This window comes from Flavobacterium sp. M31R6 (genome assembly GCF_013284035.1).
In the GTDB taxonomy this organism is placed as follows: domain Bacteria; phylum Bacteroidota; class Bacteroidia; order Flavobacteriales; family Flavobacteriaceae; genus Flavobacterium.
In genome coordinates, this window is sequence record NZ_CP054141.1 from 1,211,103 (window position 1) to 1,441,788 (window position 230,686).

Below are 230,686 nucleotides of genomic sequence, written 5' to 3' on the forward strand. Positions count from 1 at the left end.
GCCTACTATCACCGTTAGTGAGGGGCAAGATTATTCAAAATTAGAAAATGCCAGAAAGTTATTGTCGAATGAGTATACTTTTAATCCTCAGTTGGGATATATCTCCTTGCAACAACGATTAGGGAACGATGAGATTTTGGCAGTAGCATACCAATATTCAATTGGAGACAAAGTTTATCAAGTAGGTGAGTTCGGTAATGATGGCGTTGAAGCTACTGTAGTGGGAGGAAATCAGCCGTCCAATCAAACGATTGTTTCTCAGACTTTAATTCTGAAAATGTTAAAAAGTAGTTTGACAAATGTATCAAACCCAGTTTGGAATTTGATGATGAAAAATATTTATCAAATACAAGGCGCCTATCAATTACAGCAGGAAGATTTTAGGTTGAATATTTTATATAAAAATCCATCAGCATTAAATTATATAACTCCTGTTGATGGAAGTCCTTTTCCAGCCAATCCAACTCCTGAAAATACGGTAGAAAACACCACTTTGTTGAAAGTGCTTAATGTAGACAAATTGAATTATAACAATGATCCACAAGCAGGAGGTGATGGTTTTTTTGATTTTATTCCAGGTCTAACCGTGGATCAACAGAATGGTAGAATCATTTTTACGAGCAAAGAACCTTTTGGTGAGTTATTGTTTTCTAAACTGAAAAATCAAGGCTCGACCGAAGATTACAATGATATAAATACCTATAACGAGAATCAAAAAAAGTATGTAAATCCATATATGTACAGGGTTACCCAAGCAGGAGCGATTCAAAACCCAGAAGTGAATAAGTTTCTTTTGCGAGGAAAATATAAATCTGTAGGCGGAGAAGGAATTCCGATTGGAGCATTTAATGTCCCTTTGGGGTCCGTGAAAGTTACTGCTGCCGGAAGGGTTTTGGTTGAAGGTGTTGATTATAGTGTCAATTATCAATTGGGTAGAGTTCAGATTTTAGATCCATCTTTACAGGCGTCAAATACGCCAATTGAAATTTCATTGGAAAACAACTCTGTTTTTGGACAACAAACCAGAAGATTTTTTGGGGTGAATGTCGATCATTTAATATCCGAAAATTTTATGGTTGGGGCTACTTTCTTAAATATGAAAGAGAAACCGTTCACACAAAAATCAAGTTATGGTCAAGAATCTGTAAATAACAGTATTTTTGGATTGCACGGGAATTTTTCATCGCAAGTTCCATTTTTCACTCGTTTGGTTAATAAATTACCGAACATAGATACTGATGTTCCTTCCAATATTTCAGTGAGTGGAGAGTTTGCTTATTTGATGCCAAACGCTTCTAAAGGAGATCAATTTCAGGGCGAATCTACTATTTATGTTGATGATTTTGAAAGCTCTCAGTCTTCAATCGATTTGCGCTCTCCTTATGCCTGGACCATGTCATCTACTCCAGAGAACAATACAACCAGTCCTTACAATTTTAATGGAAATTTAAATGGGTTGGATTATGGTTTCAAAAGGGCCAAATTAGCATGGTATTCTATAGATCCTGTTTTTTATACTTCAAAACCTTCAGGAATAACAAATGATGATTTGTCTTTGAATACTACAAGGAGGGTTTATAGTGAAGAATTGTATCCATTGACAGATATTGTTCAAGGTCAGTCGCTTGTGGTTAGTACGTTGGACATGAGTTATTATCCAAAAGATAGAGGACCTTATAATAATTCATCTACGGTAGCTGATAATCCTAATGAAAATTTTGGAGGAATTGTGAGATCGTTAAGTTCTACCAATTTTGAGCAAAGTAACGTAGAATATATTCAGTTTTGGGTTATGGATCCTTATGTGGGTGCGGGAAGTGTGCCAAAATCTAATACGGGAAAAGTCTATTTCAATCTTGGAGAAATTTCTGAGGATGTTTTGAAAGATGGTAGAAAAGTATATGAGAACGGTTTTGGTCCCGATCAAGTTGTAGTGAATCCTCCTCCTGTTTGGGGAAATGCGCCAGCCTCCCAATCATTAATTTATGCTTTTGACAATAATGAGGGCAACCGTACCAACCAAGATATCGGATTAGATGGACTTGCTTCCGCTGAAGAGGCAAAAGTATATTCTAATTATGCTTCTGAACCCGATCCAGCTGGTGATGATTACATTTACTATTTAAATACCACTGGAGGCGTATTAGACCGTTATAGAAATTACAACGGAGTTGATGGGAATTCAAATGTTAACATTAGTTCGGCTAACAGGGGTTCTTCAACAGTTCCTGATGTGGAAGATGTGAATAGGGATAATACAATGAACACCATTAATGCTTATTATGAATACAGCATTGATATGAAACCGGATATGCAAGTTGGACAAAACTATATTGCAGATGTAAGAAATACAACAGTTACTTTGCCAAACGGCAGTTCGACCGAAGCAAGATGGATTCAGTTTAAAATTCCGATTTCCCAACCAGAAAATACTATTGGAAAAATTTCAGATTTTAGATCCATTCGATTCATGAGAATGTTTATGACGAAATTTACTGATCAAGTTACTTTGCGTTTCGGAGCATTGGATTTGATAAGAGGAGAATGGAGACGCTATACACAAGCATTAGATTTTAATGATTTGAATGTAGATGATGATGGAACTGTTTATGAAACAGCTTCTGTGAATATTGAAGAGAATTCCAGTAGATGTCCTATAAATTATGTGAGTCCGCCAAGTGTGAAAAGAGAACAGTTGTATAATAATAATACTGTTATCAATCAGGATGAGCAGTCCTTATCGATGAAAGTTTCCGGAAAAGGGCTTGAGCCTTTGGATGGGCGTGGGGCTTTCAAAAATTTCAATATCGATATGCGTCAATATAATAAACTTAAAATGTTTTTGCATGCCGAATCTCTGCCAGATGAAATCGCTTTGCAAGACAATCAAATGGTTGCTTTTTTGCGTTTTGGGGCGGATTACTCGAATGATTTTTATCAAGTAGAAATTCCCTTGAAAGTTACAGTGGCTTCTGCTTCTGGTGGAAAAGATTGCCCGCCATTGAGTGCAGATTTAGTTTGGCCATCAGATAACGAAATAGATTTGTCGTTGGAATTATTGACCCAATTAAAGCTTAAATCGTTAAAGATAGATAAGTCAACTTTGCCTGCAGATGGTATTTATTATTCCGATGACGATCCAAATGAAACTAATGGTGATGGAAATAGCAAGCTACGTTTAGGAATCAAGGGAAATCCCAATTTAGGTTTGATTCGAAATATAATGCTTGGTTTAAAAAGCAATGAACTTCATCAAGATATAAAAGGAGAAGTATGGTTCAATGAACTTCGTTTGGCTGACATGGACAATAAAGGCGGTATTGCAGCTTTGTTAAACGTAGATACTAACTTTGCCGATTTGGCAACGGTTTCATTGACAGGTAATGTCAAAAATTTTGGTTTTGGTACTATTGAACAAGGGCCTAATGAAAGAAGTAGAGAAGATATTCAGCAGTATAATGTAGTGACCAATATTAATTTAGGAAAGTTTTTGCCTAAAAAATGGGGGGTTAATGTGCCTTTTAATTATTCTATTGGAGAAGAAATTATTAAACCTGAATACGATCCGTTTTATGAAGATATCAAGCTAAAACAAGTTTTGGATGATGCCGATACTGCGGCCGAAAGAAAAAGTAAATTGGATCAGGCAATCGATTACACCAAACGTAAAAGCATCAATTTGATAGGAGTGCGAAAAGAAAGAAGCGCCGAAAAGAAACCCATGCCATATGATGCCGAAAACTTCACTTTTTCGCAATATTATAATGAAGTAGAGCGCCACGATTTCGAAGTTGAAAAGAATGTGGATCAGCAATCAAGAACCACAGTTGATTATGCTTTTGCTTTTAAACCAAAACCGGTTGAGCCTTTTCAAAAAACTAAGTTCATGAAGAAAAGCACCTATTGGAAGTTTTTGAGTGATCTTAATTTTAATTATTTACCTTCAAATGTTACTTTTAATACCAATGTGGTAAGACAAAGTAATGAGCAACAATTTAGACAAGTGGAAGATATAGGTATTGGTTTTGAACCATTGTATAGAAGAAATTTTGGCTTTAATTACCAATATGGTTTTAATTTTAATTTGACAAAATCATTAAAAATAAATTATACGGCAGCTTCGAGAAACTTAGTAAAGAATTATTTGGATGCCAATGATCAGCCTATGAATGATGTTACGATTTGGGATGGTTATTTCGATACGGGAACTGCCAATTACCACATGCAACAGTTCATTTTAAACTATGAAATTCCTTTTGATAAGATTCCTTTTTTAAGTTTTATAAAGGCTAATTATTCATATACGGGTGATTACAGTTGGCAGCAAGCTTCTGAGGCATTGAGTAATATTGAAATTGGAGGAGAATTTTATGATTTGGGTAATACGGTGCAAAATGCCAAATCAACTAATTTTAATTCCACATTCAATATGGAAACCTTGTATAAATATATAGGGATTTCCAAAAGCTCAGGTAGTAAGCCAAAGCCTGTTGTAGCTCCTAAGCCTGGTGAAAAAATCGTAAAAACAGATCCATTAAAAAAGATTAACCAAAATCAGTTTATAGATGGATTGAAAGGGATATTGACGAGTGTAAAAAGTATCAATCTTAGTTTTACTGAGAATCAAGGAACTGTTCTTCCGGGATATATTCCTAGTGTTGGTTTCTTTGGATCTTCAAAACCGACTTTGGGCTTTGTTTTTGGTAGTCAAAATGATGTGCGATATGAGGCAGCCAAAAGAGGTTGGCTGACCACTTATCAGGAGTTTAATCAAAATTATACGACTGTCAATAATCAGATCTTTAAAGGTTCTGCCAATTTGGAATTAACTCCGGATTTAAAGATAGATTTACTGGGAGACCGTTCCTATTCCGAGAATTTTTCAGAACAGTATGACGTGGGTGCTGATGGAGGTTACAATCCAAGGTCTCCTTATAGTTTTGGTATTTTCTCAATTTCGACAGTATTGATAGGGACTTCTTTTTCTACCAGTAATGAAATTCGATCTACGGCTTTTGATGAGTTCAGAAAGAATAGGCTTATTGTAGCTAATAGATTGGCTACCGAAAGAGGAATAGATATTAATAATCCGGCCAGTCTTGACTCGAAAGGGTATCCAATTGGTTATTCCAGTTCTAATCAAGCCGTTTTATTGCCCGCATTTTTGGCTGCTTATTCAGGGACAAGTGCCGATCATGTTTCTTTTGATATTTTTAAGAGTTTTCCATTGCCGAACTGGGCTATTAAATACACTGGATTGATGCGATATGAGTTTTTCAAGAAGACATTTAAGCGTTTTTCTTTGCAGCAAAACTATAGAGCATCTTATACGGTAAATTCATTCAGATCTAATTTTAATTATACAAATAATCCAAATGGTGTTGATGATAGCGGGAATTTTTATAATCCTACTATTATGTCAAATGTTACTCTGGTAGAACAGTTTAATCCGTTATTGAAAATTGATTTTGAATTGAAAAACTCTTTCAAATTATTGACACAAATTAATAAGGATAGAGCATTGTCCATGAGTTTTGATAATAATTTATTGACGGAAGTTCATGGAATTGAATATGTGGTAGGTTTAGGTTATCGAATAAAAGATGTTATTTTCTCTTCCACCTTGGCGGATAATCCGATGGGGATTATAAAAAGTGATATTAACATCAAAGTCGATTTGACTTATAGAGATAACCAGACGATTGTTCGTTATTTGGATTATGATAACAATCAGTTGGGTGGTGGGCAAAATATATGGACATTGAATACTACAGCCGATTATTCTTTGAGCAAAAACTTGACCATAATCTTTTATTATAACCACTCTTTTTCTAAACCGGTTATTTCAACTTCGTTTCCACTAACAAATATTAGTTCCGGATTTACTTTCCGTTATAGTTTTGGAAATTAATTTTTGAAAATCTAAACCGTAATTGTACATAAGATTGTTACATTTGTACAAAAAAATAAGTATTAATTATCAATTATCATTTTTATGAGCATACCAGCAAATTTAAAGTACACAAAAGATCACGAATGGGTTAGTCTTGAAGGAGATGTTGCTACAGTGGGAATCACTCATTTTGCACAAAAGGAATTAGGAGATATTGTATATGTTGAAGTTGAAACATTGGATCAAACTTTAGATAAAGATGAAGTTTTTGGAACAGTTGAAGCTGTAAAAACAGTATCTGATTTGTTTCTTCCTTTGTCTGGGGAAATCATCGCATTCAATGATGCTTTAGAAAGTAATCCAGAAAGTGTAAATGCAGATCCTTATGGTGCTGGATGGATGATCAAAGTGAAAATTTCGAATCCGTCAGAAGTTGAAGAGTTACTTTCAAGTGAGGCGTATAAAGAACTTATAGGTGCCTAAATACTTTTTGTTCTTGGTTGCTTTACTATGGACTGGGATAGTGAGTTATTTTTGTTTGGTTAACTCAAATGAAATTCCTGTCATAAATATTCCAAATCTGGACAAGTGCATTCATACTTTCTTTCATTTAGTGTTTACTTTTGTTTGGTTTTTGTTTTTTCGAAAACAGCTTCAAAGTGATAATGCAATTAAGCCTTTGATGTACTCTTTTGTTTTTTCTTTTGTTTTTGGAATAGCAATTGAAATGTTGCAACAATCAATCACGACAACTAGACATGCCGATATTTTGGACGTAGTTGCCAATAGTACTGGAGCAATATTGGCTGTTTTTACAGTTTTAATTTGTAATAAATTCAATATTTTAAATTCAATATTAAAAAAATAATACCCACTTCGGTGGGTTTTTTTATTTTGTATGAAATACCAGTGAGGTCGTTTCATTCGAATGATGTAATTTTGCTTAGTTTAACTTCTTAAAATCTAAAGATGAACATTAAGGATTATTTGGATTCTACCTATTTAAAAACCAATACTCAAGCTGGTTTGAGCGAAAGTGAAAACATAGTTGTAGCTCAGGGTTTTATTCAGGAAGCTATAGACGAGGGTTTTAAATTGATAATGATACGTCCTGATAGAGTTACTTTGGCAAAGGAAATGATAGTTGCTGCACAGTCCAAAGTATTGGTTGGGACGGTGATAGACTTTCCGGAAGGGAAATCTTCTTTGGATAAAAAATTAGATGAGGCTTTTGAATGTATTCAAAATGGTGCCGATGATTTGGATTTTGTCTGTAATTATGAAGCTTTCAAAGCGGGAGACATAGATTTGGTTAAAGAAGAAATTCTAGGAGGTACTCAGCTAGGATTGAAACACAATAAAACAGTAAAATGGATTATTGAAGTGGCAGCTTTAAATGAATTGCAGATTGCACAATTGTCCGCATTGATTAAAAATGTGGTGATTTCTAATTTTAGCGAGGAATCGTTTAGTTCTGTTTTTGTGAAATCATCAACAGGTTTTTATAAAACAGAAAATGATTTACCTAATGGCGCTACTGTTTCTTCTATCAAAATAATGCTTGAAAATGCATCGCCACTTCCTGTCAAAGCGGCTGGTGGAGTAAGAACGTATGAAGAAGCCATGCAGATGATTGAGCTTGGTGTAAAACGTATTGGAACTTCGGGGGCGAAAGCGATTGCAAATGGAGAAGAGTCTTCTTCTCAATATTGATTAGACATATTATTCAAATGATAAAAAACTATTTTTCTTTTCTTCTATTTCTTGGTGCATTAGCTGTAAATGCGCAAACTCCAGCTTCGAGTAAGTTGGAATCTTCTGATGAGCGCTTTCCTGTTTTTTCAAATTGTCAAAATTTGCAAGGACAAGATTTGAAAAATTGCTTCTATAATGAAGTTCAACAACACGTATATCATAATTTCAAAGTGCCCGAAAAGTTGCAACAGAATAATTATAAGGGACTTGTTAAAGTGCTTTTTGAAGTTGATGTGACAGGTAAATTTAAAGTGCTGTACATAAATTCGAATAATGAAGAGCTTATTGCCGAAACTAAAAGGGTCTTTGCTGGTTTTCCTAAAATTGACCCGCCTACATATGCTGGAAATCCAACTTACTCCAAGTTTAATATAAGTATAGATATTCCGTTGTTATCTCCTGAAGAGATTGCGGCAACGCTATTGGCAAAAAAAGAAAATATTAACGTAAACGAAGGCTTAACAGAATTGGATAGTATTGTTTACAAACGTTTTGATAATCCCCAATTTTCGAGTCATTTAAGTATTCCGTTTTCACATAGTTATTATGCTCAGTTTGACGGTGAAATAAATCAGGTAGGGAGCAATAATCATACAGCTTCAAAGCCATACTCTTATGCCGAAGTTGAAAAATATTATAATTTTCAAAAAGTCAATGCCAGTCTTATGAAAAATAAGTCAGGATGGTGGGGACGAAAAGTATGGAATGAAAATTTAGCAGAAATTAAGGGTGAAGGATATTGGTTTGCCTTAAATTTTTTGTTTAATGTTCAAGGTGGAATTTCCAATCCAAGCAAGACAGATTATACATTTGTGAATACAAGGGCACTTAATTTTAAAGGTGGCCTTGGGAATCATTTGAATTTCACAACCACTTTTTATGAAAGCCAAGGTCGTTTTGCCGATTATTACAATGCTTATGCTAATTCGATAAAGCCATCCGGAGGTAATCCTGCGATTGTACCGGGAATTGGTATTGCAAAATCGTATAATTCGGATGCTTATGATTTTCCTTTGGCTGATGCTAATATTTCCTATAATGCTGCAAAATTTTTGGATTTGCAATTGGGCTATGGAAAAAATTTTATTGGAGACGGTTATCGTTCCTTGTTCTTGAGTGATGGAGCGAGTCCTTATCCTTTTTTTAAGATAGATGCTAATTTTTGGAAAATTAAATATACCGTAAATTATATGTGGCTAAAAGATGTTCGTCCTGAAGTTACCGCTGATAGAACGTATGCCTCCAAATATATGGTGAATCACTATTTGAGTTGGAATGTTTCGAATCGATTGAATTTAGGTTTTTTTGAATCGGCTATTTGGACAAATACTAATGGAAGAGGTTTTGATGCAAATTTTATAAACCCAATCGTGTTTTATAGAGCAGTTGAGTTTTCGTCTTCATCCAGAAGTGGGAATGCTGTTTTGGGATTGAGCTATAAGTACAAATGGAACAATCAGGTAAATTTGTATGGGCAATTTCTTATTGATGAATTTTCTACTAGTGATATAGCAGCCGGCGATAATAGCTGGAAAAATAAATTGGGATATCAATTGGGAGCCAAATATTTCAATGCATTTCATGTAGATAATTTGGTGTTGCAATTGGAGTTTAATCATGTTCGGCCTTATGTTTACTCACATAGTGATCCGATTACCAATTATGGGCATAACAACCAAAGTTTAGGGCATCAATGGGGAGGAAATTTCCAGGAGTTGGTTTTGTTAGGCTATTATCATAAAGATAGATTTTATTCGAATGCTAAGTTTACTATAGGAACGCGAGGGCTTGATTTTGATACGGCTGATAATACTTTTAATTATGGTCAAAACATATATAAAGACTATGATGAAAGCAGACCTTATGACAAAGGGGTGAAAGTAGGACAGGGAAATAAAACAAGTCTTTTTATCACAGAAGTTCAGGTGGGTTATTTGGTGAATCCTGCTACTAATTTGAAGTTTTTTGGTAATTTTTTATATCGAAATTTTGATCCTACAACCAATACTGCAGCAGTATTTAAAGAACAAACTACTTGGTTTACTGTTGGTTTTAGGTCAGATGTATTTAATTGGTATTTTGATTATTAATAGATTTAGAAAGTATTTTTTTTAGGATTAATTTAAAATTGGAAAAATGAGAAAACACATAATGACTTTTCTTTTAGTGATCACATGTCTTAGTTTACAAGCTCAAAAAAGTAAAAACTTTTCAGTATTGGCCTATTATACAGGTGATGACAAACAGATAAATGATTTTGAAGTTGATAAATTAACTCATATTATATATAGTTTCTGTCATCTTAAAGATGGAAAACTAAATGTTGATAATGCCAATGATTCTATCACAATTAAGCATTTAGTTTCATTAAAAACCAAATATCCTAAGCTGAAAATAATGTTGTCTCTAGGCGGTTGGGGTGGTTGTGAAAACTGTTCGAGTGCTTTTTCAACTGCTTCAGGGAGGGCTGTTTTCGCTAAATCTGTAAAAGAAGTTAATGACTATTTTAAAACCGACGGGTTGGATTTGGATTGGGAATATCCTACGATTAAAGGGTTTCCAGATCATTTATATCAACCGGCTGATAGAAAGAATTTCACGGAGTTGGTAAAAGTTTTAAGGACTGAATTAGGAAATGCTAACGAATTAAGTTTTGCGGCAGGAGGTTTTCAGAAATATTTGGACGAATCTGTAGAGTGGGAATTGGTAATGCCACTAGTGGATCGTGTAAATATTATGAGTTATGACTTAGTGAATGGATATTCAAAAGTTACAGGTCATCATACACCGCTTTTTAGTACCAATAAAGATGAGGAATCTACAGATAGAGCAGTTGAATATCTGCTGAAATTAGGAATTCCATCTCATAAAATAGTTATTGGCTCGGCTTTTTACACACGAACATGGAAAGATGTAGAGAATATTAACAATGGATTATATCAGCCGGGAATCCATACTGGAGGCGTGAGTTTTAATAATTTTAAAGACGAATTGACTGAAGAGAAAGGGTGGAAGTATTTTTGGGATAAAAAAGCAAATGCTCCATATTGGTACAATCAGAAAGAAAAAATGTTTGCAACAAGTGATGATATTGCCTCTGTAAAAGCGAAAACTTCTTATGTTATAAAAAAGAAACTTGGAGGGATTATGTTTTGGGAACTTGGTTTGGATACAACCAGAAATGGTATGGTAAACGCTATTTATGAATTTAAAACTAAAAAATAGTTTTTGTTTGATACTGTCTAACCAATAAGTTTTTAATTCTATAGTAATACTGTTTTGAAATAATGTTTTGCTATGAAGAGCTTAATTAAACAGTAAAAACCAACTAATGCAATAACTAATTTTTCAAATTTCAATTTCATAGACCATTTTTGAATCTAATTTGTATATTTGCACCAGTTTTCAAAAAATATACCAATTTCATCTGCATTGAATACAACACCTAATTCCATTTCGTTCAAGTCTATTTATGTTGATTTTAAAGCAATTACAAAGGCGGGTTTAGCTATTAGTGTTGTTTTTTCTTCAATCGCTGGTTATGTATTAGGATTTGATTCTACACATTCTTTTAGCTGGTTGGTTTTGTTAAAACTGGCAATAGGAGGATATTGTATGGTTGGAGCTTCGAATGCTTACAATCAAGTTATAGAAAAAGATTTGGATGCTTTGATGGATCGAACAAAGAATCGTCCTGTTGCTTCTGGAAGAATGTCTCCTAGTTTGGCTTTGATCGTAGCAAGTTTGCTTACTGTTGTGGGTGTGGCTTTACTTTATACGATAAATCCAAAAACAGCCATGTTTGGCGCTATCTCAATTTTCTTATATACCAGTATTTATACACCACTTAAAACAGTAACTTCGCTGTCGGTTTTTGTGGGTGCTTTTCCGGGAGCAATTCCTTTTATGTTAGGATGGGTTGCTGCAACAGGGGAGTTTGGTATTGAAGCGGGAACTTTGTTTTTGATTCAGTTTTTCTGGCAATTTCCTCATTTTTGGGCCATTGGTTGGTTTTTATATGAAGATTATGAAAAAGCAGGTTTCTTTATGTTGCCAACAGGTAAAAAGGATAAAGGGACTTCTTTACAAATAATATTATATACCATCTGGTTGATTATTGCGTCTCTTTTGCCTGCATTAGGGTACACCGGGCGTTTGTTTATTACACCAGTTGCATCGATTTTAGTATTATGTCTTGGGCTTTGGATGTTGTTTTATTCGGTTCGTCTGTATCAAATAAAAACGGCAAAAGCTGCAAGAACGTTAATGCTGGTAAGTGTTTCTTATATTACGTTATTACAATTAGTGTATATTTTGGATAAATTTTTAAGATAATTATGGAAATGACAATGACAGCCGAAGATTATAAATTAAGAACGGCAAGATCTTATAAATTGATTTTATTGTTCGCTATGGTGAGCATGACAATGATGTTTGCGGGTCTAACGAGTGCGTATGTAGTGAGTCAATCACGAGCAGATTGGTTGAAAGATTTTCAATTGCCATCCGCTTTTTATTTTAGTACCATTGCTATTTTGGGATGTAGTGTTACTTTTCATTTGGCCAAAAAAGCGATTCAAAAAGACAATCGTAGCAAGACTACTTCATTACTTTTGGCAACATTAGCTTTGGGGATTTCATTCATAGTATTGCAATTTGTTGGATTTGGACAAATAGTTGCGAATGGCCATTATTTTACTGGAAATGCTAGTTCTATCACTACAACATTCTTGTATGTAATAGTGGTGGTTCATTTGATTCACCTTGCTGGAGGTATGATATCATTATTAATTATTATTTATAATCATTTTAAACAAAAATATAATTCAACCCAAACTCTTGGAATAGAACTAGGTGCAATGTATTGGCACTTTCTAGACTTCTTGTGGGTTTATTTATTTTTATTTTTATATTTCTTTAAATAAGAAAAAAACGTAAATTTGGAAACTTTTTAACGAATAACTTTTATGGAAGCGACAGTTACTACTGCAAATAGTGAAAAAACTTGGGGAGGCGGCAATGAGCCAATGGGAGCAAGTTATGGTAAATTAATGATGTGGTTTTTTATCGTATCAGATGCCTTAACGTTCTCTGGATTTTTAGCAGCTTACGGGTTTTCTAGATTTAAATTTATTGAAACATGGCCATTAGCCGATGAGGTGTTTACACACTTTCCATTTTTACACGGTGTATCTGCTCCGATGTACTATGTGGCGTTGATGACTTTTATCTTGATTTTTTCGTCTGTAACAATGGTTTTGGCCGTTGATGCTGGACACCAAATGAAAAAGGATAAAGTAGCCCTTTATATGTTTCTTACAATCATTGGAGGTTTAATCTTCGTTGGTTCTCAAGCTTGGGAATGGAAAAATTTTATCAAAGGAGAATATGGTGCTATTGAAACAACAGGAGGTAGCTTGCTGCAGTTTGTTGACAAGGAAGGTCATCGTGTTGCTTTGGAAGATTTTGCTGCAAAATTACCAGTAGAAAGAGAACAATTAACAAGAGCTAAAGGAAAATGGTTCATGGATGAAGCAGCTATTCCTACTTATACAGTGGCAGAAGTTCAAGCTGGATTCAAAACTCATCCTGATGTTTTGGTAAGAATCGAAACTTTAAACAAAAACAAAGAAAAAATTGTCCTTTCTAGAGAAGAATCTCTAGTGCGTTTAGGTCAAGCTAAGATGGTTATTGAAGGAGCCAATCTAACTCATAATGAATACGGAAGTAAGCTTTTTGCTGATTTCTTCTTCTTTATTACAGGTTTCCACGGATTTCACGTTTTCTCAGGTATAGTAATCAATATCATTATCTTTTTTAATGTTCTTTTGGGTACTTACGAGAAAAGAGGAAGTTACGAAATGGTTGAGAAAGTGGGGTTGTACTGGCACTTTGTTGATTTAGTTTGGGTATTTGTTTTCACATTCTTCTATTTAGTTTAATTTTAGATTTATCATTATGTCACACGCACATGTTTCTAATACAAAAAGAATTTGGACTGTTTTTGGTCTATTGTCTTTAATCACAACTGTTGAGGTTGCTTTTGGTATCATCAGACCAGATGCATTATATATGCATACTTTTTTAACAATGAGTTTGTTAAACTGGTTGTTTATCATACTAACATTAGTTAAGGCATATTATATTGTATGGGCATTTATGCACATGGAAGGAGAAAAAAAGTCATTGAGAAATGCAGTTGTTTTTCCATTAATATTCTTAGTTTGTTATTTGCTTTTTATTTTATTGACAGAGGGAGACTATGTATTTGAGGTTTTTAAAAATTCTACCATTAAATGGAATTTTTAACAAGATATTAATTCAATGAAAAAGGTATCCGTCTCGACGGATGCCTTTTTTTATTTTAATACAATAAATTTTATAAAGTTCTAATGAAAAAAAATATTGTTCTTTTTGTATTATTTATATTGCCTATAGTTGCTTATTTATTTTTTGCGTCTGGAGTTAATAGTTTTACAAAATTGCCTGTTATTACTCCAAAGATTCCTGATCTTGGAGAATGGAAATCCCTAAATGGTGAAAAAGTAAGTTTGGACAATAAGATTACAATACTTGGTTTTTCTGGTACTGAAATTCTTAAAAATAGAGGGAATTATTTCAATTTAAATGAAAAAATTTACCAACGTTATCATGATTTTAAAGATCTGCAATTTGTTGTTGTTGCTCCTTTGGGAACCGAAAAAGATGTTAAAGCTGTAGTTGATGCTTTAGGCGCTTTTACCGATGTAAGCCAATGGCATTTTGTGTTTGCAAATCCAGAAGAAATCAAGTCTTATTTTGGTCAACTAAAATTAAAAGGGAATCTGAATCCTGATTTTGGTACTCCCGATGTTTATATAGTTGATAAAGAAAGAAACTTGAGAGGTAGGAAAGAAAAGAAAGGCTACAAAGAAGGGTACAGTACATTCCATCCAGCAGAATTAAGTAATGAAATGCTAGATGATTTCAAGGTTATTCTTTATGAATACCGTGCCGCTTTAAAAAAGAATCATAACGCAACCAAACAATTATAAAAGATGCTTAAAAACAAATCATATATAGGAATTTCTTTTGTGATACTTGTTTTTGGAATATATGCTGTTCCAAAAATTGTAGATAGAATGCAGAATAATAGTGTGGTTCAAGGTGATCGTTTGGACAAAGTAAGCGGTTCTAAAGCTGTAGATGGGAAGTTGGTTAAAGTTGGGCCTGCGCCAAAGTTTGAACTGACAAATCAAGATAATGTGAAAATTTCTAATGATTTTTATAAAGGGAAAGTGTATGTTTTAGAATTTTTCTTTGCAACATGTCCTTCCATTTGTCCTAAAATGAACGCCAATATGGTGACGCTTCAAAATGAGTTTTTTGGGAATCCTAATTTTGGGATTGTCTCGATAACTATTGATCCAGTCCATGATACACCGTCTGTTTTAAAAGAGCACGCAAAAATATTGGGGGTGAAATCCTCCAATTGGAATTTCCTGACGGGTGACCATGATTATATCTACAATTTGTCCAACAAAGGATTTAATATTTATGTTGGTGAGAACAGTAAAGCGAAAGGTGGTTTTGAACATTCGGGACTTTTTGCTTTGATAGATAAAAATGGAAATATCAGATGTAGAAAAGACGATTACGGTAATCCGATTTTATATTATGATGGATTGGAGAAAAAGGGAATTAGAGATATTCAGCAGGATATTCAAGTTTTGCTCAAAGAATAAAGAAGAAAGAACCAAGAATAAAGATTAAAAAAAAAATAGCATAATAATAAAGAATGGAAAATAATACTATAGAACAAAAATATAATAAATGGATTGTGTTGCTGTCAATTGCAATTCCTCTTGCAGTGGCAGTTCTTTTTAAAGTGAAGTTAAAAGATTTTGGATTTGATGTAACGCCTCTATCGTTTTTACCGCCTATTTATGCTACTGTAAATGGAATAACGGCAGTATTGTTGGTTGCTGCAGTATTGGCTATTAAAAACGGTAATCGAAAGCGTCACGAATTATTAATGAAAATGGCCATTGGATGTTCGGTTGCTTTTCTTGTCATGTATGTTGCCTATCACATGACGGCAGAATCTACAAAATATGGAGGAGATGGAGTTTTAAAATATGTCTATTTCTTTATTTTGATTACCCATATTTTTTTATCGATTGCCATAATACCGTTGGTTTTGATAACTTACGTTCGTGCCTTGGCCAGTAAATTTGATAAACATAAAAAAATTGCCAAAATCACTTTTCCAATTTGGCTTTATGTGGCCGTAACTGGAGTAATTGTGTATTTAATGATTTCGCCTTATTATGTTTAGTAGAGAAAGTAAAAAAGGGGGAATAGCAAAAAGAAGAATTGGATTAAAAGTATATTTCTATATTTTATGTTCTTTATTCTTTTCACTTTCTTCATATTCGCAATGTGCAATGTGTCGAGCAGCTTTGTCTGGTGACGAAAACAAAGCCAAAGCGGCGGCTGTAAATGACGGAATCGTTTATCTTATGGTGATTCCCTATGTGCTTGTTGGTGCGCTTGGTTATTACGTTTACCGAATGAAGAAAAAGAAACAGTAGGCTTAATATCAATTGCATAATTCAATCGGAATTTTAATAAAAAAGCAGTCTCGAATAATGTTTTCGAGACTGCTTTTTTTATAAACTGCTGGCTAAATACTGAAACCTGCTTACTTTATTTCAGTCCGTTAATGGCAACGTTTATGTTTCCATTTACTTTTATAAAAGCAATCATTGCTTGATTCGTCAGCTCTATTTTTTGAAATTGAATGTCTTCCATTTTTCCGTTAATGAAAACGCCAGGCATAGGAGAGTAGTTTTTAAGATAAGTCATCATGCTTTGTTTGGCTTCATCCAAATTTTGCTTGATAGAATAACGACAACTTTCTTGTATCTTTCTCAAAATAATCCCTTGGGCCAACCAGTTTGCTGTACGCATTAATTTGCTTTTGGTGTCTAATACATAATCCAATTTGTCAAAATATATTTCTTTGGTTGTGTCATTATATTGCGGAATTCCAGTCAAATAAATTGTTCCGTTTACAGAGCCTAAAAGATCCAAAGCAATTACCAATTTTCCTTCTTTGTGCCAAATAGCCACATTTTGAACTTTTACTTTTTTGCTCCCGGATCCAAATTCTTGTCCAACAAAATTAGTCGTCATTAATTTGGAAGCTTCTTGATAAGTAGAGACGGCAGCAATATTGGCAGAAATTTGTTCTGGAATCTTTTCAACTGCTTTCAGTACAATTTTGTTCGCTTCAAATTTTGATTCAGGCTTTTTTCCAATCGAAGTTTCCATATTACATTTCATTCCCATATTGAGTAGAAAGGAATCATTTTTTAATTTGGCATTGGTTGAATATGCTTCAATTGGAACAATTCTGAGCCAGCTTTTATAGGTTTCACTCATCTCAAGAGGAGTGCATATTTTGGATAGCGCCTCCATTACATTAGGTTTGAAATCCATAGAATCTTCGATGGCTGTATCAATACTTTTTTCGATTTTTGATTTGAAAAGACTTACGGCAGGATTGATGAGATACGTTACAGGCATATTTTTTCCAAAAACTGTCATTGTTGGACTTTCTACCCAATCCAATGATTTTAATGTTGTTTTTGAACTTAGTCTCCAATTGTTCAGACTTACGCTGCTCAACAAAGTGACTACTCCATTTAAATTAAACTCTTGTGTTTTGTATAAATCAACCCCCATGGTTTTTGTCCCGATTCTATATTTTGCCCAAATTTTTAAGGGTAAAACGGTTTTGATTTTTTCGCCTTCTTTTCCATGGTCATTGACAATAGTTATTGGGGCTTGTTTCCAAACTTTTATTTCGATATTGTCGTCTTCGATGTTGTTGTCTTCATAGATTAAACCATTCAATAAGGCGTTGGTCTGGTTTTCAATATCTTTTAGTTTAATACTGACAGGCAGATTTATATACGAAGGTGTATTTGTATAAGTCAGTGGTACGGCATCGTCCGGTTCGGGTTTTAAGGCTTCTATTTTTTGGGAAGTTGATGAGCAACTTGTTGTTAACGCTAATGTAGATAAGGAAATAATTAGAATCGAAAGTGATTTTAGCATTTGTTTAGTGTTTTGAGCGCAAATTTAACAAAACAAATATATTTTTTGGTTAAGGGTGTAACATTTTAGTGAGATATAAGTCTTATGTTTTAAATTGGCCATCGGAGTATTCACTTTTCATGTTGCTATTTTTTTAGAAGATAAATACTATTGCTTAAAACAAACGAAATCATGATTGAAATTAAAGACTTACATAAATCATACAAAATGGGACATTCCGAATTGCATGTGCTAAAAGGAATTAATTTCAATATAAAAGAAGGTGAATTGGTTGCCATCATGGGTTCGTCTGGATCAGGAAAATCTACGTTGCTTAATATTCTTGGAATTCTTGATGAAGCCGATTCCGGGCTTTATACTTTGGATAATGTGCCAATTAAAAAATTAAATGAAACTATCGCTTCTAAATACCGAAACCAATTTCTTGGTTTTGTTTTTCAATCTTTTAACTTGATTAATTACAAAAGTGCATTGGATAATGTGGCTTTACCGTTGTACTATCAAGGGATAAAGAGGAAAGAACGCAATGAGATTGCAATGAGATATTTAGAGAAAGTAGGTTTGGCTTCCCATTCACATCATTTACCAAATGAGCTTTCAGGAGGACAAAAACAACGTGTGGCTATCGCTAGAGCTTTGGCATCCAATCCAAAAGTATTATTGGCAGATGAGCCTACAGGAGCATTAGATACACTGACTTCATATGAAGTAATGGAGTTGATTCAAGGGATTAATGACGAAGGAAAAACTATTTTGATAGTAACACACGAACCGGATATTGCCGCTATGTGCAAAAGAAATGTAGTCCTGAAAGACGGATTGATCATTGACGATAAAATGGTAGAACAAGTTAGAGCTTCTTCTTATGTTTAATATAGAACGTTGGCAGGAAATATTTGAGGCGATTGCCAAAAATAAACTGAGAACCTTTCTCACTGGAGTTTCTGTGGCTTCGGGTATCTTTATTTTGGTGATTCTTCTTGGTGTTGGAAAAGGTTTGCAAAACGGAATCGAAAAACAATTTGAACGCGATGCGGCTGGTGTAATTGAGGTTTGGTCGGGTGCGACAACTAAAGCATATAAAGGAATGAATCCTGGAAGGCAAATACAGTTTAGAAATAGTGATTTTGATCTTGGAGTACAAAAATACGGAGACCAATTGGATAAAAATGGGGCTACTGCTACTGGCTGGGGAATTACCGTAAGTTATGGAAAGGAATCAGGAAATTATCAATACAGAGGTGTTAATACTGACGGTATGGCAATAGAAAATGTATCAGTTATAAAAGGCAGATATATTAATGCAAATGATCTGAAATACAATGTAAAAGCAGCTGTGATTGGTCAAAAAGTCAAATTAGACCTGTTTAAAGAAAAAAATCCTATAGGCGAACAAATTACGGTAGCGAATATCAATTTTAAAGTAGTTGGCGTGTTTACTGATCCAGGTGGGGAGAGAGAAGAAAGTAGAGTATTTGTGCCTTTAACTACAGCACAGCAGGTTTTTGGATTAGGAGATAAAATAAGTTATATGGCTTATACTTTGAAAAAGAAAGACACTTATGAAGAAGCTGTAGCCGAGTCTGAAAAATTCAAAAATGATTATGGAAAATTGTTGAGAAGTAAAAATGGTGCTGCTCCTGATGATGAAAGCGCTGTTGGAATTTTTAATTCTGTCAAAGAAGCCAAAAAGTTTTATGATTTGAATCTTTATATTCGATTGTTTTTTTGGTGGGTTGGAATCTGTACCATTATTGCCGGCGTTGTTGGAGTTAGTAATATTATGCTGATTATTGTAAAAGAACGAACCAAGGAAATTGGGATTCGAAAAGCGCTTGGGGCTTCTCCGATTTCAATTATTATAATGATTTTGCACGAGTCTATCTTTATTACCACTATTTCTGGTTTTATTGGATTATTGACTGGATTGGCACTTTTGGAATTAATTGGTCCTCATGCGCAAAGTGAATATTTTGTGAATCCACAAGTAGATTTTACAGTAGCGATATCAACCTTAATTGTTTTGGTAGTTGCAGGAGCTTTGGCAGGATTTGTTCCGGCTTATCGAGCGGCCAAAATTAGACCTATTGTAGCACTTAGAGACGAATAATTATGTTTGATAGAGAAAATTGGAACGAAATTTTAGAAGCGCTAACCGCCAATACCTTCCGAACGCTACTTACGGCTTTTGGAGTGTTTTGGGGAATATTTATTTTGGTAATATTATTGGCTGCTTCAAATGGATTAGAGAATGGTGTAAAAAAAGGATTTGACGGTATTGCTACAAATACTATGTTTGTTTGGACACAAACTACATCAAAGGCATATAAAGGGTTACCTAAAACCCGAAGATATGATTTTAGAAATAGCGATGTTGATGCTTTAAAACAAAAATTTCCTGACTTGTTATACGTTTCTCCCCGCAATCAATTGGGTGATTTTAATGGGGTTAGTAATGTAGTTAGAGGTACAAAAACAGGTGCTTATACTATTTATGGTGATTATCCAGAATTGGTGAAACAAGAGCAAATGGACATTGTTAAAGGTCGTTTTGTAAATCAACAAGATATATTGGCAAGGCGCAAAGTTGCCATAATAGGTAATGGTGTTATCAATGAATTGTACATGAATGCCGAAGAAGTCATAGGTACTTATATCAAAATAAATGGTATCAATTTTATGGTGGTGGGTGTTTATAAGTCCAAGGGGAATAATAATGGAAATGCTGAAGGGGCTCAAAAAAATATTTTCATTCCTTTTACCACTTTTCAGCAAGCCTTTAATTTTGGGGATAAAGTAGGTTGGATGGCACTTACGGCAAATGATAATGCATCAATAACTGAGCTTAGACCTGCGATTCTGGCATTGATTCGAGAGAGACATTCTATTCATCCTGATGATGAAAGAGCTGTTGGTAATTTTGACTTGTTTGCTGAATTTCAAAAAGTACAGGACTTATTTATGGTTCTTAAATTCATTGCTTATTTTGTTGGAACTTTAGTACTGTTATCTGGTATTATTGGGATTTCAAATATTATGCTCATCGTTGTAAAAGAACGAACCAATGAAATAGGAATCCGAAGAGCTTTAGGTGCAACACCCGGGGCCATTAGATCCCAAATATTATTGGAAGCAATTTTTCTAACCATTATAGCAGGTATGTTTGGTATTGCCGTAGCAACCGGATTACTGGCTATACTGAATATGATTTTGGCAACAATGCCCACAGATGGAATGATGTTTATTAATCCAAGTGTTGATTTAACAGTAGTGTTTTTAGCCTTATTAATTTTAGTGGGGTCAGGATTATTGGCTGGATTTATTCCGGCACAAACAGCCATAAATGTCAAACCAGTAGATGCTCTACGAACAGAATAAAAACAATCAAAAAACAATAATAATCGAATAAAATTTATAAAATGAAAAAAGGAGTAACCATAACCGTATTGATTTTAATAGCAATAGTTTTCTTTGGAGCTTTATATTATTTGTACGCAAAAAACCAACAATCACCTATTGTTTTTGAAACAGATAAAGTGGAAGTGAAAACAATTGTTAAAAGCACCCTTGCAACTGGGAATATTGTGCCTGACGAAGAAGTATTGATCAAGCCTAATATTTCTGGGATCATTGAAGAAGTGTATATCAAAGCTGGGGAACCTGTAAAAGCTGGAGATATGATTGCCAAAATCAAAGTGGTTGCCAATGTTTCTAATTTGAGTAATTCGCAAAATCAAGTGAAAACAGCAAAAATTACATTGGATAACCAAGAAAAATTATATCAAAGACAAAAAACCTTATTTGATAAAGGAGTGATTTCGGCCAATGATTTTGATGCTGCTCAGTTAGCCTACAATCAAGCTAAACAAAATTATATTGCATCCATTCAAGGATTTGATATCGTAAAAACGGGTACTACTTCTGGATTAGGAAATTATGCTAATACCTTGATTCGTTCTACTGTAAATGGAATGGTGTTGGATGTTCCTGTAAAAGTGGGTAATCAAGTAATTGAAAGCAATAATTTTAACGAAGGAACAACCATTGCAAGTGTTGCTGATGTCGGGAGAATGATTTTTGTTGGTAAAGTAGATGAATCTGAAGTAGGGAAAATAAAATTAAATATGCCTATTGAAATTACTGTTGGAGCCATTGAAAATAAAAAATTCACTGCTGTTTTGACGGATATTGCACCAAAAGGAAAAACAGAAAACGGAGCGATTCAATTTGAAATTAAAGCGAAATTAACCAATAGAGACAATACTTTTATTAGAGCAGGTTTGAGTGCTAACGCTTCTATCATTCTGGAAAAAGCGGAAAAAGTTCAGGCTTTAAAAGAATCGTTGGTTCAATTTGATAAGAAAACTTTAAAACCGTATGTAGAGATTCAAACGGGGCCACAAAAGTTTGAAAGAAAAGATATAACATTGGGTGTTAGTGACGGAATTTATGTAGAAGTGAAAAGCGGTATTAAAGCTTCGGATAAAATAAAAGTTTGGAACCAAGGTTTAATAACTGAGGATGCAAAACCAAAATAAGCACTGAAGAAAGTTTTTTGATAAACAAATTAAGTTAAATATATGCAGTGTTTGCTGCGTCTTTATTCCATAACAAATGAAAAAAATAAATTATATAAGTATCGCTTTTGTCTTTCTGATTGGATTAGCTACCCAAGCCCAAACCAAGGCATGGACTTTGGAAGAATGTGTAAGATATGCCGTAAAAAATAATATTTCCATAAAAAATACCGAACTGGACACGCTTTCTGCCAGTATTGATAAAAGAGGTGCTTTTGGTAAATTTTTGCCAAGCGCTAATTTAAGTGCAAGTCATTCTTGGAATATTGGTTTGAATCAGGATATTACAACTGGGCTTTTGAGAAATCAGACTACTCAACAAACGGGAGTTGGTGCGAATGTTGGCGTAGATGTATATAAAGGAATGCAAAATCAGAACACTATGCGAAGAGCCAATCTTTCTATTGTAGCTTCCAAATATAAATTATTGAAAATGCAAGAAGACATTGCTTTGAATGTTGCCAATGCTTTTTTACAAGTGCTTTTTAATAAAGAAAATTTAAAAGTACAACAAGAGCAATTGGGGATTAATGAAAAGCAATACAAACGTTCTGAAGAATTGGTTAAAGCGGGATCTATTCCTCGTGGTGATTTATTAGATGTAAAAGCAACGGTAGCTACCAACAAGCAAAATGTTATTAATGCTGAGAACGCTTTATTGATATCTAAATTGAGTTTAGCTCAATTATTACAATTAAAAGAATTCTGGGATTTTGATGTAATTGATGATACTAATATTAATGATGAGAATAATATTATGTCGGAAAAGCCGATTGATATTTATGCAAAGGCAAAAGAAAGTAGAACAGAATTAAAAATTGCTAAAACCAATCTAGAAATTGCTGAGAAAGATGTAGCTATTTCGAAAGGGGCTTTTCAACCAACCTTAACCGCTTTTTATGGTTTTAATAGCCGTGTTTCTTATGCAGATACTTTTAATGTTCAGACGGGTCAGACTCAGCCAGCAGACCCTCCTTTCCAGCAATTAAATGATAACAAAGGACAAAATTTTGGACTGCAATTAAATGTTCCTGTTTTTAATGGATGGTCTGTTAGAAATAATGTAGATCGTAATAAAGTTAATTTAGAAAAGTCTAAAATTGCAATGGAAAAAGCAGATTTAGATTTGCAAAGAAATGTTTATACCGCTTTTACGGATGCAAAAGGAGCTATGAATGCGCATGAATCTGCGATTGTTGCTCTTGAAGCCAGAGAAGGAGCTTATAATTATGCAAAGGAAAAATATGCTGTGGGCTTGATGAATTCTTTCGATTTCAATCAATCGCAAACTTTGTTAACCAATGCTCAGTCAGAAGTGATAAGAACTAAGTATGACTATATTTTCAAAATAAAAATATTAGAATTTTATTTTGGAATTCCAATTGACCAAATCATGAAAAAATAATACCATGTCAAAAAAAACAATATACATTATAATAGGAGCTGCAGTAGTAATTATTGGAGCACTAGTAGGTCTTTCAAAAGCTGGAGTTATCGGGAATAAAGATAAAGGCAAAGAAGTAGAAATTGCCAATGTTGAAACCGGTACAATAGTCGAAACTGTTTCGGCAACAGGTAAAATTCAACCCGAAATCGAAGTTAAAATCGCTTCGATGGTTTCTGGTGAGATTATAGATTTGCCAATCAAAGAAGGGCAAGTGGTAAAAAAAGGAGAATTATTGGTAAAGATAAATCCTGATTTATATACTTCTGGATTGAATAGAAGTGTCGCTAATTTGTCTGGCTCCAAAGCAGGTTTAAGTCAATCTGATGCGTCGTTTAATGAGGCTAAGGCCAATTATGAAAGAAATAAGACATTGTTTGAGAAAGGAATTATTTCCAAATCAGACTGGGACAAGGCTGTTTCTTCTTTTGAAGTGGCAAAAGCGAACAAGCAATCAGCATATTATAATGTGCAAAGTGCATCTGCAACTGTAAATGAAGCTAAAGATAACTTGGGAAGAACAGTGATTTATGCTCCGGCAGACGGGACAATATCGGTATTAAATGTAGAGCTTGGTGAAAGGGTTTTGGGAACGCAACAAATGGCTGGAACTGAACTTTTAAGAGTGGCGAATTTAAACAATATGGAAGTTGAAGTGGATGTCAACGAAAATGATATTGTAAAAATAAAAGTGGGAGATTTGGCCAATGTTGAAGTTGATGCCTATTTGAAAAAACAATTCAAAGGAGTTGTAACTAGTATTTCCAATTCGGCAAGTACAGCTTTAACAGCAGATCAGGTGACTAATTTTAAAGTAAAAGTTAGAATTTTAAAAGAATCCTACCAAGATTTAGTGGTTGGCAAGCCAGCTTCTTATTCTCCATTCCGACCAGGGATGACTGCTACGGTAGATATCATTACGACAACCAAAACAAATGTGGTCCATGTTCCTATCAGTTCGGTTGTTGTGAAGTCTGATACAACTGCAGTAAAAGTGGGTAAAATGGATGGTCCAGATGAAGGCGACAAGAAAGCAGCTCCAAAAAGTGATAAAAAACTAGAATGTGTTTTTGTGAAAGTTGGTGATAAAGCCAAAATCAGAATTATAAAAACAGGAATTCAAGATGACACCAATATTGAAGTGATGTCTGGTCTTAAAAAAGGTGATGTAGTTATCACGGGCCCTTACACTACGGTTTCGAAAGATCTAAACTCTGGTGACAAAGTATTTGTGGCAACGGAAGAAAAGAAAAAATAGTTTTTGTTTTCAATAAAAAAAGAGAGGCGTCCTGAATTTTCAGGACGCTTTTTTGTTATAGTCAGATTGTGAAATTAGCCAAAACGTCAAATATGACGTTTTTTGGAGGTTTGGTATTCTTTGAAGATTGCAAAAATACCAAATCTTTCCCTTTAGCCCCGATTACAGTGGAAATCCTTATAAGCCGGGGTTTGGCTTATAAGATTGCAACGAAAAGCGGGACTGTGTTTCCAAAAATGCCAAATCTCTCTGCTTCAAAATTTATAATTGAACTCACGTTTTAAATAAAGGATTTACCAAAAATCGGTGTAAATTTGCAACCGAATCAATTATTTGATGTTTTTGGATTTATAAATCTAAAATCTGCAGTCTATAATCTAAAATCTAAAAAAGTGTCTTATATTCTCAACATTGAAACCGCTACCAAAAATTGTTCTGTTGCTTTGGCAAAAGATGGAAAAACAATATTGTGCAAAGAAATTGCTGAAGAGGGCTATTCCCATGCAGAACGGTTGCATGTTTTTATTGAAGAAATTATCAGTGAAGCTGGAATTACTATGAAAGATTTGGAAGCTGTTGCGGTAAGTCAGGGGCCAGGATCTTATACCGGATTGCGTATTGGGGTTTCGGCAGCCAAAGGCTTGTGTTACGCTTTGAATATACCATTAATTGCAATAGATACTTTGCAAACATTAGCTTCAAGAGTTTCAGTAACAGACGGTGTAATCGTACCTATGATTGACGCTCGTAGAATGGAAGTGTATAGTGCTATTTTTTCTGCTTCTTTAGAAAAAAAACGAGAAGTTTTGGCCGAAATTATTACCGAAAATTCTTTTGGAGACATTCAGGAGAAAATATATTTTGTTGGTGATTGTAATGAGAAATGCAAAGGCGTTTTAGCAAAAGATAATTTTGTGTTTTTGGACGATATTAAATATCCCTCGGCCAATGAGATGAGTGCTTTAAGTTTTGATAAATATAAAAAAAGCGACACTGTTGATGTCGCCTATTTTGAACCTTATTATTTGAAAGACTTTTTAATGACCATACCGAAAAAATAGCCGTCTTTTTTGTTATTGTGGTTTATTACTTCTGGATAATTCGGTAACATACGGTTGAAAAGTAAGTCCTTCAGCATCAAAAGCCAATTTGCAGTTTTCCAAAGTGTCTGAAACTACAGTTCCATAATCTTCGTTTTTTGCCCAAGGCCTTACAGCCAGTTGAATGGCGTTGTCTGTTAAATTTTTAACCGATACTTCTGCAATAGGAGAAGTTAATACTTTAGGATTGTTTGCCAGTACCTTAGTTATAATGTCTTTTGCCTTTTTTAGGTCAGTGTCATAAGATAAAGCGATGGTTAAATCGGCTCTTCTGGATCCTTGCATCGAATAATTGATGATTGTTCCATTTGACAAAGCGCCATTTGGAACAAAAATGGTTTGATTATTAGAGGTGATTAATTTGGTTACAAAAATTTGAATTTCCTGAACCGTTGCCAAAACTCCTTGTGCTTCTATAGTATCTCCAACTTTAAAAGGTTTGAAAAGAATAATGAGCATTCCTCCAGCAAAATTGGATAATGAACCTTGCAACGATAAACCAACGGCAAGTCCCATTGCTCCCAGAATTGCCACAAATGAAGAAGTTCCTATTCCTAGTTTGTCGATGAAAGTCACAAATAATAATACTCTTAAAACCCAAAGTAAAATGTCGGCAAGAAATTTGGTAAGTGTAGGATCCAAATCTCTTTTGACCATTATTTTTCGAATAAGTCTATTGATTATTCGGATGGCATAGAGTCCGACAAATAAAATGATAACAGCCGAAACAACCTGTGGGGAATATTCAATAAGTTTTGTTATAAAAGTATTGGCGTAGCCGGCGATGTAATTTGGATCTAAAATCATATTATAATTCATAAAAAACCTTCTCAAAGGAGAAGGTTATAAGTTGAATTGCAAAAATACGAATTTAATATTTTTATAAAAAGCTATTCCGATTCTTCTTCAGTTTTATTTGGGTTTTCTAGTTTTTTTGAGTCTGAAGTATTTGCTTTTTCTTTTAGATTGTTTATGGCTTCAGTGCCTTTTGCTTTGGCATCTTCAATTATTGATTCGGCTTTTTCAATTAAGGGTGTAGCAACTTCTTTTGCTTTTGCTACGGCATCTTCTACAAATTCTTCCGCTTTCTCTACATGAGGAGTTGCGGTTTCTTTTGCTTTGGAAATCGTTTCTTCAACAAAAGTTTCTGCTTTTTCTAGTATTGGAGTTGCGGTTTCTTTTACTTTGGATATAGTTTCTTCTACAATTGCTTCCGCTTTTTCCATATAGGGTGTGGTAGTTTCTTTTGCTTTTGTTACGGTGTCTTCTAGAAAAGTTTCTGCTTTTTCTACATATGGTTGGGCTGCTATTTTGGTTTCTTCAATAGCAGATTCCGCTTGGTCTACAATTTCGTTTGCAGTTTCTTTGGCTGAGCCAAATAAATTCTTGAAAAATGATGATACTCCCATGGTTTTACTTTTTAGTTAAGAACTCAAAAGTAACCTTTTTTTTAAGAATTTTGAATGAAATAGAATGTAAAATATTGAAAATCAATTCAATTTTTTAAAACAGCTGATTTGTATTAGATTTAAGAATAGTGCTTTTTATAAAAAGCGTTGTAGTTGAAATTTGTTCTTTTGATATAAAAAAAGCGTTCCATTTCTGAAACGCTTTTGAATAAATTTTACATTTTTTAAACAGCTTCGACCTTGATTCCTTCATCATTTAACATGCTTTTTAACATGTTTTCGATACCGCTTTTTAAGGTAAAAGTAGAAGATGGACATCCATTACAAGCTCCTTGCATGATTACTTTTACTGTTTTGGAAGATGCGTCATACGAATCAAAAAGTATATTACCACCATCTGCAGCTACAGCGGGTTTTACATATTCTTCTAAGATATTGATAATTTTTTGAGACGTTTCGTCAAGTGAATCAAATGATTCGTCTTTTGTTTTTTCGTCTTTAATAATTGTTTGAATTAAATTTTCGTCAAGGACTGTACCTCCGTTTTCAATGAATTGCTTGATGAAAGTTCTCAATTCCATCGTGATATCTTGCCATTCATTGATGTCGTATTTAGTAACGGAAATATAATTTTCGTCGATAAAAATTTCTTTTACATATGGAAATTTAAATAATTCGGTTGCCAATGGTGAAGGTCCGCTTTGGTCAATGTTTTTGAATTCAACAGCATTTTTTGTTATCATTTTATTGACAACAAATTTTAGAGCAGATGGATTAGGGGTAGATTCCCCGTAAACAGTAACAGGCTGTTTTTTGGTTTTGTTTTCATCAACAGTAATTATAGCTTCTCCTTTGTTTACATAAGCTTCAATTTGTTCGGCTACTGCTTCTTTTACATCGTCCCATTCTACAATGCTAAATCTTTCAATAGCTATAAAATTACCAGAGATATACACTGTTTTTACAAATGGTAAGTAAAAAAGTTGCTGAGCAAGTGGAGATGATTTTGCCTCATCTATGTTTTTAAATTCGAAGCTTTCATTTTGAGTGATGAAATCTGGGAATTCAAATTTTATAATGGTCGGGTTTTGTGTTTCTTTTATCGTTATTTTAGTCATGATTTGTCGATTTTGTGCAAATTTACTAAAGTTATTTTCTACGATTAACTATATTTGGTATTTTAATGAATAAATTAACAAAAGGTTTTTTATTCCCACTAATTTCATAAAAGGATCCCCTCATGAATTTCAAGATTAGGTCTATAATTACGTTTTTATTTATAAGTTCTTTTGCGTTTTCTCAGGAAGGAATTCCGGTATATTCGGATTATTTATCGGATAATTATTACTTGATTTTTCCATCCATGGCGGGAGCTTCCAATTGTTCTAAACTTAGACTTACAGCCCGTAAACAATGGTTTGATCAGACTGATGCCCCGGCACTTCAAACTTTGAGTTATAATGGTAGAGTGGGAGAAAGATCTGGGATAGGAGCAATCGTTTTTAATGATGTCAATGGGTATCATTCTCAATTTGGTTTCAAGGCTACTTATGCCCATCATATTATGTTTTCCAGAGATGAAGTTGATTTGAATCAATTGTCATTTGGTGTCAACGTTGGGGTCAATCAAAGTCAATTGGACGAAACTGATTTTATGAATTCAGGAGATTATGATCCGGCTCTTGGAAATGTAGTTCAACATGCCTCTTATTTTAATTTGGATATTGGAGCGTCATATAATTTACTTGATTTTAGTTTTAATGCTGTAGTCAAAAATGTTTTGGAAACGAGACAGACTATTTATACCGAATACGAAAGTGACAACTTGCGAAAATTTATCGTTAGTGGAGGTTATGTTTTTGGTAATGCCGACAAAATTTTATTAGAACCTTCGCTTTTGTTTCAATTTGTGGATAAGACGAAAGAGAGTTCATTGGACATGAACTTGAAAGCTTATAAAAATTTGGATATGGGACAATTGTGGGGTGGCTTGTCTTATAGAAGAAGTTTTGATGGAGCTCAGTACAGTAACGGAAGCGGAACGAATAGCCAGAAATTACAATATATTACACCTATTCTTGGGTTTAATTATAAAAACTTTATGTTTGCCTATACTTATACTCATTTATTGGGCGATATTCAATATGAAAGTGGTGGATTTCATCAACTTACTTTGGGTATTAACTTTTTGTGTAAACCTGTAAAATACGATTGTAATTGTCCCGCAATTAATTAATAGTTAAAAGAGAAAATGATAATAAAGGCTGTAAACGGAAAATCACCGGCTATTCCAGAAGATTGTTATGTAGCCGAAAACGCTACTATTGTTGGCGATGTTACTTTTGGTTCGCAATGTAGTGTTTGGTTCAATGCGGTAATTCGCGGAGATGTTCATTTTATTACTATTGGTAATAAAGTTAACATTCAAGATGGAGCGGTTGTTCATTGTACCTATCAAAAACATCCAACCATTATTGGAAATAATGTTTCCATAGGCCATAATGCAATTGTGCATGGCTGTACGATTCATGACAATGTATTAATAGGCATGGGGGCAATTGTTATGGATAATTGCGTTATTGGGAGCAATTCAATTATTGGAGCGGGATCAGTGATTACACAAAATACAATTGTTGAGCCAGGTACCATTTGGGCGGGTGTTCCTGCCAAGAAAGTAAAAGATATTGACCAGTCTAATTTCGCTGGAGAAATAGAACGTATTTCCAATAATTACGTGATGTATTCGAGCTGGTTTAAAGAGGAATAAAACCATTCAGAATTCCACGTTTTACAATCAAATGTTTATTTTTTCAAAGAAGGAAGTTTTATAGCTTTCGCTGATAGGAATCCTTTTTTCGGCAATTAAAACCTTGTTTTTTTGGATCGATTTAACGTGCTTGATATTGATGATATAGGAACGATGGATTCTAGCAAAACCTTTGGATGATAGTAGGTTTTCCAGTTTTATTAAACTAATTAGGGTAAGCGTATATTTATTGTCGGTGGTGTATATTTTGACATAATCTTTCAACCCTTCGATAAATAAAATATCTGCAAAATTAATTTTTACATTTTCATATTCGGCGCGAACGAACATAAAATCATTTTCAATTTCTGGTGTACTTGCTGTAGAAGTTTCTATTGGTAGATTTTTGGGAGCAAAGATTTGTTGAGCCCGTAAAACAGATTTCAGAAAACGGTTAAAAGGAATAGGTTTTACTAAATAATCCACCGCACCAAGATTGAATCCTTCAACAGCATAATTGGAATAAGCAGTCGTAAAGATGATTAAAGGTTTTTTCTCGATGGCATTGATGAAATCAATTCCCGAAAAATGCGGCATTTCGATGTCCAAGAAAATCAAATCAATCTGGGATTGGTTGATTATAGATATGGCATCTATTGCGTTAGTAAATGTGGTAACGAGTTCCAATGAATCGACTCTTCCAACAAATTCCACCAATAAATCTACTGCTAATGGTTCGTCGTCTATAATGACACATTTCATGTTATCTTAAATTATGATGTTGGTACAAAAGCTGAATTTGCTTGCAGTTGAATTTGATCCAGTTTTAAAATCAAATGTACTGAATACTTTGTCTCTGTAGCTGATAGATTTAGCTCATGTGCGTTTGGATAAAGCAAATTAAGTCTGTTTTTAATATTTGACAATCCTATACCTGAGTTTTCAGGATCCTTTTTGTTGTTTTCTATTTTATTTTCGACCCAAAATGTCAATATGTTTTCTTCAATTGTTATAACAATTTTGACATAAGCAGTTCCTTTATAATCGGTCCCGTATTTGAAGGCATTTTCAATAAATGAAATTAATAACATGGGTTCTATAAATTTATTTTTAGTGTCACCATGAATATTTATGCTAATGTTTTCAATGTTGTTGAGTCTTAATTTTTGTAATTCAATATAATTTTTAATGTAATCGATTTCCTTTTCAAGTAAAACCGTTTTATTGTCCGTTTCATAAAGCATGTAACGCATCATTTCGGATAAAGTCACGATAGCATCGGGCACCAAGTCAGATTTTTTATGGGCCAACGAGTAAATGCTATTGAGTGAATTGAATAAAAAGTGTGGATTGGTTTGCTTTCTTAAATAGTTCAACTCCGTAGAAGTTCTTTGGCTTTCGGCAATTAATTTATTTTGTTGGTCATCATAAAACTCAGATAATGTTTTAATTATTGTACTAATGGCAACGATCAAAATATAAAAGAATGAAGGAACAAGTTGAAAGAAAATGGGTTGGTTTCTTCTGTGGATTCTATGTTCTATATTTTTATCTCCGAGCGGTATTTTAGAAAAATTTATTACATTCGGTGGTCTCATTTCTCGAAATTCAGGCATAAAAAACTGGAATCTGCAGAACATAAAAATCACTATCAGAATGAGTAAAATAGTGAAATAATACCCATATTTTTTTTGCAATAACAATTGAGGAACAAGGTATATATAGTTGAGATAAAATAGTACTATTCCAGATATCCATTGTATGTAGAAATCGGTATTGATACGAAATGGGCTTTCATAAAATTGAATAAGTGAGGTACTAATAAAAAAACACCAAATGATACTGTGGATAAGTATTTTGTTTGAGGCATTATTTTTTATTGATACGATATTCATTTACAGTCTTATTTTTAATAAAATTAATTCATTTTTTGTAATCGTTGGCGATTTATTGGCGTTCAATTTTTTTATTACCAATTTCCCTACAGCTATAGCTTCTTTCTCTGTTTGAAAACTTTTGTGCTCACTAATAGCCGGGATGATTGTTTGCTTTATAATTATTTGATTGTTATTTGTAATAGCATATCCCCAGCCATGATTAATCTTTATGGATTGAACATTTAATTTTTTTTCCTTTTGGCAAAAAATAAAAATCAGCAGTCCTATTAAAAATGTAATTATTAATAAATTGAACATATAAGACAAATTCTTCCGGAGTTGTTTTCGGAAGAATTTGCTTTTGCGGTTAGTTATCATCGTCATTTTGCTCCTCGTTTGGTTTAAATTCCCATATATCATCAAAGTACGATGTTCCTGATTTTCCTAACATAACAAAACCTTTCTGTCCGTTGATTGTTATTCCTGTCGCATCCGATCTTCCTGAACCTTCAAGGGCTGTTTTTTCTTTCCAAATGTCTGTTTTGGGATTGTACTCCCAAATGGTATTTCCGCTTTCACCGCAAGTAATATATCCTAAACCATTAATTGCAAAACTGGATGCGTTGGCTCTTTTAATGGAGTAGGTGTCATGATCGCTCTCATCATCATCCAAATCTCTTTTTCTTGTCCAAACATCTGTACTCGGGTCAAATGCCCAAAAATCAACTTGATTGACGCCACTGTTTATTCCTGTACCTAAATAGGCAATGTCATCAATAACAAAAACGGTGGCGTTTCTTCTTTTGTTGCCACTAAATCCATTGACTTGTGTCCAAGAATTATCTGTTGCATTGTATTGGTAAAAATCTTTTAAATAATTGCCATCATATCCTGTTCCGAGATATGCTTTTCCTCCTACTTGAAAACCCACGGCTCCATATCTGGCAGATCCTGTAAAATCTGCTTTTTGTGCCCAAGTATTGGTGTCTGGATTGTATTCAAAAAAGTCTTTTAATTTATTGGTTCCGTCATAGCCCAGACCGACGTATCCTTTTCCATTTAATTCAAAACCTGATCCAGAACTTCTTGCAATACCTATAAAATCGGCCTTTTGCTCCCAATAATCTCCATCGGAATTGTAAGCCCATAAATCATTTAAATATTCGTCTCCTGTGTAACCTGTGGTTACATATGCATAAGTTCCTATTACGAAGCTTGTCGCACTAGATCGTGCCGGCCCATCAAATGCTGATTTTTTTATCCAGTTTCCTAGTTTGTCTTCTGTGTCATCATTGCTGCAACTGATTGAAATTAAACCGATGAGTAACGTGCTAAGAAATATTCCTTTTTTTAAATGTTTCATAATGTGCATGGTGTTTATTAAAGTTTGTATTTTATACTAATAGAAAAGATGCCTCCATTTTTTAAGGTTTGATTCATCTCGTTTGTTCTATTTTCATCAGAAAATTTAAATTCTTTGTTTGATGAATAGCCACCTTTGAGACTGACATACCAAGAGGTCTCCATATTCCTTTCGAATTGTAATGTGGTTTCTATTTGAGAGAAGCCCAATTTTGTAATGGCATTTGTATCATCCGTTGCAATAGGAGAATATAGATTGTAACTGCTTCCGCTAAAGTCATTGTTTAGGCTGAATTTATTTCGAATCGAATTGGAATAGGCTAGTTCCGAATTTGGAAATCCTAATTTTAAATAAGTTTCATTGTTGAATTTATGATTGAATGAAAACGTTGGAAGTATTTCGGGTTTACCAAAAACGGTCATTCTTTTTATTCCCAGATCTATACTATTATTTTTATTTAATGATTGACTAAGTTCAATACCTCCTAATATGCTTATGTCTGAAATGTCAAAATTACCTTCATAATTAGCTGTTGGCTCTATTGCTATTTTCAACTTTGTTTTTTCTGCTATTTGGTGAGAAAATTCAAAAATGTTTTCAAAACCAATAAAGTGAGTGCTACTATAATTTGTAACATAATTTTTTAATAGATAGGTTTCAATTTCATCTGTAACTGTTGTGCTTTTGTATTTAAAAGTATTCGTCAATTTATTTTTAGTTCCAATGTCTTTAAAAAAGAATATCCCAATTCCAGTTTGTTTTATGGAACCATTTTCTATCGGTTCGGTTTTTATGTTCAAATCAATTGTGAATCCTTTTTGTGCATAAACACTAAATATTGGAATCAAAATAAAAATCTTCGTAAAGTTGTTTATTCTCATTATTTAATTATTGGTCCAAAAGTAGTTGTGTTGCCAATGAATAAAAAAGAATATATATGCATGGGTTTATTCTATAGACAAACGGGCTATTATTAAAGGTGAATCTAGTTTTGGAACAGTATAGTAAGTCATAGACAGTTTATCACTTTTTATAGATTGAATAACCCGAACAGTATATGTTATTAGGACTGCAGTAACGAGCGCTTATATATTTGCCCAAAAAATTAAGTATGTACAAGTTTTTGATTTTGATGTTTTTTGGGTTATTAATATTCTCTTGTGATTCTGATGTTGATGCTGGCGAATTTGTTGTAGGAGCAGATTATCTAGCCTTAAAAAATAAAGTGCTCTCAATAGATACGGTCACCGTTGATGTTTCTACCATAAAGCTGGATTCTTTGGTTACTTCTAATGAAAGTAGAATCTTGGTAGGGAATTATGATGATCCTCTTTTTGGGAAAGTGAAGTCGGATAGCTATTTCCAGGTTTCTGCATCTTCATTTAATATTTACCGTGGAAATTCCGATACAGAGGCAACAGGTTATGTATTTGATTCCATTGCGATGATTCTAAGATATGATAATTACTATTATGCTGATACTACCAAAGTTCAGACTTTAAATATTCATAGGGTAATCAAAAAGTTCAAACCCAATGTGAATGATATAAGCTTTTATAGTAATTCTGCTTTAGAGTATAATTCTGCGAGTTTAGGTACAATAACTTATAGGCCAAAGCCAATAGGCAGGGATAGTATCAATATTAAATTGGATAATGAATTTGGATTGGAGCTTTTTAATAAGTTTAAGAATAATGAAATTACTACTTCCAGTGATTTTACAGAATATTTAAAAGGTTTTGTAGTTACTTCAAGTTCTAATACTTCAGGTAGTGTGATTGGATTCAATTTGTCTAGTGTACTTCGATTGTACTATTCCAAAGGGAAAGGAGGTACCGAAGATTTTCATAAAATGGATTTTACTGTTTTGGATGCCACTAAGCAGTTTAACTCAATTTCATCAGATAGGTCAGGAACTTTAATTAATGATTTGCCATTGTCAAAAATGAATTTATCCAGCCAATATACTGGTAATGCTGGATTCATTCAATCTGGTACGGGAATAGTCTGTCGTGTCGATTTTCCAAATATAAAACAACTAAAATACCTTGCAGCAAAAGGAGCCATAGTCGATGCAAAGTTAATAATGAAACCCGTCAAGAATTCGTATTCGAAAATGTGTCCATTGCCAGAGAAATTAAGTGTTTATGTAGTTGATAAGTTGAATCGAATAAAAACGTCGCTTACAAATTCGAGTGGTGAGAGTATGGTTGCAACTTTAAATAATGAGAATGATGAATTTGATGAAAGTGTGAGTTATCAACTGTCGCTAGGTTCTTTTTTGCAAAAAGAAATGCTGAAAGAGTCGGATTCGAAGAGTGGTTTAATCTTTACGTTACCTATTTTATCCAAAGTTGTAGATAGAGTTGTATTGGGGGACCAGACCAATAAAGAAAGTGAAATGAAATTACAAATCTATTATATAACGTATTAAATGAAAAAGAGTTGCCCTTTTTTGGTTTTAGTGTTTTTTTCTTCCTTTATTGCTTACTCTCAAAGTATTGCTACTTCGCCCTACTCGCTTTATGGATTGGGAAGTTTGTATGAAGCTAATTTTGGATTAATTCCATCTCTTGGTACTGCCGGCATAGCATTGCCTTCGGATAATTTTATCAATAACAAAAATGCAGCTTCACTTGTTAATATTCCGGCGAATAATTTCTTTTTTGAAGTGGGAGGTAAAGGCATTCAATCCTCTTTTGAAGATAATCTAAAAAAAGAAAATCGGAACAATTTTCAGTTTTCCCATTTTGCTTTTGCCTTTCCTATTAATAATAAATCGGCAGTTAGCGTTGCTATGATGCCTTATTCCAGTTCTTCTTTTAAAATTTCTGGATTAAAAATACCGATACTGGATAGTAGTAATGAGTATTATTATTTGAACGTAATGGGGACAGGTGGATTGAATAATTTGGATTTTTCGTATGCCTATAAATTGAGCAATAAAGTATCCTTAGGTTTTTCTGCCTCAGTCCTTTTTGGGAATACAACTGATGAAAGGACGTATGAAATCAATAGCTCAGTTACCAGTATAGATAAAAAAGTAAGTTATAGTGGTATTCGACCTATTTTGGGGTCACAATTCAAAATGAACCCGTCGTTGACTTTTGGATTAAATGTAAAATCGCCAACACGTGTAAATGCAACCAAAATTCAATCTGTTACTGTTGTAAATGGTACCGGTACTTCTACTTTGGAGACAGATGAAAAATCCAATACAGACGATTTTTATTTACCTTTAGAAGTAGGGGTTGGTTTCAATAAAGCCTTTAAAAACAAACTAAGTATAGCTTTTGATTACGAGAAAAGATTTTGGGATGCTACCAATCAATCCGATATGTATGGTAATTTTTCCAATCAAGAAAAGTTTGCGTTGGGATTGTCTTATCAAAAAGCAAAAGCATCAAGAAGTTATTTTGACCGAATAAAATATGCTGCAGGGGTTAATTATGACACGGGATATTTGGAAGTGGACAATAAAAAAATTGAGGATAAGAATTTTTCAATTGGAGCTTCACTGCCATTAGATCATCTATCTTCGGCTTTGTTTATTTCCTATACTTATGGACAAAAAGGGCAAATAACCAATTCATTGGTTCAAGAAAATTATCATAAACTAACTTTGAATCTTAATTTAGATGGTATCTGGTTTGTTAGGAAAAAGCTAGAATAGTTTAGAAATCCTTTTCTTCAACTTGGTATTTGTTTTCTAAAATTTCAGTTAAAACTTTTGGATTGGTGTTTGTGTAGAAAATTGGAGCGGTGCTTTTGGCTGTTGAAAAGCCTACCTTGTCTCTAAGTATGTTTTGAGTTTGTTTGGCAACAGCCTCTCCAGAATCAATGATGTGAATGTGTTCCGGAAGGATTTTTTTTATTTGTGGAATTAAATAGGGGTAATGACTGCAACCCAATACGAGATAGTCAATATTGGCTTCAATCATTGGAGTTAAATAAGAATTAAGTAATTCGGTCATTTCCGGAGAATTGATTTGACCATCTTCGATTAATTGAACCAATCCATAGCCTATTTGCTCGATGATTTTGATGTCTTGATATTTTTCTGTGGTCTTATTGAAAAGTTCACTGTTCAAAGTCCCTTTTGTGGCCAAGATTCCTATTGTTTGAGTTTTGGAGTGTGTTGCCGCAGGTTTTATGGCAGGTTCAATACCAATAAACGGAATGGAGTATTTTGCTCTTAATTCTTGGATAGCATTGGTTGTTGCAGTATTGCAGGCTACCACAATTAGCTTGCAGCCCATTTCAATCAATAAATCTGTGTTTTTCATGCTTAAAGCAATGATTTCTGCTTTTGATTTTTGCCCATAAGGGGCATTTTTGCTGTCGGCTAGGTAGATTGTTTGTTCATTTGGCAGTAAATCATGAATGGCTTTCCAGATGGAAGTTCCTCCAATTCCAGAATCAAAAACACCAATTGGTCTATCGTTTGTCATGGTTGCAAATTTAAAAGCTATAGTCTAAATATACTATATTTTTTTTTGTAAAAAAAAACTGCTCACACCAATATTTTGGAGGAGCAGTTTGTGATTGATTTATTTTAGATTAAAAACCTAAGTCTTTTTTCACGTCAACAGTGATGTTTGTTCCATCAGCAAGTAAAAGTGTAGATCCGTCAAGAACATATTGGAAACCTTTAGCTTTTCCTACTTTTTGTATAGAAGCTTTTACTTTTTCCATAATTGGCTTAACAATTTCTTCTTGTTTTGTCTGTAATTCTTTTTGAGCATTGTCTCTAAAGTCAACAATTCTTTTTTGCATATCTTGAACTTCTTTAGAACGTTCTTGATTTACGGCCTCAGTAACTGTTGCAGATTCAGCTTCGTACTTTTTTAATTTTGCTTGGTATTCTTCAACCATCTTTTTGTAGTCTGCATCATAAGTACCACTCAATTTCTCCAATTGTTTTTGGGCATCAAGCATAGCAGGCAATTTAGACATGATTTCATTTACATCAACGTGAGCTACTTTTGTTTGAGCATTTGAAATTTGAGTTGCACCTAAAAATAGTATCGCAGCAATTAGTAAAGTTTTGAATTGTTTCATTGTTTTAAAATATTTAATAATTAGAATTTGTTTAGTTGTTTTATTTTAATTTTTCTTCATTAGCTTTTTTCAAAGCTTCTCTGTCTTGAATTTCTTTTAGTCTTTTCTCTTCAGCTGCTTTTTTTGTAGCTTCTCTTTCTTCAAGTATTTTTTTTCTTTTTTCTTCTAGCGCTTTTTTACGCTCTTCTTGTATATTTGGCTTAACCTCTTCGGTTGTCGTTTTTGTTGTAGTTGTGTTCTCAGTTGTATTTGGTGTGAAAGTATTTACTCCCTCAGTTTTAACAGGTGCAACAACTGTGCCATTTTTTTTCGCTTCTCTTTCGGCTAGTAATTGTTTTCTTTTTTCTTCGTATTGTTTGCGAGCTTCTTCTTGAGCCGCTTTTTTATCAGCGACCAATTTTTCTCGAGCGGCTTTTTTATCTAATAATGCTTTTTCTCTTTCGGCTAGAACAGGATTTTCGTCTAATTCGTCTTCTTTATTCTCTTTAGCCTCTTCTTCTTTTTGCTGTTTTTTGGTTAATTGTTCTCTTTTTTCTGTTCGATTTAATACCCGAATCACTTGATCACTAATATCAAATCTTTTTGCGGCAAAAAGAATGGTTAAATGTGAAGATTTGTCAAATATAAAGTCATATTTTTTGGCCTCAGCTATATCTTGAACAGCTGTGAAAACTTGATCTTGTATAGGCTTAACTAATCCGGCTTTTTGTATTATTAAATCCCCATTAGGGCCAAATCTTTTTTGCTGATAATCTAATTTTTCAGATTCGAGGAACTTTATTTCCGTTTCTCTTTCTTCAATTAATTCGGCTGTCAACAATGGTTTTTCAGCTTTTAAAGCTTCGGTCAGTTTGTTAATTTCTAATTTTTTAGCCTCGATTTCTTGTTTCCATTTCTGTGCTTTTTGTTCTAATTGTGCTTTGGCCTCTATATAGTCTGGTACATTTTGCAATATGTATTCCATATCAATGTAGCCTACTTTATTTCCTTTGGTTTGAGCCTTTACTGTCGTTAAAACAATAAGGGATAAAATTATAAATAAAAATTCTTTTCTCATAATTTTTAATTTTAGAAATTTTAAACCAAATTTATTTAAAACTGCTGACCTATGATGAAATGCGTTTGCCATCCACTTGGTTTTATGGCTCCAGGAACAGCATCGAATCCATAACCAAAATCGATACCCAACAAACCAAAAGCAGGCATAAATACCCTTAAACCGACACCCGTTGAACGAGCCAAATTAAACGGTTGGTAATCAGATAATGAAGCGTATGACTGTCCGGCTTCTGCAAAGGTCAAAGCATAAATAGATGCTGATGATTTCAATGTAATCGGATAACGTAATTCTAATGAAAACTTATTGTAAACAGTAGCACCATAAGCATCTCCACTTGAACTTGCAGGAGTCAAAGCTCCATTTTCATATCCTCTTAGCTGTATGTTTTGTCTTCCATCAATCGAGCTTCCTGCCATTCCGTCTCCTCCCATGTAGTATCTTTCAAAAGGAATAACTCCTCTGTCTTGATTGTAAGCTCCTAAAAATCCAAATTGCATTAAAGTACGTAATACTAATTTTTTATATAAAGTAGTAAACCAGTCTCCTGTAAATTGTACTTTGTAATATTCTAACCATCTGTATTTTTCTTGATCCACTTTTGCAGGATCAGCAACTGCATCTTGATAATTGTCTACTTTATTAGAGACATATGATGAACTTGGGTATTTATCCAAATAATCTCCAGCATTTACAACCCTATCATTGTTATCTACATAGGAATTTCCAGAGTAAATATATTTATATTTTTGCTGATCTCCTAATGTTGCATAATCCGTGCCAGTAATTAGGGAATAAGGAAGTGTAAACTCACCATTTACTGAAAATTCAGCACCATAAGTTGGGAATATAGGGTTGAATCCTTTACTGTTTCTGGTAAGACCCACAGAATAGGATAAATTTCTAGATGTCCCATTTGCAAATGTAAATAATCCGTAAAGATAATTATGCAAATCGTATTGTTGGTAACTGATAGATTGTGACAGCGTGAAGAAATCATCAGGCACTGTCAATCTTTTTGCCATTCCAACAGACAAAGAGGTGATATTGATGTATTTTGATTTATCTACCTTTTGCATTTGGTAGTTAGAACTGTATTGTTGGCTAAATGCAAATGAACTACTAAATTGGATTGGTTTTTTTCCTCCAAACCAAGGTTCTGAAAACGATAAACTATAGGTTTTGTAGTAAGAACTTGCTTGAAGACGTAAGGCTACTTTTTGTCCATCTCCCATAGGAAGTGGGTGATAGGCATCTTTGTTGAATAAATTTCTTGCCGAAAAGTTATTGAAAGACAATCCCAAAGTTCCTACGAAACCACCTCCGCCATATCCTCCTTGAAGTTCAATTTGGCTAGCTCCTTTTTCTACAACATGATATTCGATGTCTACAGTTCCGGCACCAGAATCAACATTTTTGAATTGAGGATCGATTTTTTCAGGATCAAAAAATCCTAATTGTCCAATCTCTCTAATGGTTCTTACTAATTCTCCTTTGTTGTATTTTTCTCCGGGTTTTGTTCTTAATTCTCTATAAATTACTTCATCGTTGGTTTTGTCGTTTCCAACAACAGTGATTTTGTTGAAATATGCGATTGGGCCTTCGGTAACTCGGATTTCAAAATCAATTACATTATCAGTTGTTTTTGTTTCTACAGCATTTATGCTTGAAAACAGGTATCCGTTATTTTGGTATAAATTGGTAATGTCTTCTCCGTCTGGTTTAGATTTGTCTGCAATCCTTTCTTGAAGAAGTACACCATTATATACGTCTCCAGTATGGATACCTAACATACTTCTTAGCCCTTCGTCAGAGTAAACGGTATTTCCGATAAATTTAATATTTCCAAAATAGTATTTAATTCCTTCTTCTACTTTAATTTTTATGTAGATGGCATTTTTTTCTTTATTATATGTAACAGAATCCCCTAAAATACGGGCATCACGATATCCGATTTTTTTATAGTCATTAACTATCTTTTCTAAGTCTTCTTGGTATTTAGCTTCAATGTATTTTGATCGCTTCAAAACATGTAAGAAATTTTTTTCTTTGGTGTTTTTCATGGATCCAAGTAGTTTGCTACTTGGAACATTTTTATTGCCTTCAAAATCAATTTTGTAAATTTTGACTTTCTCCCCAATATCAACTTTTACAAGCATGTTTACTTGATTCTTGGTTAGGGTCGTATCTTTTGAAGTGGTTATGTAAACTTTAGTATTGAAAAAACCATCTTTCTTGTATTTTTTTTCAATGTAGTTTTTTGTTGTGGTAATTAAGTTTTCGGTTACAATTTTACCATTGGTTAAGCCATTGTCTTTAATGAAAGATTCCGTTTTGCTTTTGGAAACACCAACAAATTTTACTTCATTGATTTTTGGTAATTCTTTAATATTCAAATCTAGGTAAATGCTGTCATTTTCAATTCTATTTACATAAAATGAAATTTCATCAAAAAGACCCAGCTTTCCTAATTTTTTTATTGAACTACTTATTTGTTCTCCCGGAACTGTAATTTCTTGTCCTTTTTCCAATCCAGCAAAAGTAACTACAGTTTGAGGATTGAAACTAATATCTCCAACTACTTTTACATCTGCTAATATGTATTTTTTACCTTGGTCAAATGGTACTCTGTCTTGGGCTTTAATTTGAGTGAAAGTTCCTAAAATTAAAAAGGTAAGGACTAGTTTTATGCTTTTATGTAACACTAAAAAATTATTTAATTTGTTCACTTGTTTTTCCAAATCGACGTTCTCTTTTTTGATAACTAATGATAGCCTCATGTAAATCTTGTTCTTTAAAATCGGGCCATAATACATCAGTAAAGTATAATTCTGCATAGGCTATTTGCCATAGCAAAAAATTACTTATTCTGTGTTCTCCACTAGTTCTTATTAATAAATCAACATCCGGTAAATTATGCGTGTAAAGATGCTCATTTATAATTGAATCGTCAATACTGTCTATTGAAATTATATTATTTTTAACTTTATCGCTTATTATTTTCACAACATTTACTAATTCTTCCCTAGATCCGTAGCTTAAGGCGAGAGTTAATGTCATTTTCGTATTGTCTTTTGTTTTGTCCAGCACATCAAATAATTGCTTTTGAGCTTTTGTCGGTAATTTTTCTAAATTACCGATAGCGTTCATCTTGATGTTGCCTTCTTGCATTGTTTTAAGCTCTTTCTTTAATGAATTGATTAAAACCCTCATTAAAGTGTCTATTTCAAGCTTGGGCCTATTCCAGTTTTCAGTAGAGAAAGCATATAAGGTTAAGTATTCTACGCCTAAATCCAAACATTCTTGAATTATTTTTTTTACAGATTTTGAGCCGCTCTCATGTCCAAGTGTTCTTAGGAATCCTTTTTGTTTTGCCCAACGACCATTCCCGTCCATAATAATGGCCAAGTGTTTGGGAATATTTTCTGTGTTTATTTCGTCTTTTAACATCTTATTTTAGTCTGCGCAGTAACATGGTTTGTTTCCAAAAGTATAGGTTAATGTTGCTCCTGAGAATACATACCAATCATTATTATTTATATTGCCAAATTTAGGTAAACTACTATTACTTGGATTGCTGCCGTCAAGGTTGTCAGTAAAAGTATATCGAGCTCCAACTTCTAAACCTAAAACGAAACTCCTTGAAAAATTTGTTTTTACGCCAAGGGTCATTGGTATAGCAATTGTACTTTTTGTATTGTTTTTATGTGTAATCCCTGATGTTACATATAAATCATCGTAAAGAACATAGCTTAAGCCAGAATATACATAAGGAGTAAATTTTGGTTTTTCCTCATGTAAATTAAAATCAAAAAAATTAAACTCCAATCCAGCTGATAGCTCTTTTATGTTGTTTACAAAACTATATCCTCTGTTATTTCTTCCAGATTCTTTTGAATCATGGTCGTTTCCGGAGATTTGTGATTGTGTGTAGGAAAATCTATAAGCATGTCTTGGGCTTTTATTCCATTTGTATAAAATACCGAATGCAGGTTCATTTGGAGCAATGTAAGTTGTTGAACCCACATCTCCTATGTAATTACTGCCTCCAAGAAAAACTCCTATTTCATTAATCTGGGCATGAATAGAAGAAAAGGTAAAAAAGCATAAAAATGAAATGAAAATTTTACTCATAAATTATAAAATTGCCTGCAAATATAATAATTATCAATAGGATTCAATACGTATCTTAGGAATACTGTCTTTTTTTAGACCAGATCCCTTTTTTTATATACAAAGGATGTAATAGTAACGACAAAAAAGGAATAATTCGTATAGGGGGAAGTTTTAATTCCTTCTGTCCTCACCCCAAAGTAATTTTGTTCTTAGAGTCTTTAAAAAAGTTTCTTCCGGGATCTCCACCATATTTATTTCGAAATCGGTTTTTTTTATGGTTAGAATAGAATCATTTGCAACACTTGTTATTCTGGAATCCAATGATACTAAATATTGTTGTTCTCTTCCAGAAACTTTTAAACGAACCTCCGTTGTATCAGGAACGACAAGAGGTCTTGCGTTCAAGTTGTGAGGAGCAATAGGTGTTATAACTATACTTTTTACATCGGGTGTCAATATGGGACCTCCACAACTCAACGAGTAACCTGTAGTTCCTGTGGGAGTGGCAATAATAAGACCATCGGCCCAATAGGAATTTAAAAATTCATCGTTCAAATAAGTATCGATGGTGATCATCGATGTGGTTTCTTTTCGACTCACCGATATTTCATTCATGGCAAAGTTGAGTCCTTCTATAGTTTTGTTTTCAGGTGAACACGTCAAGCTTAACAAAGTTCTTTTAGAAATTTTATATTTTTTGTCAATGACAAACTGCATGAAAGCGGCAATGTTTTCTTTTTGTACCGTTGCCAAAAAACCCAATCTTCCTGCGTTTATACCCAAAATTGGGACACCTGAATTGCGAACCAGCGTAACTGCTCTTAAAATTGTTCCGTCACCGCCAATACTGATTAACATATCAAAGCTAGAATCCAATTCATCATTAAAGGAAAAAGTGTTGTATTCTTTTTCTATGATTTTTTTTTCATACAACATGTTTAGGAAATCGGATTCAATAACCATTTCTACGTTATTATTGTTGAAAAACACAAAAATGTCTTTTATGATAGGTTCTGTGCTAACTAAATAATATTGGCCGTAAATAGCTACTTTCATTTCTTTTGGTTTTGATATTTTGTTATTCGTTATTTTGGATTTTAAATGCCTTAATCCAAATAATTACATGTTCAAATATTTGTCTAAATAATCCGAACGTTCTTTTAAACTTTTGATGTAATTGTCTTCGTTATGTTCTGAAATGATGTCGTAGTTATATCTTCTGAAAGTTTGAATAATTTCATTCAATGAACCGACACTGATTTTGATAGTGACTTCAGTAGTATTTACATCGGAATTTGAAATGAAAAGACCTAAAAGTTTACCATTGTTGCTCTCTACAATTTGTACAATTTGACTCATCGAATAATCGATAGTGTTTTTACTCACTATGATGATGGCTCCCTGTTCTTTAAGAAAAGGAGTTTCATGAAAAAATTTAATGATGTCCTCAATTTCATAATAGCCAACATACTTATTATTCTCGTCCAAAATGGGAGCTAAGTTAGTGTGATTTTTGGCAAAAACTTCTAAAACGTCTAGCCAAATCATGTCGGTTCTGGCAAAAAAATGTTCAAGTACATATTTGTAGTCATTGACTTTTTTATCACTGTCAAAAGTTTCAATGTCATCTGCGGCGATACTTCCAATGAAAATCCCCTCTTCGATGACAGGAAAATGGGAAAAGGTTAAGTCACCAAAAAAGTCTTGAACTGACCCAATAGTTTCTTGAGCATCAATTGCTTTGTAGTCGTTTGTAATATAGTCTTTTAAATCTGCCATAAATCTATCCTCAATAATCGATGCAAAATAATCAAAATTATACAAAATCTGCTAGGTTTTACTTTGTATTTTTGTCTTATCAAATATACTTACATATCTATTAATACCTGTTTCTATGACAAAACTTAGCGTTAATATAAATAAAATTGCCACTTTACGTAATGCTCGTGGAGGAAATGTGCCTGATTTATTGAAAGTAGCTACTGATATTCAGCAGTTTGGTGGTCAGGGAATCACGATTCACCCACGTCCGGATGAGCGTCATATTCGCTATCAAGACGCCCGAGATTTAAAATCAATTGTTTATACAGAATATAATATAGAGGGTAATCCTCAGCATAATTTTATCGATTTGGTTTTGGAATGCAAACCAGATCAAGTAACCTTGGTTCCAGATGCTATTGGAGCAATTACCTCTTCTGCAGGCTGGGATACTATAAAAAATCAGTCGTATTTGTCGGAAGTTATTCAAGAATTTCAACGAAACGGAATTAGGACTTCGATTTTTGTTGATCCAATTTCTGAGATGATAGATGGTGCTAAAAAAACAGGTACGGATAGAATTGAATTATACACTGAAGCTTTTGCGCATCAATACAGTTTAGGAAATGAAAAGGGAATTGACCCTTATGTGAAATCAGCTATTTTGGCTAATGATTTAGGTTTAGGAATCAATGCCGGCCACGATTTAAGTTTGGATAATATTAAGTTTTTTAAACAAAACATTCCAGGATTATTGGAAGTTTCAATTGGGCACGCCCTTGTTTCTGAAGCAATTTATCTTGGTTTGGACAATGTGGTAAATATGTATTTGCAAAAACTAAAATAAGATTTTTGATTTAAGATTAACGAATGATGATTTGTGGTTTTTTATGCCTGTCATCTTCAAATCTAAAATTTTAATTTTCTAATCAAAAAAATAAAAAAATCTAATATTGATTACTGTTTTGGAATGCAGTTTTTACTCTGCAATCTAAAATCTGAAATCTGCAATCTAAAATAATAATGCTCTACTCAAAAATAGAAGGTTCTGGAAGACCTTTACTTATACTTCACGGTTTTCTTGGAATGTCCGATAATTGGAAAACATTAGGAACTCAATTTGTTGCCGATGGTTTTCAGGTGCATCTGTTGGATTTGCGTAATCATGGACGCAGTTTTCATTCGGATGAATTTAGTTATGAAATTATGGTTCAAGATGTTTTTGACTATTGTCAGACAAACGGTCTTGAATCGATTGATATTATAGGTCACTCTATGGGAGGTAAGACGGCTATGCTTTTGGCCACTTCCTATCCAAAATTAGTCAATAAATTATTGGTGGCTGATATTGGTCCTAAGTTTTATGCACCCCATCATCAAGATATACTGGCAGGATTGAATGCTGTGGATTTTTCGGTTAAACCAAGCAGGAATGAGGTTGAGGAAATAATGAAAAAGTATATACCTGATTTTGGGACACGTCAATTTTTGATGAAAAGTTTATACTGGCAAGAACCAGGTCAATTGGCTTTCCGATTTAATTTGAACGTTTTCAATAGAAAAATTGATGAAATCGGAAAAGCATTAGCCGAAGGCATGATTTTTGAAAAGCCAACACTTTTTATACGTGGTGGAAATTCTAATTATATACTTGATAGTGATTTTGATGAAATAAAAACTCATTTCCCGTCTTCAACAGTAGCGACAATTCCTAATGTTGGCCATTGGTTACATGCCGAAAACCCTACAATGTTTTATGAATTAGCAAGTGCATTTTTAAAATAATTTAATATAGTATAGAAAATTTATTATATTTATTGAAATTTTAAAAGACGAGACTATGAATTTGATCATTAGAATAATTGTTACCGCAGGATTGGTTTTTGGAATTGCTCATTTTTTGCCAGGTGTACATGTGGCTGGTCCTTTTACGGCAATGGTAGTAGCCGTTGTTTTGGGACTGCTTAATATTTTTATTAAGCCTATCATGGTATTACTGACCTTGCCTTTTACAATAGTGACTTTAGGGTTGTTTTTGTTGGTGGTAAATGCCTTGATTATTTTATTATGTACCAAGATTGTGGGAGGATTTACTGTTGATACGTTTTGGGTTGCCATGTTTTTTAGTATCATATTGTCATTATGCCAGTCTATTATTTATTCCATTATTGGTGATAAATAGGCTTTTAAAAAAATGTAATGGCTTTTTTTATTCTGAAGTTGGAATAGTGTAATTTTGGTCAAAGATTTTAACAGAATGAATATTAAATTCTTAATATAAATTTGAGCTGTATTTGGTTTCTTTTGGATGCCAAATGCAGTTTTTTTATGGATTATTATTCAGATAGAGATTTTTAACTTTAAAACAAAAAAACAAGAAGTAATTCAAATAACTATAATCAAATAAAAAAAATCATGAAAACATTAATTCTTGCCTTGACGGCTTTCTTTGCTATGGGAACTGCCGTATCAGCTCAAACGACTGTCACAGCTCCTAAAAAAGAAGTTCAAAAAACAATGTATACTTGTCCGATGCATCCCAAAGTAATAAGTGATAAAAAAGGGAAGTGTCCAAAATGTGGGATGGATTTGGTAGCGAGTAAAGAAACAGCAAATACTGCCACAGCAAAAGGAAACCAAGCTACAACTACAGTGAAAAGTAAGTATGTTTGTACTATGGATGGTTCTGCATCTGATAAACCAGGGAAATGCCCAAAATGTGGTATGGCTATGACAGAAAGAAAGAGTGAGAAAAAATAAATAAATCTGTAAAAGATTGATTTTTCTAACAGCCTTTTAAGAAGGCTGTTTTTTTTGTTTTAATTTTGGCAAACAGCAATGAAAATAGTTTTATGGAGTCTTATTTTATTAATCAAGATTTTAAAGTAAATGAATAATAATTTAAAGGAGCTTGCTCAATTATTTTTAAAACTAGGGATTATTGGATTTGGTGGGCCTGCTGTTCATATCGCAATGATGAAAGAGGAAGTGGTTACCAAGAAAAAGTGGATAACCGAGCAGCATTTTTTAGATCTGATAGGTGCTACCAATTTGATTCCTGGTCCAAACAGTACAGAAATGGCAATTCATATTGGTCATGAAAGAGCGGGTTGGAAAGGATTGCTGGTTGCTGGACTTTGTTTCATTTGTCCGGCGGTATTGATAACGGGATTTTTTGCCTGGGTATATAAAAAGTATGGGCAGCTACCTGAAATTCAGCCGTTTATTTATGGGATCAAACCGGCTATAATAGCCATAATCCTTTTTGCTGTTTTTCCTTTGGCGAAAAAATCCTTAAAAACGGTTGAGCTTTATTGTGTCGGAATCTTAGTTTTGATATTGTCGTTGTTGAAGTTTAATGAGTTATACTTGTTGTTTGGAGCTGGTTTTTTTGCTCTGTTCGTGTTTGGAATAAAAAATAAACTCTTTCAAAATACGGATCAAAATTTTCTGTCTATTGCAATTTTTCCTTTTTCATTTTCTCCCAATACTTCGATCTCCAATGGGAGTTTGTTTTTGATATTTTTGAAAATAGGGGCTATTCTTTATGGAAGCGGTTATGTTTTATTTGCTTTTTTGGATAGCGAGTTGGTTGCGACAGGCATTTTATCGCGTCGCCAATTAATGGACGCCATTGCTGTGGGGCAGTTTACGCCTGGTCCGGTGTTTTCTTCCGTTACTTTTATTGGGTATCAAATTAATGATTGGACAGGAGCTTTATTGGCAACTGTGGGAATCTTTTTGCCTTCGTTTTTGTTTGTCGCGTTGTTGAATCCGTTGGTGAAGAAAATGAGGAGTTCTAAACTATTCGCTGTTTTCTTGGATGCCGTAAATGTTGCGTCGGTGGCAATTATCTTGGCAGTTTGTGTAGATATGGGGATGACAACAATTACGGATTGGAGAACAATTTGTATTGGATTGACAAGTATTGTGATTGCTTTTTGGTTCAAAAATATCAATAGCAGTCTTATTGTAATTGGCGGTTCTGTTTTGGGTTATTTATTGACTCTTGTGTAGAAGTTTAATTTGTAGATTTGAAAAAAAATAATGTTATGTTGGAACTTTCAGAAATCTGGGTTTATCCTGTAAAATCGTTAGGTGGAATTTCATTGCAAGAGGCTCAAGTGACGGATCGTGGTTTAGAGTTGGATCGTCGTTGGTTGCTGGTAGATGATAGTGGACGATTTTTGTCTCAACGCGAATATCCTGAATTGGCTCTTTTTAGTCCGGATATTGTTGACGGATTTTTGAGAATTACACACAGAGTTAGTATGGAATTTGTCGATATAGAACTTCATCCTGTTTTTTCGGATGCGAATTCTAAAATTGAAGTAACCGTTTGGGATGATACTATTGATGCATTTGAAGTAAGTCCAAACACGAGCAAATGGTTTTCAAAATTTCTCGGTTTTTCGGTTCGATTGGTTTATATGCCAGAAGAAAGTGAACGAAAATTAGATCCGGATTATGCGATTAGTGGTGATGAAATTAATTCTTTTTCGGATGCGTATCCTTTTTTGATTATTGGGCAAGCTTCGTTGGATGATTTGAATGGACGCATGGAGGTTAGGGTTCCGATGAATCGATTTCGACCAAATTTTGTTTTTACCAATGGTGAGGCTTTTGAGGAGGATAATTGGAGGGGTTTTAAAATTGGGAACGTTTCTTTTGTTGGAGTAAAACCTTGCGACCGATGTGTGATGACAACAGTAGATCAAGAAAAGGGAGTGATTTCAGGGAAAGATCCATTAAAGACATTGGCGAAATATAGAAATTTCGGGAATAAAGTGTTGTTTGGACAGAATTTAATCGGACTGGGAGTGGGGACGGTGAAAGTTGGAGATTCCGTTCGGGTTTTGAGTTTTAAAAAATAAATTGGCCTTTTAGTTATTCCAGTATTATTTTGTCTATTTTCTCTATTAATAGATTTGTTTCTGATAATGCGAGTCTTGTTTTTTGCTGATAAGTAATAGAATTTTTTGTTTTTGGATTTTCAAATAAATGAATTTGTTTGATTTTGGATCCTATTTCAGCTAATTTCCAAAAGATGTCAGCATTTTTTGGGTATGGAAAATTTGTTTTTAGGATTTTTTTGTCTGCAGAATGGAAGCTTGATGAATGTAGAATGGCATATGCATAATCGAGAATATCCATTGGAGAGAAAGTTTGTCTGAATTCAGAACGAATCTCATTGTTGTTTGCCATGCAAACGTTGCCTTCTGGATCTTTTGCCAGTATAAAGTGCAAATTTATCTTGTGGGCTATTTGATTGATTATTTCTTCGGTTAGATTTGGAATTTTCCCTTCGTATAATTCCGTTGGAATATCGTGTTTATACGCTGTGCTTATACTGGCAAGATATTGTTCTAGAGTCATTGTGCTTTGATTTAAAGCATTGATTACTACAAAGATAAGATTTATTTGCGTTTCTTGTGATGTTTCTGTTTGATAAACCGATTACGCAATAGCTAGCAATGCTCTTATATTGCATTATGCCCCTCGTTTTGCACACGCGAGAGGGATAGAAACTAGCTACCGAAGTAGCGTGGATAGCCCGACCCCGCGAAAGAAAGGGGCTATATAAGCGAAAACAATATTTAAGCCCCTTTTTTTCGCGGGGTCTCGCCCAACTGATTTTAGCTTTATTTATTTCTCCTGTTAAAAGTGTATTTTGCCTCCTAATTTCTTGAAATAATTGTCTAAAATTCAAAATCTTAAAATACTTGTTTGGGTTGCAAAAATTTCATAATTTTGCAACCCAATTTTATAATGTAAATTAAAGAAGAAGATGGATATCAAAAGAGTAGCAATAGACGCTGTGAATGAAACGATTGTAATGACAGTTGTTCACATGGATTACAAAGGACAAGTAGCAAAAAGAATAAACGAAAAAATGCCTTTGGCAACTGTAAAAGGTTTTAGAAAAGGTGCTGTGCCTAAAGACCTTGTTGAAAAACAATACGGTAAGGCTATCAAACAAGAAGAAGTAAAGAAAGTTGTTGATTTGGCTTTGGAGCGTTTTGTGCAATCTGAAAGATTAAATCTTTTGGGAACTCCACTTCCTAAAGTTGACGAAAACTTCAATTGGGATGCTGAAGAATTGGTTTTTGAATATGAAATTGGTTTAGTGCCTAGTTTTGAATTAAACCTTGAAGCTAAAAATGATATCGTAAAATATATCGTTACTGCCGATGATAAATTAATTGACGGTCAAGTAGCACGTATCCAAAAACAATTTGGTACTCCAATTCCTCAAGACGTTGTTGTAGCTGACTCTGATATTACTGGAACTTTCTCTAACGAGGCTGAAGGAATCAACAATTCTACTACTATTGCTTTGGCAATTTTTAAAGATAAAGCAACTGCTGATAAATTCATTGGTAAAAAAGTAGGTGACGTAGTTACTGTAAACACTAAAGGTTTATTTGAAGATGACCACCAATTAATGGATTATTTGAAAGTAGGTCACGATAATGTTCACGGTTTGGCTGTAGATGTTGACTTTACTATCGAGGCAATCAACGGAGCTGAATTGGCTGAGTTGAACCAAGAATTATTCGACAAACTTTTTGGTGCTGGAAATGTAGCTTCATTGGAAGACTTGAAAGCAAAAATCAAAGAAGATGCTGAATCTCAATTTGCTCAACAAGCTGACCAAAAATTATTGGCGGATGTTCAAGAATTTTTGATTGAAAACACAAAATTTGATTTACCATCTGAATTCTTAATCAAATGGTTGCAAACTGTAGGAGAAAAACAATTGACTCCAGAAGAAGCAGTTGTAGAATATACAAGATCTGAAAGAGGTTTGCGTTTCCAATTGATCGAAGGAAAAGCAATGGCTACAAGCAATATCCAAATTACTTTTGAAGATTTGAAAGCGTTTACAACTAATGCTATCAAACAACAAATGGCTCAATTCGGACAAACAAATCCTACTGACGAAGAAGTTCAAGGAATTGTGGCAAGAGTATTGTCTAACCAAGAAGAAGTGAAAAGACTTTCTGACCAAGTTGTTGCAGCTAAATTACTTGAATTATTCAAGGAAAAAGCGAATCCAACTACTAAAGAAGTGACTTACGAAGAATTTATTGCCGCTTCTTACGGAGAATAATTTATAAAAAAATAAGTATATTTGAGCGTCAAACATATTTGTTTTGACGCTCTTTTGTTTGAATTAGATACTGATAAATGAAAATGATTTAAAAAGAGGGTTGTATTTGTCCATTAAAGGATGAAAAACGAGACAGTTTGTCACAAAAAACAAAAAGGAACAACCTTTGCTTTATCATTTAGACAGAAAAACATTAGAAACTATACCTTATAAACTTATAAACTTTTTAAAATGGACTACGGAAAAGAATTCAAAAAATTTGCTATTAAGGGTCAAGGGGTAAATGCAATGTACTATGATAAAATAGTAGCTGCGATGAATCCAAAAAATATGACTCCTTATATTATAGAAGAGCGTCAATTGAATATTTCACAATTGGATGTTTTTTCGAGATTAATGATGGATAGAATTATTTTCCTAGGTACAGGAATTGATGACCAAATCGCAAACATCGTTCAGGCACAGTTATTGTTCTTGGAAAGTGCTGATGCTTCAAAGGATATTCAGATTTATTTGAATTCGCCTGGAGGAAGTGTTTATGCAGGTTTGGGGATTTATGACACAATGCAATACATCAAACCAGATGTAGCTACGATTTGTACAGGAATGGCCGCTTCTATGGGAGCTGTTCTTTTATGTGCGGGAGCTGCAGGAAAACGTTCGGCTTTGCCTCATTCACGCGTTATGATTCACCAACCATCAGGAGGAGCGCAAGGTGTTGCTACCGATATGGAAATCAACTTACGCGAAATGCTGAAATTGAAAGATGAGTTATACCAAATTATCTCGCAGCATTCTGGGCAAACTTTTGATAAAGTACACAAAGATAGCGAGCGCGATTATTGGATGATTGCTGACGAAGCCAAAGAATACGGAATGATTGATGAAGTTTTAAGAGGGGTTTAAATTAGTTTAAAGTTTCAGGTTTTAAGTTGTTAGAATTGACTTGAAACCTGAAACTTGAAACTTGAAACATGAAAAATGGCAAAACAAGTATTACAATGTTCTTTCTGCGGAAGGAAAAAACCGGAAACCAATTTATTGATTGCTGGAATCGATGCTCACATTTGTGATAAATGCATCGAGCAAGCGCATGGAATTGTTCTGGAAGAATTAAAAACGAATAGAGGTTCAAAGCTGGTTGGTGATTTAATTTTAAAGAAACCAAAAGAAATCAGAGCTTTCCTTGATCAATACGTTATTGGACAGGAGCAAACCAAGAAAGTGATGTCTGTTGCGGTTTACAATCACTACAAACGTTTGATGCAACAGCAATTGGACGATGAAGTAGAGATTGAAAAAAGTAATATCATTATGGTAGGACAAACTGGTACCGGAAAAACTTTGGTAGCCAAAACGATTGCCAAAATGTTAGACGTGCCACTTGCTATTGTTGATGCAACTGTGCTTACCGAAGCAGGTTATGTGGGAGAAGATGTTGAAAGTATTTTAACTCGTCTTTTGCAAGCTGCTGATTATGATGTGACCAAAGCCGAAAGAGGAATTGTTTTTATTGACGAAATTGATAAAATAGCCCGTAAGAGCGACAATCCTTCAATCACTCGTGATGTTTCGGGAGAAGGAGTGCAACAGGCTTTATTGAAATTATTGGAAGGAACGGTTGTTAATGTGCCGCCAAAAGGTGGTCGTAAGCATCCTGATCAAAAATTTGTTGAGGTAAACACGCAGAACATTTTGTTTATTGCCGGTGGTGCTTTTGATGGAGTGGAACGTATTATTTCAAAACGTTTGAATCGTCAGGCGGTAGGTTATTCTACATCTAAAAATGTGGATAATATTGATAAAGACAATTTGTTGCAATACATTATTCCAAAAGACATCAAGGATTTTGGATTAATTCCTGAAATCATTGGACGTTTACCTGTTTTGACACATATGGATCCTTTGGATAGAGAAACGTTGCGTGCGATTTTGACTCAGCCTAAAAATGCTTTAATCAAGCAATATCAAAAACTGTTTTTGATGGATGAGGTAGAATTTACTATTACTGACGAAGCTCTTGATTTTATCGTAGAAAAAGCATTGGAATATAAATTGGGTGCTCGTGGATTACGTTCACTATGCGAAGCCATTCTTACCGATGCGATGTATGAATTACCAAGTTCTGATGATAAAAAATTGGTGATTGATATGGAATACGCCAAAGAAACATTAAATAAGAATTTATTGAAGCGTCTGGAGATAGCTTCTTAAGTTTAATTAAAAATAATTGTATAAAACCTGTTCGTCATTCGAGCAGGTTTTTTTATGAACAAAAAGGGAAAATCTGCGTAAATCACTTTGAATCTGCGGGCCATTTTTTTAGGTATAATATTTATTTTCAACATAAAATTGTCCATTGATTTTAAATAAATTGTAATTTTAAGTTCAAAAAAAAAATTTAGATAAAATGATAACAGTGCAAACTACCATGAATGTTCCGATAAAAATAGTTTGGGAATGTTGGATAAGTCCGGAACATATTACAAAATGGAACAATGCTTCAGATGATTGGCACACGCCCTATGCCGAAAATGATTTAAGGATTGGAGGTAAATTCAAGTCCACGATGGCTGCTAAAGATGGATCGATGAGTTTTGATTTTGAGGGAGAATACACTTTGGTGGAACAAAATAAAGCAATTAAATATGTAATGGCCGACGGCAGAAAGGTTGATGTATATTTTACAGAAACTCAAACTGGCGTTGAGGTTATCGAAAGTTTTGACCCGGAAACAGTAAATCCAGAGGAAATGCAGCGTGATGGCTGGCAGGCAATTTTGGATAATTTTAAAAAATATGTGGAGAGCCTTTATGTCTAAACATAGAAGGGATTTTTTTTAACTTTATATAATCTCCTAAAATCTTATTAACTAAAAAAAAAATCAAAATATTATGGCAACAATTAATCCGTATTTAATTTTTAATGGAAACTGCGAAGAAGCTTTTTTGTTTTATCAATCAGTTTTTGGTGGTGAATTTCCTTATGTGGGAAAGTTTGGTGACATGCCAGCAGATGCAGAAGGAGGAGGGGCAATATCTGAAGAGGATAAAAACAAAATCATGCATATTTCACTGCCTATAGGAAAAGATCATGTCCTGATGGGAAGTGACAGTAATGAAGCTAGCGGTGCGGTTGCAATTGGTTCAAATGTTTCGATTTCAATCAATGCAGAAAGCAAACAAGAAGCTGATAAACTTTTTGATGGGCTGTCCGCTGGTGGAAATCCTTTTATGCCGATGAACCAAACTTTTTGGGGAGCTTATTTTGGAATGTTTGTGGATAAATTCGGGATCCATTGGATGGTTAATTTTGATGAAAAACTAAGTAATTAAATCGATACATATGAAAATACTAAAATTTATAGGTTTAGGAATGATTAGTCTTATCGTATTATTACTAATCATCGCGCTCTTCATCCCAAACGATTATACCGTTTCGGTTTCAACAACCATTAATAAGCCAAAGCAAGTGGTTTTTGATTATGTGAAATTGGTCAAAAATCAAGAGAATTACAGTATTTGGGTTATGCAAGATCCAGATGTAAACATGGACTATCAAGGCATGGATGGAACTGTTGGGTTCAAAGCTTCTTGGGACAGCAAAGATGATAATGTTGGAGCAGGTTCGCAACAGATTACAGCTGTTTCTGAAGATAGAATCGATGTCGATTTGCATTTTGAGCGACCGATGAAAGGTGATGACAAAGCAAGCACGCTATTGGAATCTATATCAGCAAATGAAACAAAAGTTACTGCTGAATTTTATGGTCATTCATCTTATCCAATGAATTTGATGAACTTTGTAGGAGGAAAAATCATTAAAGATGCCGAAACTCAAAATCTAGCCAATTTGAAAAAGATATTGGAAAAATAGTGATGAGTTGTCGCTTAAAGTGATTATCGAATAAAATAAAAGTCATTCAAAAATCTAATTTGAATGACTTTTACTTTTATATAGAAATAGTAACAGGTTTCTAGGTATCAAGACCTTTGTTAATATTGGTTTTAGGAGTAGTTTTGACACATGTTTTTCCGCCATTACCACCACAAATATGACTGGAGGAGCTACAGGAAGTAATCATTATAACAGTTAGTAAAAGGAATATTTTTTTCATAGTGGCTTAGTTTTGCATTTTTTTCAATTGTTCGAGATAATCTCTTTTGTTGGATAATCTAGGAATTTTGTGTTGCCCTCCGAGTTTGTCACACTCTTTGAGCCAATCATAAAACAATCGTTCTCGCGCCACATTAATTACAAGTGGATTAAGAGTCATATTGTTGTAGCGTTTTGCTTCGTAATCGGAGTTTAAAGACTGCAGCGTTTCATCCAGCGCTTTTTGAAAAGCGGCAATGTCTTTTGGCTTTTTCTTAAATTCTATCATCCATTCGTGGCCTCCTTTTTCTTTGTCTTTCATGAATATTGGGGCAACGGTATAATCTACCACTTCGGTTTCAGTGATTTGGCAGGCTTTGGCTATGGCCTGATCGGTATTTTCTACCATTAATTCTTCGCCAAACACATTGATATGATGTTTGGTTCTTCCAGTAACTCTGATGCGATATGGATTTAAAGAAGTAAATCGAACCGTGTCGCCTATTAAATAGCGCCATAAACCGCCATTGGTAGTAATCACCATCGCATAATTCTTGAACAATTGAACATCCGCTAATCGAACGGCTTTTTGTTCAGGAGTGCCAAAAGTATCCATCGGGATAAATTCATAAAAAATTCCGTAATCGAGCATTAACAATAAATCACTGGAATTATTCAAGTCCTGAATGGCGAAGAAACCTTCGGAGGCATTATAGATTTCGTAGTATTTAAATTGGTTGTGAGGCAGTATTTTTTGGTATTGTTCCCTGTAAGGATCAAAACTTACACCTCCGTGGAAATACACTTCCAAGTTGGGCCACACTTCCATAAGGTTTGTTTTTCCTGTTTCTTCCAATATTTTGTTCAATAGCACCAACATCCAAGAAGGAACACCAGCAAAGCTGGTTACATTTTCATTTTTGGTTTCGTTGATGATTGCGCCTATTTTGGTTTCCCATTCGCTCATCAAAGAAATTTTGCTGCTGGGCGTACTGCTGAATTCGGCCCAAATAGGCATGTTCTCGATCAAAATCGCTGATAAGTCTCCAAAAAAAGTATTGTTGTTTTCGTAAATCTGAGAACTTCCTCCCAAACGGAGGCTTTTACCCACAAACATTTCAGATTCTTCGTTGTTGTTCAAATACAAACACAATAAATCCTTGCTGCCTTTGTAATGGCAATCCTCAAGTGCTTCGTTACTTACCGGTATAAATTTACTTTTGGCATTGGTCGTACCGCTTGATTTGGCAAACCATTTTATTGGGGTTTCCCAAAGCACGTTTTGTTCGCCTTTTCGGGTGCGTTCTATCAGGGGTTCCAAATCTTCGTAGGTCGAAATCGGAATTCTTTCGGTAAAGGTTTGGTATGATTTTATGGATGCATAATCATATTGTTTGCCAAAAACCGTTTCTTCGGAGGAACGGATTAGATTCATCAACAATTCTTCCTGAACCTCATTGGGATACTTCAAGAAAAGTTCAATCTGGTGAATTCTTTGTTTTAAAAACCAAGAAGCGATGGAATTGATAAATGATAAAGGCATCGGGATTTATGATTTATGATTGAAGATTAACGATTTCTGATTTTTACCTTTTAATAAAAGACAAAAAATTAAGATTTGGATATCGATTTACAAATATTAACTTTGCTTTTGTATCAAAAATAGTGTTTTTTTATAAAAAACAATTCTATTTCGGGTAAAGATTCCATTTAGGAATAGAAATCGAATAATCAGAAATCGTTAATCTACAATCTAAAATCCCAATGACTTACCAAGGCGTACTTTCTAAAATGCAAACCGAATTTGGAAATCCTATTCAATATTATTTGGTTTTCGAAAACAGTTTTTTGAACATGAATCAAGTATTGAACAAAGAGTTGGAAATTAACTTCGAGGGATACCAATGTTTGAATTGCGGCAAAAAGAAAAAAATATACCGCCAAGGTTTCTGTTACGATTGTTTCTATTCGAGTCCTGCAGTGGGCGATTGGATTATGAAACCCGAGTTGAGCACCGCGCATCTTGGGATTGAAGACCGTGATTTGGCATACGAGGAGCAGGTGCAGTTGCAACCGCATATTGTTTATTTGGCCTTGTCGAGCGAAGTAAAAGTTGGGGTGACCCGAAAAACGCAAGTGCCCACACGATGGATTGATCAAGGCGCGAGCCAGGCCATTTCAATTGTCGAAGTGCCCAATCGTTACTTGGCCGGAATTACAGAGGTCGCTCTCAAAAGCCATTATACTGATAAAACCAATTGGCGCAAAATGATCCAAAACGACATAGTTCATGTGGATTTAGTCGCCGAGAAATTAAAACTCGAAAAGTTAATCCCCGCCGAGGTGCAGGAATTTTATCATTTGGAGAAAAATGATGTTTACCAAATGCATTTCCCGGTATTGAATTACCCAAAAAAAGTAAACAGTCTTAACCTTGAAAAAGAGCATAATTTCAAAGGGAAACTAGTAGGGATTAAAGGGCAATACCTCATTTTTGAAGACGGAACCGTTTTCAATGTCCGAAGTTTTGAGGGTTATGTAGTTCGTCTGGAAATTTAAAGGTGTTATTTTTAAAAGGGTTTACTGGGTCAGTTCGCTAAAGCTACTATTGACCATTTTTGGTATCCAATTATGCTTAAACTTGTCATTTTGACGGAGGAGAAATCTCAGCAAGTAGCTCCGTACAGCGTGTGTGTACTTTGTGGAATAGCTAACTGAGATTTCTCCTCCTTCGAAATGACAATATTGTCCGCAGATACTGCATATGATAGCGTGGATTTGGCAAATCATCCCAAATACAAAATCAACTATTAAGCCAATTGCCCAAATCGCTTGTGGTAGGTGTTATAAGTCGCTGTTTTTCTTCCGTCATATGTCAAGCGTTATGGTTAATGGTTTATGGTCACTGTATTTTGTCCACCTTTCATAAGTTCCAATTTCAACATTTTCTAATTTGTCAATAAGATTTAAAGACGCAAAGCAGAAATCAATATGATATGGTCTGTCAATTTTTCGGTGCATGAAAAGGGTATTATCTTTTTCCTTTCCTTGGGTTTGATTGTGAAAATGATGATAAGTGCTGAAAATATTTTTGTTTTTTAAATAGTCAACAAGGTTTGAGTGGTTGTAAACTCTGTTTGGTTTGTCCCAAATTGAATTGCTATTAAAGTCGCCCGCAAGAATTACATTTTCATAGTCTAATAAGTTGCTGTAAAAATGAACAGCATTCCATACCTGCTCCGTATAGCAATCGTGTTTCTCAGGTTTTTGCGACCATATTGCAAAAACTATCAAAGTGATTTTTTCATTGTAAACAGATAATGGCAAAACGTATTTGAAGTCTGGGTTATGATTGTCGAGTAGTTTAATTTTGAAGTCGCCAAATGAAAAAACTCCAATGCCTTTATGTGGATTGTTGCCATACCAAAAAACGTCATTTGGTTGTTTTGTGTCAATTCCGAATACAAGTCGTTCTTGATTTTCGCACTCAGGCACAATTAGAATGTCTGGCTGTTCAGTCAGAATAAATTTCGCTTTTTTACGGAAAGCCATATTACAGTTCCAAGTTATTATTTTCATTCTGTCTTTAGTGGTTGTGTCGTTTGTTACAGTTACTTGCAACTCCTAAATATGCTATACAAACCTTGATATATAAAACCCAAAATTGGAGAACTTGGCAAAAGTTTGTTTCTATTTGTATTTTTTCAAATATAAAAAATAATAATAGCAATCCTACTTTTTCTTAATAACCTTTTAATGATTACTAAAAAGCCTAATCTTTCCCTTTAGCCCCGATAGTAGTGAAAATCCTCCCGATTTTTCTTCGGGAGATTGCAACGGATAGCGGGAACCATGTTGCTAAAAGAGCCCAATTTTTCTGCTCCAAAATCAAATATTGTAACTCAGGTTAATAAAAAAACCGCCTCACAATACAAAAATGGAGGCGGCTTTTAGTTTTAATTTTAAACAATTTATGGTGCTGCAGGTTCTGCAGGTTTTTTCTTTTTAAACAAACCATTGATTAAATCCCCGGCTTTCTTTTTTATATCTTCTTTTTGGGCATTTTGGGCATTGGTTTTTGTTGTGTCAGTGCTTGGTTTTGCGTTGGTGTTTAGGTATTTATCCAATGCTGAACTTCCTTTTTTAAGCAATTTATCTGATTGTTGTTTGGCCAATTGCATCGTTAAGTTGGTCATTACCGTTTTCATATCCGTCGAGATTTTCGGACTGCTGAATGACCCAGTCATCAATGCCGTTACAGGAATGTTGTCAAATTTGGCAGCATCCGCGGGCGACATTTTTGAGATATAGGCATTGGCTTCTTTACCAAGGTATTTGGCAGGAACATTAAACTTGATGTTGTAATCCATACTTTGGTCAAAACCATGCGTACCAGCAACAACCGCCTTTATGTCTTGGTATTTAATCTCAAATGGTTTTACGTTTACTTTTCCGTCTTTAAAAGTAAGAGCTGCTTTGATGTCATTAAGATTCACTTTGTTTAAATCAATAAATTTCAAATTGGAGGTCAATGCTGTTAACAAAGTCGAATTGTTCGAGTTTATGGTTGTAGAAAGTAATTGCCCAATCAAATCACCTGAGATTGTTTTCAAATCTGGAGTCATTTCAGTGGCATCTAGATTTCCGTTCAATTTGATGGTAGTGTTTATTTTTCCATTTACGATTCCGGCAATTGGAGCTATTTTTTTCAACATATCCAATTGGGTGAAACTTTGTTGAATATCAACTTGGTTCAGGTTTAAATTCATGTCGAAAATTGGTGTTTTTCCTTTTGTGGAAACGGATCCACTGGCGCCTATATTTCCACCAAAAATTGACGTTTTTACATTTTCCAACGTAACTTTCTCGTCTTTTATAATCATTTTTCCCGACACATCTTTTAGAGTAAGGTTGTCATACAAAACCGTATTGGCTTTTGCGGTAAGCGTACAATTTAAGAAAGCTGGTATTTTTAATGGTTCTGATTTCTTTGTTTTTGCAGTTGTGGCTTCAGTTGTTCCTGTAGCCGCAGGAGCAGTGCTGGTTGTCATGAAATCACTAACAGCAAGTTGGTTTGAAGACAGGTTGAAATTACCTTTTAGCTCTTGTTTTCTGAACAGGAAACCATAAAAATTATCCAAAACACCCGTTACGCTTAGGTCACTTTTTCCTGTTTTGGCATTGAATTGTTTCAAATGCACCTGGCTTGGGTTGAATTGAACTAATGCATTACTGATAGTCATATTTTTACCATTGGCGTCAGCATAATTGAATCCGGTCAAACCGATGGTTCCCGCATTGTTTATGTTTTGGTATTGGCTTTTTTCTACCGAAGCCATATCGAATTTGGTCGTTACATCCGCTTTCAAAATTCCGGTAAGCGGTTTGTCCAGTTTGATAGGATAGGCTTTAGAAAGATTGGCTAAGTTTATGGTTCCTTTCAAAGCGGCATCAACCAAAGCATTGGTGCTGATGTTTTTGATGTTAGCTTTTGCATTAAAAACATCTTGGTCTATTCGGAAGGAGAGCTTATCAAGATTAACATAAGTATCATTCATTAGCCCAGTTTCGTTTACAATCTTAGTGTCAATAATAATGCTTTGAACTGATTTTGGTAAGCTTGGATATTGAAAAGAACTGTTATTGGAAGCTATGGCAATGTTGAATTTTGGAATGGTGGTGTCTGTTAGCATTCCTTTTGCAAAACCGCTAACCGTAAAATCTCCTGTCGTTTTTACACCTTCTAAACTGGAAGAATAAGCAGCCGGAATCAATCCCAAGAAGTTCTTGAATGAGGAAGTCGGGGTTTTGAATTTCAAATCATAGACTTGTCCCGCATCGACCAATTGTATAAAACCGTCAAACTCTAACGGCAATTGATTGATTAAAGCTTTGTTCTCCTTAAAAGTGTATTTGCTTTTCTCTAAATCAATCCCAAGAACCGCATCTAGTGACAAGGAAACATTCTTCATGTAATTGATTTTGCCCATATCAAATGATACTTTAGCTGTTGACTTGGTGTTTAAATCCAATTTTGAGTTGCTAAAATCTCCAGTTCCTTCGTGATTCAAGCTGTCAATGACCATTCTCATTTGCGAAGCTTGGTCAAAGTATTGGAACTTGAAATTCTCAATTTGATATTTCTGTATTTTCAATGACAGAGGTTTGCTTTTTCCTTTTTCTTCGGGTTTATCGTCTTTCAAGGCAATGTCAAAATTCCCGATCCCGTCTTTGTTGAATATGATGTTGATGAAACCGTTTTTGGACGTGATTCCTTCAATTTGCATGGCTTCATCCTTGCCCTTAAACAATTCTTTGATGGACATTTTAAGGTTCAATTCGCCTAATGAAACCAAAGTGTCTCCTTCAAAAGGAGCCTTGTTGATGATCAATAATTTATCCAGTGTAACTGTCGCTTTAGGAAAATTTTTGAACAGACTCAAATCGGCATCGGAAAAGGAAACTTTTGCATCTACTTTTTCGTTGATGGCTTCGGTAATTTTGGCTTTTATTTGATCTTTAAAGAAATACGGAATGGCAAATAGGGAAGCGACTAGCACTACCAATGTAATTCCAACGATTTTTAAAATTTTCTTTAGCATATAGGTTGAATAATTTGGGTTATTTATACAAAAATAAGGGTTTATGATGTTTTGACTTATAAATTTATCATACGAAGTTAATATTTGTTTTTTTAATTGATTATCGTATCGCCATTCTTTAATCTTATTTTATGATTTTAGAATAGTGGCAATTTTATAAAAAAAAGAAACCCTTTCAGTTTTTTAGTCTGAAAGGGTTTATGATATGCAAAATAAAATTAGTGAATTGAAATTTCAAAAGGCATTCTGGCTTGGATTCCTTTTTGCATTTGAATTTTTTTAATTTGCTGCAAAATAAAATAATTTTCTTCTCCAATTTCGCCTTTGATTAAATCTTCTTTTGATTTTGCAAAAGGGAATTTGGAAAAGATATCGCTAAAATCTTTTTCGTAAACCGGAAAGTTTTGTGTAGAATAATCTCTGATTTTTGCCAATGTTGCAGCTTCTTTTAAGGCGTCATTTAAATTCCCAATTTTGTCCACCAAACCAATTCTTTTGGCTTCAGTACCGGTCCAAACGCGGCCTTGAGCTATAGAATCTACTTGTGCAAATGTCATTTTTCGTCCTTCGGCAACATGAGTCACAAATGTTTTGTACACTTTCTCTATGCCTTCTAGGGTTACTGCTTTGAATTTTTCGTTCAAAGGAACAAATGGACTGTAATTAGCATTTTCATTGGTCATTACTTGTTCCGTATTGATTCCAATTTTTGTTGTTAACTGACTAAGGTTTGGTAAAACTCCAAAAACTCCAATTGATCCTGTTATTGTGTTTCTTTCTGCAAAAATGGTATTTGCATTACAGGCAATATAATATCCTCCAGAAGCGGCATAATTTCCCATAGATACAACAACTGGTTTTACTTTTTTGGTTAGTTCAATTTCTCTCCAAATTAAATCAGATGTCAAGGCGCTTCCTCCAGGACTGTCAACGCGAAGTACGATGGCTTTTATATCTTTGTCTTTTCTGGCTTCTTGTAATGAACGACGCATTGAGCCTTCGCCTATTACGTTGACATCGCCTTCACCACCTTGAATTTCTCCTTGCGCATAAATTACGGCAATTTGATTGTCTGAGTCTGAAATTATGGATGTTGTTGCTACTTTTTGCGCATAATCGGTTATTGATACTTTGTTGTAGTCTTCATCGCCAGCTACTTTCAAAGCTTTTTTGATAGCATCATGATAAACGTCTTCATAGGCAACAATGTCAATAAGTTTGTTTGCTTTGGCCATTTCTGGGGTACGTGCCAATAAACCGGTTGCGATTTCATTCAATCTAGAAGTAGATATGTGGCGACTTTCCGAAATATCGGCAAGAACGGAGCTCCAAACAGAGTTTAGCAAGGCAGTGGTTTGCTCTCTATTGGCATCACTCATTTTGTTTTCAAGGAAAGGTTCAACGGCACTTTTGTATTTTCCGTGACGAATGACTTCCATTTTAACTCCAGATTTTTCCTGGAAATCTTTAAAGAACATTATTTCAGTAGATAATCCTTTAAAATCAAGATCACCGGCAGGATTCAAATAGATAGTGTTGGCAACTGAGTTTAGGTAATAATCTCTCTGTGTATAATTATTGGCGTAGGCCATAACAAATTTTCCTGATTTTTTGAAATCATTCAATGCTTCTCTCAATTCTTTGCTTTGAGCCAATCCTAGTTCAGAATCTTGATTCAAAATAGATATTCCTTTAATATCACTGTCTGTTTTTGCAACAGCTATGGCATTAATGATATCGGTAAGTCCAATGTTTTTTTTCTCAGAAAAGACATCTATCCATGGGTCTTTGTATTTACCGGCATAATCATTGGAAATATTCTTCAGGTCTAATTCTATAACTGAATTTTTTTTGATCTCAACACCTTCTGACTCTCCTCCAAATAATGCTCCTATGAGTACTATCCCAAAGAAAAACAACATAAAAAAAATAAAAATACCAATAATGGTAGCCATCACATTTCCTAAAAATCTCATATAGTATATTTTTCTAATAAGTTGCAAAAAGTGCATATTTGTTACAGTTAATGCTGAAAATAAATTGAAACACTCTGGGCAAATATACTGCTATTCTAAAATTCTTTTGCTTAATTTGTGCCTAATATGGAATTACAGCATCAAGTTATTTTATCTCTAGGAAGCAATCAGGGCAATCGTTTGAAAAACATTGAATTATGTCTTGAATTGATTCATCAGGAAATCGGGACTATTATAAAAGTTTCACATTTATACGAAACACCTTCTTGGGGTTTTGAAAGTGAGGCGTTTTATAATTGTGCCTTAGTTTTGCATTCCTCTTATTCTGCTCAGAAAATTTTGGAGCTGGTTTTGCAAGTAGAAAAAAAGCTGGGGCGTATTCGCAGTGAGAATGCAGGATATCAATCCAGAATAATTGACATTGATTTGATTGCTTTTGATGATGAAATCCTAGATTTGGATCATCTTCAAATTCCGCATCCACTAATGCAAAATCGAAAATTTGTTTTGTTGCCTTTTCAGGATTTGAATGTTGGCTGGGTGCATCCTATTTTAAAAAAAACAATTGCGGAACTCATTCAGATAACTCCAGATGAGAGTATTTGTGAAGTAGTCCAAAAGTTAGAAAGTCCTTTGGATAAAATAATATTAAACCAATACAATTACATTGCAATAGAAGGTAATATTGGTGCAGGAAAATCTACTTTGGCACTAAAAATGGCCGAAGATTTTAATGCTAAAACCGTTTTGGAGCGTTTTGCCGACAATCCATTTTTGCCCAAATTTTATGAAGATCAAAGCCGTTACGCATTTTCGCTTGAAATGTCTTTCCTGGCAGACAGGTACCAGCAATTATCGGATGATTTATCGCAATTTGATTTATTTAAGGATTTTATCATTGCCGATTATCATATTTTTAAATCGTTGTTATTTTCTAAAATTACCTTAGAAGAAGATGAGTTTAGATTGTATCGTACGTTATTTGATATCATTTATAAAGAAATGCCAAAGCCGGATTTGTATATTTATCTCTATCAAAACACCAATCGATTGTTGCAAAACATAAAAACGAGAGGTAGGAGTTACGAACAAGACATCACAGCGGATTATTTGGAAAAAATAAACAAAGGATACTTGGAGTATATCAAGACTCAAACCGATTTGAATGTTTTAATCATCGATGTTTCTGATCGGGACTTTGTAAATAATCAGGAGGATTATCTTTTTATTTTAGATAAAATTCAAGAAAAGGGTAGTTTGTAATTTATCTTTTTAATGAAAAATGTCCTTTCAATTCCGGACTATTCGGATCTAATTTTAATACATACCAATAATCGGTTGCAGGTAAAATATTTTTGTTAAAGGTGCCGTCCCAACTGCGATTTAAATTATTAAGTAGCGTAATTATTTTACCATAACGGTCAAAAATTGTTATCTCCGCTAATGGGTAATTGAGCAATCCTTTTACTTCCCAGACATCATTAAATCCGTCATTGTTTGGAGTGAAGTATTTGGGTGCGATTAGTACAATAAAGTTTTTTGTAATTGGATTTTCACATGAGTTTATTTCCCTTACGTAAGCAGTTTGGTATCCGCTTGGAACATTTGTAAATACATTAGAACTTTGAAAATTGATTCCGTCGATAGAGTATTCAAAATAATTTTGTGGATTTTTCAAACGAATAGTTACCTGTGATTCATCAGCTTCAATTGGGTCAATAATCTCAGGGATTGGATGCTGAAAAACCGTAATGGTTTTTGTTACGGTACAGCTTTCGGGTTCGGGAGTTTTGATTTTTACGGTAAATTCACCAGGGCTGTTCGGAATTATTGTTTTAGTATTTTCACCGGTTGACCATAAGTAAGTGATTCCGTTTAAGGACGCATCTAGTGTTATTTTATTTTTTGTGCACCAAAGAATTTCTTCGTCTTCAATTTTTGGTAAGTCATATACCATGACACTGATTTTTATTCGACGGCCATTACTGCAACCATTACTAACGGCTTCAACATAATAATCAGTATTTTTTGAAAAATTTCTGGTGAAACTAGTACCGATTCCAACTAGGCTATTATTCGTAGGCCCTTCATACCAATAGGTTTCTCCTTCACTAGAAAGTACAGATAAAGTTGCTTCACCCGGCCCGCAGGTTGTAAATGTGGTTTGTGGTGTTGTAATGATTGGAATTGCATTTATAGTTGCCGTTATTGGAGTACGTTCAGATGTTTTTGCACAGAAGGCATAAGCGGTTTCTATGTAATAAGTAGTTGTGCTTGATAATTTTGGCGTGGTGAATTGATTGCCGGAAGCAATTGGGATTCCGCCAGTTTCATTTTCATACCATCTAACTTCACCTAAATTAGTAGTCCCTTCTAGAGATACTTCGCCTACATCACATTTAGACGCGGGTATTGTATTTGTGATTTGAGGTATAGTTATAGTTGTACTTGTTGCAATTTGAAGTTCAGGATCTAAAGGCATGCCTCCGTACTCTACGATATAGCCTCTTGATTTCATAGGTCCCGTTGTTGTTCCGTAATAGGTTAAGTCAATCCAAGAGCCTTTTATGCCGAGACTTGAATCTTTGTCTAAAATATGAGCGAAATGTTCTAGACCTGTACCATTATCGGGTTCGTTATTGGTGCCATTTTTTCTATTCCAATAGGCAAAATTTGGAGTATAACCAGGTCCGAAAATATTGGAATATTTTACACCACCGGGTCCTACTTCTAGATTACTCCAGAATAAAGTGCCGTTTTCTGGACCGGTTAACCATCTCCATTCTCCTTCTACTTTATAATCAGATCCGCCAATCCAACCCGTTCCGGGTAATTGTTCGCCAATTATTTGTTGTTCTTCTGCGGATAAAATTGTTGCTAAATATCCTTTTAAACCAAAATAAGTTTTTGTTTCGGCTGCTGTTTTTGCATCTCCCCAGGTGATTCCGGGTGATTCAAAATACTCATAAAAATGTTGATTGGTTGGTAAATAATTCGCTTTGTCTATACTTATTGAAAACGTTCTGTTTCCGGTTGGCTTTTTGGAAGAGTTGGTGTAGACAACATCTTTTATTGCCGCAATAAACTCAGCGTATGGTGTCAAAATTCCATTTACGGGTGCCGATAGTTTTAGTTTACCCGCATTTGGATCCCAATTTGCAACAATCGAAGGATGATTTCCAGTAAGAGTTAACAAATCTTGTTTGTCATTATATCCAACAGAAATTTGAATGTAAATAGATTGGGTGTTAGTATCGTCAGGGTCGGTAATATTCATATCAGTTACGATAGGAATACTGGTTTGTGGACAATAAATTTGATTTCCAGTAGCTTTTAGATAAGGAGGAATGTTGTCTAATGTGTTATTTTTATTGGTGTTGAAAGTGGTAAGTATATTTTCTTTTTTTAGAATACTATCATTTTTTCTTTGACATATATCATTTGCATAGCTTGTTTTTGAAAAAACCAGTATCAATGATGTTAGTATGAAAAAAGTATTTATTCTTGTCATTTTATAAAAGTATTCATTTTTTTAAAATAAAAGAGAACTTGTTTAAAATGAATATTTGTAATCGATATAAAATCAGTGCTTTACCTTTTTAAGGAAAAATGTCCTTTCAATTCGGGGCTATTAGTATCCAATTTTAGTACATACCAATAATCAGTCGCAGGCAAAGGATTTTTGTTGAATGTTCCATCCCAACCACGATTGGAATGATTGAGTTGGGCGATTTTTTTTCCATAACGATCAAAAAGAATTACTTCGGCTAAGGGATAGTTTATCAATCCTTTTATCTCCCAGACATCATTATATCCGTCATTGTTTGGAGTGAAATATTTCGGGACAATGATTACAATAAAAGGTTTGTCATCGATGCTGCATTGATTGATTTCACGTACATAAGCGGTTTGTAATCCGCTGGGTGCATTCGTAAAAACATTAGAGCTTTGATAGTAAATGCCGTCTATTGAATATTCAAAATAATCTTCGTTTTTTATTAGTTCAATGGTAACGGTTGTTTCGTCAACTTTTACACTCTTTATTTCGGGTTTGTCATATTCAAATACAGTAATTTTTTTTGTGTTTGTGCAATTTTCTGGCGCTGGGCTGGTCACATCTACGGTGTAAATTCCTGTTGTTGGAGCTTTAATTGTTTGCGAGGTTTCGCCGGTGTTCCAAAGATAAGTCATGTTAGGAATAGAGACGTCCAGCTCAACTGAACCAGGAATGCATATAGCTACTTTTTGATCTGTTACAGGAGGAAGCGGATAGATCTCAATTTTAAATGGTGTTCTTGTTAATGAAATACAGTTATTGTTATTGGCCTCTGCATAAAAAGTGGTGTTTGTAGAGATTTGTGGCGTTATATAAGTGAATCCAGTTCCTAAAATGCTGCCTCCTGAATTTGTTGGAAACCAATTTATTATTCCTTCGCTTGCTGTGACTTTTAAGAAAAAAATACCAAAACCACAAACTGGTGAAAGTACAGTTTCAGGGGTTATGTTTGGGACTGAATTTACTTTTACATCAACGGGGGTTCTTTGGGTTTTACAACCTGCAATAGTGCTTTCTACATAATAGGTTGTTGAGGTGTTCAAAATTGGTGTTGCAAAATTGGTGCCTGTTGCAATTATATTTCCGCCAATTGCTGTGTCATACCAATTGATTGTTCCTGTAGAGGTTGTGGCTTCGAGCTTACTGCTTCCAGAATTGCAAATTTGTGGAGCAACCGTACTTGTAATTGCAAGCATAGTTAAAGTAGTGCTGGCTGACATTTGTAGTGGAGGATCGCCCGGCATGCCACCATATTCAACAATGTATCCTTTAGGATGGTTAAATTTTGTAGGGTCTTCCACTCCATAAAGTTCTAAGTCATTCCAAGTTCCTTTTTGTCCATTATTTGGATCTGTGATATAAGCATAATCTTCTACTCCAGGTCTTTTTATGAAGTCTATTATTCCTCCATTATCAGGTTCTTTATAGTTATTCCAATAAGCGAAAGTAGTAGTATAGCCAGCTTGAAGTCCATTCCAAAAAATTGTACCCATTTCTGGTCCCGATTGCCATCTCCATTCTCCTTCTTTTAAGGCGTCACTTCCAGCAATCCATCCATTTCCAGAGAGTTGCTCTCCTATAAATTTAGCTTCGTCTAATGTGGTAATGGTCGCTAAGTAGCCTTTTAAACCAAAGTAAGAACTTGATTCTGCGGCTCTTTTAGCATTTCCCCATGAAATGCCAGGTGAGGATACGAATTGATAATAATGTGTGGACGAGGGAAGGTAATTGGATTTGCCTAAATTTATAGAAAAATTTCTGCTGCCAGTAGGTACTGCAGAACTGGTTTTGAATTCAATATTTTTGACAGCATTAATAAAATCTGAATGAGGTAGTGGATTTCCGTTTATACTCGTAAGTGAGAGTTTTCCGGTTTCTGCATTCCAAATTGACGTCACCGTTGGATGCAAACCTGTTAGCGTCAAAACATCTTCTCCAATTAAATATCCTGAGGATATTTGAACGTTTATTGCATTAATTGTGTTCTCTGCAGGATCATTAATGCTTATATCAGTAACTATTTTAATGCTGGTTTGCGGACAATAAATTTGATTTCCCGTTGCTCTGATTATAGGAGAGCCTGTTATAAAAATAGATTTAGATAAGTTGATATTTTGAATATAGTTTTTTTTGAAATCTTTTTTGGGAGGATTATTGGCATTGATAGTGCCTGTTGTATTAAAAAATATTACAACAAAAAGAGAAAGTATTTTATTTTTGAATACGGTTTTCAATACAATGCAATTTTTTACAAAAGAGAACGTAATATTTTTTTATGTTGAAATTCTTTTAATCTTAAAATACAATTACAATCAATATATAACATTAAAAGAAAAACGATTACATTATCTCTTTAAAGAAAAATGTCCTTTTAATTCTGGGCTATTAGGGTCCAATTTTAGCAGATACCAATAGTCAGTTGCGGGTAATGGTTTTTTGTTAAAATTGCCATCCCAACTGTGATTGGAATGATTGAGTTGGGTTATTAATTTTCCGTAGCGGTCAAAAAGGGAAACTTCGGCCAAAGGATAGTTTATTAGTCCTTTTATTTCCCAAACATCATTAAATCCATCATTGTTTGGAGTGAAATATTTTGGGACAATAATGACGATGAAAGGTTCACTGTCAATACTGCATTTATTGATATCGCGAACATAAGCGGTTTGTAATCCGCTGGGTGCATTAGTGAAAACATTGGAATCTTGGTAATTATATCCGTCTATTGAGAATTCAAAATAATCTTCAGTTTTTACTAGTTCTATTGTAACGGTTGTTTCGTCGACTTTTACCTCTTTTATTTCTGGTTTATTGTCCTCGACTACGGTAATTGTTTTTCTGTTAGTACAGTTTTCAGGCGCAAGACTAGTTACATCTACTGTGTAAATTCCTGTTGTCGAAACGTCAATTGTTTGAGTAGTTTCATTTGTTGACCATAGGTAGGTCATATTGGGAATTGCTGCATCCAATGTAACTGTGCTGAGATTACATTTTTTTACAGTTTCATTAGTAACTGCTGGTAATGGGTAAACAAGTAAGTCAACAGGAACTTTTATGCCGTTTGTACAGCCATTGTTTATGGCTTCGGCAAAATAGGTTGTGCTTGTAGCAATGTGCGGTGTGATGTAGGGCGATCCACTGCCTACAACAGTTCCTGCAATTTGAGAATACCAATTTATGGTTCCAATAGAGGGAGTCGCTGTTAATGTAAATAATCCAGGTCCACAGTTGGTTACGGGAGAATTTGTATCTGTGATTGTTGGAGTGATGCTTACTTTGGCTTCTACTGCAGTTCTGCTGCTGGCACAACTAGCGGTTGTTGTTTCAACATAATAGTTGGTTGTAGTGTTTAAAATTGGAGTGATAAAATTAGCGCCAGTTCCCATGTAGTTGCCTCCGGTTACGGCATCATACCAATTAATAGTTCCTGTTGTAGCCGTAGCTTGTAGGGTAACTGTTCCTGCGTCACATCTTGAATCTGGTTTGGTACTCGTTATGGATGCAATGGTCAGAGTAGTACTGGCTGAAAGTTGTAATACCGGATCTCCGGCTGTTCCTCCATATTCCACAATGTATCCTTTGGGCTGGTAATCACCACTCGGACTTCCAGCATTGGCTAAATCATTCCAAGAACCTGCTATTCCAACTCCGGGAGCCGTGATATGGGCATAATCTTCATCCCCTGCTTGATTAGGTTCTCCTGAATTCCAGAAAGCAAAATTGGGACTTGAACCATTGGAAAGGCCATTCCAAAAAACAGTGCCTGCTTCAGGCCCTGTTACCCATTTCCAGACACCTTCTGTTTCGGCATCACTTCCGCCAATCCAGCCAGCTCCTGGAGCTTGTTTTCCTGCTAATTGCGCTTCGTCTGCGGCGGTAAGCGTAGCCAGATAGCCTTTAAGTCCATAGTAAGTTCTGATGTCTGCCGCGGCCTTGGCAGCGGTCCAAGTAATTCCTAAGTTAGGCACGTATTCATAATAATGACCGTTTCTAGGTAAATAATTGGCTTGGCCTATACTAATTGAAAATTTTCTTATCCCTGAGGGTGTAGCCGAAGAACTGTTAAACTGAACGTCTTTTATGGCATTTTCAAAATCGATATAGGTTACTTGTGCTCCTGTGGGACTTTTTAATGTTAATTTCCCTTCATTAGAATTCCAGCTGCTTGTAATTGAGGTATGTGATAAAGCATTATTAAGAGATAAAAGGTCTTCTCCTTTGATATAACCCGATGAAATTTGGATGTAAATCGCATCAGTACCTGTGTCGTCTGGATCTGTAATGGAAATTGATGGTGCAATATTGACGCTGGTTAAAGGACAATAAGTTTGATCGTCTGTCGCAGTAAGAATTGGTGCAACATTGGCAAGTGAATGAGTTTTTTTGTTCGATTTTATTAGTGAAGCAGTAAATCCTTTTTTAGGTGGATTATGGATGAGATTAGCATAACCAAAATTATAAATTGAAAATGCAAAAAGTAATAATATGTTGATGTGGAGTCTAATTTTCATTTTATAAAAATAGGCTTTTAAATCAAAACGCAAAAGTTTGTTTAGAAGTTTATTAGATAAAAAATGAGTAATTACAAATTGACTTTTAATTGTTAAATTGTTTAAATAAATCCCAAACTGCAATCCCAGCACTTACAGAAATATTTAAAGAATGTTTGGTTCCCAATTGCGGAATTTCGATGCATCCGTCACATAAAGCTACAGCTTCCTGTGCCACACCATAAACTTCATTTCCGAAGATTAAAGCATACTTTTGCTTTTTGTCTACTTTAAAATCTTGAAGGAAAACGGAACTTTCAACTTGTTCAATAGCGAGGGTAATGATGTTTTCTTCTTTTAAATTCGCAATAACTTCTAGTACATTTTCATGATGTTCCCAAGCTACAGTTTCGGTTGCGCCAAGAGCGGTTTTGTGAATTTCCTTATTTGGAGGAGTGGCTGTGATACCGCACAAGATTATTTTTTCGATTAAAAAAGCATCGGCCGTTCTGAAAACAGATCCTATGTTGTGCAAACTGCGAATGTCGTCCAAAACTAAAATCAAGGGTGTTTTTTCAGATTTTTTAAAATCGTCAATTGATTTTCTTTCTAGTTCGCTGTTTTCAAGTTTTCTCATAGTTGGGTAATTGTTTTTATAAAAAAGGCTTCCCAAAAATCAGGAAGCCTTTCTTTATTTGATAAAAAAGTAATGTTAGCTTTTTGTTGCAGCAGGTGCAGCGTCTGGTAAAACAGTTCCTTTAATTGTAAGGGTTTTTGTTGGTTGACCTTCAGCATTTGAAGTTACAGTCACAGTTTTTGTAAATGGACCTACTCTGTCTGTAGCATATTTTACTCCAATAACTCCTTTTGCTCCTGGCGCAATTGGTTCTTTTGGTGTAGTTGGTACTGTACATCCACAAGATCCTTGAGTGTTTGTGATAATTAATGGTTTGTTACCATTATTAGTGAAAACAAATTGACGATTACCATCAGCATTGTGAGCTACGGTCCCATAATCAATAGTTTCATTTTCAAAAACCATTCCTGCACCATCTACTTTTGGTAATGCAGCAACTGCAGTTGTTTTTGCTTTTTTAGCTTTTTTTGAAGTCTCTTGAGCGTTAGAAACAGTTGTTCCTAAAATAGTTAGCATCGCTAGTAGAAGTATTTTTTTCATAGTCTTTTTAGATTTGATTGACAAATTTAAACAAATTAACAAAATTGTATTGTAAATTTTTCTTAAAACTAATTTAATTTTTTTTCGCCTTAGTTTTTTGCGGTATAAAATTATAAATTCGCTGAGTTTTTTATTCATTCTAATACAACAATTTTGGCAGCAAAAGATAAGATAGTTAAAGAGACTCCATTAATGAAACAATACAATGAAATCAAAAGGAAATATCCTGATGCTTGCTTGTTGTTTCGTGTTGGGGATTTTTATGAAACTTTTGGAGAAGATGCCGTTCGGGCTTCTAAAATTCTGGGAATCACATTAACGAAAAGAGGGGCGGGTTCCGAGACTGAGACTGCACTGGCTGGTTTTCCTCATCATTCTATCAATACTTATTTGCCTAAATTAGTCAAAGCGGGGCTTCGAGTGGCTATTTGTGATCAATTGGAAGATCCCAAAATGACCAAAACCATCGTTAAACGTGGGGTTACGGAACTTGTTACGCCGGGAGTTTCCATGAATGATGAGGTTTTGCATTCTAAAACCAATAATTTTCTTGCGGCAGTTTATTTTGCCAATAAAATGATTGGTGTTTCATTTTTGGATGTTTCCACTGGTGAATTTCTTACTGCCCAAGGGAATGCTGAATACATAGATAAATTGCTTCAAAATTTCAATCCGAGTGAGGTTTTGGTTCCAAAAAACAGCAAAAGCGAATTCCGTGAAATTTTCGGGGAGGATTTCCATAATTTCTATTTGGAAGATTGGATTTTTAAAGAAGATTATGCTTTAGAAACATTGACGAAACATTTTCAAACTGTTTCTTTAAAAGGTTTTGGAATCGAAGAATTGAGAGAAGGAATTATTGCATCGGGTGCCATTCTTTATTATTTATCCGAAACACAGCATAATAGAGTACAGCACATTACGGCTATCCATAGAATTGCTGAGGATGCCTATGTTTGGATGGATCGATTCACGATTCGGAATCTGGAATTGTATCACAGCTATAATCCAAATGCTGTTACGCTATTGGATGTAATTGATAAAACGCTTTCGCCAATGGGTGGGCGTTTGTTAAAACGCTGGTTGGCTTTGCCTTTAAAAGATAGTAATAAAATAAAAAGTCGTCATCAAGTAGTTTCTTATTTGAAAGAAAACCAAGATGTTTTAAAAAATATTCAAAATCAAATCAAACAGATTTCGGATCTGGAGCGTTTGATTTCCAAAATTGCCACAGGTAAGGTTTCGCCTCGTGAAGTAGTTTATCTGAAAGAATCATTGGATGCCATTATTCCAATCAAGACATTGGCTTTGTCAAGTCCGCAGGAAGCTGTAAAAGTAATTGGAGACAGTTTGCATAGCTGCGATTTATTACGTGAAAAAATACAAATTACCTTAAATCAGGATGCACCCGTGGCGATTGCCAAAGGGAATGCGATTGCTAAAGGAATTAATGCAGAATTGGATGATTTGCGTGCGATATCTACTTCTGGAAAGCAGTTTTTGGAAGGAATTGAGAAAAGAGAATCCGAACGTACAGGAATTTCTTCATTGAAAATATCGTTCAATAACGTTTTTGGATATTATATTGAAGTTCGAAATACACATAAAGATAAAGTTCCTGCAGAGTGGATTAGAAAGCAAACATTAGTAAGTGCGGAGCGTTATATTACCGAGGAGCTAAAGGAATATGAAACTAAAATTTTAGGGGCGGAAGAGAAAATTCAAAAAATTGAAAGCGATTTATTTGAGCAATTAGTGAGTTGGGTGGCTACGTACATCAAGCCTGTTCAGATGAATGCTAATTTGGTAGCACAATTGGATTGTTTGTGTTGTTTTACGCAGCTGGCAATTGAGAATAAATACGTTTGCCCAGAAATTGACGAAACATTTGAACTAGAAATTAAAGATGGAAGACATCCTGTAATTGAAAAGCAATTGCCAGTTGGAGTTCCATATATTACTAATGATGTTTTTCTAGATAGAGAAGCGCAGCAATTGATAATGATTACTGGACCCAATATGTCGGGTAAGTCGGCAATATTACGTCAAACGGCTTTGATTGTATTGCTTGCACAAATGGGAAGTTTTGTTCCGGCGGAAAGTGTTAGGATGGGAATTGTGGATAAGATATTTACCAGAGTGGGTGCTTCAGATAATATTTCGATGGGAGAGTCTACTTTTATGGTCGAGATGAATGAAACCGCTTCTATTTTGAATAATATATCCGATCGAAGTTTGGTGTTGTTGGATGAAATTGGAAGAGGAACGAGTACTTATGACGGGATTTCTATTGCTTGGGCTATCGCCGAGTTTTTGCACGAGCATCCATCCAGACCCAAAACATTGTTTGCAACGCATTATCACGAATTGAATGAGATGAGTGAGACGATGCCTCGAATTCAGAATTATAATGTTTCTGTAAAAGAATTAAAGGATACAGTGCTTTTTATTCGAAAATTAGTAAAAGGGGGAAGCGCACACAGTTTTGGTATCCATGTAGCCAAAATGGCGGGGATGCCTCAGCTTGTTATTTCAAGAGCACAAAAAATGCTGAAGAAATTAGAAAAAAACCATTCGAGTGATGTATTGAATGGTATAAAATCGGCAAAAGATGAAATGCAAATGAGCTTCTTTAATCTTGATGATCCTTTGCTGGAGGAAATAAAAGAAGAGATTGTTAATTTAGATATAAACGCCATTACTCCTGTTGAAGCATTGATGAAACTCAATGAGATTAAAAGAATGCTATCCAGGAAATAATTTTACAGATTTAAAGTTATCGTTGTCAGAACGTTAAATTTTATATCAATTTTTTTTCAAAAAAAGCCTTGTGTAATTGAATAAATATTCTAAATTTGCAACCGCAATACGAGATAAGTGTTGCGGTTCTTTTTAAGAATGAAATGCGAAAATAGCTCAGTTGGTAGAGCGCGACCTTGCCAAGGTCGAGGTCGCGGGTTCGAGCCCCGTTTTTCGCTCAAAATCGTCTAATGCTCGGATGGTGCTATATTTAATTAATTTTTCAAAAAAATTATATATAAAACCGAAAAGTATAATGCTCGGATGGTGAAATTGGTAGACACGCTGGACTTAAAATCCAGTGAACAGCAATGTTCGTGCGGGTTCAAGTCCCGCTCTGAGTACAAAAAGCTTCAAACTATGTTTGGAGCTTTTTTTATTTGTGTAAATTATAATGATGAACTAGTTTGTGTGTCAGTGATTTAATCTTTTGTTTGAAATCGGTAATCTAAATTTTAAATTCTAAAATCAAATGGGTGCTTTTGTAATTAGTAAAAGATTTGATGATCAATATAAGTTTGTGTTTACTTCCAGAAAAGGGAAAGTTATTTTTACGAGCTTGAAGTATGAGCTTAAGTTTGAGTGCGAAGAAGCAGTTGAGTATTTTAAAAGCAATATTAATCTGGCGACTTTTGATAAGCACAAATCGGCTGGGGGGAAATATTTTTTTAAGCTGTTTTTGGATGGGGCACCTTTTGCTTTAAGTAGAAAATATACGACCGAATTAAGGGTTCAGAAAGGGATTGATGAAATCATGAAATATGCGTCAGTTTCGGAAATCTTGGACTTCTCGGATAATGATTTGATTTTTTTGGATTGATTATTAGGGTATGATAAAAGAAAAAAAAATACCATCACGATTTCGTGATGGTATTTTTTTTGGATATCTTTCAAAGTAGTGAAATGATAGATTCGTTGAAATAGGTCCAAAAAAAAAGCTGCATTGGATGCAGCTTATTTTTTTCTAGCGTAATTTGAAATTACTTAGCTGGAGCAGCAGCAGGAGTTGCAGCAGGTGCAGCAGCAGCAGAATCAACAGCTACAGCAGCAGTATCAGCAGCTACAGCAGTAGTATCAGCAGGAGCAACAGCAGTAGAATCTACAGCAGTAGTTTCTTCAGCAGGAGCATCAGCTTTTTTACAAGATACAACAGTTAATACAGCAACAACAGCTAAACTTAAAAATACTTTTTTCATCTTAATTTAATATAAAGGTTAATTATTAATTCGTGGCAAAGATATAAAATTTTTAATATGTAAAATATTTTTTCATTTATTTTTTAAAAATAATTTTCAATCAAGGGGTTAGCTTTTTCTTTTAGGGAATATAAAATAGGTAAATAATTACAAAAGATAAAATATCTTCTTGATTTATGTGGTTTTATGTTTCTTTTTCACTCGGTTACAAATAGTTGTAATTCTTTTGTTTTTAGCTTTTCTTGTGAGTTATTTTTTCCAAAATGCTGTTAGTAGCTCCTTTGTTTTTTTGTACAAAAGAGCTGCAAATCTCCCCTTTTTGATGTCTTATGTCAGTGTTTTGAATTAAAGTTGAAAAGGCTATTTGGAGCTCTTTAGAATCGTTTATTGAGATGCAGCCTCCAATTTTTACTAAATTAATGGCTTCGTCAAAATGAGAATAATTTGGGCCAATTACGATCGGGATTCCAAAAGTAGCTGGTTCCAACAAATTGTGTACGCCTGGATTTCCAAAACCACCACCTACATAGGCAATGTCTCCATAACTGTAAATTCGGGTTAATATGCCAATGGTATCAACTATGAATACTTCAAATTGTGATAAATCTTTGTTGTCTTTTTCTGAAAATAGTACTGTCTTTTTAGTGATGCTATTTTGCAGTTGTTTGATTTGCTCGGGCTTTATGTTGTGGGGCGCAATAATGAATTTAACATCGTGAGTGCATGAATTGATGTATTCTGAAAGTAATGCTTCGTCTTTAGGCCAAGAACTTCCTATTACGATTGTTGTTTTATTGTTTTTAAATTGAGCTATAAAGTCCAAAGCATTGTCTTTTTCTAAGATAGCAACAACTCGGTCAAATCGGGTGTCGCCAGAAACTGTGACATTGGTTTTTCCTAACGAGCTAATTAGTTTTCTTGAGTTTTCATTTTGTACAAAGAAATGGGTAAAGGTGTCCAACGCTTTTCTGTAAAAACCACCATACCATTTGAAGAATAATTGCTTTTCTCTAAAAATACCCGAAATCAAATAAGTTGGAATGTTTTGTTTTTGCAATTGGTCTAAATAATTAATCCAAAATTCATATTTAATGAAGAATACAAAGTCTGGATGTACCAATTCTAAAAAGCGTTTGGTGTTTTTTGGGGTGTCCAAAGGTAGATAAACCGTTGCGTCGGCAACAGTATTATTTTTTCGAACTTCATAACCTGATGGAGAAAAAAAGGTAATCACGATTTTATGGGTTGGATACTTTTCTTTGATTTTTTCAATCACAGGCAGGCCTTGCTCGTATTCACCTAGGGAGGCAGCATGAAACCAAATGGTCTGGTCTTTAGCTGATATTTTTTGTTCCAAAATAGTAAAAACATCTTTTCTTCCATCAACGAAAAGTTTCATTTTAGGGCTGAAAAAAGCTATAATTTTTAATAAAAATTGGGTGGACAGAATGGCTAAATTATAAAGAAAATGCATTGATGATTTTTTTTGTAAAAATACATTTTCTTTGTGTTATTTTCTTCCCTAATAAATGTTTAAATTATCGTTGTCAGGAACCCACTTTTTATTTCATCGGAAAAATATTTTTTATTGTGGGTTTGATTGGTTTAAACTCATTAAATAACTATTTTTGTGCTGCTTGTTTGGGATGGCTAAATTGCAGTTAAATTTGATCTTAAAGCAAGTTTACTTCTATTAATTGTTCCTTTGAAAGGCATAGGATACTAAAAAAGAATACATGAAAAAAATACAAATGGTTGACTTAAAAAGTCAATACGATAAAATCGCAGCAACTGTAAATGCTTCGATTCAGGAAGTTTTGGATACCAATACTTATATTAATGGGCCACAGGTTCATAAATTTCAAAAATCGTTAGAAGAATATTTAGATGTTAAGCACGTAATTCCTTGTGCTAACGGAACCGATGCCTTGCAAATCGCCATGATGGGATTGGATTTAAAGCCTGGCGACGAAGTTATTACAGCCGATTTTACTTTTGCAGCTACTGTTGAAGTGATTGCATTGTTGCAATTAACGCCTGTCTTGGTAGATGTGGATATGGTGAATATGAATATTTCTATTGAGGCTATCAAAAAAGCGATTACACCAAAAACCAAAGCGATTGTGCCGGTTCATTTATTTGGACGAGCTGCCAATATGGAAGCTATTATGGCTATCGCCAAAGAACATAATTTGTATGTAATTGAAGATAATGCGCAAGCTATAGGAGCGAATTGTAAATTCTCGGATGGGACAAAAAAGAAAGCTGGAACTATTGGACATGTATCTTCTACTTCTTTTTTTCCGTCAAAAAATTTAGGATGTTATGGTGATGGTGGCGCTATTTTTACCAATGATGATGCTTTGGCACACAAACTGCGCGGAATCGTAAATCACGGAATGTATGAACGTTATCACCATGATGTAGTAGGCGTGAATTCTCGTTTGGACAGTATTCAAGCCGCTGTGCTTAATGCTAAATTGCCTTTTTTAGATGAATATGGAAAAGCAAGACAAAATGCTGCCAGAAAATATACTGCTGCTTTTGAAGGGCACAAAAATATTGTTTCTCCTAGTATTTGCGATAATTGTGATTGCCATGTTTTTCACCAATATACATTGCGAATTGTTGGGGCTAATAGAGACGGATTAATGCAACATTTGCTGGACAAAGGAATTCCATGTGCTATATATTACCCGATTCCGTTGCATTCGCAAAAAGCGTATTTGGATGTGCGTTACAAAGAGGAAGATTTTCCGGTAACGAATCAATTGGTAAAAGAAGTAATTTCACTACCGATGCATACAGAACTTGATGATGATCAAATTAAATTTATAACGGACAGTGTTTTAGAATATTTAAAATAATTTCCATAAAGACGCTATCTATAGCGTCTTTTTTATATAAACAAACATGAAAATACTAGTAACAGGAGGTTTAGGTTTCATTGGTTCCCATACTGTAGTCGAATTACAAAATGAGGGTTTTGAGGTTGTGATTATTGATAATCTTTCTAATTCTTCGGAAGAAGTTTTAAAAGGGATTGTTGCTATTACAGGCAGGATGCCAATATTTGAAAAGTTGGATTTACGTGAAAAAAAGAGCGTGCAAGAATTTTTCAAAAAACACAATGATGTTAATGGAGTTATTCATTTTGCAGCTTCTAAAGCAGTGGGTGAAAGCGTGGAAAATCCTTTGCTGTATTATGAAAACAACTTAGGTACGTTGGTTTACATTTTGCAGGAATTAGAAAAGAAAGACGAAGCTAATTTTATCTTTAGTTCGTCTTGTACGGTTTATGGTCAAGCCGAAAAAATGCCAATTACTGAAAATGCTCCAGTGCAACAGCCAATGTCCCCTTATGGTAATACCAAGAAAATAGGGGAAGAAATTATAATTGATGTTGCAAAGGCGACCAATATCAACGCTATTTTATTGCGCTATTTCAATCCGATTGGTTCACACCCTTCTGCCGAAATTGGGGAACTACCATTGGGCGTACCACAAAACTTAGTGCCTTTTATTACCCAAACTGGTTTTGGTTTGCGTCAGGAATTGTCTGTTTTTGGAGATGACTATCCTACGCCGGACGGGACGTGTATTCGAGATTACATTCACGTAGTCGATTTGGCTAAAGCCCATGTTATTGCTTTGCAGCGTTTACTGAATAAAAAGAACCTCGACAAAGTAGAAACATTCAATTTGGGAACAGGAACGGGAAGTTCGGTTTTGGAAGTGATTCGCAGTTTCGAAAAAGTGAGTGGTAAAAAACTCCCTTATAAGATTGTTCCTCGAAGAGAAGGCGATATTACCGAAGCTTATGCCAATACCGATAAAGCCAATAATATTTTGGGCTGGAAGGCACAGTCAACCTTGGATGAAGCCATGGCCAGCGCCTGGAAATGGGAACAGAAGATTAGAAGTTAGATTTTAGACTTCAGAATAAAATTAATACCAAATTATCATCATGATAATTTGGTATTTTTTGTTTTAAATAATTAGTTGTAAATTCGTTAGATAAATTATGAGCCATGAACCCTAAAAAAGATAATCCTAAAATAACTAAAGTAGAAGAGTCTTCTGTAGTTTACGAAACTTCGAGAGTTAAATTCAAAGGAATTGACAGGGCAACTTTTGATTTTGATGAAGAAGTTAAAAATGGCTATACTCCCGAAGAATTTAAGGCAGAAATGCATAAAAGAATAAAAGCATATCCTTGGAAAAAATAATTTTTAAGAATAAGGTTTTAGATTATTTTGATGAATTGATTTATACGCTTTTTGAAGAAGAGTATTTTAGCTATTCTGAAAATGCACAGCTTTATGTTGATAAAATTGTAGATTTCATAATTTTGGAAATAAATAGTTTTCCACATAAATCCACTCCCCAAAAGCTCCAATATTTAGGTTCAAATTATATTTTTTATAAAGCCAATGCTAGAACCACATGGTACGTTTTCTTTGAAAAACAAGATGCAATTTTCTTAATCACAGGAATAATGAATAATCATTGTGAGGAAGCAAAAGAACTTTAAATAAAAAAAATCCCCAAAATTGATATTTGTGGGGATTTTATTATTTATCTACTTTCTAAAAACTGCAATCAGCAGTCTAAGATTTAAGCATTTGCTGTCGCAGCTTCTTTGTCAATTTTTCCAATCAAACCTGCCAATACTTTTCCTGGACCTACTTCCGTAAACAAAGTTGCACCATCGGCAATCATTTGTTGTACAGATTGTGTCCAACGTACTGGAGCGGTTAATTGAATGATTAAGTTTTTCTTGATTTCGTTGGCGTCAGATACTGCGCTTGCTGTCACGTTTTGATACACTGGGCAAATAGGAGTAGAGAATGTAGTCGCTTCAATAGCGGCAGCAAGTTCCTCTCTTGCAGGTTCCATCATTGGTGAGTGAAAAGCGCCACCAACAGGTAATAATAAAGCTCTTTTTGCGCCAGCGGCTTTCATTGCTTCACAAGCTTTTTCTACTGCAGAAAATTCTCCTGAGATTACTAATTGTCCAGGACAATTGTAATTAGCAGCTACCACAACTTCATCGATAGAAGCACAAACTTCTTCAACGATATTATCGGCCAATCCTAAAACGGCAGCCATTGTTGAAGGCTTGATTTCGCAGGCTTTTTGCATTGCCAAAGCGCGTTGTGAAACTAATTTTAATCCGTCTTCAAACGATAAAGCGCCATTGGCAACCAATGCTGAGAATTCACCCAAAGAGTGTCCTGCAACCATTTCTGGTTTGAAATCTTCCAATGTTTTGGCTAAAATAACCGAATGTAAAAAGACTGCCGGTTGCGTTACTTTGGTTTCTTTCAATTCCTCAGCCGTTCCTTCAAACATGATGTCGGTGATGCGGAAACCTAGAATTTCATTCGCTTTTTCGAATAATTCCTTTGCTAATGCTGAGTTTTCATATAAGTCTTTGCCCATTCCCGTGAATTGTGCGCCTTGACCTGGAAATACGTATGCCTTCATATTTTTTCGTTTAATGTTTAAAAGTTTTAGGTTTTCAAAAGTGAAATCAAAAAACCGACTACAAAAGTACTACTTTTTTTAGGAGCAACAATTTTTTGCACATCAAGAACAATTCTCCTGCTGTCATTCCAATCTTTTTGTCTCGTCTGAGGACGAGACAAAAAGGATTTTCCCTTCCATCAGGGCTAAATGAGATTGTTTTGTTTTTTTAAGAAGACTGAATAAATACTGTATTTAACCTATTTAAAATCAAAATTTTATGTTTTTTTATTTTGTATATTTGATAGGGTTTCATGTGTGGAAATTGTAGTTTTTATTTCTCTTTTTTTAATTCACATCATACCTAAAAAAATATTTGAAAGAGAATTGGTAGGAAATAAAATTAGCCCTTCTGATTTACTTGAGATATTTTTTTAGTAAAACCCAAAAACGTTTGCTTATAGTCTAAAATATAAATTTATGAAAGTCTCTGTTACCCGAAAAAATGTAAAGTTTTTGCCTGATTCCAGTAGAGTTGTTGCTCGATATTTTATGAGCGGAGAAGAAAGAACCAAAGAATTGATTGGCCGTATATTGGTTATGAACGATCAACAGGTTAGTCATACTTTGGAACAAATAAACAGAGAGTTTGCAAGAAGGCACCGGAATATTTCTTCTTTATTTTATAAACATTGCGGAAATGTTCGGACAATAATCGAAGAAATGCAAATAAATTATGAGGAACTGTCAGAAGAAAGAAAAATGCTTATTGGCTCGTATTTTACAATGGAATATTCCATCGAATCGGCTGCATTTTTTAATCCTTCAATGGTAGAAGATTTTGATCAATCGAGTTTGGAAAAAGGAGAGAAACGTGTAGTTCTTTCGTTTCGGGCTACAGGAGAAGGACATGTTTCTTCCATCGTATTCAGAAGAGGGATTATTGATAAGGACAATAATTTGAGGATGATGCGAATTGGTGACAGTATTGAAAAGGCAGAGGTTTCGCATAAAATGATGTTTAATAAAAAACGAGTTTTATCCAAATTGACGGAAATGCATACACTAGATATTTATTCACCCATAATGTGTGACTTACCAGAAGTCTTCGAGTATTCTGTGTTTAAGGATTTGCTTAATACAGAATTAATGGATCCAAATATTGGTAAAGAAAAAAGAGAGGCTATTGAAGAAGTGATTTGGTTGTTGGATTCGTTTTATGATATACAATTCAAGCATGATTCCGATATTTCCGAGCGCGTTATATTTCCAGTATCTGATGTTGAGAGTCGCGGAATTGAAGATGCCCGTTTTGTTCGTTTTGTGGATGATGATGGTACCGAAAGTGTAATGGGAACCTATACCGCTTATAATGGACATTCGATCCTTTCAAAGTTAGTTACCACAGAAGATTTTTATACTTTTCGCATAATGCCTTTGCATGGCGAAGGCTCGCAGAGCAAAGGAATGGCGTTATTTCCTAAGAAGATAAAAGGTAAATATGCCATGTTGGGAAGAATAGATGGAGTAAACAATTATCTGATGTATTCGACACGACCGAATGAATGGAAAGATCCACAAATTATTCAGAGGCCTGAATATCCATGGGAATATACTCAAATTGGCAATTGTGGTTCTCCTTTATGGACTCAAGAAGGGTGGTTGGTGATTACTCATGGTGTAGGGGCAATGAGACGTTATTGTATAGGTGCGTCATTGTTTGACCTAGATGATCCTTCAAAAGAGATTGGTAGATTGCCTGAGCCTTTGCTAACTCCTTTGGAAGATGAGCGTGAAGGATACGTGCCCAATGTGGTCTATTCCTGTGGTTCGATTATCCATAATAACAGCCTCATATTACCTTACGCTGTTTCGGATTATTCTTCTACTTATGCCGTAGTGGATATGGTGGAATTAATGGTTGCTTTGAAAAACAGTAAAAAGTAATTGCTATAAAATGAGCTTAATCTAAAATTGGATTATAGTCAACGATGAAAATAGAAAATAAGTACAAGTGAAAACCAAAAAAAGTAAAATCATACTGTTGATGAGTTCTTATCCGCCGAGACAATGTGGATTGGCAACTTTTTCTAGTGATGTAGTTAATTCTGTTAAGTTAATCTTTGGGGATTCACTGCCTATAGAGGTATGTGCTTTGCAAAAAGAAGAAAATCAATTTGAATATGGCCTAGATGTACATTATGCACTAACAGTTTCTTCGATTGATGAGTATCGTATTCTGGCTGAAAAAATCAACAACCGTGATGATATTGGAATGATTTGTATTGAGCATGAATTTGGTCTTTATGAAGGAGATTACGGAAATTACCTATTGTCCTTTTTATTGGCGATAAACAAACCAATTGCAACTGTTTTTCATACGGTATTGCCTAGGCCAAACGATAAATTAAAAAAAATAGTTCAGGCTATCATTGATTTGTCAAACAAAATCGTGGTACTGACCAAAAGATCCCAGGAGATTTTAATAAGAGATTATGATTGTCAGGAGTCGAAATTAAGGATAATTCCGCATGGCACTCATATGGTGCTTTGGGATCAAAAGGAAAAACTAAAAAATGAATTCAATTATTCCGGTAAAACAGTATTGTCAACATTTGGATTAATTAGTGATAATAAAAACATTGAAACCGTTTTGTATTCCCTGCCCGAGATTATAGCAAAACATCCCGAAGTTGTCTATTTGGTAATCGGGAAAACACATCCTGAAGTCTTGAAAAAAGAAGGAGAGAAATACCGTAATATGCTTATTGAGACGACCAAGAAACTGAATATTGAGAACAATGTTTTCTTTATCAATGAATTCCTGGAGTTAAAACAACTTCTTAACTATTTGATTTCATCAGACATTTATTTGTTTGCTTCCAAAGATCCAAATCAGGCTGTGAGCGGGACTTTTGCATATGCAATGAGCTGTGGTTGTGCTATTATTTCAACTCCGATAGCTCATGCTATTGAGGATTTGAACTCAGGTATCGGAATATTGCTACATGAATTTGACAAGCCCGAGGAATTTCATAGCGCCATATTGGAATTAGTTGAAAACAAAGAGAAACGATTGGAAATGGGACGCAATGGCTATGCTTTTACTCACGAAACAACTTGGGAGAATATCGCTTTAAAATGCGCATTCCTATTTGCTGAAGTGACAGAAAGCAAGGAGAAATTAAGATTCACTTTTCCACCTATAAAGTTGGATCACATCAAAGAATTGACAACAGATTATGGGATTCTTCAGTTCTCGAATTTTAGCCAACCCGATTTGTCATCAGGGTATACTTTGGATGATAATGCTCGTGCATTGATTAATATGGTAATGTATTATGATAGGAGCTCAGATCCTATTTCCTTGAATATGGCAAAAATCTATTTAAATTTTATTGCAGAAATACAGCGAGAAGACGGAAGATTTGATAATTACAAAGACATTAACCGTCAATTGACAAAACAGAACGAGTTGGTGAATCTTGAAGATTGCAATGGAAGAGGATTGTGGAGTTTGGGTTTTTTGTTGTCCTATCAAAAAAAACTCCCGATAGATTTAGTTGAACAAGCCCAAAAAGTATGGAACAAAGCCGTTATGAATATTGATGAGGTCACTTCGCCCAGGGCGATTGCTTATACACTCAAGGGACTTTATTATTACTACCAAGCTAATAAAGAGGAAAAAATTAAAACAGCTATAGCTCAACTTGCCGATAAATTATTGAATCATTATCACATCAATTCTGATGATGATTGGTGCTGGTATGAAGATTATATGACCTATGCCAATAATGTACTCCCTGAGGCGATGCTTTTTAGTTTTTTGGCGACAGGAGATTTGAAATACAAAAAAATAGCCTTGACTACGTTTGATTTTCTCTTGTCTCATTATTTTATGAAGGGAGAATTAAGCGTAATTTCAAATAGAGGATGGTTTGTTAAAGGTGAAAAAAAAAGCACTTACGGCGAACAGCCTATTGAAGTAGCGACAACAATTATTACCTTGCATTTGTTTTATCAGGTAACCGGAAATGTGAAATACAGAAACCAACTGAATCTAGCATTTTCATGGTTTTTGGGGAATAATCATCTGAATCAGATTATTTACAATTCAGTAAATGGAGCTTCCTATGACGGACTTGAAGATAAAAATGTGAATATCAATCAAGGTGCAGAATCGACGCTTTGTTTTTTTAAAGCACAGCTCATCATGAATGAATATAAAGATTATAAAAAGTACAGACACTTGGATACCAAGAGTGCTTTACAATTTGAAAAATAATTTAGAAGAATGACCGAAAAAGAAAAAATGCTTTTGGGCGAAGTTTATTTTGCCAATGATAAACAATTAACAGAAGAGCGTACCAAAGCCAAAAAGCTATTACATAAATTGAATGTTACCGAATATTTCATGAATGGGAGGTCACGTGCGATTCTTAGGGAGTTGATGCCGAATTCACATAAACGATTGTATATAGAACCACCGTTTCATTGTGATTATGGATACAATATACATTCGGGGGAGAATGTATATTTCAATGTCAATTGTGTGGTTTTGGACACAATGAAAGTGACAATTGGGAATAATGTTTTCTTTGCGCCGGGAGTACATATTTATACAGCAACCCATCCGCTCAATGCTATTGAAAGAAGAACTGTCGAAAGTTCCAAGCCCGTGTCGATTGGCGATGATTGTTGGATAGGAGGGAACTCCGTTATTTGTCCAGGAGTCACTATTGGAGCTGGGTCTGTAATTGGAGCTGGGTCTATAGTAACCAAAGATATTCCCGAAAATTCTTTAGCAGTGGGTAATCCTGCTAAAGTGATTCGGAAATTGAATGAGGATTAATCTTTTTTATTCATATAAAAGCTCAATGCTCCTGATGGACATTTATTGATTGTTTCAATAATTTTTTCTGTTGTTGAATTTTCGGCTGTAATCCATGGTTGTTCTTTCGGTTTGAAAACGTCAGGATTATTGCGCACGCAATTTCCGGAATGAATACATTTCCCTGATTGCCATACAATGGTTACTTCACCGTTGGTATATTCTTTTTTGATGTTTTTTGGATCCATGGTTAAAGGGTGGTGTTAATGATTGTTGTTCCTTTTAGTAGTTTTGAAATCGGACATTTATCAGCAATGATTAGTAATCGCTCTTTTTGCTCGGGAGTAACTTCTCCCGAAAAAGTGATGTTTCTTCTTATTGTTGTTGTCAATTCGCCAACTACGGTTTCTTGATATAAATTTAGTGAAATATTTATTTCTGGGATTATCCATTCTTTTCTATCAATGTACATTCTTAGCGTAGAAAGGGTACAGCCTGCCAAAGAAGCTAGCAAAGTCGAAAATGGATCCATTCCTAAATTTTTACCGCCAACATTTTCGGGTTCGTCCATAAGAAATTGCCCGTTTCTCCAAGTGATGTTACATAAGTATTTTTGAGTACCTATGTGGCCAAGTATGTCATTTTCGAAAAGATCTTCCATTATAATACGTCGTTAAATTGAGGGTTTCTGTCAAAAGTTTTTTTGGCAAAAGGACATAAGGGGATAATCTTCCAATTTTTTTCTCTTGCCACTTCAACTGCTTTCTCCACTAATTTTTTACCCAACCCTTTTCCGTTGAATACGGGAGATACTTCGGTATGGTCAATGATGATTTTATCTGGGCCGGCAAATACAAAAGTCATTAGCGCTACTTTTCTACCTTCGGATGTAATGTTGAAATTACCGTTTTTTTCGTTGAATTCTATATTTACTGTTTCGGTCATTGTTTTTGTTTTTAAAGTTGCTAAGAATCTGAGATTCTAAGATTCTAAGTTTTTTATATTCTATAAATTGAACTTTCTTTTTAATCTTAGAATCTCAGCTTCTCAGAAACTCAGTATCTATTTTTTAATAAATCATCGGAATTTCCATTAATAGAAATTTCGCGTCAGTTGTTGCTTTGATATCCAAAGTTTTAAAATCAGTTATGCCTAAACCGTCACGAGTTTCCAATTCTTGACCGTCAACAGTTATTGTTCCCGATATTACAAAAACGTACATACCGTTTCCTTCTTTTTTAATCTCGTAGTTTTTAGAAAAACCAGCTTCAAAATCGGCTAAATGAAACCAAGCATCTTGATGGATCCATACTCCGGCATCATCAGAGTTTGGAGATAATATTTGAGCAAAATTATTTTTTTGTTCAGTAGTATCATACGTGATTTGTTGGTAGCGTGGAGTCACATTTCTCGTTTTTGGGAATAACCAAATTTGAAAAAGTTTGGTGCGTAAATCTGCATTTGGATTAAATTCACTGTGTTGAATTCCAGTACCGGCACTCATAACTTGTATATCGCCAGTTTTTATGGTAGATTCATTTCCCATACTGTCTTTGTGAGCCAAATCCCCTTCCAACGGAATAGTAATGATTTCCATATTGTCGTGTGGATGTGTACCAAAACCCATTCCGGCGCCAATAGTATCGTCGTTTAAAACGCGTAAGGTTCCAAACTGAACTCTATCTGGGTTGTACCAACTAGCGAAGCTAAAACTGTGATAAGCATTTAACCATCCATGATCTGCGTGTCCTCTTGTGTCGGCTTTGTGTAAAACTGTATTTTTCATGATATATAAATTTAGTGATTTTTGTTATACAAATTTATATCTGATGTCAGCGTTTTGCACTTAACCTAGATTAAGAAATTATTTCCTAAGCATTTTGCTTTTCATTTTGCTAAAAAACTCGGGAGTAACTCCTAAATAAGAAGCAATTTGTTTTTGGGCAATTTTCTGAATGAGTGTAGGGTACTTTTTGCAGAATTTTTCAAAGCGCTCTTCAGCGGTAAGGCTTAGATTATCCATTAAGCGTTCTTGATTGGCGACCAATGAATTTTCGGTAAGTATTCTGAAGAAACGTTCTAATTTTGGGATTTCCCTGTACAGTATATCTTGGTTTTCTTTAGATAACAAAACTACTTCGGCATCTTCTAAAACTTCTATGAACAGGTTGCCCGGCTTTTGCGAAAGCAAACTGTACATATCGCCAATCCACCAACCTTCGCAAGCAAAAGTCAATACATGTTCTACAATATTATCATTAATGTTGAAACTGCGTAAAATACCCGAATTCACAAAGTAAGAATGTTTGCAGATTGCGCCACTATTCAATAAAATGGTTTTGGCTTTGTAATGGTGTATCTCTGTTTTGGATAAGAAAAGCTCCTGCTCCTGTTGAGTAAGCGATACGTGTTGAGCAATGTTTTTGAGTATTAATTCCATTTATTTTTGCTCTGGAAGTAAAGTAAAGGAAGTTACTTTGAAACGATTATTGACAATTGTACCTGCAACCTCCGCTTTTCTGATGGTTTTGCAAAAACCGTCTTTGGCGTCTGCATCTCCGTGGTCGTCAATTTTGGTTCCATCCACAAAATAAGATTTACCGTCGATGCGAACGGCTAAATCACAGCCTTTTCCTTTTAAACCAAATTGGCATTGACCACAAGAAACTTCTACAATTTGGGATTTTAATAGCTCCTTTTTTTCTTGAGCACCTGATATTAGCGCTATAAACAATAATACGATTGTGAATAGATTTTTCATTTAGGACGGATTTGAAAGCCCTAAGTTAAGTATTTTGGTTCTAATTCTAGATGGAATAGTTTTTAAACATGTAAATCCATAGCAATCTTGAAAGACGAATATTGAAAGAAGCCATTGACAGAATAACTATGGCAATAATGGCAATGATTCTTAAATCGAATCTTTCTGTAAAAAATTGTTGTGCAATTAGGTAAGTGGCAATTCCTTGCGCAACGGTTAATCCATAGTTTACATACATGGCACCAAAAAAATAGCCAGGCTCTTTTTCGAATTTAAAATGACAATGAGGACAATATTGATTCATTTTTGGAAAACCAATATTTAAGAAAATATTTTTTTCGTTGAATACTTTTCCCTCATGACAATGTGGGCAGTCATTATTTAGGATGTGAACAAGTGTGTGTGACATTTTTTTATTTTTTTTCAAAGGTATTTTTTATTCGTGTCACAGCTATTTTCTATATTCGCTAATTATAGGACAATAAAGACATTTAGAAATTATGAGCAAATATCCAATTTATTCGATTCAGCGATTCAATTGTAATGATGTCAATAGTGATTTCTATATAAACACTTTCAAAAATCACTTGGTCGATCACAGCTTTGTGGAAGAGCCACATAGACATAATTCGTATGTACTGGTTATTTTTACCAATGGATCAGGAACGCATGATATCGATTTTGATACATTTAAGATTCAGCCCGGAAGTATGTTTTTTATGCTGCCCGGACAAATACATCATTGGAGTTTGTCTGATGATATTGATGGGTTTGTTGTTTTTTATTCCCAAGAGATGTACAATCTTTATTTTAGGCAAAAGAGTATAGAGGCTTATCCTTTTTATTCTTCATTGGGGAATTCTCCCGAGATGATATTTGATGACAAAGAATTAAAGTCAATTGAACCTTATTTTCATAATATGCTAGAGGAGTATCAAGGCAATAAGGTTATGAAGCAGGATAAAATCATGAATTTATTGGATAGTATTCATATTGAAATTGCGAGGAAATATAATGAAAGCCATGTTTTGGAAACACATTCCTATAATGTGAAAATCAAAGATTTTGATGCGCTTTTGGAAAAGTATTTTTGGACAGAAAAAGCGCCTTCTTTTTACGCTTCCCAACTCCATATTACGCTGAAGCATTTGAATAGGATATGTAATGAAATCCTAAAAAAGACGACGACTCAGGTCATTACGGACAGAATTATTCTCGAAGCAAAAAGAATGCTGATGGATAAAAAAAGAACAGTCAACGAAATTGCAACAGCGTTGGGTTTCGATGACTATTCCTATTTTGTGCGGTTATTTAAGAAGCATACTGCAATAACGCCGACGGCTTTTCGAGATTCTAAAAAGTAATTAAGAATGTACTTTGATTAATCCAGCGGCTTCTTTCGCTTTTTCTACCACTTCCTCAATTGTAGAGTCTAAGGTGTCATTGACTAAAGCCACGCCCATTCTGCGATAAGGTCTTGAGGTAGGTTTTCCAAAAAGTCTAAAATCGGTTTTCGACAAAGCAGCGATTTTTTCTATTCCGGTGAAAGTTGGATTTGCTGAATTTTCGGAAGCCAAAATTACGGCACTCGCTCCTGCTTTTTCTAGAGTAATTTCGAAAATTGGAAGGCTCAAAATGGCACGTAAATGCAATTCGAATTCATTAAAGTTTTGCGTTCCCGCCAAAGTTACCATTCCGGTGTCGTGTGGCCTTGGAGATAATTCAGAGAAATAAACACCATCATCGGCTAGGAAAAATTCAACACCAAATAATCCCGCTCCGCCTAGAGCTTCGGTTACTTTTTCGGCCATGTCTTGTGCTTCGTATAGGTCTTTGTCGGATACTTTTGCGGGTTGCCAGCTTTCTTGATAATCGCCACGTTCTTGTCTGTGACCGATTGGTGCGCAAAATAGAGTAGGGTTGTTGTTCTGAACTACGGTCAATAATGTGATCTCAGAATTGAATTTTACGAAAGCTTCGACTATGACTTCAACTACATCGCCACGGGAACCTTCTACGGCATATTGCCAAGCTTTGTCAATATCAGCAGCAGTTTTTATAGTTGATTGTCCTTTTCCAGAGGAAGACATTAAGGGTTTTACTACGCATGGCATTCCAACGGCTTCAACACCTTTATGCAATTCTTCGGCTGAAGTGGCATAACGATAATTGGCGGTTCTTAATCCTAGTTCTTTGGCGGCCAAATCGCGAATGGCTTTTCTGTTCATCGTAAAGTTTGCCGCTTTTGCAGAGGGAACTACGGTTATTCCTTGTTTTTCGTAATCATAGAAACGCTCGGTTCTGATGGCTTCTATTTCAGGAACTATGAAATCGGGTTGGTGTTTGGCTACGATTTTGTCCAAAGCGTCTCCATCGAGCATATTGATGACTTCAAAACCATGTGCTACTTGCATTGCAGGAGCATTTTCGTAACTGTCTACAGCAATTATGGTTTGCCCGATGCGTTGTGCAGCGATTGTAAATTCTTTTCCTAATTCGCCTGAGCCTAGAAGTAGTATTTTCATTGAAAGAAGTTTATAGGGGTTATGCTGTTTATGGGTTTAGTTTACTGTGTATGATTATAACAAAAATACGTTTTTTGTGTTTAATTTTTTTAGGAAAGCTTGCTGAGTTTGCGTAATTTCTTTTGAAAATATTTTGGCGACTTATTTAGTCGTTTGCCCGCGTGAGGGATAGGAGCAAGCTACCAAAGTAGCGCGGATAGCCCGACCCCGTTGCATAAAGAGGCGAATAAGCGCAACTATCGGTTAGCCTCTTTATGCAACGGGTACACGCCCAAAATTGAGTTATAATTGTGAATTTTGGTTAAAAGCTGTAACCTAGTTTTACCCCGCATCGGAATACGAAATTATCAACGTAGATATTGTCGATGTCTCCTTTTCCTTTTACTTCCCATTTCCAATTGAATCCCATTGAAGGGTCGATGCTAAAATTTTTTGCGATTTTTATTTTGTATCCAATATCATGATTAATTAAACTCCAGTAAGAATAGTTGCCTTCGAAATTACCTAAAGAGGTTGTTTCGTTAAAATCGGTGCTCGAGTAAGCCAATAGCCATTGGAGATAAATTCCGGATTTACGGCCTCTTTTTTGATAAATTCTTTTGCCGATCTCAACTGCGAAACCATTGCCTTTTACCTTCACCAAATTATTGTCATAATCCAATTGTGAAGCGTAAATGTTTAGAAGGCTTGAAGTGTATTCATTGAAAAGGAAATAATTACTGTTGCCAAATTCGGCACTTATACCGTATAATGATGGGTCGGAATAACTATAATTTACCGAAATGGTAAACGTATTCGGGTCTAGTTTTTGATGTTGTGCAAATGTGGTAGCTGTGAGTAATAGTGTGCTGATTAATAAAATTGACCTCTTCATTTTTCTAGCGGTTTAGGCTCATGAAGTTACGAATTTTTTGTCAATAAATCAGATAGAAGCTGGTTGAGTTTTGCTTAAAAAAAATAGTTTAAAGTATAAAGCGATGAAACTTTAAACCTTAAACTATTTTAAACTTTAAACAAATTTTATGTTATGCCAGAACTTCAGTAAGCGAAACCGCTTCTTTGATTCTGCGTAATGCTTCTTTTAATAATTCTTCGCTAGTTGCGTAAGAGAAACGGATGCAATTTGGGTTTCCAAAAGCGTCACCAGTTACAGTCGCTACACAAGCTTCGGCCAAAAGATACATAGAGAAATCATTAGCATCTTTGATTAATGTTCCTTTTAATGTTTTTCCGAAGAAAGAAGAAACGTCTGGGAATACATAGAAAGCTCCTTCTGGAACGTTGATTTTTACACCTGGAATCTCTTTTAATAATCCAACTACTAAATCTCTACGGCTTTGGAAAGCGTCAACCATGTGTTTCAATACAGATGGGTCAGCATCTACAGCAGTAATAGTAGCACGTTGTGCAATACTGTTGGCGCCACTGGTTACTTGACCTTGAATTTTGATACAGGCTTTAGCAATGAATTCTGGTGCTCCAATATATCCAATTCTCCATCCTGTCATAGCAAATGCTTTGGCAACTCCATTTACAGTTATGGTTTTTTCTAACATTCCTGGAATAGAAGCTATGCTGCAGAAAGTTCCTGAGAAATTGATGTGCTCATAAATTTCGTCGGCAACTACATATACGTGTGGGTATTTTTCTAAAACTTTTGCAAGGGCAGTCAATTCTTCTCTGTTGTAAACAGATCCACTTGGGTTACAAGGAGAACTGAACCACATCATTTTTGTTTTTGGTGTGATAGCTGCCTCTAATTGTTCTGGAGTGATTTTGAAATCTGTTTCTACAGAAGTTGGAACTTCTACAGGAACTCCTCCTGATAATTTTACAATTTCGAAGTAAGATACCCAGTAAGGTGCTGGTAAAATTACCTCGTCACCGTCGTTAAGCATTACTTGTGCAATGTTATATAAAGATTGTTTGGCTCCTGTTGAAACCACAATTTGTGATGGCTTGTAATCTAAATTATTGTCTCTTTTGAATTTTCTGCAAATTGCTTCTTTTAATTCCGCATAACCTTCTACTGGAGAATAGGTGCTGTAGTTTTCATCGATAGCGCGTTTTGCAGCTTCTTTGATGAAATCTGGGGTATTGAAATCTGGTTCTCCTAAACTTAAACTGATAATGTCTTTTCCTTGTGCTTTTAATTCTCTTGCCAATGCAGCCATAGCTAATGTTTGCGATGTGGCTAAATTGTTAATTCTGTCTGAAAGTGGATTGCTCATTAAATTGTAATTTTTTGGTTTATTCTTTTTTTAGATAATAATTATAGTGCGGGTTCTAGTCCCAATGTTCTTAAATGTTTGAAATGGGCAACAACAGCAGCTGTCATTGTTTTGTATTCGTAATATGGTAATTGGCATTCTTTGGCCGTTTCTTTTACAATTTTTGCGATTTTACCATAGTGAACATGGCTAATGTGCGGAAAAATATGGTGCTCAATTTGGTGATTTAATCCTCCAGTGTACCAGTTTACAATTTTGTTTTTTGGTGCGAAATTAACTGTGGTGAACAATTGGTGAATAGCCCAAGTGTTTTCCATTTCCCCAGTTTCGTTTGGTTGTGGATTGGCAGCTTCGTCAACTACGTGTGCCAATTGAAATACAATACTTAAGATTAATCCAGCCGTGTAATGCATTACGAAAAATCCAACCAAAACTTTCCACCACGTGATTCCGATAACAATTGGTAAAACAATCCAAATGGATAGGTAAATTACTTTTGTGATGATTAATGTTGTCCAAAGCACTTTTGGACTTTTTGGCTCACCATAAGATAATTTTCTTTTGATATAACTGCTCATTTGTTTAAAATCAGTAGTAATAGCCCAATTGAAAGTCAATAAACCGTATAAAAACACAGCGTAATATTGTTGAAATTTATGAAATTTATGCCACTCCGCTTCTTTGGAGAAACGCATAATTCTTCCTGCTTCTAAGTCTTCGTCATGACCTATAATGTTTGTATAAGTATGGTGTAAAACGTTGTGTTGTACTTGCCAGTTGTGTACGTTTCCAGCCAATACGTATATGGTTCCTCCCATAAATTTATTAACCCAGCTTTTGGTTGAGTATGATCCGTGGTTGGCATCGTGCATTACGTTCATTCCGATTCCGGCCATCCCAATTCCCATAACAATGGTTAATAGAAGATGTGCCCAAAATGGCATGTCTAAAGTAAGTATCAAAAAATAGGGGACAAGGAAGACGGTAAAAAGAATTACAGTCTTCAAATGGATTTTCCAGTTTCCAGTTTTTTCGATATTATTTTCTTTGAAATAGCTGTTAACTCGAGAATTAAGAGTTCTAAAAAACTTTAAATTATCTTGTTTTGCAAATGTAGGTGCGGTATTGTTCATATAATTTTTTGAATATTTGCAAAGGTAACCAATATATATTTTCAACATACAATATTGAGTTAAATATTTATAAGCTAAAAGCAGTACTTTTGTTAAAAATTTTTAAGATGGACGAGATTCTAAAGTATTTTCCTAACCTATCTGATAGTCAGATAGAAAAGTTTCAAAAATTGGATTTTTTATACCACGATTGGAACGAAAAAATCAACGTTATTTCACGTAAAGATATTGATTCGTTATACACTAAACATATATTGCATTCATTGGCCATTGCCAAAGTAAATAAGTTTGAACCCGGAACTTATGTGTTGGATGTGGGAACCGGTGGTGGATTTCCAGGAATTCCATTGGCTATTCTTTTCCCTGAAACAAGGTTTTTTCTGATTGATATTATTGCCAAAAAAATTAAGGTGGTTCAGGCAGTTGCAGAAGCATTAGAACTAAAAAATGTCAAAGCCGAACAACTTCGTGCCGAAAATGTGAAAGGTGATTTTGATTTTATAGTAAGTCGTGCTGTGACCAATATGCCTGATTTTGTGTCTTGGGTAAAAACCAAAATCAAGAAACAAAGCAAACACGAATTGAAAAACGGTATTCTTTATTTGAAGGGCGGTGATTTGACAGAAGAACTTAAAGATTTCCCGAAAGCGACAGAATATAATATTTCTGATTTCTTCGAGGATGAGTTTTTCGAGACTAAAAAAGTGGTTCACTTGCCGTTGAAGTTTGTGGTTTAAAAAAGTTTCAGGTTTCAAGTTTGTTGGAGCGTATAAAAAGTAATAGCCGAATCTTAAATTAAGATTCGGCTATTTTATTTTCGTCAAAGATTTTCAAACTTGAAACCTGAAACCTGAAACTTTTTTTTAAAACTATTCTGCTAAAAAAGGATATCTGTAATCTGTTGGAGTTACGAATGTCTCTTTGATCGTTCTTGGAGAAGCCCAACGCAATAAGTTCAATGCAGAACCAGCTTTGTCGTTAGTTCCTGAAGCTCTTGCTCCGCCAAATGGCTGCATTCCTACGATAGCTCCAGTTGGTTTGTCATTAATGTAGAAGTTTCCGGCTGCATTTTGTAAAGCTGTTGTTGCTTCTTCAATAGCGTAACGGTCTTGACTGAAAACTGCTCCAGTTAAAGCATATTCAGATGTAGAATCTACCAATTTTAATGTTTCAGACCATTTAGCGTCTTCATAAACATAAATTGTCATAACAGGTCCGAATAATTCGGTTTCCATTGTAGAATAATGAGGATCTGTAGTTACTATAATAGTTGGCTCAATAAAGTATCCAACAGATTTGTCATAATTTCCACCAACGATAATTTCGGCATCAGCATCTTTTTTGGCTTGGTCAATATAACTAGCCAATTTATCAAATGAGCCTTCATGAATAACAGCAGTTATAAAATTGCTGAAATCTTCTGGAGAACCCATTTTCATTGATTTTGTATCCGTAATTAATTGCTCTTTAATAGCTGGCCATAAGCTTTGTGGTACATAAGCTCTTGAAGCAGCAGAACATTTTTGTCCTTGAAATTCAAATGCTCCACGAACAATTCCTGTAGCCACTTGTTTTGGGTTGGCACTTGGGTGAGCAATGATAAAATCTTTACCACCAGTTTCTCCAACAATTCGTGGATATGTTTTGTAATGGTGAATGTTTGTTCCAATTTTTGCCCAGATATCTTTGAATACATGAGTAGAACCAGTAAAGTGGATTCCAGCAAAATCACGGCTTGCCAAAACAGTGTCTGTAATCATCAATGCATCTCCAAAAACAACGTTGATTACGCCATCAGGAACTCCCGCTTCTTTGAATACATCGATAATAACTTTGGCAGAGAATACTTGACTGTCGCTTGGTTTCCAAACTACAACATTCCCCATCATAGCAGCACTTGCAGGCAAGTTGGCAGCAATAGCTGTAAAGTTGAATGGAGTAATAGCATATACAAAACCTTCAAGCGGTCTGTATTCTAAACGGTTCCACATATCGGATGCCGATTTAGGTTGGTCTGCGTAAATTTGAGTCATGAATTCAACGTTAAAACGTAAAAAGTCAATTAATTCACAGGCAGCGTCGATTTCGGCTTGATGAATATTTTTGGATTGCCCAATCATCGTTGCTGCGTTAATTTTTGCTCTGTAAGGACCGGCAATCAATTCAGCTGCTTTTAAGAAAATGGCTGCTCTTTGTTCCCAGGCCATATTTGCCCATGCTGTTCTGGATTCCAAGGCATTGGCAATAGCTTTTTGTACATGTCCTTTTTCGGCTAAATGATAAGTTCCTACGATATGCTGATGATCGTGTGGAGCGGTCATGTTTTTAGTGTTTCCTGTTCTAATTTCTTCGCTACCAATATATAATGGAACGTCAATTTTAGTATTCCACATTTCTTTATAAGCTGATAAAACAGCCGCTTTTTCTGGGGAATTAGGTGCGTATCCTTTTACGGGTTCGTTTACCGCTTTGGGTACATTGAAAAATCCTTTTAGCATATCTCTATAATTAAATATTAAACGATTATAAATTTGATGCAAAAGTACAAAGGAAAGATTTAAATTATGCTAAAAATGTCATAATTAAAGTCAAATTAATTCAATGCGAAAGGAGCACAAAGTCTGAACGTAGGCACGATAACTCTAAAAGATTTGGTAGAAGTAAAGTTAATCATATTGAAATAACCTTTCATGGCTCCGTAAGGAGATGATAATAGACATCCTGAACTGTAGGTGTGTTGTTCTCCTGGTTTCAATACTGGTTTTTTGCCAATAACGCCTTCTCCATCCACAAATTCTAAATCATTTAAAGAATCAAAGATTTCCCAATGGCGCGAAGTCAATTGTACAGAATCTTTACTGTGGTTTTCGATTGTGATCTCATAACTAAAGGCAAAATGAATCTTGTAGTTTTTGAAGTACGTTCCTTCAAAACTAGTCAATACCGAAATTTTAATGCCTCTTGTTATTTGTGAAACCATGTTAATGAGCTAATTAAGTGCTGTATGGCAACAAATCTACAAAAAAAATGAATATTTTAATTAAAAAAAAACTAAAGTTTTCTAATTTGTAATGTTTAATGAACTGGCGGTTCCTCGACCAATGACCTTCTCGTATCGATCGCTGCTTCCTTTGTAATAAACCAATACGTTATATTCGTTTTCGGTTTGATAAAAATTTCCATCGATAGCATGCTCCTGATCGATAATTCCTTTATTGTTTACGGTCAAATATTGGTAGTTTGTAAATCCTTGTTTGATTAAGATCGCTTTTTCATAAAGACCGTTTTTGGAATTAAAATCCATTTTATTTTCTGGGGTCAAGCTGTAATTATTGAACATCCCAACTACGTAAATAGACGAACTTGGATTGGCCAAAGGAGAAGAGAGACTGAAGTAGACCCAAGAATAATCCGCCTCAATTGTGTTGTTTTCACCGTCTAGTTTTCGGATAGAAAAATTTCCGTTAAGGTCTGAGTAGTTTGTGTATGGAAAATTTGCTTTGTCATTATTGGTATATAAATGAGTGTTGTAAATATCATTGTCTGAGTTGACAAAACTCACATAGTTATTGGCGTTTTTGAGGTCTTTGGAATCAAAATTTAAAAATTCGTTTCCTGCCCAAAACTGTGTTTCCTGATCATATTTATAAACAAAATTATTGCTGACTGTGTATTGTGGAGGAACATTTTTTATGGCAGTACTGAATTTTCCGTTTTGAAGCAAAAGAACCTTTAGGTTTTGCATTGGGTTTTGAAATAAAATTTGATCTCCCGTTTTGATTTCAAAATCTAAATTATGTTTCGTATGAATGTTTTTGACTGTTCGAGCTTTTCTGATTTTTAAAGGAACTGAAACCAAGTCTTCATATAAAATGAAATACCTTTTCATGACAACTTCTTTGTCCGAATTCAAAATGGTAAGAACATAATTACCACTCAAGAGTATTTTACTGTAGTTATTTGGAAGGGATAATTTATAATGGGTAAAAATCTGCAAAGTATTGAAAGAGTTTACATACTCTTGGATTTTTTGACCGTCAAAACCGGAAAGGTATTCGCTTTTTGGAATGTCTGTTGGAACCCAATTGTAATCACAATGTTTGATTTCGTAATAATAGTCGGCTTCGTTGCCAAATAAATCATCAAATTGGAATTCAAATTGTTCTCCCAGTCTGAATATGGGAATAACGTTTTGATTGCTCTGTACAAAAGAAACCGTTTTGATATTATAGGGAGGGGCTATTTCAGTCTCTACTTGAGCAGTAACAGTTAGACAAAAGAAAGAAAGAAGTAAAACGGCTATTGATTTCATTATTGGTTATCGTTCATGAATTGTAAATATACAAACGATTGTTGATTTTTGATTAACGATTTTTGATTTCAGAAGTATGCACCTCATTAAATCGACAACCTAAATATTTAGCAAACCAAATCTAAAATCGCTAATCTTCAATCTAAAATCCCTTCTACTCCAATATAAATTCTAAATTATCTTCAATCTCTGTGCTAATATAATTTTCGTCCAGAAGTGAATCAGCCAATAGTTTTTTGCTTTCCTGCAAGCGGATAATTTTTTCTTCAACAGTATTTTTGGCGATAAACCGAATCACGTTTACCTTATTCAATTGGCCAATTCTATGTGCACGGCCAATTCCCTGTTTTTCCGAAAAAGGATTCCACCAAGGATCCAAGAAAACGACATAAGAAGCTTTGGTAATATTAAGCCCAACGCCTCCCGCTTTCAAAGAGATGAAAAACAGTAATGGTTTTTCCTGTTCCTGAAAACGATTGACTTGGTATTCCCTTTCTTTCAAAGGGGTTTCTCCCGTGAGTTCACAGAAATCGATTTTGTTTTCCTTGCACCAATTTTTATAAAAATCCAAATTGGATACAAACGAACTGAAAATAATTGTTTTTTGGTTGGATTGTACCAAAGTTTCTAAATATCGGGTCACGGCGATATATTTCCCCGAATCCATTTCCGATTTGGAATCAATCATTTTGGGGTGATTGCTCAATTGTCTCAAGCGCATCAATGTGTTGATGATATTGATTTTGTCTATTCCAGAACCATCAGTTTTTAATAACGAGTTTCGGGCTTTGGATTTTTCCTCTTCGTATAATTTTTCTTGTTCAGGTTCCATTTCACAATAGAAAATCTGCTCGGATAGTTCCGGTAAATCTTTTAAAACCTGTTCTTTGGTGCGTCGTAAAATAAAAGGACTGATGAGATTTTTTAGTTCCAATAAACTATGTTCGTCTTGCTTTTTCTCGATTGGAAATTTATAATTTTCGGCAAAAAAGGAATAACTCCCCAAGATATTCGGATTGATAAATTGCATTTGCGACCATAAATCATCAAGTGAATTTTCGATCGGAGTTCCGCTCAGAGATATTTTATGGTTGGCTTTAACTTGATTGATTGCCTTGAAAATTTTGGAGTTTTTGTTTTTGATGTATTGACTTTCGTCCAAAATCAAATACCTGAAATTGTATTTTTCCAAAATCGAAATGTCTCTAGAAACGATCGCGTAACTCGTGAAAATCACATCGTATTTTTCTAATTTTTTAGAAAGGATTTTTCGGTCGTTGCCAATGTATTGCACTCGTCGAAAATGCGGTGTGAATTTACGTGCTTCATTGTACCAGTTAAAAACCAAAGAGGAAGGCAGAACAATCAATGCTTTTAGATATTCTTTTGGTGTTGCAATTTCGTTCCCGAACAAATCGAGTTGAACGTTTTCGGCCTTTTCATAATCCAACTGTTCTTGTACGGCTACTAGGGTAGTTAAGGTTTGGAGTGTTTTTCCCAATCCCATATCGTCGGCTAAGCAAGCTCCCAAGCCATTGTTGTAATGTTCCAATAACCATTTGACCCCTTCAATTTGATAGGGTCTCAATGTAGCTTTCACCAATGTTGAAGGCTGATACTCGATATCTGCTTTTAAATTTATGGAATATTTAAGCTCTGGAATGTCTTCTAAAACTGCAAAATTGCTTTTTGGTAACGTAAGATTTCCGTTTTGGATTTTCGCCAATTTGGCCATTGGACCGTAAAGCGTCATCCATTCGATTGGAATTAAAAAGTAGTTGCCATTTGGCAAAAGGAAAAGTCTGTTTCGGTTCTTTATGTTCGAAACTATTTCGGTGAAATTAAACTCAAATGACTCGCAAACGACTGTCATTTTGATGTCAAACCAATCGCTTTTGACTTCATTCGAGAAGTGAATACTTACTTTATGAGTGTCGATTTTCTTGCTGTCTATTTTTAAATCTTTAACCGAAAAACCATAAGATTCTAGGGTTTCTTGATTTTCGATTACCCATTGAATGGTTAAATAAGGATCTTGTTTTTCTGCTTTTGGCGAAAGTCCAAACAATCCATTTTCGGTTTTAATTAAGCCGATGTCTAATAATTTGTTTTCAAATGATGCTTCTTCGGCTGTCCTTTTATATTGAATGACTTTGATTTCATCCAAATTGCGGGTGTCAATTTCAGAATGAGTTTTCTTGGTTTTGCTATTGTCGAAACTAAAACCGTCGTAGTCGAATAAAAGGTTGATAAAATAAGTGTTTTTAAAAAAATCGTGGGCCAGCTGGAGCGAACAGGATGTGACTTTGTCTTTAAGTTCGACTGCAAATCCGGTAGCTTTTATATCTGCTTTTTTTGCAATATCCTTGATGAATTTTTCAAAATAGTCAGGAACCAATTTTGACGGAATCTCAACAGATTTTTTAGTTAAAAAAGGAGTGATTTTTTTAGTGTTGATGTCTTTTAAGCGGTGCAGTTTATGATAGGCTACTAACCATCCCGGTTCGTCCAAAAGAAGAGTAATCGTTGTGTTTGAGGGTGCAAATACTGTAGTGTCGTCCTTTAAAAGTAACGTATAGGAAATTCCGTTTTCGTGTTTGTCAAATAGAAGACTGGTTTCTAATGCTGGATTTTTAGGCGCAATTCGACTAATGCGAAAATCTTTTTCTTTTCCCAAATTAAGCGAAATTGGAAGATCATCTTGAGAAACTAAAGTATAAAACTGGTCTAGATTAGTTTTTATGAATTGGCGAATACCAAATTCCAGCTTACTGTCTTTAAGTAAATCCTCAATGGTTTTGGACGATTTACTGTTTTTGTTGAATTTCTTGAAAATCACTTCAGGCTTAAGCGCTTCACAAAGTGATAAAACTTTTTTAGTGTTTGTGTCTAAATTTTCGAAAACAACGCCAAAACTTTGAAGGACTTCGGGACTCGCTTTTTTGTCCAGATAAGTTATAGCTTCGGAATGTCCGACAATATAAGCAGTCGGAATATAGGTGTTTAGCCTTTTCTCAAAACTAATATCAAAGCAGAACTGAAAGTTATTCTCGGTTTTCAAGTGCGATTATTTAAACACGGATTTCACAGATTTACACAGATTATTATCTAACCTAATGATATATCTGTGCTAATCTGTGAAATCTGTGTTGAATTTTTTAACTAGCAATAATCTCATTTATTTAAAACAAACAGGAATGATTTCGCCTTTTGCCAAACAATATCTTTCTACCAATTCGGGCGCTATTTTATTGGTGTAATCTTCCTCAATAACAGTAAAACCAATGCTCCTTAGTTTGTCAAAATAATCGCGGCCATAAATACGTACGTGGTCGTATTGTCCAAATATTTTGGCACGTTCTTTTTGGTCAGTAATCGTATCGTCAGCAAAGGTTACGGCTCTATTCAAATCTTGTGGAATTTGCAAAATAGCCATTCCGCCCGGTTTCAAAACGCGGTACAATTCCTGCATCGCTTTGGTGTCGTCTGGGATGTGTTCCAATACGTGGTTGCAGAGAATTACATCATATTGATTGTCTTCGAAAGGCAAATTGCAAATGTCTGCCTTTACATCCGCCAAGGGCGAAAACAAATCGGTTGTCGTATAGTCTAAATTTTTTTGCTTGCGGAACATTTTGTAAAAAGCCTGTTCCGGTGCAAAATGCAATACTTTCTTTGGAGCGGTAAAAAAATCGGTTTGCTCGTTTAGGTATAGCCACAGTAAACGGTGTCTCTCCAACGAAAGTGTACTTGGCGAAAGCACATTATTGCGTTGCGTTTCGTACCCGTAAGGTAAGAACGATTTGAAGCTTTTCCCGTCAATTGGATCGGTATAAGTGTCTCCTTTTAATGAAAAAGCGATAAAAGGGCGTGCTACATAACTTAAACGAATAAGAATGGGACGCGGGATTGTATTGAGTATAAGTTTAAACACAGATTTCATTTGATAAAAATTTAAACACGAATTTCACGAATTTACACGAATGAATGGTGTGTAAAATAAGAATTTCACGAATATTATGTTATGGTTAAAGAATTATTCTTTTGTATTTTAGGCTGTCTTCTCCAAAATTAACTAGTAATCCTAGTCTGTTTTGTGATGCGGCAAGATAGTTTAATGTTTGTTTTATTTCACTACTGGAAAGTTGTTGAATTGCTTTTATTTCTAAAATAATTTCATCAAAAATTACAAAATCGGCAAAATAATAAGTTGGCAAGATGATTTCTTTATATTCAATATTGAATTTTGATTCTCTTGAATAGGGAATATTATTTTTCTTAAACTCGTATTCTAAAGCATCTCCATAAACCTTTTCACTATGTCCTTTTCCAAGAATTTTATGAACCTCCATACAAAGACCAACAATTGTATAAGCTTCTTCTTTTAAATATAAATCGTGCATCTTTTGATGTTAGTGAAATTTAATAGATTTAGAATTTGTGCCAATTCGTGAAATTAGTGTTTTTCAATTTAGTTAGTGAAATTTAGATAGATTTTGAATTCGTGCTAATTAGTGAAATTCGTGTTTATAATACTAAAGGCACTTTTCTAAATTCATCTTCTTCATTGCTCACGATTCCCAATTCTTTATAGATATAGTAGAAAGTCGATAAAATTTCAGGTTTTCCATCGATGATGGCAACGTCGTGTTCAAAATGTGCAGATGGTTTTCCGTCGGCAGTGGTGATAGTCCAACCGTCTTTATGCTGTTTGATGTTTTTGGTTCCCATATTAATCATCGGTTCAATTGCAACGACCATTCCTTCGATAAAAAGTTTGCCTCGACCTCTTTTTCCGTAATTGGGCATTTCGGGATCTTCGTGCATTTTTTGTCCCACACCGTGACCCACTAGTTCTCGAACCACACCATAACCATGTGCTTCGGTATATTTCTGGATCGCATTTCCAACATCTTCTACACGGTTACCCAAACGCAATTCGCGGATTCCTACGTATAAAGATTCTTTGGTAACTTGAAGTAGTTTTTTGGTTTCGGGAGCAACATCGCCAATTTCAAAAGAGTAGGCGTGGTCTCCGTGAAATCCGTTTTTGAAAGCACCGCAATCAACCGAAATTACATCGCCACTTTCTAATGGTTTGTTGTTCGGAATTCCGTGTACCACTTGAGAATTTGGACTCATGCACAATGAATTCGGGAATCCATAAAGTCCAAGGAAACTTGGTACTGCACCATGATCCTTGATAAATTCTTCGGCTCTTTTGTCTAGATATAATGTTGTAACTCCTTCTTTTATTTCAGAAGCTATCATTCCTAATGTTTTTGATACGATCAACGCACTTTCGCGCATTAATTCTATTTCCTCACGGGTTTTTTGAATAATCATATTTTCGAATTTTCAGTGTGCAAAAGTACAATTTTAAAATTATTTCTTTTGTGTTGAGTTTGTTTTAATTTTTATACTTAATAGCAAGGATAAGTGAATTTTGCAATTAATTTTTTAAAGTATAGTTTTTTAAATGCTTAAATTAGCTAATAAATCAATTTGTTAACTATGGATGCAGTTCTAGAACAGGAAAACAGGAAGAAAGAACAGGATTTGAGTAAGATGAAAAGAAATGCATTGATTCTTTTGGGATTTGCTGTAGTTCTTTTTGTGTTTGCCAACGTCTATAAATATGATTGGCTGAAAGCTTTTAGCGAAGCTGCCATGGTTGGTGGTATTGCCGATTGGTTTGCTGTTGTGGCGCTGTTCCGGCATCCGCTTGGAATTCCGATACCCCATACGGCTTTGATTCCTAGTAACAAAGATAAAATAGGGGAGAATCTTGGGGATTTTGTTTCAGAAGAATTTTTGATAAGAGAAAAATTAGAAGTAAAAATTGATCAATTTAATGTGGCAATGAAAGCTTCTGATTGGTTGATTGATGCGAAAAATGCTAATATAGTTGCTGGCTTAATTGCTGAAAATGTTATTCCGGGAGTTTTGAAAACGATAGACGATACCGAAGTTCAGCATTTTATACAAACGCAGTTTAGTGGTAAGCTAAGCAAAGTAAATTTTGCTGAATGGATTGCTCTTGGTTTGGAATCATTGGCCAAAAGCGATAAACAAGAAGAATTGGTAACCAATGTTTTGAAAACACTTATAGTTGAATTACAAAACAACAAACATCTGATTGAAGAAAAAGTAAAAAGTTCGACTCCGTTTCTTTCTTTTGGTTTGGCCGATAAAAAAATAACAGAAGGAATTTTCAATGGATTGTATAATTTTCTGGAGCAGGCAAGTCATCAAGACAGTACTATTCGAAAAAAAGTAAACAACTATGTAATAGATTTTATAAACGAGTTGAAAGAATCTCCTGAAATGCAGCAGAAGGTCAATGATTTGGTTCTTGGTTTTGCTAACAAAAAAGAGGTGCAGGATTATATCAGCGGTATTTGGTTGGAGATCAAAACGTCTATTATGAATGATTTGGATCAAAAAGATAAATCAACTATTAAAAAGAGTATTGCCAATATGATACAGAGTTTTGGAAAAGGAATTCAGTCCGATCAGTTGATGATGGATAAGATTAATAATTTCATCAAGAATGATGTGTTGTCAGTGCTTATCAATAATAAAAAAATGATTGGCGATTTGATATCTTCCACCGTAAAAAGTTGGGATACTGATGAGGTTTCCAAAAAGTTGGAACTGGAAATAGGAAGCGATCTTCAGTATATAAGAATTAATGGAACTCTTGTGGGAGGTTTGGTAGGGCTTTTGATTTACGCAGTAGAATGCGTGTTACAGAGTTTTGTGATGTGAAATTTTGGAATAAAAAAAACCCCAAATTTTCATTTGAGGTTTTGGAGCGAAAGACGAGGCTCGAACTCGCGACAACCAGCTTGGAAGGCTGGAGCTCTACCAACTGAGCTACTTTCGCATTAATCATTAAAATTTACCCTTTACAATCAAAATGAATTTGATTTTAGAGCGAAAGACGAGGCTCGAACTCGCGACAACCAGCTTGGAAGGCTGGAGCTCTACCAACTGAGCTACTTTCGCATTACTGAGGTGCAAAGATAAATAATAAAAACAGTTATTTGCAAATTTTTTTTTGAAAAATAAATCGACATTTCTCATTCTTGATTACAACCGTTTTAAAATTAAAATGTTATACTTTTATTTTTTTTAAATGACCATGCAAAACATCGAAAAAATAACTGATTTAGAGACCTATTCCGTAAGACATGCTGTTCTTAGAAAAGGAAAACCAATCGAAACTTGTCAATTTGAAGGTGATGCTTTACCTTCAACTCGTCATTTTGGGTATTTCCTAAATAATGATCTAGTAGGAATTATATCTATTTTTAAAAATAATAATGTCATCTTTGCAGCCAATAATCAATATCAAATTCGAGGAATGGCTGTTTTAGAATCGCATCAAAAAAAAGGAATCGGAGAATTACTGGTTAAGCATTGTGAAGTGTATTGTAAAAAACTGCAATCCGATTTAATTTGGTTTAATGCCAGAACAGTTGCTGTTGGCTTTTATGAAAAATTGGGCTACGCCAAAGTTGGAATGGCTTTTGAAATCAAAGATGTTGGCGAGCATTATTTAATGGCAAAAAGTATAAGAAATGAATAAGTTTTATTTGTTTATTGTCTTTGCAGTTTTAATAAGTTGCAAAAAAGAGCCTATTCTAAATTTGGACTCTTTAAAAATATCTGACCCTACAGACAAAGAAGGAGAGGTTATTGAAATTGACACTCTGTTGATTACTCCTTTTAAAAGCAAATCACTCATGGATTTTTATAGATCCAGAGACAATCAAACGGTATGGCAATCTGAAAAAAACAGAAAAATCATTCTTAAAATCATCAAAGAATGTGAAAGAGAAGGATTAAATCCATCAGATTATAACATTTCAAAATTAGAAGATCTTGAAAAAAAGTTCAGTGAATTGGACGAAGAAGAACAGTTAAACTATGATTTGCTACTTACTTATAATTTTGAAAAATACCTGATTCATCTTCATAATGGAAAACTTAACCCAAGAAAACTATACAATAATTGGGACTTACCTGTCGATGAATTGGACATGAATTCTATTTTGAATAATGCTTTGGAAAAAGATTCTCTTATTTGTATAACAGAAAAATTTGAGCCAAAAGCGTTGACTTACAAAAAAATAATAAAAGCTTTGGAACTTATTAATGGATTTCCGGAGGACAAAACACAGCAGGTAGATACCACAGGGATAATAAGACGCAATCATAAAAATAGGGCAATAGTCAATATCAAAAAGAAATTGCTTTATTGGAAAGATTTGGACAGTAAAGACAGCATTAATTCTGTGTATGATGATAAAACGTTTGAAGCGGTCAAGAAATTTCAAACTCGACATGGTTTGATTTCGGATGGTGTGATTGGCAAAAGCACCATAAAAGCACTTAATTTTACAAAAGAAGAAAGAAAACATCAAATCATAGTTAATCTGGAACGTTGGAGATGGTTTGCTAAATCATTTGCTCAAAATTATGTTCTGATTAACATTCCTAATTATAGCCTAAATGTAGTAGAAGACCAAAACGTTACTATGAGTAAACGTATTGTGGTGGGGAAAAATAAAAGAAGGACTCCGGTATTGACTTCGGTGTTGCAAACGATTGTTTTTAATCCTACATGGACGGTTCCTCCGACTATTTTGAAAGAGGATATTATTCCTGAATTAATCAAAAATAGAAACTACTTGAAAAACAAGGGTATTGGGATATATGACTCTGACACTAATGAAGTAGATCCAAAAAATTGGAATGAAAAGCGCCCCAGAGGATATCGCTATATCCAAAAACCGGGTTATTATAATGCTTTGGGAGTTGTCAAAATTAATTTTCCTAATAGGTATAGTGTTTACTTGCATGACACCAATCATCGAGATTTGTTTGAACGAAATTTTCGCTCACTAAGTTCAGGATGTGTTCGCATTGAAGAGCCTTTAGAATTGGTGGAGCTTTTACTGGAAAACCCAAAGAAATATTCAAGGGAAAAAATGGACTCTATCATTGCGACCAAAAAAACGCTGTTTATTGGTATAACAAAACGCTATGCGATTTACCAATGGTATTGGACGGCATGGAGTGAAAATGATGAATTGATTTTTAGAGATGATATCTACAATTTGGATACCGATTTATATAATCAACTACGAAATTAGTTTGAATTGTTTTTGATTATTTATCGAAGGATGATAAATGTACAGACAAGATTGACCTTTTATCATCGAAATAATTTCTGGAGCAAATTCAAGCGGAACAGCTGGACATCCTTGGCTTCTTCCTAAGCGCTTATGGTATTTTATAAAGGATTCTGAAACATAATCGGCGCCGTGAATCACAACAGCTCTTTCGCGTGCATGATCATTTAAACCTTTTTCTAGACCATCAAGTTTTAGCGAAATGCCATGCTTTCCATTGTAAACTTCTCCTGTGGCATAAAAGCCCAAACTGCTTTTGAAAGATTCTGGTGTGTTGGAAAAATTATTCGCAAATTCGTCACCAGTGTTTCTTCCATGAGCAACTAAAGATTGAAACAATATTTCATTTGTCGACAAATTAATAATCCAAAGACGCTTGGCATTAGACGATAGACTAAAATCAACCAAGGTCAATATGTCTTTTTTGATTAGCCCTTTTTCTTTTAATTCATAAAACCCTTTCAATGCTTCAGCAAAACATTCTTCTTTGGGTAATTGAAATTGATTGGCTTGTAGTGAGTTATAAACTAATTGAATCTTGTTGTCAATACTTGAGATTACATTAGAAACTGTCGTTTTATTTGTGGCTATTTTAGGAGTATTTGTGGTATTGCCTTTAAAGGACAATGATACAAACAGATAAAATGTAGAGATAAATATCTTATAAATCATTGTTTTTCATTTGGTTACAAACTAATTCAGGGATTGCAAATATACAAACAAATACCACTTGTCAAAATAAAAACGTATTTTAACGGTAAATTTTAACTTTTCATCGATTATTTTTTTAAAAAAAATAACTTATGTCAGTTTTTTATTAAAATATTGTATTACTTTTGATTGTAAATCAATAGTTTTTTATGACCATAATTCGAAATAGTATTTTTTTTATCATAATTATTTGCACAAGTCTACTGTACGGTCAAAAAAAGACTCTTAATACGAAGTCTATTACAACTAAGATTTCTATTGATGGTAAAATAACAGAAGATGCATGGAATTCGGCCGAAATTGCATCCGATTTTGTTATGTATCAGCCAGATAACGGTAAGCCAATAAGTGAAAATAAAAAAACGGAAGTAAAAGTCGTTTACGATAATGATGCTATTTATATCGCTGCGACATTATACGATGAAAACCCGAGCAAAATAAAAAAGGAAATCACTAACAGAGACAGTTTTGGGGTAACCGATTACTTTTCTGTTTTTATTAATGGGTTTAATGACGGACAGCAGGATTTTAGATTTTATGTGACCGCAGCCGGAGTACAGTTAGATTGCATCGCTACCGAAGATTATAAAGATTTCTCATGGGATGCTATTTGGGACAGTAAAGCAGTGATAACTGATAAAGGTTGGGTAGTAGAAATGAAAATTCCTTATGCGGCAATACGTTTTTCAAATTCAAACAAGCAAACCTGGGGTGTCAATTTCCTTAGAAATATTCAACGGGATGTTCAAGTGTATTCCTGGAACCGAATCGACACTAAAATTGGAGCCGAGCTTACTCAAAACGGGCTATTGGAAGGAATTGAAAATATCAAGACTCCAACTCGATTATTCTTTATTCCTTACGTTTCATTTTACAATCAAAAAGACAACAGCCAGTCGGATAATACATTCAAGGGTGGACTCGATATCAAATACGGAATCAATGATGCTTTTACGCTGGATGCGATTTTGGTACCTGATTTTGGTCAAACCAAATTTGACAATGCTATTTTAAATCTCGAACCATTTGAACAAAAATTAGATGAAAACAGGCCTTTTTTTACCGAAGGAACCGAGTTGTTTTCTAAAGGAAACCTTTTTTATTCAAGAAGAATTGGAGGATATCCAAGTTCGGACCCCACGGTTGGAGAAAATGAGGAAATTACAGATTATCCAAGTACCGTTGATTTACTAAATGCAATCAAAATATCAGGACGAACGAAAAAAGGTTTGGGAATAGGTTTTTTGAACGCCATTACCGAAAAAACATACGCAACCATAAAAGACACTGTAACTTCGACGACCAGAAAAGAAGTCATTGAACCGCTTGCCAATTATAATATAGTTGTTTTGGACCAACGTTTTAATCAAAATTCATCCGTAACTTTTATCAATACCAATACTATTCGAAATGGTAGTTTTCGGGACGCCAATGTTTCTGGGCTTTTATTCGATTTGAATACCAAGAAAAACAGCTATAGTTTAAATGGTGATTTTAAATGCAGTACTGTAAATACTTTCGAAGATTATGACGGTTATAAAACAGCCTTGAATTTTGAAAAAACAAGCGGGAAAATTCGATATGAAATTTCAGGAAAATACATTTCAGAAGATTATGATGTCAATGATCTGGGGCTTATTTATTACACCAATTATCATGCTGCTTACGCCAATGCAAGTTATAGAATTTTGAATCCGACTTCAGTTTTTAATACTTTCAAAGTTCTTCAGGAGGCCAGTTTGGAAATTCAAAATACAACTGGTAAAATACAAGATGACTACTTAAAAACTACCATAGGAGCAGCTTCTTTAAAAAACAACTATTACGAATTTTCTTTATTTTACACACCTAAAGAAACTTTTGATTTTTATGAGCCACGGGTTTACGGTCGCTATGTGTATGTACCGAAAAGGGTATATTCTTATTTTGGATTTGAATTGAATAGAAATCATGCTTTTATTTTGGATGCAACTGTTTCATTCACGAAATATAATGAAGAAAACAGACAAACTTATGAGATCTACATCAATCCAAAATACCGATTCAATAATCAATTTTCATTAGAATATGCATTAGACTATACCTCCAAAAATAATGACAGAGGGCGTGTGGGTTATGACGATTCTGGAATTGTATTTGCCGAAAGAAATAGAGAAATTCTTCAAAACACACTTACTGGAAAATTTGCTATTACCAATAGAATGGCGCTAAATTTGGATGCCCGTTACTATTGGTCTTATGCAGAGAATCATGAATTCTTTACATTGCAGGAGGATGGTTATTTAACTCCAAATCCTAGTTACAACCTTAATAAAAACAGAAATTTCAATTCCTGGAACTTAGACTTGTCGTACTCATGGTGGTTTGCTCCCGGAAGCGAAATGATTGTCCTGTACCGAAATTACGCTTTGGAAGAAACCAGACAAGTAGAGAAAGACCTTTCGTCTAACTTGACCAATATTTTCAATAGCAATTTGACTAGTATTTTTTCGGTTAGCGTTCGCTATTACATTGACTATAATGTGGTAAAAAATAAATTTTGATCATTTTTTCATAAAACTGTAACATTAACAGTAATCAATAGTCTATTGATGCAACAGCTTATTAAATCCCAATTTTAGATTTCAATTTAAAATCTGATTTAATATTCTTAAGCATCTAAAATTATTGTTTTCATGAAAAAGTATTATTTCTTTTGTTTCCTTTTATTCTCAACTTTGATGTATAGTCAGAAGAAATCTTTACAGACAAAATTCATTACTGAAAAAATAAGTTTAGATGGAAAATTAGACGAAGCAATTTGGCAATCGGTTCCTATTGCAACTGATTTTGTCATGTTTCAACCTGATAATGGTAAGGCAATTCCAGAAAATAAAAGAACCGAAGTTCGAGTTTTGTATGATAACGAGGCTATTTATATTGGAGCCTTGATGTATGACGACGAGCCAAGCAAAATCCTGAGAGAAATAAATAAAAGAGACAATTTTGGAGCAGCTGATTTTTTTGGTGTTTTCATTAATGGTTATAATGATGGACAGCAGAATTTTCAGTTTTTTGTAAATGCAGCAGATGGACAAGCCGATTGTTTGGCAACCGACAGTAATGGGGAAGACTATTCTTGGGATGCCGTTTGGGACAGTAAAGCACTTATTACTTCTTTCGGATGGGTTGTTGAAATGCGAATTCCTTATTCTGCTTTACGATTTTCTAGTGAAAGCAAGCAAACTTGGGGTGTTAACTTTTTTAGGGAAATACGTAGAGACCGACAAAAATATTCGTGGAATTTGATCGATAATAAAATAGGAACATTTACTCAACAAAATGGGACTGTGGATGGGATCGAAAACATAAAAACACCTACAAGACTTTTCTTTTTGCCGTATGCTTCTTTCTATACGTATGCCAATGCCTACCAAAAAACCTACGGAGAATTAAAAGGAGGTTTGGACATTAAGTATGGAATAAATGACGCCTTCACTCTTGATGCAATGCTTATTCCTGATTTTGGTCAAACCAAATATGATGATCGAATTTTGAATTTGTCTCCCTTTGAGCAACAATTTAATGAAAATCGTGCCTTTTTTACTGAAGGGACTGACTTGTTCAGCAAAGGAAATCTTTTTTATTCCAGAAGAATCGGAGGGCCGCCGTCCTATTCTCCAGAGATAAAAACTAATGAAGAAATAATAGAAAAAGCAACGACTGTTGATCTTTATAATGCGACAAAAATATCGGGTAGAACAAAAGGAGGTTTAGGAATTGGATATCTAAATGCCGTTACCCAAAAAACATATGCGACTATTAAAGATACTATTACACAAGAAACACGTCGTGTTCTAGTGGAACCGTTGACGAATTACAATGTCTTGGTTTTTGACCAGCGTTTTCATAAAAATTCTTCAGCATCTTTTGTAAATACGAATGTTACAAGAAATGGATCTTTCAGAGATGCGAATGTATCGGCATTGGTTTGGGATTTAAACACAGCTAAAAACACTTACAATTTATCTGGAAACTTTGAATATAGTTATGTAAATGATCTTGAAGGTAAAAAAGACGGAATCAACACAACTTTGAATTTTGCAGAGACTAGTGGTAAATATCGTTCTAATTTTGGCGGAAATTTGGTAACAAAAGACTTCGATAACAACGATTTGGGTATTATTTTCGAAACTAATTATTATAGCTTTAATGGATTTACGAGTTACAGAATTCTTAATCCAACCAAATTATTCAATTCATTCAACACCAATATTAATGGGTATACTCAATTTCAGAAAGAAACAGGCAAAGTACAGGATGATCAAATCAATTGGAACGTAAATACCACTACGAAAAAGAACAACTATATTGGATTTGGTTTACAATATCGCCCTGTGGAAATCTACAATTACTATGAACCAAGAACCGAAGGACGTTACAGCATTGATCCTACTCGTTTTGGAGGATGGTTTTCACTGTCGACCGATTATAACAAGAAATTTGCTTTTGATTTTAATCCTTCATTTGCGGTGTTAAATGAAACGAAAAGAAGATCATATGGTTTTTATTTAAGTCCAAGATACCGTTTCAATGACCATGTGGCATTAAATTATGAATTCAACTTTTTTCGCCAAAATAATAACAAAGGATATGTTGACAGTAGTTCCCAAAACGATGCTTTGGCACCCAATACTATAATTTATGCGAACCGAAATGTTGTCAATTATACCAACAATATAAACGGAAAGTATTCGTTGAACAGTAAAATGAATTTTGATCTTTCTGCCCGTTATTATTGGTCTTATACTGAGAATAAAGATTTTTATAAACTGGAAGACAACGGAAGATTAAGTCCCTACGTTGGTTATACCGATAACAAAAATCAAAATCTGATTACTTGGAATTTGGATTTGTCGTACAATTGGTGGTTTGCCCCCGGAAGTCAATTGACTATTTTGTACCGAAGTAATGCTGCAAAATATGATAATTTAATCAAAAAAGATTTTGGGAACAATTATACGGGTATGCTAAACAATGAAGATTTAAGTCATGTGATTTCCATTAGTGTCAAATATTTTATAGACTACAATCAGGTCAAAAACGTTTTCTAGATTGTGGCGATCCAAAATAAATTTTCCTGTCAAACGGCGTACCTTTTTATAGGATAAAATTCTCCTCAAAATTCTTGTTTTTCAGACTGGAATTTTGAGGATTTTTTTTGCGTTTTTTTTAGAAAAAGCCGCTTTTTGCAACACAATTTTAAGTATTTGTTGTACTTCTCTTTTTTATGTACAATAGTAGTTTTGACGAACTTATATTTTTTTGGAAAGCTTTATCTTTGCAAAAAATTTCATACCATGAACAAAAAAGTAATTTTAATGATTTTAGACGGTTGGGGAAAATCACCTGACCCGAAAGTTTCTGCAATTGATAATGCAAATGTTCCGTTTATAAATAGTCTCTATACAAAATACCCGAGTGCACAACTTAGGACTGACGGTTTACATGTTGGTCTTCCTGAGGGACAAATGGGAAACAGCGAAGTAGGGCACATGAACCTTGGAGCTGGAAGAATTGTTTACCAAGATTTGGCCAAAATCAATCTTGCCGTTGAACACAAAACTTTGGTGAAAGAACAAGTACTTATCGACGCTTTCGAATATGCCAAACAGAATAATAAAAAAGTACATTTTTTAGGATTGCTTTCTGATGGAGGAGTTCACTCGCATACTTCTCATTTAAGAGGATTAATCGATGCAACCCAAGATTATGGATTGCAAAATGTATTTGTACATGCTTTTACGGATGGTCGTGACGTAGATCCTAAATCAGGAAAAAAATATGTGCAAGATCTTGAAGATTACATTGCAAACACTACCGTAAAATTAGCTTCTGTGGTAGGTCGTTATTATGCAATGGATCGTGACAAACGTTGGGAAAGAGTAAAACTGGCTTATGATTTACTTGTAAACGGGACAGGAGCTCACTCAACTAATGCCTATGAAACTATAAAAGAAAGCTACAAAAACCACGTGACAGATGAATTCATCGCTCCTATGGTTATGGTGGACGAAAATGACAAACCTCTTGCCACTATCCAAGAAGACGATGTGGTTATTTTCTTCAATTTCAGAACGGACAGAGGACGTGAATTGACCGAAGCGCTTTCGCAAAAAGATTTTCATGAGCAAAACATGCACAAATTGAAATTGTACTATGTGACGCTAACCAATTATGACGAAACATACGAGAATGTAAAAGTGGTGTACAACAAAGACAACATCACAGAAACATTAGGTGAAGTTTTGGAAAAGGCCAATAAAAAACAAATTCGTATCGCCGAAACAGAAAAATATCCACACGTGACATTCTTCTTTTCTGGAGGTCAAGAAACTCCTTTTCATGGCGAAACTAGAATTTTAAGAAACTCTCCAAAAGTAGCCACTTACGATTTGCAGCCAGAAATGAGTGCTTACGAATTGAAAGATGCTTTGGTTCCAGAATTAAACAAAGGGGAAGTTGACTTTGTATGTTTAAATTTTGCAAATGGTGACATGGTTGGGCATACAGGAGTTATGGAAGCAGCAATAAAAGCGTGTGAGGCTGTTGACGCTTGCGTAAAAGAAGTTGTAGAAGCTGCTCTTGCCAATGATTATACAACCATCATTATTGCAGATCACGGTAATTGTGAAACAATGATTAACCCTGACGGTTCTCCAAATACTGCTCACACTACCAATCCAGTGCCGATTATTCTTGTGGACAAAGAGTTGAAAACCATTCACGATGGTGTTTTAGGGGATATTGCTCCTACGATTCTTGCTTTAATGGGAATTGATCAACCAGCCGCTATGACTTGTGATTCCTTACTATAAATAAAAAGCCAATTGGCATTTTTTAATAAGCCAAAATGGGCGTGAATTTAATTTTTCACGCCCATTTTATATGTAGCAATTGTATTTTTACAATTTGTCCAACAGATAAAAGTACTCCCGCTCAATGCTCTCCTGATGATCCGAATGAGCAATCCTGACTAGTTCGGCTGCGCGTTGTTTCAATGTTTTGCCGTAAAGATCAGCAATTCCATTTTCGGTAATAACATAATGAATATGTCCTCTGGTTGTTACCACTCCAGCTCCCTGCTTTAAGAAAGGTACAATTCTGCTTACCCCATTTTTGGTAGTTGACGGCAGGGCAATAATCGCTTTTCCGCCATCACTCAATGATGCGCCGCGTATAAAATCCATTTGCCCTCCAACACCCGAATACATTCTTGGTCCAATAGAATCAGCACAAACCTGTCCAGTTAAATCAACTTCTATAGCCGAATTAATAGCAATCATTTTTGGATTTTTTCTGATTCTGGCGGTGTCATTTACTGTCGAAGATTCCCGCAATTCAATAAACGGATTATCGTTTACAAAATCATACAAGCGCTTTGAGCCCAACACAAAAGTGGACAGCACTCTTCCTCGTAATGATCCTTTATAGTTGCAGTTTATCACATTGCTTTCAATCAGATCAATCACACCGTCCGAAAACATTTCGGTGTGCAATCCTAAATCTTTATGATTTCCCAATTTGCTCAAAGCGGCATTAGGAATCGAACCAATTCCCATTTGTAACGTACTTCTGTCCTCTATCAAAGAGGCAATATAATTTCCTATTTTATCTTCCTCGGCGGTAAAAGTTTCCACTTCATGTGAATAAATAGGAACATTTACGTCTACTAAATAATTTATTTCTGAAATATGCAGGATTCCGTCACCAAAAGTTCTCGGCATCTGAGGATTTACCTGCGCTATCACAATTTTCGCATTCTCAATCGCTGCAACCGAAGCCTCCACTGAAACTCCAAGTGAACAATAGCCGTGGCTGTCAGGCGGTGAAACATGAATAAAAGCAACATCTATCGGCAACACATTTCTTCGGAAGAGACGCGGCAGTTCACTCAAGAAAACAGGAGTATATGAACCGTTTCCAGCTTTTAAAGTATGCCGGACATTCCCACCAATAAAAAATGAATTGACATGAAAACTTTCTGCAAGGTCAGGATTAGCATATCGCGCTTCACCTTCCGTATGCAAATGACATATTTCTACATTCCGTAGTTCCGAAGCTCTTTCGGTTAAAGCATTCGCTAAAATCGTTGGTGCAGCCGCAGCCGCCTGAAGATATACTCTATCTCCTGATTTTACGACTTTGACAGCTTCCTCGGCAGTTACATATTTTCCCATAAACTTGTATTTATCACAAATATATTCATTTAGATAAAACCAAAATATGACAACGCTCATATTCAAAGTAAAACAATATTTAAATAAAAGTTAAAATCTCATAGTTAAAAGTATTACTATTATATTTGCAATTAAATATATTGTAATGGATCAAATATTAGCAAACATCAAAATTCAGATAAACAGCAAGCTCTTTGTAAAGGATCCTGAAACCTCGGCATTGGGCAAAAAAATCATTCAAGAAAGTATTTTGCTCATTGATGAAATTGGCTTTGACGATTTTACTTTTAAGAAATTGGGAGAAAAAATAGGATCCAATGAGAGCTCTATTTACCGCTACTTCGAAAACAAACATAAATTGTTAGTATATTTATCTTCCTGGTATTGGAGTTGGATGGAATACAAATTAGTTTTTTTAACTTCAAATGTTTCGGATTCTCGGGAAAAACTAAAAATAGCCATTACCGTGGTTACCGAAAAAATAGAAGACGACCATGAAACAATCTACATAAACGAAGCTGTTTTAAATAAAATTATTATTGCTGAATTTACAAAGACCTTTCACAATAAAGAGGTCGACCAAGAAAACAAAGAAGGTTTTTATTTCATTTACAAAAGAGTTATCAATAGAATAACGGCCATTATTAGCGAGGTAAACCCAGAATATGCTTATGCCAAAAGCCTAGCATCGAGCATCGTGGAAGGAGCATTGCATCAGCATTTTTTGAGAGAACACATGAAAACGATTACTAATTGTAATGAAACAATATCGCCAACTGATTTTTATTTCAACTTAATTGAAAATGTACTAAAAAAATAAAACATGACTTCATTAAAAAGATTATTCAACCTTTTGAAACTGGACAAAAAAGATGTTTCACAAATTTTTTTCTACGCTATTTTTGCCGGAATCGTGAGTTTATCCCTTCCATTGGGTATTCAGGCGATTGTAAACTTTATTCAATCCGGTCGAGTAAGTGCGTCGTGGGTTGTTCTGGTTATACTTGTGGTTATTGGAGTTATCCTTGTAGGTGTCTTATCTCTGATGCAATTAAGAATTACAGAAAATTTACAGCAAAAAATGTTTGTACGCTCGTCATTCGAATTTGCCTCCAGACTTCCTAAAATAGAATTTAAAGAGCTTTATGGTCATTATCCGCCCGAATTATCCAACCGCTTTTTTGACACCTTGACGATACAGAAAGGAACATCAAAATTATTGGTTGATTTTTCGGCGGCAATCCTGCAGATAGTTTTCAGCATCATATTATTAACGCTGTACCATTCGTTCTTTATGGTATTCGGGCTTTTACTGTTAGGTTTTTTATATGTCATTTTTAAATTTTCATACAATGAAGGAATCTCAACCAGCTTAAAAACATCCAAGAATAAATACAAAGCGGCTGGATGGCTCCAGGAAATTGCCCGAAACAATTTTAGTTTCAGAAATGAACTCAACTATGATTTTGCATTAGAGAAAAACGATGGAATTATAAAAGATTATTTACACAGCCGTGAAAATCACTTTAATGTCCTCAAAAGACAATTTGGGCATCTTATCATTTTCAAGGTAGTTATTACTGCAAGTTTGTTGATTATTGGTGGTTATTTGGTTTTAAGTCAAGAAATGAATATTGGACAATTTGTCGCTGCCGAAATCATTATTTTGTTGGTAATTAATTCTGTAGAGAAAATTATTCTTGGACTGGAAACTTTTTATGATGTATTGACTGCAGTCGAGAAGATTGGTCAGGTTACCGACATGGAACTGGAAGAAGAATTTAATGTTGAAAGCAAAAGTTGTTACACCAACATCAGCCTTGAAACCAATGATTTGGAATTCAGGCTTCCGGAAAGTAATTCCAGAATTTTAAAGAGGATTAATTTAAAAATTGATTCAGGTGAAAAAATCATAATCAATGGTGAAAATGGTTCAGGAAAAACGACTTTAATCCGAGTACTTTCCGGTTTACTGCATCCTACTTCTGGAAACTTCTTCATCAATGACGATACCTTCAGCAAAATAGACATAAAGCAATACCGTTCTAGAATTGGCAGTATCATACAAGGAGAAACACCTTTTGAAGGAACAATTCTGGAGAATATAACTTTTAATGATAAAAATATTGATACCGAAACTTTAAAATGGGCGCTCGATGCTGTTCAGCTAACCGACTATATAAAAACATTGCCAAAAGGACTAGACACTAAAATATTCCCGGAAGGAAAAGAGCTTTCTTCGTCCAATGCGCAAAAGATTTTATTGGCAAGAAGCATTGTACACAAACCTAATATTTTATTTTATGAAGAACCCACAGATAAAATGGACATAAAAGTGGCCAATGAAATCATAGACTTTATTCTTTCTGAAAAAAATAAATGGACAGTCATCGTTGTTTCTCAAAATCCACATTGGTTAACCAAATGTACGCGGGAAATCACAATGCAAAAAGGAACTGTTTTATTAGACACTAAAAAATAAGGTTATGTTAAATATATCTGACAAAAATCCAATAAATAATAAAGCTCTCGAAAAATATTCTACGGTAAAGAATTTGAGCAACCGGCCTCATTATAAAATTCTGAACAGAATAATTTTGGCGGTATCGATATTTGTGGTTGTTGTACTTTTCTTTCCCTGGACACAAAACATCTCGGGTTCTGGAGCAGTCACTACATTGAAACCCAACCAGAGACCACAATCTATTCAATCCGTCATTTCAGGGCGTATTGAAAAATGGTATGTACAGGAGGGAGATTATGTAAATAAAGGAGATACTATTCTTTTTATATCTGAAATCAAAGAAGACTATATGGATCCAAATTTGGTTAAAAATACCAAAAATCAGGTGAATGCAAAAAAACAGTCATTAGCTTCTTATGGTTCGAAAGTTACAACTCTTAATGTACAAATGCAGGCCATTGAAAAAGAAAAAGGCCTAAAACTCAAACAGTCCCAAAACAAGATAAAACAGGCGCGTTTGAAAATAAAAAGCGACAGTATGGATCTTGAAGCGGTAAAAACACAATTTAAGATTGCCAACACGCAGTATAACCGTTCGCTACAACTGAACAAAGAAGGTCTAAAAGCCTTGTCAGATGTAGAAGAAAAACGCTTGAAACTGCAAGAATCAGAGGCTAAAATCATCACTCAGGAGAATAAATTTTACACGAGCCAAAATGAATTAATCAATGCAGAAGTAGAAATCAACAGAATCATTGCTGAGTATTCTGAAAAATTATCCAAAGCACAAAGTGACCAATATACTGCAATGAGCAATCAATACGACACAGAAGCTCAGGTAAGTAAATTGGAGAATCAGTATGCTAATTACAGTATTCGAAACGGGATGTACTATATCAAAGCCGCACAAAGCGGATACATCAACAGAGCTTTGCAGTCGGGAATTGGTGAAACCATAAAAGAAGGAACTCCTATTGCCACAATTATGCCTTCCAAATATGATATAGCGGTAGAATCCTTTGTAGATCCAATAGATCTGCCCTTAATAAAGAAAGGAGAAAAAGTAAGAGTTTGGTTTGACGGATGGCCTACAATCGTATTTTCAGGATGGCCGGATATGTCGTATGGTACATTTGGCGGTGAAATAGTGGCGATTGAAAACTTTATCAGTGATAATGGCAAATTCAGAATCCTTATTGCACCAGACAAAAGTGAAACTCCGTGGCCAAAACAATTGAGTATTGGATCTGGTGCTCAAACTTTAGCATTGTTAAACACTGTGCCGGTTTGGTTTGAAATATGGAGAACACTAAATGGTTTTCCACCAAATTATTATCAAGGAAAAGAGAAACCTTCAAAAGGAAAAAAATAATGAAACACCTTCTTGTCATACTTTCATTACTGGGAATGACTATTTACGGTCAGACCAATAACGGGGAACAGCTCCCGCTACATCTCAAAGAAATGAGTTATAATGAATATTTGGGTTTTGTAAAAAAATATCATCCACTGGTAAAAAATGCCAATTTGGAAATCAGCAAAGCACAAGCCAATCTGATGATGGCGCGTGGCGGATTTGACCCAAAACTTGAACTGGATTATAACAAAAAACAGTTTCAGGGTACTGAATATTATTCGGTACTAAACAGCAGTTTCAAAATCCCGACCTGGTTTGGAATTGACATTAAAGCGGGGTTCGAAGAGAACGAGGGGTATTATCTTAATCCTCAAAGTAAGACGCCAGCTAATGGTTTAGCATCGCTGGGAATTAGCGTTCCTATTGGACAAGGATTACTAATTAATCAGAGGATGGCCGACCTGCAAAAAGCAAAAATCCAAGTCAAATTAAGTCAAGCCGAACAAAAACTTCAAGCCATTGCGGTTTTATACGATGCTTCAGTTGCTTACTTTAATTGGAAAAAAAACTACGAAGAAAATTTATTATATGAAAGCTACAGCGTTAACGCCCAAAAACGATATGAAGGAATTGAAGCTTTAATCAAGCAAGGTGACAAACCTGCTATAGATAGTGTCGAAGCAGGTATTGTGGTCAAAAACAGATTGCTTGCTCTTGAGGATTCAAAATTGAAATTATCAAAAGCTAAATTGGAGCTGTCAAACTTTCTTTGGATAGAAAACAATATACCGCTAGAACTTGCTGATGCTATTGTTCCGGAGAAAAGCCTTGTAGAAACCATACAGGAAACGCTGAATATTAATGATTTGAATCAGGAATTTTCACTGGCCAGTCATCCTAAAATTGAAGCTCTGCAAAGTAAAATTGATTTTTTGACTGTCGAAAAAAAGCTAAAAGCCAATATGCTTTTGCCCAAAATAGATTTAGGTTACTCTTATTTGGCCCAACCAAATCCAAACATTCCGAACAATTCAGATAATTATAAAGTGGGTGTTGATTTTTATTTCCCTTTGTTTCTAAGAAAAGAAAGAGGCAGTTTGAAATTAGCTCAATATAAAATTCAGGAGTCCGAATTTACAAGAGATTTAGAAAAAGTGCAGTTAACGAACAAGATCAATGCCCAAAAAATTGAAATTCAGTCTTTGGTTAAACAACAAAAACTGACCAATAAGCTGGTCATGGATTATGAAACAATGTTAAAATCTGAAGAGCGATTATTCAATTTAGGAGAGAGTTCGTTATTCCTTATCAACACTCGAGAAAACAGTTTGGTTAGTGCCCGTCTATCGCAGATTGCATTAGAAAACCGTTTTTACACTTCCAACTCTGAACTGTATAAAATCATGGCAAATCCCAATTGATAACAAATCCATTTTTAATACATTGCTTCATTTGTACGTTGTCACTTTGATGTGAAATTTACTTGTGCTTTAATTTAAAAAACTCAAATCACTTCCACTTGCTAATTCTTCAGGTAATTGGTTTTGTCTAAAAAGGCGTGCTTGCAAATTTCCTTTAAGGGTAATTTTTTCTCCTTTTACGTCTAACCAACTTCCTTCTCGTAATCCCAATACTGGCAAAGAATTAAAAGCGTGGAATTCTTTGATTCTCGTTTCTCTCGTTTCTCCCATATGCTTGGATTGGTCATCTGGATCCAAATAATGTGGATTCAAATTGAACGGAATTAATCCTAAAGTTTGAAAACTAGGCGGATAAATAATAGGCATATCGTTGGTCGTTTGCATCGTCAATCCGCAAATGTTGCTTCCTGCACTGGTGCCCAAATAAGGAGTTCCATTTTTTACAGTATCAGCAAGAATATTCATGAGATCGTTTTTATATAATTGAGTGACAAGCAGGAAAGTGTTGCCTCCACCAGTAAAAATACCTTCGGCTTTTTGTATGGCTTCTTTTGGGTTTTCAAATTCATGAATACCTTTTACTGCTATGTTTATTTTGGCGAAAGCCGCAGCAGCTTTAGAAGTGTATTCGTCATGTGATATACCGCCTGATCTTGCAAATGGAATAAATAGAATTGTCTTGCAATCCTTAAAATGCAATTGTAATTCGGGTAATAAATACTCAAGGTATTCTCCTTCGTGCAAGGTTGAAGTACTTGCTATAATACAGTTTTTCATTTTTATGCGCTGTGTGAAATTCTGTGTAAAGGTATAAAATGATTGTTTTTCAATGTATCGAAGAGCGGTTTTAATTAACAAACTTTTACCAAGTTATTAGTAATTAATTTGGATGGGATTGGGATACTTTTACATTTTGCAAATAAGTTGTGATGAAGATTTTTTAATCAATTCCAAAATTGCTCGTGAAGAATAATTTTACTTTTTTATTTATTTTCTTTTTTATAGTCCAGTTCGCGGTAGCACAAGTGGGTGTCGAGAAATGGATAAAGGGGCAAGTAAGCTCGGATGGAGTTCCGCTGGAAGGAATCAATATTACGAATGCCTCGACCAAAATAATGGTAGTCTCAGATCAATATGGTGCTTTTTCGATTCTAGCGAAAGTGGGTGATATTTTGAATTTTTCGGCGGTTAATTATGAGGAATTAAGGAAATACATAAAGATTCAAGAATTCAGAATGGGGAATATTGTTGTGGATTTAACCCCCAAAAGTATTGAACTGAAAGAAGTGATTATTAACGAACACTCCGAAATAAGTGCTGAGAATCTCGGAATAATCCCCCGCGATCAAGTCAAACTGACATCTCAAGAAAGGAAATTGCAAACAGCTGGTGATTTTAAGCCAATACACTTATTAGGATTGTTAGGTGGGATGTTGGCGGTTGACCCTATTTTGAATGCCATAAATGGTAGGACAGCAATGCTCAAAAAAGCTGTAACGGTTGAGAAAAAAGAGGTTTTGATGGCCAAAATGGAGGGTCTATTTGAAGACAAATATTACATAGAAACTCTAAAAATACCCGAAGAGTACATCAAGGGCTTCCAGTATTATTGTATAGAAGACCAAGATTTTGTTAGGTCACTAAAAGAAAAAAACAAGACGATGAGTATGTTTTTAATTGTTGGTTTGGCTTCCAGTTTTAATAAAAACAGACAAAGTGATGTCGAAAATAATTAAGCCTAAATTGTTGAATTTTATTTGTTATAAATGAAAAATAGTATAATTGTATTACTTGTTTTATTAGGCCAAAATCAGTTATTGACAGCGCAAACGAATGTTGAAAAAATCATAATTGGAACAGTTGTATCCGATACAAAAAAATTGGAAGGAATTAGCGTTATTAATTGTATGAACAAAATGATGGCGGTAACTGATAAAGATGGTTGTTTTTCGATTCAAGCAAAAGAAGGAGATATTTTGAACTTCTCAGGAATTGATTATAAGTATTTGAAAAAATACGTGTACAAACACGAATACAATTCAGGAATGATGGAAGTAGATATGATTTTTAACGCTGTTGAATTGGATGAGGTGATTATTAATAAAGATGCCAATATATCGGCTAAAAACTTAGGGATAATTCCTCGGGGACAAGTTAAATTTACGCCACAAGAGCGAAGATTATATTCTAATTCTGGTGGTATTCAAGGGTTATTTAGTTCTATTTCAGGGGATAAAGAGATTCTTAAAATGAATGTCGAAATAGAAAAGAAAGAATTATTATTAAAAAAATTAGAATATCTTTTTGGAAATAAATATTATACCAAAACCTTAAAAATTCCCGAAGAACTCATCAAAGGATTTCAGTATTATTGTGTTGAAGATAAGCGATTTGTTGAATCCTTAAGTCTTAAAGATAAAACGATGAGCATGTTTCTAATGGCAAATCTTTCTATTGTTTACAATCAAAAAAGGGTAAGTAAAGAATAATCACTATTAAATTGTTTTGTTTTTAATGGTGGAAATATTGTTCGGTATTGATTCAGGAATCTTTTTCAAAAAAAATGACAATCAAAATTTAAATACTTTTTCAGAAGAAATTATAAAAAATAACAGCAGTAGATATCATTAAGATTAAAATAAAGTTGTAATTTTAATAGGCGCAAAGGTATCGTTTTGATACTGAAACTGCTTTTTTAAGTTGTTAAACTTTAAGTAATTACAAATGAGAAATGTATTAGGAATCTTGGTTTTGTTTTTGAGTTGTCATCTTGCTTTTGGTCAAGTTTTGACCCGTAAAACTGTGCATGGAAAAGTGGTAAATGACTCTATTGCTATTGAAAATGGTTTGGTTTTTAATATAAATGCAAAAACAGGTTCAATAATTGATACAAAGGGATATTTCAGCATTTTGGCTAAAGTAAAAGACACCTTGGTTTTTACTAGTTTAGGTTTTAAAAGTAAAAAAGTAGTCCTTTCAGAAAAAGATATTTCTTCTTCTTTTTACAGAATAAAACTTAATGCCGTTGCCAATCAATTGCTGGCAGTAGTTGTTTATGCTAAAAATGGTCCGCATCCGGAATTTGGGAATACACAAAAAATTGTGGACACTCAGTATTATGATGACCAACAATCCAATCCGGATAATATTTTAATGATGCCAACAGGAACGGGAGATCCAAACAATATGGACGTCATTAGAGTCTATAATAAAATTTTCAAAAACTTATTTAAAAACAATCCGAATAAATCTGATTTGGTTTCGGATGTTGGTTTTACTACTGTTGCCATGCAAAGTGTCAGTTATTCTTTTTTTACGGATAAGTTAAAATTGAAAGACGATCAAGTAGGTTTATTTCTCTTGTTTTGCGAAAATGATCCAAAATCAAAAACTTTTGTCAATACAAATCAAGAATTTGAAATAATGGATTTTTTAATTGCAAAAAACAATGAGTTCAAAAATATTGCTACTTTTGAAAAATGAAAAAAGGTATAGTTGTCGCTCTTTTATTGTTTTTTGCATTTTCGATAAGCAGTTTTGGTGTCCATAAATTTTACATGGCCATTTACCAAATAAATTATGCACCCGAAAAAAAAATGCTCCAAGTTACTTCTCGCATATTTGTTGATGACCTCAATAAAACTCTGGAAAAAAAATACAACAGAAAGTTTTTTTTGGGAACTGATAAAGAGACTGTCGAGTCGTTAGATTTATTAAAAAAATACCTAGCCGAAAATTTTACCATTAAAGTCAATGGACAACCCAAAACAATGAATTTCTTGAGCAAGGAAATGGATGGTGATGTGTTGGTTTGCTATTTAAACGTTAAAGAAATTTCGAAAATAAATGCTCTCGAAATTTATAATTCCGTATTAATTGATTGTTTTGCCGAACAGCAAAATATAGTCCACGTGACAGCATTTAGTACTAAGAAAAGTTTTCTTTTTACTGAGAGTTCTACTAAACAAGTGTTAAAATATTGATGGGAAACAACAATTCTATTTAAAATTGTTATTTTCACCGCCTAAAAACAACTTAAACGCTAGTTTATGAGAAAATTTTCATTTTTATTTATTCTTCCAACAATTTTATTGGCACAAGAAAAAGCAGTTACACCAGCTGTGAAACAACCTGGTAAATATGACACCAATAAATTCAGTCAAATGTATGATTTATTGGCAACTCCAAATATGTTTCGTACTGCAGCAGGAGCTCCGGGACCAGCTTATTATCAACAACAGGCTGATTATAAAATTGATGTAGAGCTGGATGATAAAAATGCTAAATTAAGCGGTTCTGAAACCATTACTTACTATAACAATTCACCTGATAATTTAGAATATCTGTGGGTGCAAATGGATCAAAACCAAGCTGCCAAAAACTCTCAGTCTCCATTGGTTGAAAATGAAAAAATAGAGGCTGTTTTGCCTGTAAATAAATTTGCCAATGAATATTTGAAAGAGGGATTGGATCGCGGTTTTAACATTGAATATGTAAAAGATGCTAAAGGAAATCCATTATCCTATACCGTTAATCAAACGATGATGCGCATCAATTTGGTTACGCCAATGAAGCCAGGGACTAGCATGACTTTTTCTATAAAATGGTGGTACAATATCAATAATTATCAGCAAGATGGAGGTCGTTCAGGCTATGAATTATTCGAAAAAGAAGGCAACAGACTCTATGTTATTGCCCAATTTTATCCAAGAATGGCGGTTTACAATGATGTTGAAGGTTGGCAAAATATGCAATTTTGGGGAGGTGGAGAATTTGCTTTGCCCTTTGGGAATTTTGATGTAAACATTACGGTTCCTGCGGATCATGTTGTTGATGCTACTGGGGAGTTAATGAACAGAAGCGAAGTGTTTACGCCAGAACAAGTAAAAAGATATCAATTAGCTCAAAAATCATTTGATAAACCTGTGGTTATTGTGACTCAAGCTGAAGCTGAAGCTGCTGAAAAAGGATTCTCGGATCAAAAGAAAACATGGAAATTTAGCGCTAAAAACGTAAGGGATTTTGGAATCGCCACTTCAAGAAAATTTATTTATGATGCAATGGCGGTGCAATTGGGTGGAAAAGTTGTTATGGCAGAATCACTTTATCCTAAAGAAGCCAATCCGCTTTGGGGAGAAACATCAACAAAGATGGTTGCACATACTTTAAAAAGTTATTCTTCTCATACTTTTGATTATCCTTATCCAAAGGCGGTGTCAGTTTCGGCTGAAGATCAAGGAATGGAATATCCAATGATTTGTTGGAATTTTGGTCGTCCAGATGAGAATGGAGTGACTAGCGAACAAATTAAAAACGGAATGATCGGAGTGGTGATTCACGAGGTAGGTCATAATTTTTTTCCAATGATTGTGAATTCTGATGAGCGTCAATGGACATGGATGGACGAAGGATTAAACTCTTTTATGGAATATATGGCTGAACAGGAATTGGGGACTAATTTCCCTTCCAGACGTGGACCAGCTAAGAATATTGTTCCTTACATGAGTGGTGATCAAAAAATGTTGGAACCTATTATGTCGAACTCTGAAAACATCATTCAGTTTGGAAATAATGCTTACGGAAAACCAGCTACAGGGCTTAATATTCTTAGAGAAACAATTATGGGGCGTGAGTTGTTTGATTATGCGTTCAAAGTATATGCTAACAGATGGAAATTTAAACACCCAACACCAGAAGATTTTTTCAGAACAATGGAAGATGCTTCGGCAGTAGATTTGGATTGGTTCTTTAGAGGTTGGTTTTATTCTACAGACTTTGTAGATATTGGTGTTAGCGATGTAAAACAATATTATGTGACAGAAACTCCAACTGTAGCTTTGAAAGATGTAAAAGTTAGAAAAGGACGTAGTGGAGTGGAAAAAGGACCATTTGTGTATTTAATTGCTGGAGATAATCCAGAATTGAATCCAGCTTCAAAGAAGCCATTGCAAATAGAAGAAGTAAGTACTCTTTCAGAATATGTAAATCAAAAACTTACTGCTGAAGAAAAGGCAGCTTTGAAAAACCCAAAATACTTTTATGAAGTAGAGTTCAATAAGCCTGGTGGAATGCCAATGCCAATTATTGTTCAAATTACTTATGAAGATGGGACGATGGATAATTACAAATATCCAGCTCAAATTTGGAGAAAAAATAATGAAACAGCCAAAAAAGTGTACGCCACTAACAAAGCTATCAAACAAATTTTAATCGATCCAAAACTGGAAACTGCCGATATTGATGTAACTAACAATTCATGGCCAAAAGTGGAAACAAAATCAAAATTTGATTAATTGCAAAAGAGCTACTAAGGTGCTAAGGTACTGAGAGGCTAAGATTTTTCAAGGGTAATTAAATCCTTAGAGTCTTAGAAACTTAGCATCTTAGCACCTTTTTTATGAAATAATTAAAACACAAAGTTTTAAATTTTAATATCTTTGCTCATTAAATACAAAAATTATGTTTGGAATAGGAGGAGGCGAATTAGTTTTTATTATGTTTATCGTATTGATGCTTTTTGGATCCGATAAAGTGCCAGAAATCGCAAGGACTATGGGTAAAGCAATGGCACAGCTTAAAAACGCAACCAACGATATTAAAAGCGAAATCCAAAAAGGTGCCGAAGCTAATGGTTTTGATCAAAAGACCTTGGATAGTTTAACTGGTGGTATCAATTCTGAAATCAATAAAGTAAAGACAAATCTTTTGGGAGAAACATCCAATACATTAAACGGAATTACCGAAACATTCAGTACTGAAGTTAACAAGACAAAAGACAGTGTGCTAAGTGGTACCAAAAATCCTGATGGGACAACCGTTTTAGATGATCTGACAGGACCTATAAAGCGACAAATGTAATGCTAGAAAAAATACTTGCCCTAGATACCCAATTATTTATTTACCTCAACGGTTTAGGTTCCGAAACCTATGATGGACTTTGGCTTATCATTACCAAACAAGTTAATTGGATTCCCTTTTTTTTATTGTTATTCTATTTTATTTATAAAAAAATCGGAATAAAGCAAACAGGTTATTTGTTGCTTTTTATTGCTTTTTTGCTGTTGGCCACTGACCAAATAACCAATCTGTTTAAATATACTTTTCAAAGAGCAAGACCTTGTAATAATCCCGAAATTAATACTATTATCAGAGTAGTTCAAGTTCGAACTTCTTTTAGTTTTTTCTCTGGGCATGCTGCCAATACCATGGCTGTGGCTACTTTTTTGTACCTTATTTTCAAGAAAAATTTCAAGTTTTTTGGTTTCTTGTTTCTATGGCCGTTAATCTTTGCTTATAGTCGAATTTATTTGGGATTGCATTATCCATTTGACATTCTTGCCGGATATTTGTGCGGACTAATTACGGGATATCTGATGTATAAAGCATACCAGTGGGCACTAAAAACTGGAAAGATTTAAATTTCTGAAAGATATTGATAGCAGGATATAGAATACAGTTAGCATAAAACAGACAGAGGTTTAGTAAAAAAATCCCATTCGCTCACGAACGAATGGGATTTTTTATGAATCTGCAATCTAAAATTTAAAGCACCCGACTCACCGTCAATCCATCGCGTATAGGCAATAAAACAGTTTCTACCCTTGGATCATCCTTAAGCAATTGATTGTATTCCACAAGTATTTTGGTACTGATATCATTGGGATGTATCGGTTCAAGAACTTTACCGCTCCATAACACATTATCGGATAAAATGATGCCGCCTTTATTCATTTTTGGCAAAATCATTTCAAAATAATTCAAGTAATTTTCTTTGTCGGCATCAATGAAAACCAAGTCAAATTTCAAATCCAGATTTGGTATGATATCTACAGCTTCACCTAAATGTTGTACAATTTGCTTGCCCCAAGGCGACTTGTCAAAATGCTTCCGCTGAAAATCAACCAATTCTTCCTTGATATCAATGGTGTGCAATTGTCCGTTTTCCTGCATGCCTTCGCACAAACACAAAGCCGAGTAGCCCGTGTAAGTTCCAATTTCGAGAATGTTTACAGGACGAATTAATTTAGAAAGCATACTTAAAACCCGTCCCTGAAAATGACCACTGAGCATTCTGGGCAATAATATTTTTTGGTAGGTTTCCTTGTTAAGTGCTGCCAGTAATTCAGGTTCTTTTTCAGAATGTTGCTCTATATAATCTTCTAAATCTTGGGAAATGAAATGCATTTTGCGCGTTGTTGAAATTTGTTGTAAAGTTATTCATTTAACATTTATAAAAAAGGAGTTGATTTGATTTTGTAAACGGTTTAATGATTTGGCTTTAAATTAAAAGCAATGAGAAAGCTTTTTTTTTGCCTATTATAAAAACGAAAAAATTTAACTGCGCATCTGTTTTTAGTAAGTAGAAGTAAAAAAGAAATTAATTTTATAATTTATGCAAGTTAAAATGAATCACGAATTCATCTTTTACTTTTATGATACCTCCCATTTTTGTTGGTGGTTCTAGACCAATATCTGAAAATTTTATAGCTACAATTCCTTCAAGAGATTCTTTGGTGTTTTTTAAAACTAAGTTTTGGTATGAAAGAGTTTTGTCTGTTATGTGAAAATTCAAACTGCATTTATAATTGGTTCCGGAAGGTTTTATATTGGTAATGGTAACGGTACTTTTTGGGAACTTGGTTGCCTTAACAGTGGTTTTAAGGTCTTTGTTCATAATTCTGTTCCCACATTCAAAATTGTTCATAGAGATTTCTGATTTCAAACTGTTTTTAACGTTTGAGTTTAGATAAATAGTATCCCTATATGCGAGTGAGTTGGCGCAATTGTATTTACCCACAGTGGAATTTCCTAAAATTTCGATTTCCAGTTTGTCGATAACTATGATGTTTGGTTCAGCATTAAGTAAGGAAATGGGTTTAGCTTTTCCCAGTAAAAAGAAAAGAACTAAACCCATAATTGTAAATAATATTCTTTGTTTCATATTAGAAAGTTATAGCCGCTTCAAACATAATTCCGTTAAAACTACCTCCGTAAAGATCGTTTAAACTGTTTCCGCTGTATTGGGAATAGTCTGAATAGTTTTGATTTGTGTAGGCTAATTTAGCAATAATATTTTTAGTCATGAACCATCCAGCAGAAGCTTCGAATCTATCTACATTAACTTTGTCAGAAGCGTTAGATAATTTTCCTGAAACGATATTGTATCTTCCGCCAACATAGAATTGTTCTGTATTTCCAAATCGGTAAACTAAATCGGCTGCGTATTGATCTACTTTTCGAGTGTCATCACTTCCTTTTCTGTCTCCACCACTTGTGAATTCTAAAGTTCCAAAGAACTCCAATCCTTTGTATTTGATAAATGGATTAATCATGAATGCGGTGTACCAGTTTGAATATCCAGGGCTGAATCTTCCGGTGGTGGCATTAGAAGCTGGGTCAAAGTTATTTGCTACAGGAGTTGTATTATACGAATAAGCTTGGTGTGACATCACCCCAAAATAGCGGCTACCGGCTCTGTCTGACCCCCATGGGTTTGAACTCATGTTGGCATTATGATTGTAGGATCCTGTGATTCTTACTCTTAAATCGTCGTCCAATTGTTTGTCATATCCCAATTTAGCTAAAACAGTTGGACTTACCGTAGTGTTTGGATCTGGAGCAGTTGGAGTTGCAGAACCTGGAATAAACTCGGCAACACCTTGGTTTAATTTGCCATTTGTAACTCCCAACATACTTACCAAACCGTCCCTGATGTAGTATACTTCCATTCCCATATCCGTTTGAAAGGAATCCATGATATTGGCTTCAATAAAAGGATTCAAGAGAGCATTACCATTGTCAGTTCTTCTAAAGTGGGAATCACCGTAGTTATTCTCCATTTGACCGATTTTTATGCAGGTGTATTTCATTAAATCTTCCAATAACCCTTTCTTGATGAAATCCAATTTGTCAATTTGTAAATAGCCACCTTTTACCCAAGTTTCGTTATGGTGTCTGGATGCAAGGTAGACATCTAAATTTACACGTACTCCATCAGCTAATTGAGCTCCAAAAGTCAAATTGGCTGCAGGTAAATTGAAGTTATTTTCTAAACCGTTTAATCTGTAACCCGTAGTTCCGGCATTTCCAGAAATCAAAGCCCCATTGGGAGCTGGATATGTGCCTTCTTGTTGGTCGTTAAAGGATTTTAGTCCTTGAAATTGCATAGCAAAAGCACCACCTAGATCTACACTCATACCGTCATAAGGAACGTCATCTTTCTTGACATCAAATACGTTCAATCCCTCTTTGCTCCGAGGAATCATGTTTTGCATTTTTCTAAAAGAAACCTGCGCATTAACGGCGGTCAGGGAAAATATACCGGCTGCAAAAAAGATAATTTTTCTCATAGTCTTTTATTTAAAGTTAATGTTGAATTTTATTGTCAAATCTTCTCCAGTTTTTATTGTGCCAAGCATAGCAGTTGGGGATTTCATACCAAACTCTTTGAAAGTTATTTTGTTTGATCCTTGTAAATTAACAATTCCATTGGTAACTGATGTTTTAACTTGGGTTTTATGTTCTTTACTCACACCGGCTATAGTGTAAGTCCCTGTTAAGTTCCAAGTTGTTTCATTTACTTTTTCAGCAGATTTTAAAACATATTTGATGTTTTTGTTTTTGTCTGATTTTAAAGTTTCATAGGCAATTTTATCCATTTTGGTTTTCTCGCTTTTTATCGTCTCTACGGGTAGGGTTATGTCAATGCTGGTGATGGCTGTTAGTTTTGAGTTAGCGACGGTTAAATTTGCGGTTCCAGTTTTTGAAGCTGATTTCATTTCCCAATCATGCAATGTTGAGGTTCCAAATACCGAAAAATTTGTTTTAGCATCCAACGTATAATTCTTTTGGGCATTTGCGGACATTACAATCATAAATAATGTCAAGGTTGTAGAAATTTTTTTAAGAATTGTTTTCATGACTTTTGTGAAAATTAGTTAGTAATCGTGTTTGAAAAATATTTTTAGTTTTTAATTAATTCGTCTTGAAAGCATTAGATTAACTGAGATTATTAGATAAAATGTGTGAGATAAAATTAATTTCAAATACAATGTTATTATTATTCTTGTTAATATAAAATGTAAAAGCTGTAATTTTATAAATGTTGATTCTTCAAACGATAATTATGTCTTTTTTTTGAAAATAATAATTTTTGCTCTATTTAAAGAAAAATGAAAATGTAAGTGTTTTTTTTTGTTAAAATATAATTATGTTGTTTTTGGGACTATTTAACATAATTTTTTTATTTCTGCCTTTTATCAAAACCTACCAAAACTCTTTTTTGGTAAGAGTATTATTTTAACTAAATTAATCCAGAAAGTATGTTTTTAGTTTTGGATTATGACAAATTTAATAAAACAAAAGTTATAAAAAACATATGGCATTAAATTAGTTGCTTGATTTTTATTGTTTTAACGATTTTGTTTTTTTGTGCTCTATTAGAAATTGAGATTAAGTTCTGGCCAAGTAACGGAAAAAAACTTTGGCTTTCTGAAAAATGCTCTTAAAAATTGTTTATGTAATTAAAGTTTTTTAGTCAATGTCTTTCATGAATTTTTTTAATAAAATTTCCCAGAGCTTCTTTTTTTGAGGATTTTAGAAATGTGATGAAATTTGTTAACCCCGATGCAGAAGAAAGTGTCATCGTACAACGTTAAGAGATAGTCTACAGTTCGAAGTTTTATTTTTTAAAAAGTATTGGGAAGGTTTTTAGAACCCATTATAAAATAAAAAATCCTAATAAAAACAATTGTTTTAATTAGGAACTGGGATGAAGGAAGTAATGGAATTATTGTTTGTACAAGTTGAAATGAATCACGAATTCATCTTTTACTTTTATGAGGCCTCCCATTTTTGTTGGTGGTTCAAGAGCAATGTCTGAAAAATTTACTGCTACAACACCTTCAAGTGATTCTTTTGTGGTTTTTAAAACCATGTTCTGGTATGAAAGGGTTTTGTCAGTTATGCGAAAAGTCAAACTGCATTTGTAATTGGCTCCAAAAGGTTTTATATTGGTAATGGTGACGGTACTTTTGGGAAATTTAGTTGCTTTAACAGTACTTTTTACGTCTTTGTTCATAATTCTGTTTCCACATTCAAAATTGTTCATTGAGATCTCAGACTTTAAACTGTTTTTAGTGTTTGAGTTTAAATAAATGGTGTCTCTGTATGCAAGGGAGTTGGAACAATTGTATCGGCCAACAGTCGAATTTCCTACGATTTCTATTTCCAGTCTTTCAATGATGATAATATTGGAGTCAATTAATAAAGAAATGGGTTTAGCACTTCCAAGTATGAAGAAAAGTGCCAAACCCATAACTATTAATGATAACCTTTGAAACATATTAGAATGAAATTGCTGCTTCAAATACAAGACCGTTGAATTTACCACCATAAAAATTGTTGGCATTTCCAGTAGGCACGTTTCCTACAAATTGTGTATAATTTCTGTAGTTTTGACTTACATAATCTAATTTTGCCACTATGTTTCTAGTCATGAACCAACCAATACTTGATTCAAATCTGTCTACAGTAACTTTTTTGGCATCAGCATTAGATATTTTTCCAGATACTGTATTGTATTTTCCGGCGATATAGAATTGTTCAGTTTTTCCAAATCTGTAAACAATGTCTCCGGCATATTGGTCAGCAGTACGTTTGTTGTCGACCCCTGCTTTATCTCCTCCTGAAGCTAATTCGATAGTTCCAAAGAATTCAAAACCTTTGTATTTTACAAATGGGTTAATCATATAGGAAGTAGCCCAGTTTTTGAAATTAGGGTTGAAAGTTGCTTCCGGAGTGGAAGTTGAATTAAAATTACTAGCAACATCAACACCGTTATTTTTATAAGCGTTATTGTTCAATACACCCCAAAAACCAAATCCTGATCTAGAAGAAGCATATAAGTTTGAATTACCCAAGTTTGCATTATGGTAGTAAGAACCTGTAAGTCTTACTCTCAAATCTTCGTTGAGTTGTTTGTCATAACCAAATTTGGCCAAGATTGTTGGGCTAACAGCTGTATTTGCATCTGGAGTAGCAGGAGAAAGAGTAGGATAAGCCACTTCTTGAGTACTTTGATTTAAATTTCCATTTGTGGCACCTAACATGCTTACCCATCCGTTTCTGTTGTAATATACTTCGATACCCATCTCAGTAGTGAATGCATTCATGATATTATTTCCAACGAATGCATTTCTAAGCGTGCTACCGTTGTCTGAACTTTTAAAGTGAGCATCACCATAGTTGTTCTCCATTTGTCCGATTTTAATGGTTGCGTATTTCATTATATCAGCCAAAAAGTCTTTTTTGATGAAGTCTAGCTTGTCAATTTGTAAATATCCACCTCTTGCATAAGTGTCATTGTGGTGTCTTGAAGCTAAATAAATATCTAAATTTACTCTTACACCATCAAACAATTGAGCTCCAATAGTCATATCGGCAGCAGGAAGAACGAAATTATTTTCAGTATTCATTAATCGATATCCAGTAATTTTTGAAGGTGCAGGAAAATTTGCTGGTTGATCATTGAACGAATTTATTGCTTGGAAATCCATATTGAATGCGCCTCCTAAGTCAACACTTAGTCCTTTGAATTCCTTGTCGTCTTTTTGTACGTCAAAAACGTTAATTCCATCTTTGCTTCTTGAAATTTGATTTTGCATTTGCCCAAATGATACTTGAGCGTTTGCAGCGGCCATTGATAATAGCCCTACTGCTAAGAAATAAATTCTTCTCATGATTATGGTATTTAGTTAAAGTTTAAATTGAATTTTATTGTTAAGTCTTCTCCTGTTTTTATTGCTCCAAACATGGCCGTAGGAGATTTCATGCCAAACTCGGTGAATGTTATTTTATTGGATCCTTGTATGTTTACTACTCCATTTGTTACTGTGGTTTTTACTTGTGTTTTTAGGACTTTAGAAACTCCTGCGATGGTATAGGTACCGGTAAGGTTCCAAGTAGTTTCGTTTACTTTGTCAGCGGATTTTAAAACATATTTAATGTTTTTGAATTTGTCTGTTTTTAAAGTTTCGTAAGCTACCTTATCCATGCTCTTTTTTTCGCTTTTAATGCTTTCAGCAGGAAGAGTAATGTCAATACTATTAATGTCAGTTATTTTTGAATCGGTTACCGTAAGATTGGCTGTTCCTGTTCTTGAAGGTGATTTCATTTCCCAATCATGCAATGTAGAGGTGCCGAATACAGAAAAATTTGTTTTTGCATCTAAATTGTAGGCTTTTTGTGCGTTTACAGTTAAGGTCATTGTAAACAAAACCATTGAGGTGATAATTGTTTTAATTTTTAAATTCATGACTTTTTATTTAAATTGATTGTAATTAAACTTTAGTTAGAGCAGTAAGATTTCGTTCTAATTTTTCATTTAAAATCTTTTTTACTTGCTTAACTGGTACAAATTTAGGACGGAAGTCAAAATGGGAATATGATATAAATCATGTTAAGAAAAATATAAAAACTGTATTTTATTTAACAATATGATTAAATTGTTAACTATATCGTTTTTTGCTGCTATTTTTCGTAAAGTTTATTTAATATAAAAATAGCTAAATGCCTTTGTGTATGGGACTTAAGGGTCTTTTTGTAAGGTTGTTATAAAGGATGATTTTCTCCTTTATATAGTTTTATTTTTATTTGCTTTTTTGAAATTTTGCACCTAAAAAATACTGTATTTCCTCCAATTTATTTGTTAATGCGATGAAAAAATGTGATTTTAACATTTTTAAATAATTCAGAAACTTGTTTTTTAGATGTCTTTAGTAAAGAATGAAATGGATTTGTTTAAATTGAATGAATATTTTTTTTTGATGTAGTTGCAGAAGATAATATTGAGTTTTTAAAAGCTGAAAGTATTCGTTAAAATGAATATTATTTGAGTGTCATTTATTTAAAATTGTACTATCAACAAATTGTCATTAAATTTGCACCATGCAAATTGAGAAAAAAGACATACGGGCACTATCCAAAGACCAACTAAGAGATTTTTTTGTAACCAATGGTGATAAAGCTTTTCGAGGCAATCAAGTCTACGAATGGTTGTGGAGTAAAGGTGCGCATAGCTTTGAGGATATGACTAATGTCGCCAAGAGCACTCGTGCCATGCTGGAAGATAATTTTGTTATCAATCACATCAAAGTGGATACGATGCAACGAAGTGAAGACGGAACTGTTAAAAATGCGGTTAGGTTGCATGATGGATTGGTAGTAGAAAGTGTTTTGATTCCAACGCAAACCAGAACAACTGCTTGTGTGTCGAGTCAAGTGGGGTGTAGTCTGGATTGTAATTTTTGTGCTACTGCAAGATTGAAACGTATGCGTAATCTGGAACCGGCCGAAATTTACGATCAAGTAATTGCGATTGATAGAGAAAGCAGGCTGTATCACAATCATCCACTTTCGAATATTGTTTTTATGGGAATGGGTGAGCCACTTATGAATTATAATAATGTTTTGAAAGCGATTGAAATGATCACTTCTCCAGAAGGACTGGGAATGTCTCCAAAACGTATTATGGTTTCTACTTCAGGGATTCCCAAAATGATTAAGAAATTGGCAGATGATGATGTGAAATTCAAATTGGCGGTTTCATTGCACTCCGCTATTGATGAAATCCGATCCCGTATCATGCCTTTTAGTGAAAATTTCCCTTTGGCAGATCTAAGAGAATCACTTGAATATTGGTATCGAAAAACAAAGTGCAAAGTATCCTATGAATATGTGGTTTGGAAAGGAATTAATGATGATAAAGCTTCGATAGATGCCCTGGTGAAATTCTGTAAATATGTCCCTTGTAAAGTAAACTTGATTGAATACAATCCAATTGATGATGGGGAATTTCAACAAGCTTCCGAAGAATCTATAAATGCCTATATAAAAGCACTTGAGAACACTGGAATTGTGGTAAAAGTAAGAAGAAGCCGTGGAAAGGATATTGATGCAGCTTGTGGGCAATTAGCCAATAAAGAAGCTTAAATATCAAACTAAGAGAAATAAAAAAAGCATTAAAAAGAACAGTTAGGCTCATTTTAATGCTTTTTTTCTTTTAAGAAAGTTGTTGTTTTATTTTTTTAATTCTATAGTAGTAGTCACACCTCCAGTAGTAACAGAGGCTAGATTGTCGCATTCTCCAGTTCCATAATCGACCAATGTTTCAACGCCATTTTTAACTTTTGAAACAGTACCAGAAACAGGGAATGGTTTTTTGCAGGCCATTTCATAACGTAACGGTGTTTTAATAGTACTTGAACTAGTGTCTCCATTTGGCCAGGCTGTGGTTTCACTTCCCGTTACCAAGAAAACATTATCACTCCAATTGCCTTTTGTGTCATAACCTTCGACCATTTCTTTTATTCTATTTCCTGTTCTAGTATAAACAGATCCATCTTCAAAAGTTATAGTCATGTCAACGGTACAAGTGAATACAGGATGCACTGCTGCAAGTAATTCGGTGCTTTTGAGAGTTCTTATAATGGTTTTGCTACCTTGAATTTTGTTGCCGTTGTGATAAAATTGATCAAAGGAATAAGTAATCGTTTGCTCTGGAGTCATGAAATTTCCTGAGAAAGAAAGAGTGATTTTTCCTTTTAATACATTTCCGTTTTCAAGAGTACAGCCTTCAGTTCCAAAATCAATTGTGCCAGTAAATGTTCCGTCTACATATGTCCATGTTGTAACAGCACAGGCTGGCAAAAAACTTTTTACCGTTTCAGATGACTTAGCTGTACCGCTTTGTTTCATAGAAAATTGATCTTCCGCTATATTTGAAACGTCTTCAATGGAAGCGTCAATTTTGTTGTCTACAGCTATCTGGCTGGTTGGAGAAGTTGGATTCGTGTTATCAGAACTATTGTTTGAATTGTCACAACTAATAAATAAGGCTATTGCTATGAACGAAGCAATGAAAAAAATCTTTGTTTTCATAATTAATAGATTTAAGGTTTATTATAAGATGTTTAATTTTCAAAAAAGAAATTCAGTCTAAAGACTTTATTTTCTTTTTGAAAATAATAAAAGAATAATTCCTTTTAAGGGGAATCAATATTTTCAGGATTTTTTTGAGTAATGTTATTTGTGTTCCAGTAATGGAGTTACTATAAAACACTATTTTTTATAAAGTTATAATCATACTTAAAACCGTTTTGCAAGAAACTTATAGCGTAAAAGAATCAATGAATATAATTACTAATATAAAATCACAAAATAATTATTTACACTTAACATATTATGACTAACGTTTTTTTATTTAAAATAGTATATTTGACATCTAAATGAATATTACTACACAAATAAAGCAGCCAATAGTTTACGAAATGGAACTTTTTGAAAAAAAGTTCTATGAATCAATGACCTCCAAAGTGGCACTTTTAAATCGCATTACGTACTATATTGTCAACAGAAAAGGAAAGCAAATGCGACCTATGTTTGTTTTCTTGATGGCCAAAATGGTATCCAAAGGTTCTGTCAACGAGCGAACTTATAGAGGAGCTTGTGTAATTGAATTAATTCATACGGCAACATTGGTTCATGACGATGTGGTGGATGATAGTAATCGTCGCAGAGGTTTTTTCTCCATTAATGCGCTTTGGAAAAATAAAATTGCTGTTTTGGTAGGGGATTATTTGTTGTCCAAAGGATTGTTACTTTCTATCGATCATGGAGACTTTGATTTACTCAAAATTATTTCTGTTGCTGTTCGAGAGATGAGCGAAGGTGAATTACTTCAAATAGAAAAAGCCAGAAGGCTCGATATTACCGAAGCTGTTTATTACGAAATTATCCGAAAAAAGACGGCTACACTTATTGCAGCCTGTTGTGCTCTTGGTGCTAGATCGGTTGTCGAGGATGAGATTCAGGTTGAGAACATGAGAAAGTTTGGAGAACTCATCGGAATGGCTTTCCAAATCAAAGATGATTTATTCGATTATTCTGAAGAAGCTATTGGAAAACCAACAGGAATCGACATCAAAGAGCAAAAAATGACTTTGCCATTAATTCATGTTCTTAATAATTGTACTTCAAAAGAGAAAAGTTGGCTTATCAACTCTATAAAAAACCACAATAAGGATAAAAAAAGAGTCAAAGAAGTGATTGCTTTTGTAAAAGACAATCATGGTTTGACTTATGCCGAAAATAAAATGGTGGAATTTCAGCAAGAAGCACTACAACTGCTGAACGATTATCCAGAATCCGATTATAAAGCAGCACTTATTCTGATGGTGAATTACGTTATCGAAAGAAAGAAATAGTTTTCAATATCAATATCAATTTCAAAAATCAATGGCAATTTCAAAAGTAATTGCTATTGATTTTTACATTGTTATTGTCATTGATTTTTGAAATTGATATTTTTTTTTAAACCCATGCAACCTTTTTGCATTAATTCTCGTCTATACATATAGAACCACTTTTTTAAACCACTTTGAAAGTAATTAATTTACATCAGGAAGAAAATGAAATAATTGCTTTGGCTGTCAAAAACAACCGACAGGCACAACAATGTATTTATTCCAAATATTCGTCAAAAATGTTAAGTGTTTGCCGGCAGTATATAAAAGACTTGCAATTGGCCGAAGATGTAATGATTACTGCTTTCATGAAAGTGTTTGTCAACTTAGGACGATTTGAAAACAAAGGAAGTTTTGAAGGCTGGATTAGGAGAACGATGATTAATGAATGTATTTCATTTATCAGGGTTCAAAAAAAGGTTCATTTTATAGAAGATTCCGTAGGTTTTGAAGAAGTGGATAGTGAAGCCGATATTCAGTTTTCTATAGAAGATATTCAAAGTTTGATAGACAGTTTGCCGGATGGTTATAAAATCATCTTTAATTTATTTGTTATAGAAGGGTATAAGCACAAAGAAATAGCAAGTATGTTGGGAATTAATGAAGGTACTTCCAAATCCCAATTTGCACATGCTCGAAGAATTTTGAAAAATCAAATAAATATTTTGAAAAATAAAGAGAAGTATTCTTGAGTAAAAAATAATAGGATGAAAAAGAGTGTTATAGAAAATCAATTTAAAGAAAAGATTAATGCAAGGGAGATTACCCCCTCAAAAGCTTCTTGGGATAGGTTAGATGCTATGCTTACTGTTGCCGAAAAACCAAAACGCAGCTTTAAGTGGATGTATATTGCTGCCAGTATTCTAGGTTTTTTGCTAATAGGTACTTTGTATTTTAATCAAAATAAAAATGAGACTGTTATTAATAAGGATAAAATTGTAGTTAATGAATCGAAAGTTATTCCTGAAATAAAAACTGTGCCAGAAAAAATAAATTTGCCTAAAAGAGTTGAAGCAACAAAAAATATTGAAAAGCAATTAGCATCAACAGAAACAAAATCGAAAGTTGGTTCTGACAGTGTTTTGTCAAATTCAGGAATTCAAGTTGCAGAAAAAGAAATTGTTCAAGAACAACAAATAGTAATCATCAATCAAGAAGCGGAACAGAAAGTAGTTCCAACAAAACCAAAGTATGTTAATGCTGACGAGCTATTAGCATCGGTAGATAATGCCTCTCCAAGAAAGAGTTCTGCGGTAGCCAAATCGAATGTTAAAGTTAATTCGAACGAATTGCTTACTCAAGTCGATGGTGAACTAGATCTTACTTTTAGAGAAAAAGCAATTAAAACTGTAAATCAAAATTTTAAAGCAGTGAAATTGGCTTTGAGCAATCGAAATTCAGAATAAATCATCAATCACATTTAAAAACAAACAAACATGAGGAATTTTAAAATTTACTTAGTAGTATTCGTATGCCTTTTCGGAAGTAAAATGAGAGCTCAAGAATCATTTGAAGGCAAGGCAAAAGACATCGCTTCGAGGATAGAAACCATTGTAAAAGAAGAAAAAAATGAATTGAAAGTAGAAGTCGAAGCAGTTAATGAACAATTAGCCCAAGGCAAAATCACGAATGAAGAAGCTGATGAAAAAAAGAAAGCTTTGGCCGAAGCGCGTGCGAAAACAATAGAAGAGAAAGTAGCTAAGCTGGAGGAAGAACTACATGTTTTGGTTCAGGATAAAGTGGATGGAAAAATAAAAGTCGTAGATACTTCCAAAACGATTACGATTCATTTTAGTAAAGATTATTTCTCTCACCACGATAAGTGTAGTAATGGAGAAAAAAGAACTACTTCCCAGTTTGTATTTGCTCTTGGGGCAAATAATTTGGTTACAGACAGGCAAGTTGCCAATTCGGATTTTAAATATTGGAAATCTCACTTTTATGAATGGGGATTGACCTACAATACAAGAATTCTAAAAGAAGATAATCTATTGCATTTTAAGTACGGAATGTCTTTGATGTATAATAATCTGCGCGCAACTGATGATCGTTACTTTGTGAAAAACGGTGCGCAAACCGATTTGGTAACCAGTTCAGTGCATTTAGATGAATCCAGATTTAGAAATGTGTATATCATGGTGCCTTTGCATCTGGAATTTGATTTTACTAAGAAAGAAATACGGGATGATGCTAATTATTTTAGAACCCATAAAAGCATGCGAGTTGGTTTGGGGGGATATGCTGGATTTAGGGTGAAATCCAAACAAATTCTTTGTTATGATGATGCTGTTGGGAATGATGTGGAGCAAAAAACGGAAGGCAATTATAATGTAAATGATTTCAATTATGGTCTTAGCACATACGTAGGTTATAAAGCAACCAGTATATATTTAAAATATGATTTGCAGCCTTTATTTGAAAACAATGCTGTTGATCAAAATAATATTTCGTTAGGACTTCGTTTCGATTTTAATTAAAAAAGTTATAGTTAGTTTTTTAAGAACCCTTTCTGAGTTTCAAACTCTGAAAGGGTTAATATTTTCAAAAACTTAGTAACTTAGCGACTTAGTAACTTAGCAACTTAAAAATAAATTGATATCACAAGCAACGATAGATACTGTTTTTGAAACCGCTCGAGTAGAGGAGGTTATTGGAGATTTTGTACAGTTAAAAAGAGCGGGAAGTAATTTCAAAGGGCTGAGTCCGTTTTCGGATGAGCGTTCCCCTTCCTTTATGGTTTCGCCAGCAAAAGGAATTTGGAAAGATTTTAGCTCTGGCAAAGGTGGGAACTCCGTTGCTTTCCTAATGGAACACTCGCATTTTACGTATCCGGAAGCCATTCGGTATTTAGCTAAAAAATACAATATTGAGATTGAAGAGACGGAACAATCAGAAGAAGAAAAATTAAATACTGATGTTCGCGAAAGTATGTATTTGGTTTCTGAATTTGCCAAGACCTATTTTCATACTACACTTTTAAATTCTGAAGAAGGAAAGGCTATTGGACTCTCATATTTTAAAGAACGTGGTTTTACCAATGAGACCATCAAGAAATTTGCCTTGGGATATTCTCCTGAAACTTGGGATGCTTTTACAAAAGAAGCTCTAGGAAAAGGCTATAAAATGGAATTTTTGGAAAGTACAGGATTGACCATTGCTAGGGAAGATCGCCCTTTTGACCGATTCAAAGGCAGGGTGATGTTTCCTATTCAGAGTATGTCTGGAAGGGTGCTTGGTTTCGGAGGTCGGATTTTGACCAATGACAAGAAAGCTGCCAAATATTTAAACTCGCCAGAGAGTGATCTTTACCATAAAAGTAAAGTACTGTATGGTATTTTTCAAGCCAAACAATCAATAGCAAAACTTAATAATTGTTTTTTGGTTGAAGGCTACACTGATGTTATTCAGTTTAATCAAGCGGGAATTGAAAATGTTGTTGCTTCCTCGGGAACTGCGCTTACTCCAGATCAAATTCGATTAATTAATAGACTTACTAAAAATATTACTGTTCTGTTTGATGGTGATGCTGCGGGACTTCGCGCTTCTGTTCGCGGAATCGATTTGATTCTTGAGGAAGGAATGAACGTAAAAGTTTGTGCATTTCCTGATGGAGAAGATCCTGATAGTTTTGCCAGAAAAACGTCCTATGAAGATTTAGTTGCCTATTTAGAAAATAATGCCAAGGATTTTATTCAGTTCAAAGCATCCCTTTTGATGAATGATGCCAAAAATGATCCCGTTAAGAAAGCCGATTTGATTCGGGATATGGTTGCCAGTATTTCAAAAATTCCGGATAGAATCCAGCGCGAGATTTACATTCAGGAATGTTCCAGAATAATGGATATTTCCGAGCAGGTTTTGACAAGCACTTTGGCACAATTGGTTCAAAAGGATGTTACCGAAGTAGGGAAAAAAGCAAAACAGGAACAAAAAGCTTTTGAAATTGTAAAAAATGAAAATCCTGTTCAAGCTGCAAAAGTGGATGTATTGTATCGTTTGGAGCGCAAAATAATTGAGATTCTTTTGTTGTATGGTAACAAAACAGAAGAATTTGAAGATGTTTACCTCAGAACAAATGAATCGGGTGAAATCGAAAATGTAACCGAAAAGAAAGAGTATAAAGTTTATCAAAGGATTTATCTTAGTTTGCAGGAAGATGAGGTGGAACTTGCCAATCCTTTATTCCGTGATATTTTCAATGACTTAATCCAATATTTTCTGCAGAATGAAAATTTAGAATTTGAAAAATATTTAATGCATTTAAATTCCGATTTTGCTCAAGAAGTGACCGATATATTAATGGAAGATGAGCGTTTGGTATTGCACAATTGGGAAGGACAGAACATTATTCCTAAAACCAAAAACGAGACTATTAGTCAATATGTATCCGAAACTATTTTGACGATGCGTTGGTACTTGGTAGACAAAATTATAGAGGAATTAAAAAACTCTGTATCAAATGAACCAGGTTCAGATAATACAGAGTCTATGTCTATGGCAATGGACTACTACAAACTAATTAATTCCTTTTCGAAAAAACTAGGAAGAGTCATGTCGCGATACAGTTAAACGATTTCTAAAGTTTTAGCTTTATTTACTAAATCTACTAGATTCGTAACATTTAATTTAGTTAACAATCGTAATTTATAAGTACTGATTGTTTTTTCGTTGAGCGATAAAATCTCAGCGATTTCGTGGTTTTTCTTACCGTCGCTTAAATAACGCAATACTTCAACTTCACGATTGGAAAGTTTTCTGTACAAACGCTCGCTTTTACTTTGTTTTGCAATCAAAGCAATGTTTTTCATGACAGCTTCATTCATGATGATTTTGCCTTGATTTACTTTGATGATCGATTGACCTAAAGTTTCCAGTTTTTCAGTTTTGTGAACAAATCCAGAAACTCCTGCTTTAATAGCATTTGGAGCGTAAATCTGTTCTGAAAGACCGCTGTAAAAAATAATTTTTGTTTTTGGAAAATTTTTCAAAACCGATTTGATTTCGAAAATACTTGATAGGCCTTCAAGTTCTAGGTCCAATACAAGCACATCTATTTCTTTGGTAAGAAGGATGTCTTTTACCATTGCAAAATTGCCAACGTTAGCAACGATGGAAATGTCCGAATGGTCTTTGAAGTACGATTTTATTCCAAAATGTACTACAGGATAGTTATCTGCTAAACAAACTTTAATCATGGTATTTAGTTTTAGGATTGTTTTTGAAGATATAAAATTAAAAAAATATTTTCATATAAGTCTAATTTTTCGGACAAATTATTTTTTTTTAACAGTTTATTGTACAAACTGGTATCGGATTCATTTTGTGTTGATTGTTTTGATTGAGTTTTTTATAAATTTTTAAAACTTCTTTTTCACGTTCAGAAAAAGTGTTTGTGGTTATTTCTGACTCAGTTAGAAGCATTGCCCATTCCAATTCATCATAACTCGCTCCTATTTGGTCTTCATCTGTTCGTTCGTCTCCAAATAATCCATCGGTAGGAGCTGCATTTAAAATTGAATTCGGGATTTTTAGATAAGCACCTAGTTCATAGACTTCGGATTTCATTAAATCAGCAATCGGACTCAAATCGACTCCACCATCACCATATTTGGTAAAGAACCCAACACCAAAATCTTCTACTTTGTTTCCAGTTCCAGCGACCAATAATCCGTGAATACCTGCAAAATAATATAAAGTCGTCATTCTTAGTCGGGAACGGGTATTGGCAAGCGACAAATGAAGTTTGTGTTCATCACTTGTTTCTGGAACCTGCTTTTTGAAATCTTCAAAAACCGAAGTCAAGTCCGCTTCAATACTGCTTACATTTGAATATTGTTTTTTTAATTGTTCAATATGTTCGCGTCCACGAGTAACATGGCTATGCGCCTGATGAATTGGCATTTCAACACACAATACTTTTAAACCTGTTTGGGCACAGAGTGTTGAGGTTACTGCTGAATCTACTCCGCCGGATATTCCAATTACAAATCCATTAACTTTTGAATTTTCAGCATAGCTTTTTAGCCATTCTACGATATGAGTGTTTACTTTTTCGATTTGGAGGGTTCTTTTTTTAGTCATAATAGTTTAAGTTTTAAAAAGCAGGGATGTATATTTGCAAAAAAAATATGTGTATTGTTTTTCGGAATTCCTTTTGAAACAAATTTAAATAAAATTATACAATTAGATAGAGGATGTTTGGTTTAGGTTGAAAAATCCTATGAAGATTTATGAATTATTCTTTAAACCAGTCGAGAAACTGATAAATAAATAAAATAACATGAAATTATTTCTCTTAACGATAGTTTGCAGTTTACTTTTGTTGTCTTGTGACCAAAAAAGTAAAGTTGAAAAAGCTATTGAAGAAACAACAGTGGATAAAATTAAAGTGGAACGTTTTGATAAGCAGTTCTTTGAAACTTCTCCAAACGATCTTGCAAAATTAAAAAAGCAATATCCTTATTTTTTCTCACCAGCTATTAATGATAGCGTTTGGATAAATAAAATGACGGCTCCAATTTGGAGAGAAGTATACACGGAAGTAGAGAAAAAGTATGCCTCAACTGATGGAATACAAAATGAGGTGGAAACTTTGGTTCAGCATATGAAATATTATTTTCCTAAGACTAAAACGCCTAAACTGATTACGCTAATTTCGGATATGGATTATGCGAATAAAGCAATTTATGCAGATTCGTTGATTATAATTTCATTAGAATTGTATTTGGGAAAAGAGCATAAGTTTTATACTTTTCCGAAATATCTGAAGCAAAATTTTGAAGAAAGACAAATGATGCCAGATGTAGTGAAGAGTTTTTCATTAGGAAAAATTGCTCCTCCAACGGATAAAAATTTGTTGTCTCAAATGATTTATTTTGGAAAGCAACTCTATTTAAAGGATCTTTTGCTTCCGGAATACAGCGATGCCGAAAAAATGGGATACACTCCAGAGCAAATTGTTTGGTGCCAAGAAAATGAAAGTTATATATGGCGCTATTTTATTGAAAGAGAAATGCTTTTTAGTGATGAACAAAAATTGACCTCTCGTTTTATTGATCCAGCTCCTTTTTCAAAATTTTATTTAGAAATAGATAATGATTCTCCAGGGCAAGTAGGTTCTTGGATAGGTTGGCAAATTGTTAGGTCTTTTATGATAAATAATGATGTTACGGTAGATCAGTTATTAAAAACGGATGCCAAAGAAATTTTCGAAAAATCAAAATACAAACCCAAGAAATAATGTCAAATAAAAATACCTCAGAAATTAAATTTTTAGTCGAATTGGATGAAAACCGCGTTCCGGAAAAGCTTTTTTGGACTGCAAAGGATGGAGGAGTGGAGCTATCAGAATCAAAAGCAATCATGCTTAATGTTTGGGATAGCAAAGCCAAGGAAAGCATGCGCATCGATTTGTGGACTAAAGAAATGCCTGTTGATGAAATGAAAATTTTCTTTCATCAAACATTAGTGGCTATGGCGGATACTTTCAAAAGAGCCACAAATGATGAGAAAATGTCAGATACAATGTTGGACTTCTGTGATTATTTTGCAGAGAAACTAGAATTAAAAAAATAGTTCATTGTAGACAAGTCAGAAAAAATCCCAAAACTGAATTTTTAATTTCAGATTTGGGATTTATTTTTTCTAAGTACAAAGGTTTTAAAACTCCGAATTATTTTTGAATACTTCTTGATTTACTTCGTCTATATATCCTAATAATTCTTCTTTACCTGTTGATTCTGTTGCCGAAGTGACAAAGTATTTTGGCATTTCAGCCCAGTTATTGGCAAACATTTGTTTTTTGTAAGCTGCAATATGGGAATCTATTTTGACTTTACTGATTTTATCGGCCTTAGTGAAAATAATGCAAAATGGAATTTCACTTTCTCCCATGTACGACATGAATTCAATATCGATTGTCTGTGCTTCATGACGGATGTCAATTAAAACAAAAGCACAAACTAACTGCTCTCTTGTCTCGAAATAATCGGTGATGAATTCTTGAAATATGGATTTTGTTTTTTTGGAAACTTTGGCATAACCATAACCAGGTAAATCTACAAGAAACCAATTGTTATTAATCAGAAAGTGATTGATTAGTTGTGTTTTTCCGGGTCTTCCAGATGTTTTGGCCAATTTTTTTTGATTGGTCAACATATTGATTAATGATGACTTTCCTACATTGGAACGACCAATAAAAGCATATTCCGGCAAAAAGTCCTTTGGACATTTGCTTACATCTGAGTTACTTATTACGAATTCGGCAGTATTAATTTTCATGATTTTGAGTGTAAAATTCTCCTTTTCGATTAGTGTTCTCTAAGATGAGTGTGGGTAAGCCAGTCTTCAAGATGCTTGTTAAATTCTTCTGGTTGTTCCATCATGGCTGCATGACCACATTTGTCAATCCAGTACAAAGTGGAATTAGGTAATAACCTGTGGAATTCATCCGCTACATCGGGAGGGGTAACTTGATCGTTTTTTCCCCAAATAATACAGGTTTGCACATGCATTTTTGGTAAATCTTTGGCCATATTATGACGAATGGCACTTTTGGCAATAGTCAAGGTCTTGATTAATTTTATACGATCATTTACTGTGGCATATACTTCGTCAATGAGTTCTGGTGTTGCAATTTTTGGGTCGTAAAATACATCTTCGGCTTTTTTCTTAATGTATTCGTAGTCGCCTCTTTTTGGATAACTGTCTCCCATGGCGCTTTCGTATAGTCCAGAACTTCCGGTAATTACCAGTCCTGATACTTTTTCAGGAAACATTTTAGTATGATATAATGCAATATGTCCTCCAAGTGAATTCCCTAAAAGAATGACTCTGTCTAATTTTTTGTAAGTAATGAAGTTTTTTACATAGACAGCAAAACTCTTCACGTTTGTTTTTAATATGTTTTGAGTGTAAATAGGTAAATCGGGGATGATGATTCTGTACCCTTTGTTAGAAAAGTAACTAGCCACAGCGTCAAAATTGCTAAGTCCCCCCATTAAACCATGTAAGATGACAATCGGAATTCCTTCTCCTGCTTCGTAATATCCGTATTTGCCTTCTTTTTTATAGTATTTTTCCATGTTTTAAATGACAATTTTCAATTTTTCACAAATATAGGGTTTATAAAATTAAAAAGAATTTTAGTGGCTATTTTTTAACCTTTTATTGTCTCTCCTGAAAAGAAAGGTTTTGACTGGGTATTTCGTTAGTTTTTTAACTAATAATTGATGGATTTTTTAGGCTTTTAAGAGTGTGTTTTGATAATCAAAAATGCAGGCTTTTAAACAAAACACAATCTTTCTTACAAATAATCGGTGTATTGGCTAACGTTCTGATTGTCTATAAACTAAGCGTTTTCGAGTAAAAGTGGTTAAACTTATTAACAAAGTGGTATATAGTGGTAAATTGTGGTAAAATTTTATATATTTTTGCTTTATACAATTAACACTATTCACTTGGACACAATTATAGGAACATATGAGTGTAAAGTCGATGCAAAAGGACGGGTTTTATTACCTTCCCCCTTAAAAAAGCAATTGGCTTCCTCGCTTCAAAACGGTTTTGTTTTGAAGCGTTCTGTATTTCAGCCCTGTTTGGAATTGTATCCTATGGAAGAGTGGGACTTGATGATGAAAAAAATCAACAAACTTAATCGTTTCGTAAAAAAAAACAATGACTTTATCCGTCGTTTTACGGCTGGTGTAAAAGTGGTAGAAATTGATGCATTGGGTAGGTTGTTGGTTCCTAAAGATTTAGTGGTTTTTGCCAGTATTGATAAAGATGTGGTTTTTTCTTCTGCAGTTAATATTGTAGAAATTTGGGATAAGGATTTGTATGAGAAATCAATAGACGGTGCAGATGTTGATTTTGCGGATTTAGCCGAGGAAGTAATGGGTAATTTAAATGACGACGACAATGGAATATCATAATCCAGTATTGCTACATGCTTCGGTAGATGGCTTGAATATAAACCCAGACGGAGTTTATGTGGATGTAACTTTTGGAGGAGGTGGTCATTCAAAGGAAATATTGAGTAGGCTGGGGCCAAATGGTAAATTGTTTGCCTTTGACCAAGATGAAGATGCTTTAGCAAATGCTTTGCCTGATGAAAGATTTACGCTTATTAACGAAAATTTTAGATTTATAAAAAGGTTTTTGCGTTTTTATGGTATAAAAGAAGTCGATGGTATTTTGGGAGATTTGGGAGTTTCTTCTCATCAGTTTGATGTGCCTGAAAGAGGTTTTTCGACTCGATTTGATGCCGGACTGGATATGAGAATGAGTCAAAAAAATGATTTGAATGCCTATCGAGTAGTAAATGAATATGATGATGCCAACTTGAGAAGAGTGTTTTTGGATTATGGAGAGTTGAAAAATGCACCAGCTTTGGCCAGAACAATTATAGAAGCTAGAGAGCATCAATTAATCAAAACTACAGATGAATTGAAAGAAGTCTTGGCGAAATATTTGCCTGAAAGAGTTCGAAATAAAATATTGGCTCAAATCTATCAGGCGATTCGTATTGAGGTAAATCAAGAAATGGATGTTTTGAAAGAGTTTTTGGAACAATCCCTTGAAATTTTGAAACCAGGAGGAAGATTGAGTGTGATTTCTTATCATTCATTAGAAGATAGATTGGTAAAAAGATTCATAAAAAATGGAATGTTCGAAGGAGAGCCTGAGCGCGATTTTTATGGAAATTTTTCGGTTCCTTTTAAAACTATCGGAAAATTAATTGTTCCTGATAACGAAGAAATCAAAATAAACAATAGAGCCAGAAGTGCTAAGTTGAGAATTGCTGAGAAAAAGTAATAAAATGAAAGGTGGAATTTATAACATATTAAAAGCACAGTTTCTTATAGATGATAACGCAGTCAAAAATTGGCGCTTTATTGTCTTTGTGATTTTACTTGCTATAATAATGATTGCCAATACACAGCGTTACGAACAAAAAGTATTTAAGATTGTTGAATTGACCAATAAAGTAAAAGAGTTGCGTTCTGAATTTGTAGACAGACGTTCTGAGTTGATGAAACTCAAAATGGAATCTACGGTTTCGGCTAAGATGGAAGAAAAACAAATTTTCCCATCAACCGTTCCTCCAGTTAAAATAGAAGTTGAAGAACCTAAAGAGAAAAATTTCTTAGAAAGAATATGGCAGTAGAAGATAAATATATATCCTATAGAACCTACTTGGTTGCCGTTTTCATCTTTTTGATGGCAATTGCTATTGCTGTTAAGTTAACTAATATTCAATGGGTTGATGGAGATCATTACCGAGAATTAGCTAAAGAAAGAACAGTTAGAAATTTTGTTATTCCTGCAAATAAAGGTAATATCTATTCAGCTGATGGAAGCCTTTTGGCAACCTCAATTCCTAATTATGCAATTCGTTTTGATGCTGTTGCACCAAAAACAGAAGTTTTTGAGAAAAATGTAAAATTGCTGTCTGATTCATTGGGAATGTTACTTAAAAAATCCAGCAGTACAATTCAAAGTGAATTAAGAAGAGCGAGAGCGCATAAAAACAGATATTTTTTGGTGGCTCAAAAGTTGAGTTATACTGAATATATGAAAATAAAAGGCTTTCCGTTATTTAATTTGGGAGCTTATAAGGGCGGAATTATAATTGAGCAAAAAACAGTTAGAGAACATCCAATTGGCCACATAGCTGAGCGTACTATTGGTTATGAAAGAAAAATGCCTGAAGGATATTCAGACGGAAAAGGGATCGAGTGGGCGTATAGTAAATACCTAAACGGAAAAGACGGAAAGATATTAAAACAAAAAATTGCTAAAGGGCAATGGAAACCTATCCGTGATGTAAATGAAGTAGAACCACAAGATGGATATGATGTTATCTCAACGATAGATGTTTATATTCAGGATATTGCACATCATGCTTTGTTGAAACAATTGGAAGAATACGAAGCAGATCATGGTTGCGTAGTTGTTATGGAAACCAAGACAGGTCATATCAAAGCCATTTCAAATTTAGGAAGAGCAACCGATGGTAGTTATTATGAAACTACTAATTATGCTTACGCTGAATCCCATGAGCCAGGGTCTACTTTTAAATTAGTTGATTTGATGTCGATTTTAGAAGATAAAGTTGCGGATACAAGTACTGTATATGATAGTCACGGTGGAGTTGTTATTTACTCAGGAAGGAAAGTAAGAGACTCTCATGAAGGAGGTTATGGTAAAATATCTTTGGCTAGAGGATTTGAAGTTTCTTCGAATACAGTAATGGTTCAAGCCGTTTATAATAATTACAAAAACAATCCTACGAAGTTTGTGAATCATATTAATTCCTATGGTTTAAATAAGAGACTAGGATTGGCTTTTAAGGGTGAAGGAAGGCCAGTTATTCCGCAACCGACAGATAAAAATTGGTCTAACATTTCACTTCCGTGGATGGCTTTCGGATATGGAGTTTCGGTTACACCTTTGCAAACTTTAACCTTTTATAATGCTGTTGCTAATAATGGAGTAATGGTAAAACCACAATTAGTTTCTGAAATCAAAGCTTGGAATAAGACCATAAAAAAATACGATACAGAAGTTATGAATCCAAGGATTTGTTCTCCTGAAACGTTAAAAAAAGTAAGAGCAGTTTTGGTTAATGTGGTAAAAAAAGGAACAGGGTCAAAATTGTATTCCAAAGATTTTTCTATGGCAGGTAAAACGGGGACAGCGCAAGCAAATTATGCGGCAAATGGAGGAAAAGATAAACATTATGTTTCTTCTTTTGTAGGCTATTTTCCAGCTGATAGTCCTAAGTATTCCTGTATTGTAGTGGTTCATAAACCTAATACTTCTGGTAATGATTATTATGGTGCCGATGTTGCTGGGCCAGTTTTTAAGAGAATAGCCCAAAAAATATTTACAGATACGCCTTCTACGAATGTGATTAAGAAATTAGATAATCCTAATCCAAAACAAGAGAGCAGTTATAATGCCTATTATGTAAAAATGCAGAAAAAGCAAAATTCTGTTCCAAATGTGAAAGGAATGTCAGGAATGGATGCAGTTGCGTTATTGGAGAATTTGGGCTTAAAGGTTAAAGCTATTGGAATTGGGAAAGTAAAAAAACAATCCATTCAAGCGGGACAAAGTATTGTAAAAAATTCATCAATTCTATTGGAATTATCATGAGTATACTAAAAGACATATTATATAAAGTAGCGATAGAATCTGTAACGGGTTCTACCGAAATTGCTATCAACCAATTGAATTTTGATTCTAGAAAAGTAGAAAAAAATGACGTTTTTATTGCGATTCGAGGGACTATTTCAGATGGGCATGATTTTATTGAAAAAGCAATTGGACTTGGTGCTACAGCGGTTATTTGTGATACGCTTCCGGCTAGTCTGCAAAATGGAGTGACTTATGTGTGTGTGAAAGACACCAATGCCGCCTTGGCTTTTATGGCTGCCAATTATTTTGGTAATCCATCGCAAAAGCTAAAATTGGTTGGTATTACAGGAACGAATGGTAAAACAACTATTGCTTCTCTGTTATATCAAATGTTTAAAAAAGCAGATTTTAAAGTAGGTTTGCTTTCTACTGTGAAGATTTTAGTTGATGATGTAGAATATAAAGCAACCCATACTACTCCAGATTCTATAACTATAAATTCTTTCCTCAAGGAAATGGTGGATGCTGGTGTTGAATATTGTTTTATGGAGGTAAGCTCGCATGGTATTCACCAAAAGCGAACTGAGGCTTTGCATTTTAGAGGAGGAATATTTACTAATTTATCCCATGATCATTTAGATTATCATCCGACGTTTGCGGAATATAGAGATGTAAAAAAATCTTTTTTCGATCATTTACCAAGTGATGCTTTTGCGCTTACCAATATCGACGATAAAAATGGGCAAGTAATGCTTCAAAATACTGCTGCCAAAAAACTTACTTATGCTCTAAAAACTTATGCCGATTATAAAGCACAAATTCTGGAAAATCAATTGTCTGGTTTGTTGTTGAAAATAAATGGTAATGAAGTTTGGGTGAAATTAATTGGAACTTTTAATGCTTATAACCTGTTGGCAATATATGGGACGGCTGTAGAATTAGGGCTGGACAGTTTGGAAGTACTGCGATTGATGTCAGAATTGGAAAGTGTTTCTGGACGATTCCAATATATTGTTTCCAATACAAACATAACGGCTATAGTAGATTATGCTCATACACCAGATGCACTCGAAAATGTTTTGAATACCATTAACGATGTGCGAACCAATAATGAACAATTAATAACAGTTGTGGGTTGTGGAGGTAACAGAGATACTGCAAAACGTCCTGTTATGGCCAATATCGCCACAGAATTAAGTGATAAAGTAATTTTGACTTCGGATAATCCTAGAAACGAAGAGCCGGAAGCCATTATTCAAGAAATGGAAAAAGGGATTCAATCTCAAAATTTCAAAAAAGTTTTGTCGATTACGGATAGGCTGCAAGCGATTAAAACAGCTTGTCAATTGGCACAGCCAAATGATATTATATTGATTGCTGGTAAAGGGCATGAAACCTATCAGGAAATCAAAGGGGTACGTCATGATTTTGATGACATGAAAAATGTAAAAGAGATTTTAGATCAACTGTTAAAATAAAACAATATGCTATACTACTTATTTCAATATTTAGACAAAGTAATGGATGTTCCTGGTACAGGGGTTTTTCAATACATCACCTTTAGATCGTCCTTGGCATTGATGTTATCATTGTTATTGTCTACCATTTATGGAAAACGCATAATTGGTTTTTTAAGTAGACAGCAAGTGGGGGAAACAGTTCGTGAATTGGGGTTGGCTGGACAAAATGAAAAAGCGGGTACACCAACAATGGGGGGTATCATTATCATATTTGCGACTTTGGTTCCTGTGATACTTTTTGCTAAACTGCATAATATCTATATTGTTTTATTGATAGTTACCACCTTATGGATGGGAACTATTGGTTTTATTGACGATTATATTAAGATTTTTAAGAAAGACAAACAAGGTCTTAAAGGTATATTTAAAGTATTTGGTCAAGTTGGACTAGGAGTAATTGTTGGGTCAGTTCTGTATTTCAGCCCTGCCGTTACCGTTAGAACCGATACAGGTAAGGTTGATATTTTTAAACAAACTACAGAAACTGTTGTTAAACCAGCTTCAATGGAGGAAAAATCAACTGCTACTACAATTCCTTTCTTCAAAAATAATGAATTTGATTATGCCGAATTATTAGCTTGGACAGGCGAAGGGTATGAAAAATGGGCTTGGTTGGTTTTTATTCCAATCGTCATTTTTATAATCACAGCAGTTTCAAACGGGGCCAATTTAACTGACGGTATTGACGGTCTGGCTGCAGGAACTTCTGCGGTTTCGGTTTTTGCATTAGCGATTTTCACATTTGTTTCGGGTAATATTATTTTCTCAAACTATCTAAACATAATGTACATACCCAATTCGGGTGAGATGACTGTTTTTATAGCTTCATTTCTCGGTGCTTTGATTGGTTTTCTTTGGTACAACTCCTACCCAGCATCTGTTTTTATGGGAGATACAGGAAGTTTAACTATCGGAGGAATTATTGCGGTACTAGCAATTGCTGTTCGAAAAGAAATGCTAATTCCTTTATTGTGTGGAATCTTTTTGGTTGAAAACTTCTCTGTTGTTTTGCAAGTAAGCTATTTTAAATATACTAAAAAACGCTTTGGAGAAGGGCGAAGGATTTTTCTAATGTCACCACTGCATCATCATTATCAAAAGAAGGGATATCATGAAAGTAAGATAGTGACGCGGTTTTGGGTAGTAGCTATCATGCTGGCCATTTTATCAATTGTTACACTGAAACTGAGATAGTATGAGGCTAGTGATTTTAGGGGGAGGAGAAAGTGGTGTTGGTACTGCTATTCTCGGTAAGAAAAAAGGTTATGATGTTTTTGTTTCCGATTTTGGAAAGATAAAAGACAGTTATAAAGAGGTGTTAATTATAAACGGCATCGCTTGGGAAGAAGAAAAACATACTGAGGGTTTAGTTTTGAATGCCGATTTGGTTATGAAAAGCCCCGGTATTCCTGATAAATCACCAATTGTGAAGCAATTAAAAAGTAAAGGTATTGCGGTAATCTCCGAGATTGAATTTGCCGCTCCTTTTACCAAAGCTTTTACGGTCGGAATAACAGGTAGTAACGGGAAAACAACTACCACAATGCTTACTCATCATTTGTTGAAAACGGCAGGATTGAATGTTGGGTTAGCCGGAAATGTAGGTAAAAGTTTTGCATGGCAGGTCGCAGATAATGATTATGATTTTTATGTAATTGAGTTGAGCAGTTTTCAGTTAGATGGAATTGTGGATTACAGACCAGACATTGCTATAATAACGAATATTAGTCCTGATCATTTAGATCGATATGAGTACAAATATCAAAATTACATAGAGTCTAAGTTTCGTATCACGATGAATCAAACGGAGGAAGATTTCCTTATTTACGATGCAAATGATGAAGCCATTTTAGAATGGTTGAGTAAAAATAAAGTTAAAGCCAAATTAATTCCTTTTTCGTTAACCGACGAATTTACTGAAGGAGCTTATATAAAAAATAACAAAATGGAAGTAAAGATCAACCAAGAAGAGTTTACAATGGACACAGAATACATTGCATTAGAAGGAAAACATAATTTAAAGAATGCTATGGCAGCCACTTCTGTTGCAAAAATTTTGCAAATAAGAAAAGAAACGATTCGTGAGAGTTTATCTAATTTTCAAGGTGTTGAACATCGTTTGGAAAAAGTTTTGAAGATTCAGAATGTTCAATATATCAATGATTCAAAAGCTACTAATGTAAATTCAGTATTCTTCGCTTTAGACAGTATGAACACACCTACTGTTTGGATAGTGGGAGGAGTTGATAAAGGAAATGATTACCATGAATTAATGTCGTTAGTTCGTGAAAAAGTAAAAGCAATTGTTTGTTTAGGAGTTGATAATAAAAAAATTATTGATGCCTTCGGGAATGTGGTTGATATAATGGTTGAAGTAACTAGTATGAGTGAAGCTGTTCGTATGGCCCAACGTTTATCTGAAAAAGGAGATACAGTGTTATTGTCTCCAGCATGTGCCAGTTTTGATTTGTTTGAAAGCTATGAAGACAGAGGAAAGCAATTTAAACAAGCGGTAAAGAATTTATAAAAAAAGAGTTTAAAAGTTTAAAGTTTAAGGTTGATGTCACTCAACTTTAAACTTTAAACAAAATAAACCTTCAAACAAAGATTATCATGAAAGAACTAATTAACAAGCTAAAAGGAGATAAAGGCATTTGGTCATTCGTGGCCTTGTTGGGCCTGTTTTCCTTTATGCCAGTTTTTAGTGCAAGTAGTAATTTGGCTTATTTAGGGCATGGTACTGGGAATACTTTGGGTTATTTGGTGAAGCATTTTGCCCATATCTGTATTGGTTTTTTAATTATTTATTGGGTTCATAAAATTCCTTATCATTATTTCAGAGCCATTTCAAAAGCGGGATTGCCTGTAGTTTGGATTTTATTGGCTTATACTTTGGTTAAAGGAACTGTGATTGCAGGTGCCAATGCCAGTCGATGGATTCAGATTCCATTCATCGGGTTGTCGTTTCAAACTTCTACACTGGCGGCAATTATGTTGTTTATTTTTGTTGCTCGTTATTTATCTAAAACCAGAGAGACGCCTATTACTTTCAAGTCCTCTTTATGGGAGCTATGGACTCCGGTTTTTATAACTTTGATGTTTATTCTGCCGGCAAATTTTTCGACCACGGCTTTAATTTTTGCAATGGTAGTTATGCTTGCTTTTATAGGTAGATATCCTTTGAAGTACATATTTTTTATCATAGGTTCTGGAGTTGTGATTTTGTTTTTGTTTTTTTTAATGTCAAAAGCTTTTCCTGAATCTAAATTTTTCAGTAGGGTAGGGACTTGGCAAAGTCGTATTGAGAATTTTACAAGTAATAAAGCAGACGAGGATGATTATCAAATAGAAAAGGCTAAAATTGCTATTGCTTCAGGTCAATTATATGGTTTAGGACCAGGGAAAAGTGTTCAGAAAAATTTCTTGCCACAGTCCTCTTCCGATTTTATTTATGCCATTATTGTTGAAGAATATGGACTTGTTGGAGGTTTGGGGGTTCTAATATTGTACCTTCTTTTGTTATTCCGATTTGTAGTTGCCTCACATAAGGCGAATACGCTCTTTGGAAAATTAGTGGTAATAGGTTTAGGCTTTCCAATGATTTTTCAGGCCATGATTAATATGGCAGTTGCGGTGGAATTATTGCCAGTTACAGGACAAACATTGCCTTTGATAAGTAGTGGAGGTAGTTCGATTTGGATGACCTGTTTCGGACTCGGAATTATTTTGAGCGTGACCAAGAAAGAAGAGGAAATTGCACAGGAAAAATTAGAAAAAGAAAAAAGAGAAGAAATACTTCAAAAACTTATAGATAGAGAATTGGAAGCAGATCTTGAGGAAGCAGATTTTAAAAATGTAAATGACAATTTTGACACAAGCGGTTATTCTATTACGGATAATTCAACAAACCCAATGGATGCGGTGTTGAAATAATTGGGTTTATTAGATATTTTAAAATAATACAGTTCGTTACAATTTAGTATTAAAAGAAGCAACTTAGAAATTTTTTCAAAATGGCAAAACATAGATTTATCTTGAGTGGAGGTGGGACAGGAGGACATATTTATCCTGCAATTGCAATTGCAAATGAATTGGAGTCTCGTTTTCCCGATGCTGAAATTTTGTTCGTTGGTGCCAAAGACAAAATGGAAATGCAAAAAGTGCCTCAAGCGGGTTACAAAATAAAAGGTCTTTGGATTGCTGGTCTACAAAGAAAACTAACAATTCAAAACGCAATGTTCCCATTCAAATTATTGAATAGTTTATGGGAATCTAGAAAAATTATAAAAAAATTCCAGCCGGATGTTGTTATTGGTACAGGTGGATTTGCCAGTGGACCATTATTGAAAATGGCCAATAGCATGAATATCCCAACCGTAATCCAAGAACAAAATTCTTATCCGGGGATTACTAATAAACTTTTGAGTAAAAAGGCGAATAGCATTTGTGTTGCCTATGATCATCTGGAGCGTTTTTTTCCGAAAGAAAAAATGATTTTGACGGGGAATCCAGTTCGTCAAGATTTATTGGATATACAAGACAAAAGAAAAGAAGCTATCGAATATTTTAATTTGGACCCATCCAAGAAAACACTGCTGGTTCTTGGTGGTAGCCTTGGCGCCAGAAGAATTAATCAATTGATCGAAAAAGAATTGGCTAATCTGCTTTCTTTAAATGTGCAAGTGATATGGCAATGTGGGAAATTTTATTTAGAGGATTATAAAAAATATATTAAGCATAATGTACAAGTAGTTGCCTTTATCGAAAGAATGGATTTAGTTTATGCCGCTGCAGACATAGTTATTTCGAGAGCCGGGGCTTCTTCTGTTTCGGAGTTGTGTATTGTTGGTAAGCCAGTGATTTTTATTCCTTCGCCTAATGTGGCCGAAGATCACCAAACTAAAAATGCACAGGCAATAGTAAATAAGAAAGGAGCTATTTTGCTTAAAGAATCACAATTGGATGAAGATTTTAGCTTAGTTTTTGAATCGTTGATAAAAGACCAAGGGAAGCAAGATCAATTAAGTGAAAATATTAAATTATTGGCTAAGCCAAAAGCGACTGAACAAATTGTCGATGCAATTGTTAAGTTGATTAAAAAATAAAGTTAATGAATCGATTAGTATGTCGAATGTGTAGAATGGAAGTGGATAATCTGGATAAATTAAAATAAGAAATAAAATGGATTTAAATCAAATAAAAAACGTCTATTTCATAGGAATTGGAGGCATCGGAATGAGTGCCTTGGCTCGTTATTTCAAAACTATCGGAAAACAAGTTTCCGGCTATGATAAAACGCCTTCCATTCTTACCAATGAATTGATTGAAAGTGGGATTGATATTCATTTTGAAGATAATATTAATCTAATTCCAAGTGATTATTATGTTGAAAATACATTGGTAATAATTACACCGGCAGTACCTGTTAAACATTCGGAGTGGAATTATTTTTTGGAAAGAGAATATCAAGTAAAAAAGAGAGCAGAAGTTTTGGGTATTATTACCAAAGATACTTTTTGTTTTGCGGTTGCTGGTACTCATGGAAAAACAACAACTTCAAGTATTTTAGGGCATATTTTATATGAAAGTGGAGCTGATGTGACGGCCTTTATTGGTGGAATTGTTGAGAATTATGATTCTAATTTAATTGGAACCGGTAAAACAGTTACCGTTGTTGAAGCAGATGAGTTTGATCGTTCCTTCTTGCATTTACACCCAAATATTGCATGTATAACTTCTATGGATGCTGATCATTTGGATATTTATGGTACGAGTGCAGCAATTGAAGAATCATTTGTAGAATTTGCAAATAAAGTTGAAGATAAAAGCAAGCTTTTTATAACCAATGAATTACCTATCGAAGGGGTGATTTGTGCAGTTAATGAAGACGCAGTTTTTGAAGCCTTCAATGTAAGAATAGAAAATAGTAGTTATGTTTTTGATGTTAAAGCCCCAAACGAACTCATTAAAGATTTGCGTTTCGGATTGCCAGGTAAGCATAATTTAATGAATGCTTTAATGGCATTAGCGATGGCAATAACATACGGCACCCCAACCGATGTTATTGCCAGAGCTTTGGTTTCTTTTAAGGGAATCAGAAGACGTTTTTCGTATCAAATTAAAGAAGATAATTTAGTATATATTGATGATTATGCACATCATCCAACTGAAATTAATGCCGTTCATCAAGCCGTTCGAGAATTGTATCCGGGTCAAAAAGTGTTAGCTGTTTTTCAGCCGCATTTATTCAGTCGAACAAGAGATTTCGCAGATAATTTTGCTAAAAGTTTGTCGGCTTTTGATGAAGTCTTTTTGATGGAAATTTATCCAGCCCGTGAATTGCCTATGGAAGGTATTAATTCACAATGGTTAATGGATAAAATGACAAATGATCACAAAAAAATTGTTAGCAAAGAAGATTTAATTGCTGAGATTTTGGCTAATGATGCGCGTGTTATTGTAACAATTGGTGCAGGAGATTTGGGAGAAATGGTTCCTTCAATTAAAAAAGCATTGTATGAAAGTCTTTAATTGGAATAATATAAGATTATTACTGATGTTTGTTTTGGTGATTTTTCTTTTTTCGTTTACATCCAAACGAAATTCTAAGAGAAAATTAACTAAATCTGAAGTTGTTTTTGTAGGCGAAAACTCTCTTTATTTAAAAAATGAAACGGTTAATAAATTGTTGATAGAAAATAATTCGGATGCTAAAACCATAAGAAAAGATAGGCTAGATTTGAATAAATTGGAGCAAGTATTAAATGCTCAAGAAATGATCGAGAAGGCAGATGTGTATGTGAGTATCGATGGTGTTCTAAAAGCAGTTGTGAAACAAAAGACGCCTATAGCTAGAGTCTTTAATGATGAGGGTTCTTTCTATATTGACAGTGAGGGTGATACCATGCCTTTGTCAGCGAATTTTACAGCTCGAGTTCCACTTGTTTCTGGGGAGATAAACAAGAAAAACAACAAAGATTTATTTAAATTATTTAAGATAATTTATGATGATGCGTTTTTGAGAAAAAACATCATTGGTATACAAATTATGCCTAATGGTAGCTTATTAATGCTCAATAGAAATTATAATTATCAAATTGATTTTGGTAGTTTGATAAATGTAGAACGTAAATTCCAAAACTATAAAGCTTTTTTTCAAAAAGTAAGTTTGGATGGTTCTTTGGATAAGTATAAAAAAATAGATCTCAGATTTACGGAACAAGTAGTTTGCACAAAATAATAGAAAATGGAAAAAGAGAACATTGCAGTAGGTCTAGATATTGGGACGACGAAAATTGTTGCCATGATAGGCAAAAAGAATGAATATGGTAAGCTTGAAATTTTAGGTGTAGGTAAATCTAAAAGTTTGGGTGTAGCAAGAGGCGTTGTGAATAATATCACGCAAACTATTCAATCTATTCAACAAGCAATACTTGAAGCGGAAAATAATTCAGGGTATAAAATAAAAGATGTCGTAGTAGGTATTGCAGGTCAGCATATCAGAAGCATTCAACATAGTGATTACATCAGCAGAAGCAATCCTGAGGAAGTTATAGGTGGAAGTGATATTGATTTATTGATCAATCAGGTTCATAAATTGGCCATGTTGCCAGGAGAAGAGATTATTCATGTATTGCCTCAAGAATTCAAAATTGACGGGCAATCGGATGTTAAGGAACCAATCGGAATGTATGGTGGAAGGCTGGAAAGTAGTTTCCATGTTGTAGTAGGACAGGCTTCTTCTATCAGAAACGTTGGTAGATGTATTCAAAGTTCAGGTATCGAATTGTCAGGATTGACATTGGAACCGTTAGCTTCTTCCGATGCAGTTTTGAGCCAGGAAGAAAAAGAAGCTGGAGTTGCCCTTATCGATATAGGAGGAGGAACAACTGATTTGGCTATTTTCAAAGATGGAATTATTCGCCACACTGCAGTGATACCATTTGGAGGAAATGTAATTACAGATGATATTAAAGAGGGATGTTCGATTATAGAAAAACAGGCCGAATTGTTGAAAGTGAAATTTGGTTCAGCTTGGCCAGGAGAAAATAAAGACAATGAGATTGTTTCTATTCCGGGATTAAGAGGAAGAGAACCTAAAGAGATTTCGTTAAAAAACCTTTCGAAAATAATTAATGCCAGAGTTGTCGAAATCATTGAACAAGTTTTTACAGAAGTAAGAGCTTATGGACATGAAGACCCTCGTAAAAAATTGATTGCTGGAATCGTTCTTACAGGTGGTGGTGCACAATTGAAGCATATCAAACAATTGGTAGAATACATTACCGGAATGGATACTAGAATTGGTTATCCAAACGAACATCTAGCTGGAAACTCAGACGAAGAAATCTCAAGTCCGTTATATGCAACAGCTGTTGGACTGGTGATGAACAGTATTGAAAACAAGACACAAAGTGCGGTGAAAATGCAAGCTACCGTCACTGCTGAAAAAGTAACTTATTATAGAGAGCCTATAGTTGAAGAGAAAGTAGAAATTAAAGAAGAGGTTTATGTACAACCTGAAAGAGTCCTTCAAGTAGATCCTATTAGAGAGGAATCTACTGAGAACAAAATAAGAAGATCGTTTTTTGATAAATATGTGGACAAGATTAAAGATTTTTTGGACAACGCAGAATAATAATAAAATAGAATAAATTATCAGCCCTCCTTTTTGCCCCAAGCCTAGAGTAGTAAAAGATAAAGTTAATAAAAAATTAAAACCCCATATGATGCCAAGCAACACAGAATTTGGAAGTATTTCATTTGATTTGCCAAAAAATCAATCAAATGTAATCAAAGTAATTGGAGTAGGTGGCGGCGGAAGTAACGCTATAAACCACATGTTTAAACAAGGAATTAAAGGCGTGGATTTCATCGTCTGTAATACCGATTCTCAAGCATTGGACAATAGTGCCGTGCCTAATAAAATTCAGTTAGGGATGAATTTGACTGAAGGATTAGGCGCTGGAGCAAATCCAGATATTGGACACCAATCAGCTATAGAAAGCATTGCTGACATTGAAAAAATGTTGGATGTCAATACCAAAATGGTATTTATCACTGCCGGAATGGGTGGTGGAACTGGAACAGGAGCTGCGCCAGTTATCGCTCAACTAGCCAAAGAAAGAGACATACTTACAGTAGGAATAGTAACTTTGCCATTCTTGTTTGAAGGTAAAGTGCGTCAAGAACAAGCGCTTATTGGTATCGAAAAATTGCGCAAGCAAGTCGATTCTTTGATCGTTATCAATAACAATAAATTAAGAGAAGTATATGGAAATCTTGGTTTTAAAGCCGGGTTTTCAAAAGCGGATGAAGTTTTGGCAACTGCCTCTAGAGGAATTGCCGAAGTAATAACACATCACTATACTCAAAATATCGATTTACGTGATGCCAAAACAGTATTGTATAATAGCGGGACGGCTATTATGGGATCTTCTGTTTCATCTGGTGAAAATAGAGCTAAGGAAGGAATTGTTGCTGCATTAGATTCTCCACTTTTAAACGATAATAAAATCACAGGAGCCAAAAACGTATTGTTGCTTATCGTTTCTGGAACCAATGAAATTACTATCGATGAAATTGCCGAAATCAATGAGCATATTCAATACGAAGCAGGTTCTAATGCCAATATTATTATGGGGGTTGGTGAAGACGAAAGTCTTGGTGATGCTATTGCAGTAACCATTATCGCTACAGGTTTTAATGTGGAACAACAAAACGAAATCGTAAATGTTGAGCCTAAAAAAATAATACACACACTTGGAGAGGAACAAAAAAGTGTTTTTGATTTAACAAAAAATACTGTTTCAGGTTTCAATTTAAATAGTGAAGCTTCTATTTCTAATAATACAGAAGAAAGAATCGTTTTCGACTTAATTGAAGATGTTGTAACGCCTGAGTCTGTAGTTGAATCTCCGATAATTGCTTCAATCAATGAAGATGAGTTAATCGGGATGACTGAATTTATTAAAAATTTAGATGTAACATTCGAAATTGTTTCTCCTATGAAAGAGATCGATTTTGTCGTTACAAATCCTGTTGCTGCGCAAGTTGCGCAAGTAAGGTCAGAACCAATACGTTTTGAAGAAAAACAAGATCAAACTGCTTTTTCATTCGATTTGCCATTAAGCAAACCAGAACCTGTTCAAGCAAAAGTTGAGTCAAATAATTTTTTGTTTGAATTGACAAATGAAACAAGAGATATTAAAGTAGTAGAACCTGTTCAGTTTGTTCCTGTAACCGAATTGTCGGATAACGGTATCATAAAATACTCGCTTGAAGAATACATGGAAACAGAGAATGACTTGATAGAAAGCAAACCTGTCGCCAAAATTGAGGAAATAATACCAGCCGAATTGAATATCACTATGAAGCAAGTGTCTGAGCCAATAGCAGAGACGCCTGTTCTGGGAAATAATTCTCCAGTTGAGATGACAATCGAAGAAACGCTTAGATTCAGGGCTGAGGAAAGAAGAAAAAAACTTAAAGACTTCAATTATAAGTTCCATGATAATGTATCAAGAGTGGATGAACTAGAAAGAGAGCCAGCCTACAAAAGATTTGGTATCGATCTAAGCAGTTCACAAACTAATAATTCTACATCAAGAATATCAGTTGGAACAGATAGTAATAATGATTTGCAGTTGCGTTCCAACAACTCTTATTTACATGACAATGTAGATTAACTAACTCAAACCATTTTGAGATAGCCCGAAAATTAAATGATATTTTCGGGCTATTTTTTGAGTATAAAGCATCAGGTAAGAAGTTGTTAATGCGAGTTAAATTTTCTAAATTTGTCGGGCCTTATCCAGCTGTACATTACAAGTTTTTTGTCGTAACTATTTTTTTCTAAGAACAAGAGAGTCCTGATAGTTATCGGGATTCATTCGTTTTTCTGGTTCAAGAAAAAGTATAGTTTCTTTCAAAAAGGCTTTTCATTTCCATCTGGGGCAGTTTTTTAAGTATTCAGTTTGCAGACTTCAGTTTGCAGTTTGAATCTTAAATCTAAATTCAACAATCTAAAATCTAAAATATACAGAATATGAGTTTATCAATTCAAATCATGGACGAAATCAAAACCGCCATGCGAGCCAAAGATACAGTAGCGTTAGAGGCTTTAAGAGCTATAAAATCGGAACTTTTATTGGCGCAGACTGCATCTGGTTCAAAAGAAGAAATATCGGCTGATGACGAGATTAAATTACTTCAAAGATTAGTTAAAACCCGTAAAGAAAGCGCCAGAATATTTACAGAACAAAATCGTATGGACTTGGCAGAACCAGAATTGGCGCAAATCGCAGTAATCGAAAAATTCTTGCCAGCTCAATTAAGCGAAGCTGAAGTGGAAGCTGTTGTTGCAAAAATCATTGCAGAGACTGGCGCAGCAGGAATTGCTTCGATGGGTAAAGTAATGGGATTGGCAGCAGCTCAATTGGGTGGGACTGCTGAAGGAAAAACCATTTCTACTATTGTAAAGAAATTATTGACTTAAAATAAAATAGGCGGTTGATTAACGATTTTAAATCTAAACTCGTTAATCAACAATCTAAAATCAATTGACCGCGTAGTTCAACTGGATAGAATATCAGATTTCGGCTCTGAGGGTTGGGGGTTCGAACCCCTCCGCGGTCACACAACAAAAGCAAAATCGTAAATGAATTTTATGATTTTGCTTTTTTTTATTTATATTTAAACCTAACCCAAGCTTCCAAATCTGTTTATGGATAACATTATACTAGTAGTTTTTACTTTTAGTCTTACTTTTTTTGTTTTAATTGCTTTTCTAGTCGCCCTTTTTAGGCTTTTTGAATACGGTTTTGGTTTTGTATTTGGAAAACCTCTTTTTGTTCATTTTTGCCTTTTCCCAAAGAAAATTAGTTCTAATGCTCTCCATTTTTTAAACACACAATTCCCGTTTTATATTAGTTTATCGGATAAAAAGAAAGTGTATTTCGAGCATAGAATAGCTTGTTTTTTGGGTAGATACGAATTTGTCAGTCGTGAAAATTTTGCTATCACCGAAGATATAAAAGTTCATGTTGCCGCCACATTTACTATGCTGTCTTTTGGTATGCGAGAATATCTTTCCGAGGTCTTTGATAAAATAATCATATATCCGTCAATCTATTATTCTAGGATTACCAAACAATACCATAAGGGGGAATTTAATCCCAATACAAAAACGGTTGTTTTCTCTTGGGAAGATTTTCAAAAGGGATTTGATATATCTTCCGATAATTTAAATCTTGGGATTCATGAATTTGTCCACGTTTTGCATTATCATGGATTGCAAAGTAATGATAGTAGCGCTATGCTTTTTTCTAGGATGTATACTATTATTAATGAAGAAGTAAGTGAAGCTGTATTGAGGGAACAATTGATGCAATCCAATTATTTCAGGGTTTATGCATTTACCAACCAGTATGAATTTCTGGCTGTGATCTTAGAGAATTATTTTGAAACGCCTTTGGAGTTTAAAATGCGTTTTCCAGATTTGTATAAGAAAGTGGGTTTGATGCTGAATATGAAATAGTAATATCTAAAAATAGTTTTGATTAACAACTGATAAACATCATATTTTGGATTGATTTTCTGTTTTAAATTTACTTACAATTTAAAATTAGGGTGTTATGAGACAGCAAGTTCCCGTGTCGACAATTATGACCAAAAATATAATTAAACTGACTATTTCAGATGATTTAACAAAGGCCGAATCTCTCTTTAAACATTATAAAATTAGGCACATTCCTGTAGTGAATGGTTCAACCATAATTGGAATGCTAAGTTATACCGATTTATTGCGTATTTCTTTTGCAGACGCAATAGATGATGATGAAGAGGTTGTGGATACAACCGTTTATAATATGTTTACCGTCGAACAGGTTATGGCCAAAAAATTAATTACCATTACGCCTGATACTACCATTAAGGAAGCTGCTGAAATATTGGCGAGTAAAGAATTTCATGCCTTGCCGGTTTGTGAAGACCATTTGTTGGTTGGGATAGTAACCACCACCGATTTGATAAAGTATTTAATTGATCAGTACAAGTGATAAGTGTTTACTAAAGAAGAAAGTCCCAATGTCTCTTGTGAGTATTGGGACTTTTGAATTTTTATACTGTTGTCAATTGTTTTAAATCGGCTACGGTTTGAATAGGATCTTCGGCTTTAAATACAAAGCTCCCTGCAACTAGTACATCCGCTCCAGCTTCAACCAACTGTAAAGCGTTTTTATTGGTAACGCCACCGTCAATCTCTATTAGAGTTGAGGCTCCTTTTCTGGTAATCAAATCTTTTAGCTTTTTCACTTTAAGATAAGTGTTTTCAATAAAAGACTGTCCGCCAAAACCAGGATTCACGCTCATGATGCAAACCATATCAATGTCATTGATTACATCTTCCAATAAATCAACACTCGTGTGCGGATTTAATGCCACACCAGCTTTCATCCCTTGCGCTTTGATGGCTTGAAGGGTTCTGTGCAGGTGAGTGCAGGCTTCGTAATGTACAGTCAAGATATCGGCACCAAGATCTTTGAATGTTTTAATGTATTGGTCTGGGTTGACAATCATCAAATGTACGTCAACTGTTTTTTTAGTGTGTCTTGTGATAGCTTCAAGAACAGGCATTCCAAAAGAAATGTTTGGAACAAAAACGCCATCCATGATGTCAATGTGAAACCAGTCGGCTTGACTGTTGTTAATCATTTCGATATCACGTTGCAAATTAGCAAAATCGGCAGCTAGAACTGAAGGGGCAATTAGTGTGTTTTTACTCATTATTGTTTTTTGTTGCGTAGAGACGTACTGCTGTGCGTCTTAACAAATTTGTAGTTTTTTGCAAAATTAGTTTTTTTTAGCGCAAAGGCGCAAAGATTTTTCCAAATACACAAAGATTAATGATTTTTTTGGTTTCTGCGAGCTGCAAGAAATGAAATTGATCAAAGTTTTAAGGGTGTAAAAAAATAAAACTCCGGTAATCAGCCGGAGTTTCAATCATCAATCAAAAAACGAACAGTTAATCAGACTGTTGTTCACGTTCTATTAAAATAGTTAAAATTACTTTTTTAAAAATTTTAATTTGGGGGTATTTTATATTAACCTAAATACGTTTTCAAAATTTTACTTCTTGAAGTATGTTTCAATCTACGGATTGCTTTTTCTTTAATTTGACGTACACGTTCGCGAGTCAAGTCAAAAGTTTCTCCAATTTCTTCCAATGTCATTGGGTGTTGGTCACCAAGACCAAAGTACAAACGCACTACATCAGCCTCTCTTGGAGTCAATGTTTCTAGTGAACGCTCGATTTCGGTACGTAATGATTCGTGAATTAGCTCTCTGTCCGGATTTGGAGATTCACCAGAACGCAATACGTCATAAAGGTTCGAATCTTCTCCTTCTACAAGAGGAGCATCCATAGATAAGTGACGACCAGAGTTTTTCATAGACTCTTTTACGTCATTTACGGTCATGTCCAGTTCTTTTGCAATTTCTTCAGCAGATGGTGGACGCTCATTAGATTGTTCTAATAAGGCGTACATTTTGTTGATTTTATTGATAGAACCAATTTTGTTTAATGGTAAACGAACGATACGAGATTGTTCGGCTAAAGCTTGAAGGATCGATTGACGAATCCACCATACAGCGTATGAAATGAATTTAAATCCACGAGTTTCGTCAAAACGTTGTGCTGCTTTTATCAATCCAAGATTTCCTTCATTGATTAAATCGGGAAGGGTAAGACCTTGATTTTGGTATTGTTTGGCTACCGAAACTACGAAACGTAAATTGGCTTTTGTTAATTTCTCAAGGGCTCTTTGATCCCCGGCTTTAATTCTTTGAGCTAATTCTACCTCTTCGTCAGCGGTAATAAGGTCAACTTTTCCAATTTCTTGTAAATATTTGTCTAATGAAGCGGTTTCACGATTGGTAACCTGCTTGGTGATTTTAAGTTGTCTCATGTTTCTGTCTCCTCAATTTTTTTAAGTGTACAAGTGATTATACGTATGGGGTTTCAAAAAAGTTACAATAGTTGGATTCTTTTTTTCAATTAAATAAAAATACCTGCCCCAAAAAATATTGAGACAGGTAAATCTAACTAATTTAATTGTTAATTGGAGGATTAGTTAAAATTAGTTAATACAAGAAATAGGGCTAATGGCATAGGCTATTCTTTATCTTCGTGGGTTTTATTCCATTCCTTCTAAATTGATAATTCTATCAAAGATTTGTTTTAAAAATAAAATCATAAAAAACACGCCTGCAGCTAAAATCAAGTGGTCAGATGTGAGCAAAAAAGGTTCGTCTAGGATGTCATACAAACTCGGAATAATAAGGCATAATGACGCTATAAGTCCAATCCAAGGATTGATTTTGTTAAAAATAGTTTTGAATTGCATATTTGTTTGGTTGTTAAGTTCTAGTCTCATGGTAATTCTGTTTTTTAATTTTTTGGTAGAGTAAAAGTAAATAGCAAATCACCTTTTTTTAAAAGAAATGTCATGAATGCGTTTTTTACTGTCATGAAAGGGGAGGTTGAATATGTAAATCCAGGTTCAGAAATAATCCAAGAAGATTATAAATCCGGAACAATTAATTCTAAAAGGTTTTAAGGAGCGAAAGAACAGGCTTTATCAGTAAGCATCGTTCCTGCTGTCCGCTATATTCCGCGCAGAAAAAGCGCGGGATGCCGCTTCCATCAGGGCTAAAGAGCCAGCATATTCAATTTTTGGAAAAAATGCCTACTATTTGGATAAAAAAAACAAACATTCGGGAGAGAATATTTGAGGTTTTCAAAAAAGTGTTATTACGATATAATATTCATTTTCTTGATGAAATCTTTATAGGTGTCGCTAAGATTTATTTTGTGGTTTCCTTTGAGGATGACAAGATTGTCGGCCAAGATGATTTCTTCTATTTTGTCGGTGTTGACAATATAGTTTCTGTGCGTTTTGACGAATTTGTCTTTGTCGAGAAGTGCGCTGATTTTGGTTAATGAAATCAGGATTACAAATTTTTCTTTCTCGGTGATGATGTTGCAATAGCGTTCCTCCACTTCTATGTAGAGTATGTCTTGGAGTGACACTTTCTTCAATGCATTTTTCTTCTTGATGAACAAATAATCATTACTGATTACGGTATCCTGATCTTCACTCAGGAAAACATTGGTTTGTTCATAGAATTTTTCGACCGCCATTTCCAGTGCGTATAAAATCTCAAGTTCGTTGAAGGGCTTCATTAGGAAACTGAAAGGCTTGGTGAGTTTGGCCCTTTCAAAAATCTGACGGTCTTGTGAACTAGTCAAAAAAACAAATGGTTTGGATGCATTTGGTACAATGTTAATAGTCTCGGCAAAGGTGATTCCATCTGGTTTTCCGTCAAGAAATACATCTATAACGATGATGTCAACAGTGTTTTGGTAGAATAAAGTCAGTGCATCAGTATAGCTTCTGGCAACGCCTACAATGTTGTATTTATTGGCTAGTAGGACTTTACTCAGCGCATCACTTTGTTCTGGCGTGTCTTCTATAATAAGCACATTGATGTTATCCATTTTGTTCTGTTTTTGGGAACCTCAATATCATCTTGGTTCCTTTATTGGGTTCGCTTTCTATGTCTAGCATTCCTCTATTTTTCTTGATCATTTGTTTGGATAATTGCAAACCGAGCCCTGTGCCTATAATCTCCGAATTGCTTTTCTTGGCCAATAACTCATTGTCTTCAAGCAATTCATTTATGGTGTCTTGGCTCATCCCTAAACCGTTGTCCTGAATCACAAGTTGACAAAAATCGGTATTTGTTTCAACTGTATAAATCTTGATTTCACCATTCTCTTGGGAGAATTTAATGGCATTGTCAAGCAAATTGCGTAGCACAATTTTTAACGAATCGAGATCCACGAAGATAAAACTATTTTTAGAAACAGCATTCTCAAAAGTAATGCTTTTATCAAGAAGTAGAGGCTTGTAATTGTATTCTATTTGTTGTACGATGGAATACAGATGCACCGAATCTTTATGAAAATACAATTGTTTGGTTTGTAGCAAGGCCCAATGGAGCAAGTTGTCTAGCAAACTGTAGGCGCTGTTTGCAATGGCACTATTTTGATGCAGAAGTTGGTCAAGCTCATTATAGTTTTTGGTTTCCAGCGAAGTGGTTAATTTTGCATTGCTGGTTTTTAAGGCATTGACGGAGGAACGCAAATCATGACTCACAATGGAGAATAGTTGATCTTTAGTAGCGTTAAGTTCGTCTAATTTGTTTTTTTGGGTAAGAATTATTTTGCTGCTTTTTACTTTTTGGGCATAGACATAAACACCTCCTATTAAAAGCAATAACAAAGCTAATACTGAATAAAATAAACCATTACGTTGATTGTCTTTTAATTTGTTCTCAACTTTAAGTAAAGATATTTGTTTTTGTTTTTGTGCAACCGCATATTTTTTCTCGAAGTCAGCAATTGCCCAGACTTTGTTCTGGTTGTTAAGAGAATCCTTCCATTGTTCGGATTCTTTTCTGTAAGCTAATGCTTCTTTGAAGTTCCCTCTGTTTTCTTCTACAACTGCCATATTTTTGGAGGCTGTTTGTTTTGTGGATATATTATTTACTTTTTTTGATAGTTCATAACATTTTTTAAAATAGTAGATAGCTAATTTGTCTTTGTATTGCTCATAATATAAATTTGCCAAATTCATATAGGAAGTGCAGATTTTATCAATATTTTTGGATTGTTCGTTTAATTGTAAAGTTCTAAGTAAATATTTTTCTGCTTCTTTAAATCGTTTTAGAAAAATATAAGTCGTACCAATTCCATTATAGATATTTGTTAAAAATTTATTGTCCTTTAATTTAATAGATTGCTTTTCTGATAATTTAAAATAGAAAAGAGCTTTGTCATAATCTCTTAATTCTAAAACTGAAGCACCTAAAAAAAAGTTTTTAATAGGTGAAAGTTGAAAAGAATCTGATGTTAATAAAAATTCTTTTTTAGCCTCTTTGTAAATTTTTTTGTTATAAAAACTTAGGCCTCTAAAATAATGACAATAATCTGCAAGAGTCTTATTTTTGCCACTACTTAATTGTTTCATTGAATAGATTAAAGTAGAATCCCAATCTTTTTTCAAATAAAAAGATTGGGCTTTTACAAAATTGAGGTCTTTTTTAAATTCAATTGATTTTTTCTCAATATTTTTTTTTTCAAATAAACTACTGTCTTTGGATTGTGAAAAAAATATATTTGGAAGGATAAAAATAAAAAAGAATAAAAAGATATTGATTTTAAAACTCATTTTAGGGAAGTTGTGTAGAGGTGCCTCTTGATGTTTCAGGATCTAAGTTTACCATGAAAGATTCAATTTTATTTATATTACCCACAGTTGGAGATGTGTAGTCAAGTTCTACGTACCACACATCACAGGTTTCTGGGGTTTCCATAGAAAAATCATAATCATAATTTATTGTCAAAACACCGTCTTTTTCAGTTGGTGGTTCTACTACGGGAGCGTCTGGAATCTCGGAGTTCATGTATACTGTAGCTCTTACTTTTAGGGTCAATGTTTTGCCATCTGGTTTATAGAATTTTGCAGAAACCAATGGGGCTACTGGGTAATTCACCTCGCCCGGCTGTAGAAAAGTAAACGGTAAAGTGTTAATCTTGGTGGTTTGGATCGTTGGGTAAGGGGTAAAGGATAGTTCTTTTGTAGAATCACACATAGTCTTTTTTTTAAGTGGTTAAAAGCTAATAATTTTCACGTTAAAGATATTTTTTTCTTTGAATAATATGTAATGATTTTATTATTTTTTTAAATTATCCTTTAATTATTTGCCTTAAATTGCTTGAAACAACTTTGATTTGCTAGATGTGGATGGGGTACCGATGGAAGAGATTATCACAGATTTTATAAAAAGAGGCTCAAAAATTTAACCTCAAAGAAAGCAAAGAATACCGCAAAAAAAAACTAAGCTTTAGGTGTTAGAAAGTGTGATTTGGATGCTGTTTTTATTGCTGGATTTCTTGCTTTAGGGTCACGCCCTAATAAAGTAAAAACCCCAAATCAAATTCATGAATTGGGGTTTTAAATATGTTATTGTACTTCAAAAGTGTCTTTTAATGAGACTGGAATCCCTTGGTCTGTAAAACCTTCCAGCGAAATTTCGAATGTTCCGGTCACATCTGAGGTGTAAAAGGATATAGGGTTTTCAGTGCTGGCTAAGGTAAGTTGAGGAAGCCATAACAATTGATAGCGGTAATCCGGAATTCTTTCGTTTTTAGCCTTGTCTGTATAGTCTGGTGTGTAATACTCTTTTTTTATCGATGGTCTTAAAACTGATGCATCAAGGATATAGGAACCGGATTGTTTACTGACAAAATCCTGAGTTTTTGTTGTAAAACTGATGAGACCATTGAAGGCTTTTGGACCAAGGTAATATAATCCAGGGATCACACTTATTTTGGATACATTTTTCATGTTATATTCAAAAAGTTCATTGGTGTCCTGTAAAAGTAATCCATCAATAAGTACTAATGCTGGTTCTGGAGATTGAGTATAGATACTAACATCTCTTAAGTGTAAAGTGTATTTTTTATCTTTTTGCTCATAATACATTTCTTTTACAATTTCAACAGCAGTCTCTTTAAGCGTTGGAAATCGTGTGTAGTCATCAAGAACATATTCCTTGGCAACTGGCTCGTAAAAAGCGGGTATTGATTTTGTTTTTAGAATACTATCTGTTTTATTGCTGTAATAAGCATTTTCAATTTGACTGGCTATTGATCGATTAAGTAACGTTTCTGAAAGAGCAGGCGTCAAGTTTATGCTGGGTTGGAAGTTGAGTTTTGAATAATCAATTGTTGAAGGTGTGTCTAATACGAGGGTATAATTCGAACGTTTGTCATCGATAACCTGTATGTTTACCGCTGAGTTGTAGTAGGGTTTGTCAAGATTGAAAACAAAGTTGCCGTTTTTGTCGGTTTTCACTACTTTGAAAGCAAATGTTTTTCCAGGAATAGATAGACCAATATTTATATTTTGGATATCGTTTGGATTGTTTTTCGAAGTAATTTTTCCAGTAATCATTTCGCCTCTTAATTCAGGCAAAGTAATTTTATTGCCTTTATTTATTGGTTCTATTTTTGAAACAATTTTTGAAAATTCTTCAGCAGAGGTTTGTTTCGTTGAAGGCAAATCTTCTAGTCTTCTAACAGAGACAGAATAATTTCCGTTTTTGGCTATTTCATTTAAGGTTGCAACATTAATGTTTACTTGTTCTCTATTTGCGAATGCTTTTTTGTTTAAATTGAGTTTTAAGTAATCATTCGTTGGCACACTTTGTGTTTGTTGAACTGGCAGCATTGGAGTATCTCCTATAGCTGTGTTGGGGGTGGAATTGCTTGCTGCAGTTTGATTTTCAGCTGTTTGAAATGGATTGATAATAACAATATCAATTTGGAAAAAAGGCGCAACAGTTTGGTTCAACATCCAGTTGGTATAGCCAAGGAGTTTGTAATTACCCGTTTTAATAGTGGTAGGTACAAAATAATCACCCTGACCATTAGTGTTTTCAAGATAAATTTTGTTTTTGAAAACCGTTTTTTTGTCACTATCTACAAGTTCCACATAAGCTATTTTACTAATATTACTGGGTGTTTTGTTGGATAATTTTAAGCAACTAAGCTTATAATAGAGAGTCTCTCCAGTAACAAATGTTGTTGTATTTGTACTGAGAAATACCGTTTCATCACTATAAAAATTTTGCTTTTCATTGGACGAGCTGATTTGCTGGGCTGTAACTTTTTGAAAATTAGAGCATAATAGTGCAAATAATAAGAGGTGTTTTAATCTTCCCAAAATAGTGGTTTTATGTTAGACGAAAAAGTGGTACAGTCACCGCAAGGTGCTGGATTGACAATATATGTGATTCCTGTATTTCTAGTATATGTAAGTGTGTTGTTAGTAAATCCATATACTAGATTATCTCCATCGCATCCAATTCCCTTAAAGCAAAAGTTAAGAACCATTTGTTCGCATTCAGTATAATATGGAGGCAAAGGATCCAAAGGGAATAAATCAGTATAATTGAAATAGATTCTTTTTGATGATACTGAAGCAAGCTCAAAGTAACCTATTATTTTGTCGTTAGGATTATTTGTTGGTTTTATATTTCCATACAAAAAACCAGGCTGAAGAGGGGATAATAATGAACCTGAATCAGATATTTTTTTTAAAGTTTTATAATAAGTGTAAGCGGCCAAATTTTCTACATATTGACTTACTAAGATACTGTATCGATGTGAGATAATGCTGTTTTGACTACTAATAAATCTTACAGGTATGTCAACTTGGTTTTTATTTAGTTCGGCAGTACTTGTTAATATAATGTCGGTACTGTTTTTTGTAGTATAGCATACTCGAGTATCTACAGAGTTCGGGATAAGTTGAATTGTAGGATTTGAAGAAGATGTAGCCCCAGGTACTATTATAGCCTTCATTGAATTCCATCTTGGGGCGACTATTTTATAAGTTTCCTCATATTCATATCGGTAATATTTGGCGCTATTTGTAGGGTCTTCACTATTTACATGTATGCCTACACCTCTAATGGAATCTTTTGTTTCGACTACAGCTTTTACATCTTTCATTGGATTGATAGGAGGTAAATTTTCTGTCGATGATTCAAAAGAGCGACCATCGCTAGTTGTGATGTTCAATCGATATTCTCTACCTGGTATAGCTTGAAACTCAGATGTAGAAACGTATTTGCCTGATTCTTCCTCGAAGTCGTATCTAATTCCGGTATTGTCAATAATATAAACATCAGCACCAGATTCTAATTTAACTTCTTTATCTTCCAGCTTAGCTGTTTTTGTAAGTGTTATTTCTTGTTTTTTTAATTCATTGGTAATTGTTGCCTCAACGATTAATCCTTCTTCATAGGTATTTGTTTCTAAAATATACGGCTCGGTACAGCCATTTATAATAAAGCAGATTAGTAGTAAAAAGGTAATTTTATTTAAAAACATAGTTATTCTTTTATTGAAATATTATTATTGTTTAAAACCATTTTATCGATTTTTGACTCATAAAATGGGTGCGATATTTTTTTTAATCTATCCAAAATGGCGGTTTAACGTTAGATGCAAATGTGGTACAGTCACCACAAGGTGCTGGATATGTATGATAGACAATTCCTTCATTACGGAAATAAGTCAAAGTTTTTTGAGTTAAGCCATATACTAAATCTTCTCCATTGCATTCTAGACCAATAAAGCAAAATAGGAAGTTAATTTGTTCACATTTGGTGTAATATGGTGGCAACGATTCGTTAGGAAATAGATCAACATAGTTGAAAAATATTCTTTTTGATGTTATAGATGCTACATCAAAATAGCCAATTACCTTATCGCCTGGATTAGTTGTGCATGTAATATTACCATATAAAAAACCTGGTTGCAATGGTGAGAGTAAAGTACCTGAATCGGATATTTTTTTTAAAGTTTTATAATAAGTATATGCTGCTAAATTTTCAACATACTGATATACTAATATGCTGTAGCGATGTGAAATAATATAGTTTTGGTCACTAATGAAGCGAACTGGGAAATCAACTTGATTTTCATTTAGTTCAGTAGTACTGGTCAATATAATATCAGTGCTGTTTTTTGCACCATAACAGACTCTCGTGTTTATAGGGTTGGGAGAAAGCTGAATCGATGGATCTGATTCAGGAGTGGGTCCCGGTATTACATTCGCTGTTAGGGAAGTCCAATTTGGACTCACTATTTTATAGCTTTCCTCAAATTTATATCGGTAATATTTCGCGTTATTTGTAGGGTCATAATTATAAACATGTATCGCAACACCTCTGAGAGTATCATCTTTTGTTTCAACAAATGCTTTTAAATCTTGTATGGGGTTAATTGGAGCTAGTTTTTCGATAGATGATTGAAAGGAGCGACCATCTTTAGTATTAATACTTAATTTATACTCTCTTCCAGGAACGGCTTGAAAATCAACAGTAGAAACATATTTTCCATCTTCTTCCTCAAAGTCATATTGATTTCCTGCATTGTCAGCAATAAATACATTAGCTCCCGATTCTACTTTTGTTTCTTTGTCTTCGAATCGTGAGGTTTTTGTTAGTGTTATTTCTTGTTTTTTGAGCTCGTTTGTTATTGTTGCCTCTACAACTAATGCTTCTTCATAGGTATTTGTTTCTAGTATATATGGCTCGGTACAGCCATTTATAATAAAGCAGGTTAGTAGAAAAAAAAATATTTTATTGAAAGGCATAGTTGTTTTTTATTCTTTTTTGGTAAGTAGTTTTTGAGACTGAAGTCGCTTTTTTTGTTGACTCATGAAAAATGAAAGCAATATGTTTTTTAATCTATCCAAAATGGAGGTTTTATATTTGATGAAAAAGTGGTGCAATCTGAACATGGTGTATTTACCCAGAAAGTACGCTCACTTTGTAGAAAATATCTTACTGAATCTATTGCTAAATCTTCTTGAACACCAGGTTTGGTGTCATGAGTACAGGGACACTGGCCAGCATAAATTTCACAGTTGGCATAGCAAAATTCTACACAGTCTGTATAGTATGGTGGTGCAGGCTCGTTTGGGAATAAATCATTATAATTAAAATAGATTCTTTCGGTTGATACTGAAGCTACATCAAAATATCCTATTACCTTACTATTCGGATTACTCACGGCTTTTATATTACCTAACAAAATCCCAGGTTGATTAGGGGATAAAAGACTTCCTGAATCTGATATTTTTTTTAAAGTTTTGTAATAATTAAAGGCGGCTAAGCTTTCGACATATTGCTTTACTAAAATACTGTATCGGGTTGTGATGATATAGTTTTGGTCGCTAATAAATCGAACTAGAAAATTAACACGGTCTTCATTTAGAATATTGGTGTTTTCCAAAAGCATTTCTGTGCTCTTTTTACTGCTATAACATATCCTAATATCGGTTCGATTTGGAACGAACGATATTGATCCGTTATTGTTTAAAACAGCTTTAGTATCCACCCATTTTGGAGCAACAATTTTATACGTTTCTTCATATTCGTACCTGTAATATTTTGACTGGTTATTTGGGTCAAAACTATTTACCCTAATGGCAACACCCCTTAAACTGTCTTTTGGTTCAACTGTAGCCGTCACGCTCTGCATCGGATTAATGTTCGTGAGCTTTTCAATCGATGATTCAAAAGTTCTGCCGTCAAGCGTATTTATGTTTAAACGATATTCTCTTCCAGGAACAGCTTGAAACTCTAACGTTGAAATGTATTTTCCATCTTCTTCTTCAAAGTCATATTGATTTCCGGCATTGTCAGTAATAAATACGTTAGCGCCCGATTCTGCTTTTGTTTCTTTGTCTTCGAATCGTGACGATTTTGTTAACGTTATTTCTTGTTTTTTGAGTTCATTTGTTATTGTGGCCTCTACGATCAGTGCTTCTTCATAAGTATTGGTTTCTAGTATATATGGTTCGGTACAACTATTAAAGATAAGACATAATAGTAATAAAGAGAAAAGAATATATATGGTTTTAAATTTTATCATTTCAATTAAAATTTGAAATTATAGGTAATACTTGGTACCGGTATAGAAAAAATCGAAGTTTTGAAAGCTTTAACTTGTCCATTGCCATCGGTTACAAAATAAATGGAGTAAGGATTTGCCCTACCCAAAACATTATAAACAGAAATGTTCCAAAAACTATGTGCCAATTTTTTTATTTTATGATTTCCTTCAATGTTTATCCCAACGTCTAGACGATAGTAATCTGGAATACGAAAAGCATTTCTGTCACTATATAACGTGTAATTGGAGTTGTTGTATTGATAAGTACCAATAGGGTATGTGATTGGTCTTCCAGTTTGATAAACAAAGTTAGATGAGAAACTATATCTTTTGGTGAATTTATAATTTAAAATCATACTTAAATCATGAGGCTTGTCATAATTAGTTGGGAAATAATCACCATTGTTTACTTTCTCTTCATTAAATTGACTGTCCAGCTTTATAAAAGTTCGAGAATAGGTATATCCTATCCAACCATTTAATCGTCCAAATTGTTTTTTTACCAAAAATTCAATTCCATATGCTTTTCCTTCACCTTGTAAAAGTTCGGTTTCAACATTTTCGTTTAATTGTAGTTGAGCACCGACTTTATAATCAAGAATGTTTTTAGATTTTTTATAATAGGTTTCTAAACTAACTTCGTATAAATTGTTGCTGAAATTCTTGAATATACCAATAGATGCTTGTTGCGCAGTTTGTGGTTTTATATTTAAGTTAGAAAGTACCCATGTGTCAGTTGGAGACTGAGTTACATTACTAGAAAGCAAATGGATGTATTGACTCGTTTTGTCATATCCTGCTTTAATTGATAAATCTTCAGCTAATAAATATCGAGCTGCCAAACGTGGTTCAAAAGTACCATAAGTAGTTACCACTTCGTTGTTTCCATAATGTTTGGTTTCTATGACAGTGGCATCATTAAGAGGGACATTTGGTTGATAGATTCTTTGATCTGACTCTCCTAATGAAGCGTAAAGAGAATATCTAAGACCTAAATCCAAAGATAGTTTGTCACTAATTTTAAAATTATCCGAGACATAAAAAGCCGATTCCAATCCTTTTTCTGAATCAATTGTTATAGGTTTTAATGTTGCGTCGGGCTTTGTAGGATTTAAAAAACCAGGATCTACTTTATAGAGTTTGCTCGATAGTCCATATTGGAATTTATGTTTGTTACTATACAAATAGTTGAATTTTAGCATAAGTTGTGTTTCATTCAGTTTGTAACCAGAAACAAAAGCATTTTTCAAAGTTGTATTATAGTCAATATCGTATTTGTATTCACTATTGGTTAGAATTACAGCTCCTTTGTTTTTTTCATCAAAAGAATGATCCCATTTTACAGAAGCAAGTCTGTTGCTGTAGGAATAGATAGAGTCAGAACTAAGGCTGAATTTATCATGGCTATAATAAAGAGTAGATTCTAAAGAGTTGTTTTTATTCAAAGCATTATTATATTTTAAAATACCATCATAAAAACTTGCTTGACTATTGGCCAAATCGTCGTTTTTTAAAGATTTTAAGACCCAATCTGAGTAGGTTGCACGTCCTCCAAAAAGGATGCTGGATTTGTTTTTTTCTAAAGGCACACTTACACTTAAATTGGATGTTATTGGGCCAATTGCTCCTTCACCAGTAATGGTTTCAGGATTTCCGTTTTTGGTAGTTATATCAAACACAGAGGATAATCTTCCTCCTAAATCGGCTGGAATGCTTCCTTTGTAAATAGTAGCTTTTTTTGCTGTGTATGGATTTATAGAAGAGAAAAAACCTAAAAAGTGTTGTGGATTGTATAATACAGCGTTATCAAGAAGGAATAAATTTTGATCATCTTTTCCACCACGTACATTAAATCCAGCAGATCCTTCCCCAGTGGTTTTAACACCAGGTAATGTGGTTGCTACTTTTAAGATGTCTCTTTCTCCAAGAATCAATGGCATATTTTTCATAGCTTCGATATCTATAGAGATCACACCCGAAACAACCGATTCTAGAGCTTTTGATCCTTTACCTTTTATGAATACTTCGTCTAACTGATTTGAATTTTCGGCTATATTGATGTTTAGTTCACCATTATTATATACCACCAAAGTCTTTACTGTTTTTTTGTGGCTTAGTGATCTTGTTTCTATGATGTTTGTACCCGTTGGAAGTTTTATGGAATAATTTCCCTCGTTATCACTAATTGTACTTATGTTTTTGTTTCTAACTTTAATAACAATATTGGATTCCGGTTTTCCTGTTGTTGTGTTAATTATTGTTCCGGTTATGGTACAAAATTTGGCATCTGTAATTGTCGTTTCTTTTCCAATGAAAACGACTCCATTATTGTTCTTGGTGTACGATTTATTTATAGAATCATACTGCTGATAAAAAATAGGTTTTCCAGTTAAATCATTAGAATCTTTATTAATGTTTTCAGACTTAATCGCTCCAAAATAATTGGCAGCCAATTTTTCATGAATAACATTATTTTGAGTCAAAATAATCTTGTTTTTTGTGACATAAAAGTTTAAAGAGGTGTTGTTAAAGAGGCTCTCTAAAAGAGTTGTGATTGTAACGTTCTTGTAACTTCCGGAGATTAAACTTTTATCAGAATTCATCCATTCCTTTTCAAAGTAAAAATGATAAGGAGTAGAAGCTTCAATAGTTTCTATAGCTTTTAATCTGTCTATGTTTTTAAACTCAAAAGAATAAGTATCTCCGGTTTTTTGTGCTAGTAAAGAAAAATGAATTAAGGCTGTGAAAAGGACGAGTAATATTTTCCTCATTTTTATTATTTTGAATTGTTTATTGAAGAATCATAAATAGAAATCATTAAACTATTTATAAATTGATTATAGTCAGTTGTGCTTAAGCTTCTGTTTTTTTGATAGAAAGCATTGATGTTTTTCTTGTTCTCTGGAAATATTTTTACAATACTAGCCTTGTTGTTTATTTCGTAGAATTTATTGTTGTATTCAATGAAATATTGATATTTCTGATGAAAGGAGTAATAGACTCCTTCTTCGTTGATTTCTTTAAGAATGTCTTTGTAATGCTTAATGTATAAATTGAAATTTTTGCTAATTTTTATTAACTCATAATAACCGGATATGAATTCAGGCAATGAGGTTTGACTCTTTGTTATTTTAACAAAATTTTTCCCGTATATCGAAAAAGAATCTGTTTTGTCTTGAATTAGACTAATTCCGATATGTTCAGGTTGTTCAGGTGGATTTAAAATCAATTGGTCTTTAAAAATGTCGTATTTTAATTTTACATTAAAATAGGGCTGACCATCATAAACTAGATTCCCAATAGTGTATTTGTTGTTTTTGAAGAACATATTGTTGTCTCCAATCGTTTTGTAAGGGTTTAAGGCGAGGGGGCCATTATTTAACCCTAGGTTTTCTTTTCCAACAATGGAATCAAATTTAGTATATAATAAAATTTCAGAATTGGTTTGGGATTGTGCTTTGAACGTAGCAGCGGTAACTATAGTCAATAATACTATAAGTTTAATCTTTGATTTTCTAAATTGCATTTTTTTCTAAATGGTTTTTTTGTAGTTGGTTTTTTGCTAATAGATGATTTTAAACTTATTTTTAGAAAAATCATACATTTTTTTATAAAAGTAATATTTAATCTTACAAAAACAAGTCTAATTGTTATATTTTTATTTTTTTAACTTATTCTGAAATAAAAGGCAAAAAATATTTTTTTTTAAAAAATAGGTTTGAATTATATGCGGATTCTATTAATATTTTGATTTTGGTTTGGATTATAAGTGTGTTTTTCACGGCTAATATAGGTAGGAATTATTTTTGATATTAGAAAATCAAATAGTTTTCATTTTATTTATGCCGAAAAACCCCGTTTCATCATGATGAAACGGGGTTTTTTCTATAAAATAAACCTTTAGTAAACTAAGATCTGATTACTCTTTTTTCTCCTCACGTGGAGGTCTTGCGATAAGTGCTTTTCTAGACACTTTTTCTTTTCTGGTTTTTGGATCAACACCAAGGTATTTTACCATAAAAACATCTCCCATATTAACTACGTCAGCAACATTTTCTGTGCGTTCCCAAGCAAGTTCCGAAACGTGAAGCAATACTTCATTTCCAGGAGCAGCAGTATATTCTACAACCGCACCAAAGTCAAGCATTTTGATTACTTTAACTTCATATGCTTCTCCCATTTGTGGTTTGAAAGTGATCGATTGGATTTTTGCCAATACCGCTTCTATTCCAGCAGGATCTGTACCTAAGATTTCGATAACACCTTCTTCGTTTACCTCGTTGATTACGATAGTAGTTCCAGTAGCTTTTTGTAATTCTTGAATTACTTTTCCACCAGGTCCAATTAAAGCACCAATAAAATTACCTGGAATTGTTCTTGTGATAATTTTTGGAGCATATGCTTTAACATCCGGTTTTGGAGCAGCCAAAGTTTCGGTTATTTTTCCAAGGATGTGTAAACGACCTTCACGAGCTTGAGCCAAAGCCTCCTCCATGATGTGGTATTCCAATCCTTCGATTTTGATGTCCATTTGGCAAGCAGTGATACCGTCAGCAGTTCCAGTTACTTTAAAGTCCATATCTCCTAAGTGATCTTCATCACCTAAAATATCAGATAATACAGCAAAACGAGCTCCGTCAGTAATCAATCCCATTGCAATTCCAGAAACAGGTTTAATCATTTGGATACCTGCATCCATTAATGCCAATGTTCCAGCACATACAGTAGCCATAGAAGACGAACCATTCGATTCTAATACTTCAGATACAATACGGATAGTGTAAGGACAATCAGCAGGAATCATATTTTTCAAAGCACGTTGTGCTAAGTTTCCGTGACCTACTTCTCTTCTTGAAGTTCCTCTTAAAGGTTTTGCTTCACCAGTTGAGAAAGGAGGGAAGTTGTAGTGTAGGTAGAATTTCTCTTCGCCTTGTTCTGATGGAGAGTCAATTTGGTTTGCTTCTCTAGAAGTTCCTAAAGTTGCAGTTGCCAATGCTTGAGTTTCTCCTCTTGTAAAGATTGAAGATCCGTGAACAGATGGTAAATAATCAACTTCAGCCCAAATTGGTCTGATTTCGTTTGTTTTTCTTCCGTCTAAACGAGTTCCTAAATCTAGGGTTACGTTACGAACTGCTTCTTTATTAGTTTTATAAAAGTATTTAGAAACTAAATCTCCGTCTGCTGCCAATTCTTCTTCAGTAAATAAAGCTTTTACTTCTTCTTTTACTTCGGCAAATGAAGCTGTTCTTTCTTGTTTAGATGAACCTACTTTTGCAATAGCGTAAATTTTATCATAAGCCGCAGCTTTTACTTTAGCGTAAATAGCTTCGTCTTCTTTTTCGTTTTCGTAAGTACGCGTTTCTTTTTTACCAAAAGCTTCAACAAGTCTTTCTTGAGCTGCAATTTGGATTTTGATAGCATCATGAGCAAACTTAATCGCTTCTACCATTTCTTTTTCTGAAATCTCTTTCATCTCACCTTCTACCATTGCGATAGAATCTTTTGAAGCTCCAATCATCATGTCGATGTCAGATAATTCTAATTGAGCACGACTTGGGTTGATAATGAATTTTCCGTCTACACGTGCAACACGTACTTCAGAAATTAAAGTGGAAAAAGGGATGTCAGACAATGCAAGTGCTGCAGATGAAGCTAAGCCTGCTAGTGCATCTGGCATAACGTTTTCGTCATGAGACATTAATTGAACCATTACTTGTGTTTCAGCATGGTAATCATCTGGGAAAAGTGGACGCAATACACGGTCTACTAATCTCATTGTTAATACTTCGCTGTCGCTTGGTCTTGCTTCTCTTTTGAAAAAACCACCTGGGAAACGACCTGCTGCTGCAAATTTTTCACGGTAATCTACCGTTAGGGGTAAAAAGTCAATACCAGGGCTGGCTTTGCGGGCAGATACTACAGTTGCAAGCAACATGGCATTTCCCATTTGAACTACTACAGAACCGTCAGCTTGTTTAGCTAATTTTCCGGTCTCGATTGAGATGCTTCTGCCATCTCCTAAATCGATAATTTCTTTTGAAACTTTTGGAATCATACTTTATTTTTTGTGATTAAACAATGGGTTCTAGTTGTGTTGTTAGTTGTAGTTGTTGCGTAGTTAATGCCTAAAACCCAATGAAAAACCAAACTTTTTTTAATCTAAATATTAATCTTTTCAAATTAATATCGAATTTAAGAATTTAAAATTTAACTTCTAAACTCTAAAATAAAAAAGAGGCACTCTCGCACCTCTTTTATATATTGATTATTTTCTAATACCCAATACTTTGATAATCTCACGATATCTGTTGATCTCTGTTTTCTTCAAGTAATCCAACAAAGCTCTTCTTTTACCTACTAATAGTACCAATGAACGCTCTGTGTTGAAATCGTGACGATTTTTTTTCAAGTGCTCAGTAAGGTGGCTAATTCTGTAAGTGAATAACGCGATTTGACCTTCTGCAGATCCTGTGTTTTCTGCTTTTCCTCCGTGTTTAGCGAAGATTTCTTCTTTAATCTCTTTAGTTAAATACATTCGAATATTATTTAATGATTTTTATGTATGTCTTACAGCTATTATAAGACGGGTGCAAAAGTAATGCAAAATATTGAAATATTCAAAAATTAAATGATTAAATGCTTTTGGAGTCTTATAATAGGACCCTTTGAATTTTTTAATCTTTAATTTTTTAATACAACTTTGCAATCTCCTCATTAACAAATTCCAAGAAGCGTTCATCTTCTTCTGTAAAAGGATCTATTACATGACTGTCAATGTCAATTTGGCCAATGTTTTCTCCATTTACAAAAAGTGGAACCACAATTTCAGATTTTACAGTAAAGCTGCAGGCAATATAGTTGTCTTGGGCGCTTACATCTGGAACAACAAAATTATTGTTGGAAATTGCCACTTGACCACAGATTCCTTTTCCAAAAGGGATAACTGTATGGTCAGTTTCTGCACCTACGTAAGGACCTAGATGAAGTGTTTTGGCTTCGTGATTGGCAAAATAAAATCCTACCCAGTTGTAGTAGGAAATGGAATCGCTCAACAGTTGACAAACTGCTAAAAGTTTTTCATCTCTTGAGAGAGTTGTATTTAATGTAATTTCACTTACTTTGGGCTTTAATTCTTGAAAAGTCATGTTCTGTTATTTTTCACAAAAGTATTTAAAGCCAATTTTAAAAATTGTATAAATTTGTTAAAAATTTAATTTTGAAAAAATATTTCGTCCAGTACAAACCTTTTTTGCTTTTTCTTGTTAGCTTTTTTGGTACTTATGTATTGCTTACGTTCCTTTATCAATTCTTTTTGAATGGTTTTAAAAATGAAAAAGCAGATGCAATAACACGAATGGTGGCAAGAAACACACAAGAAGTTATTTCTTGGATGAATCAATCGAGTTATATTGTGGAAAGTGATAATAGTCCTGTTTTTACTGTGTTTTTTCAAAATCAAGGTGTTGCCAAGATTGTAGAAGGTTGTAACGGAATCAGTGTTGTTATTTTATTTATTTCTTTTATTGTAGCATTTTCAGGAAGCTTAAAAAACACCTTGCTTTTTATTTTTAGTGGAAGTCTTATAATTTATATTCTGAATGTGCTTCGAATTGCAGTTTTGACCGTTTTGCTTTATTATTTCCCTAACCAATCCCATTTACTGCATGGTGTTCTTTTTCCATTGATGATTTATGGTTTTGTCTTTGTTTTATGGGTAATTTGGGTGAATAAATTTTCGAAATATGCTAAATAAATTGCTTCAAAATAAAACTAGAATTTTTGTCGTAATGGTGCTCATGATACTATTGGTGTCTGTTAGGGCGTTTGAAAAACAATTATTTTACGATCCTTTTCTGGTTTATTTTGAGGGAGACTATATGAAATCAGCTTTGCCTGAGTTTGATAATTTGAAGTTGTTTTTTGGATTATCTTTTCGTTTTTTTTTGAATACTATACTTTCCTTAGGAATTCTTTATTTTCTTTTTAGAGATAAAGAGATGATTTCATTTGCATCGATTTTGTATCTTTCTCTGTTTATAATTTTAATTGCCTCTTTCTTTTGTATGCTGCTTTTTTTTGAAAATCAGGAAAATCTACTGTTGTTTTATGTGCGCCGTTTTTTGATTCAGCCTTTGTTTTTAATTCTTTTTATACCAGCGTTTTATTATCAAAAACTTAATAAATAACGACTGTTATTTTGTATCTTTAATCTGAATTTGGTAAACTTAATTGTTGAATTTAGAAAAGATGAAAATTGTAAAGCATTCAGGGGCTATTGTTGATTTTAATCGCTCAAAATTAAAACAATCTCTGCTTAAATCAGGAGCAGCTCCCGCCATGGTTGATGATGTTTTGCAACTTATTGAAAAAGAAGTTTACGAAGGTATTTCTACCAAACATATTTATAAGATGGCTTTTGGATTTCTTAAAAAAATCTCCAACTCGAATGCCGCACGATATAATCTGAGAGATGCAATCCGATTGTTGGGACCTGCAGGTTTTTTTTTCGAAAAATTTATTGCCCGACTTTTTTCTTCAGAACATTATCAAACCAAAGTTAATTTGATTTTGTGGGGCAAATGCGTTTCACATGAAGTTGATGTTTTGCTTAAAAATAATGATATCATTACTATGGTCGAGTGCAAATTTCATGTAGGCAGAGATGCCACTACAGACGTAAAAGTACCGATGTATATATTGTCCCGATTCAATGATTTGAAAGAGAGAAAGCATGAAATATTTTCTCAAAATGATACTATTTCCAAATGTTGGATTGTTACCAATAATCGTTTTACTACTGATGCAATTGATTTTGCAAAATGTTCGGACCTTAACTTGCTGTGTTGGGATTACCCTAAAAGCAATAATTTGAAAACTAAAATAGATAATCATCAGCTGTATCCCATAACTTGTCTAACGACATTGACTCTTTCTGAGAAAGAAAAATTATTGATTTTAGATATTATTTTGGTTCGTGAGATTATCAATAATAGAGAGGATTTGGAAAAAATAGGATTGAGTCCCAATCGAATAAAAAATGTAATTAAAGAAGCATCAGAGTTGTGCAGGTTTATATAGTTTTTTTTAAGGAGGTTAAGATTGTAAGAGACTAAGGCGCTTAGAATTTTATCTGGCAATTTAAAAGTGGCTAATTTTTAAACTTTAAAACTTAGCATCTCAGAATCTTTCGCTATTAATCTAAATTGAATTAAAATGAAAATTACATGTATTGGCGGGGTAGGAACGGTCACGGGATCCAAAACTTTGGTAGAAAGTAACGGCATTCGAATTTTGATAGACTGCGGACAATTTCAAGGATTAAAGGCCTTGCGGGAACTCAATTGGGAACCTTTGCCAATTTTGCCTTCGACTATAGACTTTGTGTTGCTAACCCATGGTCATTTGGATCATTGTGGATGGTTGCCAAGATTAGTAAATCAAGGTTTTGAAGGTAAAATATATTGCACTAGTCCAACAATAGATGTTGCTAAGCTGATCCTTTTGGACAGTGCCAAAATTCAAGAAGAAGATGCCAGAATTGCAAATGAAGGAAAGTTTTCAAAACACGAAATAGCAGAACCGCTATACACAATAGCACAGGCCGAAAAGGTTTTTCCGCATTTCAGAGTGATCAATCCCAATGAAAGTATTGCATTAGATGCCGAGATTGAAGCTATTTTCACAAATGCTGGTCATATTCTTGGAGCATGCAGCATAGAGCTTAGACTCGAAAATAAAGTTGTTGTTTTCTCTGGGGATATTGGTCGTGATAATGACGTATTGATGTTTCCGCCCACAAAACCTAAAAAAGCCGATTATGTTTTCCTTGAAAGCACTTACGGTAATAGGTTGCATCCAGATATCGATCCTAAAGTAGAATTGGAAATGCATATCAATAATACGATTCGAAACGGTGGAACTGTCATAATTCCAAGTTTCGCAGTTGAGCGATCCCAAAGTATAATGTATTTACTTTGGCAATTGAAGGAAGAAAATAAGATTCCGAATATTCCTTATATTATTGATACTCCCATGGGGATAAGCATGCTGGAACTTTTTGTAAATAATAGAAAATGGCATCGTTTGCACCAAGATGAGTTTACCGCCATGTGCAAAATGTTTACCCTAATTTCAGATTACCAAGAAACGATAGATACCATTTATAATAAACAGCCCAAAATAGTTATTGCCGCCAGCGGTATGGTAACTGGAGGTAGGGTGTTGAGTTATTTGGAACGGTATATAGGTTTGCCAGAAACGACCATAATTATAGTTGGTTATCAAGGAGAAGGTACTCGCGGAAGAAAATTGCTGGAAGGCGCAACTGATATAAAAATACACGGAAGATACTATCAAGTAAAAGCCAAAGTGGTTGAGATAGAAAGTTTGTCGGCACATGGAGACCAAAAGGATTTAATCAATTGGCTTTCGGAATTGGAAGAAGCTCCGAAAAAAGTGTTTTTGGTACATGGTGAAAATGAACCAGCAGATGAATTAAGAATCAAAATTCAAGAAAAATATGGTTTTGGATGCATTGTTCCTATGATGGGGCAGGAGTTTGAATTGTAGTTTTGATTTCTTCAAAAGTTTAACAAGAATTTGATTTTTTGGAAGTAATAATAATGTTAATTTTGTAATATGCAATTCAAAAAACACATAAGTATATTTCTAGCGTTCTTATTATTGGTTTCCAATGTAGGTTTGGCTTTTAATGTGCATTATTGCGGAGGTGAGATTTCCTCAGTTTCCTTGAATTCAACTTTACCATCAATACAAACTGAAAGAAGCTGTTGCGAAAAAAAAGTAGTCGGTAAAAAAGACAGCTGTTGTAAAGACAAGAAAGTAGTCATTCAGAAAAAAGGAGATAGTGGTATCATTAAATCATTCTCTTTCCAAATGGATTATGCTTTTGTAATTCCGGAAACACATTCGTTTGTTTTTACTACTGTCGACAATTTTAAAAATAATTCTTCCCTTTCTTATTATTGCGATGCAAATGCGCCGCCACTTTTCAAGCTGTATAGCCAATACCTCCTTTACGATAAATTGTAATGTTTAATTACAGTCGAGCCCTTATTTAAGGTCTGACATATTTAATCATTATAATTTTAATCATGAAAACAAACTTAACAATAGTTTTAGTGCTTTTGTTTGCTGCTTTTAATTCTTATTCACAAGATACTTTACGAGAAATAAAAGTCCAGGCCAAACGCAAGAGCATTCAAAAAACATACACACTTACTGGTAATACAACATTAGTAACCAAAAAAGAATTACTCAAAGCCGCCTGTTGCAATCTTGCCGAAAGCTTTGAAACCAATCCCTCAATAGATGTTAATTTTTCAGATGCATTGACTGGAACCAAGCAAATCAAAATGTTAGGTTTAACAAGCCCTTATTTGATGATGACCCAGGAAAATATCCCTTCCGTTCGTGGTGCTTCTCAGGTTTATGGACTTTCCTTTACGCCTGGTCCTTGGATAGAAAGTATTCAAATTACAAAGGGAGCGGGAAGTGTGGTCAATGGTTTTGAAAGCATATCGGGTCAAATCAATACCGAATTGATAAAACCGATATCGGAAGTTCCAGTTTTATTGAACGCTTATGGATCGACCGATTCCCGTTTTGAACTAAATGCCAATTTTAATCAAAAATTATCAGACAAATGGGCGACCAGTTTATTGTTGCACGGCAATATTCGAGATTCCAAAATGGATAAAAATGAGGACGGATTTCTTGACAACCCTTTGCAAAAACAATTCAATTTACTCAATCGCTATCAATATTATAATGCGGAAACGGGTTGGATTAGTTTCATTAATCTGCAGTATATGAATGATACTAAATTAATGGGAGAAACCAGTTTTGATCCTGATAGAGACAAAGGAACAACCAACGCCTGGGGTTCTGAAATCGATACCAAAAAGGTAGATGTCTCCACAAAAATAGGCTATGTTTTTAAGGATATGCCATTTCAAAGTTTTGGTTTCCAAAATGCTTTTTCCAGCTATGACCAGAATTCTTATTTTGGATTGAATGGCTACAACATGCAGCAAAACAGTTTTTATTCAAACTTGATTTTTAATTCAATTATCAATAATGAAAAAAATAAGTTTGCTACTGGTTTGAATTTTACCTATGATAGCTATAATGAGTTTGTTAATACGACAGATTATAGTAGAATCGATAATACAGTGGGAGCTTTCTTTGAATATACTTATGATAATCAAGATAATTTTAGTTTGATTCTTGGAGGTAGGGCAGATTATGGGAATCGTTTGGGTGTTTTTGTTACACCAAGAATTCATATGAAATACAATCCTTGGGAGAAAGGAGTTTTGAGAGTTTCTGCCGGTAGAGGAAAACGTCCCGCCAATATTTTTGCCGAAAATCAAACCTTATTTGCCAGCTCCAGAACTTTTGATATCACAAATGTAGGAGGTAAAATTTATGGATTGGAACCTGAAATTGCTTGGAATTATGGTGTGAGCTTTATGCAAGGTTTCAAGTTGTTTAATCGAAATGGGGATGTTACAGCCGATTTTTACAGAACCAATTTTCAGAATCAGGTAGTGGTGGATATTATGCAAAGCCCGCAACAAGTAATTTTTCATAATTTGGATGGTGTTTCATATGCCAACAGCTTTCAATTGGAGTTCAATTATGAATTGGCTAAGCATTTGGAATTGCGTTCGGCTTACAAATACTATGATATTAAAACCGATTATTTGTCGGGTAAATATCAAAGACCATTGCAGGCAGGCCATCGTTTCTTTGGGAATTTAGGTTATGAAACTCATATTCAGGATAAAGGGAAACAATGGAAATTTGACTTCACTTACAATTGGATTGGAGAGCAACAATTACCTTACACGGCTTCAAATCCTGTAGCCTATCAGCTTTCTGAACATTCGCCAGCGTATTCTTTGATGAATGCTCAAATTACCAGAATATTTTCATCAACTTTTGAAGTGTATATAGGTGGCGAGAACATTGGGAATTACACTCAAAATCCAGCAATAGTGGATGCGCAAAATCCTTTTGGTCCTTATTTTGATGCAACTATTTTGTATGCACCAGTATTTGGACAGATGTATTATGCAGGTTTAAGGTTAAAAATAAAATAGAAAAATATCAAAAATCAATATCAAAAAAATAATTTTAAAATTTAATACTTATAAAAATGAAAGCAAATATTAAAGAATTTAGAAACAGCAGCATTAAGAACCTATTTTTAGTTTTACTAATGACTGTTTTTACAATTTCGGCTCAAGGCCAAGAAACGAAAAATAAAAACGCTAAATATACTACCGAAGTAAATGGCAACTGCGAGCAATGCCAGAAGAGAATCCAGAAGGCAGCTTATTCAGTTCCAGGAGTGAAATCGGCTTCATGGAGTATTGAGACACATCAATTGGCTTTAATTATTAATGAAGAAAAATGCTCTTTGATGGATGTGAAAAAGGCAATTGCCAAAGTTGGTCATGACACCGACTCGGTAAAATCAACGAAAGAAGATTACGATGATCTTCATACTTGTTGTCAATATGAAAGGTTGTAGTATGTGATTAAAGATTGTTTTGTAGCATAAACGGTTTTATGCTCGTTAATTTGAAACTTTCAATAATTGAAAAAAGCATCGAAATATAAGATTTATTTTGATGCTTTTTGTGGTTTTTAAATCGTTAATAAAACTTTAAAATGAAGTAATAAATTGTGGTTAACCTAAATTATCCTTACTTTCACAGCTTAAATAAAACATGACAATTTATGAGTAATTTTGAATGGACCCAATTAGTAAATCCTGAATTTTATATAACTTTTACAATTGGTGGCATTCAACTGGGTTTGTACATTGTTTTATTCATTGTTTTTGCGGAAACGGGTCTTTTTGCCGGTTTTTTTCTTCCAGGTGATAGTTTACTTTTTCTTGCTGGAATTTACAGTCGTGATTTGGTTCAGAATATTCTTTTTATTGAAAGTGATTTTGTAAATCTTGTTATACTCTCAACATTAGTGGCGCTCTCAGGCGTTTTTGGAAATATGGTTGGTTATTGGTTTGGAGCCAAAAGCGGGTATTATTTATATAATAGAGAAGATACACTTTTGTTTAAGAAAAAGTATTTGCTTCAGTCTAAAGAGTTTTTCGAAAAGCATGGTGGGAAAGCTATTATTTATGCAAGATTTTTGCCTATTGTGAGAACTTTTGCACCGATAGTTGCCGGTATTGGCTCGATGGATAGAAAAAAGTTTATGTTTTTTAATATCCTAAGTTCTTTTTTATGGTCTTTTGTTTTAATTTTTTCTGGACATTATCTTTATGGCATGTTTTTGGAAATGGGAATTGACTTAAAAGAACATATTGAGAAAATCGTCATAGGAATTATATTGGTATCAACCTTGCCTGTTTTCCTAAAAATAATTAAGAAAAAAGTAGTTCATCATTAAGATTTATTAAATAAAAGAAACCGTCTTGCGCAAGAGAACAAGACGGTTTTTTTTTGGATGATTGCAAAAAAATAAAATGCTAATCCTTAGCCCCGATAGCAGTGAAAATCCTTTTTTGGGCCGATTTTTATTCGGCTCAAAAAAGATTGCAACGGATTGCTTCGCCAGTTCGGCTTTCAGCCTCGTGTGCGGGAACAATGCCAGCAAAAAAACCAAATCTTTCTGCTCCCAAAATAATTGATTGAACTCTGCTAAAAGGACTCCTGAAAAGGCACAAAAAAATCCGTCAAGAACGAAATTCAAGACGGATTTTATAGTTGAAATCTAATGCTGATTTTACATCATTCCTGGCATACCTCCACCCATGTGGCCTCCACCTGCATTTTCTTCTTTAATATCGATTAATGCGCATTCTGTAGTCAAGATCATTCCCGCAACCGAAGCAGCATTTTCTAATGCGATACGAGTTACTTTTTTAGGGTCAATGATTCCAGCTTTTAGCATATCTACGTACTCATCTGTTTTGGCATTGTATCCAAAATCTCCAGAGCCTTCACTAACTTTTGCAACAACAACAGAGCCTTCAAGACCTGCATTTTCGACAATAGTTCTTAAAGGAGATTCTATCGCACGAGAAATAATTTGAATACCTGTTTTCTCATCAGCATTGTCTGAAGCAATAGTGCTTAGAACGTTTTTAGCTCTCAATAAAGCTACTCCACCTCCAGCAACAATTCCTTCTTCAACAGCAGCGCGAGTCGCGTGAAGTGCGTCGTCAACACGGTCTTTTTTCTCTTTCATTTCCACTTCAGAAGCAGCACCAACATAAAGTACAGCAACACCTCCAGCTAATTTAGCCAAACGCTCTTGCAATTTTTCTTTATCATAATCAGAAGTCGTAGTTTCCATTTGACCTTTGATTTGGTTCACGCGATTTTTGATCATATCTGCTTCTCCAGCACCACTTACAATTGTAGTGTTGTCTTTGTCGATAGTTACTCTTTTTGCAGAACCTAGCATCTCTAATGTTGTGTTTTCCAAAGTATATCCTCTTTCTTCAGAGATTACAGTTCCACCAGTTAAGATAGCGATATCTTCTAGCATTGCTTTTCTTCTGTCTCCAAAACCAGGTGCTTTTACAGCAGCGATTTTCAAGGCACCACGCAATTTGTTTACCACCAAAGTTGACAAAGCTTCACCATCAACATCTTCAGCAATAATCAATAATGGTTTTCCAGTTTGTGCAATTGGTTCTAATATTGGTAATAATTCTTTTAAAGAAGAAACTTTTTTGTCATACAAAAGGATGTATGGACTTTCTAGTTCTGCTTCCATTTTTTCTGGATTGGTAACAAAGTATGGAGAAAGGTATCCTCTGTCAAATTGCATTCCTTCAACAACATCTACATACGTATCTGTTCCTTTGGCTTCTTCAACAGTGATTACACCTTCTTTACCTACTTTAGCGAAAGCATTGGCAATTAATTCTCCAATCACTTCATCATTGTTGGCAGAGATAGAAGCAATTTGTTTGATTTTTTCAGAATCGCTACCTACTACTTTTGCTTGTTTGGCAAGGTCAGCAACGATAGCTTCAACAGCTTTGTCGATACCACGTTTCAAATCCATTGGATTTGCTCCGGCAGCAACGTTTTTCAATCCTTCTTTAACGATAGCTTGTGCCAATACCGTAGCAGTTGTAGTTCCGTCTCCAGCTAAATCATTGGTTTTTGAAGCAACTTCTTTTACCATTTGAGCACCCATATTTTCCAATGGATCTTTCAATTCAATTTCTTTGGCAACTGTAACACCATCTTTAGTTACGTTTGGTCCACCAAAAGATTTTCCAATAATTACGTTACGTCCTTTTGGACCCAGGGTTACTTTAACCGCATTCGCTAATGCATCAACTCCACGTTTTAAACCGTCACGTGCTTCAATATCAAATTTTATATCTTTTGCCATTTTAAATTTTGTTTAAAGTTTAGTTTGTTTCAAGTTGTCAAGTTGTCAAGTTGTCTTGATACTTAATTCTTTGTACTTAACACTTTTTTAGATTATCGCAAGGATATCGTCCTCACGCATGATTAGGTAATCTTTTCCTTCTAATTTTAATTCCGTCCCAGCATATTTTCCATAAAGTACTGTATCACCAATTTTGACAGTCATGGTATGGTCTTTAGTTCCGTTTCCTACTGCAACTACAGTTCCTTTTTGTGGTTTTTCTTTTGCGGTATCTGGAATAAAAATCCCTGACGCCGTTTTCGTTTCAGCTGCAACTGGTTCGATAAGAACTCGATCTGAAAGTGGTTTAATGTTTAAAGTCATGATTTTTTATGTTTATGTTAATTTTTACTGTTGTTGTATTTCAGAAATTATGCCACAGTACGTAAACTGACATTTTTTCTTATAAAAAATGCCAGCTTTGACAGGCTGGCATTTTGAGTATTTATGTAAATAAATTATTTTGCTGGAGTTGCAGGTGTACTTTGTGCAGGAGCATTTGTCGCAGGAGCATTAGTTTTTGGTGCTGCAGTTTCAGTGTTGTCAATGATTTTTGAATCAGCATCACTTAAAGTTCCTGTGAAACTTAAACCTGAAAGTAAGATTAAAGCAATTAATATAGTTGCCAATGTCCAAGTACTTTTGTCTAAGAAATCAGTAGTTTTTTGTACACCACCTAACATTTGAGAACCACTTATTGTAGAAGAAAGTCCACCGCCTTTAGGGTTTTGAACCATTATTACTACGATCAATAGAAAACATACTATTGTAATTAAAACTAAAAAAATTGAAAACATACTATTTATTATTAATTGTTATTTTGTTGTACTATTTTAATATCCTTTATACGGTCTGCAAAGAAACTACTTTTTTCTGGATATTTCAAAATTAATATTTCATAAGCTTGTATGGCTTTTTGATATTTTTTTTGTTCCAAATACACTTTAGCCAGAGTCTCTGTCATTAAATAAGAATTATCCTCTTTGTTGAGATCTATATTTGGTGTGAAGACTACTCCGGGTTTTATAGGCGGAATCTTTGGACTGGTTTCGATGAACTTATCAATCAATTCTGCTTTTTTCTTTTTACTCTCGTCAATGATAGATTCGGGTTCTTTTGCCATACTATTATTTTCTTGTGGATTTTCTCGCATAATGGGTTGTATCCTCGAAATTTGAAGCCATTGATGGAATGAATGTGTTTCTGATTTTGAAAAATCCAGTGGTTTCCCAATTTCTAAATTTTTCTCAGCTTCCGTTGTTACTTCTTCCGTTTTTATTGGCGTAGCTTCTTTAATAGAGTCGAGAATCGATTGTTCAACATTTTTATCGATTTCTAATTTTTCAATAAAGAGAGAATTGCTTTGAGCAGGATTAGCATTAGCCTCTTTTATGGAAGTAAGGATAGAATGCTGCAATGGAGTTGTTGCAGTTGGCGTTATCTCTTCTTTTTCGACGATTTGACTGTCAATTACGGTTATGTTAAGGAGTTCCTGAATTTTTTTCTCATAAGTCTTTTTTTGAATAGCTATAAAAGATTCGGAAGTAATAAAGTCAAATAGAACGCTACGGTCGGTAGTGTGTGCGGCGGCAACTTTTAATGCAAAATTATACTTGTAGCTATTTTGATTGTACAGCCCTTTTAAACGCAACGCTCGTGCACTTTGAAAAAATGGAAATTCATCCAATACTTTTTCTAAAGCCACCGTTTGTATCTCGTTGATTTCTTCGGGTTGGTTTAATAAATAATTATAGCTACTGACGTTCATTTTTTTGTATTCTGTATTTTAGGATTTAGTTCCCAATTTTAAAAATTTGATTTTATATTGTCAACTCTGTTTTCTGCTAACTGATTACTTTTTTAAAATTACCATTTTGCAAGTGAATCATTGAAAATATCCTGAGTAATTCTTTCGAAAATTTCTTTGATCGCGGCATCTTTCGTTGCTCCTGTCAATTGCTGGGCAGCAGGAAAGTCATAATAAAACTCAAAAGATTTTTCGAAATCGTCAGCTTCCTTGTTTTTATTGGTAAATCTAACCATTACTCTAATTTTTAATCGGTTTTGTGCCGCCTTTTGATCGGCAGTTGCAGTCATTGGACTGATGCGGTAATCTGTAATTTCTCCTTCATACGTCAAATCTCCTCCATTTTTTACTAATTGCAAATTAGTTTGCCCCTGAATCAAATCTTGTAATGTAAGTGTAAAAGTTCGGTCAATTCCCGGTTCAATCAAATCAGAATTGTTTGGAAAGAAATTTACCTGATACGTTTTGGCATCAATTTTACCAGTTCCTGTAAAGTTATATACAGAACAACTGTTTAGGATGAATGAACTAATTATTAATAAGAGATAATGTGCTTTTTTCATAAAATGTATAAGTTCCAAAATCTAATTTGGTTCAAATTTCAAATGTACAAAAATCGAATTAGCGATTTGAAATTTGTTTTTTTGAAATTTTATTTTTTGTTATAAATCAAATTGTTTTATTTTTCGATACAAAGTGCGTTCCGAAATACCCAATTCATCTGCTGCGGCTTTTCGTTTTCCTTTGTTTTTTTCCAATGATTTTTTAATCATCTCGATTTCTTTTTGTTCGAGTCTCAAGATTTCTTCCTCTTCAATGGTTTCGGCCAAAAGGTAATTATTGTTGTCCTGTTCTTCGTAATTCTGTTCTCTATTTGAATTGGATATAAACGAAGTTCTTGGTTCTTCTTCAAAATCAATTTCACTGTCCTCTTCCTTGGAACCGTATATTTTTTTGATAAGCGATTTATTGGCTTCCTGAACATTGGAACTGCTATTTTGCATTAATTCCAATGTCAGTTTTTTCAAATCATGTAAGTCACTTTTCATATCGAAAAGGACTTTGTACAAAATCTCTCTTTCGGTATTAAAATCGCTGTCATTTTTTTTGTCTTTAATTACCGATGGTAAATTACTGTCTTCGCTTGGAAGGTAAGTCTGTAAAGTCGCAGCTGTAATGTCTCTATTGGTTTCTAATACCGAAATCTGTTCGGCAACATTTCGCAATTGTCTAATATTACCGCTCCAGCGAAACTTTTGCAAAAGCAAAATAGCGGCATCATCCAGTTTCAATGGAGGCATTTTATATTTTTGGGCAAAATCAGCCACAAATTTTCTGAACAATAAATGGATGTCTTCTTTTCGTTCTCTAAGTGGTGGCAATTGAATGTCAACGGTACTTAAACGATAATATAAATCTTCACGAAATTTCCCTTTTTCAATAGCCTTGAATAAATTGACGTTGGTCGCAGCCACGATTCGGACATTCGTTTTTTGAACTTGAGAAGATCCCACTTTTATGAATTCCCCATTTTCCAAAACACGTAACAAACGCACTTGTGTAGTCAAGGGTAATTCTCCCACTTCATCAAGGAAAATAGTACCACCATTGGCAACTTCAAAATACCCTTCACGGGTGCTTGTGGCACCTGTAAAAGCCCCTTTTTCGTGACCAAAAAGTTCACTGTCAATAGTTCCTTCCGGAATTGCTCCACAGTTTACAGCAATATATTTACCGTGTTTTCGGTGTGATAATGAATGTATAATCCTTGGGATATTCTCTTTTCCTACACCACTTTCTCCAGCCACCAAAACCGAAATGTCGGTAGGGGCAACCTGAATTGCTTTTTCTATGGCACGATTGAGCTTTGGATCATTTCCAATAATCTCAAAGCGCTGTTTTATTGATTGTACTGTATCCATTTGCTTTTTTTCTAACACAGATTTCACAGATTGTCACAAATTAAAAATCTCTGAAAATTTTCCTGATTATTAAAATTGAAATTTGATTGAATAACTGTTCGATTCTTTTTCTACTATTGAGGCTTTGTTAGCGTATCTTTTTGGATAGCTGTTTTTTCAACTTTGTGTTTTGGGAAATAAGTTCTAATGACATAGAATGTTGTTCCAAAAGCAATAATAAAAGTAATCAAAGCGATAAGTATATTTTTTTTGGTCATAATAATTTTAATTTTTGAAACTCTTTCTTAGGTGCTAATTAAGAAAAGTGATTTTTTTGCCACAGATTAAAAAGATTTTCACAGATTCTTTATTGTTTTCATAAAGCGTATCTCTTGTATTCTAATGATTTGGTTTGGAAATTAACCATTAATCCAATTTCTGAATTGGCTAATTTTAAATAATTTAATATTTGTGCAATATGCTCGTTAGAGAATTCTTTTACAGCTTTTACTTCTAGAATTATATCTTCATTCACTATGAAGTCTGCATAAAATTTATGGGGTAAAATTTTACCTTTATAATCAATTACAAATTCTTTTTCTCTTTCAAATGGAATATTATTTTCTTTGAATTCTATTTCTAAAGCATCTTTGTAAATGATTTCTAGTAAACCAGGTCCCAGAGTTCTATGAACTTCCATACAAATTCCAATAATTTTATAAGTTTCTTCTTCCCTGTAGCCGTTCATAATGTTTTATTTTTTTGCTCAGATTAAAAAGATTAAAAGGATTTCAAAAAAATCTGTGAAAATCTTTTTAATCTGTGGCCAAAATTCTTAATTCATATCACTCAATCCAACCGCTTCTCCTTTCAGAGTTCCAGAGGTGCAAGAATTAATTTTTACATTCACAAAATCACCAATCTTATAATTCTCTTTTGGGAAAACGACAGTTATGCTTTGTGAATTTCTACCAGAAAACTCCTCAGTAGATTTTTTCGAAACTTTCTCAACCAAAACTTCCACTGTTTTGCCAATAAATTCCTCAGAACGAATCCAAGCATGTTTTTGTTGTAAATCGACAATTTCCTGCAGTCTTCTTGCTTTAGTTTCTTCAGGAACATCATCTTCCATTTTTCTTCCCGCCAAAGTTCCAGGACGTTCGGAATAGCTGTACATATAACCAAAATTATATTTTACATATTCCATCAAACTCAAGGTGTCTTTATGGTCTTCTTCCGTTTCTGTCGGAAAGCCCGAAATCATGTCTTGAGTAATGGCAACATTTGGAATGATAGAACGAATCTTATCAATCAAAGCCATATATTCTTCTCTGGTATGCAAACGATTCATTTCTTTCAAGATTCGATTACTGCCCGATTGTACCGGTAAGTGTATGTGTTTGCAAATGTTAGGATATTTCGCAATAACGTGCAAAATACTTTCGTGCATATCCTGAGGATTTGAAGTCGAAAAACGAATACGCATTTTTGGGAAACCAACGGCTACCATTTCCAGTAATTGGTCAAAATCCACCGCTGTTGCTTTTTGCATTTCAGTAGCATTGACAAAATCCTTTTTCAAACCGCCGCCATACCATAAATAACTATCAACGTTTTGACCTAAAAGTGTAATTTCCTTAAATCCTTTGCTCCACAAATCCTGAATTTCGTTTATAATACTTTGTGGTTCGCGACTGCGCTCACGCCCGCGGGTAAAAGGCACCACGCAAAATGTACACATATTATCGCAACCTCTCGTGATAGAAACCAAAGCCGTAATTCCGTTGCTCATCAATCGAACTGGTGAAATATCACCATAGGTTTCCTCTTTGGACAAAATTACATTGATAGCATCGCGACCTTCTTCGACCTCACTTAATAAATTAGGTAAATCTTTGTATGCATCAGGTCCCACAACTAGATCTACAATTTTCTCTTCGTCAAGAAATTTTTCTTTCAAACGTTCCGCCATACATCCCAAAACTCCAACTTTCATCTTCGGATTGGTGCGTTTTACCGCATTGTATTTCTCCAGGCGTTTGCGAATTGTTTGTTCCGCTTTGTCCCGAATAGAACAGGTATTTACTAAAACTAAATCCGCCTCTTCCAAAACTGAAGTGGTATTGTAACCACCATCAGACAATATGGAAGCCACAATCTCGCTGTCCGAAAAATTCATCGCACAGCCATAGCTTTCTATAAAAAGTTTTTTTGTATTCTCTGGTTTATGTTCTAGAACAAGGCTATTCCCTTGTTTGCTTTCTTCAATTATCTTTTCCATATGGCATTTTCAAAGCGCAAAGATAAGGGAAATACAGTGATTATGACAAGATGTCAGCCGAAGAATTAACAACTTTTTAAGTCCTTCCAAATTCTGATAATTTAGTGAAGTTGTAAGGGAGCTAATTCCCGCTTTTCATTTCAAACGAAGTTCGCTGAACTCCTACGAAAATAAAGGTATAGTGATGTAATCGGGGCTAAGGCAGTCATTTTTATAGCTGTATTTTATCTTAAAGAATGAGTTTGATATGCTTTATGGAACCCGAAACTCTTTCAAAAGAAAACCATTAGCTACAGTTTTAAATTCGGCCAATTGATTTTGAATCCAGTTTTCGTCATGGCCTAATTCTTTTGCCATTAAACGAGCTACTTTGTCTGCACAAGAAATTGCAACCCGTGCGTCCAAAAATAACAATCGAACCCTTCTCGCCAAAACATCCTCAACAGTGGTTGCCATCTCTTCTCGAATTGCCCAGACAACTTCGGCTAAAGTGTAATTGTAATCAGGATGTAGTTTTTCCTTTAGTTCGGGCTCGTTTTCTTGCAGTTGAAGAATGGCTTTGCTGTCCGTGCCATAAATGAATAAATGATTTTCAAAATCTTCAGCACTATTTTTTTTGTTTCCATGAATAGCCAAATGTTCGGTTATACATTTATTTGGGCTTAATTGATGTACAGCAATGGCTTTGTTGACGATTTCTTCGGCAATTTTGCGGTAGGTTGTCCATTTTCCACCCGTGATGGTGATTAACCCGGTTTCGGAAACAATTATTTTGTGGCTTCTGGAAAGTTCTTTGGTGCTTTGCCCTTTTTTATCGGGTGCTGCCAAAGGCCTGAGACCTGCAAAAACCGAAAGTACATCGGCTCGTGTTGGATTTTTGGTTAAGTATCTTTGCGCTGTTTCCAATACGAATTCAATTTCTTTTTCTAATGCTATTGGTTCAATATTTGATTTTTTGACCAAAGTATCCGTGGTACCCACAACAATTTTGTCGTGCCAAGGAACAGCAAAAAGCACTCTTCCGTCACTCGTCTTCGGAATCATTAATGCATAATCACCCGGTAAAAAAGATTTGTCAAATACTAAATGAATACCCTGGCTGGGAACGATATATTTTTTATAAACCGTATCATTCATTTTCATGATGGCATTCGTGAATACACCAGTTGCATTAATCACGACCTTGCCTTGTATAGTATATTCCTCTCCTGATTCTTGATCAGTAGCTTTGACGCCTGTGACTTGGTTTTCGACATCTTTTATTAATTGGACAACTTTAAAATGATTAAGCACGCAAGCTCCTTTTTCGAGGGCTGTTTGCGCCAGATTTATGGCCAATCGAGAGTCATCAAACTGCCCATCATGATACAGTACGCCACTTTGTAATCCGTTTGGTTCAAGGGAAGGAATTAATTCCAATGTTTTTTTCTTGGATAAATATTTAGAACTTCCGAGGCTTAATCTGGCAGATAATAAATCATAGAATTTTAAACCAAGGGTATAAAAATAACCTCCCCACCAGTTGTAATTTGGGATAATGAACGATTCATTTTTGACCAAATGTCCTGCATTCTTTTCCATTAAGCCTCTTTCTTTTAGCGCTTCAATGACTAAGGAGAGATTGCCTTGTTCTAGATAACGAACACCTCCGTGAACTAATTTGGTGCTTCTGCTTGAGGTGCCTTTTGCAAAATCCACCGCTTCGAGAAGTATTGTTTTGAAACCTCGGCTTGCCGCATCTACTGCAACTCCGAGTCCATTGGCACCTCCTCCAATAATGATGAAGTCCCAAGCTTGGTTCTGTTTTAATTTTTGTAGCTGTTCAGTTCGGTTCATTATATAATTTTGCAGGTTTGATCTGGTCTCTTGTAGTAAATTTAACCAAATAATTAAATGGATTTACTTTTTGAAAAATTAAATGTAATTTTCTTTTTTATACCTATATATATAGGTGAAATGAAATTGTTGTTTTATTGTTTTAAAGGTGTTTTTTGTATTTGATGGTTTTGTCTATTTCAGGTTAAAGTTGGGATTACATCATTATAGACTGATGAAAATAGATGTGCTTTGTGTTGTTGAATTCGTTCATTTACCGATTTAATTAGTTTTTAAAATCAATGAAAGGTTGATATTTAAAAAAAAAAATTACTTTTGCGATTCAAACAATAGCAAAATGGCAAAGAATTTAGTGATAGTTGAGTCCCCTGCAAAGGCAAAAACAATCGAAAAATTTCTAGGAAGTGATTATCAGGTAGAATCTAGTTACGGGCATATTGCCGACTTACCTTCTAAGGAAATTGGTGTTGATGTCGAAAATGGATTTAAACCCAAATACGAAGTTTCCTCGGATAAAAAAGCATTGGTATCCAAATTAAAAACTTTAGCTAAAAATGCCGACATGGTATGGTTAGCGAGTGATGAGGACCGCGAGGGAGAAGCTATTTCTTGGCACTTGGCGGAAGAATTAAAACTTAAAAAAGAAAAAACTAAGCGTATTGTTTTTCATGAAATTACCAAAACGGCTATTCTCAAAGCCATTGAAAAACCACGCGAAATCGATTATAATTTAGTTAATGCACAACAAGCGCGAAGAGTTTTGGATCGTTTGGTTGGATATGAATTGTCACCGGTTCTTTGGAGAAAAGTAAAAGGTGGTTTATCTGCAGGACGTGTGCAATCGGTTTCTGTTCGATTGATTGTGGAAAGAGAACGTGAAATTCAAAACTTTACTGCTGTGGCAACTTATTCGGTTGTGGCGGAGTTTACAAATGAAGCTGGTAAGACTTTTAAAGCCAAACTTCCAAAAAATTTCAATACAAAGAAAGAAGCCGAAGATTTTTTAAAGCAAAATATCGGTTCTACATATAAGGTAGCGGACTTAGAGACTAAGCCTACCAAAAAATCACCAACGGCTCCTTTTACGACTTCGACTTTGCAACAAGAAGCTGCAAGGAAATTGTATTTGCCTGTTGGAATCACAATGCAATTGGCGCAACGATTGTATGAGGCTGGACTTATTACCTATATGAGAACAGACAGTGTGAATTTGTCTAAAGAGGCGATGGATGCAGCTCAGGCTGAAATTATCAAATCGTATGGGAAAGAGTTTTCTAACCCAAGAGTTTTTGCTAATAAAAGTAAAGGGGCGCAAGAAGCTCACGAAGCAATTCGTCCGACCGATATGTCACTTCATACGGTAAATATTGACCGAGATCAAGCGCGTTTATATGATTTGATTTGGAAAAGGACTTTGGCTTCTCAAATGAGTGATGCCAAATTGGAACGTACCAATGTAAAAATAGAAGCCAATAATCATGGTGAAATATTTACTGCTTCAGGTGAGGTTTTGCTTTTTGAAGGGTTTTTGAAAGTGTATCTTGAAGGACATGATGATGAAGAGGAAGAGCAGGAAGGTTTGTTACCTGCCTTGAAAGTGAATGAAAAATTACAAAACAATTTTATTACTGCAACCGAAAGATATTCAAGAGCTGCGGCAAGATATACAGAGGCTTCTTTGGTAAAAAAATTGGAAGAATTAGGTATTGGCCGTCCTTCTACTTATGCGCCAACTATTTCGACTATTATCAACAGAAATTATGTTGAGAAAGGAAATCTTGAAGGGTTAGAGAGAAATTATACTCAGTTGACTTTGCAATCTGGGAAATTAGCAGAGAAGTTGCTTAAGGAAAATACAGGTTCTGATAAAGGAAAATTAGTTCCCACAGATATTGGAACAATTGTTACTGATTTCTTGGTAAAGAATTTTGGGAATATTTTGGATTATAATTTTACTGCAAAAGTCGAGCAGGATTTTGATGAAATTGCCGAAGGAAATATTGAGTGGACAAAGATGATGCAGGAGTTCTACGATAAATTTCATCCAACAGTTAAAGATGTCGAAGCCAATGCTGATAGAGAAAGTGGAGAACGAATATTGGGAATTGATCCAGAATCAGGGAAGCCAGTTTCGGTTCGCTTGGGTAAATTTGGACCAATGGCTCAAATTGGTGATGCTGAAGATGAAGATAAAAAATTTGCGAGTCTTAGACACGAACAAAATATAGGTAATATTACCTTAGAAGATGCTTTGAATTTATTTTTGCTTCCAAAAAACTTGGGTATATATAAAGGAGAAGAGGTCGAAGTGAGTAATGGTCGTTATGGACCATATGTACGACATGGAAGTGTTTTCATCTCTTTACCTAGAGGGGAAGATCCTTTGGATGTTTCGATGGTTAGGGCTCAGGAATTAATTGACGAAAAAGCTGTCGCAGATGCTCCAATTGCTGTTTATAAAGGAGAAGGAGTTCAAAAAGGCACTGGTCGTTTCGGTCCTTTTATCAAATGGAATGGAATTTTTATAAATGTAAGTAAGAAATATAATTTTGATAATTTATCTCAGTCGGATATACAAGAATTGATTGAGGATAAATTACAGAAGAATATTGATAAAGTCCTTCACAATTGGGAGGAAGAAGGAATATTAGTTGAGAAGGCACGTTGGGGTCGTTCGGTTATAACGAAAGGCAAGATAAAAATTGAATTAAGTAAAGATGTTGATGCAACAAAGTTAACATTGGCTGAAGTTCAAGAAATGATTGCAAAGAAAACACCAGCCAAGAAAACACCGGCCAAAAAAGTTGCTGCCAAAAAAACAACTGCTGCGAAGAAACCCGCCGTTAAAAAAGCAGTAGCCAAAAAGAAATAAAGAATTAAATTCAATTAGTCCTCATTTTTTCTTTCGTAGAAACTAATGTAGGAGAGGTAAAAGAAGCAAAAAATGGAGTTTGATTTTTTAGAACCATTAAGTGAAGAATTTCTAAACTATGTTTTAGGTTTGTCTGCTCAACATTTGGGCAGTAAAATTGTTTTACATACTAATGAAGCAATACCCGATTTGAATAAAATTAATATTGCAATAATTGGTGTTCTTGAGAATAGAGGTGATAAGGAATGTAATATTGATGTTGATCTAAACGCGATTCGAAAAGAATTATATGGAATGTTTCCTGGTAATTGGAATGTTACAATTGGAGATTTAGGCGATATTCTTCCTGGAAACTCAAAAGAGGATACTTTTTTTGCATTAAAAAAAATAGCTTCAAGTCTTATAAAAAGAAAAATCATACCTATAGTTATTGGAGGATCTCAGGATTTAACCTATGCATTATATAGAGGATACGATGATTTGGAGCAAATGGTGAATTTAGTATCTATTGATAGTAGGTTTGATTTTGGTAAGGAAAATGAGACTATTAGTTCTGATTCTTTTTTAACTAAAATTATTATAGATGAGCCTAATAATCTGTTTAATTTTTGTAATATTGGCTATCAGACCTATTACAATTCTCAGGAGGAAATTGATCTTATAGAGAAGTTGTTTTTTGATGCATATCGTTTGGGTGAAGTTTCGAATAATATTTCAATTTCGGAACCAGTTTTTAGAGATGCAGATGTTGTGAGTATAGATTTGAATTCAGTAAAATCATCAGATTCTGGTAATTTTACAGTTTTTAACCCAAATGGATTTAATGGTAAAGAAATTTGCACATTATCGAGATATGCTGGGATAAGCGATAAAGTAAGTTCGTTTGGAGTTTTTAATCACAATAATACAAAACAAGAAGCTGTAATTATAGCGCAGATATTTTGGTATTTTATAGAAGGTTATCATTATAGATCAAATGAGTATCCTTTTGGGAGTAGAGAAAATTATTTAAAATATATAGTTCCGCTTGAAGAAGAGGATTTGGTATTTTATAAAAGTGATAAAACGGATCGTTGGTGGATTGAGATACCATTTATTTCAAACACCAGCAATAAATTGAAAAAAAACACGTTATTACCGTGTTCTTATGAGGAGTATTTGGCTGCCTGTAATCAGGAAATGCCTGAAAGGTGGTGGAAAGCGCAGCGGAAAAACGTTATATAAATTTTAAGTTTTAAATCGCTTATTGAATTTGTAGTAAAAGCGTTAATTTTATGTGGATATTTGAAATATTTACGATATACTTACAAATATTTTAAAATGATGTTTTTTGTCGTTCTTTTTTAGCGCTTTGGCGATAAAATATTTTTTTTTTAGAATTTTTAACATACATTTGACCAAATATTAAGTGACTATAAAAGAATTGTTTTTTAGATAAAAAATAAATAGGTTTGCAGTCCTATTAATAATGAATAGATAACCCCAATTTTTATGAAGAATTTCATTGCATTTACGGCAATTTTAACAGTGTTGATTAGCTGTGGTAGATCAAGCGACAAAGGAGAGTTGGTTGGTGTAAAAGGAGCAAAGTGGCATCCTGAAAAACCTTATGGAATGACACTAGTACCTGGTGGATCATATATCATGGGTAAATCTGATGATGATGTTGCCAATGTTGCAGACGCGCCAACAAAAACAGTTACTGTTAGGGCATTTTATATGGACGAAACAGAAATTACAAATAGTGAATACCGACAATTTGTTGAATGGGTAAAAGATTCTACGATTCGTTTTCGTTTAGCTATTTTGGCTGAAGAAAGTGGTCAAGGGGCTGCTAGTGATGGGAAAGGAAAAGGAAAGAATACAGGAAGTATAGCTGACTATTCTTTTAGTAATAATAATTCCGATCCAGAAAAAATGACTGCCTACGATAAATACATGTATGATAACTATTATAGTATCGGTACAGATAAAGATCCGAACGCTTATAAAAGATTGAATAGAAAAGCTAAATTAGTTAAGGATGTTAAAAAATATCCAGATGAGTATTACACAGAAGTAATGGATTCTATGTATTTGCCTCTAGAAGCATCTTATAATGGATTGAGAACTATAGATGTAAATAAGCTTAAATTCCGTTATACATGGATGGATATTCAAGCTGCTGCTAAAGCTAAAGTAGGTAAAAGACAAGATTTTATTAGAACTGAAGAGGTAAAAGTGTATCCTGATACTACTGTTTGGATTAAGGATTTTGCTTATTCATATAATGAACCAATGCACAATGATTATTTTTGGCACAAAGCTTATGGTGAATATCCTGTAGTTGGTGTGACGTGGAGTCAGGCAAAAGCTTTTTGTGAATGGAGAACTTTAAACAAAAATAGCTATTTAAAATCTAAGAAAAATCACGTTGATAATGTGAACTCGTTTAGATTACCTACAGAAGCAGAGTGGGAATACGCTGCTAGAGGTGGTCTTGAATCAGCTACTTTCCCATGGGGAGGACCTTACACAAAAAGTGACAGAGGATGTTTCTTGGCTAATTTCAAACCTAATAGAGGTGATTATGCTGCAGATCAAGCTTTGTATACTGTAGAGGCTAAATCTTATGAAACTAACGGCTATAACTTATATAATATGGCTGGTAACGTTTCAGAATGGACGGATTCTGCTTATGATGCGAACTCTTATGATTTTGTATCTACAATGAATCCTGCTGTTATAGATAATTCAAATAAACGTAAAGTTGTAAGAGGTGGATCTTGGAAAGATGTTGCTTATTTCCTTCAAGTAAGTACACGTGCATTTGAATACGCAGATTCAGCTAGAAGTTATATCGGATTCAGAACAGTTCAAGATTATATGGGAACTCAGACTACCGGTAAGAATAAAAAATAACCCCAAATTTAAATAAAAATAACCTATAAATTAACTTTAAAATTTTTAAAAGATGGCAATATTGAGCAAAAAAGCAATGAATTTTACCTATGGTATGGGAGCGGCAGTAGTAATTATCGGAGCCCTATTTAAAATTCAACATTACCCTGGAGCTAGTGCGTTATTAATAATTGGTCTTTGTACAGAAGCTTTCATTTTTGCTCTATCGGCATTCGAACCAGTTGAACATGAATTAGATTGGTCGTTGGTATATCCTGAATTGGCAGGTGGTGAAAAATCAGAGAAAAAAGAAGTTGCTTCTGATGATGCTGACGGAATGTTATCTTCTAAATTAGATGCATTGTTAAAAGAAGCTAAAATTGATGGTGAATTGATGAGTAGTCTTGGAAGTAGTATTAGAAATTTTGAAGATGCGTCAAGAAATATCTCTCCTACAGTTGATTCTATCGCTGCAACTAAAAAATACAGTGAAGAATTGTCTATGGCTGCTGCTCAAATGGAATCTTTAAATAGCTTATATAAAGTACAGTTAGAGAGTGCTGCTAGAAATGCTGAAGCTAATAAAGAAATTGCCGAGAATGCTGGTAAATTAAAAGAGCAAATGCAATCAATGACTGCAAATATTGCATCTTTAAATAATGTATATGGTGGTATGCTTACTGCAATGAGTAATAAAGGATAATTAGTTTTTTAACTATATATTATAATATTAAATAATAAACTAATTAGAAAAAATGGCAGGAGGAAAATTAACCCCTAGACAGAAGATGATTAACCTGATGTACTTGGTTTTCATCGCGATGTTAGCATTGAATATGTCCAAAGAAGTATTATCAGCTTTTGGATTAATAAATGAAAGATTTGAAACAGCAAATGGTTTAGCATTATCTTCAAATGAAGCTATTTTGGCGGATTTGGATCTTAAAGCGCAAGATAAACCAGAGCAATATAAAGTACCTAATGAAATTGGGAAAAAGGTTAACGCAGCAACTAATACTTTTTATAAATATGTAGAATCTTTGAAATCAGATTTTACTAAAGATATAAAAAGAGAAGAGAATGGTAAATTGCCATACGAGACTATGGATAATTCATCAAAATTAGATGAATCTTGGTTTAGTGGAGATGGCTTGTCAGCAAAAGGTAAAGAAGTTGTTGCAGCTGTTGAGGCATATAAGTCTGCTATTAAATCTGCAATTGGAAGCGATGCTAAATTTAAAGATATTGCAGCAGAGTTTAATACGAAGTTCAATACAGGAGATGTAGTTGATAGAGAAGGTGTGAAAAAAAATAATTTAGATTATAATTTTAAACATTTCCCTCTTATCGCTTCTGTAGCTAAGTTAACTGCTATTCAAAATGATGTTAATACAATTGAGAATCAAATTTTGAGTAGATTAACCGGTTCAACTGCTGTTGCAGCTGCATCTATGAAAAATTATACTGCAATTGTAATTCCTGAAAAATCTGCTTTCTTCGCTGGAGAAGCTGTAAAAGGAAAAATAGTTCTTGGACGTTTTGACAAAGCAACAGTTCCTACTAAAGTTGTAGTGAACGGTAGTAATTTAAATCTTGGTTCTGCTTTGCATGATGGTCAAGTTGATTTTAGTTTTGGTGCAGGTAATGTTGGTGAACACGACATTAATGGTAACTTTACTTTTATGGAAGATGGTAAACCAGTTGCTATTCCTATTGTAGGAAACTATGTAGTGGTTCCAAAACCAAACTCAGCAACTATTTCTGCAGATAAAATGAATGTTGTTTATAGAGGTGTTATTAATCCTATGACAATTTCTTTTGCAGGAGTTTCTGCTGATAAAGTTTCAGCATCGGCTCCAGGATTGAGTTCTGCTGGAAAACCAGGTGCTTACAACATGAATCCAGGACAAGGTTCTGAAGTTGTTATTAATGTAACAGGTACTTTGCCTGACGGATCTAAAGTGTCAGATAAAAAAGCATACAGAATTAAAGGTATTCCACCTCCAGTTGGTGCAATTGGTGGAGAAATGGGAGTTGTTAAAGGAGCTAAGTCTCGTTTAGAAGTTTCACAAATTTCTGCGAAACTTCCTGATTTTGATTTTAATGTTCAATTGAATGTTGTTGGATTTACTTTGAAAGTTGCTGGACAGGCTGCTGTGATTGTATCTGGTGACAGAGTTAATGCACAATGTAAAACTGCTTTAGCCAGAGCAACAAGAGGAGATCAAGTAACTATTTCAGATATTAAAACTAAATTGGTTGGTTCTGACATCATGCTTTCAAGAACTGCTGCAGTAATTTACGAAATACAATAATATTTAAGTTACTATTCTACTTAAATAACTTAATAATTAATAAAGATGAAGACTAAAAATTTAGTTGCGGTTATAGCATTTGTTGCGGGAAGTTTTTCTTCATTTGCACAGTCTAATTTACTGAATGCTAAGACGCCAGATCAAATTGGGGTAAAAACTAAATCTCAAGTATCTCTTGACAATGATAAGCCATTGGCTTATGGTTATGTGGATGATAGAGATATATTGATGGGTAAAACTACATGGGAGATTGTTGATTTGAGCGAAAGATTTAATTTTCCTCTTTATTTTCCAATCGATTCAACTAATATTGGAAAAGACAGAAGATCATTATTTGATGTTTTGATTAAAGGTATTAAGACAAATAAAATAACTGAAGTGTATGCTGATGATTATTTTAATACCAAAAAAACTTTCAAAGACATGAGTAGTTCATTTACTTATATTGATACTACCAATGCAGGTAGAGAAGAAGTAAATGCCAATAGAGACTTGTATTACCCAAAAGCAAAAGCGTCGGTTACTTATAAAACTGTCAAAGGTAAAAAAGTAAAAGTGGTTGGTCCTGCTACTGTTCCCGTTGCTAAAGTTTTAGATCCTCAATTTATTGATAAAAGAGAACTAACAGCACAAGATATCACAGGATACAAATTAAAAGGGTATTGGTATTTTGATAAACGTCAAAGTGAATTGAAATATCGTTTATTAGGTATCTGTCCAATTGCTCCAGAAGCTAGAGAAGTTGGTAGTGAAAATCCTGATTATATTGATTTGTTCTGGATATTCTATCCTTCGATTCGTGATTATTTGCATCAGTATTTGGCTTTCAACGAGAAAAATTCGGCTATGCCAGTTTCTTTTGATAGAATTTTAGATTCACGTCAATTTAGTGGTGTAATTTACAAAGAAGAAAATGTATACGGTGACCGTTTGATTACTGAATATGTAAACGAAAACGCTTTGAATCAATTATTAGAATCAGATAGAATTAAAGATAAAATTCGTGATTTCGAACATGATATGTGGAATTACTAATTTCATAATATTTTACAACAAAAACTCTTACTTAATTTAAGTAAGAGTTTTTTGTTTTTTACATTTATTACATTATTTATGATTGATTATATAATTGTTGGGTCAGGTTTGGCGGGTATTTCTTTTGCTGAGACGGCTTTGTTGAATAATAAAACTGTTGTGGTTTTTAACGATGATTCCCAAAATTCGTCCAAAATTGCTGGAGGGCTTTATAATCCTGTTATCTTAAAGCGCTTTAGTGAAGTTTGGCAAGCTCAAGAGCAATTACAATTAATGGAGGACTTTTACTCGCGACTTAGCAATAAGATTGAAACTATGGTCGATTTCAAAATACCAATATTAAGAAAGTTTTTCTCTATAGAAGAACAAAATAATTGGTTTGCTGCATCGGATAAACCAGCTTTGGCACCCTTTTTGTCTACTTCTTTAATCTTTAAAACTTTTGAAGGTATAGATTCTCCTTTTGGTTATGGTGAAGTATTACAGACTGGATATGTTGATACAGCTTTGTTGGTTTCTGAATATCATGATTATCTGTTATCTCACCAACTTTTGAGAAATGAAACTTTTAATTATGATGCTTTAATTGTTAAAGGCGATGGAGTTTCTTATAAAGCTATAGATGCGAAGCATATTGTGTTTGCAGAGGGATTTGGTCTACATGCCAATCCTTTTTTTAATGAACTTCCTTTGGATGGTACAAAAGGAGAATTATTCATTATAAAAGCGCCGCTTTTAAACTTAGATGTTATTGTAAATACCAGTGTTTTTATTTTACCGTTGGGTAATGATTTATTCAAAGTTGGGGCTACTTATAATTGGAAGGATAAAACCAATTTGCCTACTGAAGAAGGAAGAGCGGAATTAATCGAGAGAATTCGTGAAATTATCTCATGTGATTTTGAAATTATTGAACACTATGCAGGAGTCCGACCAACTGTTAGAGACAGGAGACCATTAGTGGGAACGCATTCAGAATATAAAAGAGTTCATATATTAAATGGATTAGGAACTCGCGGTGTAATGCTTGGCCCAGCAATGGCCAAAGCATTATTTGATAATATTGAAAGTGATATTCAGCTCGATAGGGAAATCGATATTAAAAGATTTAGGAATAAGCGTTCAGGGAAAGTTTAATCAAATTTTAGTTGTTGGGTCATAAGATACAAACATGTTGATGTAAATATTTCTTGACCATCTTAATACTATCGGAAATAATATAATTAATGTTGCAATAATTGCAATAAAAGAAGTTTGGATACTGGTTTTTAATATAAGATAGGATACGATAAAAGTTGCAATTCCTACTCCAACATTCAAACCATAACTAACATACATGGCCCCATAAAAGAAGGAAGGTTCAATTTGATATTTTAGACCGCAATGACTACAATGTTCATTCATCTTGAGTACTGAACCTAAATGTAAAGGATTTTTGTCCACATACATACTCTCATTCATGCATTTTGGACAAGTTCCTGTTAAAATGCTATATAGTTTGGATCCTTTTTTTAACATTTGCAAAAAATTTAATTTTTCTATTTGTAGAAAGACCAAATTTACTAATTCATAAAGGAATAAAATAATAATACATGCTTAATATACATAATTTATCGGTTTCGTTTGGTGGTTCTTATTTGTTTGAGGAAGTGACTTTTCGATTAGGAGCGGGAGACCGTGTTGGTCTTGTCGGAAAGAACGGTGCGGGGAAATCGACTATGCTTAAAATACTGGCTAAAGACTTTGCTCCAGATTCTGGAGTAATTTCTCAGGAGAAGGAAATTCGGTTGGGTTTTTTACGTCAGGATATTGATTTTGAAAGAGGAAGGACAGTTTTGGAAGAAGCTTATGAAGCTTTTACCGAAATCAAAATTGTCGAGAAAAAATTAGCTGAAATTAATCACCTTTTGGTAACTCGTACAGATTACGAAAGCGAAGAGTATAGCCAAATCATTGAAGATTTATCTGATTATACCCATCGTTTTGAATTGTTGGGCGGGTATAATTATGTTGGTGATACGGAAAAGATTCTTTTAGGTCTAGGTTTCAAACGTGAAGTTTTTGACAACCAAACTGAAACTTTTTCGGGAGGTTGGAGAATGCGTATAGAATTGGCCAAATTGTTGTTGCAATCGAATGATGTTTTGTTGCTGGATGAGCCTACGAATCACTTGGATATAGAAAGTATCATTTGGTTGGAAAGCTTTTTACGTAATTATCCTGGGGTTGTAGTTATTGTTTCGCATGATAAGATGTTTTTGGATAATGTAACCAATAGAACCATAGAGATTTCACTTGGTAAAGCTTATGATTTCAATAAGCCGTATTCTCAATATTTAGAATTGCGTCATGAAATTCGTGAAAAACAATTGGCGACACAGAAAAACCAGGCTAAGAAAATTGAAGAGACTGAAAAGCTGATTGAAAAGTTTAGGGCCAAAGCTTCTAAAGCTTCGATGGCACAATCTTTAATCAAAAAGCTTGATAAAGTAGAACGTATCGAAGTTGATGAAGACGATAATTCGGTTATGAATATTTCTTTCCCTGTTTCCAAAGAGCCGGGTAGAGTAGTTATAGAAGCCGAAAATGTGACTAAAAGCTACGGCGATAAAACCATTCTTAAAGATATTAGTTTATTAGTGGAGCGTGGTAGTAAGATTGCTTTTGTTGGTCAAAACGGTCAAGGCAAGTCTACATTTATTAAAGCGATTGTTAATGAATTTGAATACCAAGGTTCGATTAAATTAGGGCATAATGTACAATTGGGTTATTTTGCCCAAAATCAAGCCGAATATCTTGATGGAGAGATTACCTTGTTGCAAACTATGGAAGATGCTGCAATGGACACGAACCGTATGAAAGTACGCGATATGTTGGGTTCCTTTCTGTTTCGTGGTGATGATGTAGAGAAAAAGGTAAAAGTGCTTTCCGGAGGAGAAAGAAACCGTCTAGCGCTATGTAAATTGTTATTGCAACCTATTAATGTATTGTTGATGGATGAGCCTACAAATCACTTGGATATCAAATCTAAGAATGTTTTGAAAGCGGCTTTACAAAAATTTGGTGGAACTTTACTGTTAGTTTCTCACGATAGAGATTTCTTGCAAGGAATGTCCAATATCGTTTACGAATTCAAAGATCAAAGAATTAGAGAATATTTAGGGGATATCAATTATTTCTTGGAAGAACGCAATATGGAAAATATGCGTGAAGTGGAGAAAAAAGATGCTTTGAAAGCTACTGTAGCAAAAGAAAGCAACAAAGCTTCCTATGAAGATCAGAAAAAAGGCAAGGCTTTACAAAATAAGTTAAGTAAAGTTGAAAGTCAAATTAAACAATTGGAAAGAGACATTCAGCACGATGATAAATTGTTGGCTTCCAATTATGATAAACATATTGAAGATGCTTCTTTTTTTATAGCTTATAATAAAAAGAAAGCCGAGTTGGATAAATTACTTTTGGACTGGGAAATTGTTCAGGAAGAAATTGATAATTTATAATAAAAAAAAAGCTTCATTTCGGAGCTTTTTTTTATTATATGTAGTTAGTTTTTAGGTCTAAATGACTTCAATTCTTTTTGAATGCTCAATCGCTTCGTCGCTGTTTTTAAAATAGCAGATTTCTACATTTAATTCCTTTAAGTTGTTCAGCACGGATATAACTTTTTTTGACTTTGAACTTCCAGTTTGTCTGATATAAACCGCTTTTACATTTACAGGGAAAATTTTACATATGTCCTCATATAAATAGGGGTCGTCCTGAGAATCATCACCTAGCAAAACGTATTTTAAATTTGGATAAAATTCTAGTATATGTTTTATTTTTTCAAATTTATGGTTGTGGCCTCCTCTTCCTGTAAACACGAAATCTTTTAAACTTGTTTTGATGTCTTTTAGTAATAAAACCGCTCTGGGCAACTCGTGAATTTCGGTAAAACGAATTATGAAAGTATATAAATTCCACTCACTGCTTGAGACATAAAAAAAGGCATTTTGTTCGTTTTTATTATTTCTGCCTGCAGAACTTAAAGCTTGATAGTGGGAAGCTACGTTTCGGTAAATTTTTCTGCTGTTTACATTTCTAAACAATAAAACATACAGTTTTTTTAAAGGATTTGATGTGTACGAAATTAAAAAAGTGTCGTCGATGTCTGAGATAATTCCGAGACTGCCTTGGGTGGGGCGAATATAACTTCCTTTTTCGACTATGCTTTCATTATTGTGAATGATACTTACTTCATAATCAATCCAGCCAAAGCCAACTGAAGTATCAACAGGAATACAAAACTTAAAATAACCGTCGTCTAATGTTCTCGTACGGATTGTTGAATTTTTGTATTTTAAATACACATCGGCATTTGGTTTTGTTTTTGCTCGAAATAAATTAATTATCGCAGCCGCATTTTTGAAATTATTTTTTTTATAATCATAATCCTTGACTTTGTTGGAATTAAAAACATGGCCCATGACAATGAGTTCTTGTTCATTGGCATATCCACGATATAATTTTAAAAAAGGCTTCATTTGATATGATTGATTTTATTTATGACTAAATTTATTGTTTTTTATTAACATACTATCCGAAATTATGAAAAAGAGTATCATCATGGTAGTGAATCCAATATCGGGAGATGTTGATAAAGCCCAATTTGTGGAAGCGGTCAGTTTTTTTGCAAAGAAAGAAAATTTGGAACTCATTTTATATGAGACTTCTGGAGAAGGTGATTTGTTTAAAGTAAGAGAATTGTATAAAGAGTATCAACCCGAAAGAATTTTGGTTGCAGGTGGTGACGGAACAATAAAAATGGTTGCTGAGGCAATAGAAAAGCATGATGTAATTCTCGGGATTTTGCCAGCTGGTTCCGCAAACGGTTTGTCGGTTGATTTGAATTTGCCAATAGCACTTGAAGAAAATTTAGAGATTGCTTTTTATGGTAATTATATTGAGATTGACATGATTGCTATCAACGGTAAAAAAAGTTTGCATTTGAGTGATATTGGACTCAATGCGGATCTCGTCAAAAATTATGAAAATAGCGAAACGCGCGGCATGTGGGGATATGCCATTCAGGCTTATACTACTTTGAAAGATATGCAGGATCCTTTTGAAGCAACAATCACCGCAAACAATCAAACTATTGCATGTGTAGCTCGAATGATTGTGATTGCCAATTCACAAAAGTATGGAACTGGAGTAATCATTAATCCGGATGGAGCAATGAACGATGGCAAATTTGAAGTAGTGATTCTTAAAAATTTGGATTTAATTGTTTTTGGAAAAATTATCACCGGAAATATGCCGATTGAATCAGATGATATTGAAATAATTTCAACAGACAGAGCCACCATAAAAACTAATATTCCTGTAAGTTTTCAAATTGATGGTGAGTATTGTGGAGCCGAAAGTATTTTGGAAATTTCTATTTTGCCCAAACAATTAAAGGTAGCCGTTGCCTAAATTTCGTTAATTATTTAAATGGATTTCTTTCCTGCCAGGCAATTTCGGGTTCCAATTTTGGAAATATTTTAGGGACATGCTTGTTTATATGTTTATTACTGTGTTCCATAAAACCGAACATTTCCATTGGCTTTGCCCCAACAGAGCTTTTAATTTCCAAAGCCGTTCTGGAGAAAATAATTTCTTTGAATCCTTTATTGATAGAATAAGCGATCATATCATATAGCATATTCAAATACAGCATTTTTTCTCTTTGGACAGTATCGTCATAACCTAAAAAATAAGTATCTATCGTGCTGCCATTTTTGATTAATGTGTTGAAACCAATAAGTTTTTCATCCAAAAAATAACCGTAGAATAAGAAATTGTCTTTTAAAGTTTCTTTAAAAATCCTAAAATGGTTTTTGGTTAGAAAAAAAGTATTGAAAGGCGCATTTTGGGCAACGTGGTGGTATAAGTCATAAATAGTTTCTTCATACCTGATTATGTCTTCCAGATGTAATTTCCTTTTTTCAATTCCTTCCGCTTTTTTTCGCGCTCTTTTATACTGATCGCGATATTTTTTTATCAAAGAATCGATATAATCTTGTTCCGTTCTCCATTCATCACGAATTGGAAAGGTCATATTAGGCTGAATGCAATATTTATAGTTTTTTGTAAAGACATCTGATGTGAAGTTTTCGACATCTTTTTGTGTATAATCTTTAAAAGTGGTGATGTGCACTTTCTTACCTATCGATTTAAATTTAGATTTTAAATCATTAGTTGCTTTTTTTAAAGTTTTAATGCCTTCAACTGTCGATATGGAATCAGAAAAAACAAAGGAATTTTGCCCTGTGAGCATATTATTGCCAATGAGAAGAACGTGAGAAGCGAAATTTTTTAGAATAAATTTCCGGACACTAGCCTTAACACATCGATCTCTATCTCCAAAAGATTCCAACTTGTTTAAATCCAAAAATTGAGAGATCGCGATACCTACTAAGTTTTGATCCTTAAAAAGACCAATATAATGACAAATCATATTACTGGGAGCCGACTTTTCTAGAATTTCAAAATATTCGTTGGACAAAAAAATATTTTTAGAGCCTAAATCATTCCAGTTTTCAGGAAGTTGGGCATTGGTCTCGTAAATCTGATATGAAAGTGTTGTTTTCAAATTGAGTAAGTATATTTTTTCAAATTTAGCCAATTTATATGGAATTGTTATTAAGTTTAGAAGCAGGATTTGGAGTAGAAAAATTTGGCATTTTTTTCGACATTGTCCCGCACACGAGGCTGAAAGCCGAACTGGCGAAGCAATCGGGGCTAAAGGGCAATGCCATTAAGTTAAGGAAAAACTATTTTTTTCACGCAGATTTCGCAGATTTCCGCAGAAAAATGAGAAAAAAATCTGCCGAATCTGCTGAATCTGCGTGCTATTTTTTATTTTTTTTCTTAACTTAATGACATTGGGCTAAAGGGAAACATTTTTGCTATTATCTAAAAAAAGAATAAAAGTAATAATCGAACTCCGATTTGAATTTTATGAATTCTGTAATTATTCTTTTTCAAAATCTTAGAATCTTAGATACTTTGAATCTCAGTATCTTTTCTCTAACTTTATAGAAAAGAAACGATTATGCAAACATATAACGAAGAATCAGCAAGCCCCATTTTGGAAAATTTAAAAGATTGGCATTTCAAGAAAAATGCCATTGAAAAAGATTTCAAATTTAAGAACTTCTCACAGGCACTTGGTTTTATAGTGCAGGTTGGTGTATTGGCCGAAAGGATGAATCATCATCCTGAACTTTTTAATGTATATAATAAAGTGAATATTCGTTTGAATACACATGATTCGGGAGGAGTGACCACCAGAGATTTTGAATTGGCAGGTCAAATTGAAAGTTTGTTTCAATAAAAAAAGCCTTATTTCTATAACGTATAGAAATAAGGCTTACTTATATTTTTAGCTTTGATTTACAACCATCCGCAAATCAAAGTTCCTATAATAGTCAAGGTAACTATCCAGTATCCGGCGTGTATGCAAATATATGTCCAAGATTTTCTTTCGAATAAACCGTTTATTGCAATTATTGGGAAAGCAAAAAACAAACCGGAGATGAATCCATGTAAAGCGCCATGCTTGAATGTTCTAAAGGCAGTACCGTAATCAGCCATGAAAGCTTTAAATGAAGGAAGCGCTTCGTTTATTTTGGCGTATCCACCTATCATGCTCATAGCTCCTGTTTGATGTATTGTTAATGACATCTCAACAAGTACGATAAGAAGAGAGAAAATATAGGTCAAGCCAAAAATCTTCAACATATTTCCTTTTTGCAGTTCCTCTTGAGTGAGGCCAGTTTCTTTCATCCATGCAGTACCGAAGACTTTTGGATTGTACCAAATAAATCCTACTACTAATGTTGCTAATGCACTTACAAAAATTGCAATCCAATTCATTTCCATAATTTAAGGTTTTAAGGTTATGCATCAAATGTAATTAATTTTTTGATATGTATTTTAAGTCTTTAAAATGTAAATTAAGTAATATAAAGACTATATATATTATTAAAACATGTATTTAATCGATTATTTTTGTATTTAATAGAACTTTGTCATTACTTTTGTTGTATTAAACGTAAACATAAAGATTATGAAAGGAGCGTGATTCTAAATTGGTTGCAAACACCAATGATGATATGCAAATTACATATGACCGACAAAACAGTAAATATCTACATATGAAAAATATCATTACATTATTTCTTACAGTAGTCTTTTCGATTTCGTTATTGGCAAACGTTCCAAATGCCGAGAAAAATATTTTGATAAAATTGAATCAAAGTACAAATGGTAGCCAATGGAAAGTAAAATGGGATCTGAATGCGCCCGTTTCAACTTGGTACGGTGTTAAAATTCAAAATGATAAAGTAGTTGGAATCGATCTTTCCAATAATAATCTGGTAGGGACATTACCCAATGAAATTACCGATTTGAAAAATTTAGAAGAATTAAATTTGTTTAAAAATCAAATCTCAGGGACAATCCCTGAAAAGATTGGAAAATTGAAAAACTTAAAAGAATTTAATCTTTCTTTTAATAAGTTATCAGGAACAATACCGAATTCCATTTGTGAAATACCTCATTTAAATACATTAATGCTTTTCATGAATAGGCTTTCAGGAGAATTACCTAATCAAATTGGGAATTTAAAAGAATTAGAAGTTGTGTCTTTATTCAACAATGAATTATCTGGTCAACTTCCCGCGTCATTATATGAACTAAAAAATCTAAAAGAGTTGGTCTTGAGCAGTAATAAATTTTCGGGACAGATAAGTTGGAATGTAGAAAAATTAAAATCACTCGAAAATTTAAGTTTGTTTGACAATAAAATGAATGGACACATCCCATATACAATTGCAAAATTGGATAATTTGAAAAGTGTTAATTTATCTTATAATTCTTTTTCTGGCGCTGTGTCTCAAGCTTTAGCCCAAAAAGAAGGTTTTAATCTTACGATGATTAATGAATCCGGTCTTGCATTCCAGTTGGAAGTGTCGAGTAGTGCCAAAGGTGTTTTGGCTGCAGATGAATAAACTGCAAAACAATAAATAAATTGGTTTAGTTAGTAATAATAGTTTTTTATGGTTGCCAAAAGCGCAGTAGTTTAGTTTCTAAATTACTGCGCTTTTTTTGTGCACTTTTGATTTTATTTTTTTGAATACAACCTAATTTGTTGCAGTTTTTTCTTCAAAATTTAAATTTTGTCAAGGTTTGACTTTATTTATGGCTTTAAAAGCCATTTTTTTTATAAATGCTAATTGGATTTCTTAGCAAATCACCTTCTGAATTAGATGTAATTTTCTGTTTTTAAGGGTTTTATACTTGATATTTAAAAGGGGTTAACATTTTTTTAGTAAATAGTTATCATTTTTTTTGGTAGTTAATATTTTTAACTTACATTTGTCTATAGAAATAGTAGAGTTTAAAAAACGATATTAACACTAAAAACTAAAATTTTGAAGACAATCAAAAACATCTCTTTTTTGATCAAGCAAGGATCTTTATCATTCGACACTCTTCGTCGAATGTGTTGTTGCTGTTAGTATTCTTCAATTTATACCATCTTCCATTTTTCTAATGATCAATTTAAAAATAATTTATACAGATAGATATAAATTATTTTGATTGCTTGGTATATCCTTTTTTCAAAAAAAACAATATTCAATCCGAATAATAATATTAATAAAAAAAGAAATAAAATGAAAAAACGAATGTGTTGTAGATAAAAAAAAGCCATTTCTGCGGCAACAGAAATGGCAGGCTTAAAAAAATGTTATCGTTAGTCGGAAAATGAAAATTGATTAAATCAGTTTTCAAACTCCTTATTTATTAAACCAAAACAAAGTAATGAAAAAAATATTATATAATCTTTTATGGATTGGCATTTTTCTGATTTCAGTCGGAATCTATGCCCAAAACACTAAACCACTTATCCAGTCGAAACTTGACGGAACTGTAGTTAACAAAATCACGAATCTGCCTGTTGCAGGAGCTACTGTGACTATTAAAGGAACCACGCACGCAGTGGTAACAGATACTGAAGGTAAATTTTATTTTCAAACGGGTCAAAAATTCCCTTATACCTTAGTCGTAACTTATATAGGGTATAAGAAAACAGAATACATTGCAGACGGAAGCCCAGTTATCATCAATTTGGAGGAAGAACTTCAAGAACTCAACGGATTAGTGGTTGTAGGATACGGTTCTCAAAAGAGAAAAGACATCACAGGTGCCATAGCCTCTGTTCCCAAAGCAAATCTAAATCAAGTTAGTTCTTCTGCCGATAATTTATTGAGAGGAGCCGTGCCTGGAGTGGTAGTTACCCAAAGTTCAGGTCGTCCTGGAGCTACTTCAAGTGTACGAATTAGGGGAGGAAACTCAATTACTGCAGGTAATGAACCTCTTTATGTTGTAGACGGAGTATTGATTTATAATGACAACAATGATGGTACTGCTGGAGTGAGTAATGCCGGAGCGGGTGTTAATGTGCTTTCTACAATTAATCCTGCCGATATTGAGTCTATTGAAGTATTGAAAGACGCATCAGCAACTGCAATTTATGGTTCACGTGGTGCCAATGGAGTAGTCCTTATTACTACCAAGAAAGGAACAAAAGGCTTGGATACCATTTCGTACCAGGGATATTTTGGAGTACAATCAGTTTCAAAAAAGCTCGATTTGCTTGATGCTGCACAATGGGCAAGTTTGCGTAATGATGTTCAGGCGAGTATAGGACAAGCTCCTTCATTTACGGCTGAACAGATTGAAGCCCTTAAAAAATCAGGTGGATATGACTGGCAGTCGGCAGCTTTTAGAACTGCACCAATTCAGAGTCACCAACTAACATTTTCAGGAGGGGATGACCGTTCCAGATACGCTGTTTCAACAGGCTATTTTGATCAGGATGGAGTTGTGATTGGAACTGATTTCAGACGAATTTCACTTCGTGCCAATTACGAAAAAAATTATTCACAAAAATTTAAATTTGGAGTGAATGTCAATTATTCCAATTCAATATCGAACGGTATAGGAACCAATGGTGGTACGGCCGCCGGGAGACAGCCTAATCCATTAGTTGTTGCATTATATACGCCTCCTGTTGTACCTATTAAGAATGCTGATGGGAGCTATAATTTGACTGATAATCCGTATTCGACAGCTGTAAATGGAATTATAGGCAACCCTATTAATGATTTGGAAAGCACTATCAATGAGACCAAAATTAATAGAACTTTGGCCAGTCTGTTTGGTGAGTATAAAATCAACAAAGAAATTACTGCTAAAGTTGCTGTTAGCGGAGATGTGATTAATACCAAGCAAAATTACTATGCTCCATCAACGACTACAACTGGAGCAGGAACCAAAGGACTTGCCTCTGTTGGTGACAGATTAGTAAGCTCGGTATTGAATGAAAACACTTTGAATTACAATACCCATTTTGGAGAAAAAAACAAGTTTTCGGCTTTGGCAGGATACACACTTCAATACACTCAAGGAGAAGTGGTTAATGCTGGTGCAAATAAGTTTGTAAATGATGCTAATACCTACAATGCTTTACAAGATGGTGTAGCGGTAAAACCCTATAGCGATGCATTCGAAAGCGTATTGAAATCATGGTTGGCAAGAGCAAATTATTCTTATGATGGGCGATACAATCTTACCGTATCGGCACGAGCTGATGGTTCTTCAAGATTTGGCTCGGAATCGCTTTGGGGTTATTTCCCTTCAGCAGGTTTTTCTTGGAACATAACCGAAGAAGATTTTGCAAAAGACCTTAAAGTAATAAATGATGCTAAACTTAGATTAAGTGTTGGAACAACTGGGAACCAGGAAATCGGCAATTATCTTTCCTTGGCGCAAATAGGTTCTGTAAATTATGCTTTTGGAGGTACAATACAAACAGGGTTGGCGCCAACTCGTTTAGCAAATCCAGATTTGAAATGGGAAAAAACAACACAATATAACATTGGTTTGGACTTAGCACTTTTAGACAGAAAAATCAATTTTGTTTTTGATGCCTATTACAAGAAAACAAATGATTTATTAATAAATGTTCCTATTCCGTTGACTTCTGGTTATTCTACAGTTCTACAGAACATTGGAGGTGTTGAGAATAAAGGTATTGAAATTGGCTTGATTACCGAAAATATAAAAACTGAAAACTTTTCATGGAATTCTAACTTTGTGTTTTCATCCAATAAAAACGAGGTAGTGGAGATTGGAAATGGAGTTAACCAATTTTTTCCAGTAGTTCCAAATGGATCTTTATTACAACAACAACCCGTAACTGTAAAAGTAGGATTGCCTCTAGGTACTTTCTGGGGATACAAAACCAATGGAATTTTCCAAACACAGGAAGAAATCAATACGCAACCTAAAATAAACAGTCTTGCCAACACAAAAGTGGGTGACCGAAAATATGTAGATACCAATGGAGATGGAGTAATTACCGCTCTTGACAAAGGAAATCTTGGAAGTTCACAGCCGAAATTTGTTGGAAGTTTCAGTAACACTCTTTCTTATAATAACTTCGATTTGCAGTTTTCTTTCCAAGGAGCTTCTGGTGGTAAAGTATTCAATGCCCTGAATCAGCAATTGGAAATCTCCACTCTTGGAACCAATGCTGCTGCTACCTTATTGGATCGTTGGACTCCTACAAATCCAAGCAATGAAATCCCTAGAGCAACAAGCTCGCCACTGGGAATAGTTTCTGAACGCTATGTGGAAGATGCCTCTTTCTTGAGATTAAAGCTTATAACATTAGGATTTACATTTCCGAAGAGCATTTCTTCAAAACTGGGAACCCAGAGCATAAAATTTTATGTATCTGCCGAAAACTTGGTTACCTGGACGAAATACACGGGCTATGATCCAGAGGTAAGCTCCTATGAACAAAATAATTTATATCCTGGAATTGATTTTGGTGCTTATCCAAATTCAAGAACATTCATTTCGGGTGTGAACGTAACTTTCTAAGTAAAATAAAAAATAAAGTGATGAAATGAGCTTAACTGTAAATTGGTCATAAACACCAATGAAGATATGCGAATTACATCTGACCGATAAAAAAATAATAAATATCTACAGATGAAAAAAATAATAATAACATTCCTATTAAGTGCCACGATATTAGTATCGTGCACGGAGCTGGAGGTAACACCAACCTCTTTTATAACCGAAGATAATTTCTTCAAAACTCAAGATGATGCGGTTGCAAGCGTAACAGCAGTATATGCCTCATTGAGTATTGATCCGGGAGAGCAAAGTTTATTCGGAAGAAATCTATATTTCTTGACCGATATGGGCTCCGATTATGCTGCTGCAGGAGTTTCGGCTACGAATCCTCAAGTAAGGGCATTAAGCAGTTTGACTCATGATGCCACTTCAGATCGTGTACAAGTGGCTTGGCGCCAAATTTATAACGGAATCAACAGAGCCAATATAGCTATTGATAATATTCCAAAAGTAGCGGGTTCTGAAGTTGTAAAAACAAGATTGATTAATGAAGCTAAATTCATCAGGGGGTTATTGTACTTTCAGGCGGTTCGCCTTTGGGGTGGGGTTCCGATAGTTTTGCATGAACCAACTTCCATTCAATTGGAAAGCCTAAAATCAAAAAGAGCTACTGTGGACGAGGTTTATGCGCAAATTATTTCGGATTTGACGGATGCGCAAAGTTTACCTTCTACATATCCGGCAAATGAGGCTGGGCGTGCTACTTCAGGAGCTGCAAAAGCGATTTTAGCCAAAGTGTATTTGACTAGAAAAGATTGGCCAAATGCAATTCTTAAAACCAAAGAAGTCATTAATGGCGGTTACGGATATGCCCTTTTTGAAAATTTTGCAGACATATTCAATAAAGCGAAAAAGAATGGAAAAGAACATATTTTTTCTGTTCAGTTCGAACCGAATCAAGCGGGGAATGGTTCTAGCGGCAGTACTTTTCAAGCGACTTCTTTTACCGGATTTACGGCCACGGAACCAGCTGATATTATTTCGGATGTAGCCTTGTTTTATGATATCTATGCGGCTGGAGATACTAGAAGAGATGCGAGTTATGTAAAACAATTGATCAATCCTGCTACTGGAACACTTTATACTTTCCCGAAGCCACTCTTTAAAAAATTCCTGGATCTCACAAACTTAGCGACACCATCGAATGTGGCTATTAATTTTCCGGTGATTCGCTATGCAGATATCTTATTGTCTTTTGCGGAAGCGACCAATGAGCAAAGTGGACCAACAGCAGAGGCTCTTGAAGCAGTGAATCAAGTTAGGAGAAGGGCTTTTGGAAAAGCAATTTTAATTCCGGACGCAACAGTGGATTTAGTAGGACTTACAAATGTGCAGCTAAGAGACGCTATTCGTGAGGAACGCAAAAAAGAATTCGTTCAGGAAGGGCAAAGATGGTACGATTTAGTGCGTTGGGGAATTTTGGTTAGCGAAGTGAAAAAAGTAACTGCCAAAAATTCTGTTTCCGAAAGAAATAATTTGTATCCAATTCCTCAAAGTGAACGCAACATTGACCCAGTAGGGTTACCACAAAATCCAGGCTATTAAACTTAAATTATATAAAAAA

Annotated in this window: 207 protein-coding genes and 5 tRNA genes (2 of these 212 only partly in view); 117 read left to right on the top strand and 95 right to left on the bottom strand. The window is 34.2% G+C overall.

The genetic code is table 11. The annotated features are described in order from the left end of the window. From sov to HQN62_RS04880, 14 genes are all read left to right on the top strand, one after another. A protein-coding gene (gene sov / locus HQN62_RS04815) for a T9SS outer membrane translocon Sov/SprA (protein ID WP_173503515.1) crosses the window boundary here: on the top strand, positions 1–5,911 show its 3' portion. Its footprint begins 1,238 nt before the window's first position; only the last 5,911 of its 7,149 coding nucleotides appear in the window; its start codon lies off the left edge, out of view; it ends in the stop codon at positions 5,909–5,911. 84 nt (positions 5,912–5,995) lie between these two features. Beyond that, positions 5,996–6,376 (top strand): glycine cleavage system protein GcvH, encoded by a 381-nt coding sequence (gene gcvH / locus HQN62_RS04820; RefSeq protein WP_111409784.1) that lies wholly within the window; start codon positions 5,996–5,998, stop codon positions 6,374–6,376. Positions 6,377–6,389: 13 nt separating this feature from the next. Continuing rightward, positions 6,390–6,761, top strand: coding sequence for a VanZ family protein (locus HQN62_RS04825; RefSeq protein WP_254454482.1), 372 nt, complete (start codon positions 6,390–6,392; stop codon positions 6,759–6,761). 101 nt (positions 6,762–6,862) lie between these two features. Next, the gene (deoC, locus tag HQN62_RS04830) at positions 6,863–7,606 is read left to right on the top strand and encodes a deoxyribose-phosphate aldolase (RefSeq protein WP_173503517.1); all 744 of its coding nucleotides are present in this window, start codon (positions 6,863–6,865) and stop codon (positions 7,604–7,606) included. 17 nt (positions 7,607–7,623) lie between these two features. After that, a complete protein-coding gene (locus tag HQN62_RS04835) occupies positions 7,624–9,738 on the top strand; it encodes a capsule assembly Wzi family protein (RefSeq protein ID WP_173503518.1) in 2,115 nt (704 codons plus the stop codon). 46 nt (positions 9,739–9,784) lie between these two features. Continuing rightward, positions 9,785–10,873, top strand: a complete 1,089-nt coding sequence (locus tag HQN62_RS04840; protein WP_173503519.1) for a glycoside hydrolase family 18 protein — start codon at positions 9,785–9,787, stop codon at positions 10,871–10,873. Between the two features lie 195 nt (positions 10,874–11,068). Continuing rightward, positions 11,069–11,983 carry a heme o synthase gene (gene cyoE / locus HQN62_RS04845; protein WP_371811649.1) on the top strand — a complete coding sequence of 305 codons (915 nt, stop codon included), beginning with the start codon at positions 11,069–11,071 and terminating at the stop codon, positions 11,981–11,983. A 2-nt stretch (positions 11,984–11,985) separates the two neighbouring features. After that, the gene (locus HQN62_RS04850; RefSeq protein WP_116796183.1) at positions 11,986–12,573 is read left to right on the top strand and encodes a cytochrome c oxidase subunit 3; all 588 of its coding nucleotides are present in this window, start codon (positions 11,986–11,988) and stop codon (positions 12,571–12,573) included. Positions 12,574–12,615: 42 nt separating this feature from the next. Next, positions 12,616–13,590 carry a cytochrome c oxidase subunit 3 gene (locus tag HQN62_RS04855; protein WP_116796182.1) on the top strand — a complete coding sequence of 325 codons (975 nt, stop codon included), beginning with the start codon at positions 12,616–12,618 and terminating at the stop codon, positions 13,588–13,590. A gap of 16 nt (positions 13,591–13,606) precedes the next feature. Beyond that, positions 13,607–13,957 carry a cytochrome C oxidase subunit IV family protein gene (locus HQN62_RS04860; RefSeq protein ID WP_116796181.1) on the top strand — a complete coding sequence of 117 codons (351 nt, stop codon included), beginning with the start codon at positions 13,607–13,609 and terminating at the stop codon, positions 13,955–13,957. Between the two features lie 83 nt (positions 13,958–14,040). Next, positions 14,041–14,682 carry a hypothetical protein gene (locus tag HQN62_RS04865; protein WP_173503521.1) on the top strand — a complete coding sequence of 214 codons (642 nt, stop codon included), beginning with the start codon at positions 14,041–14,043 and terminating at the stop codon, positions 14,680–14,682. A gap of 3 nt (positions 14,683–14,685) precedes the next feature. Then, positions 14,686–15,372, top strand: coding sequence for an SCO family protein (locus HQN62_RS04870; RefSeq protein WP_173503522.1), 687 nt, complete (start codon positions 14,686–14,688; stop codon positions 15,370–15,372). Positions 15,373–15,425: 53 nt separating this feature from the next. Continuing rightward, the gene (locus tag HQN62_RS04875; protein WP_173503523.1) at positions 15,426–15,965 is read left to right on the top strand and encodes a DUF420 domain-containing protein; all 540 of its coding nucleotides are present in this window, start codon (positions 15,426–15,428) and stop codon (positions 15,963–15,965) included. Further along, positions 15,958–16,221: a hypothetical protein gene (locus HQN62_RS04880; protein ID WP_173503524.1), complete on the top strand. Its 264-nt coding sequence runs from the start codon at positions 15,958–15,960 to the stop codon at positions 16,219–16,221. The genes HQN62_RS04875 and HQN62_RS04880 overlap by 8 nt, the downstream gene beginning before the upstream one ends. Before the next feature lie 115 nt (positions 16,222–16,336). On the opposite strand, the gene HQN62_RS04885 is transcribed toward HQN62_RS04880, so the two are convergent. After that, positions 16,337–17,752, bottom strand: coding sequence for a DUF4403 family protein (locus HQN62_RS04885; protein WP_173503525.1), 1,416 nt, complete (start codon positions 17,750–17,752; stop codon positions 16,337–16,339). 171 nt (positions 17,753–17,923) lie between these two features. Between HQN62_RS04885 and HQN62_RS04890 the strand changes: the two genes are divergently transcribed. The 7 genes from HQN62_RS04890 to tsaB all read left to right on the top strand — a co-directional run bounded on the left by HQN62_RS04890 (position 17,924) and on the right by tsaB (position 26,092). Next, positions 17,924–18,625 (top strand): ABC transporter ATP-binding protein, encoded by a 702-nt coding sequence (locus HQN62_RS04890; protein ID WP_111409796.1) that lies wholly within the window; start codon positions 17,924–17,926, stop codon positions 18,623–18,625. Continuing rightward, a complete protein-coding gene (locus tag HQN62_RS04895; RefSeq protein ID WP_173503526.1) occupies positions 18,618–19,862 on the top strand; it encodes an ABC transporter permease in 1,245 nt (414 codons plus the stop codon). Before HQN62_RS04890 ends, HQN62_RS04895 begins: the two co-directional genes overlap by 8 nt. 2 nt (positions 19,863–19,864) lie before the next feature. Then, the gene (locus tag HQN62_RS04900; protein ID WP_116796174.1) at positions 19,865–21,130 is read left to right on the top strand and encodes an ABC transporter permease; all 1,266 of its coding nucleotides are present in this window, start codon (positions 19,865–19,867) and stop codon (positions 21,128–21,130) included. Between the two features lie 41 nt (positions 21,131–21,171). Next, positions 21,172–22,290: an efflux RND transporter periplasmic adaptor subunit gene (locus HQN62_RS04905; RefSeq protein WP_116796173.1), complete on the top strand. Its 1,119-nt coding sequence runs from the start codon at positions 21,172–21,174 to the stop codon at positions 22,288–22,290. Positions 22,291–22,366: 76 nt separating this feature from the next. Then, the gene (locus tag HQN62_RS04910; RefSeq protein ID WP_116796172.1) at positions 22,367–23,734 is read left to right on the top strand and encodes a TolC family protein; all 1,368 of its coding nucleotides are present in this window, start codon (positions 22,367–22,369) and stop codon (positions 23,732–23,734) included. A 4-nt stretch (positions 23,735–23,738) separates the two neighbouring features. After that, the gene (locus HQN62_RS04915) at positions 23,739–25,031 is read left to right on the top strand and encodes an efflux RND transporter periplasmic adaptor subunit (protein ID WP_173503527.1); all 1,293 of its coding nucleotides are present in this window, start codon (positions 23,739–23,741) and stop codon (positions 25,029–25,031) included. Positions 25,032–25,423: 392 nt separating this feature from the next. Then, the gene (gene tsaB, locus HQN62_RS04920) at positions 25,424–26,092 is read left to right on the top strand and encodes a tRNA (adenosine(37)-N6)-threonylcarbamoyltransferase complex dimerization subunit type 1 TsaB (protein WP_173503528.1); all 669 of its coding nucleotides are present in this window, start codon (positions 25,424–25,426) and stop codon (positions 26,090–26,092) included. Between the two features lie 12 nt (positions 26,093–26,104). Here the strand turns inward: tsaB and HQN62_RS04925 are convergent, their stop codons facing one another. The 3 genes from HQN62_RS04925 to HQN62_RS04935 form a co-directional block, all read right to left on the bottom strand. Then, positions 26,105–26,938: a mechanosensitive ion channel family protein gene (locus HQN62_RS04925; RefSeq protein WP_116796169.1), complete on the bottom strand. Its 834-nt coding sequence runs from the start codon at positions 26,936–26,938 to the stop codon at positions 26,105–26,107. Between the two features lie 83 nt (positions 26,939–27,021). Then, entirely contained in the window at positions 27,022–27,540 is a 519-nt protein-coding gene (locus HQN62_RS04930; protein WP_173503529.1) for a YtxH domain-containing protein, read from the bottom strand. Between the two features lie 224 nt (positions 27,541–27,764). Continuing rightward, a complete protein-coding gene (locus tag HQN62_RS04935) occupies positions 27,765–28,658 on the bottom strand; it encodes a NifU family protein (protein ID WP_173503530.1) in 894 nt (297 codons plus the stop codon). Between the two features lie 122 nt (positions 28,659–28,780). On the opposite strand from HQN62_RS04935, the gene HQN62_RS04940 reads away from it, so the two are divergent. Both HQN62_RS04940 and HQN62_RS04945 read left to right on the top strand, forming a co-directional pair. Further along, positions 28,781–29,776 carry a PorP/SprF family type IX secretion system membrane protein gene (locus tag HQN62_RS04940; protein WP_116796166.1) on the top strand — a complete coding sequence of 332 codons (996 nt, stop codon included), beginning with the start codon at positions 28,781–28,783 and terminating at the stop codon, positions 29,774–29,776. Positions 29,777–29,791: 15 nt separating this feature from the next. Then, the gene (locus HQN62_RS04945) at positions 29,792–30,307 is read left to right on the top strand and encodes a gamma carbonic anhydrase family protein (RefSeq protein WP_173503531.1); all 516 of its coding nucleotides are present in this window, start codon (positions 29,792–29,794) and stop codon (positions 30,305–30,307) included. Between the two features lie 27 nt (positions 30,308–30,334). Here the strand turns inward: HQN62_RS04945 and HQN62_RS04950 are convergent, their stop codons facing one another. The 5 genes from HQN62_RS04950 to HQN62_RS04970 all read right to left on the bottom strand — a co-directional run bounded on the left by HQN62_RS04950 (position 30,335) and on the right by HQN62_RS04970 (position 34,407). Next, complete coding sequence (locus tag HQN62_RS04950; RefSeq protein WP_173503532.1) at positions 30,335–31,048, bottom strand: LytR/AlgR family response regulator transcription factor; 714 nt, start codon at positions 31,046–31,048, stop codon at positions 30,335–30,337. Positions 31,049–31,059: 11 nt separating this feature from the next. Then, positions 31,060–31,884 (bottom strand): sensor histidine kinase, encoded by an 825-nt coding sequence (locus HQN62_RS04955; RefSeq protein WP_254454483.1) that lies wholly within the window; start codon positions 31,882–31,884, stop codon positions 31,060–31,062. A 297-nt stretch (positions 31,885–32,181) separates the two neighbouring features. Beyond that, on the bottom strand, positions 32,182–32,481 hold the full coding sequence (locus HQN62_RS04960) for a DUF4907 domain-containing protein (RefSeq protein ID WP_254454484.1): 300 nt from the start codon (positions 32,479–32,481) through the stop codon (positions 32,182–32,184). A 49-nt stretch (positions 32,482–32,530) separates the two neighbouring features. Then, positions 32,531–33,526 (bottom strand): Kelch repeat-containing protein, encoded by a 996-nt coding sequence (locus tag HQN62_RS04965; RefSeq protein WP_173503535.1) that lies wholly within the window; start codon positions 33,524–33,526, stop codon positions 32,531–32,533. A gap of 17 nt (positions 33,527–33,543) precedes the next feature. Further along, positions 33,544–34,407, bottom strand: coding sequence for a DUF6268 family outer membrane beta-barrel protein (locus tag HQN62_RS04970; RefSeq protein ID WP_173503536.1), 864 nt, complete (start codon positions 34,405–34,407; stop codon positions 33,544–33,546). A 230-nt stretch (positions 34,408–34,637) separates the two neighbouring features. On the opposite strand from HQN62_RS04970, the gene HQN62_RS04975 reads away from it, so the two are divergent. Further along, positions 34,638–35,960, top strand: coding sequence for a DUF4270 family protein (locus HQN62_RS04975; protein WP_173503537.1), 1,323 nt, complete (start codon positions 34,638–34,640; stop codon positions 35,958–35,960). Next, positions 35,961–37,199, top strand: coding sequence for a BamG family beta-barrel-assembly machinery protein (bamG, locus tag HQN62_RS04980; RefSeq protein ID WP_173503538.1), 1,239 nt, complete (start codon positions 35,961–35,963; stop codon positions 37,197–37,199). It abuts the gene before it with no gap. 1 nt (position 37,200) lies between these two features. Here bamG and murI read toward each other — a convergent pair whose 3' ends face one another. The 8 genes from murI to HQN62_RS05020 form a co-directional block, all read right to left on the bottom strand. Continuing rightward, the gene (gene murI, locus HQN62_RS04985) at positions 37,201–37,977 is read right to left on the bottom strand and encodes a glutamate racemase (RefSeq protein ID WP_173503539.1); all 777 of its coding nucleotides are present in this window, start codon (positions 37,975–37,977) and stop codon (positions 37,201–37,203) included. Positions 37,978–38,086: 109 nt separating this feature from the next. After that, positions 38,087–38,587, bottom strand: coding sequence for an OmpH/Skp family outer membrane protein (locus HQN62_RS04990; RefSeq protein WP_116796157.1), 501 nt, complete (start codon positions 38,585–38,587; stop codon positions 38,087–38,089). Between the two features lie 40 nt (positions 38,588–38,627). Beyond that, entirely contained in the window at positions 38,628–39,644 is a 1,017-nt protein-coding gene (locus HQN62_RS04995; RefSeq protein ID WP_173505519.1) for an OmpH/Skp family outer membrane protein, read from the bottom strand. 35 nt (positions 39,645–39,679) lie between these two features. Beyond that, entirely contained in the window at positions 39,680–42,424 is a 2,745-nt protein-coding gene (locus tag HQN62_RS05000; RefSeq protein ID WP_173503540.1) for a BamA/OMP85 family outer membrane protein, read from the bottom strand. Continuing rightward, positions 42,357–43,094: an undecaprenyl pyrophosphate synthase gene (locus HQN62_RS05005; RefSeq protein ID WP_116796154.1), complete on the bottom strand. Its 738-nt coding sequence runs from the start codon at positions 43,092–43,094 to the stop codon at positions 42,357–42,359. Before HQN62_RS05005 ends, HQN62_RS05000 begins: the two co-directional genes overlap by 68 nt. Before the next feature lie 6 nt (positions 43,095–43,100). Beyond that, on the bottom strand, positions 43,101–43,778 hold the full coding sequence (porG, locus tag HQN62_RS05010) for a type IX secretion system protein PorG (RefSeq protein ID WP_173503541.1): 678 nt from the start codon (positions 43,776–43,778) through the stop codon (positions 43,101–43,103). A 153-nt stretch (positions 43,779–43,931) separates the two neighbouring features. Then, on the bottom strand, positions 43,932–44,816 hold the full coding sequence (locus HQN62_RS05015; protein WP_116796152.1) for an NAD kinase: 885 nt from the start codon (positions 44,814–44,816) through the stop codon (positions 43,932–43,934). A gap of 63 nt (positions 44,817–44,879) precedes the next feature. Beyond that, complete coding sequence (locus HQN62_RS05020) at positions 44,880–45,539, bottom strand: CBS domain-containing protein (protein WP_116796151.1); 660 nt, start codon at positions 45,537–45,539, stop codon at positions 44,880–44,882. A 115-nt stretch (positions 45,540–45,654) separates the two neighbouring features. Here HQN62_RS05020 and HQN62_RS05025 point away from each other — a divergent pair, with 115 nt between their 5' ends. The 6 genes from HQN62_RS05025 (at position 45,655) to HQN62_RS05050 (ending at position 50,395) form a co-directional block, all read left to right on the top strand. Then, positions 45,655–46,368, top strand: coding sequence for a pyridoxine 5'-phosphate synthase (locus tag HQN62_RS05025; protein ID WP_173503542.1), 714 nt, complete (start codon positions 45,655–45,657; stop codon positions 46,366–46,368). Between the two features lie 176 nt (positions 46,369–46,544). Beyond that, a complete protein-coding gene (locus tag HQN62_RS05030; RefSeq protein ID WP_173503543.1) occupies positions 46,545–47,306 on the top strand; it encodes an alpha/beta fold hydrolase in 762 nt (253 codons plus the stop codon). Between the two features lie 55 nt (positions 47,307–47,361). Beyond that, positions 47,362–47,703 carry a phage holin family protein gene (locus tag HQN62_RS05035; RefSeq protein WP_116796148.1) on the top strand — a complete coding sequence of 114 codons (342 nt, stop codon included), beginning with the start codon at positions 47,362–47,364 and terminating at the stop codon, positions 47,701–47,703. Positions 47,704–47,936: 233 nt separating this feature from the next. Continuing rightward, positions 47,937–48,281, top strand: a complete 345-nt coding sequence (locus HQN62_RS05040) for a heavy metal-binding domain-containing protein (protein ID WP_173503544.1) — start codon at positions 47,937–47,939, stop codon at positions 48,279–48,281. Positions 48,282–48,410: 129 nt separating this feature from the next. After that, a complete protein-coding gene (chrA, locus tag HQN62_RS05045; protein ID WP_173503545.1) occupies positions 48,411–49,538 on the top strand; it encodes a chromate efflux transporter in 1,128 nt (375 codons plus the stop codon). A 35-nt stretch (positions 49,539–49,573) separates the two neighbouring features. Then, complete coding sequence (locus tag HQN62_RS05050) at positions 49,574–50,395, top strand: MOSC domain-containing protein (protein WP_173503546.1); 822 nt, start codon at positions 49,574–49,576, stop codon at positions 50,393–50,395. Between the two features lie 13 nt (positions 50,396–50,408). Here HQN62_RS05050 and HQN62_RS05055 read toward each other — a convergent pair whose 3' ends face one another. Beyond that, positions 50,409–50,897: a type ISP restriction/modification enzyme gene (locus HQN62_RS05055; RefSeq protein ID WP_173503547.1), complete on the bottom strand. Its 489-nt coding sequence runs from the start codon at positions 50,895–50,897 to the stop codon at positions 50,409–50,411. 412 nt (positions 50,898–51,309) lie between these two features. Here HQN62_RS05055 and HQN62_RS05060 point away from each other — a divergent pair, with 412 nt between their 5' ends. The 6 genes from HQN62_RS05060 (at position 51,310) to HQN62_RS05085 (ending at position 56,511) form a co-directional block, all read left to right on the top strand. After that, positions 51,310–52,635 (top strand): trigger factor, encoded by a 1,326-nt coding sequence (locus tag HQN62_RS05060; RefSeq protein ID WP_173503548.1) that lies wholly within the window; start codon positions 51,310–51,312, stop codon positions 52,633–52,635. Positions 52,636–52,866: 231 nt separating this feature from the next. Beyond that, positions 52,867–53,541, top strand: coding sequence for an ATP-dependent Clp endopeptidase proteolytic subunit ClpP (gene clpP / locus HQN62_RS05065; protein ID WP_173503549.1), 675 nt, complete (start codon positions 52,867–52,869; stop codon positions 53,539–53,541). Positions 53,542–53,616: 75 nt separating this feature from the next. Next, entirely contained in the window at positions 53,617–54,849 is a 1,233-nt protein-coding gene (gene clpX, locus HQN62_RS05070; RefSeq protein ID WP_173503550.1) for an ATP-dependent Clp protease ATP-binding subunit ClpX, read from the top strand. A 196-nt stretch (positions 54,850–55,045) separates the two neighbouring features. Beyond that, positions 55,046–55,456, top strand: coding sequence for an SRPBCC family protein (locus HQN62_RS05075; protein WP_173503551.1), 411 nt, complete (start codon positions 55,046–55,048; stop codon positions 55,454–55,456). A gap of 73 nt (positions 55,457–55,529) precedes the next feature. Next, on the top strand, positions 55,530–55,970 hold the full coding sequence (locus HQN62_RS05080) for a VOC family protein (RefSeq protein WP_173503552.1): 441 nt from the start codon (positions 55,530–55,532) through the stop codon (positions 55,968–55,970). A gap of 10 nt (positions 55,971–55,980) precedes the next feature. Continuing rightward, on the top strand, positions 55,981–56,511 hold the full coding sequence (locus HQN62_RS05085; protein ID WP_173503553.1) for an SRPBCC family protein: 531 nt from the start codon (positions 55,981–55,983) through the stop codon (positions 56,509–56,511). Positions 56,512–56,758: 247 nt separating this feature from the next. Here the strand turns inward: HQN62_RS05085 and HQN62_RS05090 are convergent, their stop codons facing one another. After that, the gene (locus HQN62_RS05090) at positions 56,759–58,273 is read right to left on the bottom strand and encodes a GH3 auxin-responsive promoter family protein (protein ID WP_173503554.1); all 1,515 of its coding nucleotides are present in this window, start codon (positions 58,271–58,273) and stop codon (positions 56,759–56,761) included. Between the two features lie 221 nt (positions 58,274–58,494). On the opposite strand from HQN62_RS05090, the gene HQN62_RS05095 reads away from it, so the two are divergent. After that, positions 58,495–59,289 carry a DUF2797 domain-containing protein gene (locus HQN62_RS05095; protein WP_116796138.1) on the top strand — a complete coding sequence of 265 codons (795 nt, stop codon included), beginning with the start codon at positions 58,495–58,497 and terminating at the stop codon, positions 59,287–59,289. A gap of 309 nt (positions 59,290–59,598) precedes the next feature. On the opposite strand, the gene HQN62_RS05100 is transcribed toward HQN62_RS05095, so the two are convergent. From HQN62_RS05100 to sppA, 3 genes are all read right to left on the bottom strand, one after another. Beyond that, on the bottom strand, positions 59,599–60,309 hold the full coding sequence (locus HQN62_RS05100) for an endonuclease/exonuclease/phosphatase family protein (protein WP_173503555.1): 711 nt from the start codon (positions 60,307–60,309) through the stop codon (positions 59,599–59,601). A gap of 392 nt (positions 60,310–60,701) precedes the next feature. Beyond that, a complete protein-coding gene (locus HQN62_RS05105; protein WP_173503556.1) occupies positions 60,702–63,332 on the bottom strand; it encodes an AsmA family protein in 2,631 nt (876 codons plus the stop codon). 218 nt (positions 63,333–63,550) lie between these two features. After that, positions 63,551–65,308 (bottom strand): signal peptide peptidase SppA, encoded by a 1,758-nt coding sequence (gene sppA, locus HQN62_RS05110; protein ID WP_116796135.1) that lies wholly within the window; start codon positions 65,306–65,308, stop codon positions 63,551–63,553. 126 nt (positions 65,309–65,434) lie between these two features. On the opposite strand from sppA, the gene folK reads away from it, so the two are divergent. After that, positions 65,435–66,571, top strand: coding sequence for a 2-amino-4-hydroxy-6-hydroxymethyldihydropteridine diphosphokinase (folK, locus tag HQN62_RS05115; RefSeq protein WP_173503557.1), 1,137 nt, complete (start codon positions 65,435–65,437; stop codon positions 66,569–66,571). Between the two features lies 1 nt (position 66,572). Here the strand turns inward: folK and HQN62_RS05120 are convergent, their stop codons facing one another. From HQN62_RS05120 to HQN62_RS05140, 5 genes are all read right to left on the bottom strand, one after another. Next, complete coding sequence (locus tag HQN62_RS05120) at positions 66,573–68,819, bottom strand: T9SS type B sorting domain-containing protein (RefSeq protein ID WP_173503558.1); 2,247 nt, start codon at positions 68,817–68,819, stop codon at positions 66,573–66,575. Positions 68,820–68,899: 80 nt separating this feature from the next. Next, positions 68,900–71,098: an Ig-like domain-containing protein gene (locus HQN62_RS05125; RefSeq protein WP_254454485.1), complete on the bottom strand. Its 2,199-nt coding sequence runs from the start codon at positions 71,096–71,098 to the stop codon at positions 68,900–68,902. 111 nt (positions 71,099–71,209) lie between these two features. Next, positions 71,210–73,372 (bottom strand): T9SS type B sorting domain-containing protein, encoded by a 2,163-nt coding sequence (locus tag HQN62_RS05130; protein WP_173503559.1) that lies wholly within the window; start codon positions 73,370–73,372, stop codon positions 71,210–71,212. An 85-nt stretch (positions 73,373–73,457) separates the two neighbouring features. Next, entirely contained in the window at positions 73,458–73,988 is a 531-nt protein-coding gene (locus tag HQN62_RS05135; protein ID WP_173503560.1) for an RNA methyltransferase, read from the bottom strand. Between the two features lie 75 nt (positions 73,989–74,063). Beyond that, positions 74,064–74,528, bottom strand: coding sequence for a DUF1573 domain-containing protein (locus HQN62_RS05140; RefSeq protein WP_116798380.1), 465 nt, complete (start codon positions 74,526–74,528; stop codon positions 74,064–74,066). Positions 74,529–74,681: 153 nt separating this feature from the next. Here HQN62_RS05140 and mutS point away from each other — a divergent pair, with 153 nt between their 5' ends. The 4 genes from mutS (at position 74,682) to HQN62_RS05160 (ending at position 78,147) form a co-directional block, all read left to right on the top strand. Continuing rightward, the gene (gene mutS, locus HQN62_RS05145) at positions 74,682–77,288 is read left to right on the top strand and encodes a DNA mismatch repair protein MutS (protein ID WP_173503561.1); all 2,607 of its coding nucleotides are present in this window, start codon (positions 74,682–74,684) and stop codon (positions 77,286–77,288) included. 145 nt (positions 77,289–77,433) lie between these two features. Then, positions 77,434–77,506: transfer RNA gene (locus tag HQN62_RS05150), tRNA-Gly, on the top strand. 79 nt (positions 77,507–77,585) lie between these two features. Next, positions 77,586–77,671: transfer RNA gene (locus HQN62_RS05155), tRNA-Leu, on the top strand. A 128-nt stretch (positions 77,672–77,799) separates the two neighbouring features. Then, a complete protein-coding gene (locus tag HQN62_RS05160) occupies positions 77,800–78,147 on the top strand; it encodes a YegP family protein (protein WP_116796130.1) in 348 nt (115 codons plus the stop codon). 160 nt (positions 78,148–78,307) lie between these two features. On the opposite strand, the gene HQN62_RS05165 is transcribed toward HQN62_RS05160, so the two are convergent. Then, on the bottom strand, positions 78,308–78,523 hold the full coding sequence (locus HQN62_RS05165; RefSeq protein ID WP_116796129.1) for a hypothetical protein: 216 nt from the start codon (positions 78,521–78,523) through the stop codon (positions 78,308–78,310). Positions 78,524–78,755: 232 nt separating this feature from the next. After that, the gene (locus tag HQN62_RS05170) at positions 78,756–79,997 is read right to left on the bottom strand and encodes a 3-deoxy-D-manno-octulosonic acid transferase (protein WP_173503562.1); all 1,242 of its coding nucleotides are present in this window, start codon (positions 79,995–79,997) and stop codon (positions 78,756–78,758) included. Between the two features lie 262 nt (positions 79,998–80,259). Here HQN62_RS05170 and HQN62_RS05175 point away from each other — a divergent pair, with 262 nt between their 5' ends. The 4 genes from HQN62_RS05175 to HQN62_RS05190 all read left to right on the top strand — a co-directional run bounded on the left by HQN62_RS05175 (position 80,260) and on the right by HQN62_RS05190 (position 83,057). Next, entirely contained in the window at positions 80,260–81,390 is a 1,131-nt protein-coding gene (locus HQN62_RS05175; protein WP_173503563.1) for a DegT/DnrJ/EryC1/StrS family aminotransferase, read from the top strand. A gap of 46 nt (positions 81,391–81,436) precedes the next feature. Next, positions 81,437–82,450, top strand: a complete 1,014-nt coding sequence (gene galE, locus HQN62_RS05180; RefSeq protein ID WP_173503564.1) for a UDP-glucose 4-epimerase GalE — start codon at positions 81,437–81,439, stop codon at positions 82,448–82,450. Between the two features lie 104 nt (positions 82,451–82,554). Beyond that, the gene (locus HQN62_RS05185) at positions 82,555–82,752 is read left to right on the top strand and encodes a hypothetical protein (protein ID WP_173503565.1); all 198 of its coding nucleotides are present in this window, start codon (positions 82,555–82,557) and stop codon (positions 82,750–82,752) included. Next, positions 82,740–83,057 carry a hypothetical protein gene (locus HQN62_RS05190; RefSeq protein ID WP_173503566.1) on the top strand — a complete coding sequence of 106 codons (318 nt, stop codon included), beginning with the start codon at positions 82,740–82,742 and terminating at the stop codon, positions 83,055–83,057. Before HQN62_RS05185 ends, HQN62_RS05190 begins: the two co-directional genes overlap by 13 nt. Positions 83,058–83,140: 83 nt before the next feature. Here the strand turns inward: HQN62_RS05190 and fabD are convergent, their stop codons facing one another. Beyond that, complete coding sequence (gene fabD, locus HQN62_RS05195) at positions 83,141–84,013, bottom strand: ACP S-malonyltransferase (protein ID WP_173503567.1); 873 nt, start codon at positions 84,011–84,013, stop codon at positions 83,141–83,143. 459 nt (positions 84,014–84,472) lie between these two features. Here fabD and HQN62_RS05200 point away from each other — a divergent pair, with 459 nt between their 5' ends. The 3 genes from HQN62_RS05200 (at position 84,473) to HQN62_RS05210 (ending at position 88,844) form a co-directional block, all read left to right on the top strand. After that, the gene (locus tag HQN62_RS05200; protein ID WP_173503568.1) at positions 84,473–85,939 is read left to right on the top strand and encodes a glycoside hydrolase family 130 protein; all 1,467 of its coding nucleotides are present in this window, start codon (positions 84,473–84,475) and stop codon (positions 85,937–85,939) included. A gap of 67 nt (positions 85,940–86,006) precedes the next feature. Then, positions 86,007–88,277 (top strand): glycosyltransferase, encoded by a 2,271-nt coding sequence (locus HQN62_RS05205; RefSeq protein ID WP_173503569.1) that lies wholly within the window; start codon positions 86,007–86,009, stop codon positions 88,275–88,277. Between the two features lie 9 nt (positions 88,278–88,286). After that, positions 88,287–88,844 (top strand): sugar O-acetyltransferase, encoded by a 558-nt coding sequence (locus HQN62_RS05210; protein ID WP_173503570.1) that lies wholly within the window; start codon positions 88,287–88,289, stop codon positions 88,842–88,844. Here the strand turns inward: HQN62_RS05210 and HQN62_RS05215 are convergent. The 7 genes from HQN62_RS05215 to HQN62_RS05245 form a co-directional block, all read right to left on the bottom strand. Next, on the bottom strand, positions 88,841–89,071 hold the full coding sequence (locus tag HQN62_RS05215; protein WP_173503571.1) for a (4Fe-4S)-binding protein: 231 nt from the start codon (positions 89,069–89,071) through the stop codon (positions 88,841–88,843). The two genes, HQN62_RS05210 and HQN62_RS05215, sit on opposite strands and share 4 nt — an antisense overlap. A gap of 2 nt (positions 89,072–89,073) precedes the next feature. Further along, a complete protein-coding gene (locus HQN62_RS05220; protein WP_173503572.1) occupies positions 89,074–89,484 on the bottom strand; it encodes an OsmC family protein in 411 nt (136 codons plus the stop codon). After that, entirely contained in the window at positions 89,484–89,768 is a 285-nt protein-coding gene (locus tag HQN62_RS05225) for a GNAT family N-acetyltransferase (RefSeq protein WP_173503573.1), read from the bottom strand. Before HQN62_RS05225 ends, HQN62_RS05220 begins: the two co-directional genes overlap by 1 nt. 124 nt (positions 89,769–89,892) lie before the next feature. After that, positions 89,893–90,609, bottom strand: coding sequence for a pirin family protein (locus HQN62_RS05230; protein WP_173503574.1), 717 nt, complete (start codon positions 90,607–90,609; stop codon positions 89,893–89,895). Between the two features lie 78 nt (positions 90,610–90,687). Further along, positions 90,688–91,263, bottom strand: coding sequence for a Crp/Fnr family transcriptional regulator (locus HQN62_RS05235; RefSeq protein ID WP_173503575.1), 576 nt, complete (start codon positions 91,261–91,263; stop codon positions 90,688–90,690). Next, entirely contained in the window at positions 91,264–91,584 is a 321-nt protein-coding gene (locus HQN62_RS05240; protein WP_173503576.1) for a DUF6370 family protein, read from the bottom strand. A gap of 46 nt (positions 91,585–91,630) precedes the next feature. Next, complete coding sequence (locus HQN62_RS05245; RefSeq protein WP_173503577.1) at positions 91,631–91,993, bottom strand: DUF983 domain-containing protein; 363 nt, start codon at positions 91,991–91,993, stop codon at positions 91,631–91,633. Between the two features lie 91 nt (positions 91,994–92,084). On the opposite strand from HQN62_RS05245, the gene HQN62_RS05250 reads away from it, so the two are divergent. Further along, complete coding sequence (locus HQN62_RS05250; RefSeq protein ID WP_173503578.1) at positions 92,085–92,948, top strand: AraC family transcriptional regulator; 864 nt, start codon at positions 92,085–92,087, stop codon at positions 92,946–92,948. Here the strand turns inward: HQN62_RS05250 and purT are convergent, their stop codons facing one another. The 4 genes from purT to HQN62_RS05270 all read right to left on the bottom strand — a co-directional run bounded on the left by purT (position 92,949) and on the right by HQN62_RS05270 (position 97,473). Then, entirely contained in the window at positions 92,949–94,109 is a 1,161-nt protein-coding gene (gene purT, locus HQN62_RS05255) for a formate-dependent phosphoribosylglycinamide formyltransferase (RefSeq protein ID WP_173503579.1), read from the bottom strand. A 301-nt stretch (positions 94,110–94,410) separates the two neighbouring features. Continuing rightward, on the bottom strand, positions 94,411–94,983 hold the full coding sequence (locus tag HQN62_RS05260; RefSeq protein ID WP_173503580.1) for a hypothetical protein: 573 nt from the start codon (positions 94,981–94,983) through the stop codon (positions 94,411–94,413). Positions 94,984–95,134: 151 nt separating this feature from the next. Further along, positions 95,135–96,340: a pyridoxal phosphate-dependent aminotransferase gene (locus tag HQN62_RS05265; RefSeq protein ID WP_116796110.1), complete on the bottom strand. Its 1,206-nt coding sequence runs from the start codon at positions 96,338–96,340 to the stop codon at positions 95,135–95,137. A gap of 41 nt (positions 96,341–96,381) precedes the next feature. Beyond that, on the bottom strand, positions 96,382–97,473 hold the full coding sequence (locus HQN62_RS05270; protein ID WP_173503581.1) for a fatty acid desaturase family protein: 1,092 nt from the start codon (positions 97,471–97,473) through the stop codon (positions 96,382–96,384). Between the two features lie 107 nt (positions 97,474–97,580). Here HQN62_RS05270 and rsmG point away from each other — a divergent pair, with 107 nt between their 5' ends. Next, positions 97,581–98,210 carry a 16S rRNA (guanine(527)-N(7))-methyltransferase RsmG gene (rsmG, locus tag HQN62_RS05275; protein WP_173503582.1) on the top strand — a complete coding sequence of 210 codons (630 nt, stop codon included), beginning with the start codon at positions 97,581–97,583 and terminating at the stop codon, positions 98,208–98,210. A gap of 132 nt (positions 98,211–98,342) precedes the next feature. Here the strand turns inward: rsmG and pruA are convergent, their stop codons facing one another. The 7 genes from pruA to map form a co-directional block, all read right to left on the bottom strand. Beyond that, positions 98,343–99,971 carry an L-glutamate gamma-semialdehyde dehydrogenase gene (pruA, locus tag HQN62_RS05280; protein WP_173503583.1) on the bottom strand — a complete coding sequence of 543 codons (1,629 nt, stop codon included), beginning with the start codon at positions 99,969–99,971 and terminating at the stop codon, positions 98,343–98,345. Between the two features lie 95 nt (positions 99,972–100,066). Continuing rightward, positions 100,067–100,453 (bottom strand): Co2+/Mg2+ efflux protein ApaG, encoded by a 387-nt coding sequence (gene apaG, locus HQN62_RS05285; RefSeq protein WP_116796107.1) that lies wholly within the window; start codon positions 100,451–100,453, stop codon positions 100,067–100,069. 81 nt (positions 100,454–100,534) lie between these two features. Continuing rightward, positions 100,535–101,785, bottom strand: coding sequence for a type IX secretion system plug protein (locus HQN62_RS05290; protein ID WP_173503584.1), 1,251 nt, complete (start codon positions 101,783–101,785; stop codon positions 100,535–100,537). 154 nt (positions 101,786–101,939) lie between these two features. Further along, positions 101,940–104,846 carry a DEAD/DEAH box helicase gene (locus HQN62_RS05295; RefSeq protein ID WP_173503585.1) on the bottom strand — a complete coding sequence of 969 codons (2,907 nt, stop codon included), beginning with the start codon at positions 104,844–104,846 and terminating at the stop codon, positions 101,940–101,942. A 117-nt stretch (positions 104,847–104,963) separates the two neighbouring features. Further along, a complete protein-coding gene (locus tag HQN62_RS05300) occupies positions 104,964–105,728 on the bottom strand; it encodes a class I SAM-dependent methyltransferase (protein WP_173503586.1) in 765 nt (254 codons plus the stop codon). An 85-nt stretch (positions 105,729–105,813) separates the two neighbouring features. Then, positions 105,814–106,188, bottom strand: a complete 375-nt coding sequence (locus tag HQN62_RS05305; protein ID WP_116796103.1) for a GxxExxY protein — start codon at positions 106,186–106,188, stop codon at positions 105,814–105,816. Positions 106,189–106,312: 124 nt separating this feature from the next. Beyond that, positions 106,313–107,131, bottom strand: coding sequence for a type I methionyl aminopeptidase (gene map / locus HQN62_RS05310; protein ID WP_173503587.1), 819 nt, complete (start codon positions 107,129–107,131; stop codon positions 106,313–106,315). 168 nt (positions 107,132–107,299) lie between these two features. On the opposite strand from map, the gene HQN62_RS05315 reads away from it, so the two are divergent. Beyond that, the gene (locus HQN62_RS05315; protein WP_173503588.1) at positions 107,300–108,556 is read left to right on the top strand and encodes a DUF445 domain-containing protein; all 1,257 of its coding nucleotides are present in this window, start codon (positions 107,300–107,302) and stop codon (positions 108,554–108,556) included. Positions 108,557–108,598: 42 nt separating this feature from the next. On the opposite strand, the gene HQN62_RS05320 is transcribed toward HQN62_RS05315, so the two are convergent. After that, positions 108,599–108,674 (bottom strand) — tRNA-Gly (locus HQN62_RS05320). Positions 108,675–108,723: 49 nt separating this feature from the next. Beyond that, a tRNA-Gly gene (locus HQN62_RS05325) sits at positions 108,724–108,796 on the bottom strand. Between the two features lie 136 nt (positions 108,797–108,932). Between HQN62_RS05325 and HQN62_RS05330 the strand changes: the two genes are divergently transcribed. Continuing rightward, a complete protein-coding gene (locus HQN62_RS05330; protein WP_116798377.1) occupies positions 108,933–109,379 on the top strand; it encodes a GNAT family N-acetyltransferase in 447 nt (148 codons plus the stop codon). Continuing rightward, positions 109,372–110,949, top strand: a complete 1,578-nt coding sequence (locus HQN62_RS05335) for a L,D-transpeptidase family protein (RefSeq protein ID WP_173503589.1) — start codon at positions 109,372–109,374, stop codon at positions 110,947–110,949. Before HQN62_RS05330 ends, HQN62_RS05335 begins: the two co-directional genes overlap by 8 nt. On the opposite strand, the gene HQN62_RS05340 is transcribed toward HQN62_RS05335, so the two are convergent. Then, the gene (locus tag HQN62_RS05340; RefSeq protein ID WP_173503590.1) at positions 110,938–111,660 is read right to left on the bottom strand and encodes a murein L,D-transpeptidase catalytic domain family protein; all 723 of its coding nucleotides are present in this window, start codon (positions 111,658–111,660) and stop codon (positions 110,938–110,940) included. The genes HQN62_RS05335 and HQN62_RS05340 overlap by 12 nt on opposite strands. Positions 111,661–111,848: 188 nt before the next feature. On the opposite strand from HQN62_RS05340, the gene HQN62_RS05345 reads away from it, so the two are divergent. The 3 genes from HQN62_RS05345 to gpmI all read left to right on the top strand — a co-directional run bounded on the left by HQN62_RS05345 (position 111,849) and on the right by gpmI (position 118,556). After that, positions 111,849–114,242, top strand: a complete 2,394-nt coding sequence (locus tag HQN62_RS05345) for a DUF5916 domain-containing protein (protein WP_173503591.1) — start codon at positions 111,849–111,851, stop codon at positions 114,240–114,242. A gap of 132 nt (positions 114,243–114,374) precedes the next feature. Next, positions 114,375–116,792, top strand: a complete 2,418-nt coding sequence (locus HQN62_RS05350) for a DUF5916 domain-containing protein (protein WP_173503592.1) — start codon at positions 114,375–114,377, stop codon at positions 116,790–116,792. A 246-nt stretch (positions 116,793–117,038) separates the two neighbouring features. Further along, entirely contained in the window at positions 117,039–118,556 is a 1,518-nt protein-coding gene (gpmI, locus tag HQN62_RS05355) for a 2,3-bisphosphoglycerate-independent phosphoglycerate mutase (protein WP_173503593.1), read from the top strand. Between the two features lie 87 nt (positions 118,557–118,643). Here the strand turns inward: gpmI and HQN62_RS05360 are convergent, their stop codons facing one another. Beyond that, positions 118,644–119,918, bottom strand: a complete 1,275-nt coding sequence (locus HQN62_RS05360; RefSeq protein ID WP_173503594.1) for an acetyl-CoA hydrolase/transferase family protein — start codon at positions 119,916–119,918, stop codon at positions 118,644–118,646. A gap of 145 nt (positions 119,919–120,063) precedes the next feature. On the opposite strand from HQN62_RS05360, the gene HQN62_RS05365 reads away from it, so the two are divergent. Genes HQN62_RS05365 through HQN62_RS05380 form a run of 4 tightly spaced genes read left to right on the top strand, consistent with a single transcriptional unit; the run spans position 120,064 to position 125,160 of the window. After that, positions 120,064–120,738, top strand: coding sequence for a TetR/AcrR family transcriptional regulator (locus tag HQN62_RS05365; protein WP_116796094.1), 675 nt, complete (start codon positions 120,064–120,066; stop codon positions 120,736–120,738). Between the two features lie 3 nt (positions 120,739–120,741). Further along, positions 120,742–122,400 (top strand): peptidase domain-containing ABC transporter, encoded by a 1,659-nt coding sequence (locus HQN62_RS05370; protein ID WP_116796093.1) that lies wholly within the window; start codon positions 120,742–120,744, stop codon positions 122,398–122,400. 4 nt (positions 122,401–122,404) lie between these two features. Beyond that, the gene (locus tag HQN62_RS05375) at positions 122,405–123,754 is read left to right on the top strand and encodes an HlyD family secretion protein (protein ID WP_173503595.1); all 1,350 of its coding nucleotides are present in this window, start codon (positions 122,405–122,407) and stop codon (positions 123,752–123,754) included. Continuing rightward, entirely contained in the window at positions 123,754–125,160 is a 1,407-nt protein-coding gene (locus HQN62_RS05380; RefSeq protein ID WP_173503596.1) for a TolC family protein, read from the top strand. Before HQN62_RS05375 ends, HQN62_RS05380 begins: the two co-directional genes overlap by 1 nt. A gap of 69 nt (positions 125,161–125,229) precedes the next feature. Here the strand turns inward: HQN62_RS05380 and pepE are convergent, their stop codons facing one another. Next, the gene (gene pepE / locus HQN62_RS05385) at positions 125,230–125,937 is read right to left on the bottom strand and encodes a dipeptidase PepE (protein ID WP_173503597.1); all 708 of its coding nucleotides are present in this window, start codon (positions 125,935–125,937) and stop codon (positions 125,230–125,232) included. A 185-nt stretch (positions 125,938–126,122) separates the two neighbouring features. Between pepE and HQN62_RS05390 the strand changes: the two genes are divergently transcribed. The 7 genes from HQN62_RS05390 (at position 126,123) to HQN62_RS05420 (ending at position 132,578) form a co-directional block, all read left to right on the top strand. Beyond that, entirely contained in the window at positions 126,123–126,896 is a 774-nt protein-coding gene (locus HQN62_RS05390; protein ID WP_254454486.1) for a carboxypeptidase-like regulatory domain-containing protein, read from the top strand. Positions 126,897–126,926: 30 nt separating this feature from the next. Continuing rightward, positions 126,927–127,649 (top strand): hypothetical protein, encoded by a 723-nt coding sequence (locus tag HQN62_RS05395; RefSeq protein WP_173503599.1) that lies wholly within the window; start codon positions 126,927–126,929, stop codon positions 127,647–127,649. 235 nt (positions 127,650–127,884) lie between these two features. Continuing rightward, on the top strand, positions 127,885–128,643 hold the full coding sequence (gene bamP / locus HQN62_RS05400) for a BamP family beta-barrel-assembly machinery protein (protein ID WP_116796088.1): 759 nt from the start codon (positions 127,885–127,887) through the stop codon (positions 128,641–128,643). After that, positions 128,640–129,143: a DUF6702 family protein gene (locus HQN62_RS05405; RefSeq protein ID WP_116796087.1), complete on the top strand. Its 504-nt coding sequence runs from the start codon at positions 128,640–128,642 to the stop codon at positions 129,141–129,143. Before bamP ends, HQN62_RS05405 begins: the two co-directional genes overlap by 4 nt. 66 nt (positions 129,144–129,209) lie before the next feature. After that, positions 129,210–131,453 carry a M1 family metallopeptidase gene (locus tag HQN62_RS05410; protein ID WP_173503600.1) on the top strand — a complete coding sequence of 748 codons (2,244 nt, stop codon included), beginning with the start codon at positions 129,210–129,212 and terminating at the stop codon, positions 131,451–131,453. 166 nt (positions 131,454–131,619) lie between these two features. After that, complete coding sequence (locus HQN62_RS05415) at positions 131,620–132,018, top strand: Sec-independent protein translocase subunit TatA/TatB (protein ID WP_116796085.1); 399 nt, start codon at positions 131,620–131,622, stop codon at positions 132,016–132,018. Next, positions 132,018–132,578 carry a phosphatase PAP2 family protein gene (locus HQN62_RS05420; RefSeq protein ID WP_173503601.1) on the top strand — a complete coding sequence of 187 codons (561 nt, stop codon included), beginning with the start codon at positions 132,018–132,020 and terminating at the stop codon, positions 132,576–132,578. The genes HQN62_RS05415 and HQN62_RS05420 overlap by 1 nt, the downstream gene beginning before the upstream one ends. A 124-nt stretch (positions 132,579–132,702) precedes the next feature. Here HQN62_RS05420 and HQN62_RS05425 read toward each other — a convergent pair whose 3' ends face one another. The 7 genes from HQN62_RS05425 to HQN62_RS05455 form a co-directional block, all read right to left on the bottom strand. Next, a complete protein-coding gene (locus HQN62_RS05425; protein WP_116796083.1) occupies positions 132,703–133,344 on the bottom strand; it encodes an O-methyltransferase in 642 nt (213 codons plus the stop codon). A 199-nt stretch (positions 133,345–133,543) separates the two neighbouring features. Next, complete coding sequence (locus HQN62_RS05430) at positions 133,544–134,101, bottom strand: YceI family protein (protein ID WP_173503602.1); 558 nt, start codon at positions 134,099–134,101, stop codon at positions 133,544–133,546. A gap of 1 nt (position 134,102) precedes the next feature. Next, positions 134,103–135,509 carry a hypothetical protein gene (locus HQN62_RS05435; protein ID WP_173503603.1) on the bottom strand — a complete coding sequence of 469 codons (1,407 nt, stop codon included), beginning with the start codon at positions 135,507–135,509 and terminating at the stop codon, positions 134,103–134,105. A 6-nt stretch (positions 135,510–135,515) separates the two neighbouring features. Next, positions 135,516–136,079, bottom strand: coding sequence for a YceI family protein (locus tag HQN62_RS05440; RefSeq protein WP_116796080.1), 564 nt, complete (start codon positions 136,077–136,079; stop codon positions 135,516–135,518). 869 nt (positions 136,080–136,948) lie between these two features. Beyond that, the gene (locus tag HQN62_RS05445; protein ID WP_254454516.1) at positions 136,949–137,476 is read right to left on the bottom strand and encodes a YceI family protein; all 528 of its coding nucleotides are present in this window, start codon (positions 137,474–137,476) and stop codon (positions 136,949–136,951) included. 28 nt (positions 137,477–137,504) lie between these two features. Next, positions 137,505–138,899: a hypothetical protein gene (locus HQN62_RS05450; RefSeq protein ID WP_116796078.1), complete on the bottom strand. Its 1,395-nt coding sequence runs from the start codon at positions 138,897–138,899 to the stop codon at positions 137,505–137,507. A gap of 11 nt (positions 138,900–138,910) precedes the next feature. Further along, entirely contained in the window at positions 138,911–139,474 is a 564-nt protein-coding gene (locus tag HQN62_RS05455) for a YceI family protein (RefSeq protein ID WP_173503604.1), read from the bottom strand. Between the two features lie 632 nt (positions 139,475–140,106). On the opposite strand from HQN62_RS05455, the gene rlmN reads away from it, so the two are divergent. Next, positions 140,107–141,150, top strand: coding sequence for a dual-specificity RNA methyltransferase RlmN (rlmN, locus tag HQN62_RS05460; protein ID WP_077376932.1), 1,044 nt, complete (start codon positions 140,107–140,109; stop codon positions 141,148–141,150). An 87-nt stretch (positions 141,151–141,237) separates the two neighbouring features. On the opposite strand, the gene HQN62_RS05465 is transcribed toward rlmN, so the two are convergent. Beyond that, the gene (locus HQN62_RS05465) at positions 141,238–142,098 is read right to left on the bottom strand and encodes a hypothetical protein (RefSeq protein WP_173503605.1); all 861 of its coding nucleotides are present in this window, start codon (positions 142,096–142,098) and stop codon (positions 141,238–141,240) included. Positions 142,099–142,445: 347 nt separating this feature from the next. On the opposite strand from HQN62_RS05465, the gene HQN62_RS05470 reads away from it, so the two are divergent. From HQN62_RS05470 to dnaG, 5 genes are all read left to right on the top strand, one after another. Next, positions 142,446–143,423 (top strand): polyprenyl synthetase family protein, encoded by a 978-nt coding sequence (locus tag HQN62_RS05470; protein WP_173503606.1) that lies wholly within the window; start codon positions 142,446–142,448, stop codon positions 143,421–143,423. A 173-nt stretch (positions 143,424–143,596) separates the two neighbouring features. Beyond that, on the top strand, positions 143,597–144,154 hold the full coding sequence (locus HQN62_RS05475; RefSeq protein ID WP_173503607.1) for an RNA polymerase sigma factor: 558 nt from the start codon (positions 143,597–143,599) through the stop codon (positions 144,152–144,154). A 15-nt stretch (positions 144,155–144,169) separates the two neighbouring features. Continuing rightward, positions 144,170–144,868, top strand: a complete 699-nt coding sequence (locus HQN62_RS05480; RefSeq protein WP_173503608.1) for a hypothetical protein — start codon at positions 144,170–144,172, stop codon at positions 144,866–144,868. A gap of 30 nt (positions 144,869–144,898) precedes the next feature. Continuing rightward, the gene (locus HQN62_RS05485; protein WP_173503609.1) at positions 144,899–145,939 is read left to right on the top strand and encodes a coiled-coil domain-containing protein; all 1,041 of its coding nucleotides are present in this window, start codon (positions 144,899–144,901) and stop codon (positions 145,937–145,939) included. Between the two features lie 115 nt (positions 145,940–146,054). Next, a complete protein-coding gene (dnaG, locus tag HQN62_RS05490) occupies positions 146,055–148,031 on the top strand; it encodes a DNA primase (RefSeq protein WP_173503610.1) in 1,977 nt (658 codons plus the stop codon). On the opposite strand, the gene HQN62_RS05495 is transcribed toward dnaG, so the two are convergent. Together HQN62_RS05495 and nadE are read right to left on the bottom strand one after the other, a co-directional pair. After that, positions 148,028–148,657 carry a response regulator transcription factor gene (locus HQN62_RS05495; RefSeq protein WP_077373388.1) on the bottom strand — a complete coding sequence of 210 codons (630 nt, stop codon included), beginning with the start codon at positions 148,655–148,657 and terminating at the stop codon, positions 148,028–148,030. The genes dnaG and HQN62_RS05495 overlap by 4 nt on opposite strands. Before the next feature lie 88 nt (positions 148,658–148,745). Then, entirely contained in the window at positions 148,746–149,543 is a 798-nt protein-coding gene (gene nadE, locus HQN62_RS05500; RefSeq protein ID WP_173503611.1) for an NAD(+) synthase, read from the bottom strand. 199 nt (positions 149,544–149,742) lie between these two features. On the opposite strand from nadE, the gene gldB reads away from it, so the two are divergent. Together gldB and gldC are read left to right on the top strand one after the other, a co-directional pair. Next, the gene (gene gldB, locus HQN62_RS05505) at positions 149,743–150,702 is read left to right on the top strand and encodes a gliding motility lipoprotein GldB (RefSeq protein WP_173503612.1); all 960 of its coding nucleotides are present in this window, start codon (positions 149,743–149,745) and stop codon (positions 150,700–150,702) included. Continuing rightward, complete coding sequence (gene gldC / locus HQN62_RS05510) at positions 150,702–151,037, top strand: gliding motility protein GldC (RefSeq protein ID WP_111409904.1); 336 nt, start codon at positions 150,702–150,704, stop codon at positions 151,035–151,037. Before gldB ends, gldC begins: the two co-directional genes overlap by 1 nt. Positions 151,038–151,121: 84 nt before the next feature. Here gldC and yihA read toward each other — a convergent pair whose 3' ends face one another. Beyond that, on the bottom strand, positions 151,122–151,742 hold the full coding sequence (yihA, locus tag HQN62_RS05515; protein WP_173503613.1) for a ribosome biogenesis GTP-binding protein YihA/YsxC: 621 nt from the start codon (positions 151,740–151,742) through the stop codon (positions 151,122–151,124). A 29-nt stretch (positions 151,743–151,771) separates the two neighbouring features. Beyond that, positions 151,772–152,545, bottom strand: a complete 774-nt coding sequence (locus HQN62_RS05520; RefSeq protein ID WP_077373371.1) for an alpha/beta fold hydrolase — start codon at positions 152,543–152,545, stop codon at positions 151,772–151,774. A 375-nt stretch (positions 152,546–152,920) separates the two neighbouring features. On the opposite strand from HQN62_RS05520, the gene HQN62_RS05525 reads away from it, so the two are divergent. The 17 genes from HQN62_RS05525 to HQN62_RS05605 all read left to right on the top strand — a co-directional run bounded on the left by HQN62_RS05525 (position 152,921) and on the right by HQN62_RS05605 (position 171,183). Next, entirely contained in the window at positions 152,921–153,394 is a 474-nt protein-coding gene (locus HQN62_RS05525; protein ID WP_116796066.1) for a division/cell wall cluster transcriptional repressor MraZ, read from the top strand. Next, positions 153,369–154,277: a 16S rRNA (cytosine(1402)-N(4))-methyltransferase RsmH gene (gene rsmH, locus HQN62_RS05530; RefSeq protein WP_173503614.1), complete on the top strand. Its 909-nt coding sequence runs from the start codon at positions 153,369–153,371 to the stop codon at positions 154,275–154,277. Before HQN62_RS05525 ends, rsmH begins: the two co-directional genes overlap by 26 nt. A 4-nt stretch (positions 154,278–154,281) precedes the next feature. Continuing rightward, complete coding sequence (locus HQN62_RS05535) at positions 154,282–154,629, top strand: FtsL-like putative cell division protein (RefSeq protein WP_116796064.1); 348 nt, start codon at positions 154,282–154,284, stop codon at positions 154,627–154,629. Continuing rightward, entirely contained in the window at positions 154,620–156,623 is a 2,004-nt protein-coding gene (locus HQN62_RS05540) for a penicillin-binding protein (RefSeq protein WP_116796063.1), read from the top strand. The genes HQN62_RS05535 and HQN62_RS05540 overlap by 10 nt, the downstream gene beginning before the upstream one ends. Further along, positions 156,620–158,083 carry a UDP-N-acetylmuramoyl-L-alanyl-D-glutamate--2,6-diaminopimelate ligase gene (locus tag HQN62_RS05545; protein WP_173503615.1) on the top strand — a complete coding sequence of 488 codons (1,464 nt, stop codon included), beginning with the start codon at positions 156,620–156,622 and terminating at the stop codon, positions 158,081–158,083. Before HQN62_RS05540 ends, HQN62_RS05545 begins: the two co-directional genes overlap by 4 nt. 6 nt (positions 158,084–158,089) lie before the next feature. Beyond that, the gene (mraY, locus tag HQN62_RS05550; RefSeq protein WP_116796061.1) at positions 158,090–159,319 is read left to right on the top strand and encodes a phospho-N-acetylmuramoyl-pentapeptide-transferase; all 1,230 of its coding nucleotides are present in this window, start codon (positions 158,090–158,092) and stop codon (positions 159,317–159,319) included. Between the two features lies 1 nt (position 159,320). Further along, complete coding sequence (gene murD / locus HQN62_RS05555) at positions 159,321–160,652, top strand: UDP-N-acetylmuramoyl-L-alanine--D-glutamate ligase (protein ID WP_116796060.1); 1,332 nt, start codon at positions 159,321–159,323, stop codon at positions 160,650–160,652. An 86-nt stretch (positions 160,653–160,738) separates the two neighbouring features. Further along, positions 160,739–162,058: an FtsW/RodA/SpoVE family cell cycle protein gene (locus HQN62_RS05560; protein WP_116796059.1), complete on the top strand. Its 1,320-nt coding sequence runs from the start codon at positions 160,739–160,741 to the stop codon at positions 162,056–162,058. An 80-nt stretch (positions 162,059–162,138) separates the two neighbouring features. After that, positions 162,139–163,230: an undecaprenyldiphospho-muramoylpentapeptide beta-N-acetylglucosaminyltransferase gene (gene murG, locus HQN62_RS05565; RefSeq protein WP_173503616.1), complete on the top strand. Its 1,092-nt coding sequence runs from the start codon at positions 162,139–162,141 to the stop codon at positions 163,228–163,230. Between the two features lie 76 nt (positions 163,231–163,306). Continuing rightward, complete coding sequence (gene murC / locus HQN62_RS05570; RefSeq protein ID WP_173503617.1) at positions 163,307–164,656, top strand: UDP-N-acetylmuramate--L-alanine ligase; 1,350 nt, start codon at positions 163,307–163,309, stop codon at positions 164,654–164,656. After that, a complete protein-coding gene (locus HQN62_RS05575; protein WP_116796056.1) occupies positions 164,643–165,365 on the top strand; it encodes a cell division protein FtsQ/DivIB in 723 nt (240 codons plus the stop codon). Before murC ends, HQN62_RS05575 begins: the two co-directional genes overlap by 14 nt. Positions 165,366–165,371: 6 nt before the next feature. Continuing rightward, complete coding sequence (gene ftsA, locus HQN62_RS05580; protein ID WP_116796055.1) at positions 165,372–166,763, top strand: cell division protein FtsA; 1,392 nt, start codon at positions 165,372–165,374, stop codon at positions 166,761–166,763. Between the two features lie 91 nt (positions 166,764–166,854). After that, on the top strand, positions 166,855–168,813 hold the full coding sequence (gene ftsZ / locus HQN62_RS05585) for a cell division protein FtsZ (protein WP_116798374.1): 1,959 nt from the start codon (positions 166,855–166,857) through the stop codon (positions 168,811–168,813). A gap of 359 nt (positions 168,814–169,172) precedes the next feature. Then, positions 169,173–169,622 carry a GatB/YqeY domain-containing protein gene (locus HQN62_RS05590; RefSeq protein ID WP_173503618.1) on the top strand — a complete coding sequence of 150 codons (450 nt, stop codon included), beginning with the start codon at positions 169,173–169,175 and terminating at the stop codon, positions 169,620–169,622. Between the two features lie 66 nt (positions 169,623–169,688). Continuing rightward, positions 169,689–169,762: transfer RNA gene (locus HQN62_RS05595), tRNA-Arg, on the top strand. An 88-nt stretch (positions 169,763–169,850) separates the two neighbouring features. Further along, complete coding sequence (locus HQN62_RS05600; RefSeq protein WP_173503619.1) at positions 169,851–170,663, top strand: zinc-dependent peptidase; 813 nt, start codon at positions 169,851–169,853, stop codon at positions 170,661–170,663. Positions 170,664–170,760: 97 nt separating this feature from the next. After that, entirely contained in the window at positions 170,761–171,183 is a 423-nt protein-coding gene (locus HQN62_RS05605) for a CBS domain-containing protein (protein WP_116796052.1), read from the top strand. A 61-nt stretch (positions 171,184–171,244) separates the two neighbouring features. Here HQN62_RS05605 and rpe read toward each other — a convergent pair whose 3' ends face one another. The 15 genes from rpe to HQN62_RS05680 all read right to left on the bottom strand — a co-directional run bounded on the left by rpe (position 171,245) and on the right by HQN62_RS05680 (position 189,868). Then, positions 171,245–171,910, bottom strand: a complete 666-nt coding sequence (rpe, locus tag HQN62_RS05610) for a ribulose-phosphate 3-epimerase (RefSeq protein WP_173503620.1) — start codon at positions 171,908–171,910, stop codon at positions 171,245–171,247. A 317-nt stretch (positions 171,911–172,227) separates the two neighbouring features. Continuing rightward, positions 172,228–173,091: a sigma-70 family RNA polymerase sigma factor gene (locus tag HQN62_RS05615; protein ID WP_007804760.1), complete on the bottom strand. Its 864-nt coding sequence runs from the start codon at positions 173,089–173,091 to the stop codon at positions 172,228–172,230. A 228-nt stretch (positions 173,092–173,319) separates the two neighbouring features. Continuing rightward, entirely contained in the window at positions 173,320–173,559 is a 240-nt protein-coding gene (locus tag HQN62_RS05620; RefSeq protein WP_116796051.1) for a hypothetical protein, read from the bottom strand. Positions 173,560–173,936: 377 nt separating this feature from the next. After that, positions 173,937–174,683, bottom strand: a complete 747-nt coding sequence (locus tag HQN62_RS05625) for a LytR/AlgR family response regulator transcription factor (protein WP_173503621.1) — start codon at positions 174,681–174,683, stop codon at positions 173,937–173,939. Continuing rightward, complete coding sequence (locus tag HQN62_RS05630) at positions 174,676–176,418, bottom strand: tetratricopeptide repeat-containing sensor histidine kinase (RefSeq protein ID WP_254454487.1); 1,743 nt, start codon at positions 176,416–176,418, stop codon at positions 174,676–174,678. The genes HQN62_RS05625 and HQN62_RS05630 overlap by 8 nt, the downstream gene beginning before the upstream one ends. A 1-nt stretch (position 176,419) precedes the next feature. Next, the gene (locus HQN62_RS05635; RefSeq protein ID WP_173503622.1) at positions 176,420–176,842 is read right to left on the bottom strand and encodes a hypothetical protein; all 423 of its coding nucleotides are present in this window, start codon (positions 176,840–176,842) and stop codon (positions 176,420–176,422) included. Positions 176,843–177,213: 371 nt separating this feature from the next. After that, positions 177,214–178,746 carry a hypothetical protein gene (locus tag HQN62_RS05640; RefSeq protein WP_254454488.1) on the bottom strand — a complete coding sequence of 511 codons (1,533 nt, stop codon included), beginning with the start codon at positions 178,744–178,746 and terminating at the stop codon, positions 177,214–177,216. Positions 178,747–178,964: 218 nt separating this feature from the next. Further along, on the bottom strand, positions 178,965–180,149 hold the full coding sequence (locus HQN62_RS05645; protein WP_173503624.1) for a DUF4249 domain-containing protein: 1,185 nt from the start codon (positions 180,147–180,149) through the stop codon (positions 178,965–178,967). Between the two features lie 82 nt (positions 180,150–180,231). Next, positions 180,232–181,419 carry a DUF4249 domain-containing protein gene (locus tag HQN62_RS05650; protein ID WP_173503625.1) on the bottom strand — a complete coding sequence of 396 codons (1,188 nt, stop codon included), beginning with the start codon at positions 181,417–181,419 and terminating at the stop codon, positions 180,232–180,234. A gap of 89 nt (positions 181,420–181,508) precedes the next feature. Further along, positions 181,509–182,702, bottom strand: a complete 1,194-nt coding sequence (locus tag HQN62_RS05655) for a DUF4249 domain-containing protein (protein WP_173503626.1) — start codon at positions 182,700–182,702, stop codon at positions 181,509–181,511. Positions 182,703–182,707: 5 nt separating this feature from the next. Further along, positions 182,708–185,494, bottom strand: a complete 2,787-nt coding sequence (locus HQN62_RS05660) for a TonB-dependent receptor (protein ID WP_173503627.1) — start codon at positions 185,492–185,494, stop codon at positions 182,708–182,710. Between the two features lie 5 nt (positions 185,495–185,499). Next, positions 185,500–186,249: a hypothetical protein gene (locus HQN62_RS05665; RefSeq protein WP_116796045.1), complete on the bottom strand. Its 750-nt coding sequence runs from the start codon at positions 186,247–186,249 to the stop codon at positions 185,500–185,502. 393 nt (positions 186,250–186,642) lie between these two features. After that, positions 186,643–188,778 carry a polyribonucleotide nucleotidyltransferase gene (locus HQN62_RS05670; RefSeq protein ID WP_116796044.1) on the bottom strand — a complete coding sequence of 712 codons (2,136 nt, stop codon included), beginning with the start codon at positions 188,776–188,778 and terminating at the stop codon, positions 186,643–186,645. A gap of 210 nt (positions 188,779–188,988) precedes the next feature. Further along, positions 188,989–189,258, bottom strand: a complete 270-nt coding sequence (gene rpsO / locus HQN62_RS05675) for a 30S ribosomal protein S15 (protein WP_077374687.1) — start codon at positions 189,256–189,258, stop codon at positions 188,989–188,991. Between the two features lie 154 nt (positions 189,259–189,412). Next, the gene (locus HQN62_RS05680; RefSeq protein WP_116796043.1) at positions 189,413–189,868 is read right to left on the bottom strand and encodes a GAF domain-containing protein; all 456 of its coding nucleotides are present in this window, start codon (positions 189,866–189,868) and stop codon (positions 189,413–189,415) included. Positions 189,869–189,939: 71 nt separating this feature from the next. On the opposite strand from HQN62_RS05680, the gene xrtF reads away from it, so the two are divergent. The 8 genes from xrtF (at position 189,940) to HQN62_RS05720 (ending at position 197,171) form a co-directional block, all read left to right on the top strand. Beyond that, on the top strand, positions 189,940–190,476 hold the full coding sequence (xrtF, locus tag HQN62_RS05685; protein ID WP_173503628.1) for an exosortase family protein XrtF: 537 nt from the start codon (positions 189,940–189,942) through the stop codon (positions 190,474–190,476). Beyond that, positions 190,466–190,909: an exosortase F system-associated membrane protein gene (locus HQN62_RS05690; RefSeq protein WP_116796042.1), complete on the top strand. Its 444-nt coding sequence runs from the start codon at positions 190,466–190,468 to the stop codon at positions 190,907–190,909. The genes xrtF and HQN62_RS05690 overlap by 11 nt, the downstream gene beginning before the upstream one ends. Before the next feature lie 61 nt (positions 190,910–190,970). Further along, positions 190,971–191,801 carry an ATP cone domain-containing protein gene (locus HQN62_RS05695; RefSeq protein ID WP_173503629.1) on the top strand — a complete coding sequence of 277 codons (831 nt, stop codon included), beginning with the start codon at positions 190,971–190,973 and terminating at the stop codon, positions 191,799–191,801. A gap of 135 nt (positions 191,802–191,936) precedes the next feature. Further along, the gene (locus tag HQN62_RS05700) at positions 191,937–193,292 is read left to right on the top strand and encodes an MBL fold metallo-hydrolase RNA specificity domain-containing protein (RefSeq protein WP_173503630.1); all 1,356 of its coding nucleotides are present in this window, start codon (positions 191,937–191,939) and stop codon (positions 193,290–193,292) included. Between the two features lie 69 nt (positions 193,293–193,361). Next, positions 193,362–193,775, top strand: a complete 414-nt coding sequence (locus HQN62_RS05705) for an HYC_CC_PP family protein (protein ID WP_173503631.1) — start codon at positions 193,362–193,364, stop codon at positions 193,773–193,775. A gap of 62 nt (positions 193,776–193,837) precedes the next feature. Then, positions 193,838–195,850, top strand: a complete 2,013-nt coding sequence (locus HQN62_RS05710) for a TonB-dependent receptor plug domain-containing protein (protein ID WP_173503632.1) — start codon at positions 193,838–193,840, stop codon at positions 195,848–195,850. A gap of 56 nt (positions 195,851–195,906) precedes the next feature. Next, positions 195,907–196,284: a heavy-metal-associated domain-containing protein gene (locus HQN62_RS05715; protein ID WP_254454489.1), complete on the top strand. Its 378-nt coding sequence runs from the start codon at positions 195,907–195,909 to the stop codon at positions 196,282–196,284. Positions 196,285–196,493: 209 nt separating this feature from the next. Beyond that, the gene (locus tag HQN62_RS05720; protein WP_116796037.1) at positions 196,494–197,171 is read left to right on the top strand and encodes a DedA family protein; all 678 of its coding nucleotides are present in this window, start codon (positions 196,494–196,496) and stop codon (positions 197,169–197,171) included. Between the two features lie 6 nt (positions 197,172–197,177). On the opposite strand, the gene HQN62_RS05725 is transcribed toward HQN62_RS05720, so the two are convergent. The 11 genes from HQN62_RS05725 to HQN62_RS05775 form a co-directional block, all read right to left on the bottom strand. Continuing rightward, on the bottom strand, positions 197,178–197,474 hold the full coding sequence (locus tag HQN62_RS05725) for a hypothetical protein (RefSeq protein ID WP_173503633.1): 297 nt from the start codon (positions 197,472–197,474) through the stop codon (positions 197,178–197,180). A 33-nt stretch (positions 197,475–197,507) separates the two neighbouring features. Beyond that, complete coding sequence (gene groL, locus HQN62_RS05730; protein ID WP_116796035.1) at positions 197,508–199,136, bottom strand: chaperonin GroEL; 1,629 nt, start codon at positions 199,134–199,136, stop codon at positions 197,508–197,510. Between the two features lie 87 nt (positions 199,137–199,223). Further along, positions 199,224–199,499, bottom strand: coding sequence for a co-chaperone GroES (locus tag HQN62_RS05735; RefSeq protein ID WP_100431955.1), 276 nt, complete (start codon positions 199,497–199,499; stop codon positions 199,224–199,226). A gap of 134 nt (positions 199,500–199,633) precedes the next feature. Then, entirely contained in the window at positions 199,634–199,972 is a 339-nt protein-coding gene (secG, locus tag HQN62_RS05740) for a preprotein translocase subunit SecG (protein WP_111409973.1), read from the bottom strand. A gap of 11 nt (positions 199,973–199,983) precedes the next feature. Then, on the bottom strand, positions 199,984–200,943 hold the full coding sequence (locus tag HQN62_RS05745; RefSeq protein ID WP_173503634.1) for a tetratricopeptide repeat protein: 960 nt from the start codon (positions 200,941–200,943) through the stop codon (positions 199,984–199,986). A 98-nt stretch (positions 200,944–201,041) separates the two neighbouring features. Beyond that, positions 201,042–201,545, bottom strand: coding sequence for an LPS assembly lipoprotein LptE (gene lptE, locus HQN62_RS05750; RefSeq protein WP_173503635.1), 504 nt, complete (start codon positions 201,543–201,545; stop codon positions 201,042–201,044). 99 nt (positions 201,546–201,644) lie between these two features. Further along, positions 201,645–202,904, bottom strand: coding sequence for a sigma-54 interaction domain-containing protein (locus HQN62_RS05755; RefSeq protein ID WP_116798367.1), 1,260 nt, complete (start codon positions 202,902–202,904; stop codon positions 201,645–201,647). A gap of 113 nt (positions 202,905–203,017) precedes the next feature. After that, on the bottom strand, positions 203,018–203,161 hold the full coding sequence (locus HQN62_RS05760; protein ID WP_165818093.1) for a hypothetical protein: 144 nt from the start codon (positions 203,159–203,161) through the stop codon (positions 203,018–203,020). A gap of 98 nt (positions 203,162–203,259) precedes the next feature. Next, entirely contained in the window at positions 203,260–203,631 is a 372-nt protein-coding gene (locus HQN62_RS05765; RefSeq protein ID WP_173503636.1) for a GxxExxY protein, read from the bottom strand. Between the two features lie 87 nt (positions 203,632–203,718). After that, positions 203,719–205,164 carry a tRNA (N6-isopentenyl adenosine(37)-C2)-methylthiotransferase MiaB gene (miaB, locus tag HQN62_RS05770; protein WP_173503637.1) on the bottom strand — a complete coding sequence of 482 codons (1,446 nt, stop codon included), beginning with the start codon at positions 205,162–205,164 and terminating at the stop codon, positions 203,719–203,721. Positions 205,165–205,416: 252 nt separating this feature from the next. Continuing rightward, the gene (locus tag HQN62_RS05775) at positions 205,417–207,000 is read right to left on the bottom strand and encodes a glycerol-3-phosphate dehydrogenase/oxidase (RefSeq protein WP_173503638.1); all 1,584 of its coding nucleotides are present in this window, start codon (positions 206,998–207,000) and stop codon (positions 205,417–205,419) included. Between the two features lie 337 nt (positions 207,001–207,337). On the opposite strand from HQN62_RS05775, the gene topA reads away from it, so the two are divergent. From topA to HQN62_RS05810, 7 genes are all read left to right on the top strand, one after another. Then, entirely contained in the window at positions 207,338–209,872 is a 2,535-nt protein-coding gene (gene topA, locus HQN62_RS05780) for a type I DNA topoisomerase (protein ID WP_173503639.1), read from the top strand. A gap of 72 nt (positions 209,873–209,944) precedes the next feature. Further along, complete coding sequence (locus tag HQN62_RS05785) at positions 209,945–211,096, top strand: formimidoylglutamase (protein WP_173503640.1); 1,152 nt, start codon at positions 209,945–209,947, stop codon at positions 211,094–211,096. Positions 211,097–211,363: 267 nt separating this feature from the next. Then, positions 211,364–212,773, top strand: coding sequence for a T9SS ring complex lipoprotein PorK/GldK (gene porK, locus HQN62_RS05790; RefSeq protein WP_173503641.1), 1,410 nt, complete (start codon positions 211,364–211,366; stop codon positions 212,771–212,773). Between the two features lie 52 nt (positions 212,774–212,825). Continuing rightward, complete coding sequence (gene porL, locus HQN62_RS05795) at positions 212,826–213,455, top strand: type IX secretion system motor protein PorL/GldL (protein ID WP_116796026.1); 630 nt, start codon at positions 212,826–212,828, stop codon at positions 213,453–213,455. A 52-nt stretch (positions 213,456–213,507) separates the two neighbouring features. Continuing rightward, positions 213,508–215,067, top strand: a complete 1,560-nt coding sequence (gene porM, locus HQN62_RS05800; protein WP_116796025.1) for a type IX secretion system motor protein PorM/GldM — start codon at positions 213,508–213,510, stop codon at positions 215,065–215,067. A gap of 45 nt (positions 215,068–215,112) precedes the next feature. Further along, a complete protein-coding gene (porN, locus tag HQN62_RS05805) occupies positions 215,113–216,102 on the top strand; it encodes a type IX secretion system ring subunit PorN/GldN (protein ID WP_116796024.1) in 990 nt (329 codons plus the stop codon). Positions 216,103–216,180: 78 nt separating this feature from the next. After that, complete coding sequence (locus HQN62_RS05810; protein ID WP_173503642.1) at positions 216,181–217,239, top strand: NAD(P)/FAD-dependent oxidoreductase; 1,059 nt, start codon at positions 216,181–216,183, stop codon at positions 217,237–217,239. Here HQN62_RS05810 and HQN62_RS05815 read toward each other — a convergent pair whose 3' ends face one another. After that, the gene (locus HQN62_RS05815; RefSeq protein ID WP_116796022.1) at positions 217,240–217,620 is read right to left on the bottom strand and encodes a DUF983 domain-containing protein; all 381 of its coding nucleotides are present in this window, start codon (positions 217,618–217,620) and stop codon (positions 217,240–217,242) included. A 74-nt stretch (positions 217,621–217,694) separates the two neighbouring features. Here HQN62_RS05815 and HQN62_RS05820 point away from each other — a divergent pair, with 74 nt between their 5' ends. Continuing rightward, the gene (locus HQN62_RS05820) at positions 217,695–219,602 is read left to right on the top strand and encodes an ABC-F family ATP-binding cassette domain-containing protein (protein ID WP_116796021.1); all 1,908 of its coding nucleotides are present in this window, start codon (positions 217,695–217,697) and stop codon (positions 219,600–219,602) included. Positions 219,603–219,659: 57 nt separating this feature from the next. On the opposite strand, the gene HQN62_RS05825 is transcribed toward HQN62_RS05820, so the two are convergent. Next, the gene (locus HQN62_RS05825; protein ID WP_173503643.1) at positions 219,660–220,625 is read right to left on the bottom strand and encodes an App1 family protein phosphatidate phosphatase; all 966 of its coding nucleotides are present in this window, start codon (positions 220,623–220,625) and stop codon (positions 219,660–219,662) included. 64 nt (positions 220,626–220,689) lie between these two features. On the opposite strand from HQN62_RS05825, the gene HQN62_RS05830 reads away from it, so the two are divergent. Continuing rightward, entirely contained in the window at positions 220,690–221,559 is an 870-nt protein-coding gene (locus HQN62_RS05830; protein ID WP_173503644.1) for a diacylglycerol/lipid kinase family protein, read from the top strand. Between the two features lie 10 nt (positions 221,560–221,569). Here HQN62_RS05830 and HQN62_RS05835 read toward each other — a convergent pair whose 3' ends face one another. Further along, positions 221,570–222,718 (bottom strand): GNAT family N-acetyltransferase, encoded by a 1,149-nt coding sequence (locus HQN62_RS05835; protein ID WP_173503645.1) that lies wholly within the window; start codon positions 222,716–222,718, stop codon positions 221,570–221,572. Positions 222,719–222,756: 38 nt separating this feature from the next. Between HQN62_RS05835 and HQN62_RS05840 the strand changes: the two genes are divergently transcribed. Together HQN62_RS05840 and HQN62_RS05845 are read left to right on the top strand one after the other, a co-directional pair. Next, positions 222,757–223,005: a hypothetical protein gene (locus HQN62_RS05840; protein WP_173503646.1), complete on the top strand. Its 249-nt coding sequence runs from the start codon at positions 222,757–222,759 to the stop codon at positions 223,003–223,005. Positions 223,006–223,180: 175 nt separating this feature from the next. After that, positions 223,181–223,462 (top strand): 4a-hydroxytetrahydrobiopterin dehydratase, encoded by a 282-nt coding sequence (locus HQN62_RS05845; RefSeq protein ID WP_173503647.1) that lies wholly within the window; start codon positions 223,181–223,183, stop codon positions 223,460–223,462. A gap of 59 nt (positions 223,463–223,521) precedes the next feature. On the opposite strand, the gene HQN62_RS05850 is transcribed toward HQN62_RS05845, so the two are convergent. Then, the gene (locus HQN62_RS05850) at positions 223,522–224,010 is read right to left on the bottom strand and encodes a DUF1761 domain-containing protein (protein WP_173503648.1); all 489 of its coding nucleotides are present in this window, start codon (positions 224,008–224,010) and stop codon (positions 223,522–223,524) included. A gap of 275 nt (positions 224,011–224,285) precedes the next feature. Here HQN62_RS05850 and HQN62_RS05855 point away from each other — a divergent pair, with 275 nt between their 5' ends. The 4 genes from HQN62_RS05855 to HQN62_RS05870 form a co-directional block, all read left to right on the top strand. After that, positions 224,286–225,140, top strand: coding sequence for a leucine-rich repeat domain-containing protein (locus HQN62_RS05855; protein WP_173503649.1), 855 nt, complete (start codon positions 224,286–224,288; stop codon positions 225,138–225,140). A gap of 814 nt (positions 225,141–225,954) precedes the next feature. After that, entirely contained in the window at positions 225,955–229,083 is a 3,129-nt protein-coding gene (locus tag HQN62_RS05860; protein WP_173503650.1) for a SusC/RagA family TonB-linked outer membrane protein, read from the top strand. Between the two features lie 111 nt (positions 229,084–229,194). Further along, positions 229,195–230,667 carry a RagB/SusD family nutrient uptake outer membrane protein gene (locus HQN62_RS05865; protein ID WP_173503651.1) on the top strand — a complete coding sequence of 491 codons (1,473 nt, stop codon included), beginning with the start codon at positions 229,195–229,197 and terminating at the stop codon, positions 230,665–230,667. Positions 230,668–230,685: 18 nt separating this feature from the next. Beyond that, position 230,686: a 1-nt sliver of an arylsulfatase gene (locus tag HQN62_RS05870; protein ID WP_173503652.1), read on the top strand. The gene runs 1,919 nt beyond the window's last position; a 1-nt sliver of its 1,920-nt coding sequence is all that appears in the window; only part of the start codon is in view: it crosses the right edge, with 1 base visible at position 230,686; its stop codon lies off the right edge, out of view.

Coding starts and splice junctions, on each gene's coding strand:
- gcvH (WP_111409784.1), top strand. CDS start 5,996: ATGAGCATACCAGCAAATTTAAAGTACACAAAAGATCACGAATGGGTT.
- deoC (WP_173503517.1), top strand. CDS start 6,863: ATGAACATTAAGGATTATTTGGATTCTACCTATTTAAAAACCAATACT.
- HQN62_RS04835 (WP_173503518.1), top strand. CDS start 7,624: ATGATAAAAAACTATTTTTCTTTTCTTCTATTTCTTGGTGCATTAGCT.
- HQN62_RS04840 (WP_173503519.1), top strand. CDS start 9,785: ATGAGAAAACACATAATGACTTTTCTTTTAGTGATCACATGTCTTAGT.
- HQN62_RS04850 (WP_116796183.1), top strand. CDS start 11,986: ATGGAAATGACAATGACAGCCGAAGATTATAAATTAAGAACGGCAAGA.
- HQN62_RS04855 (WP_116796182.1), top strand. CDS start 12,616: ATGGAAGCGACAGTTACTACTGCAAATAGTGAAAAAACTTGGGGAGGC.
- HQN62_RS04860 (WP_116796181.1), top strand. CDS start 13,607: ATGTCACACGCACATGTTTCTAATACAAAAAGAATTTGGACTGTTTTT.
- HQN62_RS04865 (WP_173503521.1), top strand. CDS start 14,041: ATGAAAAAAAATATTGTTCTTTTTGTATTATTTATATTGCCTATAGTT.
- HQN62_RS04870 (WP_173503522.1), top strand. CDS start 14,686: ATGCTTAAAAACAAATCATATATAGGAATTTCTTTTGTGATACTTGTT.
- HQN62_RS04875 (WP_173503523.1), top strand. CDS start 15,426: ATGGAAAATAATACTATAGAACAAAAATATAATAAATGGATTGTGTTG.
- HQN62_RS04880 (WP_173503524.1), top strand. CDS start 15,958: ATGTTTAGTAGAGAAAGTAAAAAAGGGGGAATAGCAAAAAGAAGAATT.
- HQN62_RS04885 (WP_173503525.1), bottom strand. CDS start 17,752: ATGCTAAAATCACTTTCGATTCTAATTATTTCCTTATCTACATTAGCG.
- HQN62_RS04890 (WP_111409796.1), top strand. CDS start 17,924: ATGATTGAAATTAAAGACTTACATAAATCATACAAAATGGGACATTCC.
- HQN62_RS04895 (WP_173503526.1), top strand. CDS start 18,618: ATGTTTAATATAGAACGTTGGCAGGAAATATTTGAGGCGATTGCCAAA.
- HQN62_RS04900 (WP_116796174.1), top strand. CDS start 19,865: ATGTTTGATAGAGAAAATTGGAACGAAATTTTAGAAGCGCTAACCGCC.
- HQN62_RS04905 (WP_116796173.1), top strand. CDS start 21,172: ATGAAAAAAGGAGTAACCATAACCGTATTGATTTTAATAGCAATAGTT.
- HQN62_RS04910 (WP_116796172.1), top strand. CDS start 22,367: ATGAAAAAAATAAATTATATAAGTATCGCTTTTGTCTTTCTGATTGGA.
- HQN62_RS04915 (WP_173503527.1), top strand. CDS start 23,739: ATGTCAAAAAAAACAATATACATTATAATAGGAGCTGCAGTAGTAATT.
- HQN62_RS04925 (WP_116796169.1), bottom strand. CDS start 26,938: ATGATTTTAGATCCAAATTACATCGCCGGCTACGCCAATACTTTTATA.
- HQN62_RS04930 (WP_173503529.1), bottom strand. CDS start 27,540: ATGGGAGTATCATCATTTTTCAAGAATTTATTTGGCTCAGCCAAAGAA.
- HQN62_RS04935 (WP_173503530.1), bottom strand. CDS start 28,658: ATGACTAAAATAACGATAAAAGAAACACAAAACCCGACCATTATAAAA.
- HQN62_RS04940 (WP_116796166.1), top strand. CDS start 28,781: ATGAATTTCAAGATTAGGTCTATAATTACGTTTTTATTTATAAGTTCT.
- HQN62_RS04945 (WP_173503531.1), top strand. CDS start 29,792: ATGATAATAAAGGCTGTAAACGGAAAATCACCGGCTATTCCAGAAGAT.
- HQN62_RS04950 (WP_173503532.1), bottom strand. CDS start 31,048: ATGAAATGTGTCATTATAGACGACGAACCATTAGCAGTAGATTTATTG.
- HQN62_RS04955 (WP_254454483.1), bottom strand. CDS start 31,884: ATGAGACCACCGAATGTAATAAATTTTTCTAAAATACCGCTCGGAGAT.
- HQN62_RS04960 (WP_254454484.1), bottom strand. CDS start 32,481: ATGTTCAATTTATTAATAATTACATTTTTAATAGGACTGCTGATTTTT.
- HQN62_RS04965 (WP_173503535.1), bottom strand. CDS start 33,526: ATGAAACATTTAAAAAAAGGAATATTTCTTAGCACGTTACTCATCGGT.
- HQN62_RS04970 (WP_173503536.1), bottom strand. CDS start 34,407: ATGAGAATAAACAACTTTACGAAGATTTTTATTTTGATTCCAATATTT.
- HQN62_RS04975 (WP_173503537.1), top strand. CDS start 34,638: ATGTACAAGTTTTTGATTTTGATGTTTTTTGGGTTATTAATATTCTCT.
- bamG (WP_173503538.1), top strand. CDS start 35,961: ATGAAAAAGAGTTGCCCTTTTTTGGTTTTAGTGTTTTTTTCTTCCTTT.
- murI (WP_173503539.1), bottom strand. CDS start 37,977: ATGACAAACGATAGACCAATTGGTGTTTTTGATTCTGGAATTGGAGGA.
- HQN62_RS04990 (WP_116796157.1), bottom strand. CDS start 38,587: ATGAAACAATTCAAAACTTTACTAATTGCTGCGATACTATTTTTAGGT.
- HQN62_RS04995 (WP_173505519.1), bottom strand. CDS start 39,644: ATGAGAAAAGAATTTTTATTTATAATTTTATCCCTTATTGTTTTAACG.
- HQN62_RS05000 (WP_173503540.1), bottom strand. CDS start 42,424: ATGAGGCTATCATTAGTTATCAAAAAAGAGAACGTCGATTTGGAAAAA.
- HQN62_RS05005 (WP_116796154.1), bottom strand. CDS start 43,094: ATGTTAAAAGACGAAATAAACACAGAAAATATTCCCAAACACTTGGCC.
- porG (WP_173503541.1), bottom strand. CDS start 43,778: ATGAGTAAAATTTTCATTTCATTTTTATGCTTTTTTACCTTTTCTTCT.
- HQN62_RS05015 (WP_116796152.1), bottom strand. CDS start 44,816: ATGAAAGTAGCTATTTACGGCCAATATTATTTAGTTAGCACAGAACCT.
- HQN62_RS05020 (WP_116796151.1), bottom strand. CDS start 45,539: ATGGCAGATTTAAAAGACTATATTACAAACGACTACAAAGCAATTGAT.
- HQN62_RS05025 (WP_173503542.1), top strand. CDS start 45,655: ATGACAAAACTTAGCGTTAATATAAATAAAATTGCCACTTTACGTAAT.
- HQN62_RS05030 (WP_173503543.1), top strand. CDS start 46,545: ATGCTCTACTCAAAAATAGAAGGTTCTGGAAGACCTTTACTTATACTT.
- HQN62_RS05035 (WP_116796148.1), top strand. CDS start 47,362: ATGAATTTGATCATTAGAATAATTGTTACCGCAGGATTGGTTTTTGGA.
- HQN62_RS05040 (WP_173503544.1), top strand. CDS start 47,937: ATGAAAACATTAATTCTTGCCTTGACGGCTTTCTTTGCTATGGGAACT.
- chrA (WP_173503545.1), top strand. CDS start 48,411: ATGAATAATAATTTAAAGGAGCTTGCTCAATTATTTTTAAAACTAGGG.
- HQN62_RS05050 (WP_173503546.1), top strand. CDS start 49,574: ATGTTGGAACTTTCAGAAATCTGGGTTTATCCTGTAAAATCGTTAGGT.
- HQN62_RS05055 (WP_173503547.1), bottom strand. CDS start 50,897: ATGACTCTAGAACAATATCTTGCCAGTATAAGCACAGCGTATAAACAC.
- HQN62_RS05060 (WP_173503548.1), top strand. CDS start 51,310: ATGGATATCAAAAGAGTAGCAATAGACGCTGTGAATGAAACGATTGTA.
- clpP (WP_173503549.1), top strand. CDS start 52,867: ATGGACTACGGAAAAGAATTCAAAAAATTTGCTATTAAGGGTCAAGGG.
- clpX (WP_173503550.1), top strand. CDS start 53,617: ATGGCAAAACAAGTATTACAATGTTCTTTCTGCGGAAGGAAAAAACCG.
- HQN62_RS05075 (WP_173503551.1), top strand. CDS start 55,046: ATGATAACAGTGCAAACTACCATGAATGTTCCGATAAAAATAGTTTGG.
- HQN62_RS05080 (WP_173503552.1), top strand. CDS start 55,530: ATGGCAACAATTAATCCGTATTTAATTTTTAATGGAAACTGCGAAGAA.
- HQN62_RS05085 (WP_173503553.1), top strand. CDS start 55,981: ATGAAAATACTAAAATTTATAGGTTTAGGAATGATTAGTCTTATCGTA.
- HQN62_RS05090 (WP_173503554.1), bottom strand. CDS start 58,273: ATGCCTTTATCATTTATCAATTCCATCGCTTCTTGGTTTTTAAAACAA.
- HQN62_RS05095 (WP_116796138.1), top strand. CDS start 58,495: ATGACTTACCAAGGCGTACTTTCTAAAATGCAAACCGAATTTGGAAAT.
- HQN62_RS05100 (WP_173503555.1), bottom strand. CDS start 60,309: ATGAAAATAATAACTTGGAACTGTAATATGGCTTTCCGTAAAAAAGCG.
- HQN62_RS05105 (WP_173503556.1), bottom strand. CDS start 63,332: ATGCTAAAGAAAATTTTAAAAATCGTTGGAATTACATTGGTAGTGCTA.
- sppA (WP_116796135.1), bottom strand. CDS start 65,308: ATGAGATTTTTAGGAAATGTGATGGCTACCATTATTGGTATTTTTATT.
- folK (WP_173503557.1), top strand. CDS start 65,435: ATGGAATTACAGCATCAAGTTATTTTATCTCTAGGAAGCAATCAGGGC.
- HQN62_RS05120 (WP_173503558.1), bottom strand. CDS start 68,819: ATGACAAGAATAAATACTTTTTTCATACTAACATCATTGATACTGGTT.
- HQN62_RS05130 (WP_173503559.1), bottom strand. CDS start 73,372: ATGAAAATTAGACTCCACATCAACATATTATTACTTTTTGCATTTTCA.
- HQN62_RS05135 (WP_173503560.1), bottom strand. CDS start 73,988: ATGAGAAAACTTGAAAACAGCGAACTAGAAAGAAAATCAATTGACGAT.
- HQN62_RS05140 (WP_116798380.1), bottom strand. CDS start 74,528: ATGAAAAAAATACTTCTACTAGCGATGCTAACTATTTTAGGAACAACT.
- HQN62_RS05160 (WP_116796130.1), top strand. CDS start 77,800: ATGGGTGCTTTTGTAATTAGTAAAAGATTTGATGATCAATATAAGTTT.
- HQN62_RS05165 (WP_116796129.1), bottom strand. CDS start 78,523: ATGAAAAAAGTATTTTTAAGTTTAGCTGTTGTTGCTGTATTAACTGTT.
- HQN62_RS05170 (WP_173503562.1), bottom strand. CDS start 79,997: ATGCATTTTCTTTATAATTTAGCCATTCTGTCCACCCAATTTTTATTA.
- HQN62_RS05175 (WP_173503563.1), top strand. CDS start 80,260: ATGAAAAAAATACAAATGGTTGACTTAAAAAGTCAATACGATAAAATC.
- galE (WP_173503564.1), top strand. CDS start 81,437: ATGAAAATACTAGTAACAGGAGGTTTAGGTTTCATTGGTTCCCATACT.
- HQN62_RS05185 (WP_173503565.1), top strand. CDS start 82,555: ATGAACCCTAAAAAAGATAATCCTAAAATAACTAAAGTAGAAGAGTCT.
- fabD (WP_173503567.1), bottom strand. CDS start 84,013: ATGAAGGCATACGTATTTCCAGGTCAAGGCGCACAATTCACGGGAATG.
- HQN62_RS05200 (WP_173503568.1), top strand. CDS start 84,473: ATGAAAGTCTCTGTTACCCGAAAAAATGTAAAGTTTTTGCCTGATTCC.
- HQN62_RS05210 (WP_173503570.1), top strand. CDS start 88,287: ATGACCGAAAAAGAAAAAATGCTTTTGGGCGAAGTTTATTTTGCCAAT.
- HQN62_RS05215 (WP_173503571.1), bottom strand. CDS start 89,071: ATGGATCCAAAAAACATCAAAAAAGAATATACCAACGGTGAAGTAACC.
- HQN62_RS05220 (WP_173503572.1), bottom strand. CDS start 89,484: ATGGAAGATCTTTTCGAAAATGACATACTTGGCCACATAGGTACTCAA.
- HQN62_RS05225 (WP_173503573.1), bottom strand. CDS start 89,768: ATGACCGAAACAGTAAATATAGAATTCAACGAAAAAAACGGTAATTTC.
- HQN62_RS05230 (WP_173503574.1), bottom strand. CDS start 90,609: ATGAAAAATACAGTTTTACACAAAGCCGACACAAGAGGACACGCAGAT.
- HQN62_RS05235 (WP_173503575.1), bottom strand. CDS start 91,263: ATGGAATTAATACTCAAAAACATTGCTCAACACGTATCGCTTACTCAA.
- HQN62_RS05240 (WP_173503576.1), bottom strand. CDS start 91,584: ATGAAAAATCTATTCACAATCGTATTATTGTTTATAGCGCTAATATCA.
- HQN62_RS05245 (WP_173503577.1), bottom strand. CDS start 91,993: ATGTCACACACACTTGTTCACATCCTAAATAATGACTGCCCACATTGT.
- HQN62_RS05250 (WP_173503578.1), top strand. CDS start 92,085: ATGAGCAAATATCCAATTTATTCGATTCAGCGATTCAATTGTAATGAT.
- purT (WP_173503579.1), bottom strand. CDS start 94,109: ATGAAAATACTACTTCTAGGCTCAGGCGAATTAGGAAAAGAATTTACA.
- HQN62_RS05260 (WP_173503580.1), bottom strand. CDS start 94,983: ATGAAGAGGTCAATTTTATTAATCAGCACACTATTACTCACAGCTACC.
- HQN62_RS05265 (WP_116796110.1), bottom strand. CDS start 96,340: ATGAGCAATCCACTTTCAGACAGAATTAACAATTTAGCCACATCGCAA.
- HQN62_RS05270 (WP_173503581.1), bottom strand. CDS start 97,473: ATGAACAATACCGCACCTACATTTGCAAAACAAGATAATTTAAAGTTT.
- rsmG (WP_173503582.1), top strand. CDS start 97,581: ATGGACGAGATTCTAAAGTATTTTCCTAACCTATCTGATAGTCAGATA.
- pruA (WP_173503583.1), bottom strand. CDS start 99,971: ATGCTAAAAGGATTTTTCAATGTACCCAAAGCGGTAAACGAACCCGTA.
- apaG (WP_116796107.1), bottom strand. CDS start 100,453: ATGGTTTCACAAATAACAAGAGGCATTAAAATTTCGGTATTGACTAGT.
- HQN62_RS05290 (WP_173503584.1), bottom strand. CDS start 101,785: ATGAAATCAATAGCCGTTTTACTTCTTTCTTTCTTTTGTCTAACTGTT.
- HQN62_RS05300 (WP_173503586.1), bottom strand. CDS start 105,728: ATGAAATCTGTGTTTAAACTTATACTCAATACAATCCCGCGTCCCATT.
- HQN62_RS05305 (WP_116796103.1), bottom strand. CDS start 106,188: ATGCACGATTTATATTTAAAAGAAGAAGCTTATACAATTGTTGGTCTT.
- map (WP_173503587.1), bottom strand. CDS start 107,131: ATGATTATTCAAAAAACCCGTGAGGAAATAGAATTAATGCGCGAAAGT.
- HQN62_RS05315 (WP_173503588.1), top strand. CDS start 107,300: ATGGATGCAGTTCTAGAACAGGAAAACAGGAAGAAAGAACAGGATTTG.
- HQN62_RS05330 (WP_116798377.1), top strand. CDS start 108,933: ATGCAAAACATCGAAAAAATAACTGATTTAGAGACCTATTCCGTAAGA.
- HQN62_RS05335 (WP_173503589.1), top strand. CDS start 109,372: ATGAATAAGTTTTATTTGTTTATTGTCTTTGCAGTTTTAATAAGTTGC.
- HQN62_RS05340 (WP_173503590.1), bottom strand. CDS start 111,660: ATGATTTATAAGATATTTATCTCTACATTTTATCTGTTTGTATCATTG.
- HQN62_RS05345 (WP_173503591.1), top strand. CDS start 111,849: ATGACCATAATTCGAAATAGTATTTTTTTTATCATAATTATTTGCACA.
- HQN62_RS05350 (WP_173503592.1), top strand. CDS start 114,375: ATGAAAAAGTATTATTTCTTTTGTTTCCTTTTATTCTCAACTTTGATG.
- gpmI (WP_173503593.1), top strand. CDS start 117,039: ATGAACAAAAAAGTAATTTTAATGATTTTAGACGGTTGGGGAAAATCA.
- HQN62_RS05360 (WP_173503594.1), bottom strand. CDS start 119,918: ATGGGAAAATATGTAACTGCCGAGGAAGCTGTCAAAGTCGTAAAATCA.
- HQN62_RS05365 (WP_116796094.1), top strand. CDS start 120,064: ATGGATCAAATATTAGCAAACATCAAAATTCAGATAAACAGCAAGCTC.
- HQN62_RS05370 (WP_116796093.1), top strand. CDS start 120,742: ATGACTTCATTAAAAAGATTATTCAACCTTTTGAAACTGGACAAAAAA.
- HQN62_RS05375 (WP_173503595.1), top strand. CDS start 122,405: ATGTTAAATATATCTGACAAAAATCCAATAAATAATAAAGCTCTCGAA.
- HQN62_RS05380 (WP_173503596.1), top strand. CDS start 123,754: ATGAAACACCTTCTTGTCATACTTTCATTACTGGGAATGACTATTTAC.
- pepE (WP_173503597.1), bottom strand. CDS start 125,937: ATGAAAAACTGTATTATAGCAAGTACTTCAACCTTGCACGAAGGAGAA.
- HQN62_RS05395 (WP_173503599.1), top strand. CDS start 126,927: ATGAAAAATAGTATAATTGTATTACTTGTTTTATTAGGCCAAAATCAG.
- bamP (WP_116796088.1), top strand. CDS start 127,885: ATGAGAAATGTATTAGGAATCTTGGTTTTGTTTTTGAGTTGTCATCTT.
- HQN62_RS05405 (WP_116796087.1), top strand. CDS start 128,640: ATGAAAAAAGGTATAGTTGTCGCTCTTTTATTGTTTTTTGCATTTTCG.
- HQN62_RS05410 (WP_173503600.1), top strand. CDS start 129,210: ATGAGAAAATTTTCATTTTTATTTATTCTTCCAACAATTTTATTGGCA.
- HQN62_RS05415 (WP_116796085.1), top strand. CDS start 131,620: ATGTTTGGAATAGGAGGAGGCGAATTAGTTTTTATTATGTTTATCGTA.
- HQN62_RS05420 (WP_173503601.1), top strand. CDS start 132,018: ATGCTAGAAAAAATACTTGCCCTAGATACCCAATTATTTATTTACCTC.
- HQN62_RS05425 (WP_116796083.1), bottom strand. CDS start 133,344: ATGCATTTCATTTCCCAAGATTTAGAAGATTATATAGAGCAACATTCT.
- HQN62_RS05430 (WP_173503602.1), bottom strand. CDS start 134,101: ATGAAACAAAGAATATTATTTACAATTATGGGTTTAGTTCTTTTCTTT.
- HQN62_RS05435 (WP_173503603.1), bottom strand. CDS start 135,509: ATGAGAAAAATTATCTTTTTTGCAGCCGGTATATTTTCCCTGACCGCC.
- HQN62_RS05440 (WP_116796080.1), bottom strand. CDS start 136,079: ATGAAAACAATTCTTAAAAAAATTTCTACAACCTTGACATTATTTATG.
- HQN62_RS05445 (WP_254454516.1), bottom strand. CDS start 137,476: ATGGGTTTGGCACTTTTCTTCATACTTGGAAGTGCTAAACCCATTTCT.
- HQN62_RS05450 (WP_116796078.1), bottom strand. CDS start 138,899: ATGAGAAGAATTTATTTCTTAGCAGTAGGGCTATTATCAATGGCCGCT.
- HQN62_RS05455 (WP_173503604.1), bottom strand. CDS start 139,474: ATGAATTTAAAAATTAAAACAATTATCACCTCAATGGTTTTGTTTACA.
- rlmN (WP_077376932.1), top strand. CDS start 140,107: ATGCAAATTGAGAAAAAAGACATACGGGCACTATCCAAAGACCAACTA.
- HQN62_RS05465 (WP_173503605.1), bottom strand. CDS start 142,098: ATGAAAACAAAGATTTTTTTCATTGCTTCGTTCATAGCAATAGCCTTA.
- HQN62_RS05470 (WP_173503606.1), top strand. CDS start 142,446: ATGAATATTACTACACAAATAAAGCAGCCAATAGTTTACGAAATGGAA.
- HQN62_RS05480 (WP_173503608.1), top strand. CDS start 144,170: ATGAAAAAGAGTGTTATAGAAAATCAATTTAAAGAAAAGATTAATGCA.
- HQN62_RS05485 (WP_173503609.1), top strand. CDS start 144,899: ATGAGGAATTTTAAAATTTACTTAGTAGTATTCGTATGCCTTTTCGGA.
- HQN62_RS05495 (WP_077373388.1), bottom strand. CDS start 148,657: ATGATTAAAGTTTGTTTAGCAGATAACTATCCTGTAGTACATTTTGGA.
- nadE (WP_173503611.1), bottom strand. CDS start 149,543: ATGACTAAAAAAAGAACCCTCCAAATCGAAAAAGTAAACACTCATATC.
- gldB (WP_173503612.1), top strand. CDS start 149,743: ATGAAATTATTTCTCTTAACGATAGTTTGCAGTTTACTTTTGTTGTCT.
- gldC (WP_111409904.1), top strand. CDS start 150,702: ATGTCAAATAAAAATACCTCAGAAATTAAATTTTTAGTCGAATTGGAT.
- yihA (WP_173503613.1), bottom strand. CDS start 151,742: ATGAAAATTAATACTGCCGAATTCGTAATAAGTAACTCAGATGTAAGC.
- HQN62_RS05520 (WP_077373371.1), bottom strand. CDS start 152,545: ATGGAAAAATACTATAAAAAAGAAGGCAAATACGGATATTACGAAGCA.
- rsmH (WP_173503614.1), top strand. CDS start 153,369: ATGACGACGACAATGGAATATCATAATCCAGTATTGCTACATGCTTCG.
- HQN62_RS05535 (WP_116796064.1), top strand. CDS start 154,282: ATGAAAGGTGGAATTTATAACATATTAAAAGCACAGTTTCTTATAGAT.
- HQN62_RS05540 (WP_116796063.1), top strand. CDS start 154,620: ATGGCAGTAGAAGATAAATATATATCCTATAGAACCTACTTGGTTGCC.
- HQN62_RS05545 (WP_173503615.1), top strand. CDS start 156,620: ATGAGTATACTAAAAGACATATTATATAAAGTAGCGATAGAATCTGTA.
- mraY (WP_116796061.1), top strand. CDS start 158,090: ATGCTATACTACTTATTTCAATATTTAGACAAAGTAATGGATGTTCCT.
- murD (WP_116796060.1), top strand. CDS start 159,321: ATGAGGCTAGTGATTTTAGGGGGAGGAGAAAGTGGTGTTGGTACTGCT.
- HQN62_RS05560 (WP_116796059.1), top strand. CDS start 160,739: ATGAAAGAACTAATTAACAAGCTAAAAGGAGATAAAGGCATTTGGTCA.
- murG (WP_173503616.1), top strand. CDS start 162,139: ATGGCAAAACATAGATTTATCTTGAGTGGAGGTGGGACAGGAGGACAT.
- murC (WP_173503617.1), top strand. CDS start 163,307: ATGGATTTAAATCAAATAAAAAACGTCTATTTCATAGGAATTGGAGGC.
- HQN62_RS05575 (WP_116796056.1), top strand. CDS start 164,643: ATGAAAGTCTTTAATTGGAATAATATAAGATTATTACTGATGTTTGTT.
- ftsA (WP_116796055.1), top strand. CDS start 165,372: ATGGAAAAAGAGAACATTGCAGTAGGTCTAGATATTGGGACGACGAAA.
- ftsZ (WP_116798374.1), top strand. CDS start 166,855: ATGCCAAGCAACACAGAATTTGGAAGTATTTCATTTGATTTGCCAAAA.
- HQN62_RS05590 (WP_173503618.1), top strand. CDS start 169,173: ATGAGTTTATCAATTCAAATCATGGACGAAATCAAAACCGCCATGCGA.
- HQN62_RS05600 (WP_173503619.1), top strand. CDS start 169,851: ATGGATAACATTATACTAGTAGTTTTTACTTTTAGTCTTACTTTTTTT.
- HQN62_RS05605 (WP_116796052.1), top strand. CDS start 170,761: ATGAGACAGCAAGTTCCCGTGTCGACAATTATGACCAAAAATATAATT.
- rpe (WP_173503620.1), bottom strand. CDS start 171,910: ATGAGTAAAAACACACTAATTGCCCCTTCAGTTCTAGCTGCCGATTTT.
- HQN62_RS05615 (WP_007804760.1), bottom strand. CDS start 173,091: ATGAGACAACTTAAAATCACCAAGCAGGTTACCAATCGTGAAACCGCT.
- HQN62_RS05620 (WP_116796051.1), bottom strand. CDS start 173,559: ATGAGACTAGAACTTAACAACCAAACAAATATGCAATTCAAAACTATT.
- HQN62_RS05625 (WP_173503621.1), bottom strand. CDS start 174,683: ATGGATAACATCAATGTGCTTATTATAGAAGACACGCCAGAACAAAGT.
- HQN62_RS05630 (WP_254454487.1), bottom strand. CDS start 176,418: ATGAGTTTTAAAATCAATATCTTTTTATTCTTTTTTATTTTTATCCTT.
- HQN62_RS05635 (WP_173503622.1), bottom strand. CDS start 176,842: ATGTGTGATTCTACAAAAGAACTATCCTTTACCCCTTACCCAACGATC.
- HQN62_RS05645 (WP_173503624.1), bottom strand. CDS start 180,149: ATGTTTTTAAATAAAATTACCTTTTTACTACTAATCTGCTTTATTATA.
- HQN62_RS05650 (WP_173503625.1), bottom strand. CDS start 181,419: ATGCCTTTCAATAAAATATTTTTTTTTCTACTAACCTGCTTTATTATA.
- HQN62_RS05655 (WP_173503626.1), bottom strand. CDS start 182,702: ATGATAAAATTTAAAACCATATATATTCTTTTCTCTTTATTACTATTA.
- HQN62_RS05660 (WP_173503627.1), bottom strand. CDS start 185,494: ATGAGGAAAATATTACTCGTCCTTTTCACAGCCTTAATTCATTTTTCT.
- HQN62_RS05665 (WP_116796045.1), bottom strand. CDS start 186,249: ATGCAATTTAGAAAATCAAAGATTAAACTTATAGTATTATTGACTATA.
- HQN62_RS05670 (WP_116796044.1), bottom strand. CDS start 188,778: ATGATTCCAAAAGTTTCAAAAGAAATTATCGATTTAGGAGATGGCAGA.
- rpsO (WP_077374687.1), bottom strand. CDS start 189,258: ATGTATTTAACTAAAGAGATTAAAGAAGAAATCTTCGCTAAACACGGA.
- HQN62_RS05680 (WP_116796043.1), bottom strand. CDS start 189,868: ATGACTTTTCAAGAATTAAAGCCCAAAGTAAGTGAAATTACATTAAAT.
- HQN62_RS05690 (WP_116796042.1), top strand. CDS start 190,466: ATGCTAAATAAATTGCTTCAAAATAAAACTAGAATTTTTGTCGTAATG.
- HQN62_RS05695 (WP_173503629.1), top strand. CDS start 190,971: ATGAAAATTGTAAAGCATTCAGGGGCTATTGTTGATTTTAATCGCTCA.
- HQN62_RS05700 (WP_173503630.1), top strand. CDS start 191,937: ATGAAAATTACATGTATTGGCGGGGTAGGAACGGTCACGGGATCCAAA.
- HQN62_RS05705 (WP_173503631.1), top strand. CDS start 193,362: ATGCAATTCAAAAAACACATAAGTATATTTCTAGCGTTCTTATTATTG.
- HQN62_RS05710 (WP_173503632.1), top strand. CDS start 193,838: ATGAAAACAAACTTAACAATAGTTTTAGTGCTTTTGTTTGCTGCTTTT.
- HQN62_RS05715 (WP_254454489.1), top strand. CDS start 195,907: ATGAAAGCAAATATTAAAGAATTTAGAAACAGCAGCATTAAGAACCTA.
- HQN62_RS05720 (WP_116796037.1), top strand. CDS start 196,494: ATGAGTAATTTTGAATGGACCCAATTAGTAAATCCTGAATTTTATATA.
- groL (WP_116796035.1), bottom strand. CDS start 199,136: ATGGCAAAAGATATAAAATTTGATATTGAAGCACGTGACGGTTTAAAA.
- HQN62_RS05735 (WP_100431955.1), bottom strand. CDS start 199,499: ATGACTTTAAACATTAAACCACTTTCAGATCGAGTTCTTATCGAACCA.
- secG (WP_111409973.1), bottom strand. CDS start 199,972: ATGTTTTCAATTTTTTTAGTTTTAATTACAATAGTATGTTTTCTATTG.
- HQN62_RS05745 (WP_173503634.1), bottom strand. CDS start 200,943: ATGAACGTCAGTAGCTATAATTATTTATTAAACCAACCCGAAGAAATC.
- lptE (WP_173503635.1), bottom strand. CDS start 201,545: ATGAAAAAAGCACATTATCTCTTATTAATAATTAGTTCATTCATCCTA.
- HQN62_RS05755 (WP_116798367.1), bottom strand. CDS start 202,904: ATGGATACAGTACAATCAATAAAACAGCGCTTTGAGATTATTGGAAAT.
- HQN62_RS05760 (WP_165818093.1), bottom strand. CDS start 203,161: ATGACCAAAAAAAATATACTTATCGCTTTGATTACTTTTATTATTGCT.
- HQN62_RS05765 (WP_173503636.1), bottom strand. CDS start 203,631: ATGAACGGCTACAGGGAAGAAGAAACTTATAAAATTATTGGAATTTGT.
- miaB (WP_173503637.1), bottom strand. CDS start 205,164: ATGGAAAAGATAATTGAAGAAAGCAAACAAGGGAATAGCCTTGTTCTA.
- HQN62_RS05775 (WP_173503638.1), bottom strand. CDS start 207,000: ATGAACCGAACTGAACAGCTACAAAAATTAAAACAGAACCAAGCTTGG.
- topA (WP_173503639.1), top strand. CDS start 207,338: ATGGCAAAGAATTTAGTGATAGTTGAGTCCCCTGCAAAGGCAAAAACA.
- HQN62_RS05785 (WP_173503640.1), top strand. CDS start 209,945: ATGGAGTTTGATTTTTTAGAACCATTAAGTGAAGAATTTCTAAACTAT.
- porK (WP_173503641.1), top strand. CDS start 211,364: ATGAAGAATTTCATTGCATTTACGGCAATTTTAACAGTGTTGATTAGC.
- porL (WP_116796026.1), top strand. CDS start 212,826: ATGGCAATATTGAGCAAAAAAGCAATGAATTTTACCTATGGTATGGGA.
- porM (WP_116796025.1), top strand. CDS start 213,508: ATGGCAGGAGGAAAATTAACCCCTAGACAGAAGATGATTAACCTGATG.
- porN (WP_116796024.1), top strand. CDS start 215,113: ATGAAGACTAAAAATTTAGTTGCGGTTATAGCATTTGTTGCGGGAAGT.
- HQN62_RS05810 (WP_173503642.1), top strand. CDS start 216,181: ATGATTGATTATATAATTGTTGGGTCAGGTTTGGCGGGTATTTCTTTT.
- HQN62_RS05815 (WP_116796022.1), bottom strand. CDS start 217,620: ATGTTAAAAAAAGGATCCAAACTATATAGCATTTTAACAGGAACTTGT.
- HQN62_RS05820 (WP_116796021.1), top strand. CDS start 217,695: ATGCTTAATATACATAATTTATCGGTTTCGTTTGGTGGTTCTTATTTG.
- HQN62_RS05825 (WP_173503643.1), bottom strand. CDS start 220,625: ATGAAGCCTTTTTTAAAATTATATCGTGGATATGCCAATGAACAAGAA.
- HQN62_RS05830 (WP_173503644.1), top strand. CDS start 220,690: ATGAAAAAGAGTATCATCATGGTAGTGAATCCAATATCGGGAGATGTT.
- HQN62_RS05840 (WP_173503646.1), top strand. CDS start 222,757: ATGGAATTGTTATTAAGTTTAGAAGCAGGATTTGGAGTAGAAAAATTT.
- HQN62_RS05845 (WP_173503647.1), top strand. CDS start 223,181: ATGCAAACATATAACGAAGAATCAGCAAGCCCCATTTTGGAAAATTTA.
- HQN62_RS05850 (WP_173503648.1), bottom strand. CDS start 224,010: ATGGAAATGAATTGGATTGCAATTTTTGTAAGTGCATTAGCAACATTA.
- HQN62_RS05855 (WP_173503649.1), top strand. CDS start 224,286: ATGAAAAATATCATTACATTATTTCTTACAGTAGTCTTTTCGATTTCG.
- HQN62_RS05860 (WP_173503650.1), top strand. CDS start 225,955: ATGAAAAAAATATTATATAATCTTTTATGGATTGGCATTTTTCTGATT.
- HQN62_RS05865 (WP_173503651.1), top strand. CDS start 229,195: ATGAAAAAAATAATAATAACATTCCTATTAAGTGCCACGATATTAGTA.